Genomic DNA, 230,686 nt, shown 5'->3' on the forward strand with positions numbered 1-230,686 from the left:
CGACCTCTCACCAAGCATGATTGGAGCACTCCGTTGCGGAATTGCTGGATCAATTCTTCTTATTTACCAACTTCTTATTAAGAAAAATTATATCAAGGACAAACGCTTCTATACTATGACGGCCGTCATAGGTTTCTGCTTTGCGATGGACTTATTTGTCTGGCATCGCTCAGTCCACCTCATTGGCGCCGGGATGTCCACAATCCTAGGAAATACCCAAGTCTTCTACTTACTTGTTTTTGGCCTCATTCTTTATAAAGAGAAAATTACAATAAAAAAACTTTTGGTCTTTTTCTTTGCCTTCTTTGGAGTCTTTCTCATTCTCAAGGGGCAAGTTGAGTTTTACCAATCTGAAGAATTCTTCTGGGGAGTTCTCTTTGGACTAACCACAGGGCTTTGTTACTCTCTTTATACGACCTCAATTAAGAAAACATCTCTTATGAGCTTTAAAACGAAAATTACGGCCTTAGAGATCATCACTTACTCTTCTCTTGTGACAGGAGCACTACTCTTTCTAAGTGCTCAATTTGAACAGGGATATAAAGGCCTTAGCTTTTCACACCTACCTTCGGTTCTAGGACTGGCCATACTGTGCCAGATTATTGGCTGGTCTCTAATAAGTTATGGGCTTAAGTCGGCGCCTTTATCTGTCTCAGGCCTCATTATTCTGTTACAACCAGTTATTGCAAAGACCCTTAGTATCTTTCTATTTAACGAACCATTTTCGTCACTTGAAATTATCGGGGCTTCAATTCTTCTTACTTGTATTTATCTTGGGACTCACCTGTCGCGTCCTAAGAAACCAAAACCAAAACCAAATGACAATTGAGGTCTTTATTAATACCATATTCTAAATATTTTTAATTAGGCATGGTAATAATGAAAGCACTCTCTCTATTTACTCTTATAAGCATTCTTCTTTTTAGTTGTTCAAATAGTAATGACTTAGAAACTCTTACTCCAAAAGATCAAGTGATTCATCAAGAGGCCACTAAAAAAGCGCTTAAGAAGATCGCTAATGAAGAAGTTGTTTTTACTCAACAACAGGCCAATCATTGGAATGGTAAGAAGAAGGTCGATTTCAATAAGGATGTGAAGCCTATTTTTGATAATCGCTGTGTCGTTTGCCATAGTTGCTACGATTCTCCATGTCAGCTTAAACTGACTTCAAAAGAGGCCATTCAAAGAGGTGCCTCCAAGAATAAGGTCTACATGGGCGAGCGCCTTGTGGCCTCATCACCCAGCCGCCTCTACATTGATGCCACGTCAACTAAGCAGTGGAGAGACAAAGGCTTCTTCTCTGTCTCAAGTAAGCATATGAACGAAAGCGTCATGGCCAAAATGCTTAAACTCAAGGAGATCGCTCCCCTTCCTAAAACAAAACTACTGCCAAGCAGTTTAGACTTTAGTCTTGAAAATGATCGTTTCTGCCCTAAGAAAGACGAGTTTGAAGACTATGCACAGGCTTCTCCATTTGGAGGAATGCCATATGGCCTACCGGCACTAAGCGATAAAGAGAGCAAAACAATTACAACTTGGATTGCACAGGGGTCAAAATTTAATAAAGATCTTCCATTACCAAAATTTGATAAAAAGCAGATTAGACGTTGGGAAAAATTCTTAAACAAGGACAGTAAGAAAGGCCAACTCATGGCACGCTATCTCTATGAGCACCTCTATCTTGCAAATCTTCACTTTAGCAATAAAGCGAATTCAAACTTCTATAAATTAGTAAGATCAAAGACTCCTTCCGGAAAACCGGTTGAGATCATCGCAACTCGCAGGCCATTTGATGATCCAAAAGTAAAAAGAGTTTACTACCGTTTAGTTAAGCAGAAAGAAACGATCGTCGACAAAACTCATATGCCTTATCTCTTTAACCAAGAGAGAATGAATTGGTATTCAAATTTATTTCTTAAACCGAAGTATTCGGTTAAGGAACTACCAAGCTATAGGCCACATATTAGTGCGAATCCATTTCTATCATTCAAGGACCTCCCTGTTCAGTCTCGTTATGAGTTTCTTCTTAAAGAATCTCAATATACGATTTCTAACTTTATTAAAGGGCCAGTCTGTCGAGGTCAAATTGCACTTAATGTGATTCAAGATCACTTCTGGGTTTTCTTTATCAACCCAAAACTCTATCGCGACAGAAAATCTTTTCCGCTGACAAATGAATTGGAACGAATGAGTCTCCCTGCCCAGTATGCTAACGCTGGAGGAATTCAGTGGTTTAAGTATAAGAATGAAGAAGAGAAGTACTTAGAAAAGAAATCGAAGTTTATCGACGAAAACCATAATATTTTAAATTTAAATTCGATTTGGAATGGTGGAAAGAATAATCAAAATGCCGCCCTTACGATATTTAGGCACTTTGATAGTGCGACAGTTTTAAAGGGCATGGTTGGGCAAAACCCAAAAACAGCATGGATTATCGACTACCCTTTACTTGAGAGAATTCACTATTTATTAGTTGCAGGTTTCGATGTTTACGGCAACGTCTCTCACCAGCTCAACACTAGACTCTATATGGACTTTCTAAGGCTTGAGGGTGAGTTTAATTTCCTTACACTCTTACCTTCTAAGCAGAGAATCAAAGAAAGAGATCATTGGTATGAGAGGGCATCTGACGAAGTCAAAAAACATATTGTTGGCCGTTATGCTTGGATTAATAAAGCCCCGCAAATTTCGTACAAAACAAAGGATGCAAAGAGTGAGCTATTTGAGCTAATTAAAAAAAGAATAGGCCCTTCCTTAAATAAAGAATACCAAGTGCACAATGAAGGTCTACAAAGTCTAATGAACAATCAAGAGATGAAGCATACCTCTGTTAATCTCTTTTCTCAGCTTTCTTTTATCTTAGTTGAGGATACGAATGAAACTTATACATTAATTCATAATAATGCTCATTATAATATCTCTCACCTCCTTAAAGAAGGTAGTCAGCGAATCACCCAAGAAGATAATTTTACTGTGACAAAAGGAACAATTGGGAGTTATCCAAATACAATCTTTCGCATGAAAGAATCTCAAATCCCTAATTTTGTGAATGCAATTAAAAATACTAAATCAGAAGCAAGTTATAGCAGGCTTCTTGATCGCTATGGAGTAAGAAGAAGTGATAAGAGGTTTTGGCCAACTCTCGACAAGATTCACGACATTGCTTTAAAAACAAAACCTATTGAATTTGGTCTCTATGATTTAAACCGTCTCGAAAATCGTTAAAGACACCAAATTTTAGTTAATATTTTAAAACGATCCTCCGACAGTTAAGTCATGGATAAAGTATTAATTTCGTGGGCGGGAAATGATGAGGTTGAATCCTTCTCTCCGTATTGTGCAACTATAAATAGAATTTTTTCATATTTAAATATCGATTTTAAACTCAAAACAGTTCACGTGAATTCTCAAATTCAAGGTGTGCCAGCTAAGATGAGTAGCCTACCTGCAATTATCGACGGCGAAAAGAAATACCTCGGCCTTAGAAATTGTATTAATTACTTTAAGGATCTACGTGGGCAATCAGACTTATTTCTTTTAACAAGTGAAGAAGCAAGACAAGAGCAAGTCATACAGGATTGGTGTCTTAATTCATTATGGGCAAGTATCATTTACTTCTCATACAAAGATAATAGTGGCCTTAATGCCATGAAGAAGAAATTTGCTAAGCAAGCAAAGTATGTTCAAGACATCAATGAGACGCCGGAAGAAGTGATCTCATCAATAAGAGATGTTATTGTGAAAAAGATTTCTGAGTATGAAATCTTTCATAAAGATCAAGACAGCGCTCTTGATCTCCTTGAATCGCAAATTATCTATATCAACGAGATCTTAGGTACGAAGAATTTTATTTTTGGAAATGAAATTAAATACATCGATATTCTTCTGTTCTGTCACTTAAATCGAATACTTATCACAGGGCTGGCCCCTGCTGACTTAATTAAGCAGAAGTACCATCGTATTATCAAGTGGCTACAAAGAGTTGCAGCACAAACACGTTCAAAAGATAATATCTATCCAACTCACTTAGAAAGTTAGGGGCAATATTTCTAATTATGTTCTTTTTCTATTAAACTTAGATAATAGTTATTAAATGGAGACATTATGAAGAATATTGCCATCGTCATGGCCATGGACTCAGAAGCGGCGCCACTTCTTGAGAAACTAGGAATTGACTTCCAAGATAAGAAATTAGACCCAAACCTTCCAATGAAGTTATATCAGTGCGAATATCATGGGCACAAAATTTCAATCATCATTAGTGGTGAGTGTAAACATCACAAGGTACAAAATGTCGGTACTTCTCCTGCTGTTGTTTCTACCCTTCTTGCTATTAGAGAGCTTGGAGCAGAAATGATTATCAATGCAGGTACTGCCGGTGGTTTTAGAAAACGTGGTGCAGAAGTTGGCGATGTCTATACGGCCGACACAACAGTATTCCATGATCGTAGAATCCCAATCCCTGGTTATGAAAATTACGGGGTTTATAAGACAACTCACGCTATTGCACAAGAATATGGAAAACTCCTGAATCTAAAGACTGCAATTATTTCAACAGGAAACTCACTTGATATGAGTGCAGAAGATGAGAAATTAATTGAAGCGAATCAAGCTGTTCTAAAGGATATGGAAGCAGGAGCTATTGGCTGGGTAGTTGATCAATTTAATATTCCAACACTCTTTTTAAAGTCTGTGACAGACATTGTTGACGGAGAGCATCCAACAGAGGAAGAGTTCTTTGCCAATTTAAGATTAGCATCGGATAATTTAGGTAAGAAATTAATTGAGTTAATCGAAAAAATCTAAGGAGTGATTTATGAAACTACTAGCTGCGATGCTTTTTATCCTTCCAGTATTAGCTGCACCATGTACTGGCCAAGAAGGTCAATATTGGATCAATAACGATGGGACACAAGGTGGATTCGTTGCTGATACTGCATATGTATCAAAGAATGTTTACATTGGGGAAAATGCACAAGTTTGTGATAAGGCCCAGGTAACAGGATTTGCAAAAATTACAGGAAACGCAATTATTTCAGACTACGCAAAAGTATGGGGAAATGCTCACGTGTATGAGAATGCACAAGTCTACGGCGAAGCGTCTGTATGGGATAATGCTGAAGCTTTTGGTGAATCTCGCATTTACGGATTTGCAGGCCTAAAAGGAAATGTAAAAGTATACGGAAAAGCACGTATGTTTGACGCTACTTACTCTTCAGGTCGTTATTACTAGGAATCAATATGAGAAAAATCTTTTTATTTTCACTGTCTCTTTTTCTAATTGTAGGCTGTAAGGAACAAACACAAGTAAAGCTTCGTGTTATTGAGACAACTGACCTTCATGGTTATTACAAAGACTACGACTATTATAAGAACAAAGAAAGTAAAAGATTTGGACTCGTTAAGACGGCGACACTCATTAAGAAGTATGCCGCTCAAGCAGATAATTATACTTTAATTGATAACGGTGATCTCCTTCAAGGGAATCCGATGGCCGACTTTGTGGCCACACATGGAAAAGAAGGAGTTCACCCTGCTTTTAAGCTAATGAATCATCTTAAATATGATGTTGGTAATATCGGAAACCATGAATTTAACTATGGTCTAGAATTTCTTGAGGCCTCTCTTAAAGACGCAAAATTTCCATATATTAATGCCAATGTCTACAAGGATGAAAATGGTAAACCTGGTCAAGCCTACTTCAAACAATATGTCATTTTAGAAAAGAAAGTGAAGGACACCAAAGGCCTTCCTCATAAGATTAAAATTGGCTACATAGGTTTTGTTCCGCCACAAATTATGATTTGGGATAAGAATAACCTTGAAGGAAAAGTTGTCGCTCGCGATATTGTTGAAGTCGCAAAAGAATTAACGGCAAAAATGAAAAACGAAGGAGCTGACGTTATTATTGCAATTCCTCACTCGGGAATTAGCACTGATGAATACAAGCTCTACGCAGAAGATTCGGTTTATTACTTAAGTCGTGTTCCTTATATTGATGCCATTGCCTTTGGCCATACTCATGCCCTCTTTCCTTCTAAAGATTATGAAGGGATTCAAGGTATTGATGCTAAGAAAGGAACAATCAACGGTGTGGCCGCAGTTATGCCTGGCAAATGGGGTTCACATGTTGGAATCATTGATTTAAAACTAAATTTTGATGGAAGTAAGTGGCATGTCATAGACGGCCAATCATCTGTTTACTCAATATACGATAAGGAATCAGACTCTAGTGTAAAACCAGATCTGGAGCTTGCAGAAATCATTGAAGATGATCACAAAAGAACAATTAAACTGGCCGGCGAAAAAGTTGGTTTCTCTAAAGAGGAGTTTTACAGCTTCCTATCGCTAATTCAAGACGATGCTGCAACTCAAATTGTTTCAAATGCACAAATTGATTATGTAAAAAGAGCAATCCAAGGAGATGCGAACCTTAGCGGCCTTCCTGTTTTATCGGCCGTTGCACCTTTTAAAACAGGTGGGAGAAAGAATGACCCTAATGGTTATACAACTGTTGAGAAGGGAGTTCTTACTTTAAGAAATGCAGCTGACCTATACCTCTACCCTAATATGCTCTATGCTCTAAAACTTACGGGTAAAGAAGTGAAGATGTGGCTTGAATGCTCGGCGGGAATGTTCGCTCATATCGATCCGAAATATAGTAAAGACCAGCCTCTTATTAATTGGGGAAATTTTCGTTCGTATAACTTCGACATGATTGATGGCCTAACGTACGAAATCAATATCACAAAAAGAAGACACTACGATGAAAATTGTAAGGTTTTAAATAAGGATTCATTTAGAATCGAGAACCTAAAGTATCAAGGCAAGGCCGTAAGTGATAACCAAGAGTTTATTCTTGCTACAAATAGCTTCCGTGCAACAGGTGGAAAATTTCCAGGAGCTAAGAAGTCCAATGTCGTTTTCACGGCACCGGATAGTAATCGCCAAGTTCTTATTAACTACATTAGAAAAGAAACAAATGAGAAAGGCTTTGTTGATGCACGGCCAAATGAAAATTGGAAAATCAAGCCAGTTCCAAACGCAGAAAAGCTAAAAGTTTACTTTGAAACTTCACCGTCAAAGAAAGCAACAAAGTACATAAGAAAGAATTCTAAATTTAAGCTTAATCGCATTAAGGGCCTAGATGATGAAGGCTTTGCAAAGTACTATATAATCCTCAAATAGACACATTGCTTCCACGAATATCCAAGGCGTAAGTCACTGAATTTACGCCTTGACGTATTAATAATATGACATTTACGCAAAGTTTAGATAAAATCTACGGTCCGAGGATTAAATTCTCAAACGATTTAAAAGGATTTTATATGTCAGTATACGTCAATAGAACATTGAATATGAAAAAGATCAAGGCCATTGGTTTTGATATGGACTACACATTAGTTCGCTATAAAACAGAAGCATTCGAAAAATTTGTTTTCGAATTAGTACTTAAAAAACTAGTGGATGTTAAAAATTATCCAAAAGAAGTAACAGAATTAAAATTTGATTTTAACCAAGTTATTCAAGGTTTAATTATCGATCGTCTTCGTGGAAATATTCTACAAACAAACCGCTACGGAAAAGTGAAGATTGCAAAGCACGGTACAAAACCAATGGACTTTCATGATCAAAATGAAATCTACGGAAATAGTATCATTGATCTAAACTCTGATCAGTATCAATCACTGGATACAAACTTCTCTATTTCAAATGGAGCAATGTTTGCAAACCTTGTTGATCTAAAAGACCAAGGAATGAAGCTTCCTGATTACGAAACTCTCTCTCACGATATTAAAGAAGTTATCGATATCGCTCACTCAGACAATTCTCTTAAGGGTTATGTTGAAGAGCACCTTGAAGACTTTATTATCAAAGATCCAGAAGTAGCAAAACTTCTTGAGAGATTTAAGCGTTTTGGAAAGAAGCTAATTCTTATTACAAATAGTGAATGGTCTTGGACAAAAAGACTAATGGAATACACAATCAATCCATTCTTAAAAGAACATGAGACTTGGACTGACCTATTTGATATTTCAATCTGTCTTGCATGTAAGCCAAGATTCTTTAACGTAAGTAATATGTTCCTAGAAATCCAAACGGATACAGGACTTATGACAAATGCCGAAGGACCTCTTGAGCAGAATAAAGTCTACCAAGGTGGATGGGCAGGAAAGCTTCAAAAAGATCTAGGCCTTGAAGGTGAAGAGATTCTTTATCTTGGTGACCATATTTACGGTGACGTTCTTACATTAAAGAAAACATTTAACTGGAGAACGGCCCTTATTTTAGACCCCCTTGAAGCAGAGATTGAAGCTATCAGACAGTCAACTCCGACACAAGCTCTAATTGATGCTGAAATGGAACAAAAAGAAAAACTGGAACATGAGCTAAACAAGCTTGAGCTTCTAAAGCACGAAGACCCAGAAAAGTATAATAAAGAAGATATTGGTAAAATCTTTAGCGAGATTGATAAGATCAACTCAAAAATTTCACATCATCTCGATACATATCGTCAGTTCTTTAATGCCCATTGGGGTGAGATGATGAGAGCAGGCCTTGAAGAGTCACGTTTTGCTGATCAAGTTGAGAAGTATGCATGTTTCTACATGGCAAAAATCACGGATCTTCTAGAGTACACACCACGTACTTACTTTAGGCCAAAGAAGAGAATCTTGGCCCACGAAGATTCGACTATGCTTTAAATTTAGATTGTACAAATTGTTGAAAGACTCGGTAAACTTCATCACCGTATCCCCCGGCCATAACCCATGCTTGGGGGATGCCTTTCGACTCTAATAATTCATACATATAGTTATCCCTTTCAAGACATTGCCCTAAACTTAGCTGAATTCCCTTCGCACTTTCAAGAATATCTTTTTCATAAACATCTGCACCTTGAACGACAATACATAGATCGTAATCTTCTTTGATAAAGTCCCCTATCTGCTTGAGCTTCTCAAGATAGTTGTCTTCAGGTGTCACCGGAATATCAAGGGTACTTGGGATATAACTAGAGTTAGTTTTATCAGGGTTATCAAGAGGCCATCCATCTTTCATATGAATTGAGACACAGTCAATTGATTCATCATTAGCGACAATTTGTGCCGTTCCATCACCCTTATGCGCGTCCATATCCACAACGAGGCACTTCCCTAATCCTTTTTCCTTTTGAAGTTTTCTAATCGCAATAACAATATCATTAAACATACAAAAACCACCTGGCCCATCACTCTTTGCATGGTGCATACCTCCACCTAAGTGATACGAAAAACCAGATTCAAGAGCATTACAAGCAGCAAGAAATGTTCCTTCACAATGAGAAAGCGCACGATTAATAAAGTCACTTAAGGGTTTCGTTGCGGCCATTGGATCATAACGATGGTAACTTCCATCATCATTAATAAGCTCGTAGGCTTCAAGGACAAGTCCGGTTGGGTCAAGCTTTGTTCGTGCACAAAAATCACGCTCATGAACAAGAGCAAGGTCACTTAAGAAAAAGTGAGTTGATCTTCTGCGCTCAAGAAAGGGAGAATTCTTAAATTCTTCTAAAATTTTTGTCACTCTTTCATCTTTTAAAGGAACACCAATACCGTAATCAGTATAGCTTCCAAGGGAGTCTTCCATATAATAGAGTCGACTTTTTTCTGGATGGTATTTCATAATCATTCCTTTATTAATGAAACTTAGCTTGCTTGATTATCCTAATATTATATAGTTATACCTTAAAATCGCCTGTAAATCTTACAAATTTAAGTATGAGACAAGGCCCTTTGCTATAGTAATCTATTAGCTTTGCTATAAGTATACGATTTTTTTGGGAGATTAAATTTCATGACAAATAGGACAATCTGGCTTCGCCATGAAACAAAACCATTTGAACAGCGTAGTGCTCTTACGCCACAAGCTGCCTTAGAGCTTAAGGAGCTTGGTCATGAAGTAATTATCGAACGCTCACCAAGTCGTATCTTTAAGGACGAAGAATTTGAGGCCCTAGGGCTTAAGATGATGCCGACAAATTCATGGATAAACTTTGCACCGGCCAATGCTTTTATCCTTGGACTAAAAGAACTTGATATTCACGAGTTCCCTCTAAGTCATCGCCATATTCACTTTGCTCACGTTTATAAAAACCAAACAGGTTCAAAGGAAATGCTTGATCGCTTCATTCAAGGAGACGGAAAGCTATACGACCTTGAATACCTTACTGACAGCAATGGAAAAAGAATTGCGGCCTTTGGAAAATGGGCAGGTTTTGTTGGAGCGGCGCTAGGACTTAAGAATTGGATTTGTCAGCAACGAGGAGCAGACTTCAATGAATGTGCACCTCTAAGCTCGTATTCATCTCAACATGATCTCGTAAACGAGTTATGTAAAGAGTTTGATGAACTTGGCTCAAGGCCAAGAGTTTTAGTCATTGGAAATCGAGGGCGTTGTGGACGAGGAGCAAAAGAGCTTCTAGAGGCCGTTGGTGTTGAGATGACTGGTTGGGGAAGGGCCGACACGAAAGTTGCTAGGCCAATCAAGCAGATACTTGACTATGATATTCTCGTTAATTGTACTTTAAATAAAACACCGGCGGAGCCATTCTTAGACTTAGATATCCTAAAGAATGAAAGAAACCTCTCTGTGATTTCAGATGTTAGTTGTGACCCGACAGGACCGTGTAACCCACTTCCTATCTATCCAGATATCACAACGATTGATAAACCTACTTTCAAAGTTGAAGAACTAGATCAACTTCTCGAAGTTACGGCCATTGACCACTTACCTTCACTTCTTCCGAGAGAGAGTACTGAGGAATATGTAGAGCAACTACTTCCTTATCTAATTAATTTACTTAATGGTGATATTGAAGACTCTCCGTGGGAAAAAGCACTTGAGATCTTCTATCAAAAAACAATTGAGCTAGGATTAGAAAAAAAATTAGTGGAAGAGCCTCAGTTACTGATGTAATTTTCGATCGCTCTGACTTCATCGTAATTTTCAAAATTCTCGTACTTTTCGTACCCTTTAATCAGGTATTGGCACTTCTTTAAGCAAAGCTGTGTTAGCACATCTACTCTTTCTTGCGAAAGCTGGCGATTTGCTTTGGCCCAGGCCATGGCCTTGACTCTCCAGTAGTCCATCGCAAAGAATTTAAATGACAGTTGATCGTCATGCCCAGCATGCTTAATAACGAAGGCCTCTTCTAAGAAAGCGATTTCATACAGAGACGTAATCTTAAGCCAGAGATCATAATCTTCACAAACGATAAAGTCTTCATTAAAGCCACCCATTTCTTCAAATAAGCTACGCTCCATTAAGACACTTGATGGTGAGATTACACAATTTTTTAAGGAGCGAATAAACATATCCCCTCCAACTTTTTGATGTACTTTCTTTTGCTTTACAACCTCTCCATCTCTTAACCAATGCTCACCCGTATGGCAAAGACGAAGCTTAGAATTCTCCAGTAGGCATAGTTGACTTTGAAGCTTGTTTTCACTCCACTCATCGTCTGAATCAAGGAATGCAATATAGTTTCCTGATGATTGACCTACACCTAGATTACGAGCAGCAGAGACTCCTCGATTTTGTTGAAAGATATATTTGATACGCTCATCAGAAAAAGACTCGACGATATCTTTTGAATGATCACTCGAACCATCATCAACAATGATCAGTTCAAAGTTTTGAAAGCTTTGTTTTAAAACTGAGTTAATTGCACGGGCCAAGAAATTGGCCCTATTATAAGTGGGAATAATAACACTAACTAACACTATTAATGATATCTTCCAGCATCTCTTTGGTTACTTTCTTTTCAAGAGAGTTTAGAACTCCATCTAACTGATCATGATTTCTAGCACCACATAGCACTGTACTTAATTCATCATGAGAAAGATTAAAATGAATTGCAAAGTCTAATCCGCTAAGCCCATGCTTCTCAAGTGCCGGCTGCATTCTTGCAACAATATCATAGCGACTCTCTTTATCCATCGCCTTCCACCATGGTGCCCATGAACGGCAGTCACTTTTGTCAAACTTACGATCTTTTGTCACTCTTCCTGTAAGGATCCCCTTATCAAGAGTTCCCCAGCTCATGAAGCTTATGTCTTCACTTTTAATGATTGGGAAGATGTCATTTTTTACGTCTTGTTCAAAGAAGTTAAATTGAGATTGAATCACTTCGATCTTATCAATTTCAGAAGCTAACTTAAACTCTTCTGGCGTTGTATTACACAGGCCAATATGCTTAATTTTGCCTTCATGCTTGGCCTTCGCAATGACCTCAAGAGTTTTTCTTATATCCACTCTCTCGTCAGGCCAGTGAACCATATAGAGATCAATATAGTCTGTATTTAAATCCCTAAGAGACTGTTCAATCATTTTTTGAGTAACGACTGGATCATTAGTCATATCCACGCGTTTATTCTCATGCCAAGTCACTCCTGACTTAGAGACAATAAATACTTTTTCGCGATTATTTTTAAAGGCTTCACCAATTCTCTTCTCACTCTCACCAAAACCATAAATTGGTGCTGTATCGAAGATCTTAACTCCACGATCAAAGGCGTATTGTAAGAGACTAATAGAGTCTTCCTTACTAATATCACCAAATCCATAACCTGCGCCCTCTCCAGAGATGCTGGCGCCACCAAATGCGAATTGTCCAAATTGATCTAATATTTTCATAAGTCATGAATATCTATTTCGCCTAAATGCGTAAAGACTTGACGCACCGACAAGATAAGCGTTATCTCCTAGTTATGGATTTACTTGTATTTGCCCACCGCGGCGAGGCCCAAACATTTTTAAAAGAGATGGATTTTAAGTCCCATCCAGAATTTAACGACCTCTACCTAAGTGGTGATCAGAGTTACGGTTTAGTTCTCACAGGAGAGGGCCCACAGAATGTCATGATGGCACTTACCTATGCGATGGGTGTTCTAAAGACACAGGGAATTCAGCTAGGCCAACTTATCAACCTTGGAATCTGTGCTTCTTTTAATAAAGATCTTCAACAAGGTGAAATATTTGAGATTAGAACAATCTATGGGCAAAATGAATTCAAAAGCTTTCAGTGCCTAGGTGAATCTTCAAAGCTAGATCTTATTACCGCAAATGAACGAATTCTCGATACTGAGCTTGCAAAGGAGCTTTCTCACTTTGCCCCCCTTGCTGACCGCGAGGCCTGGGCCATTGGGTTAGTGGCCAAGAAATTCCAAACACCTTTAAGAGCTTTCAAGTTAATTTCAGATCACGTTACGGATGCACCAATTTGTGAATATATCAAAGAGCATGCACAGGATTACTCTCAAGAGCTCTACCGCTACTTTGTAAGTTCGGTATCAAAAAAAGAGAAGTCCTTAAATGGCGAGCTTCCTCTTCTCGATGATAAAGACTTCTATTTTACTCTTTCTCTAGAACGTGAAGTGAGAAACTTAACAGAGCAAATCCTTGTTAAGTATGAAATGAATCTGAAAGAACTTTTAAACTTAAGTGCCATAAAAGATATTAAGGCCCTTGAAACAACGCCAAAGAAGAAGGCATTAGAACTTAGAGACTTCTTAAAAGAAAAGCTCTATCCGACTCGAACAAAAATTATTAAACAACTTGATAGCTTTGTTAAAGACACAGGCTTAGAAAAGAATGAACTAACTTATGATCCTTCACTTGAAAAAGTTATCCTTAATATACGATCAAAAATATCTTCTGAAAAAGAACTGGTGAATCTGCAAAAGAAACTCTCTAAAATTGACTGGCAAAGATTTAACTCCCTAATGAATGGAGAAGAGCTTTGAAGATAGAGAAGATCTTTATTGAAGATTCAATTAAGGATGCCATTGTCGCAGCTCAGTTACCATTGAAGTTTCCAAAAGCAAAAGTCGAAATTATTTCAAACTATGCTGATATTTGGGGAAGGGTAAAAAAGCCTTATCTGCAAAAGAGAGACTCACTAAACCTCTTTATTGCTCGAAAGCAAGGCCAACTTGTAAAAGAAGCTCCTAATGCCTATGGTATCTCAGGAGAGCCCCACTACTATTTTATTCATGCCTATAATTGTATTTATGAATGTGACTATTGTTACCTACAAGGTTATTTCAATACTCCAGATCTCGTACTCTTTGTAAATCATGAAGAGATCGTTAATGAAATGCAGAAGCTGGCAGATAGATCCCCAGAAAATATGTGGTTTCATGCGGGAGAATTTAGTGACTCTCTTGCCCTGACTCACCTTACTGGGGAGCTAAATTATTACCATGAATTTACGAAGAAGAATCCTCACTGCTATATTGAGCTAAGAACAAAATCGGCAAATATTAAAGAGCTTCTCAAGCTTGCACCACTGCCAAATTTTATTACGTCCTTTTCTCTTTCACCAAAGAGTAAGGTTAAGTCTCATGACCTAAAGACTCCGAGTCTCTCGGCCCGTCTTAAGGCCATTAAGAGTCTTTATGAAGCAGGCCACCCTATTGGTATTCACTTTGATCCTGTCATTCACAGTGAGAGTTTTGAGAGTGAGTATGAAGAATTAATTAGTGAACTAAGTGAAGTCATTCCCCTAAGTAAGGTTGAGTATATATCAATTGGAGTTGTTCGCTTCACAAAGGATGTCTATTCTCAGGTGAAGAAGAACTACCCACAAACAACTTACTTTCATTCTGAATTAACAAAGGGTGAAGATGGAAAGATTCGTTATCCAAGGCCTATGAGAATGTGGATTCTAGGAAAGATAAAAGACCTTTGTCTAAGAGCAGGTGCCAGCGAAAAGAGTACCTATCTTTGTATGGAAGAATAATTACTCGTTTAAGAATTCTGGATAATTAAAATAGAGAATCTCAACCACAGAAGAAGAGAATCCTCGTTGTCTTTCACGATAGTTGCGATAAACCTCTCCAGGGTTTACAACCTTAGCGTTCTTAGCTGAAGCCTGATCAAAGCCTGCTTGAGACGTCGACATCTCATCATAAATTGCTTCAAGTTCAGAGAAGTACTCTTGGTTCTTACTTGATAAACTTCCTACGGCCTTTAAAAGAGTAAGAGACATAAGAATATTGTCTTGCAAGCTATCGGCCTCAAGACTTACGACAAGCTTATTTACAGCACTGTCTACGATCTCCGCTCTTTGTGCATCCGTTAGCTTACCTTCACTCGACATTTCAATAATAGTTTCAAAGAGAACTGTGATATTGGACTGACGGCAAACAAGAGGTGCTCGCATGATCGCTGCCATATCCTCTTCACTTATCTCATCAACACTATCAAGGGCCTCTTGCGCGTACTGAGGAAAGCGCTTTGCTATCGCTCTTCCTTCAAGATTCATCAGTAGATCTAAAGACCTATTTACCAAATTTACGATGCTTTCATCTTGGGCGTAGAAGCTAGAATCAGGATCAATAATTTGAGCTGGGGGCAAATACTCATTAAAAGTAACTTCACAGTCAGAATTACTTTTTTTTAACTCTTCAATAGTTGAACTCAACTCAGAGAAGACGCCACTATCAGGTCCAAGCCCATTAAGTGCTACAACCTGATCATCAGACCTCTTATAGTCTGCCTGCTCATGGAATTGCTTGCGTGGAACAAATTTCTTCTTAGGTAGTGCGCGATCTGTAAAAGCGATTGGGGCATTCTGAGAGTACTGCTCCCTCAAGGCCTCTGGGTGGTATTCATCATTATAATAAGTGTAGAAATAGTAACCGAGGGCCATTAAGACCAAGACCGACAAAAACAATAATATTCGTTTTTTCAAATCTCTTCCCTCAAAAAAAGTTCTAACTAGCTAGAATTACACTTAATAATAACTATATAATAACGACATTCCGCTGCTATGTCCAAATAACTTTGGTTTTTTGCAGTAAAAACCGTAGGATATTACGCAATTTGTACAAAAGTAGTTGCACTTTTACGACGTTATGTTTATATTCTACAACCTAATAACCCATATATTAATGTAGAGTTTATATAAATAAATAAGGATGAAGTGATGGCACGTACATGTGATTTAACTGGAAAAAGAAGACTTGTTGGTAACAAAGTTTCTCACGCTAAAAATAGAACTAAAATGACTCAAAAACCAAACCTTCAAACGAAGAGAGTTTTTGATCCTGTAACAGGTGAAACAATCAAGCTTAGACTTTCAACTAGAGCAATCAGAACTCTAGATAAAGTTGGTTCACTTTCTAAGTTCCTTAAGAAGTACAAGCACCTTTGGAACGCTTAATTAGATTATAATCGATTTAAGATAAAGAAAAGGCCAGCATTTTGCTGGCCTTTTTATTTGGGTAATTTTAATTTTTCTTAGTATTGAACATCTACTTGATCAATAGCAAATCCCCACTTCTGAACTGAACGATCAGACTTGAAAATAAGCTTAAGCGTATCACCTTCAGCGAAGAAAGAAGTATAGTTCTCACCTGAACCTGTAATCTTCTCAACTAGTACACCTCTGGCATCTCTAACTTCGATAAAGTCATAACGATTCTCAAGATCAAATTTACGAACTCTAACTCTCATAAATTTTGCACCTTCAACAGTGTAAGTCGTCTCAAGAGTTTGGTTCTCTAAGTATGGGTGCTCTGACTCAAAAGAAGAAACATTTACTGTTTCCCAATCTTCTGGGTTCGGCTCATTTCTTTCAGGAACTGTATCAGTTAAAAGGTTGTAAGCATTGATACGACCAGCGTTGATTGTCTTACCTCTTAGAGCTGCTACAGGATCAGAAGTAACCATTACCTTATTTCTAATTTGTAGTGGAGTAAGTCCTTTGTTTTCAGAAAGGAAAAGACCAATTACACCAGAAACATGTGGCGTTGCCATTGAAGTTCCAGAGTAAGAAGCATAACGTCCACCCTTAACAGTTGAAAGAATTTCGTGTCCTGGAGCACCAATATGTACCGTTGAACGTCCGTAACAAGAGAAGCTTGCTAGTTCATCTGCAGCAGTTGTTGCTGCAACAGAAATTACGTTATCAACATTGTAGTTTGATGGGTAGTGTGGCTTAGAATCATTGTCTGTTGAAGAGTTACCAGCAGCTGCAGTGAATACGATCCCTGCTTCATTAGCTCTTTCAATTGCTTCTTTAAGAGCTTCTGAGCGGCCACCGCCTCCCCAAGAGTTTGACATAATATCAACACCAATTTTCGTTGCATAATCAATCGACTTAATTGCAGCTTCAGTTGACCCTGAACCACTATCAGTTAGGAATTTAATCCCTACGAATTGAACATCTCTCATTACACCAGCAACACCAATTGCGTTATGTGAAGCACCGATTGTCCCTGCACAGTGAGTTCCGTGAGAGTGACCGTCCATTGGATCACCATCATTATTTGCGAAGTCATATCCGTGGATATCATCGATATATCCGTTTCCGTCATCATCAATTCCGTTACCTGGAATTTCACCTTCGTTTGTCCACATTTGATCTCTTAGATCTGGGTGGTTGTAATCAATACCTGTATCGATAACTGCAATCTTAATTGCACGATCACCTTGAGTAATTTCCCATGCTCTTAGTGCATCAACGTCTGCACCTTCAACACCAGAAACACCTCTTGGAGCATTTGAACCAGTATTTTGTAGTCCCCATAGTTGCCCAAATTTTTCATCAGCTGGCGTGTAGTAAACACCTTCATCTGAAGAAGTGTTATAACTTAAGATTTCTTCTAATACATTTGTGTGTACGATTGGCTTAACGATCTCATAGATAAAGTTTGGCTCTGCATACTCTACCTCTGCTCTTTCGTTCATTTGCTTTGCAATTGCATCAATTGATACAAGAGACTCATTAAACTTAACAACATATAAGTCACCAGACGTTAGTTCGATACGACGGTCAAGTGAACTTCCATGTAATGATTGTCCAAAGAAACTTTCAACAGATACATCTTTCTTTAACTTTACGATTAGTTCACCTGGAACGTAATCAGCAGCTAGTGGAGAAAGGGCCATTGCTGAAACAACAGCGGGTGCTAAAAATGCTTTTAATCTCATTAGATCCTCCTAATCTTTTTGTCTCCCTTCCATGGGAGACCCTATGCTAAGACTTTTGAATAATTGTCTATCAACTAGTTTAGCACTCTTTCAGAGGCAAAAATTTCAAAAGATACAAAATATTGAAAATGTGAGAAAATGTTAGTTAATGATACACGGTAAAAGTAGCGACCCAGTCCTAATAAAAAGAATCAAAGTTAACGTTTGGACACTTCGAGATGAAGTGGAAGCAGCGGTAAAACTAAGATACAAAAACGGCGAAAAGCCTAATATTGACGACCTCATCGAGATTTACAAGGATAAGGGCGAACTACCTATCAACGATAGCATTGAAGATGAAGAGGCAGCTCTTGATCCACAAGCTTTGGCCGATGCTGCCATGGCCGGAGACAATGTTACGCCTATCAAAGAAACAAAAATCATCAAGCAATTTATTCCTGATTTACCTCCTGCGAAGGTTTACGTAGGAAATATTCTCCTATCTGAACTCTACATGGATGGTATGTATTTCTTCTGTGAGAAGCAATTTACTCAAGGTCAATCAATTGTTGTTGATATTCAAATTCCAAATCGAATTATTCTAAATGGTGTCGTGATCTTCTCACGTACCTACAATATGAAAAGTCGTATTATCTCACAAACGAGCATGCCTTTCCGAACAGGTATCAAGTTTACATTCCTTAAAGAAGGTGAACGTACCCTACTTAGGAATTTTATCAAATCTATTGAGCCAGAAGTTAGAGAAGAACCGACTGCTCCAGCTGCGGCCAAAGAAAATAGCTCAAATGGTGATGATGACTTCGATCTCTTTGACGATCTCGAATAAGAATTCTAGAATTTCTTATGCAAAATATTAAACGTAATTACTTTTCAGCTAGCCTTGTCTCAATACTCTTTATTACTCTCCTATTTGGAGCAGTTATCAGTGAGTTTTTTCAAGCACCAGTTATTACATCTAAAGAACTTTCTAACCTCCAATTTCTTTTCACAAGTGATCAGGTTGATAAAGTTGATAATATTTCCCTTCAATCAAACCTTGGACGCTTTAGCCTCGCTAAAAATAAGAACCAATGGATTATTACAAAGCCTAGAAGAATTAATGCCAATGAGGCAATCATTAATAAACTCTTAGACTCACTAAAGAATGTGAAAATTAAAAAGATCTTTCCAAAGGATCCGATTAACCTTTCTAACTTCTCTCTTGATAACCCAACTTCGATTGTTACACTAAAGGGTGAAGATGGATCAGATGAAACAATCTCATTTGGTTTGATCAATCCTATTGATAACTCGACTTATGTTGTAAGTGATAAGGACAATGCTATCTATCACGTCAACGCAGTAAAGTTCTCTCTTGAAAAAATTGACCTTCCCTCTCTAATTGACTCACGAGTCTTTAGTTATGCACCAAGTGATATTAGAGGTGTTACAGTTATTAACTCAGGAAAGCTTCGTTTTGAATTTAGCCGTAATGATAAGGATATTTGGGTTTCAGGAAATAAGGCCCTTGATGATGAGGCGGTACAAGAGTTCTTAGTTAAGCTAACAAGCTTTAAGTCAAACTCTATTCTTGATAAGAGAACAGAGAAGATGGATAAGGCAATTGAGCGCTATCTGGCCAAGCCATACTTTAAAGTCATCGTTAAGATCAAAACAGGTGAAGAAATTGAGTATGACCTCTCTTGGGTTTTAACGAGCTTACCTGACCTTAATATTGAGAAAAAAGAGAATTTTATTATTCGAGCATCAAATAGAGAGCACCCTTTCTTAGTAAGCAAAGAGTACTTAAATGTTTTATACAAAAGGCTAAGATCTTTTAGACCAAGCCCTTTGAATAAAATTATTTATTAAGCGATTAAATTATTAAGGATATCAGAAGCCGCGCCTTCAACTTCATCAATGACGTGTTGAATGGCCTTACCGATACGGTGATGTTTGATTGGAAACTTCGCAAAAGGAATGAACATATAGTATGTCTCACCTTTGCAAGTCTCAAGAGCATTTAAGTCCTTAAAGATATTTTCATCAAAGTCAATTTTTACAGATTTTGCTTTTGTGCAATTTCCAATGACCTCATCAAACTCTTCGAATTTTTTCCCTGTAGCGCTGAGGAGTCCCCCAACCTCAGCACTAAGAGATATTTGGTCGGACTGCGATAGACTTAAGAAGTTCTTATGACCTTCAATTGATACAAGGATTCCCTTGCGACTCAATTGAACAATCTGTCCATCAACAGGTTTTAAAATAGAATTCCAAAATGAGAATTTAGCTTTTAAATTTGTATTCATTCTAAAGTCACGATGACTTAGAGAAAGATTATTAAGCAGGCGATCATAGACAAATAATTTGTAGATATCATAATCAACCCATCTCATTGAATGAAGATGCATGAATGGCCCGGCCTTATGCTTTAGAGAAATAAGCGTTTGCTTATTCACATCAAACCATAGGTGCTTAAGCCTAGGATCAATATAGAAGTTATACAGATCAAAGAGAGTTGTCTCCATCTCCCCTTTCTTATTAACAAGCCAAACTGGAATTTCCTTGAAGGTTTCAAGTTCTTCCTTTACTTCCTCAATACTCATTGAAGAATCACCATTTAAGTGTCGCTCTTTCATTGCACAAATTAGCTTTGACCAATTCGACCAATGTAGACTGTATGAACTGTCATCAAATAGTTGAATTGATTCAAATAACTTCGGGTCAGCAATATAATCTTCTAGATTCTTTAGCGCACTCATGGCCTTCTCACTTGTCAAAATTAGCTCAACATTTGTTCTATTCATTCAATATAGCAACATAGTTAATTAATTCGAGACTTATTCAAATTAGCCTTTAATTTCTATTAATTTCGAGTGCTTAACTTATAAACTAGGGCTTTCTCCAATAATTTATAAAATTGCGAAATATTGCCTATTATTCTTGGTATTTAATGATTTTAGCGACTTAAGCTATAATATGAACATATGAAAGCAGAGGATATCTTCCGTAAATCACATTTGGCCTTAAACTTGACCCCTTTTACTATTAGGGAGCTTTTTAACATTCCAACAACACCATGTGATGTTTATATCTTCGAAGATGGAATGTTTAAGCACAACCTCTACCGTGGCACTTATGTTTCAAATGACACACTTAAAGAGATGATTGAAAAAGGTCATACGATTGTCTTTGCAACAACAGAGCAAAGGCAAGAGCTTAAGGAATTACAACAAGATTGTCTTAGACAAGTGACTCGCTCATTTTCCATGGGTGATACTTACCAAAATTGTAAGAATCAATTGAATCTGATTACCATCAATCTTCGTTATCTTTTTGAAGATCCAACAGATGATAATGCACTTAATTTGCAGTATCAAAGTTTAAAAGTTCTGGCATCTTTCTTGATAAAGAACCCAAAAATGCATGAGGCCCTTTATCGCTACTTTGCGGCACAAGGACATCACTATATTTTTGCTCAGCCCCTACTTTCATCTATTTTTCTCGTAGGGATTTTAAAAACGTCTCAGCTTTATAATGATAAGGATATTGAGAACTTTTTTATCACAAGTTACTTTAAAGATATTGGGATGTCGGCCATACCAATTGATAAGTACGATAAAGAGAATCTTTCAGAAATGGATAAGGTGCTACTTGCAAAACACCCTATTATTTCAGCGCGAATTCTTCAAGGGCGCATTCAATTAAGCCCTGCTCATATGAAGGTTATTGAAAACCATCACACGTTCAGTATTTTAGATAAGTATGATTCAGATAACCAATACTTAAAAAATTTAACTGTCACAGGCTTTGAAACAATCATGGTAAATATTTGTGATATTGTTGCGGCCATGATCTCTCCACGCCCTTACCGAGAGGCCCTAACAATCTTTGATGCCTTAGAGAAAGTCCGTTCACATATTAGTAAGGACTACCCTCACGAGTTTAAAATTATCATTAATTATTTTCGTAATTTCTTTACAACTTCAGTCAAGTAAAAAAAACTTTTCATAACGTTTTAAATATTTCACAATTATAAGTAACCAAGGACTGAGGTTAATATATTTTTTATTACATATATTTAAATTCAACATTTGCCAGATTCTAGGGAGGGAACATGGCCAACGAAGTAAGCCCGGTAACGGGAATTATTGCAGAAGAAAACGTCTTTATCGATTTTGGTGAACACGAAGGTAAATCAATTTTAGAAATTCAGGACACTCTACCTGAGTATTACGACTTTCTCATTAATAAAAGAGAAGAAGGAATCTGTACGATCCGTCGTAACCAAGACAAGTCCTTCAGACTTTACGTATCAAATACATTACAATAATCACGCAGGGCGACATTGTCGCCCATTTTTTTAACAAAATCTTAATAAACACCATATTTACCATGTGCTAAATTCAATAAAACACTGAATTTAGGAGACACACATGATTAAGAGAATAATTGCACTTTGCTTTCTACTGGCAAGTTCAAGCACATTCGCTTTAAAGATTAATGCCGCTGGAGCATCTTTTCCATACGCAATTTATTCAAAATGGTTTTCAGAGTATTCAAAGCTTCACCCTGAAGTTCAATTCAACTATCAACCAATTGGATCAGGTGGAGGTATTCGCCAACTTCTAAAAGAAACTGTTGATTTTGGAGCTTCAGATGCTCCAATGAAAGCAAAAGATAAGAAGAAAGCTAAATGGCCAGTTCTTCACGTACCGATGGTGCTAGGAGCAGTTGCTATTGCTTATAATCATCCTCAAGTTCCAGATCAGCTAAAGCTTGATGGGCCAGCACTTGCAGATATCTACCTAGGTAAGATTACAAAGTGGAATGCAGCTCAAATTGCAGCTCTTAACCCAGGTGTAAAACTTCCTTCAGATGATATTCTCGTTGTTCGCCGTGCAGATGGTTCTGGAACAACAAAGAATTTTGCAGACTACCTTGTGGAAGTAAGCACTGAATGGAAGCAAAGAGTTGGAACAGGAAAGTCACTTCGATGGCCAACTGGTGTTGGGGCCAAAGGAAACGATGGTGTAACTTCAATAGTAAGTAACACTAAGGGATCAATCACTTATATGGATCTTGCTCACGCAAGAAAGAATAATATTAAGACAGTTGCTCTTAAGAATAAGTCTGGTGTATTCATCAATCCAACTGTTGAGGCCGTATCAGCATCAGCTAAAGAGTTTAAAACTGATGGAAAAGAGTTAACAGGTTCACTTATCAATAGTAGTGCCAAAGACTCATACCCTATCAGTGCCCTTACTTATATTCTTCTACCAATGGTGGAAAAAGATCAGAAACAAGTTGAGATTTACAAATTTGTCGAATGGGCAATCAGTAAAGGTCAAAGTTATGCTAAAGAACTTTACTACGCTCCACTACCAACTGAACTTTCCAAAAAGGTATTAGAAAGGGTAAAATCTCTTTAATGAACCTACTTAAAAAAATAGGGCCAGCTTCTCCTTCAAAACAGGATAAGTTGGCCTATATAACACTTCGATTCTTTTCTCTTATTGTCATTGTCCTACTAATACTTATGATTGGTCAGCTATTCTACGCCAGTCGTGAGGCATTTAGTGAATTTGGTTTTAAATTCATCACTGATGATTTTTGGAACCCAATTGATGATGAATTTGGTGCGCTACCATTTATCTTCGGTACAGTTGTCACTTCTCTACTAGCTCTTCTCATTGCAGGGCCAGTTAGTATTTCAGTGGCACTCTTTATTACAGAATATCTTCCAAAAGGTATTTCGAGTATTTTAGGAACTTTCGTTGAACTTATCGCTGCCGTTCCTAGTATTATTTTTGGGCTCTGGGGCCTTTACTACCTCGCTCCATTTGTAAAAGAAATGCTTACTCCGGCGCTTAAAGCAACACTTGGTTTCCTCCCATTCTTTCAAGGGCCAAGCTTTGGAATCGGTATTCTTACGGCCTCAATTATTTTGGCCATCATGATTATCCCAACAATTACTTCTGTTGCTCGAGAAGTATTTCGATCAGTTAATATTCTCCACAAGGAAGCGGCCCTAGGTCTTGGTGCAACAAAATTTGAAATGATCAAGATTGCAGTCTTAAGACCAAGCTTTTCGGGAATTGTTGGTGCCCTCGTTCTAGGACTTGGACGTGCTCTTGGAGAAACAATGGCCGTTGCTATGGTTATTGGGAATACACCACAAATTTCAAAATCAATCTTTGCCCCGGCCTCAACAATGGCCTCAGTTATGGCAAATGAATATGCAGAAGCAGAAAGTGATCTTCACCTTTCGGCCCTATGCTTAGTGGGTTTACTTCTTTTTGTTGTCACATTTGTCGTTAACTTAGTTGCACGTACAATTGTATGGAAGCAAACAAAGGGAGCATCAAAATGAAACTTCAAAAAAGTCGTATCATTAAGAACCTAGCCTTTAAAGGTCTACTTGTTCTCTCAGCATTACTCGTCATTCTTCCTTTAATTCTTGTCTTCATCTTCCTTCTGCAAAAGGGATCGACTTCAATTAGCTTAGATTTCTTTTTAAATGACCCTAAACCAGTTGGTGAAGTTGGTGGCGGAATGAGACATGCCATTTTAGGAACACTTATTATGGTTTCAATTGGCTCACTCATTGCTGTCCCGGTAGGAACACTATGCGGTGTCTACTTAAGCGAATATGGAAAGGGTAAAATTGCAACTTCACTAAGATTTACAATTGACCTACTAACAGGAGTACCTTCTATTGTTGTTGGTATTTTCTCTTACCTAATCTTTGTTGTAAGCTTCAAGTCATTCTCAGCACTGGCCGGAGCATTTGCTCTAAGTATAATCATTCTACCAATCGTAACGAGAACGACTGAAGAAATCTTAAAGCTAATTCCGAGACACGTAAGAGAAGCAGGTCTTGCCCTTGGACTTCCAAGATGGCGAGTGATCTACAATATCATTCTTAAGGGTTCAAGAAACTCTCTTATGACAGGAGTTATACTTGCAATCTCTCGTGCGGCAGGAGAAACAGCTCCCCTACTTTTTACAGCATTTGGAAGCATGTACATGAGCTACAATGTAACGGGCCCAATGGCCTCGCTTCCGGTACAAATTTATAACTATGCAATTAGTCCGTATAAAGAATGGCAACAACAAGCTTGGGCCGGATCTTTTACACTTATCATTATTGTTCTAGGACTAAATTTAAGTGCAAAGTTTTTATTCAATTCAAAGAAACTTAAGAAATTCTTTGTGAGGAAATCATAATGTCTAATAGCGATATCATTTTAGAAGTTAAAAATATTCAAGCATGGTTTGGTGACTTTCACGCCGTGAAAGGAATTGACCTTAAGTATCATAAGAATACCGTGAATGCGATTATTGGGCCTTCAGGATGTGGTAAATCAACATATATTCGAACTCTCAATCGTATCCATGAAGAAGTACAAGGGGCACGAGTTTCAGGAGAAGTTCTACTTGAAGGAAATGATATTTACGCGCCTTCAGCAGACCCTGTTGAAATTCGCAGAAAAATTGGAATGGTATTTCAAAAGCCAAATCCATTTGCGGCCATGAGTATCTATGACAATGTCGTCATTGGCCCAAGACTTTGGGGTAAGAAGAAAAAGAGCGAACTCGATGAGATCGCCTACAATTGTCTTTCAAAAGCTGCTCTTTGGAATGAAGTTAAGGATAAGCTACACCAAGAAGGAACTTCTCTATCTGGTGGTCAGCAACAAAGACTTTGTATTGCAAGAACACTAGCGACAAACCCTCCAATTGTTCTTATGGATGAGCCTACCTCTGCACTAGATCCAATTGCCACAGGAAAGATTGAAGACCTAATGAGTGAGCTAAAAAAAGACTACACGGTAATTGTGGTAACTCACAATATGCAACAAGCTGCTAGAATTGCAGACTATACAAGCTTCTTCATTCTAGGAGAGCTAATTGAGCATGGATTAAGTAGTGATGTCTTCACTAATCCAAAAGAAAAGAAAACAGAAGATTATATCACTGGCCGTTTTGGCTAAGGAGCATTCAATGGAATTAACTGTTGAAACACTAAGAAAAGATATTACAGAAATGGCAGCAGTTGTGGAAAAAATTCTCCACGTTGCAGTTGATGAAAAATCGAAAATGGAAAATCTTTATGAGCTTGAGAATGAAATCAATGAATTTCACAAGCTTGTGGATGACCATGTCTTTAAATTTATTGCTCTAAAGTCTCCTACTGCAATTGATCTTAGAACGGCCCTTGCCATCATGAAGATTAATTCTGAGTTAGAAAGACTTGGTGATGAGGCCGTTAACTTAAAGCGCTACCTAATGCGAATTTCAAACCAAGAAAAACACTGTAGCATCATTCAAGCTGAAGTCTTTGAAATGGTTAGAAAGAGTTTAATTGCCTTTGCTTCAAATAATATTCAAATGGCAACAGATGTTATCAAGGCCGACCACGAAGTTAACTCTCTCCACAGAGATCTTGTTAAGAAGTTCTACCAACTTCTAAAAGATGGGAAAGCAGAAGTTGATGAAGGTTTTGCAGTTATTCGCGTTTCAAAAATCTTTGAGAGATGCGGAGATCACGCAACAAATATTTGTGAAGATATTATCTTCCTAGAGTCAGGTAAAGACGTAAGGCACACAGAGGAACAGTAAGGCAAGTAATGAAAGCACTTATCGTAGAAGACGAACAATCTATTGCAAAATTAATTGGGGTTAACCTCAAGGCCATCGGAATTGATTACGATATGGCAAACACAGGAAACGATGCCATCTCGGCCATTGAGAATAATCAGTACGATCTCTTTGTTCTGGACCGAATGCTACCGGATCTAAGCGGTGTTCAAATTTGCCAATATATTCGAAATACTAAGAAGCTTAAGAGCGTTGGTATCCTATTTGTTACAGCATTAACTTCAAGCGAGTCAATTATTGAAGGACTCGATGCGGGAGCTGACGACTATATTACAAAGCCATTTGATATCGGTATTCTAAAGGCAAGAGTTAGTAGTCTTAAAAGACGAGTTGAAGGCCATCGCGATAGTTCACCTATCAATAATAAGAACACTTACAATCATATGGGTATCAAAGTTGACGTCGACGGAGTGAAGACAATTATTGATGATAAGGAAATTAAACTGACAGTTTCAGAGTTCAAAATTCTTTGTGTCTTAATATCTTCTCCAGGAAAGGTTTTTACGCGTAAGCAAATTGTTGATCTGATTAAAGGTGAAAATATCTACGTTACTGACCGAACAGTTGACACACATGTATTTGCCTTGAGAAAGAAACTTGGGAGCAAATCAAAAGTTGTCGAAACAGTTCGTGGAATTGGATATCGAGTAAAGAGTGAAGAATAACTTTTTCAATTTTCTAAAAATAAAGTTCTTGAATGATATCATTTTTTATCAAACGATAATCTTTTGTTTATCCCTACTCTTTTTAGGGACATTCTTTATCATTAATTTTAAAGATAATTTTATCCACTCAATTGTCGATCAAGAATTAAACTCGCTTCGCCAAGATGGTATTGCTCAGATATGTGACAAGCAAACAAAGCGCACACAATTCTATATTTTAAATGCAAATCGCACAATCAGGTGTGCTGCTCCAGGCTTTAAGATTGAAGACTTCAAAAATATTGTAATCGGTGGATATGACAGTGATGATAAGTATGTCTATCACCATCGTGTTCTTCACTCAAAAGGTAAAAGCTATACATTATTTTTAAGAGTTGAATCAGACGCGCTGAAATTAATTTCAACAGAAGTATTTTCAAAGCTCTTTATGGCAATGGGAATCCTTGGGATTATCTTTATTGCTGGCCAATTCTTCCTCTTTCGTCACTACTTCACACCTCTCTATGACCTCTTTCATATCTTTAGAATGAAAGGAGTTATCGATACGACGGATAGCCGTGATTATTGGGACTATATTGAGTCCAAGTCGATAAAGAGCTTTAATAAAAGAAGAAGGTTACAAAGAGACCTATTTAATACGAAACAGTACTATTCCGTTATTATCAATTCAATTGATGACCCTGTTGTGGTTACTGATTGTAAAGGCAAGATCATCTTCTGTAACAATGCCTTTAGAAAGTCATTTGCATCTTTTAATGGACGCTACCGTGGAGCTGAGCTCATTAGTATTATTAGAGACTATGACTTTATCAACCTAATTAAAAAGCATGGCTATCAAGCTAATCTAATTCACAACACACAGATGGCCCTGACAAAAGTAAGTGGTAAGACAAACTCTTTCCAACTTAAGATCAGTGATATTGAATCTAAAAATAAGAATAAAGAAATCCTATTCTACTTTAGTGATATTACAAAACTTCAAGATGTAAATAATATGCGAAGAGACTTCTTTGAGAATGTCTCTCATGAAATTAAAACACCTCTAACTTCAATTAAGGGCTACACTCAAACTCTAAAGTCCATCAATACTGATGATGACCAGCAAGAGATCATGGATATTGTCATTCAAAATGTTGATCGTCTTGATGAGCTTATCAATGGTATCCTCTCTCTTTCAAAAATTGAGAATGAAGGAAAAATTGAAGTGGAAGAAATTAATCTTCCATCATTTATTAACGCTCTTATTAATGATCAACAACTTAAGATCAATGCCAAGGATATGAGTGTCAACTACTCTCAAACTGGCCCAGAAACGATTGTGGCCAACGGAAAGCTACTCTATCACTGTATTTCAAACTTAGTTTCAAATGCCATCAAATACTCAAAGGATAGCACTCTCATTACAATTGAAAGTGGTCAAAGGGATAATCATCAATATATTGCTATTACCGATGAAGGTGTTGGAATCCCAAATGATAAGATCGCCAGAATCTTTGAAAGATTTTACAGAGTCGATCAATCACGAAGTATTAACACGGGTGGAACAGGTCTAGGTCTTGCAATTGCAAAGCACTCGGCACAAAAAATGAAAGCTTCTATTGAAGTTGAGAGTATGGTTGATAAGGGAACTACTTTTACGGTTCTCTTCCCAATTAAGTCTTAATCTATTTCAAACTTAATTGGTGCATCCATTAACTTCTTTAGCACTTCTTCGACATTGGCGTCATTGTAAAGAACATCGTAGAGTCCAGTAAAGATTCTTGCGCGGATATCATACTTTTGGGCCAATAAGAAAGCGGCCTTTGTCGTCTTATAACCTTCAACAACAGTACGTTGCGAGTTGATTATATCAAGAGGCTTTCTTCCCTTTGCAATTTCAAGTCCAAAAGTTTTATTACGTGAAAGGCCACCAGTTGTCGTTAGAATGAGATCCCCCATTCCACTTAGGCCATAGAAAGTTTCAGGACGAGCGTTAAAAACTTTACCGAAACGTAGCATTTCAACAATCCCACGAGTAATCATGGCCGCACGAGTATTGTGGTTATAGCCTAGGCCTTCAACAATCCCACCGGCAATGGCCAAAACGTTTTTAAGAGCACCACCTAAGAGCACGCCTTTAATATCATAATTAGGAAGCGCCTTAAAATAAGGTGTTTCAAGCTTGGCCGCAACATCCATTAAGACGCTTTTAGAGCGTCCTGCAATTGTGACAAGAGTGATCTGTTTTTCCATAATTTCTTTTGCGAAACTAGGGCCAGATAAGAATGTGATATTATCACGATATTGTGGGAAGAAATCATTTAACAGATCATCACTTAACTCAAGTGTATCTGGATCAATCCCCTTAGAAAGACTAATTAATGGAATTCCTTTTCCAAGGTAACTATTAAAGCGAACAAGGTTCTCACTAAAGAAAGTTCTAATTCCATGAGTCGGAAGACCTGAAACAATAAGTTCTAAACTCTCTTCTTCTTCAGCTTCCAGCTCACTCCAGTCTAGAATGGCCTTAATATTAGCATCTAGCTTAATTCCAGGAAGATAGACAGAGTTGATACGATCGTCATTTATATCCTTGTAGATATCCTCAGAACGTACCTTAAGAATTACGTTTTCAAACTTATGTGCCAGAATTGATGCAATAGAAGTACCAAATGCTCCGGCACCAACAACTAGTGCAGTCTTATATTCGAATTTTTCTTTTGTCATAGTGCAAGTATACCATGAAGACGTCCGACTCGTTCATAAATCGTTAACACTTCATCTGAACTATTGCATGTAACATTGAATGTGAAAGAAATATACTTACCTGTTTTAGATGGTTTTTCATGGTGTGGTTTTTCACCTACGGCCATAATTAACTCATCACGATTTGAATCATTTCCAATAAATTTAAAATTATAGACTGCTGGCCACTCGTATTGATCGTCTAATAGGGCCTTAAGTTTTGCTAAATCCATTTTTTATCAACTCCTACTTTGGCCATGAATGTTTGAAATCAATCGGCTTTCCATCAAAGTCTAAGACTTCTGGAACAATGCCGTGTACATAGCGGAAGATATCGATAACTTCTCTAACCGCACCATGGCCACCTTCTCTTTGAGTGACATAGTCACAATAAACTTGAATCTCATGAGACGCATGAGGAGTTGTCGCTGCAAAGCCTGCGGCCTTTAATAGCGGAACATCAAAGAACTCATCTCCCATAAAAAGAACTTCTTCTGGTTTAAAGCCAAGATCGAGAACTTTATTGAAGGCCACTCTCTTATCCTCATCACCAAGGAAGGCGAAATCAAGTTTTAGGTTATTCACAAAGCGCTCTTGAACACCTTTTGAAGCACCTCCAGAAATGACTCCTACTTTAAATCCTGCTCTCATAAGCAGTTTTAATGCGTAACCATCTGAAGTATGCGATGAGCGGTTAAATCCCATCTCATCATCTTGGTACCATACATGTCCAGGAGTTAGTACTCCATCGATATCAAAAGCAAGAACTTTGATATCTTTTAATTTCTCTTTGTACTTTTGTGCTTTTGTAAATAAATCCATTAATTATTCCGTAATTGCGTTTTTAATTCTTAATAGTCTTTGGATAATCGCTCCTGCCTGATCAAGCGGTAAGCTTGTTGCCGCATCAGACTTCGCTTCAGCTGGGTTAGGGTGAACTTCCATAAAGATCCCATCAGCACCTGCAGCGACTGCAGCTTGAGCAAGTGTTAAAATCTGCTCACGTTTCCCACCAGTTGATGTTCCAAGCCCACCAGGTCTTTGAACACAGTGAGTAGCGTCGTGAATTGCACGAACTCCAAATGACTTCATAATTTGAAAACTTGCCATATCAACAACAAGATTATTGTAACCAAATGAAGTCCCTCTTTCAGTTAGAAGGATTTTATCTTTTGTAATAAATTCTTCGGCCTTCTTTACAATATTTCCAGTCTCTTCAGGAGAAAGAAATTGTCCCTTTTTAATCTTAAGTTGAGCATCGTGCTTCTTACAAGCTTCAGCACCAGCTAGAATCATATCTGTTTGACGACATAGAAATGCTGGGATCTGGATTGTATCAACAACACTTGCTACTGTATCTGCTTGTTCAGCAGTGTGAAAGTCAGTGATAAGTTGAACTCCATATTGTTTCTTAACCTTTTCAAGAATCTGTAGACCTTTTTCAAGTCCAGGGCCTCTGAAAGAATCAATCGAAGAACGGTTGGCCTTATCGAAACTTCCTTTATAAGAAAAGTTGATTTGATCCTTAACAGGCTCAAGCATTTCTAAAAGACGTCCGCAAACGTCCATACACATTTGTTCAGACTCGATTACACAAGTCCCCATGAATAGATCAAATTTTTTATTTTCCATATTTATCTGCCTCTTTAATAAATTCGCTAAATACTGGGTGGGCCGCATATGGCCTCGATTTAAACTCTGGGTGGTACTGGCATGCAAAGAAGAAAGGATGATCCTTAATCTCAATCGTTTCAACAAGATCAAGCTCAGGGTTCTTCCCACTGATAACTAGCCCACATTCTTTTAATTGCTCAACGTAAAGGTTATTAACCTCTAAACGGTGACGGTGTCTTTCATGAATAAGTTTTTCACCGTACATTTCAATAGCACGGCTGCCATCAAGAAGTTCACACTCATAACTACCAAGGCGCATACTTCCACCCTTAGCTCCGTCACGAGTTTGTCCTTCCATGTAGTGAATTAAGAGATCACCACCATTATTAAATTCTTCCGACGTTGCGTCTTTTAATCCACAAATATTTCTCGCATATTCAACAATTGCCAATTGCATACCAAGACAGATTCCAAAGAATGGAAGCTTGTTTTCACGAGCGTATTGAATGGCAGAAATTTTTCCTTCTGTACCACGCTCTCCAAAACCACCTGGAACAAGAACACCTTGAACATCTTTTAATAGTTTTGCAGCGCCCTCTTTTTCAATATCTTCTGAGTCAACGTAGACAGGAACAAGCTTAAGCTGGTGAGCAAGAGCTCCGTGCTTAAGGGCCTCATCCAGTGACTTGTACGATTCGACAAGCTCTGTATATTTTCCAACAATCCCGATCTTTACTTCTCTTAAAGGGTGATCGAAGTTGTAGGCAACCTTTTCAAGGTCATCAATCTTTGGCGATGAAGACCAGATTCCTAAAATCTTTGTAATCTTCTCGTCTAAACCTTGTGAGTGAAAGTTTAGAGGAACCTTATAAATTGAATCCAAATCTAGTGATTGGAATACATTGTCTTTTGGTACGTTACAGAAAAGAGAGATCTTATCCATAATCGACTGATCAATCTCACGATCACTTCGACAAATAATAATATGTGGGAAGAGACCTTGTGAGCGAAGCTCTTTCACTGAGTGTTGAGCTGGCTTTGACTTTAACTCTCCAGCAGCTGAAAGATAAGGAATTAAAACAAGATGAACAAATAGAACATTCTCTTGCCCTACATCGTGAGCAAATTGTCTGATCGATTCAACATATGGAAGTGATTCAATATCACCAATTGTTCCACCAATTTCACCAATGAGAATATCTGCATCTTCTGCTGCAATATGAATACGACGTTTGATTTCATCAGTAATATGAGGAACAACTTGAACTGTTTTTCCTAAATACTTCCCTTCTCTTTCGCGTTCAATTACCTCGAGATAAACTTGACCAGTTGTGAAGTTTGATTGCTTAGAAAGTGTTAGTGAAGTGAATCTTTCGTAGTGGCCTAGATCAAGGTCTGTTTCTGCACCATCATCTGTCACAAAAACTTCCCCATGTTGAGTCGGACTCATTGTTCCTGGATCAACATTGATATAAGGATCCATCTTTAACATATTGATACGAATTCCTCGTCTCTCAAGTAAAGATGCAATCGATGCAGCAGCTAGTCCCTTACCAAGAGAACTTGCAACACCACCAGTAATAAAAATATACTTCTTTTGGCTATTTGCCATTTATCACTCCCTCCACGAATGGAATATCTTCTGGAGTATCAACTCCACATAATGTCATATCTGTAATTGCTGCACCAATAGTGTAGCCGTTATCTAATAGTCTTAGTTGCTCAAGGCATTCAATCTTTTCATTAGTCGACTCACCTAGTGAGCAAAAGCTTTTTAATACTTCAGGCCTAAATGAATAAATACCAATATGGAGATACCAATTAAGTCCTGGTGTATTTTGTCGATTGAATGGATGCGGGCTTCTTGTAAAGTAATGACAAATATTCTTTTCTTTTGAAAAGACGGCCTTTACCTTATTTGGGTTTAAGTAATCCTCATGATCATTATCAATCGACATCTCCTTAATCACCGTGGCCACATCAAAGCCTTGAGAGCTGTGAATTCTAAGAAGTTCACTCAGTAAGTCTGCTTGAATTAGAGGCTCATCACCTTGCACATTGATAACGAAATCAAATTCTTCTTCTTTGAAGAAACGATCATAGGCCAAGAAAATTCTTTCACTTCCCGAAGGCACATCATCATCGATACGAACCACATTGCGGCCCGAGTCTTTTAACATATTTTCAATTTCATCATTATCCGTTACGACACAAACTTTTGAACCAGGAAAATTTTCTACAATACCAGCACATCCATCATAAACATGAGAGACCATTGCCTTGCCGGCGATATTTGCTAGAGGTTTTCCGGGGAAACGAGTCGAGGCGAATCTTGATGGTATTAATACCAAAGCTTTTAAGTTCATTATTTACCTTTTTGACAGTAAATAATAACAAATACCTGTGCTACTTGCAAAGTGTGATATCATAAATCTATGAAATACTTCGCCTTAACACTCAGTGCCATTGTTTTTATTTATACGGCCTTAATTGAGCATAGACTTAATGCGCAAACGATTTCAGATTCCATCATTACCGACCCAAGTATTTCCCGCCGATGTGACTCTTTGATGAACCAACGACAAGAAAAAGTTGAACACCGTCAAAGACTTCTCTTCTTACTTGATCGAAATAAAAATCTCTTAAAATCGACTCCAGATAATAAGAAATCTATTGCCTCAAAACTGCGCGATAATCAATACCGCGTCATTCAAGAATTAAAGATTACAAATCTCAAAGTTATCAAACTCGAAGAACAGATTGTTCGTCGTGGTTGCCCAGGACTCACTCTCTAACGAGCAAGAGTTGCCATCTCATATCACGCAAGTCATAATTTTAGCAGACGCACAAAATTAGCAATTAGCTAAACGAGAGGGACTTCATTTATGACTAAAACAATAGGCTTTGTTTGCGCCTACCTATTTCTATCAACCTTTTCCTATGCATTAGAACAATCTCCAGAGATCTTCATTCAAGAGGCCAGCGAAGATAAAGTTGACGAGAGTGCTTATCGCCCCCTTGATATCGGAACTGTCATCGAGCAAGGAATGCGAAGCTATCAAGATAATATCATTCGTCGCAAGAATATTGAGATCCTTAAAAATCGACTTGAAGATACAAAAGAAGAATTCTGGACACCAAATCCTAAGATTAACTTTCAGTTAAATCCTCAACGAATTGGTACCCTTAAAAGTGGTAATAACGATCTAACTCGCACGGCCCGCACTGCAAGTGGAAGCGTCGGACTAGAGCTTGGGGAATACACTCTATTTAACTGGGGTAAGGATTACTTAAATTATAAGAATGAAAAGGAATCTCTTGAGCGCCAAATTGATCGCGATAAGGAAACACTTCGTGAATTTAAGCAAGAGCTTGTTCGCGAATATGTGAAGCTTATTCATGCAAAGGATTTAAAGATCATTGCTCGCCAATATCTACAAAGAGCGACACTTGTGTATCGTATGAATCGTGAAAAAGTTCTTCAAAAGAAAGTTACAAAGCACGAGTACTACCAGTCACGTGCCGAATACCTAAGAGCACAAGAAGCTTATACAAATGCAAAGACTAATGAAAATATTGCATCTGAAGACATGGCAAAGCGCTTAAATGATCCCCCGGGAACACTCTACTTCATTAAGGATGATTATCAGTATGAGAAATCAACTTATAGTAGAGACAATGCCATTGCGACAGCAAGAAAAGTCTCACCTTTTATTCTTGATAAGAAGGTCGAGAGAAATATCAAAAATCGTGAATACGAAATTGCGGTAAGAGACAATCTTCCTCTACCAAAGATCACTGTTAACTTTGGAACGTACTCTCAAATTTTTGATGGTAGCTCTGTGACAAATGACTACTACACAACGTCAGTGGGCAATTCTAATATTGACCTTGTGGCAAGCCTAAACGCCAGCTGGACTCTATTTGGCGATGGCGGGCTCTTTAATCGCAGAAAGCTTGCAAATGCAAGACTTGAAAAAGAGAAGGCCATGTATGACCTAAGCCTGACAAGAAGAAAAGTTGAAGAAGCTATTGTTAATATTTTCAACTTTTTAAACTCTTCAGTTGAGCAACTTAATATTATCAAGTCTCGTAATGATTCATTAAAAAAGAGAATGGAGACGGCCCTGTATCAATATACAAATCGCAAGACGCGCTACTTAGAATATCAGCTGGCCATGCAAGACTACTTTGACTCACTTACTAGAGAGTCTATGATAAAATTTCAATACCTAGCTAAAAGAGTTGAACTTGCTCAAATTGTCGGTATCGAAAATCTCCCGGACCAAGCTTTTGATAAGGCGATTATTAAAGGAGGAGGACGTTAATGAAAAAATTAAGTTTAATCTCTACTCTACTTTTAACTTTAAACTCTTCAGTATTTGCACAAGACTTAACAAGTTTCGAAGATATCAACGTCGTGGATGAAGACTATGGCTACGAGACTTCTCGCTACAATATTAAGGATGATAATTTCTCTCTAGAATTTAATTATGGTGGAATTACAAACCTAAGCGAATTTGCTTCGACAAATACAATTAGTGGAACACTTACTTTCTACAGCGATAGGTACTCTCTAAGTCTATACGGTGCCCTAAATACTCTTGATGTTGCAAGCGTAACTCAATTTGACAACCTCGATGCAAGTCTAAGTGTTTATACAGGAGGCCTAGGACTTAGTAGGCGCTCAATTTTAATTAATGACTTCATTAATATTAAGTCTATTTACGATGAAATTCATGCCCATATTACTTATAATATGACAGACTCTGAAGCCTTTGGAACTGAACTATCTGGACTTGGGTTTAATGCTGGCTATGGTTTAATTTATCGAGCTAGTAGTGGCCTTCATTTTTCAGCAAGGCTTATCTATAACCTGATGGCCTTAAAGAGTTCTGATGACACAATTACAGCAGAGGCATCGGCAAGTTGGGTAAGTGCTCAACTTGGAGTAGGTTTTATTTTTTAAAAGAATTGGATAAATTATGATTGAAAGATACGAAAAGAAAGAGATTAGTGAGATTTGGAGCGAGCAATTTAAGTTTGAGAAATTTCTCGAAGTCGAACACTCTTTAACAAAAGCTCTTGAGAGTGCAGGTATTATCAAAGAAGCATTCTCTAATAAGCTTAATCTTGTCACGGTTAACCCTGAACGAATCAAAGAGATCGAAAGAGAAACAAGACACGACGTCATTGCTTTTTGTACTTCTATTACAGAGCAACTAGAAACAAATGAAGGAAAGTACTTTCACTACGGGGTTACATCATCAGATATCATTGATACGGCCTTAACTCTGCAGATAAAAGAAACCCTCAAGCGTATTCTTCCGGCTTTTGAAAATCTTTTAAAAACCCTCGATGAAAAATCTCAAGAACATATCGACACAATTTGTATTGGACGCTCACATGGAATTTTTGCTGAGCCGATGAGCTTTGGACAAAAACTTAGAGGTCATCTTTGTGAATTTAAAAGACGCTATAACGACCTAAAGGACTTCTATGAAAATGAGTTAACTGGTCAAATGTCTGGAGCAGTTGGAAATTACACAATCCTGACTCCAGAGATTGAAGAAGAAGTTTTAAGCTTTCTCGGCCTAAAAGTAGAACCAATTTCAACGCAAGTTATTCCACGTGATCGAATTGCAAAACTAACTAATATCATCGCTCTTTTTGGGTGTGCCTTAGAAAGACTATGTGTCGAAATCCGCCATCTTCAACACTCTGATGTTGCCGAAGTTTTCGAGGGCTTTAAAAAAGGCCAGAAAGGGTCTTCCACAATGCCACATAAGAAGAACCCAATTTCTAGTGAGAATCTTACGGGTATGGCAAGGATGCTAAGAACGTATAACCAGGTGGCAATGGATAATTGTCTTCTTTGGCACGAAAGAGACATTAGTCACTCAAGCGCTGAGAGATTCTTTCTTCCCGATATGTTTGGAATCCTACTCTACTCGATTGAGCGCATGAATAGCACAGTCGAAGACCTTGTCATTGACAAGGAAGCGATGAAAGCTAAGGTAGTCCAAAACTTCAAGCACCTTTCAAGCTTTGTGTTACATAAGTTAATTGAGGTTTCAAATAATACAAGAGAAGACCTTTACCGTGTGGTTCAAAAGGCATCATTTGAAGCAAGTGATCGTCAGAGCTTCTTTGCAATTTTAGAAAATGAGCTTACAGCTAATGACGACAAGAAGCTTATCGGGCAACTAAAAGACCTCAATGATCTTGAAATCTATAGTGCCCATACAAAAAGAGTATTTACTCGTAGCTAAATCTAAACAGTAAATTCAGTAAATGGATGCGGAAGAAGTTCTTTAAAAAGAACTTTTTTCGTAATCCCTTTAAGATTCCCCAAGTAAACAGGAAAGTCTGCTTTTACGAATTCTGACATAACTTGAAGGCAGAATGCACATGGAACGGCCGGATCTTCTTGGTCTGTCACAACGACGATAAATTCAAAATCCTTTTTTCCAAATTGTGCGACACTTGAAAGGACACTTCCCCTTTCAGCACAAATTGTTCCACCGTAACTTGCATTTTCAACATTACAACCTGGGATAGGATCTTCAACACCACTAATCTTTAGGGCCGAACCTACTTGAAATTTTGAATACGGAGCATGAGCATGTGAACGTGCTTTAATAGCAATGTCATATGCTTGCTTAACTTTGTCTGATACTTCAATTTTATTTTCCATAAGATTTATTATAAAGGAAAACGCATCGAAGTCTATTTGAAAAAAACCGGCCCCCTTTTTACGTAAATTGAAGAGTAGAAGGCCGGCCAAAACCTGGAGGAGTTTTGATGAGATTTAAAAACTTAAGCTAATATTACCGATGATATCCTTTTGGTTAATAAGGCCATGGCCTTGCTCCAATGTCTCAACTGAAATCTTTCCCAGATCCATGCCAACAAGAGGAATAAGGGCACCGGCCTCAACCAAATGAGTAACTTCTCTTAAATAATTTCCATAGTCCTCCTGATCTATAATCCCGGAAGATGACACTAGGACAAATTCTTGCTCAATATTTGGCAAGGCCGAAATAAAGTCGTTAGGAAAGAATTCATCACGAACAGTAAAAAGAGATACCATACGAGTTTTCTCATTTACTATTGCTCTTAACCTACGGATATATTGATTAGGAGTGCTTGCACAAATAATATAATCAACCTTATCAACACCAAGTCTCTTTAATTGAGCTGCAATAGGAAGAGATCCATTAATTGTAATATCTGCCCCCATCTTATTTGAGAACTCCTTAGACTTTGCATCACCTGCCGTTGTCACAATTGTTAAATTAGTCAGTTTGCTGGCCAACTGGGTTGCCATTGCACCAATACTATTAGTTCCATCGATAATTAAAATTGTTTTCCCACGACTCTGCTCAGGATCAATTTGTAATTTATCAAATAAGCTATCAAAGGCCATAATCGAAGCAAGAGGTAGCGTTGCAGCTTGTGAGAAATCTAAGTTCTCAGGCTTAAGGGAAACAAGTCTTTCATCCACAATTTGAAATTCTGAATTGGTTCCACTTCTTTTCATGTCGCTTATATAGTAAACCTCGTCACCCACCTTAAAGTCTTGAACACCTTCACCTACTTCCGCAACAATACCAGAAGCATCAAAGCCGAGAGTCTTGCCCATATGAGTTGGTCTCATCTCATTATCATAAGTTCCGACCGAGACCGCCTTTACCTGGATAAGAAGATCTCTTCCCTTTGCCTTAGGGCGATTTACTCTTATCTGGGAAAAGCTCATTGGATTAATTTCGTTTACAATAAATGTTTTCATAAAAAAAGTCTCCATGTAGTAGTTGTGTGATTACCACATGCTTATTATGGAATTTGACTGCGTTAAGTTTGTGGAGAATTGGTCAATTCGCCGTAAATAATAATTTTTATTGTAACTTTAACGAAAAGATAATTTGATTTAGTGAACAAAGCCTTTAAATGTTGCGTCAAATACTATACTATTTAGCCTTACACTTAAATAGGAAGAGAGACATGTCAGCTGATAAAATCAAGCATAGTGAAGATGTGAGTGCTTCACTAAAGAACCGTTTCATTGATCTAACAATCAAGAAACCAGAAAACTTAAAAAATGATTTCCTTTCGGGATTAACTGTTGCTTTAGCACTTGTTCCTGAAGCAATTGCATTTGCCTTTGTTGCAGGTGTTCACCCAAAGGTTGGTCTTTATGCGGCCTTCATGATGGGACTTATCACGGCAATCTTTGGTGGACGTCCTGGGATGATTTCAGGGGCCACAGGAGCAGTAGCTGTTATCTTCGCTCCCCTCGTTTATAAAGTCATGGAAATGAGCAAAGACAGTGGAATGACTTTTGATGCGGCCATGGACAATGCTCTAAGCTATCTTTTTGCAGCTGTCATTATCATGGGTTTAATTCAAATTATTTTTGGATTACTTAAGCTTGGTAAATTTATTCGACTTGTTCCACATCCAGTAATGCTTGGATTTGTTAATGGTCTTGCCATCATTATCTTCCGCGCGCAATTTTCACAATTTACAGTTGGTGGAGAACTTCTTCCTTCGACTCAACTCTTAGTAATGTGTGGGCTAATTGCTCTTACAATGGGAATTAGTGTTTTCCTTCCAAAGTTAACAAAGGCCGTTCCAGCAACTCTTGTGGGAATCGTGGTTTCAACAGTTATTGGATACCTCTTAAATGAAGCGAACCCAGGACTAGTTAGAACTGTACTCGACTTTGTTCAAGACCAAGATAAGACAATCACTACGATTGCAGCAGGTCTTCCGTCTTTTAAAATTCCATTTGTTGAATTAACGATGGATAACCTAAAGCTTATTATGCCATATGCCTTTCTTGCAGCGGCCGTTGGTCTAATTGAATCTCTTATGACACTTCAGCTTGTTGACGAGTTAACTGATACTCGCGGAAAAGGAAATCGTGAATGTGTTGGTCAAGGTCTTGCTAACCTAGTAAACGGATTCTTCGGTGGTATGGGTGGTTGTGCCATGATCGGTCAATCAATGATTAATATTCGCGGCGGTGGACGTGGGCGCTTCTCAGGAATTACAGCAGCAATCCTACTTCTAGGTTTCGTTCTATTTGGAGCACCACTAATTGAGATGATTCCACTTGGAGCACTTGTTGGTGTTATGTTTATGGTTGTTATCGGGACTTTTGAATGGTCAAGCTTACGCCTATTCAAGAGAATTCCACTTTCAGACTTCTTAGTAATTGTCCTAGTGTCAGTTGTTACAATTCTTGCAGACCTTGCAGTTGCAGTTCTTGTTGGTATCATTGTTTCGGCCCTTGTATTTGCTTGGGAGCATGGAAAGACAATGCATGCTAAGAAGAAAGAAGAAGATGATAAGACAATCTATGAATTAGATGGGCCACTATTTTTTGGTTCAGTAACTTCATTTAAAGATCTCTTTGATTTTAAAGAAGATAAAGAGCATGTGTATATCGACTTTGATAATTCACGTGTTTGGGATCACTCAGGAATTGAGGCCCTACAAAATATTACTGAGCGTTACGCACAGCAAGGTAAGAAGTTACACCTTCTTAATTTAAGTAAAGACTGTCTAGTATTACTAGATAAAGCATCAAATATAGTTGAATTATCTGTGATTGAGGATTTAAATACTCATATTGCAGATGATCGACTCGATGGGTAATTGATTTTTCTGTACAAAGAAAGTCTTTTCCTAAACAATTATTAGAGACACTAATTAAAGGATTAAATTATGAGTGAAGAAAAAGGATTAAAAAAACCAGTTAAACTTAAAGCAGATCTTGCAGCAATGCTAGGTGAAACAGAACTACCAAGAACTGAAATCACTAAAAGACTGTGGGATTATATTAAAGAAAAAGGTCTTCAAACTAAGACTGAAAATGGAAAGCCAGAGAATGCAGGAAAGTTCATCGTAGCTGACGCAACTCTTCTTTCAATCTTTAAGCACACTAACTCGACTTCTAAGTCTGGTAAAGTAACTGACCTTCGTAATATGAAGGAAGGTGAAACAATCAACATGATGCAAATGGCAGCTGTTGTTGGTGCAAATATCGAAAAATAATTTGCAAAAAATTGTATAAAAAAGAGGGCCTACTTAGTAGGCCCTTTTATATGGATATCAAGTCCAAGTTCTTTTTGAATTCTTTTAAAATAATTTTCTTCACTAGGTGAAATATAAGAGATGGCAATCCCTCTTCTTCCCCCGCGCCCTGTTCGGCCAATTCTGTGCGTGTAATTTTCAATCTGCTGTGGCAGATTAAAGTTTAAGACATAGCCCACACCATCGATATCAAGCCCACGAGCTGCAATATCAGTGGCCACAAGAACGTGCATACTACCTTTTTGGAATTCCTTTAAATTATAAATGCGTTGGCGCTGATCACGATCAGAGTGAATTGCACAGGCCTTAATATGATTGGCCTTAAGGTGTCTTTCTAACTTATTGGCCTGAGACTTAGTCTTTACAAAGACAATAATACTTTTGATATGACGGTCTTTTAAAAATTTTAAAAGAAAATCGGCCTTCTTTTCCTCTTCCACGAGGTAGGCCATCTGGCGAATCCCTTCATGCTTTGCTTTAACTGGTGCAATCTCAATTCGATGAGGGTTATTAAGAATTGTGTTGGCAATGACCTCAACGCCTTTAGGCATTGTTGCTGAAAAGAGCAGGCATTGCTTATTCTCAGGAAGTCTTTTCAAGACAAATTCTAAATCGTCTTTAAAGCCCATATCTAACATACGGTCTGCTTCATCGAGAACTAAGTGTGTGACTTCATCAAGAAAGATTTTATCGTCTCTAATTAGATCAACTAAACGTCCAGGAGTTGCAACTAAGACTTGAACACCCTTAGCAAGCTTTTGAACCTGAAGCTTCTTTGCGCTCCCACCGTAGACAGCAAGAGTTGAAAGGGCCAGCCCCTTACCATACTCTTTAAAACTTTCTTCAACCTGCATCGCAAGCTCACGAGTTGGAGCAATCACAAGAGATCTAATATGGTACGGCTTAAGTTTTGACTTACTCTTAGAGATTAAATCGAGAATAGGCGTCGAAAACGCAGCAGTTTTCCCACTTCCCGTTTGAGAAATTGCAAGAAGATCCTTGCCTTCTAAGACAGCAGGGATTCCCTCTGCTTGAATCAGAGTTGGTTGTGTATAACCCTTCTTTGAAAGAGCATCTTCAATAGTTTGGGATAGACCCAATTGCGTAAATTCTGCCATTCGTCATTTTTAGCAGAGTTTATAGGGGCCAGTCAACGAGTAATCCATTATACTAAGCATATGGAAGTTACATTCGATAAAGAACATCTTTTAAAATTCGTTCAAACGACAATGCCTTTTGGTAAGTACAAAGGCAGACTTCTTATTGATCTACCAGATGAGTACCTTGTTTGGTTTTCACAAAAAGGCTTCCCTCAAGGTGAGCTCGGCAGACTCCTTGAAGAGCTTGCCGAGATCAAATTAAATGGACTTGAATTTCTATTCAAAGACCTACGTTAGAAGCAATCTTCACCGACTCTATTTGGCATTTCATGCGTGAGAATATGCATAAACTTAAAGCCACGAATATCTGCGAGAATCTTCTCTTCAAGAGAAATATTGCACAGGCCTTCTGAATTCTTAGAAAATCTTTTTGTGAGAGTAATTTCAAAATCAATATCTTCGACGCCAGGGTTGTCACCAACAACATCTTCCAATTTTCTCGTGCCGTGTGTAAAAAGGCATGGGCCATCCTCACCTACGTTACGGTGATTCATAATTGTTTCACCTGCAAGCTCTGGCACAATAACCTTCACAAAGTGAATGCTTCCATACCCAAGATTTGTCCACTTAAGTTTTGCAGTACTTACATCAACCGGTAAAGTTACTGTACGCTTTGATAAAACTTTTTGATTAGCAAATGTCATTAATGAAAATAATAAGACAAATAGGACCTTCATTTCTCCTCCTCGATTCCTTTTGATGAAGAAAGAATGGCCTTTTTATTAAGATAAATAAAATAAGAGTTCTAACCTACTGTGATAAGAAATATTTATTATAAAGAATCGTGCTCCAAAACGCTAATCCTATAATATTTAAGACAATAATTTGGGTAACGCGAAAAATTTTAAACTGTTCTTTGTTCTTAATTCCTAATCCAAATTTATAAAGAGATAACAGATTGAGGATGACAGGAACGAAGATCATGCCAAAGATAGCAAGCCTTAGAGAGTCGTGCATATAATCCACTTCTTTATCTGACTTACTCTCTTCAGGGCCTAGAACCTCGATGCCATTCTTTTCTAAGATATACTTAGCGTCCACATAGTATAATTCCTCAACAGAGATCGTATACTCTTGCGCGGATGCTGAGTTTAAATAGATATGTTCATTTAGATGGCCACTTGAAGATTGAACCTTAATGCCGGCCTCTTCTAATATCGCCCTTACTTGCTTAGCATCTTCTAAAATTAATGTTGTGTAGATTCGCTTTGTTTTCATTTAGTTTGCAATTAATCCCCTTATTGCCTCTGCACAATTTGTCTTACGAATAAATTGCTTTCCACCATAGAAATTCGGATTAAGAGTATCACGATTAATTTGACCTTGCTCAGCGGACTCAAGACGAAGTTCTTGAAACTCAAGTGCTTCTGGATAAATTGGCCCAGTATAAGCTCTTGCCTCTGATGAAATCGCGGATTGTTTCCCTCTAGGTCTCACTGCTTGCTCCCATCCATCAAAAACAGGATTATTCACCAATTGGTCTTTAAGAGGACGATAGAATTTCATCTTTGTATATTGATCGACGTTTGCAAGCCCTTCACCAATGATTGGACGATACTCTCGCATTTCAAGTCCTAAGTCATCTGTCATTTTCTTAAGATCTTCAATAAGCCTTGCTGGATTCTTAAGATATTCTTCATGACTAACGCTTTGTAATGTACCGGAAATTTCATCTGTCGAATTTAAGGCCTTATTTAAGATGGCCCTGAATAACTTCATCTGCAGCGCACTCTCATATGCATCACGTGGTGCATTCATCAAACGAACTTCGGCCTTTCTAATTTTTGGATTAACTCTAAAGGCCGGACGCCATGGTACTTTTGGATTAGAGATATCAAAATCATCACTAATATATTTTTCAGGAATGACATCTTGAAAATATGCTGACACATCTAAGTGTGTATAACGGGCCTTACGTCCAACACGCTTATTAAAGTAACCCTCGTTATAAAGGGCCTTCTTAAGCTGCGTTTCTGTTCCATTCCAATTTGCAAGTTTTTGGGCAAATTCTTCAGAGATCGCAACAGGCTCAGCACTCTTCACACGATTTAAGTCTTGAAACATAAAAGCAATCACTGATCGATACTCATTAAAAACAGCAAGAAAACGAGCAAACTCGTGAGGCTTGCCGTCAAAAACAGTGAGGTCAATATTTAAGTGACCTCCCCCTGCTTTAATATACGGAAGAGCATTATTCTTTTGAAATGTATCAAATACGGCCTGCATCTCATCCATATTCGGCTCAAACTTTGGAGTGACAACTTCGATTGAGCCGGCCCTTACAGAATCAATAATCACATCTCCCGCAGGTGTATAGTTTCGGCCAATACCATCCCACTCAACTCTCCAAGAGCGATCCTTAGAGTCACGAATCTTAAAAGCAATATCAAGTCCGTGACCATGGCCATCTTCATAAAGTCTTTCGATTTGTGCTTCACCACCTAATCGATCACGTAGATCAGTTGCAAGCTTTTCAAGGTATGCTTCTTTCTCATCTGGTGACATGTCCACACGAGTTTGTAGCCACGACATCTTACCATCCATTAACCTTTCTCGGTTATAACCACCATCTTCATTTTCAATCATTGCAAAATCACCTTGATACTTAAGAGGAAATTTTGCAGAGTATTCAATACCAAGATCCACCTTATTAACATCAATTGGCATATTAGTACCTGGCCTAAATTTATGAAAATTTTCGCGATCAGAAAAACTTCTCTGTGGCATCATATACTTTCTTATATCTTCAGTGATATTTGATGAGGCAACCCACTCTCTTTGAAGAGAGATGATAGCCTTTTTTAAGTTATCTCGATTGGTGTGCCTAAGGCCACCAACATCTATAAGAAAGTCTCTTGTTAAGTTTTTAAGAATCGTTTTCTTGGTTTTTCCAAGCATTGGACATTCGTTATACCAATTCCAAAGAACGACATTGTAGCCACCAAGTGCAGCTTCATTAAGTTTATCTGCGGCCCTCTTTGCTTGCTCCATTGTTAAACCAAATCGATGCTTTAAATCTGATGCCTCTGCATAGTGCATTGTTTGATCGTCAATTAGAGTCCAGGAGCGAATCTTTTCAATTCCACTAAAGTCATTGCGAGAAAAGCGAGAAGCAAGGGATGCTTGAATAAAGCGTGCAACTCTTGCGTTCTTTGTTCCCGATCGAAATTCAATTGATACCGAGTTATTGACAAAGCGACCTTCATAATCAACTCTTAAAGGACCTCGGTCTGTTTCTTCACCGTCGATAATACCATTTGAAATTTCCCAGTCGTCTAAGATCTCTTTATAGTCGGCCGTTTCAATACCTGAGCGACCGGCAATACCTTCAAGAACAATTAATGCTTGGGCCGCCTTCGTCAGCTCTGCCGCTTTTTGGCGATTAAAACTATCTCCAATAGGAACCACCATACGTTGATGACCAGGAGCTTGAAATAACTCTCCATTTCTTCCCATGGTCTTTTTAAACCATGCAATCATCTCTTGGAATTCACCATAAGACTTTTGAGGTTTAAAGAGAACTTCCCAGCCAACAGAAGTTGACTCGATCCCATCAATATATTTTTGAGCAGCGCCAATATTTGGAATCATGCTATGATAGGGTATCAAATCCCCATCAGTATGAGGAAAGTCTCCCTTAAAAAATTGTCTTCTCGTTAAAGGCGAAAGATAACTAAATGGACTGTTATTTGTTTTACTTCCCCATTCATTCCACATTTTTTCAAGTTCATCCAAAGACGCTTCTTTTGGATTAAAACCATTTAGAAAAGACATATTGATGGCCTTATTTCTGCCCTTCTCATCAAAGAGTTCTTTAGCTGGATCGTGGAGAACACCCTTATCATCAACCCAAACACGTATCGACTGTCCAGGAGTATTATTCATCCATCTTGAAAAGAATTCTATTAAAAATTTGATTCGATCTGCCTCATCAGCAGGAAGTATATCAAAGAATGCCCCAGCTTCAGGACCTAGAATTCTCGTTACATACGAAGACGAGCCTTCTTTCTCTGCCCCCCAAGTGATAGAGCGTCGGCCAGAGCCTAAAACACCAGTGGCCTTTGCACTATAGCCAACCGAGGCCTCCATCATCTCACCCCAAATTTCATAAGCACTCTTTTGAGTTGAAGCAGGTGTTCGCCAATCGATTTCGGCCAAATTATTTTTAACAAAGTAAACTTGTGGGAAGACACCAAGTAAGAGGGAGAAGATTAGGATAAAAGAAGGGTTCTTAAAAAACTTCATGAACGTCCTTAATAAAGATTAATTATTCATTCACTTTTCGGAAAACTAGTAACCTTACTTGACTAAAAGACTATTTTTAAAATAATTACGACCACTTACAAGTTTGCCTAAGTAAGATGAGATACATATAATCGCGCCCATGAAAAATAAAAAACCACTAAATTACTGGCGTATCAGTTTCAAATTAGTCCTCCTAGTTCTAAGTATTTACATTTGGTTTGTGCTCTATCAAGGGATGACTGGTAAATAATGAAGGCCCTACTCATTGGACTCTTTTCATTAAATATCTTAGAGGCATTACCAGCTCCGGGCCTTTGCCTTGCAGACTACGCAACAAAGAGATACATCCAAAATGACTTCACAGCGCCTTATCCAAAGGAAGTGATCTTTAGTTGTCAGTACACATGTCGCGATATGGAAAGTGAATTAACTGAGAAGATTACAGGGATCTCAAAAGTAGTTGTTACAAGTCTTTCTGATGATGCCTTAAAAGTTGTTTGCCAAGGCGTTGTGGTAAAGAAGTCAAAATGGGGATACGACTACGACCGCACCGAAGAGTTCTATGCCCATCAAACAAGGATTAAAGAAATAAAAGAATGGGCGAAGCTCTATATCCCAACAGAGAACGAATACACAGTTAAGCTTCTCATTAAGTTCAAAGAGCATTTAAAGAAGGTCTACCCTAGCTATAAAGTAGCGGGCCAGTCTAATACCGAAGTGGCAAAAGAATTTGCTAAAGCGGCACATACCTTAGAAGAGATGGCACAACAATTACCAGAGAGTAGAATTTTATTTGATGAATATCGTCTTATGCTTCAAGAAAGAAATGGAGATTCGGGAAGTGAATTAACAGCACAAAAGTTAATCATGGACCAAGTACTCTTTGGAGCAAGTTGGTCCATGAATATTTAAAATTAATCGCGACTATTTAATTTTGAAAGAAGTCTTAGAACTTCAATATAAAGCCATACAAGAGTTACCATTAAAGAGAATCCCGCATACCACTCAAGATATTTAGGAGCACCTTGATCGACACTCTTTTCAATAAAGTCAAAATCAAGAATTAAACTAAATGCAGCAACCCCAACAACGATAAGGCTGAAACCAATTCCAACTGGCCCATTACCATGAATCATCGGAATCGATGCTCCAAAGAAAGACATAATAAAGCTTACCAGATAAATTCCCATAATCGAGAACATTGCCGTCATAATAATCTTTCTAAACATTCCTGTCGCTCTTACGAAGCCCCAACGATAAAGGAAGAATAAAGTGATGAAGGCCGCAAAAGTGATTGTTACGGCGTTAAAAACAATTCCTCTAAATTGGAATTCATAGATAGCTGAAATCGATCCCAGAAGAAGCCCTTCACATAGAGCATAGGCAGGAGCTGTAAACATCGCCAATCGAGGCTTAAAGATTGTCACCATAGCGAAGATAAACCCACCAATACCACCAATCATTGGATACATTCCCATTTGTGGCTGCATTGAGTTCTCTAGCGTTCCAAGCGTTACATTCCAAGTATAAATGAATGTCATAAGCATTAATGCAAAGAGAATCATCCCCTTATTAAATACTCCAGAAAAAGACATTCTTTCGTCAGATAAAGTTCCCGTATTGAATACGTCATTTCTTAGTGTCGGGTTAGTCGACCTCATAATTCCTCTTTTGTTATAATTTTAAAATATTATATCAAAAGCAAGGAGCTTTGGTCTAAGAAAACAGAGTCTTTTTAAATAACAAGGAGAATTGTGTACCGTGATTGTCAGGTGATACTTCTTTAGTCTTTGAATGCACTGAGATCGTACCGTGACTGAGTTCAACAAATGTCTTAACGATCGACATCCCAAAACCAGTTCCCTTCTCCCCACTTGTTCCAACTCTTGAAGGGATGGAATTATTTTCAAATAAGACTTCTAATAATTCCTCTTCAATACCAACACCTCTATCAATTAGATGAACTTGAACACCATCACTTCTTTCATCAACAGAAATTTCAATTTCCTGTCCTATTTCTGAAAATTTGATCGCATTAGATAAGAGGTTTCCAAAAATCTGGTATTTTAAGGCCGTTGAATTCCCCATAAAATAAATATGCTCATTAGCAGCATAGTCATATTTTAATTTAATATTCTTATCATGTAGTTTTGATTCAAACACTCGATACAAGTACTCAATAACTTGATTTAGGTAAACTTTTTCAAACTTAAGTTCAACCTTTCCTTGCTTAATTGATTGCAGGTCTCGAATTTGAGTCAAGATATTACTTATTCCAGATGTACATGAGTTAATACGAGTTAAGCACTTTTGGATATCAGGGTCTTCATTTGTGGATAGTAACTTACTCAGTCTTTTTGCGGAAAGGTTAACAACAGTAAGAGGATTACTAATATCGTGTCCTACTAATGTTAGAAGTGTATCAATCTGCTCTTTCTTTTCGACAATTGCATGATAGAAGCGATCGCGATCCACCATGTAGGCAAACATGAAAAGAGAGTTTAATAAAATAAAACCAATCATGATTAAAACGCGCCCTAAGACTTCCCCCGTTTCATTTAAATAACTTTGAAGAACGATGCCATTTAAGTGCAGAATGAATAAATATGTAGCGGCCACAATCGATAAAATAAACCAAAGAAGAAGATCCCTCTTTGTTCCAATAAGGCCAGCAATCATAGGTAGGACGGCAAACCAAATTGGTGAAACACTAAAGAATCCACCTGTTAAAATTGACCAAGAAAACTCATGGATAAACCCGGCCAAAATAGTAATATTTAGCGCAAGGGATAAGGACCCAAAGAAGTAATAAAGAATTGGACTAAAGAAATGAATCAGACATGTCCCAATTCCGATTTGATAAAGTAGCGGGTTGTGGCAAAAGAAGTATGAGATAACCAAGTGTCCCCACATTAAAGGTGCAGTTAAGAAAACTGTATAGATATACAGACTGAGTTGCGATAAATCGCGTACAGACATATCCGGCTCCCTCAGGGCCAGAAATCTGATAATCTTATTAATTGGGTTGACTGGATTCATAACCATTTATTAATACCACAAACATAACTTTTATTTAGATGATTTAATCACTTTTAGTAGATAAGCACTTAAAAATAAAGAAAAAAATAAGCGCTTCCATAATTTCGTAATTTTTATAGAAGCGCGATGCAACAATAAATATTGCCCAAATATTATGGCAAATTAGAATTGGATACTGGCCGAGATTTTTTTCAGCGGCATATACTCTATCCCCTCTAATTTTAAAGATTTATCCAAATTTCTTAGCTCTTGCTTGAAGTTTTCTGCAATTTTTCTTTGCTTTGGATCTTTAAACTTGTAGCGAGCATTAATTAGCTTTGTCACTGTTGTGGGAGAAAAGAATAAGTTATCGGCCATGGAATACTTCATCTGATCAATTGCATTTACAAGCTTTGACCTCTTTATCATTTTTGTCTCTTTATACGGTGGAGCTTGTCTTAATCGTAGAGGAACTTTTCTCTTATCAAGAATTCCATAATTATAATGATCTGTAGCATGCGCCACTGTAACAGTGAAAAGATAAGTCGTAACAGCACGAATTAATTTATCATCTTCGAAAATTTCTTGACTTGAAGGAAAATCATTTACGTGTTGATTACAATAGTCGGCCCATTTACTTATCCAAAAATCATCGACGCTAACATCGGCCAAGATACCTTTTACAAATTTATAAAATACTTCATAATAACGACTCAAATAAATCCCATACTTCCCTTTTACACTTGGAGACTTAAGAGAGTAAGAGAAAGGAGGGTAAGAAAGATTTCCTTTGATACCTTTATAGCCTTCCACAAGTAGGTCTCTTAGGCCCTCAGGTCCCCCAGGATATGGAGCATAGGTCATCCACCACTTCTCCTGTAAAAGAGAGCTCTTATAATTTAGAACTGCGTTCTCTAGTGGCAGAGTAAATCTGAAGTGTGGAGATAGAAGTCTAAAGAGAATATGATCTTTTGGTAATGACGTTTTTGAAATGGCATTAATTGAGTCAAAAGGAAAATGCAACAGAGGGTGAACAACAAGAGTTGCACATAAGGCCCCGCCTTGAAGAACAAAGTACTTTGCTAACTCCAGGCCATCACAAGGATTAGAAATATCAAAAACAGTCTCAGTCTTTTGAACATAAATCGCTTGAACCTTAAAGCGCTCTCCTTCTTTATAAAGAAGTGTTTTTGTCGCACTTACATGAATTCCTTTTAAAGGCTTAACAACACGAACAGCGTCGAGGTCTACAATAAACCAATCCTTTTCGTCTTTATTATAATCACTAAAGCACTGCCAATCTTCTTCATCTAGCTTATCTGTTAAGAATTTACTCATCATGGAGTAATTCAAGAGGTCTTCAAATTCATTATTTTCTACTTTTTTTAGGCCAGGAAAAATAAGACCTTTGATAAAGTAATATGGAGACAGAGCAAGTGTTGCGACATAGCGCGAACCAATGAATAGCCACCAATCGAGAGTTTCCCTAAGAGGAACATGGATAACAGCTGGAGACTCTCCCCATGGGTGAACAGGAGAAGGTTGTGGCCATGGGCCTTTCCTCTCATACATGAAATCTTTTTGAGAATAGAGGTGCTTCGGTGAGGTTGCACTATTGATTTGAGAACGGATTTTATCCTTAACTCTTACAGAGAACTTTCCTTGATTCTTCATTTTGCCTTCCTAGCTTAAAAAATATTATTCGATTTCAATACCAAAGGGACTCAATAGATTGAGAACTTCAGGCATTGAAAACTTACAGTTTTTTAAATTTGTATTTGCAATATCAATATAGAAATTACGTGCATTAAGAAACTTAGAGCCCTTTAAATTTGCTCTCGTAAAATTTGTTCCTTGCAGATCGCTATCAGAAAAATCACCATTCTCAAAAGTGCCTTGAGTAAAATCAGTCTCTCTAAGAGTTGAAGAGATAAACTGCGCACCATAGATTGTACAATCTTGAAATGAAGCATAGTTTAGAATACTACGATTGAACTTAAGTTCAAAAAGAGTATTACAGTCACTGAAATTTAGGCCAATACATTTGGAATCAACGAATGTCACATCACGAAAGCTTGTCCCAAGTAATTTTAAGTTACTCAGGTTACTATTTTTAAAAGTACATTCGATGAATTTTGCACTCGAGGCATCGAGTTCACTAATATCAACGCCACTGAATTCACAGCAGATAAACTCACTACCTCTAAACTCACTAACCTCGTTAATATTTTCAGTATCAAAAACTTCATCTTCAAAATATGGCATACGAGTATCTTAAACTAAATTTATTAACGAGGCTATTTTAAAATTTATGAGAAAATTGGTACAGGTTTTCGATCATCGTTGATGGCCACTAATGTAAAGCTTCCCTTCACTGCCTCAACCTGTCCTTCTTCATACATTCCTTCTAGCATAAGCCTTACTTCAACCACGAGGCTACTATTACCAACCTTTGTAATTTCACCGACTAGTTCAGCAAAGTGTCCGCCAGGAATTGGCATATTGAAATCCACTCGGTCACTAGAAACTGTCACAAACTTTTTTCGGCCAAAGCGTGTTGCCGTAATAAAGGCCACTTCATCCATCCATTTTAAAGTGTTTCCACCAAATAAAGTATCGTAGTGATTTGTACTATTAGGGAAGACGGCCCTAACTACCGTAGTCTTTGCGCGTGCAATCGCTTCGCTTAATTGCGCTTCATTCATTGATTCCTCCTCGGGACTTAAAGATTTCACTAGCTTGGGATCGGACTTTACCGTTGCGGGACAGTGCTGGAATCTCACCAGCTTCACCACCTAGCGCTAACCATCCTAAATCTCGAAAAACTTAAAGGCAATAAGAATTACAATTAAGCTGGCTAATTACCTTGGACGTGGTATTGAGAGTCAACAATAATTAATTAAGGACACATATTATGAAGAAAATACTATCTATTGCGGCCTTACTTCTTAGCTTTAACGCTGCGGCCGTTCAAACAACAGCAAGGCCATTTAGCTTTGATTTTTATGCTCCAACTAATGAGTTAAACTTTAAAGTAACTCTTGAGCAAAGATGTCGCTATGAAATTCCAGTTTGGGGAGATAGCGCAAAATTTGAAGAGAAGAATAAGTCGACACCTCTAGTAGAAAAGAAGTCTAATCAATCAAGTGGACTTACTCGCTACACTTTCTCTTTAAAGCAAACACAAAGCTTAGAAATGGGTGGATTTTTTAAATACGGAAAAGAGTGTACAACGGGTATTAAGATTGTTGTTCAAAGTGCAAAGTATGCGATTGGTTGGGCAAATCAATTTAGCCGCCCAATTGAGTTTAGCTTTTTAAATGAAATGTATGCTTATAAAGAATATGACACAGTATTTGAACCAAGGGATAATGAGAATATTAAGCGATTTGAAAATAATGAAATCTCACTTGCTTTTAAGACTTTCCCTAAAGGGAATCAAGTAAATGTAACGATTTTATCAAATGGCAAGAAAATACCAAGTACCTTTAGTACAGGTGTTGCAAAGAATCCCGAAACAAACTTACCTTACAAATTAAAGTAATAAAAAAGGCCTCTTAGAATACTCCAAGAGGCCTTATATTTTTAGTATCCTAATTTATCGTAAACAACTTCTTCTTGCTCAGTCACACAATCAGTAACTGCAAAGTAAAAATCATTATTTAATCTTGGCCAACCATTGCGAGAAACTTCAATCATTTGATCATACTTAGTATATCCTTTGATTTCGCAAGTTGCTTCATACTCAGTTGCTGAATAAGAATCATCATCTCCCCAAACTTCATCTAGAATAACAAAGTCTAGAACACAAGAATTTGTTTCAGCATTACATTTGAAAGTATCAAATCTAAAATTGAAATCACCTTCACACCAAGTGTCCCCACAGATATTATCAATCTCTGTTACAACTCTACTTTCTTCTTGTGCCGTTAAAGTATTTGCAAAAATTGATGATGCAAAGAATGCTAGAATAATGATTTTTTTCATGACTGATCTCCCAAATAATGATTTTCCGGGAATATAGGACGTGGAAGAATGTATGTAAATCCTATTAATAGTATTTACACGATCTAAATATTAGATAGCTTAGAATAACTGCTCAATCATCTCAACTCCACGTGCAAGCTTACTAGAAGCTTCAGAGTCTCTTTCATTTCGATCCGCAATATCTCTTAGGTCACTAGATTTAATCTTCTTAGAGAGCTTAAATTTGGCCGTCGTGGCCTTCTTATCCACAAAGCCTGTAATCACGGCCGAAACATAGGCTTCATTCACTTGCGCGATGAAATTATTAACTGGACGGTATCTCTTGGCCTCTTTAATAAGCTTCTTCATTCGAGCTCCATCTTCAGAAACCTTAAGGCCTCGCTCCTTCATTTGTCGCATAAATTCCTGCATAACCCCTGCCCCACGAGTGGCCAGTCCAAGAAAAACCGAATCAATATTTTTTTGATTAACAGGAATACGACTTATATTTTTATAAATAAAAATTTCGGCACTAACTAAACCAGTCTCACTTGAGAGTGTTGCCATATCTCTTAAGTAGTTCGGGTCAATTTCATTTTTAGGATCATAGGCCCCTAGACAAATATTACAGGCCGAAACCTTTGCAGACTTATTCTCAGAGAAGCAGCACACTTCACAACCATAACTCACATCGATCCCATGTCCATGGCGATAACCTAAATTATGTAGTAGCTCATGAAATACAATTCCTTCGAGTTCGTCTCTAGGAGGGCCATTTTTAATTGAGTTTAGAAAGCCCGATTTCATTTTTGGATTTAGTGAAACATAGGGCCCATTGATTCCCAAACTCTTTAATTTGTTACTACCGACAGATGCGTTGGCAATGGTTCCATCCCAAGAATAATCTTTCTGATGACAGATAACTGATGTCGGCTTTACCTTTCCGCTTAACTGAATATTTAGAAGATTTATTATATTTGCAATCTCACCTTTTGCACCAGTCTCTTTATTATTAGTTCCCAGTTCTGAAAGACAACTCATTCCCTTATCGAGAGAGTTTCTCATAAGAGTTTCAAAATTTTCATCACCAAAGTTATCAAGACAACTTTTATGAATATTCACTCCTGGTGTGAATTCATAGAAGCCATTATTAAGCTTTTCAAGAATTGGATCAAAGTCAGAAATTAGGCCATCAAGTGAGTTGATCGAATTTAAAAAGCTTTCATACGAACACATATTTACAGCTTCACTGTGCTGAGTATTTTGAATTCTTTTTTCAATGGCCAAAACACGCTTACCATTTTCAATACGGTAGAGTTTGTAAATAGACTCTTTCTCAAGTTTCTCAATTAGCTCTACTCGATCAAACTTTGAATCGAAATTATTATCAGATTCAATCGTCGTAAGCTCTCCCACGACCTTCATTTGATAATCAAATTTTCCATCGTAATTACGATCATTCAAGTGTTCAACTAGACGCTGGTTTTGATAGCGAAAGATATTATCAATTTTTCCATCTTTATTATCATCAAATTCAAAGGCCTGCCTATCTTCTGACCTGGCCAGAAGGCCAAAGAAGGACAAAATAAGAAAGATAAGAATTTTTGAGTTTGAATTCATCATGATATTTATTTATCGGAATAATCATGAAAAAAATGACAAAAAAGGCCCACAATTGTAGGCCTTAAGTATATGAAAATATGTTGTCTAGATTACCAAGTGTTGTAACAACGTTGACGGCTTAACTTCTTTTGAGTTTGGTTATAGTAGATTGTACAGCTATGGTACTCGTAGTGAAGCATCAGCTTAACATGATGGTCCTCTTCCTCACCTACTGGCCAAAAATTTGGTGCATGTGAAACCTGAAGGTCCCATAGACGATCTGCTGTACAGAAAGCTTCGACAGAGTCGTAATTTAAAAGATCAGCAGTGAATTGGATTGCCTCAACCTTAACTGCATCATTTTCAAATCTTAGGCATTCATTTGATCCGTTGATTGCAAATACTTGTGTACTAACAAATAGCGCCACTAGCATCATAAGTGTGTTTTTCATTTTTCCCCCTTATAAAAGTGAGGAAGTTTTACCTATCAAACAATAATATGACAAAACATATTGCGTTAATTAGGCAGCATTAGCGAGAAAAGTGCTATCAAAAGTTTGGAAGTCACTAATAATAGATACCAGCTCGATATTTTTGAATTCTGGTAGCTCTATTGGATAACCTCCACCGATAACAACTTCTATCTTTCGCTCAAGCTTTTCATCAATTTTTTGTAGATAAGGCACGATGCTTTTGAAATAGTCCCAACTATCAGAAGAGACAGCGCCTAGGATAAGTCCTTTGCAATTAAGCGCATTAATGGCCTCAGCTAGGCATTCAGCAGGGTTTGCGGCACCAAGATAGAACGTCCCCACTCTTCTTGTTCGACAAAGAATATCTGCAATCATAATTGAAAGCTCGTGAAGATTTCCCTCCGGTGTGGCAAGGACGTAGCGACCGTTGAGATCATTATTAGGCAAACGAATTTGGCTCATTTGATCACGTATGATCGTGGAAATAATATGCTCTTGAGTAACGCTGTAACTTCCTTCAAAGACAAGTCTTCCAATCTTTTGCATAACTGGAAGAACTACTGAGAAGATAAAGTCTTGGGCACTAAGACTTAGCCTTAGAAACTCTATTTCATTTCTCACGTTTTCAATTTCATATTTAGCTAATGCCGAAAAGAGCTTATCAATCGATTGATCAACCTTGTCTTCTTCCGACAGGCTTGACTCACTAATGGCAAGACTCAACTCTTTGAGCTCATCTAGTGATAGCTTGGCCACCTTAGAGATCGTTTGTCCTGACTTTATAAGAGAAGCAATCATCTTGGCACGGGCCAAGTCTTCTGGGCCATACAAACGTTGACCGGCCTCATCGCGAATTGGGCTAAAAGCATTATATCTCTTCTCCCACATGCGAATTGTGTGAGGCTGAACATTACAAATACCTGATATTATTCGAATTGCGACATTTTGCTTCATTTTTAACCTCAATATCTTACAATTAAGTGTTTAACTGTTGTATATTATATTATATATACAAGACCTATACAAGGAGTAATTAATGGGAATTCTAATTACTGGTGCAACAGGGCTTATCGGCCGTGAATTAATTCATGAATTGGCCATTCATGGCCATGAAGATATTCGAGTGCTGAGTCGAAATCCAGAGAAGGCACAGGCCTCTTTTAATATTCCAATAAAGTGTTTCTACTGGGACCCTGAAAAAGCTCAGGTTGATAAGGCCGCATTTGATTCAGTTCATACTATCATTCATCTTGCTGGTGAAAATATTGGAGCAAGAAGATGGTCGAAACAGCAAAAAGAAAAGATCATTAACTCACGTGTGCTATCAACTCGCCTACTTGTGAATACCATTAATGAAAATAATACTTTGAAGATTAAGAAGTTTATTAGCGCAAGCGCCATCGGAATCTATGGCAATCGAAGTGGAGACCAAGTCTTAGACGAGCAAGCAGATTATGGAAGTGACTTTCTCGCTAAGACTTGCATTGCTTGGGAGAAAGAAACAGCTAATATCCAAAATAAAGAAATTATCGTCAATCATGTAAGAACAGGTATAGTCCTTGCCCGAAATGGTGGAGCACTAGAGAAGATGCTTATTCCATTTAAGCTAGGAGTGGCAGGAAAACTAGGAAGTGGTGAGCAGATGATGAGTTGGATTCATCTTGCGGACATGGTTTCGATTTATCGCTTCTTAGTGGAAAATGACTTTGGTGAAAATGTATTCAATGCAGTAGCACCTAAGGCCCACTCAAATTCAAATTTTACGAGAATTATGGGGAAGGTTTTGAAACGTCCAACATTACTTCCGGCCCCAGGTTTTGCATTAAAGATCGCTCTGGGGGAAATGGCCACACTTGTGCTTGATGGACAAAATGTATACCCAAAGAACTTTCTAGAAAAAGGCTACAAATTCAAATTTGATCATCTGGAAGACGCACTTACAAACCTCGTTGGCCCAGAACAAGAATTTAAGCAAGTACAATGGGTGGAGCATCCATTAGATGAAGTTTTTGACTTCTTTAGTGACGAAAGAAATCTTGAAACAATCACACCCGACTCACTTAGCTTTAAAGTTCTTGGAAAAAGTACTGAACAAATTGAGGCCGGTACAATCATTGACTATAAATTAAGCCTCTATGGTTTACCATTCAAATGGAAGACTGAGATTTCGAATTTCAATCGCAATAAAGAGTTCACTGATACACAGCTTAAAGGGCCATATAAGAAGTGGGTTCATACTCACGGCTTTAAGAAATACGCCAATGGAACATTGATGACTGATAATGTTTCTTACAAAGTTCCTATGGGTGAGATCGGAAGTATCGTTGCGGGCGCCTTTGTTAGAAAGGATATTAATAAAATTTTTAATTATCGTAGCCAAAAATTATACAAAATTTTTGGTGAGACTAATAAACATGTTGAATAAAATTATAAAGGAGAAAAAATGAAGAAGCTCATGTTACTTATTGCCGTTTTATCAAGTTCACTTACTTTCTCTGGATCTTCACTCCCCCTGGATACAGTTGATTATGTCGAGCTACAAAAGTACCTTGGTAAATGGTATGAAATTGCACGCTTTGAGCAAAGCTTTCAAAAAGGTTGTGCCGCAGTTACTGCTAATTACAGTCTGAGATCTGATGGAGATATCGAAGTTCTAAATACATGTCGCCAAGACTCTCCATCTGGAGAATTGAAAACGGCCAAGGCAAGAGCTTGGGTTGTTGATAAAGAAACAAATGCAAAGCTTAAGGTTCAATTCTTCCTACGTGGAATTAAACTACCTATCTTTGCTGGAAATTATTGGATCTTAGACCTAGGTGATAATTACGAATATGCCATGGTTGGAGATAAATCTAGAAAGTATCTATGGATTCTATCAAGAACTAAAGAACTTGATGAAAAGATCTACCTTGAGCTAGTTGCCAAGGCCAAGGATCTTCACTTTGATACTTCTAAACTAATAAAAACAAAACACTAGTCACTAATAAGGAGAACCCAATGTCTTTGCGACCAAAAATTGCCATTAGCTCTTGTCTTTTAGGTGAGAATATTCGCTACAATGGCGGTCACTGCCGTGAAGACTGGGTTTTCTCTGAACTTTCGAAGTTTGTAGACTTTGTTCCAGTGTGCCCCGAATTTGAAATGGGCCTAGGAGTTCCACGAGAAGAAGTACATTTATTCAAAGTTGATAAAGACTCTAACGAAGTTCGCTTAAGGTCGAAATTTTCTAAAAAAGACCTCACAGAAGAGGCCAATGAAGTATATCAAAAGATTCAAGAACGAATTTCACATGAAAAAATAAACGGCCATATATTTACAAGAAAGTCCCCTACTTGTGGAACTGATAATGTAAAAACAATTACCCTTAGTGATGAAAATTATGTCACAAAGTCCACAGGTCTTTATGCTCAATATATCATGGAGGCCATGCCAACCCTTCCCTATATCGATAGTGGAAGAATAAAGAACCTAGAATTAAGAGAGAATTTTGTAAAAAAAATCTTTTCGCATTTAAGATTTCAAGAACTTGATGGGTCAATTCGAGAGCTTCAACTCTTTCATCAGATGTATAAGTATTCCATCATGGAGCATAATCAGAATAATTTAAGATTACTCGGAGCAATTGCGGCAAATCACGACAAGCTAGAAGCGAAAGAAGTCTATGTGAAATACTTCAACCTCTTTATGGAAACACTAGATATACTTCCAACGAGAAAGAATCGCCTCAATGCCTGTTTTCATGTATTCGGTTACTTTAAAAAAGATCTAACTTCTCATGAAAAAGATATCCTGATAAAAATGATGGAAGACTATAAGAATGGTATCTCTAACTATCTAACAGTGAATTCCTTTTTAAACATTCTCACAAATACACACAAGAAAACTTACCTTCAAGATCAATATATTTTTGGGCCTTACCCAAAGGACTTGAAGCTACTTAAGAATATTGCGTAAGATGAAAAAGAAAGAAGAAGTTAATATATTTTGGTTTAGAAGAGACCTAAGATTAAAAGATAATCGCGGACTTCTCTACGCACTCCAGTCTAAAAAAACAGTCATACCTATTTTTATTTTTGATAAGAATATTCTTTCTAAATTAAAAGATGAAGATGACCTGAGAGTAAGCTTTATCCATGATGCAATCAAAGAGATTAAAGATGAGCTCAATAAGATGGGGAGCGATCTCTTAGTCTTTCACTCAACTCCTGAAGATGCATATCAAGAATTATGCAAAAGTTATCATATAGAAGAAGTCTTTACTAATGAAGACTATGAGCCCTATGCAATTAAAAGAGATAATAAGGTAGAGCAAATTCTTAAAAAGAACGAGATAAAGTTTTCTCGCTACAAAGACCACTGCATCTTTGCCAAAGATGACATTCTTAAGGAAGATGGCAAGCCTTATGTCGTTTACACTCCTTTTAAGAATAAATGGCTATCAACTCTATCTCCCAAAGATATTGCGACAATTGAGACACATAAATACTTCGATAACTTTCACAAATTTAAAGCGAAGTATTTCCCAAGCATAGAAAAGTTAGGCTTTCTCTATAATGAGAAGGCAAAAGATCAGGTTAAAACGATAAAGGGCAAAGTTATTGATAGCTACGATAAAAACCGTGATATCCCTGCTCTTGATGCAACTTCTAAGCTAGGCATTCACCTACGTTTTGGAACAGTTTCTCCAAGAAAGTGTGCACAGGTTGGTTTTAAAAGAAATCAAGTTTGGCTAAGTGAGCTTATCTGGCGAGAATTCTTTATTCAGATCATGTATCACTTTCCTCATGTCGTTGATGGGCCATTTAGAGAAAAGTATAATCAAATTAAATGGGACAATAATAAGAAGCTATTTAAGAAGTGGTGTGAAGGAAAAACCGGCTACCCTATCGTTGATGCAGGAATGCGAGAGCTAAACGAAACTGGACATATGCATAATCGCGTTCGCATGATTGCGGCTTCATTTCTTGTCAAAGACTTACTTATCGACTGGAGATGGGGAGAGGAATATTTCGCCCGTAAGCTTAATGACTTTGAACTGGCCTCTAATAATGGCAATTGGCAATGGGTTGCTGGAACAGGCTGTGATGCTGCTCCTTACTTTAGAATTTTTAACCCTTATACTCAGCAGAAGAAATTTGATCCTGACTTTAAATATATAAAGAAATGGGTACCTGAATATGGAACATCAGAATACCCAGATGAAATTATTGATCATAAAATTGCTTACCATGAAACGCTTAAGGCCTACAAGGCCTGTAGTTAAATGCTAACACATGGACCGATATTACGAGTCACACTGAAGTCTGATCCATAGTCATCACTTAGCTTATATTCCACAACGATTTCGTCGTTTGAATACTCATCTGTAGCAAGATTTTCAACACAACTTAGTATTTCGATACGATCGTGTGAGCCTTGGTAATAGCGTCCATTCATGTCATTAGCTGCTTGGTAGATCTGATGACAAACTTGAGTTGCTTCGCCTACAAAACAAAATAGACGTGCCCTGATTTTATCATTCTCATTGTAGTTAAAACTCGAGTCACTAAAACCAATAATGGCCCCAAGCTTTAAATCCGATGTAACGATAAAAGTAGAATTTGGTGAATTTGCAAATGCTGAAACAGCACTCACAAATATGAGTGTTTTTAAAATGTTTTTCATATTGAGCTCCCTAATACTAAATATGCTTGGCAATTTCTAGCATGGTAAACTCAATAAATAAAATATTAATACAATCTTAACGAAATCTAAAAATTGATAACGAAAGTAGTATTCTCACTTTCATTGTCGATAAATAGCTTATATCCGGAACGTTCAATAATCTGCTTTGTAATGGCAAGTCCTACACCATGGCCCTTACCGCTTTTCTTTCTTGTATCACCTAATTCAAAAATCCCTTCTTGAACTTGCATAGGAATACCTGTTCCACTATCAATGATCTTAATAAAGCGCTCTGTGGAAGATGTAACAACCTTAATCCAAGGTGAATCTGTTGTCTTTATCTCATCTAAAGAGTTTTTAATTAAGTTAACCAAGCAAAGACTTAACTCAGTCTCATTTCCTTCAATAGCAAAGTCATCTATTTCAATATCAACCCTCACACTATGTCGTGCAATCTTGTCGCCAACAAGCTCAAGTGCTTCCTGTGTGATATGAGAAATTGAAATTTTTTGTTTTGAAGATGAGTAGTTCTTTTTAAAGATATTCATATAGAGGTCAGTTACCTCAAGAATCTTACCGATGTGGCGACGTAGCTTTTGCGTATAAGGAGAAAGATCTTTATCGATCATTTTATCAAGTCGATCATTTGTCGTATTTAGAACAAAGAGATGATTTCTAATATCGTGAGCAATACTTGCAGAGGCAAAACCAAATTGGGCGACCTTTGAAAGCTTAACCATATCTTTTTCAAGGTTATACATCTTAGTAAAGGCCAAGTCCTGGTAGTACATATTAAAACGCATCGATTCAAATACATAACCAAGATAATAGATCGGCACAAGGTAACCAATTGTTTCTGTTCCAATCATCGTATCCCAGCAAGACACAAATAATGTGAGAAGAATACCTGCCTTGAAAAGATACTCCTTGCCTTCTCTCTTATTAAGCTCGTTCCAAATGACAACCGTTGTATAAAGAATTGTAATAATTCCGAAGAGTCCAACAACAACAACTAAATTGCTTGGGTATATTGTTAAATTTAAGGCCTGAGTAAAAAGAGTTGCTGGTGGAGTTGCGCGAGGAATAAACATAAGGTCAATATCAGTGAGAAGGTAGAGGAAGCCTCCAACGACCTGGAAGATAGAATGACCAATACAGAAAACCTTAGCTGGTTTTAAGAGCTTTATATCATGGCCAAAGAAACCTTCGATTGCCTTGATATAACAATAGTAAGTAAAGTATGCGAAAAACCAATAGGTAAGAAGTAGGAAGTTTGAAAGCTTGATATCTGTAATATGAGTATTAAAAGCAATTAAGATGGCGTATGAGCCCGCACTTAAGCACATAGCGATATGCCAGAAGACCTTGCGACTAAGCAACTTCCTAGAGGTATAAACCCCTATCGAAGCTTGGTACAAGAAAAACGCAAATGCGAAGGTCGTTACATATCTAGTAAGTACCTTGTATTCTTCGATGCTCATAAATTAAATATACTATATTTAAAATAATTAAAACACCTAAAAATACCCGAATTTATTAAAATTATCTCAAGACAGTTGGTAAAGGTCTTATCACACCAAATTTTGACTCAATTGAGTTCTTCTTAATACTCTGTTTCTTCATTAAATCGACAATTTCTAAAGCGCTCATATTCGGATTTTGTTCCTTCAGATGAGCTGCCATATTAAGTGCCATTGGTGATGCCATCGAGGTTCCAGAATGACGAATATTCATATCTCCAAGAAGAGCGGCCTCAACTTTTGTACCAGGGGCAAAGAAGTCAACATAGTTAGAGCTATAATTTGAAAAGTCGGCCATCTCATAATTTTCATCACGACGCCACTCACTATCAGTTGTTGCTCCAATCGCCACAACATTTGGATAAGAGTAACAAGCTGGGTACATACAATCACGACTACCATTTAAGAAACGCCCATCATTTCCTGCGGCAACAAAGAAGACCACATTAGGGTTATTTAAAAACATATTTTGAAGGCTGCGATAAGTCTTACGATCCACAAGTCCTAGGGATTGATGAGGAAAAGAAAAACTCATATTCACAAAATCAACTTCTGAATTTTGTAGTTTTTTAGAAATCATATCCAAATACTTCGACTCTCCGAAGTCTCCAGCAAATGCAAGAAGTGAAGCTGATTTAAGTCCTTTTAGAGCAATTGAAGAGACATGTGTTCCGTGAGAAGTAATTGGGCCAGTTGTCCCCTTTGCTTTAATCGTCTCAAAAGGAATACCATAAATACCGGCCTTCTGACTTGATGCACCTCCTGTACGAGGAAGGAAACCAGAAAAAGGATTCATAAATTTGATATCGCTGTCTCCATCAAAGTGGACACCTAGAATATTGTCGACAAAGCCGTCACCATCATTATCCTCTTTATTAAAAGATTCAATGGAGTTGATGAGGATATGGTCTTGAATATCTTGGTGATTATGATCAAAGCCAGAGTCAATAACAGCTATCTTAACAGTTGCATCACGAGGCCCGCCAGCGACCTCTCCTATTTCATTCTGAATATAATCACCAATCTTGACGTCATTATTATTGAAGACATCAAAACCGATAATGCGTTTATCATCATAGATAAACTTATATTTAAAGTCCTCTCCATCAGGGTTAATCACTTTTCTTTCAACAATTAAGTCATCAGAAATTGTATCGATATTTTCTAAAATATGAGTTCTCTTATCAAATCCATACTCTTTAAGGACAATTTCTTGTTCACCGATTTTTTGAATTAAAACCTTAGATTGGACGTGATTATTTTGAGTGTTAAATACCGTCTTATAAAAAGTGGAGTCACTTTTGTACTCATAAGTAACTCTTGAGATCTGTTCTCCTTCTATCGTGTAGAAGTTTTGCTTTATCAGTCTATTATTTAAAAAGAATTCTTCGGATGAAATTTTATTATTCTTTTCAAAGTATTTAGAAATACTTTTCTTAGTACCGTCAATACATGTTTTGACATTACCATCAAGAGTGCATGACTCTGTTGCTAAAATATTTGTAACTGAAACAAGGGAAATAAAAAAAGGGATTATTTTCATAATCCCTTTATATCTTAATTTTGAATTTTATATTTGAACTTTGAAAATTCTATGTCTAAGTTTAAAATTTAGACACTTCTTAGTTTAGCTCACAAGTGTAGTTAATTTCATTCTTCTTAAATAGAAAACAACGGTAGCTAATATCAATTGAAACAGAATTTGCATCGATAATAATTTTCTCTTTGTAATTAGAAGCTCCACCGAAATCACCACAAGCATCACCACCTGGACGATTAGAGTTTGTTGAAACTAAAAGTGTATCATTATCTAAAAGTTCTGCGCGATCAAGAAGAGCAACAGAAACTGGATTTGCATATAACTCAGGAGTATCAAACTCTACTCTTACAGCGTCACTATCACTCTCAACAAGAACAGTACAATTACCTCTTTCTTCACCATTCATCATAACCTTTCCAGATTTACCATTTAGGTCATTTAAATCTGAAACGAAGTTATCTAGATTAGAGTTTGCTGATACGTTTGCAGAAAGTGCAATTAAGACTGCTAAAGATAGTAATTTCATATGATTCTCCTTCGATTTTAATGTTTTATAGAGAGTCTTATACCGAAGAAATAAAATTTAATCAGCTTAATATGTAATATTAACCTACCTGTCAAAAGTTTATGATAAAGGTTGTATTGGGCATATTTCGGTCCAAATCCAGCTCAAATCCGGCCCGTCCTAGTAATTCCTTAGTGATAGCAAGTCCAATCCCATGGCCACCATCGTTATTCTTAGTTGTATAACCTAATTTAAATAGCTCTCGTTTACTGACATTCTGTATCCCACTTCCACAATCAATAATCGATAGCTTCCTCTCTTTAGAGACTGATTTAAGCTTAACCCAGGGAGATGTGTATTTTCCTTCATTTGAAACTTCCTCCAATGCATTTTTTAGGATATTAACCAAGCAAATTGTCACTTCCGTCTGATTACAACTCAATTCAAAGTCTTCAACTTCTACGGTTAATTCCACCTGTGCTTTTTCAAACTTTTCCTTCACCAACTCTAGAGCTTCTTCAATAACGACATTAATCGATGTCAGAGCTTTCTCATTATTCGTATTTTTCTTAAAAACATTCATGTAGAGATCTGTAATTTCAGTGACTTTGTTGGTGTGCTTATCAATTGATAAGTAGGTTTTTTCAATATCCATTGGTCTCTTTTTAATCAGCCTTTCAACAGATGTTTTTATGATGAAAATATGATTTTTGATATCATGAGCAATACTGGCCGCAGCAAAGCCAAATTGCGCAATTTTAGAAAGTCGAATAACCTCGCTTTCAAGGTTGTACACTTTTCGATAACTAAGATGGCGATAATAGACATTGAACCTTACTGCCTCAAAAGCATTTCCAAAGTAGTATAGTGGCAAGATCGCACCTGTTACCTCAAGCCCAAGAAGAGAATCATTTAAGACCACAAGAAAGCTTACTACAATACCTATTCGTAGGAAGAGTTCTCGCTTTCTTAAGCGATTTAATTCAAGCCAAATCATCGTACACGAGTAGAAAACGACAATAGCACCAAGTCCTCCCAGGAGTTTTCCTAAAAGATTAGGAGAGACATTAAAATGCATTGTTTTGGCAAAGAGATTATCTTTTATGTAATGATGATTATCAAAGAGAAAGTTATAGTCAAAGAGAGTCGTAGAAAAGGAGCATACTAGAAGGATAGAAACAAAGCTTAAACAGTACAACTTAGCAAATGAAAGTCCTCTAACCTTGTGACCAAAATAAACTTCAACCGTTCGCAAATAACAGTAGAAGGAACTATATGCACAAATCCAAAATATAATTAAAATAAAGTCAGAGAGCTTTTGATTTATAAAATGAGTGTTAAAGGCAAAGACAAAGCAATAGCAGGCCGTTGATAAACACATTGCTGCCGGCCAGAGTATATTTCGATCTCTTATCTGATAATAATTCGTTAGACTCGCAAAGAATTGATAAACGAAGAATGAAAAAACAAAAGTCGTTAAATATCTTGTAAATGATATATATAAGTCAAGTTCCACAAACGTTCCTCAAAAATTAATGACTTACTTCTTAGTATAGTTGCTATCAAAATACAATTTATCAGAATAACAAAAAGAACTTGAAAAGCACTAAGGATATTAACCACTTACAATAGATTTATTCACTCAGATCAATCGTAAAGGTTGTATTGGGTGATTTATCATTTAGCCACAAATTAAAGCCGGAGCGACTTAAAAGCTCCTTAGTAATGGCAAGCCCAATTCCATGGCCACTGCTCTCCTTATTATAGGTGAAGCCAAATTCAAAAATATGCTCAGCAGTACGAGGCTCGATTCCACCTCCACTATCAACGACATGAATAGATTTATCATGCCCTTTAAAGATAAGCTTCACCCATTTATTTGTACCATCATGACCTTGAACAGCTTCGAGAGCATTTCTGATGAGATTAACCACAGAGATGACTATCTCTGTTTTATTACAGTGAATAGTAAATTCATCGGCCACAATTTCAAGCTTCACATTGGTGGCCTCAAACTTAGGAGACACTAATTCTTCAATTTCTTGAATAATTTCTAAACTAGAATAGTCCTCTTTCTTTGAGGCAATATTATTTTTAAAAATATTCATATAGAGATCAGTTATCTCAAGAAGCTTATCATTGTGTTTTAAGATTTCCTCATAGGCCCTCTGCTTATCTTCGATTTTATTTCGAAGAAGCGAGCTAATCTTTACCTTGATAACAAAGATATGATTCTTTATATCATGAGCAATACTTGCAGCAGCGAAACCAAATTGGGCGACCTTGGAGAGCCTAATGACTTCATTTTCAAGATTAAATAATTTTTCAAAGGCTAGCTTTCGATAAAAGAAGTTAAATCTAACGGCTTCAAAAGCATTTGCTAAATAATAGATTGGAATGAGGGCCCCTGAAACCTCTAGACTTAAGCATGTGTCATTAATTACTGATAAAATCGTTAAGACAATCCCTATTTTTAATAAGTATTCTTTCGAGTTCGACTTCTCTAACTCTTTCCAAATAACAGCACTTGCAAAGAAAACAGAAAGGGCACCTAGGCTGCCGACAATTTGTCCAAAGATATTCGGAGACATTGCAATCTGGGCCGACTGATAAAAGAATGACTCATTTACAATGCTCTGGCCTGTAAAGATAAAGCTATTATCAAAGATGATATAAGATCCCAAAGAAATGAGTTGAACAATAGTAAGGACTAAAATAACAACTTTTGGAATCTTTAAAAATCGTAAGCTCTTGCCCAAGAATGCTTCAATTGCATGCATATAACAATAGAAAGCGATAAATGCAAAAATCCACAAGAGATTTAAAATGGCATTTGACGTCTTAATATCTGTAACATGAGTATTTATAGTGAAGAATAGACAGTACATAGCAGAGAAGAGACACATCTGCGTGTACCAAAGACTAGAACGTTCCTTAATAGTGTAAGAGCTAACCAGTCCTGAAAAGAATTGATAAGTGAAGAAGGCCAAGAAAAATATCGTAAGATAACGTGTAATATGAATATAGATATCAAGGCTCACGCCATCTCCCTCTTAGCAGAATACACAAATATTATGTACCTTACGTATCAAACATTCAAGAATTACTGTAGATTCTCACCCCCATCATCCATGTGTTCAGGACGCTTCCAATAACTATACTGCGGAGTCCAGTCACTTGAAGAGACTCCGGCCAATGTTAGAATATTCCACATTGAACAAAATTCATCCCCAGGACCGAAAACCGCAGAATTCTTTCGATAGACCTTAGTGCCAACTTTTTGATAACAGACAATTCCAGGCATATTCACCTCACCCGCAACGACGCTTTGTTCTTTTATATAATCTCCTCCCCCATGAGATAATATATTAAAGCGCCACCCTCTCTCATTTGCAAAGCGACGTTGAATTTCTGGATCATCCTTAGAAACCAAAACCAACGAACACACACTCTCAATATGAGAAACAAGGCCGTTAATTCCATCTCCCCACAACGTGCAATAACGGCATGCTTGTCCCATATTATGAATCATAATAAGTTGATCTTTATCCCCAAAAAGATCATATAAATTCACGGCACCAGTTGTGCTTCGAAAAGTGTAATCTTTTACTTCTTGAGCTGGTTGATCTTTACGCAAAGCTGCAACCTTTTGAGTTAACTCAAATAGCTCTTTTTCTGCTTCTTTTAGTGCTGAAACATTTCCCATATAAACTCCAATCGAATGAAGATATATTCGTTTGTGGATACGGGGCCGTCAATTTACGAAAAGGTAAAGAATTGGAAATCTATTTTAAACAATTGATTAGTTCTGTAATAAGCTTTTTTGTATCTCTATTTTCAAGATAATTTTGCCTGACACAAATATAGATACCATGACTACTTTCTTTCTTCTTATAGATCTTTAGCTTTTTAGATTCATTAAAGCTTGATGAGGGAACAACACAAAAAAGACCACCAACTTCACAAAGAGTCAGCATTGCCTTGTGAGAGTTTACACAGCCGACTGCTTCAAATTTTGATCGCCAACTCTTTCCTAAAGAACGAGACAAAAAATTTTCGGTATAGAGATCTTCTTTACGATAAGTAACAAGCTTTCTTTTTTGCTTGCTATCTTCATTTAGAGGGCCAACTAAGTATGTCCCATCACGACAGACTTCAAAGGCGGCCAAGCTTTTTTGCGTCGGAATAACATGGGTCATAATAATATCTAATTCACCTGCTTGTAGCTTTTCAATCAGGTTAATGGCAGAGTCAAAGTGTAAGTCAAAATGACCAATATTCTCCCTATCGTGTAATACATTTAAGGCCGGCAGTAAAAACTTCTCTCCGGCTTCAAAAATACTTCCTACCTTCAAATCAATTCTTTGTGCTTTATTTTGAATAGCCCCACTTATTGTATTAAAGCTTGGAAGAACTTGATCGAGGAAAGCCTGACCTTTAACTGTTAAAGAAGTTGTTTTATTTGATCGAACAAATAGCTCATAGCCTAGCTCATCTTCTAAGAGCTTGATCTTACGAGAAATCGCAGGCTGAGAAGTATTAAGCTCTCTTGCCGTTTGCGAAAAATTTAAGTTCTGCCCGAGATGGCAAAAGACTTCAATATAGTTGAGATTTATATTCATGCCATTTCATACCATATCATTATGATATTTCAAAACAGCATCCATACTCTTTCATTATTACATGTAAAAAAAGGGAGCATGAAGCTCCCTTTAAATTTTTAGTAGCAATAAGCGTTTTGAGTAAGTAGAACTTTTTTTGAGTCCACTAGGTAAACCATTTCCTGCTCGCAATCTGTTTTTACAGGAACATAAATTTGCTCACCTTCATCATAGTAAACATCAGTCGTCTCTTCTGACCATAGGACATTGAAGAAGACTTCTTTATCTTCTGCACTACTATTTGAGTAGTATACGTAAGTTTTTGGACCAAAATATGCTTTTGCAGTTTTTTCAACAGCTTTCTTTGCTTGTGCAATTACTGAGTTTGAAACAGGTGCTGCAACTGAAGTAAGTGATAGCATCGCTACCATTAATAATTTTTTCATCTTATTCTCCTCATAGGTTTTTTGTCTAAATAACAATTTTTCTATTTAAACGTCTACGAGTATTCGTAGGTATGTAATTTATTCTTCTAAATATTTTAGATACTTATAGTGTCTACTTTTTTGACTCCCTCATGATTATTTACACTTATCACCACTTATTTCACCACTAAGCTATATTGCACGCATGAAAAATATAAGAAAGATCGTAACTAAAGGTATAATTTTATCAACTCTCGTATCGAGTGCTTTTGCACAAGAGAATAACTACTTCTGGCAACAGGAGTCTTTTAATCCTCTCCAACATAATTGTGAGTGGCGCTATGAAGGCTGTGTATCCGTAGATGAAAGTCAAATTGATATGCGCTCTCAAGCAAAGAGGATGCTAGATGAAATCTATAGCTGTAAGAATACTATTCAAGGCTGTAGTGATGAAGAACAAAAACGCATTGATGATATGGAAGGTATCAAAGGGCGTATTGGTAATGAAACCATTCGTGGTGGAATGAACCCAAAAGAATTCTCTGAATTCCTAAGAAAGTATGATCCTAGTGATAATAAGAAGGGTTACTTTATTCCTCTAGGTCTAAGCGATAAAGAAGCACTTATGCTTGCCGCTTCCACTTCTCTTGGACTTGTTATGTTTGCTTCTGATGAAGAAACAATGGACTTCATTCAAGATCATAAGAATGGCTTTACTGAAAAACTAGTATACCCAACTAATAATCACGAGCGTCTCATTATGGGAGGTGCTGCTGCAGGTTCTTACTTCATGGGAGTAGTCCTTGAAGATGGAAAGCTTAAAAAAGCAGGTCTCTATGTTGTCACATCTCAAATTGCGACACAAATTGTAACGGAAGGCTTTAAGAAAACTTTTGGCCGTCAAAGACCAAATAAAGATCTTGGAGCGTATGCATTTGGAACGGAAGGAAAATCATTCTTCTCAGGCCACTCTTCAGGAGCATGGTCATTTGCAACTGTATTTGCTGAAATCTACAAAGACAATAAAGTCGTCCCATACCTTGCCTATGGTGTTGCGGCCCTAACTTCATATGGACGTCTACACGACAGAAAGCACTGGTTATCTGACGTATTTGCAGGTGCTATCGCAGGTCACCTCATCACAAAGCTTGTTATCAGAATGCACGAAAGTGATGATAGCGAAGGTGGACTAATGGTTTTTCCAAGCTGGAATGCTGAATCAGGAACATTCATGGTTAATTTTGAATGGACTCCTAAGAGAAAGAACTCGCAGGGAGAATTTCAGTGTAAAAAGATGCCTGAAGGAAAAGAGAAAATCCGTGCTTGTATCTATGAAGCTTACTTAAGATCACAAAACTAAAACCCGGGCCAGCAAAGCTGGCCTTTATACGTATAAATTTTATCGACTAACTATGATAAATTTCGATATCCCCCTATAATCAGGCAACTTGGAGATATTATGAAGAAGTTGAAATCCCTAGCTCTATTAGCTCTTATTGGTATTAGCGCTCAAGCTCAAGCGGCCCGTATCTGGTCATCAATCCCCTTTGTAAGAGGAGCGGATCTTTGCGCCTATAAGCAAGCCTACTCGCAAACTCGCTCAGAGTATATGAGTGAGATGACAGGTTTAGCATCAGAGCTTATGCAATCAGGAGCAAAAGGAAGCGAGGCCTTACAAATGCTTGTTACTTTCGATGCCTTATACGACAAGAACGTAAGACTTGCCACTCAACATAAGTATCTTGATGTGACGCTCGAAAATACATTAAAAGCATATTTTGATGGTTACTATCGTGACTTTCCAGTGGTTGATAGAAAACTAGAATTCGTCCAAATGAATAATATTCGTTATATCTTTAATTCAATCAATAATGGTCAAAGACCTGGATGGATTCCTGATAATGCAGGAGAGCTTGTTGATTATATGGCCTATGGTTCATATTCATTTGCCCCTAATTGTCGAGGAAATATCCAAGTAACTCTTACTCTTGTAGGATCAGATGGATCGACAAAGAATTATCAGGGAATAGGACAACCTTCAGTTGTGATGTCTCAAATTGCTTCACGTATGTTTGAGGACTTTCAAAGAACTCAATTTCCATCAACACTTAGAGTGAATGGAAGAAAGCTTACAATTATTGGAACTCATAATGGATCAGTCGGAAGAGTAACATCATTAAGACAAGCAGAACGAGCTTGTGACAATATGTATGCAAGACTTCCTAATGGATCTGAACTTGAGGCAATTGATGCTTACGGTGATTGGAACGGTGGAGTTTCAATTCATCAAAATATCTGGGCACTTCGTGGTGGAAAGGTATATCACCCAGGACTTATGAATCCCTCACCAGTACGTGATCCATGGTCAGTGAATGCAAAAGTCTTGAATTACTACTGTGTTCGCTAGAGCTTAAAAAGTTTTTTAATTTCAGTGTCGGGTTTAACCTGCCCGGCACGATAATCCATAACTTTCTTTCTCTTCTCATTAAAGTAGTGATGAAGATGAATAAGAACTCCAAATTTATCGTCAATTTCCATTTTAGAAATAAGAAAGCCGGCCTTAAGCTTTGGGATAATAACCGCATTATTGGTAGCGCAGTGGCGAGAATAAACCATTTGAAAGCCCTCTGCCTCTAAAATAGCGAGAGTCTTATCAAGCATGGCCCCATAAATACCATGGCGACGATACTCAGGAAGAACGGCCGAGTTACACATATAATAAGTTGTACTATTTTCTTGGAAACCCCAACTCCAGCCAATGAAATTCTCATCCTTATCGAAGGCCGCAAGACAGAGTTGATATGGACTGCCCATATTCTCTTTTAGTCTTTTAATATTAGCTAATTCTTCTTCTGAGAGAATGTCCCAAAGAACATAACTATGGTCTTCTTCAAAGACTTCTTCTTTGTGTGCTTGATAATATTTATCAAATTCTTTGCCTTCTAGGATTCTAATTTCAAATTCCATCATAGAGAAATGATACAGGAAATACGGATGGGTGCAAATGAATTAAGCAAGATTTAAAGAGGAGGCTACGCCACATAACCTCCCCCATTTTAGAGTCTTAGAATCTAAAACCAATACCGACACCAACAAGGAGAGGATCGATATCAACTTCAGCATTCACAACTCCAGATCCAGTATCAACTGTTGCATCTGTTTGTAAGTAAAGTTTTTTTACGTCAAAGTTTAGATACATATTTTGTGCAACCTTGATATCTGTACCAAGCTGTAATGCATATCCAAATGAATCATCGTACTTAGTTGAGGCCATGTCTCCAGGAACTTCTCCATAAAAGATTGTGTAGTTGATCCCTGCTCCTACATATGGTTTAAAAATACCAAAGTCCATATGGTACTGAGCAAGTAATGTTGGAGGTAGAAGAGAAACACTTCCAAGGCTTCCTGTTCCATTTAGATTTACGTCATGAGTTGCTGTTGCAAGAATTAATTCAACAGCAAAGTTTGGATGGAAGAAGTAAGAGAAGTCGACTTCAGGTACTGATTCGTTATTAATTGCAATATTACCACCGATACTATCACTAACATCAGGGCTTACACCAAGCGCTCTTACACGCACCATCGCGTTTTCTTGCGCGAATGAAAAAGAATTAAACATTAAGAAAAATAGAATTGAAATGATTGATGTTTTTTTCACAAAAACTCCTTATGTGTTTTTTTATATAAAAAAAATAACAAAAGAGTTTTTAAATTTTTATGAGACAGATCAGAGATAAAAATAAAAATAAAAAAAAGCCTACTTTTGTAGGCTTTCATTTTTAATTCTTAGTAATGGAATCCCCACTGTTGCATGAATGCATGATCTGAATCATCAAACATTGGCCACCAGCCTTGAGAACCTAGCTGCTCACCTGTTTCATAATCGATCGTATGGTTGATCCAACCTGTTGGCTCTGGCCCAACAAAACGACGAAGAACAATTCTTCCATCAACAATATAATCTGAGCGGTGATACGTTATAGTGAAGACAGAACCGTCGGCCTTTCTTCTAAAGAAACGAATAACTTCACGATCAGTTAGATTATCACCAAGGTTCCACATAAGAGTTGTGTCACCAAAGTCTTTTGCCTTATACCAATCACCTACTAGGTAATCGTGCTTCATTGTTGAAACCATCGAACGAAATTCTTGGTATTCAGTCATAAGTGTTTTTGCGTCTGGGTGGTTATAACCAAAAACAAGGCAAGGCAGCATTGCCAGCATTAGAATGATAGATTTCATTAACTTCTCCTTTAAATTGAACGAGTATTTTCGCAATAAAGATCATGGAATGGCAATAAATGACAACTTAAGAAAGTTAAATTTATTGATTTTCACATACTTACAACACCATAAATGGCAGTAATTCTTATAGGATTGAAGAAGGATAGGGCCATAACATACCTATTTATGGTAGTTATAGCGCTATGCAAGTAAACGTAAAATACCTCGACAATTTAAAAATCGAAGCCAGCTTCGACGACTTCAAAATCATTTCAGACCAGCCTGTTCGCTACAAAGGTGACGGTACAGCTCCTGGCCCATACGACTATTTCCTAGCATCATCTGCCATGTGTGCAGCCTACTTTGCCAAGGTCTATTGTAATAGTCGTGATATCCCGACAGAAGATATTCGTATCAGTCAGCAAAATATTGTGGATCCCGATAATCGTTACAAACAATCATTTGTGATTCATGCAGAACTTCCAGCTTCAATATCTGAAAAAGATAAGAAGGGAATTCTTGCATCAATGAACCGCTGTACTGTAAAGCGTGTGATCCAAAATGAAATCGACTTTAAAATCGAGGCCAAAGAAATCTTAGGAAATGATGTCAAACTTGAATATGAAGTAAATGACGCTAAGACCATGATTGCAGGAAAGGACTGTTCTCTCGAGGAAACAATTGAGAATATGACTTCGCTTCTTGCAGATCTGGGAATAAAGATTGAAATCGCCTCTTGGCGTAATCAAGTCCCTCATGTTTGGTCTGTTCATATCAGAGATGCAGACTCTCCAATGTGTTTTACGAATGGTAAAGGAGCAACAAAGGACGCTGCCCTTGCCTCGGCCCTTGGTGAATATCTTGAACGTATCAGCACGAATTACTTTTATAGTGATTACTATCTTGGTGAAGAGATCGCTAATGCAGACTTTGTCCACTACCCTAACGAGAAGTGGTTTGAAATACCAGAAGATGACACACTTCCAGAAGGTCTAATGGATAATACCCTAATTGCTGCTTATGATAATGATGGTGAGCTTTCAGCTTCTCACCTAGTTGATACAAACTCAGGAAATTATGAGCGCGGTATTTGTGCACTTCCTTATGAGCGTCAATCAGATGGTCAAACGGTTTATATCCCGGCAAACCTTATTGCCAACCTATTTGTAAGTAATGGGATGAGTGCCGGGAATACAAAGTATGAAGCGCGCGTACAATGTCTTTCTGAAATTTTTGAAAGAGCAGTAAAGAAACAAATTATTGTCGATGAAATAACTCTTCCAGATGTACCAAAAGCAGTTCTAGAAAAGTACCCAACAATTATGGAAGGGATTGCAAAACTTGAAGAAGCTGGCTTTCCAATTGTCATTAAAGATGCTTCTCTTGGTGGCCGATTTCCTGTCATGTGTGTGACGCTAATGAACCCAAGAAACGGTGGAGTCTTTGCTTCTTTTGGGGCACACCCTCGTTTTGAAGTAGCACTTGAGAGATCATTAACAGAACTTCTGCAAGGAAGAAGTTTTGAAGGAATGAATGATACTTTCCCACCAACATTTAACGAGTTTGCAATTCGTGAACACAATAATATTGTTGATCACTTTATTGACTCAACAGGTGTTATCTCGTGGAAGTTCTTTGGGGCAAAACCACAATATGAATTTAACGAGTGGAACTTCTCAGGAACAACGCAAGAAGAATATAACTACTTGATGGATATTCTTAAGCAACTTGAGAAAGAAGTTTATATTGCCGATTACAATGAACTGGGTGCGGCAGCATGCCGAATTCTCGTTCCAAATTATTCTGAAATCTATCAGCCAGAAGATTTAATTTGGGATAATCATAATCAAGCTCTCGACTACCGAGAAGCGATACTGAATCTCCATGCTCTTGATGAAGAAGACCTGTCTGAACTCGTTGGCCAGCTAGAAGAAAGCTCATTGGATAATTACATGCCAGTATCAGAGCTTATCGGTGTGGCCTTTGACGAAAGTACCGTATGGGGACAACTTGTAATTGGAGAACTTAAGGCCCTGACTTATCTTGCACTAAAGCAATTTGAAGATGCCAAAGAACTAGTTGAAATGCTTGGAACATTCAATGACAATACGATTGAGAGAAGACGCTTCTATCAGGTACTTAATATCGCTCTCGATATTGAACTTGGTGAAGATCTAGAAATCACCGATTACAGCGAAAACTTAACTCGTATGTATGGTAGCGAATTAATGGAGCGAGTAACTAAGACAATTACTGGAGAGAATCGTTTTGATGGACTTACACCAACAGGAATGAATCTTGAAGGAATTGATAAGCATTTAAAGTTAATTGAAAGTTATAAAAAGCTTCAATTAGCACGCCACAACTTTCTAAAATAAATCTTTATGGTAACCTCTTAAAAAACTTTAGGAGGTTACCTATATGAATCTAAATACAATTCACTTTAAAGATGGCAAAGGACTAGATAAGACACTTAAGGACTTTGATGCCAAGGCTTATCTTATTGTTAATGTTGCTTCTAAGTGTGGACTGACTCCACAATATGAGGCGCTACAGAAACTTTACTCTGAGTATAAGGATCAAGGCCTAGAAATTTTGGCCTTCCCAGCAAATGAGTTCCTTGGGCAAGAGCCTGGAACTAACGAAGAGATTCAACAATTCTGTAATCTAGAGTACAACGTAACTTTTCCAGTAAATGAGAAAATAATAGTTAAGGGTGAAGGACAGCATCCTTTATACAAGGCCTTAACAGAAACAAAGAAGGAAGCTGTTAGAAATGACAAACCGGACTTTGAACAACTTCTCATTAGTAAGGGACTTATCTCTGGCCAATCTCATGACATTCATTGGAATTTTGAAAAGTTCCTTCTCGATAAGAATGGAGAGATTGTTGAAAGGTTCTTCCCAGATATCGCACCAACAGATGAGAAAATCACATCTAAGTTAAAAGAGCTTTTATAAGTGAGACCTGCACTAAGCAGGTCTCTTTCTTATGTCACTAACATTTTTATTCATCAAGAAGCGAATAAAATACTTATAAAAGAATTTTCTTATTCCTTTCGGATTTGTTCCAAATTTCTCATAAAATTCATCCGGTGTTTCATATAGCCCTAAATCTCTGACAATACCTTCTTTTTGAATATAAGTTGAGTTTCCACCTTTCCAGTCAACTTCGGGATTTTGTAAATCCTTACAAGCAACTCCATAGCCGCAAAAAGAGCGTACATTTTTTCCGGCCATCTTTTGAATTGCTTCAAGATAGTCAGTGTCGAGAATGAAGCCTTCAAGGTTATACCACTGCCCCTGATATTTCACTTCTACCCAGCTATGAAGAATTTCACGAGGGGCAATTTTATAAAAGATTCCTGTAATGGCCCCATATTGTAACTTCTTATCAATTGTAAAACCGTGTAGTCTATTTTCGATCCCACAAGCCGTTAACAGACTCATTAGCAGCGTGGCCTTTGTATTACATTGGCCATAACCATCACGTAAGACCTCAGATGCAGTCAAATCATCACTCGAATTATAGCCAAAATTAATCTCATCTCTAACATAGCGGTAGCAAGCTCCAATGATTTGAGACTCATCTCGAGAAAACTCGAGAATTTCATTTTTTAATGCAACGATATCGGGATGGTCAAGATCGAGTAATTTTGATTTCATATATTCTCCTTAAGAAGATCATACGAACTTTTGTTATTCTATTCTTGTATAAACTGGCTATTTTTAAAGATTTCCTTCGGTGATAGGCCAAAGCTTTGTTTAAAAAATTTTGAAAAATGAGCAGAGTCACTAAAGCCAGCAGCGATAGCGACATCCGTAATACTTCTTCCTTGCGCTTGAGCTTCCACTGCCCTTTTTAATTTTTGCCAAAGGATATACTTTCTAAATGTAACCCCTACTTCATCCTTAAATAAGTGTAGTAGCCGACTTTCTGAAAGGGCAACTTTAGTGGCCACATCCTTGAGCTTTATTTCATCGAGGTTTTCATAGGATTTAATGATATCAAATAATTTAACAATTCTTTGATCCATCTCGTTATCTGAAAGAAGCCCAAGCTCCTTTAGGAATTTTTCAACACTATTGTGATTGATATCTTGAAGCTCTAAGTCCCTAAGCTCAATAACCTTAGGATCTAATTTAAAACTAGCTTCATCATCTATGAGAATATTTAGATTGTGGCATGCTTCACTTAGAAAGCGATGTTTTTTTAGAGAAGGAAGATAGACGGCCATCTCTTCGAATACACCATCTTCTGTTTCGTATTTTAAGGGGCATGAATCGAGAGAGATCGAAATCTGTTGAGCAATATGAGAGTGAAACTCAACATTTAATGATTTAGATTCAATAACAGTGAAATAGTCGAAGAGGTAAATTTTACGATTCATGGCCCTATTATAAGGGCCATTTGAATCAATTGCTAGTTTGTTATGCTGCGATTTTTTCTAATTTTTCAACAGCTGTTTTAATTTGTTCACTCTTTTTAACAAGGTCTTCAACTTCACGAGCAGAAGTCTCTTGCGAACTCTTTAGTTGCCACTGAGATTCATTAAGAGTGTTAATCGATGTATTTACATCTGCAATACCATTTTCTTGCTCTGAAAGTGCACCAAGAATTTCATTACACATGCTAGAAGATTCCATTGATTGGCCAACCAGCTCCTCAAGGGCATCACGACAATCAGACATTAATTTCTGACCTTCAAGTAAATCCTTTTCTGTTACCTGAACAAGGTTTTCAACAGTCTTAGTCGTCATATCTGTTAGCTCTTTCACTCGACGAGTTGACTCTTCAATGATTGTTGCAATTTCAATGGCAGACTCGCCGCTGACTTTGGCAAGGCCTCCAATTTCTTCGGCCACAACACTGAATCCCTTACCATGCTCACCTGCTCTCGCCGCTTCAACAGATGCATTGAAAGAGAGAAGTTTTGTTTGGAAAACGATATCACTAATGACTTCAGTCTTTTCTTGAATATCATTAATTGTATTTGAAATATCATTTAACTGAACACTATTGTCACGAATAACTTGAATAACTTCTTCATTATCTTTTTTAATAATATCAAATGATTGAACTAGTCTTAAGATTTTCTCTTTAGATTCGTTTGAGATATTTGCAGTATGTTTGGCAAGGCCACTTGATCGATCGGCATTATCTCTTGTTGAGTCAACCATTGACTTGATTTCAGTGATGGCCGCTGCAACATTGTCCACAGAGTCTGTTTGCTTACTGGATACATCAAGGATTTGCCTTGAGCTCGAATTAATATTATTCGCAATGCGCTCTAGTTCAACATATTCTGTCTTAAGATTTCTAATCACGTTTTTAATTGGCGAGATAAAGTTTGCATACATTGAGTGGGCATTCCATAGAGATAGCCCCAGAGCAATGGCAACACAAATCATAAGTCCAATAAGAGTACTCTTTTTAGCTTCAAAGACGGCAACCTTTACGTCATCAATATAGACACCAGTTCCGATAACCCATCCCCAAGGAGCGAAGTATTTGATATAAGAAGTCTTTTCAATGACATCACCTTCTTTCTTACGAGCGCGGTAATAAGTGAGAGGCCCTTCCCCCTTTTCAAGTCCAATTTTTAGAAATTCTTTATAGAGGTAAGTTCCCTTCCCATCTTGGTACTTGGCCATATTATTTCCGACTTTATAAGGATCAGCACCATGAGCGACGACATTTAAATTCTTATCACTAACAAAGAAGTAGTTTTTGCCATCATAACGAAGGGCCTGTAGTAAATTCTTTGCATGTAGCTTTGCTTCTTGTTCTGTAATCTTTCCGGCCTGTGACTCATCATAAAGATACTTCACCATACTATAGGCGTTGTGAATTGCGACCTTTACGCTCTCATTCTTACCATTTCGGGCAGTCGAGTTAATCGATGGAAGGGTCACAGCAAATAGTAGGACAACAAAGACTGCCGATGACAAAATTGAATAAACTGACGCAGAAAAGAAGTATTTGATTCTCTCTCTTAAACTAACCATTAGTTTTCCTCCTAAATACCTCTTACTCCTCGTCAGTTTACAGAACAAATTAATGAACCAAACTCAATTATTTTTATGATTTTAATCAGGGTTAGAAAAATGTAAACTTTAATGAAGTTGATGCTTATCCCTAATGGAATTATCTTAAAAAGGATGTTTTTAATGAAAAAGCTAGTTTTCTTTGTCCCAAAGGCCAATGCAGAAATCGTCAAAGATGCGGTTTTCGATGCGGGAGCAGGGACAATTGGTAATTATGACCGCTGCTCATTTGAAGTAGAGGGTGTGGGGCAATTTAGGCCAAATCAAGAGGCCAATCCACATATTGGAAGAAATGGTGAAATAGAGAAAGTTGTCGAATTAAAAGTTGAGACAATTTGTCCAGATAATAAAGTCAAAGAAGTCTTGGAAGCGCTCAAGAAGGCCCATCCCTATGAAGAGCCTGCTATTGACCTCTACGATCTCGTTAACTTTGATTAGTTTGGAGGAGAATAGATGACAGCACTAAGTGAGAAAACTTGTATCCCATGTCAAGGAGGAGTTCCTCCCCTGCCAATGGATGAGAAACTTCAATTAAAGGATCAACTTGATCCTCGTTGGAGCTTTTCTAATGACAAAAGAAGACTCAGTCTTGAGCTCTCATGTGACAAATTTGATCAACCTATGGCCATAGCAAATGAGATTGCAAAAGTTGCAGACGAACAGTGGCATCATCCAGACCTCTTCATTAGTTTTGGAAAATTAAAGGTTGATCTATGGACACATAAAATTGATGACCTCGTTGAGAGCGACTTTATTTTTGCCAGCAAGATTGATCAGATTTTAAAGTCACATAAGCTTTAGTGCTAAGTTATAAACAAATGGTATAACCTCGATCGCAATTAGGATGATAATAATGATCTCCATTAAGTGGCTTTTGCGGTTATTTACTTCTGCCATATACATCTGAGAAACATCTAGAAGGTTCTTAAGTTTCTGGTCAACAAGAGATTGCCATTGTTCTACTTGTAAACGCTTTAAGCAGATTCGAAATAAGCGAGCATAGTAGATATCACCAATAACTTTTACAGAGTTCTCAATTCGATCAACTAACTCACTTGTCTCAAAGTACAACTGACTGGCATCCTTAGCAAGCACTGATACCTTACTAAAGATGGATGGGTTCTTTTCAACAACTTGTCGATATAGCCCAGATAATTTCTTATCGAGAAGATCATCGAAATAACGTAGTTCAAGAAGCTGAATATTTGCAAACTCAATAACATCACAAATATCATGGCCATCAACTTCAGAGTAGACAAAGGCATTATCCCAATCAATTGCCACAAGATCGTCAGGTCCATAACTAACAGTACAATCAACAACAGGTGCTAACATTGCCGGACTCAACTTTACATTCTTTTCCATCGCCAATAATTGATAGACGAAAGAATCTTCTAGCCAGTAATCTTTATTATGATACTTAGGAGAAGTGACAAAAATACTATATTCTTCACTTTGCTCCCATATTTTAGGCTTTACGAGTGACTCTCCTAGAGACTCAATAAAGAAGCTTATTCTTTCGCGACAAAAATTCTCAACTGAATCCCCTTGAGACCAATTCTCAACCCATTCAATTAATTCTTTCTTGTCCACAAAGAATGGACATTCGATATCCACAGAAAAAGAAAGAGCACCATAGCTCCATAATTTTGCCGTGACGGCCACTTTCAAATTCTCAATCGAATGCTCTCCTAAGAAGACCACTAATGGTGGATCCTGAAAAAGCATATTCTTGGAAGGCCTATTTAGACTAAATTTTTTAAGAATAGTAAGGCTTTTAAGCTTTTCATAGGCCTTGTCTAATAATACCTCATGAGCAATATCAAAAATTCGATAAACCTTAAGGACACCCATCTTCTTATTCATAAATCACCGATACCAAGATTAAGAAAAAAGTGAAATAACACATTTAAGCTGTCCACTTCCATACTTGGCCATTTTTTCAAATTCATTAATCCCCACGGGGATATTAATATTATCAACCTTGTCCTGATTATCTTTCAAATCAGAGTCGTTAAAATAAATAAATTCATCATCGATATTCGTAATAACAATCCAATGAGGTACCTTCGTTTCAGTTAAGCGATAAGCACTTATTAGAACGAGGGCCAATCCTCCGCCTTCTATTATCTCACGAATTTTAGCGATGCCATAATTTTTAAAATGGGTTTTTACACTTACTTCTTTGAGCTTTTTTTCAAAATTTCGTTGAACGAGCTCAATAACCTCTTTCTTCTTTTTATCCCTGACAGAGTCTGTAAAAAGCGAAGACTTGCGATTAATATAAATCTCCGTTTTAAGCCCCCTCTTTGCTGCGGCCAGGGCAATCCCATGGGGGCCACATCCGCCATGCCCTGAGGCCATATAAATAGTTGTGGCCTCACGCCAGAGGTCTAGCTCAAGTTCTTGATTTAACTTTATCTTAGGTTTTAAAAATTTTAAGGCCATCATTAAGGCACTTGGCCCGCAGGTAAAGTCCGTCGTTTGCTGGTAGTAGGCAATATTTCTTTTGGCCTTGGCCGGAGCCTTACGGATACGCTTCTCATAGCAAAGAGCATCTTGGTGATCTTCATAATAATCTTGTTTTATTTTGAATTCTTTATAACCAAGTTTTTCATACAATGAGATAGCACCTTTATTCGTTCTCTTAACTTCAAGACGCAGGTATGAACAAGAGTGCTCTTGCCCCACCTTTTCTGCCAATAACATAAGCTTCTTGGCAAGGCCCTGTCCCTGAAAGCCACGACTAATAGCAATCGAGTAAATTCTCCCTAAGGATGTCCCACGATGGAAGAAAATGAGAACATAGCCAGCAATAACCTTGTTAACAAGGATCAGTTTTAGGGCCCCATGGGACTTAGTAATGGCGTATTTAAAATTCGTGGCGCTCAGGCGATCGCCATCAAAAGACTCCTCTTCAATTTTAAGGAGTGCGTTCAGATCTTCTAAGGTTGCATCTCTAAAAATATGCATAAAAAACTCTCGCTTTTTTTTTATAATTTATATTATTCTTAGATAAAAAAATATCTTTATTTTTATGTGGAGATAAAAAAAGATGGAAAAACTTGTTGTCATCGTTGATCGTCTAAAAGACTGGCAACCCTACTTCCCTACCGACCAGGTCATTACGGCCAAGGACTACCTATCAAAAGAAGAGTATCATCAACTTAAGAACCTTAGGGTTTTGAATTTATGTAATTCTTCCAAGTACTTATCCCTTGGTTACTATACTTCTCTTATTGCTGAGGCAAGAGGCCATAAAGTCATGCCCACAGTAAAAACCATTAATGATCTTTGCAAGAAGAAGCACTATACATATGATCTTGACGAGCTTCAAAGCTTGGCCCAAGAAGTGGCCACAAAGTATATCGACAATAAAGAGGAAGTCCGCTCAATTGCTTTTCGAGTATTCTTTGGAGAAACAAAAGAGAAGCTCTTTAGAAATATTGGCAAAGTAATATTTAATAACTACCCTGTCCCTATTTTTGAGGTACGTTTAGTATTTAACAAAATATGGAAAATCAACTCCATTGTACCTATTCACATAACTGACCTTAATGAACATCAGGAGACTTTCTTTGCCCAACATCTTGAACGTTTTAATAATCGTATCTGGCGTCTTCCAAATACCAGAAAACAATACAAGTATGACCTTGCAATCCTAGTGGATGATAAGGAAAAGCTTCCGCCGAGTAACCCTGAGGCGATAAGAAAATTCATCGATATTGGAAATAAGAACGGACTCTATGTTGAAACTATTTCCAAATATGACCTTGCACGAATCAATGAATTTGATGCACTCTTTATTCGTACGACAACTTCACTGGTAAACCCAACCTATGCCTTTGCAAAGACAGCTGTTGATGAAGGGCTCGTTGTTATTGATGACCCCAATGCAATCTTGAAATGTACGAATAAGATCTATCTTCACAATCTATTCAAGAAGAATGGAATTAACACAATAAAGAGTGAAATAGTCAGCGACTATAGTGATGCAACACTAGATCTTTTAGAAGAGAAGCTTAAGTTACCAATGGTTCTAAAAATCCCAGATGGAAGCTTCTCGATAGGAGTTTCAAAGGTTGAAACAAGACAAGAACTTAAAGAAAGTCTTAAGGAATTCCTACAAAAATCGGCCCTAATCCTAGTTCAGCAATTCCTATATACCGATTTTGACTGGCGTATTGGTGTTATTAACAAGAAACCATTCTATGCTTGCAAGTACTTTATGAGTAAGGAACATTGGCAAATCTATAATCATGCCAGTGGTGAAGAAGACAGCTCAGGGGATTCACAATGTTTAGCAATTGAAGATGTCCCACAGTATGTAATTGATACTGCGACTAAGGCCTGTACAAAAATTGGTGACGGACTCTTTGGCGTTGATATTAAAGATGACGGAAAGAAGGCCTATGTTGTGGAGGTTAATGATAATCCAAACTTAGACTTTGGTGTGGAAGACGAGTTAATTGGCGACGAGCTTTATGAAATTGTCATCAAGCATTTCATTCACAAAATTGAACAAACTAAGAATCTTTATTAGAACCATAAGTGTGGCCTAGCCACACTTTCTTTAATGCTTCATATAGAGCTTCATTAATATGCATTAACCTAGCATCTGAACTTTGCCCTAAGAGATATATTTGCTTAGCAAAATCCCCGATAACAGGTGCTTCATTTGGATCAAGTGTCTTTACTCGCTCAGGATACGCTTCTTTTAAGCGCTTACATATACTCATTGTTTTGCTCCCGTTCTTGTCACGGTAAGCAGCAACACCAAATGAGCGACAAACGGCAGGCCTTGTTAAATAATTCATACAATAACCTTTAGTCCCATCTTCAGAGTTACGATGATAAAAGACACAAGTTTTAGAAGGAGTCCCTTCAAGTTCTTCTAACAACTCTTCGACTCTTTCAATTCCTTCGTCATTAAGAAGACGAAATGCACTAGGTAACATTTCTGAAGTTGAAGCAGATATCTCCTGACTCAAGCAACATGCTCCACATCCACTAAGGCAAGGAAGTTCCTTGGTCAATTGATAGCTAGAGAAAGTCCTTGCAGACTCTTCAAAGATTGATTCAATATGCTTAGAGATCTCTTTATTTAAACTCACAAAACCTTCAACATGTAAAAACCGAAGGCCATTCTATTCATAAAAACTTAATTGGCAATAAAATTCGACATGCAAAACCACTTAAACAATTTCAACAACTTAACATTTAGTAATTTATACAACATAACTACTCTAGATAAATTTACTAGAGTATAAAGCATCCATGAAAATCTTAATCGCTACCCTACTTCTAAGTTTCACAACTTATGCAAAAGTCTTTAATGTTATGGCCCCATTACTTGTTGGTGACCCTAATAATTTAAATTCTAATTTTTCAAAATACCAAATTGAAGACTTTAAAAGACAGCTTCATGAAATAAAGGCCCTGGGGGCAACAGGCGTCAGTACAGATATTTGGTGGGGATTAGTTGAAAAAAATGATAACCAATTTGATTGGCAATACTATCAGCTCTTAAGTGATTTAATTATTCAAGCAGGTCTAAAGTGGGTTCCAATTCTTTCATTCCATCAATGTGGTGGAAATGTTGGAGATACATGTAACGTCCCTATTCCAAATTGGCTTTGGAAAAAATACGGACACGATGCCATGTCAAAATCAGAGCAAGGTAATTACTCAAAAGAATTCTTATCTGTATGGACAACTCAATATGCCATCGGAGAATTTTACGATGTCATGCACTCATTTAATTATCACTTTGGCCACAAGATGAATCATATATATGAAATCAATGTAAGTCTTGGGCCGGCTGGTGAACTCCGTTACCCATCATACAACTCTCATGACAATGGCACAGGTTATCCGACAAGAGGTGCAATACAAGCTTACTCAAGGCCCGCAATTGAAAGTTTTCAAAATGCAATGAAGTCAAAGTACAAGAGTGTGCAAAACTTAAATCAAGCTTGGGGCTTTGGGCTTCAAAACTTCGCTCAAGTTTTTCCACCAAATCCAAATTTCTTCTTTCAAAATAATGAACAGTATACTCAATACGGCAAGGACTTCTATCGCTGGTACTCTAATAGCCTTAGAGAGCACGGGAAGCGAATTCTATATGCGGCCATTGATGTCTTTAGAATCCATGTACATATTCAACTTGGCTTTAAAGTTCCCGGTATACACTGGCGAGTTGCCCCAGGAGGAGACCGTCTAGCAGAACTGAATGCAGGGCTCATTTCAACAGATAATGATATTTATAGCGACCAAACTGGCCATGGCTATAACCGTATTATTGGCCTTGTTAACGAATTAAAGGCCGAAAAGAATTTTTATAATATCAACTTTCATTTTACTTGCTTAGAAATGGATAATTACGATGGGCCAGATCATGCTCAAAGCTATGCTAAGGCACTCGTTTTTTGGGTTGCCCAAGAAGCAAATCGCCAAGGCGTTAGAATTCTTGGAGAGAATGCACTTGCTGGAACACTCTACTCACAAAGAGCATGGGATAATATCGCCGATGCCCTATATTTCGGAAATTATGATGGTGTGACCTTTCTTAGAATGGGAACGATCCTAAGTAGTGGCCTTGCCAGAGATAATTTCTATCGACTTACTCATCCACACTAACTTTCTTTAGAAGAAAGTCCGTTCTTGCGCTAAGAGTATCGTAATTTTCTCTTGAGAGCTTCCCTCCCAAAAGAGAGAGCTCTCTTACGCTATCACCTAGAACAAAATCACTATACTTATTATTCAAGTAAATGACACTTGAGTTGACCCCTAAGACCATTTGATCGCGTCTTGTTATTCTCATGGACTGATCGATTGAAACCTTTTCTAAGTTTTTAAAATATCTTAAGAAATAATAATTCCCAACAATTGACCATTTCCCTTGAATAAACTCGGCCTTACTACTTGGTTTTTCAGAATAATTAGTCTCAGAAGAGAACCAATCATTCATTGAATCGCATTTAAAACTTCCAATAACACGAGAAGCATAGGTATAGAGTCCTTGCCAACGAGCGATGCTCAAAGACTTTAAATTATCACATTCCAAAGAAGATGAATTTTCACTTTCCGTTTGCGCAAATTCAAATGGATGATAATCAAAATTAGATGGACTATATTCAGTTTTATTAATGACACTTACGATCCAAGTTTTATAATCCGGTAAGAATGTATACATCCCTTTTCCAGAAGAGCAATCGAGGTCCTCAACACCATCAAATGCAGCCTTAGCATACCCTTGAGTTGCACCAATTAAGAACGTCTGATTATCAATTGTAATTGTAGCAGGACCACCTGAATCCCCACGGCATGCTCCACTCTCATCTTCGTATAGAAGAATTGAGCGCTCTAATAGATTACGCCTAATGGCCGTAGCTGTAACATCAACTTTTTTAGGCTTACCAACAACGCCGTTTGCATCTTGACCGAAGCCAATTAGCTTAACTTTCTTATTTAGAACTTCATGACTTTCTGATGCCTCAAGAATTTCAATAACCTCAGCACTCTCCGGAGCAGCTTCTTCTAATTCTAAAATCGCAATATCAAAATTGTGACCAAAGTCTCCTCTTACACTTTCCAGACCATGCATCTCTAACAACGCATCCTGTGCGAGGTATGCTTCTTTGATATTAATAAACTTAGGCACCTCAGAAACAAAGGCCACCTGCATATTTTTATAAGAGCTACCAATTAAGCAATGGGCCGCCGTAATAATATGATGTTTTGAAATTAAACTTCCTGTACAAAATGATTTATCAAGATCATTTTCTTTAGTAATGGCAACTGTATATTTGAGTTCATTGGCCTGAACAGAGAGTTTCTCTCCACCAATAATGGCACCTGATTGTGTGTTAACTTTCAAGCCCCTTTCAGAACAAGAAATAAGTGATAGAAATAGGACAATAAATAATGGGGCTTTTCTCATGCTAAGAATGTAGCAAAACAAGAGAGTGACATGTGAAACTTGGCCTAATTCAGATAGTAATTATATGTAAAAACCTTAGTCAGAACTAGTCATTTCAAACAGTTAAGAGAATAACGAGATAAGTAAATCTTATCCACTCCCTATTCATAACTACTTTATTTTACTACAAAGCAATATGAGAAAAATAAAACTTCTATTCCTAGCACTTATTCAATTATCAATCTTTGCCATCTCGTTTGAGGGTCGAGTTCTGTATATTCACGATGGTGATACCATGACAATTTATAGTGACTTTCTAGGAAAGAAGAAAAATATTCGCATGCTAGGAATTGATACACCCGAGGTCGACTTCAACGGAAGTACTCAAGGGCAGATCTCCCTTGATGCCAGAGACTACCTCAGAAAGCTTGTTCCAATTGGAAGTACTGTTGTCATTGACTTGGGAAGAGATGGAGACCTAAACACGCGTCGTCTACTTGGTACAGTTCTATACCAAGGCCAAGATATAAATTTAGAAATGCTAAAATCAGGATTAGCTGTACCTTACTTTATTGAACCTTTTGATAAAGACATTATGTACGAATATATGGCCGCTTCTGAAAAAGTCTTCCTTGAAGAAATTGGAATTTACGCTCTTAACGTCCAGCTGCCATATGAATTTCGCATGAGTGTTCAAAATCGTATTGGAACAAATTACGTCGGTGACTTAGAGACAAAAATTCTTTATTCACCTGAAGATGGCCACATGGTCCCACCTTACCGCAGGCTCTTCATCCGATCTTTTGAGAGAGCAAAGCAGCTAGGTTATAAGTTATTTTCAAAATAAGTTATTCACATACGTGTCTAACAATTTCACTTACACCATCACCTGATTCAACTTCTGTTGTATAGATGAATTCATTGTCTTTTGGCCCGTATGCAATGGCCTCTTGCTGATAGAGCTTCTTAGTCGTTACGATTCTAAATTCACTCTTGGCATCTAACTTTCTTGCATTGAACTCTTTTAAAGAATTGAACTCAATATTAAATTCAAAAACAGCTCCATAAGTTAGAACAAGAAGTGTTTTACCGTCTTTCGAGATATCCATTGCCGTCGCAATTCTTCCCCAAAGGTTGTAGTTATATAGATGATAAGGAAGATCAACTGTAGCGACTTCCTCTAATTCGGCCTTCTCATTTTTCTCGATAGCTTTAGCAACTTTCTTTTTGCCTAACTTAAAAAGCTTTGCAGGCATAGCACGGCGATTTTCTTCGTCCACAATCTTCGTTAAAATATAAATATCACCACTTGGATGAACAACCATACTCTCAGCATCGTACTTTTCTTTATTAGGATAAACGAAACGTAAGACAAACTCTGGCCCAACTTCAGTAGTATCAGCTTTCAATTTCATCTCATCGATGGCGACAATTGAAAGAAATTTTCTCTTCTTACGATTATCTCCAATATCTGCAATATAAACACACTTAAGATCACCACATGGACCTAAAGACATATCTTCCATATCATAAGGCTTGAAATTGTTGACCTTAACTTTCTTTGTATTCTTTCCAGAAATCGTTGTCCAAAAAATCTCCGGCCCAGAGCCAGAATCATTTAAGTTATACATACGATCATCATGAACTTGAGAGATTGCAATCCCAGACGTCTCATTTAAAACTGAAGTATCAAGGCTTCCAATAACCTGTGGACCAGACCATTTCTGACAAATAGCAAAAGTTGAAATTGACACTAAAGTAAGTGTGAGTAGACGTAACATAGCTCCCCCAAATTGTTGCTGGACTATTAAATCACTCGTCGTTTACTATGACAATACACATGCATGGAGAGATTAAATGCTAGACTTTAAGGCAAAACCAATAATTGCAGTTATTTATCTACGCCCACTACTTGGCTACGCGAGTCATCCAGGAATAAATCAGGTCATTGATTACGCCCTTGAAGACCTTGAAGTTCTAAGAAAGTGCGGAGTCGATGCGGCCCTCTTAGAAAATGAGCACGACAGGCCTTATACAGTTGAGGCCTCTAAAGAAGTTATTGCAAGCATGAGTGTTGTGGCCAACATGGTCCAAAGACAAGCGGGCAACTACCCAATTGGCTCAGAGTTTTTAATCAATGATCCAGAAGCTTCCCTTGCAATTGCGAAGGCCGGTGGCAATTCTTTTATCCGTACTGATTACTTTGTTGATCGCATGGCACGCGAGGAATACGGCGGAGAGATGAAAATTGATCCTCAAGGTCTACTCAATTATCGCAAAAAAATCGCAGCAGACGATATTCAACTCTTAACAGATATTCAGGTTAAGTATGCAACCATGTTAGAAGAGAAAACCCTCGCCCAATCTGCTCGCGAAGCATACGAGTTTAAAAGTGCTGCGGCCGTTGTCTCTGGCCGCGAAACAGGAATCGCTCCAAGTATAAAAGAAATCATGGAAGCAAAAGAAGGCGCACCAGAGCTTCCAATTATCATTGGCTCAGGTCTTTCTCATAATAATCTAGATGAACTCTATCCTGCTCTTGACGGCGCTATCGTTGGAAGTGCACTTATGACAGACACTCGTATGGATTATGAAAAAATTGCACCATTTATGGATATCGTAAGAAGGCTTAGACAATAATGTATACCTTCATTGGCGATGCAGGTTTTGATGATTATACATCCGTACATGAAAGGCATCTTGGTGGTTGTTCTTTAAATGTGGCCACGCATTTTATGCGCAATTCAAATTCAAAGGCAACACTAATCTATCCCGCAGCAAGTGATGGCCAAGTAATTATCAACCATTGTCAAAAAGAAGGTATTCAGGCCGTTCCACTTTTTCGAGAGGGAAAGACTCCGGTTCAATTTATCGAGACCTTAGAAAGTGGCGAAAAGAACTTCACTGAATACAAAAGTGGTGTGCTTGAAAACTTTCAATTCACCAAAGAAGAACTTCAATTAATTAAAGAACTTGAAGGTCATATCGTCTGCCCTCTCTACTCACAGATCCTTCCATTCGTAGACCAACTTATTGAAGCGAAACCTAGGGCAAAGTTTATTTTTGATTTTCATGATGCTCAAGGCTTTGAGATTGAAAAGTATTTAAAGGTAGCCGAACTGGCACTCTTTGGACTAACACCAAGTCATGATCTTGAATTTTATCTTAGGGAGTTTGTAAAAGCTCATAAAATATCAGTACTCATCACAAGAAGTGCTGGTGAAATTTCTTTCTTTAATAAGAATGAATCGATTAGCTATACTCCTCAACCGGTTGATGTCGTCATCGACTCCACAGGAGCTGGCGACGCATTCCTTGGCGCATACCTCGCCCACAAAAATCTAGAAAAAGCCTCTCATTACGCAAAATCAATTTTATCAGTTAGGGGCGCGGGTACGAATCGAGATTTCGAAGACTTATAAATCAAAATCTGTATAATTAGCCCTCTTTTGCCCATACCCTATGAGATTTTAGCAACTAACTACTGGAATTCTCGATTCGTACCCGCGCCCCATTTTGAAAAATCTTAATATCAAAATGAAATTTAAATGCGTAAAAGATCTTAGACGCCTATTACCTCTACAAACAAGTGAGGTAAATATGAATCAACTACTAATTAATTTTAAAGAATCAAAAACAATAAATGAGTTATCGGAAGTTTTAGATACTGGATGGCAAACGTATAAAGACAATGCCTTAATATACAGTGGCTTTACACTGGCCTTCACTCTACTAGTCTGGATACTCTCCGCTATTCCATTTTCTTCGTGCCTTATCACACCATTTTACTTAGCAGCAACTTACACAGCGATCACAAGATCAGAAACACAAAAACAACTTACGATTTACGATTTTCTTTTGATACCAAAAGAAAAATTCAATTTGATTTTTATAACGGGCTCTTTATCGACACTGATTACTTTCTTTGGCGTTATTCTTTTTATTATTCCAGGAATTTATTTCTTTGCTTCTTATCTCTTCGTTATGCCTTTAAGTCTTGAACAAGATGAACAAAATACAAAAGCATGGGAACTACTTGAGAAAAGTAGAAAAATCTTTTCAGAAAACTATCAAATTATATTAGCAGCAACACTCATCTACCTTGTTCTTGCTCTACTTGCAGTGCTTTCACTTGGACTAGGTCTTTTTATCGTAACACCTCTAATCGCATGTATTAATTATCAGCTCTATAAAAAACTTAAATTGCAAAATGTGGCGCTCTAAGCGCCATTTTTTTTTAGCGAGGAAGTAAATAATGCCAAAGAAGAAGCTAATCCGCCAAGGAGATTATCCTTACCATGTGACGACACGAAATAATAACCGAGACTGGTTTAGTATTCCCATGAATGAAGTATGGGATATTTGTAAAGAGTCTTTAATTTATGCACAAGAGAAAGAAAAGGTACAAATAAACTGTTTTGTTCTCATGTCAAACCACTACCATCTCCTACTTACTACTCCCGATGAAAATATCGATCGCTTTATGATGCATTTTAACTGGAGAATTAGTTATTTAATTTCATTGAGGACAAGTAGAATCAATCATAAATTTAGTAATCGATATAAGTGGTCTATCGTGGCAGATCAAAATTATCTGTATAATGTTTATCGTTACCTTTACCAAAATCCGATACGGGCAGGAATCTCTGAAGCTTGTATTGACTATCCTTACACATCACTACACTTTTCAAGACTTGAGGCAGAGCTATTTCAGTATCGGCCACATATCGATTATGCAGGGGCAAAACAACTAATTGAAAGAAGGTATGATACTGAATTTGATGATTGTATTAGAAAGTCTTTAAAGAAGAGCTACTTCACACCAAAGCAAAGTATATCTGCACTATATCTAAAAAGACTCAAGGACTTCAAGATTACAATATAAGTATTGGAATTCTCGATTGGTACCCGCGCCCCTTTTAAGGGACATAAAGTGGTTTAAGTTTTATTTCACCTTTTTCAAAAACGATTTCATGAATTGAAGAAATAAATCGATGTTCACTATCTGCTTTCTTTTCTTGAAAGATAATATATTTGAAAACTTCAGAAACCACGAGGGCCGCCTCTTCTAAGTTGTAACCGTATGAGGAAACGACTGACTGGCGAATTAAGCGATCAATTGTATTAACAGGACCACTACCACCAGCACATGCAACACCAACGGCATTATTTCTAACGAGATCAATATATGGGTAACTCAATCTTTCATCTAAATAACTAAGAGTAATATAATCACTTCTGCTCTCTTCCGCAGCACTCATGACCTCAAGAATAGAGTCAGCATCTTTTCCACGCGGCATAAGCCTTGTCACTAAGTTTCGATAAAAAACGATCGATGGAGTGGTTTCAATTGAAACCAGTGTCTTCTCTTTTGGCAGAAGGTTTAGAATTGTATTATAAAGAGTCGTCTTACCTGAACCAAAGTCACCTGCACAAAGAATACCTCTGTTTGATTCAACAATTCCTGTAATAATCTCTTTTCCTTTTTCTGTAAGTGCATTTAATGAAATATAATCTTTTAGAGATAAAATTTTCTTAGGTAGTTTTGTTAACTTAAGAGCTGGCCCTTTAATTGATATTGGCGAAAGAACAACTGAAACAGTTAGCACTTCTGTTATGTACCTAGAAAAGGAAACCTGTTTATCAGTTATACCGAAATTTTCCTTAAGAGAATTGATCACTCTTTCGTACTCATCTTTATTATTGAAGCATTGAACAGACTGCCACCCATCAACTCTTTTTACCGATACATCATGATAAGCACCGACACTGATCTCATCAACTGATTCATCACAAACAAACTTATATAAACTTCCAAGCACTTCTTCTAATTGATCTTTCATCATTTCTCCTACAGTTATTATCTACTGTAAGCTTATTTGTTATTTCAAAATAATTCACCTAGGGACTTCCCTAGGACGCCTCTAACCATTTGAATTTTAGAGCATTTGTGACAGCTTCAGTTCGCTTACTAGCTTGCGTCTTTTTGAATATAGAGCTCATATGATACTCAATAGTCTTTACTGAAATCGAGAGAGCATTGGCCATCTCTTTATTTGTGTAACCAAGTGAGACCAACGCCAGCACTTCTGCCTCTCTTGCTGTTAAGGGGTTCTCTGGTGAGATCGCTGATTGATCAACTGATTTTGTTAAAGATTCCAAGGTTTTAGCTACACGATTTAGACATAGTGATTGATTTTTACCACGTGAGTAAAGACGACATTCTTTAGCTAAATTGAGTAACTCTGCCTCTAAGGTTTTTATAAAAATCTCCCCATTAAACCAAAAACTTCTAAATAAAATATCTCCTACTATTCCTATCGGTTACTAGTCCCTAAATAATTAACTTATCTGAGCAACAATCACCACTAACCCACTGAAATCTCGATAGGTACCCGCGCCCCTTTTAAGTAAGTATTACAAGAAGCAGTGTCAAATAAACTAAATAGAGTTAATTAAGTAGGTGTATCTAAAAATGAGAGGGACAAATGAAGATTTTATCGTTAATTGCCATTCTATTTACTCTAAATGCATCAGCAGGTTGCCTAGAGGATCAAACAAGTTGCGACTATGAATTTCAAGGCTGTGTGAACTTTGCGATTCAAATGCCATATGAAAAAGATATCACGCCAATGCTCTATCGCTGTCAGGAGAAATACTTAACAGTAATCACTTATGAACAATGTATGTCAGTGGCAGAAGAAATGATCTTTATGAGAGACAAAAACAAGGCCCGCGCAATTTGTGGCACACAGTTTGGTGGAGCTTTTAACTTTGATCAATGCCTAGCTCATGCTGAGGCACAGGCCTACACAGAAGATATCACTCGCCTTGGGCTTGAATGTTTTGAAAAACAGAAAGAAACAATCACCCTAGCACAGTGCTCACAAGTAGCAGCACTTATGCACTTTATAAAAGATAAGAATTATATAAATCGTTATTGCTTTGAAAAGTATTTTTAAGAAATGCCTCCGAACGGAGGTTTTTTTATTTTCGTATTAATTCGATATAAGCGAACATTGCTCTTCGTTTAAGCTTTTTCGAAAAGCCAAGAACCTCATTGGTCGATGAAACACCAGCATAAACTGATATCTTCTTTTTCTTATAATATTTTAAGGCCTCATTGTATAAGAGTTTTGAAACGCCACGCCCTTGAGCATCTGGGTGAACAGAAATTGACATAATATGGCCAACATTAGTCCTTGAAATACTAGGTACAACAAAGCCAATCGCCTTACCATCCTCAACAGCAACTAATGCATCGACATTATACTTGATAAGGTTCTCGACAAAACCAAGAAACATCTTACGAGGAAAGTTCTCACAGCGTGATGTTGTGCTGAACTTGTGAGCAAGATATTCAATATCGGCTACCTCGTCACTTAAGTCTTTGTTGAGTTTCACGACTTTAACATCTTTATCATACTCATATTTTGAAAGATACTTTAGGCCATCATCAACACTTGCCAAAAGTTCCTCACCACGACTTCTCCCACCTAAATCGAGCAACTGATTATATAATCGAGAATTTACTGGAACATAGAAATGGGCCCTTTTAATGCGTTTAACATTATTAAACACATCCTCAACCATGGCCTTCGTCTCACCTAGAGACCATTTTGGAGCAACTTGAACATCAACTTTTATAATTCTTAGACCTATATCGTATGAAGGAAAGAATTGATAAAAGTATTTATTTTTCTTCTCATCATGACGAGTATATATAGACTCATCACTTAAGCTCTTTTTAATATCATTTTTACGAATTGATGAATATTTCCTTGGTACTGAAATGCCCTTACTTTTGCAAAACTTAACGAGTGCTGAACTGTCATATAACAAATCAAGAAGTATCTTTTTCATTAAATTTCCAATAAGCTCTTAATAATTGGATTATTCATTTTCTCTAACTCTGCCTTGATATATTTCATCGAAGTTGCAAAGCTTCCATCATTCCAAATGCTTGAAGCATTCTCTTCTTTTTCTTCAATTAATTGCTTTGATGTCAGTCCAATCTTTTCAGTTTGAATTCTAGTAATCACTCCAATTAGCTCTCCAGTATTGCGGTCAACGATTGGAGACCCTGAATCTCCACCAGAAGCATCACAGCCTGTTGCAATTGAGAAGACCTTATCAAGCTTTTTAACTTTATCATCACCAAAGATGATTTGGCAGTCGTTAGAGTTTTCATAGCGAGCAAGTCCTAGTTTTTCATTATCAAAGAAACCAAACCCTACTGTAGTTAGAGGTGTTCCCTCTTCAGCTACTTTATCGAAGTTAAGCTTAACTGCAGAAACAGTCTTCATAAGGATTGCTTCCTTATCTTCCATATTGATTGATACAATTGCAAAATCAATATCATCGCTATAGAAGATTAGCTCTTTTGCCTTCAAAGAAAATTTTGGCCCTGCAATAAAATGAAAGAGCATATCATTGAAATTCTCACGATCAATAACATGGGCGGCTGTTGCAACAAGGTGCTCACCTTCATACTTACCAAGATAAAAAGCTGTTCCAACATTTTTAAGTGTCAACTTATTCGCTGTATTCACAACACCAAGACCAGTAATAAGGATTGAGCTCTTTAGCTCTTCAACATCTGGAGTGTCATTTTCACCAATATGAATACGATTCCATTCATCACCAACTACATATTCTTTAATATTGAGGTCCTTTCTTTGATTTGAAAGAACATATTTTAAGTAAACACTAGGATAGTTGATATTTTCGTAAAGCTTAATAATGGCCCTATAGATCGAAACTGAAGAACAAGTTCTTTCGATACGATTAACCTGTGTTACATAACCCCTAATACGATCTTTTCTTAGATCCATAAGATTCGTAATATAAACGCCATCGACACTCATCACTTGCATTATTCTTGCAATTTCTCGAAGCGAAGATAGTTCTTGCTCTTCACTACATAATTCTGCATGAGAATTGAAAGTAATTAAAATAGTAATAAGAAGTGATAATAATTTAAAGCGCATTTTCAATTAAACCTTTATTAGAGTTAAGCTTTTTCTTTGTTAGACGGATTAAACGATTAAGAGAGATAAACTTTTCTTTTCCCTTACGTTTACATAGGCCATCATCTTGAGTCGCTATCTCAATTACGGCCTTACGTACATCTTCGTATGAATAATTTGTATTCTTATATTTGCGGTTGACGCGATTAACGAATGTAAAAAAGAGGTTATTTTCGCGGCTATACTTATTCTCTTGTAGCTCAAGAACTTCTTCTTCTATTTTTGAGTCAACATCCTGATTAGCAATTTCTTCTTCTGACAATTCCGACATCTTTAAAATGATATAAGTTCCAATGATCCCTTTCTCGTTCTTCAAAATATCAAAGAATGAAGCAACCGCTGTAATTCCGAGAACAACAGGTATTGAAAATGGAACAAAGGCCACAATGAAAACTGCAACAGGATGACTAACAACCTTTGCTAGCCAATAATAGCCCTTTAACTTATATACCCAATCATTCTTGTCCTCATTGGCCGACTGATCCTTAGGGTACAAAGACTCAATCTTATCCTTATAAGCATCCATACACTGATAATCAAAAGTGTTGGCCTGAACAGCACTCCATAAAATTGAAATACATATAAATAGAGTTTTAAGTTGTTTCATCATAGTTGTAAGATTGAGATTAAATGATTTTTTGATAAATTACTTAAGATTTGAAATATCTACGCCTGTGTACATAGAGTGAACGGCCTTTAATTTCTTGTAATACCAATAACTTGAGTTAATTATTTAATTAAACATTCTTTAATCCATTCTATATATGTCGTTACCGAAGAAGAAGTTGTGAAAAATAAGCTTAATCTCGACATTCTCTTGGAAAATATTGATGGCATTGCCTATCGATGTCTAAATGATAAGCATTGGACAATGCTCTTTATGACCTCAGGGGTTGAGAGGATCCTAGGTTATAAGGCCGAGGAATTTATCAATAACAAGGAATTATCTTTTCCAGATATTTACCATCCAGATGACATCACAAGGGTATCGAAAGAAGTAGAGATGGCCATCGATAATAAAACCTTCTTTACTATCGAGTATCGAGTAAAGCACAAGAAAGGACATTATATTTATGTTTGGGAGCAAGGTATTGGTATATTTGAAAATGACGAGCTGGTGGCCCTAGAAGGATATATTTGTGATATCACCATAAGAAAGCTTACAGAAATGGAGCTTATGGAGATCGTTGAGAAGCAGGCAAAGGAGCTATTAAAGAAGAAGGAAGGTGAAATAGAAAGGGCCAACTTTCAGCGTATTCTTGAACTAACAAAAGGCATGGCCCACGAACTTAAAAACCCGTTAACTCTTACATTAAACTCGTATCAAATTTTAAGAGCGGAAATTTTTCGAAAAGAACAAAGATTAGAAAAAATTGAAACCCTACTCTCTGTGATGAGGGATGCTAACAAACGTATTAATGATATCGTTGAGACAATTGATCTTACATTTCGCTCCGTCTCTAATGTAAAAGAAATCTTTAATGTAAAGAAGCTAGTCGATAAGAGTATGACCATTGATTTTAAGCAGGAGCTAAAAGAACAAGAAATCAAGCTAACTCTTCCTGAGGACATCAAGGATTTTAATTTATTTATTACTGGGCCAAATTTTATCCAGGCCCTAAAAAATATTCTTAAAAACTCAATTAACGCAATAAAAGAGGCAAAAGAAAGTATAAAAAAAGAAATAAAAGTTAGCATTGAAGTTAACAAAACAAACCAAGCACTCTTAATCAAGATACATGACACTGGTATTGGTATATCTGAAGACTATGTTAAAAATATCACTCTTCCATTTTTCTCCTCAACGTCCCAAAAGACAGGAGGAGGCCTAGGCCTTGCAATCGCAAAATTCCTTCTTCAAAATGATAAAATTGATATCTCATTTAAGAGTGATATTGGACACTGGACAGAGGTGACCCTAAATATCCCTAAAGAGCGATGGAGGCATAGCGATGGCGACTAGTATACTATTTGTAGATGATGAAGAGGCGCTACTCGATCTTATTGAAATGATTTTCGAAGAGGATGTCTTAGATGGAAAGTTTAAGACTCACTTTGCTCTTTCTGGGGAAGATGCACTTAAAAAGCTTCATAGTGAAGAAGGAAATGATATCACTGTTCTTGTGACAGATATCAACATGCCTAATATGAATGGAATTGAACTTGTTAAAGAAGTAAAAAAACAATTCCCTAGTATCTTAATCTACATGATGTCTGCATATGGAGATCAAAAAACTTTAGAAGAAGTCAGCAAGCTTGAGATAAAACACTACTTCAATAAGCCTGTCGACTTTAGTGAATTAAAGAGAACCATCGAAGAGGATGTTGCCTAAACATGGAGAAGATATAAGTTGCATTCCGTTTTTTTCATTATATCCAACGTTACGCTTCCTAGTGATAAGTGCTCAAAAATATAGTGTTGGGGTTTCAAAACCACAAGGTCTGATTTTTCACTTCTAATGAGTTCTTCTAGTCGCTGTCCGGGTTCAGCATTCAAAATCATCTTTAACGTATAACTTGCATCAATCCCTTGTTTTTTTAGGATTGCCACTGCCTTTTGTAACTCATCTTCGGCCCCTTTATGAAGTTCAGACATTTCGTTAGTTAGGACTTCTCTAGGATAAGGCCCATCAGGAAAGACTTCTAAATTATAACTAACGAAATTTAATGGAACGATACAGTCCATATGTACCTTTGCATTATTACACTTTGCTAAATTAGCGACTGTTGCAAGGTTTTCCTCATCAAGAGACTCATAAGGTATTAGATAAGTAATTTTCTTAAAATTTTCGACAGAGGTCTTAGTGATGAGTACATCTCTATTTAAATTGAACAATGACTTCTCCGCAAATGTGTTTAGAAAGAAGCGATGAAGTTCACCGTGATGACTAGCACCGACCGATATGATTTCCATTTCCGGGTCTTCACTTAAGTGCTCAATCCCTTCATTTATTGAGCCTTCAAAATTTTCAAATTCAATATCTTCTTTAGAAATATTGAGTCGTCCCAAAGTTGCATTCACCATCTCAAGTGAGGTTTCTTCAATATTCTTTCTCCACACAGGATCCTTAATTCGACGGGAACGAGTGGATGTCGAGTGAAATTGTTTTTCTAGCTGAGGAGAGATTGTATCAATATGATAGAGCGAAGGTTTTAACCCGAGTGCTTTGGCAAAGTTATAACCTGAACGAATATTTTTTTCAGAACCTTCATGAAGGTCTGAACAGATAACCAATTTTTTCATGATGCCTCCACTCTCTATATTATTTGGCATAGGCATTTAATAAAACTTAAATTAGCTCTATATATTCCTAGAAATTCAAAGAATCAGTTGGCATTAGACTTGCGATATATAACTTCATGAATTTGAAAAATACCCAAAATCACATCGTTAGCATGATGTACGCCCTATTTCTTTGTCTAATTCTTGGACAGCAGTCTAGTTACTGTGCGGTCACAAATACCTCTACAGAGGATGATGTCTATGCATCTCAACTAGATAAGGAACGATATGAATTTAAGGTACTTGTTGACGAAACAGGGAGCAACTTCGGAATTGACTTGAGTGATCAAGACCTTGATGAGCTAGCGGAAAGTGTAGGTAATTTTAAAATCTCAACTCTAAGCTTCTCTAAGAATCGCTTTAATCGAGATGGTGCCGTCGAGTGGTACCATAATATAAGAAACGTTAGTAAAGTATTTTACAACGTTATCACTGATCATAAACGTTATAACGAGCATACTGCTGTTAGGGCCTCGATCAACATGGCCCATCAAGTAGTCTCTTGGTGGATTTCTCGTACAAATTATACCTTAGTTCACGAGGTGGCCCATGCACAAGCTGTAAAAGAATTCGGTGGAAGTGAGATTCAATTATGGGTTGGCGATGAAGCATATCATAGCGTTGGTGCTTTCTATCTGGCATTTATGTCAACCTATAATCGCGGTGCTGTAAGCTACTCTATTGATGGGGCAACACCTAATCAGGAAGCAGTAATATCAGCGGCAGGAATTAATTCCCAGATAAGCTTGGCCGAAGATATTGCAGAAGAAAGTATCATCAATCGAAGATTTGATCAAAGTGATGCTCTTCACTATATTTTAAACAAAGTTATCTCTACTATTTACTATCAGTATGACCCAAACTCAAATATGAGCGACTTGGCCCACTATGCCCATGCCCTTCATCAACAAGGCCTAATTGAAGAAGATGAAATCAACTCAACAAAGGAATTCATTTCCAATATCTCATTCTTGGCCACTCTCCTTTCCGGTAGAACTTGGGAAGCTGTAAATGCCTTTAGTGATGAGATTATGCTGAATAAGCATTACACTGATACTTATACCTTTGAAACACCTCTTGGGGAGATCACTTGGCCAGAATTTGCTGCATTCTTAAATGAGAAAGGAGTTAGCGGAAAAATCTCAGCTAGTTTACTAACACAATCTCGAATGACTTATCACTTCTCTTTTGAGACATCTCTTTTAGGAGAATCGGCCAACGAAGTGGGTCTGGGCTTTACATATAAAGCTAACGACTGGCAAACATCTGTCAAAACATATTTTAATGATCAAGATGGCCGAGGTATCTCAATTAAGTCAAAGTATGATGTTGGTAGAGCGAACGGTTTCTCTTTCTTTGCTGAAGCAAAAGCAGACAATGGAACACTCAATCAACGTAGACACCAGTATAGCCTTACGGGACAAGAGAGTAATGAATTTGAGACGAGCTTTAGTATAGGTGTTGAGTATCGATTCTAAGTACTATAGAAATTTACAACACGCCCTTCCTGTTTACGACTAGTATGGGACTCTATCTTTTTTAGGCCAGAGAGATTATCGAGTGCATTTAGCATGATCTCATCCCAACCAGAAATAAAGAGTAAGTAGAATTTTGATCCAGAATCAATTAGCTCTTTAAAATGAGAAACTAACCTTGGAACATTCTCAGTGCCGACGGAATCATAAAGGTAGTAAACATCATGGCCTGCAAAGGCTTCAGGGTTTTCTAAGAAGTCGCATGTTTGAAATTTAACGTGATCTAATTGGAAATGTTCAGAGACAGAGTTTGTAAATTGAACTCTCTCATCGACTAATTCAAGTCCTAGATAATTCAATTTCTTATTCATCATAAGGGCCATATACAAGAGAGCACGGCCGGTGCCTGATCCAAGATCACATACGCTGTTAATATCATCTCTTGAATTGATGAAATTAATAAGAAGATCAAGGTCGTCATAACAAGCTGTGTAGACATGGTAATTTTCACCAAAGATCACATTATCATCATCACCATTACACTCATTCCCATCTTCATATTCTTCTGGATATAGGTGTTCAATATCAATAATACGTAGGAGTCGGTCATAGATTAAGTCACGAAAACTAGGATCAAACTCTCCACGAGAAATGATCGTCTTCACAGACTTAAAAATTTCGGCCATTAGCGGGTAATCAATACCATCGAAGTATCGCTCTGTAAGAACAAGCGAGTCTCGTTTATTGATCTTGCAAATTTTATTTAAAAACTTACTTTGTTTATCGATTGGTTCAGCTAGAACCTTTTTCCATTTTTTATCAGATTTTTGAAAGAACATGATTTCAACGTAGCACTTATTTCTAAATGAGGTAACTAAAAATATTGGATAATGTAATGCTTTCTAATTTAATTCGGGATAGCGTTCCGTCATTAATTTCATAAGCTTTTCAAAGTCGACGGGTTTCTCAAAGTAGTCAAGAGCACCTAATTCTGATGCCTTTTTCTGGTAGGCAGTGCTTGAGTAACCAGAAATCATAATTGTATCGATATTGGGAAATCTTTCATTGACTTGCTTTAAGAGTTCAAATCCATCGAGACCTGGCATGTTAATATCCGACAGGATCAGGATAACATCATGGCCATTTTCGCTTTCAAGAATTTTTAGTGCTTCAGCACCAGAAGTTGAAAATGAAAGGAGCATCTTATTTGCTCTAACCCAATCTTCAAAGATATGCTCAAAAATGAATAGGATATCCTCTTCGTCATCAACGAGTAAGACATGAACCCTTATCATGAACTCTCCCTAGGAAAACGAATCTTGAAAATTGTAAACTCTCCTTCTTTTGATTCGACAAAGATTTCACCATTATTTTTTTCTACAATTGATTTGATAATCGACATCCCAAGGCCAGAGCCTTCTCGGCCTGATTTAGTCGTAAAGAATGGTTCGAAAATATTATTTAATATACTTTCGGCAATCCCTACCCCATTATCCTTAACTTCAATTAGAATATCTTGATCTTTTTCATATGTATGAACTGAGAGAATTGCCTGCCCTTGTGAACGACTAAATTTCTTATGAAGAGCGTAAATAGAATTCTCATAGAGGTTAATAAAGACAGATTGGATATCGTTAGTAAAAACATGAAGGTCCTCACTCGTATTTAGAGAGTGCTCAAACTTAATTTCAACCCCATCATTGTGTAAACTTAGAGCATGTTGGGCATACTTATACGACTCTTCAACTAGCATCTTTAATGAATATCTCTTTTTACCGTTTACTCGGGTATCTAACATAATTTCGAGGATATTCTTTATCCTCAAGCTATGAGTTGTGATAATATCGAGGGCCTTTTTGAGATCTTTTAGCCTCTTATTATCACCTTCTATCAGACGTGTATTAATGGAGCTAGCAACCTTACCAGCATTTAAAATAAGATTAAGTGGATTTCTTATTTCATGGGCAATCCCTGTTGTCAGACGGCCAAGGGCCGCAAGTTTTTCTTGTTCAAGAAGTGTCTCATGGGTCTTCTTAATCATCTCCTCTTTTTCTTTCACCTCCTTAGCAATTATCTCATTGAGATCATCAATTCGTTGATTAGCACTAATCATGGCCAATTCAACTCCTATTCGACTTGCAAAAAGGTCAACGGTAGCTTCCACAAAACTAGGATCTTTAATAGGGTTAGTACTTAAAAATACAATTAACCCAAGAAAGTCTCCAGAGGGAAGAAGTATTGGAGCTCCAATATAAGCATCAACATCCATATCCTGTAGCATTAGGTCTTCTGGAAATTCTAAGCATACATTATTAGCGTGCATACAAACGCGCTTACCGGTGATAACATCATGACAGGGAGTACCTTCTAGATCATATTCAAGATTATCAATAAATCGGCCATTAGATATCGCAAAATCTGTAACGATCACACTAGATTTACCTTCCTTTGGTCTTCCTACTAGAATGAAGTCGATATCTAAATATGTAGCGATATTCTTTAACAGTTCTTTAATATAATCTTCACCACTAACGTGTTGATTTATATTAAAAATCTCTTTTATGATTTTGAATTTATCTTGATACTCACCTTGGCCTTGCATATTGCCTCACTTAATTAATGATATTTCATTATAAGAGAAATATGTAAGACATGTGTTTAAGAAATCTAAAGAAAAGTTTGTCCTAAAAACTAGCGTCGGCGACGTCCACGATAACGCTTCTTAGACTTAGGTTTTGTAACGGGGTAGTCGTGATGAAAGGGATGATCTAGTACCTGAGTAATTTTCGTTCCAATTAGCTTTTGTATATTTCTAAGAAATGGTAGGTCTTTTTCGCTACATAGGGATATAGCGGCTCCCTCTCTATTGGCCCTTGCTGTTCGTCCAATTCGGTGAACGTAATAAGTGGCATCTTCTGGCATATTATAATTTATAACCATGTCCACATTATCAATATCAATTCCACGAGAGGCAATATCTGTTGCAACGAGGACGCGTATCTCACCATTTGTGAAGTCTTCAATGGCCTTATTCCTTTGCCCCTGTGTTAGGTTACTATGAATTTCTCCGACACTAATGTCGCTACGATTAAGTAATTCGACAAGTTCAGCTACAGCGTACTTGGCCTTACAAAAAATAAGAATACGAGACTGTGATTTATCTTCGAGTAAACTTAAGAGCAAATAGTTCTTATTTTCGGCCAATGTAAAATAAACAGATTGCTTAATCTTATCAACAGTTGATGACTCTGGAGTAATCTCGACTTTTATTGGATCTATTAGTATTGCATGCGCGAGGGACTCGATTTGTTTTGGCATGGTTGCCGACAGTAGAATTGTTTGACGAGAGATCGGAATCTTTTTTGCAATGTCATTAACTCCTTCATAAAACCCCATATCAAGCATCATATCGGCTTCATCTAAAACAAAGAACTCCGTCTGCGAAACATTAATGGCACCATCATTCATAAGATCAATGAAGCGGCCAGGGGTGGCAATAACAATGTCCACACCTGTACGCATGGAAACTATTTGTGGATCTTTACTGACTCCTCCAATAATTAAGGCAGCTCTTAAGCACGTCCCCTTTGCAAATGAGATGATGCTATCATTTATTTGGGTAGCAAGCTCTCTAGTGGGAGCAAGTATAATGGCACGACAATGGTTAGGAGCAACCTCTATCTTATTCTTAATAAACTTTTCAATAATAGGTAGAGAAAAGGCAGCAGTTTTCCCGGTACCAGTTTGCGCGATACCAAGAAGATCAGCCCCCTCTAGTAATGGTGGTATCGACTTTTCTTGAATTGGTGTAGCTTCAATGTAGCCAAGACCAGTTAGGGCCTCAAGTGTTGAGCGAGATAAATTTAGAGTCTTGAAACAAGTCATTTACTTTGAAATTGCACGACTATTTGAAGACGGCGAAACCTCAACTTCATCAACAACATGCCCGTTCTCATAGAAGTACCTAAGAACACCTGTTTCTTTTGTTGAAGGCCTAAAGACACGGCCATCACTTGTCGTACATGCAGACTCAGTAGCATTAGGTTCACAAAAGACCTCATGCTTGATTGATGTTGTCATATTACCAAATTCTTTTTGAATTTCCTTACATTGAGAATTCTTAGTTGGGACAAGCTTTCCGGCCTTATAATTAAAATCACATTTATTTGAAAAATTCACGCCTTTAAGAGATTGCGTAACTGATTGAACGTTTCCTTCTTTATTATATTTAAATTTCGTTGTAACTTTTCCAGCATTCTCTTCTAGTAGATAATCTCCACTCTTCCAATTTGCAATTCTAAATGAATACTCAGGGTGAACCTTCCCTGAGTCGGCCACACAACTAAATGTAGTAGTCTTATTCTTCCCATTCACTTCCGTTAGTTTATAAAGGTAACCATCCGGACACTTTTGAGAGTACTTGTAGTGGTCAACTTCGTTTCGAGCAAATATGGAAGTAGCTAAGAATAAAAGAACGCTTATTTTTTTCATAAGTCATGTATCGGTTCAGTTTTTAAAATACTTTAGCAAAACACTCAGGCAAGTGTATAAAGGACTAATATTATTAAGAAATTATATTTTATGTAACAATTTAGACCTCCTCTACGAAGACCTAACAAACTTAACAAGAGGAAGTAAAATGAAACAAATATTATTCTTATCAATATTTATTATCACGTCCTGTACGAGTACTAGTCCAGTATCAGATCTCTTTGGTACTAGCCTAAATTCTATCAAGTACTTTGGGAAACAAAAGCCTAAGGAAGAAGTCATTACACTGGGACAAAAGTTATTCTACGACACGAGATTAAGTAGAGATGGAACCGTAAGTTGTTCCAGATGTCACCTACCACAACTTCACTTCTCAGATGGCCTGAAAAAGTCGAAGGGTACTAAAGATCGTTCAGCACCTCGTAATGCTCAAACCCTCATCAATACAGCAGGACAGATTTCACAGCATTGGGATGGAAATCGAAAAGATGTCGAAGAGCAGGCAATTAAGTCATTCTTTATCAAAGTACCTTTTAACCTTGATAATGAAGAGCACCTAAAAGAGAAACTCGTTAGCAATAATTATGCACAGGACTTCTCTAAGGCATTTGCTATAAATATCAAAAAGGAAGATGCTAAGAAGCTTGCCCAACTAAGTGCCCAAGCAATTGGTGCCTTTGAGCGCACACTTGTAGGTCCCTCTCGTTTTGATGATTATCTTGATGGCGATGTACAGCGCCTAACAACAAAAGAAGCAAGAGGCCTGAAGAAGTTTGTGGAATACGGCTGTATTGGTTGTCATAGTGGCCAATTAATTGGTGGTGAAATGTATCAAAAATTTGGTGTTGTCGAAGACCCTTACCAATACACAAAATCTATTAAAAGAGATCTTGGACGCTATAATTTCACAAAGAATGAAGATGATAAAGAATACTTCAAGGTTCCACCTCTTCGTAATGTGACAAAAACGGCTCCTTACTTTCATGATGGAAGTGTGGCCAGCTTAGATCAAGCGATCTATATCATGGGAAAGGTTCAGCTTGGGATAGAAATTGAAAAACAAGATCGTGAGGACATCATGGCCTTTCTTTCAACGCTAGAAACAAAAGAAGAAGTTATGAGAGAGCTAACAAAAATACCTAGCTTACCTTAGATTAAGCTCTCCAATTTGGATTTAACTTACTTGTTAGGATATGGTCTTGCCACTTACCTGCTATCATTAAGTAGTTTTTGGCAATTCCATGTTCTTCAAAGCCAAGGGCCTTTAATACATTTCCACTACGTAAATTCTGTGGAATATAATTGGCCTCCACACGGTGAAAATTAAGTTCATTAAATAGATAATCAAGACCAGCAGAGAGGGCCTCTCTCATATAACCGTATCCTTGAAACTTTTCACCTAATTTGTAGCCAACACGACAATTCTGAAAAGGTCCCCTTTCAAGAGTTGTAAAATTAACCATACCGATGAGGTGGTTGCTATCCTTTAAGAATAGATTAAAACGAACAGAAGTCTCATTTTCAAACTCCTCTTTTGCGGCCTTGCCCTTATTCGCCCAATAATCTAATGTGTAGAAGTCATCAGGCTTCTTAGGATCCCAAGGGGCCAAGTGCTCTTCATTTTCTCTATAGAATTCGAGTGTCGCAACTTCATCCCCAGCTTTAGGGATGGCCAAAATAAGACGTTGAGTTTCAATTTTCATGAACAAAATATATTAAAAAGTAAAAGTTATGACAATGATGAGCTAAACTTTCTTAAGCCTTGTTTTTACTAATCTTACTTTGAGAAAATTCTTATTAATCATTAACCTAAGTAAATGACGGAATTATATAAAGAATTTCAAGATCGTTTTATCGCTCAAAACACAGGTTTTTCGAAGGAAGTTATCGATGCCTACTATAGCGTTCCACGCCATATGTTCGTCCCTTACCTCAGAGACTATCCAGATAAGTGGATCACCATAACAGATGAAAATCTTGAAGAATATCTTTCCATACTTTATGCTGATCATCCCCTTGCTATCTTTGGAGATGAACAGGTCATATCTACGATTTCACAGCCTTCGTTTGTCTTAACGATACTCGACTTTCTAGAGCTCAAGCCAGGGCACAAAGTTTTTGAACTTGGCTCAGGTAGTGGATGGAATGCGGCCTTAATGGGCCATATTATCGGAAAGGATGGCCGAGTTATCAGTATTGAAATTATTCCCGAACTCGTAGACAGGGCCAACGCCTGCTTAGACAGACTTCATATAAAGAATGTGAAGATTATGCAAGGTGATGCCACAGAGGGATATATCAAGGATGCACCTTATGACAGGGCAATCTTTACAGCAGGTGCTTATGATCTTCCTGCCGTTTTTCATAAGCAACTTGGTGATGGAGCCGTTCTAATCTTTGTCCTCAAGGGCGATCTAAATTCTGATATTTTATATGTGTTGAAAAAAAATGATGAAGAAGGCTGCTTTATCTCAACTAAGGCCGTGGCCTGTAGCTTTGTTCCTGTGACGACGACAACAAAGCATAAGGTCTCTGAATTTAATCATCCAATGGCACTAACTAATACATTAAGAATTTATCCGAATAATAAGGAGATTGATATTTCCTGTCGCCATATGATGAAACAGAATGAATCAACATTTGTATGGTTGTGAGATAATGACCTTCGTTCCATTTCCAAGTTCAGAAACAAAGCGAACATGTAGCCCGAGCTCACGACAAACTTTACGAATGATGAATAGGCCAAGTCCTCTTCCCTTCTCACCATGTGTTCCAACCGTACTCTTAAAGATCTTATCTTCATTTCGATTGATTTCATTCACTAAACTTGCCTCAATCCCAACACCGTGATCTTTACAAGAAAGGTAGAATTCAATACCAGTTACTTCTAGCTTAAATTTAACTTCTGAGTTTTCAGGAGAAAATTTAATCGCATTTTGAAGGATATTTCCTAAGACACTATCTTTTAGTGCTTCTTTATTTGTCCTTATCGAAAATTGCGCATCAACATTTGAATCGAGAACTAATTTGATATTCTTCTCTGATGCCTGATCCTGATATTCAAAAATCAGCTCTTCCAGCATTTCCTTAATCGAAACATCAGACATATTAAATGAGTTTGAATTGTCATCGACAACATTTCTCGTATTTTCAATGATTGCCTTTACTGACTTATAATAGATATCCAATTTCTGATTGGCCTTTTCTACTTCTCCGCGAGAGATAAGCCTTTTCACATGCTCAACAATAAGCATCTTATTTGCAATATCATGGCTAATAATGCGATTGGCAAGTAAGACTTCTTTATGGGCCTCACGAATCTTTTTTTCGGCCATCTCTAGCTCAAGATTTGCTCTTTCCAATTCGTTATTATGCTGAAGGTTTTCAATAATAAGATTCTTATAATATTTATCGAGTTTAAATAGTCTTAAAATAAATATCTGAATAGTAGCAAAAATAGACGGTGCGCTTGAATACTCATCAACGTGGTATATCAAGACATTCTCATTTTGAGTAATCTCCACATCCCAAGACATGGACTCAGAAACCATTCTTGGTAGGGCCAAGAAGACAATACGATACATATCAACAAAGACTGGAAAAATATCTTCAGGTCGATCAAAGGTAAGCTTAATATCAAAAGAAGTTTTCCCTGTTTCAACCAGCTCTATCTTCACTGCATCTGTATAGAACGTTTTAAATGAATACTTTAAAATGAAGTCACCTACAAAACGAAAGCTAATCATTCTTGAAAGAATATCAAGGACTCGTTTAACGTACTTATTTGTTAGGCCGTGCTTGGTCATTCCTTCATAGAACTTATCGTATTTGTCATTAAGGGACTCCGTAATGAGGCGGTAATCATTCCATGTCATATACTTTTTTTCATCACTAATAAGAGAATAGTCATAACCTAGGCTTTCAAAGAAAGACCTTGGGTCATCATTATTTTCAACGATGTAATTAATGTATGCATGGACTGCTTTATTACTAATATTCAAATTTTCCTCAATATAGAGAACGATATTACCCCATAAGACTTATTTAATCTAGAGGACATAGAGAAACTTATCTCAAGGAATCCTTAATACTCAACACTTACATAGCAATGTAAGATTTAGAAGAATTTAACCAAAATTAAATCTATGAATTTGTTTTGCTGATAATATGTATTTAGTGTTAGTTCTTGTTTGAGAATGACCACTCTGCGTACAGCACATCGTTGCGTGTGCGGCATAACAAAAAAGCCCTTTTCACTGATTAGGGCTTTTTTATTTCTTATCTCTTAGTTTACAGCTTAAACCAATTATCCTTGCAGCTTACTAGATGATCATTTCTTAGTAAGCAACTTGTGAATCTCTCTTCACCATATGCGCCGACATAGAAATCAACTTCTGTGTACTCGCCATTTTCTTTTACTTGATCAAGAACAACGTAACCTTCAAAGCGTAGAGCATTTTCTAGAATATCAATTAGCTGCTTGTCTGAAGCAGCAAACGAGAATGATGACGATAAAAATAGTACAGATAATAAAAGTGATTTCATAAATGCTCCCCTAATTTGTTATGAGTCCTATTGCTACGTCGAAAACAATACTTTGGCCATGGCCTTGTACAACTTATCCATTAGCTTATTCCAATAGATTCAATCGATAGATAGAAAATACCCTTAGTGAACATTGATCACCCCTAGTGCTACAATAATAAATTCAACAACATACAATCAAAAAAGGATATTGATGTTAAAAAAAGTATCAGCATTCACATTTCTACTCTTAATACTCACTTCACTGCTTACCTCGTGTGAGCCTGGTGGGGATGATGGACCCAAGGCCAATGGTGGTAATTATGGCTGGGGTGCAAGTGGCCTTAGTATTGAGAAAGTTAAAAGTAAAATGAATATGGTTCCAGCTATTTCAGCAAAGCCGAGCTCGACTGATGGTGGAATATATATTTCTAGAACACAACACTATGAAGAACCTGCATGTCATGGAAGGCCAGCTTTCTGGTCAGATCATTTTGAGATCGCAGCAGATAGCGATAGTGTTCCACGAAGTATTCTACAAAAGATTGTAGCAATGGCGGAAGTTAACCTTGAGATGTTTGCTGGCCATCTCAACTTAAATAACACAGATCTAATTACTGTTGCCTATGGTGGAAGGATTGGTATTTGTGTCTTAAATAGAACGTCTTCCCATGGATCAGGTCATGGATCGGCACTTGTCGTTAGTGCCTATAATAGTAACGCTGATAACGGATTTAGCTATGAGTACACTCTCCATAAGCATGAACTTATGCATATTTTAGACTCTCAATTTAATCATAATGAACATGGCTTTAATGTTACACCAGGTTGGTGGGTAGAAGGTTTAGCAGAGTTGTCATCAGGTGCTCCAATTCTGAGTGCTAAACAGTGGGCAAGCTATCACAGTAAGTATGCACCATCTCGCAATATTGTGGCCGACGGCCAGGCCGAGTCAGGAAGTTACAATGCCTACCCTTTATATACGACAATCGTGGCCTACCTCCAGTCACAAGGTTTAGGGACAAGTGGCTTTAAACTATTTATGCAAACAGATCGTTGGCATGGCCTTGATACAATCGATACAGCACCATGTCCTTCTGATCGATTCTTTACTGGTGCCTGTGTTGCTCCTGCCAATGTGATGAATAATTTTGAATATCAATTCAATGATATCTTAAATAGCTCAACCTCCCCCCTCTCGAGCTATGGTGAATTTGAAACAAGTTATTACAACCTTGTTTTAAATTGGCTACAGAATAGATAACACTCACTAGGCCCTTATTTAAGGGCCTTTTTATTTCATGACATGCTGTTTAGCTTACCTTAAAATTTGATCATGAAGTTGGCCCTATTTGATTTTGATGGAACAATAACCTTCAAAGATACATTCACTGAATTTATCTATTACTCAGTAAGTAAAAAGAAGTTACGACTTGGAAAGTTTCTACTTTCTCCATTTGTTATTGCCTACAAATTAAAACTTCTATCAGGGCCTACAATGCGCGCCCTCATCGTCAAGTATGCCTATTCAAGACAACATGCTTCTAAACTTGAAGAGCAGGGCCTTAGATTTTCTAAGTCATTTCTTCCAAAAGTCATTAGAACGAACGCCCAAGAAGAAATTGAGCGACATCGAAAGCTTGGCAGTAAGATTGTCATCGTTTCGGCATCTTTAGATCTCTACCTTGCTCCATGGTGTGAGGAAAATGGGTTTGAACTTATCTGCTCATCTCTAGAAACGAGAGCAGGCATCTGCACAGGAAGCTACCACAACGGTGATTGTACTGGTCATATGAAGGCCAAGAGAGTCAAAGAGAAGTATGACCTCTCAAGCTTTGATAAGATCTATGCCTATGGTGACACAATTGAAGATCAGCAGCTTCTGGAGCTGGCCGATGAGGCCTATATGTGTTGGGAAAAAGTTTAAGATTCTAGGTCAATAATTAATACATAGCTTTATTTATAGACTGTACTTTCCTTGGTTTTATCAACTATATTAAACAAAATAAATTACACCTAGGAATCATTATGATCAGAAAAGAATTTATCATCTTTGTACTAATCTCTTTAACTTTTGCGGCCAATGCCTCAGAAAATGAGCTATGTAAGAAAATTGGTAAGAAGTATCCTCAAGATGCTTCACTTTGTAAGAAGGTCATAAAAAATGGTGGCCCACTAGATGCCAACGTTATTCCTGTTTGTTCTGAAATTGCAAATTTCTCAATTTTCTATGCAATGACTTGTGTACGAAAAGCTGTAGGAAAAAGCTTTCCAAAGAATGCTGCTCAAAACTGCATTGATATTGCTAAAAAAGTAAAAGAGAATTCAGTGAATGCGGTTGCCTGCGTTGAGGTTTCTGTAAATAACGAATTTGATGATAATATCTTAGCAACTTGTGATGAGGTGGCCAAGTACTCGACGTTCAATGGTTATCAATGCCTAAGTTATGCCGCAAACTCTCTCTTTAGTAAGCCTGCTGCTAAGTTTTGTACAGCAATGGCAAAAGCAACAAAAGATTTTGCGACTTATACTTTTAACTGTCTCGAATTAACGGCAGATAAGAATATCAGTGAAGATGAATTGGCCCCGTGTTACGAAGAATTATTAAAAGACGAAGAATTTGGCCCATATAAAGCAAAGGAATGTCTTTTACAGTTTTAGTAAATTGATTGCTCAGAATATGTTGTGAAAAGCTCTAGTGCTTCAATTCCCGCTAAAGAGTTTCCTGTATCATCTAAGCAAGGTGACCAAGTTGAAATAGACATTTCATTTGGGATCACACCAACGATACCACCACCAACTCCTGACTTTGCCGGGATCCCAACTCGGTAAGCAAAGTCCCCTACAGAGTTATAGAGTCCGCATGTCATCATAATGGCATTCATCCTCTTGTTCTGGCTCTTCGTTAATATCTTCTTTCCATTCCAAGGGTTTTGTCCATTTGAACTAAAGAGTCTAAAAGACCTCGCCAAGTCAACGCATGACATTTCGATGGAACAAATTGTTGTATAAACATCAATAACTTTTGAAACTTCATTATTGATATTGCCAAAACTTTTCATGAAGTATGTCAGGGCGTAGTTTCGATTGGCACACTCTAATTCAGAGGCCCTTACTGAATCATTAATAAAAATATTTTCGTTACCACTTAGCTCGCGAACAAATTTTAAAACCTCATTAACTGGATCATCATAGAGATCAATCAGTGTATCCACGACAACAATGGCACCGGCATTAATAAATGGATTGCGAGGAATTCCCCCTTCATTTTCAAGGAGCACAAGTGAATCGAAGCGGTTTCCAGAAGGTTCAAGGCCCACACGAGACCAAAGCTTTGAGTCGAGCTTCTGATAGGCCAGAACTAATGAAAAGACTTTAGAGATTGATTGAATTGAGAATGATTTTTGCGCATTACCGATAATATACTCATGCCCATCATTAGTACAAATGGACATACCAAATTGATTAGGCTCAACCTTACTCAGTTCAGGTATATAGTCAGCAACATTTCCTTTGCCAATAATTGGTAGGATTTCAGCGTAAATCCTTTCTAAAATCTGTGTATAATTCTCTTCCATGGGAATAATATAGCTTTAAACTTCTACTTTTTTAATTCTAATTTTGATTTTAATGAAACTCTTACCTACTACTTTTTGATGGCAGAGAAGTCTGGCATTTTATGATTCCACTTTTTATAGATTTTTTCGAGATCTTTAGACTTAAGAAGTGTGGCCATATTCTTATCAAAGATCTTAATAAGCTCTTGCGACTTCTTGGTGCGAGAGAATCTAACATAGAGGAATTTTGTAATTACTGGCTTTATCTCATAATCTTTAAGGTCTATTTTAAATTCCTTTAATTTAGGCTTAAGAGTATTATTAGAATCGATAAAGAATTTGATGCGATCCTTTTCTAGAAGTTTTAAGCCTTGATTAGTATCTTGAAGCTCTCTCCAATCTAATTTCGTTTTTATATATTCATGGTAATTGTAGCCACGAACCCAATAGACCTCTTTTCCCTTGAGACTCTCCACTCCCTGCCAGTCTTTTAAAGAATTCTTTTTATAGATCACCAGTGTGTATTCAACATCGATTGGATAATTTGGATAGATTGACTCTGGGTCACTATTATAAGCACCAAGCATCGCATCTTTGTGATTTTCATTCACATACTTAACGGCCCTTGGCCATGGAACAAAGGTATAATTAACTTTGATATTTGAAAGAGAGTAAGCTTTTTTTACCAGTTCAAAATAAAGCCCTGATCCGTCTTTATTCGTAAAACCATCCCATTTAGGAGTCGAGATTTCGATAGTCTTGATTTCACTTGCGAAGCTTGTATTCAGCAAAGCAACGTGAAAAAGAATAAGCGTGAAAAGGTGTTTTATTTTTAGCATAACAGCTAAAAGGCTATATTAACCAAATAGTATTGACAAGAAGGTACACGCCACCTTTTCGTGATATCAGTGTGTTAGACTAGCTTATAGGCCGGCCTGTTTTAAAAACTTTTCGATCTTCTTTAACTTTGCCTTATCTTCACTAATTCTATCTTTGATAATGGCCTTCTTCTTCTCAAGATTATTTTTGAAGTTTTCACAAGGCCTTCCCCTTTTAATAAAAGAGTCCATTCCTCGTTTAATCTCACTTAGAGTAAAACCCAATTCCTTTGCACTAGAGATAAAACGAATCTCTTGCAAATTCGCCTTGGTATAGATCTTATATCCATTAACATCTCTTTGCGGCGAAGATATTAATGAGATCTTTTCATAATATCGAATCGTATCTCTTGTTAAACCGCTAATATTCTCAAGTTCAGAAATATTCATATTTTCCCTTTACTGTGGAGTTACTCCATACCCTATTATAAATTCAAAGGAGCTAATATGTTAATAACTCAAGTACGAAATGCAACAATTTTAATTAGTTACAAAGAAAATCTAATTTTAGTCGACCCAATGCTTGCCAATAAAGGCATGCTACCGCGCCTACGCTTTATAGGCTCAAACGTACGAAACCCTACTGTTGAGCTTCCAGAAACATTTCATCAGCAAAAGGGACAGATCACACATGCCTTAATTACTCATTGTCAGAAGGGTCATTTTGATCACCTTGATAGTGCCGGTAGGAAATTTCTAAGAAGAAAGAATATCGCTACTTTTGCGACTCAAAAAGATGCAAAATACTTAGAGTCAAAAGGAATCAAGTCATGGCCTCTTGAGAAGGAAGATAAATTCTTTGATGGTTCAATTCGCCAAATTCCGGCCCAACACGTAAGAGGCTTTCTCTATCCTTTCCTTGAACACGGAGTTGGATATTTTATCAAATTACCAAATCAACCTTCACTCTACCTTATGGGAGATACTGTTCTTACACCGCGAATTATCGAGTTTATCAAAAAAGAACAACCAGACTATATCGTGGCACCAACAGGAATTGCCCAATTTGATATTGGCTCTCCACTACTTCTTCCTAAAAAAGACATAAAGAAATTAATCGAGATAAGCACAGGAACAATTATTGCCAACCACATGGATGCCCTTGATCATTGCCGATTATCACGAAGAGAATTAAAGGAATTACTAGGTAATGAAGCAAGTAAGAGATTTATCATTCCTGAAGATGGAGAGAGTATCAAACTAAATTAGGGGGCGCGATGCCCCCTACTTATTTATCAGTTCAATTACTTTTAAAGTTGCCTCTTTGGCCGAGGCAGGATTTTGTCCTGTAACCAATCTTTCATCGACGATAACATTTTCACTCCATGCCTTACCATAAATGTGTTTTCCACCTCTTTGAGCAAGCTTTTCTTCTAATAAGAAAGGAATGATATCAAGCTGCTCAATCAATGCCTCTTCTTCTCTTGTGAAAGCAGCGAACTTCTTCCCATCAATAAGATACTTTCCATTTGATAATTTGATATCTGAAAGCGCGGCCGTTCCATGACAAATTGCTGAGACAACTCCCCCCATTTCATAGAGCTCCTTTGAGATGCGATTTACTTCTTTATTATTGGCGAAGTCCCACATTGCTCCTGACCCACCACTATAAATGACGGCGGCATAATCTTTTGGATTAATCTTTGCTAGTGGAATCGTGCGAATAACCTTGGCCATAAGAGTCGCATCTTTTAAGAAGCGATCATTATAACTATCCTTTTCGGCAAAACTATTCATATCAATCGGTGCACTTCCACCTTGTGGACTGGCGATATCAACTTTAATACCGGCCTTAATTAATTCGTAATAAGGGTGTGTTAATTCCGGTAGCCAAAAACCAGTCTTCTTGCCAGTGTTTCCTAATTTATCATGGCTTGTGACAACAATTAGGACCTTTTGATTTGTTTTGGCCTGAGTATTAGTCCCTAGACCTAGAGTAAGTAGTAAAGCTGAAATTTTAAATAACATACGCATATTTTCTCCTTCATCGTTTGTTGATTATGGAGTTAATATAGCGTGGGTATTTTTTGATTTCCTTTACATAGGTTGAAAAGTTGATTTTTTTTAAGAACGAATATCCTTAACTTCCCATAATTCACCTTTCTGGCGCATTTCTTCGTTACGTGCAGGATGCTCAGGGTAGTAGATCTTGTCATTCTTAGGCTCACACTCCCCTGCACAGAGATAGTAGATGAAGTCGTTAGATTTATTGATAAGAGTGTGGGCAACACCTGAGCCGGCCTTAAAATCAATGCCAGTAAATGGTTTAACAACAGATTCCTGGCCATCTAAGTAGACATGAGGCTCACCTTCAAGAACAAAGACAAATTCCTCTTCCACAGAGTGGGCATGAGGCCATGACGTCCTCTTCCCCACAGGAATTCTTTCAAGCCAAATTGCGATATTCTTCATCCCAAATTTTCGGCTTAAGCAAACACCATTTGAGAACGTTTCAGTATCTCCTGGATAAGAAAAGCTATCATTCGTTAGGTTATCAAATCCATTATAGACCTCAATAGAGTCATCTCTTAAGCTCTCATCAAATAGGCCAGGTAATCCATCATGTCCCCCTAGAATTTGCTTGGGCATGTCGTCCCACCACTTATCCCCGCACTCTACTTTCAGGCTTGGATCTAAGTGAAAGTGGTATTGGTTATCGGACCTAGTTCGATCCCCCGAAACAAATAGCTCACAAGGAGAATCATAATTATTGATAAAGCAGTGACCAACACCTGTCCCTGCAGGAAAGCCGATGCAGTCACCTTTGCTCATTTTTTTTATCTTTCCATTTAACCAAAGATCAATTTCGCCAGAGATCACATAGACAAATTCTTCTTCTAAGCTTTCAGCATGAGGCTCAGATGTTCGATACCCCGGTGGAATTTTAAAGTAATGTGCCGCGACTCTTTTTAATCCAAAGTGCTTTGACATATTTGCATTTGTTCCACCAACCTTTAAATCTTCATTAAAGTGATCATCATTGATCTCTCTAATATCAACAAAGTGGCCTATATCTTTTAAATTTATTTCCAAATTTAATTCCTAGTTAAACTAATCTCTCTTAGTATAACCGAAACTTAAATTTTTAGAAATTAATGCAAGAAAACTTTTGTTCAGCAGTCGCCATTATACTTGGTGATTGGAAGTCAATACGATGATGAAACTTAACGTCGTCATGTAGCCTAAAGTTCTCGCCCCCACAAATATCAACGATAGAATTTAGCGCCATTTCAAATGCTTCAAGCTCAGCATTCTTACTTGCTAGTATATTAGCGACTCGTGAATGAGTGTGAAAGTACAGGGACTTTCCCTTAGCAGTGAAAATATCTTGTGCAAAAGTATTTAATGATAAGACCGCACAGGCCATTATAATGATAGATTTCATTCTTCCCTCCATTTTGTTGATCTAATAATGATCAAAACTTATAGATAAGAAAAATAAGCATTAAGTGATTATGTAATAAGATTATTTTATGCCTAACTATCTCTCAAAATAGATGCAGTATCTTAGATTCCCAGTAAAGTTTCGATACTTAGACACGAGATACTCATCAGCTCCTCTATAAACAGTTTTCTTTCCATCGTTGTGAGAGATACTAAGCTCTGAATCAAGATTAAGCTCATTAAATGAATCCTCATACTTGTCTAGAAGCTCAAACCTTGTCATGGAATCGAGGTAGTTTTCATAATTAGAAACTACTGTTAAGAGCTCATATGATTTACTTTTTTTTATATAGAGAATGCTACCTAATTTCTCATTAACTGAATCTGGCTGATAACAGCGGCCATTCCAAACTCTGCCTTGAATCTCATTAAGTATTTGTGGACTGCTCAGGGAACTTCCCTAGCCTATGAATGAAATTATGAGTCCCCAAAGAATAGGTTCTCTGTCTTTAATGTATTCTAGATAATATAAAACGATAAGCAGCGGAATTGTCGGAGCAACTAGAGCGGCATGTATTTTTCCAATAAAAGTTTGCGTATACTTATATTCCATAGACTCCTCTAGATGAGAAAGCGGATAAAGACAATAATTAGAACTATAACAAGTAGCCACAGCTCCCAAATATTGAAAATTAATTCAAACATATCTTTTTTAAATTCTTCTTTTGATTCTGGTCCGAATCTGAACTCACCGTCTTTCATAATGGTATTTTATCATAGATTCAAACAGTCTAAGTTTCTGAAATCAAAGCATAATCCAAATTCGATCCTAAGCACTCTTGCCCAATCTCTCATTGAGCACTAACATATTACCTAGGTGATTTTTCACGCCTCCCCCCTTCAAAGGGAAAGCACTAGAGTGCAGAATGAATCGATTTTCTACATCTAACCTTTAATAAGGCTAGGACATAAGAAGGGATTGTTTTTACGGCCAAGTTGGAGGTTTCAGATGAAATTATCATCACCTATTTTCGTTTTAAAAAGTCATGCCAAAAAGTTGAAGAAAGAGCAAGGCATTACCATGTCCGAAGCGCTAGACCAAATTGCACACAAAGAAGGCTTCTCTTCTTGGTCACTACTGATGTCCAAGTCCCAAGAACTCTTTCCACAAAAGTATAGCGACGTCTTAGACTACTTAAACAATGGCGACCTTATTCTCATTGGAGCAAGACCGGGCATGGGAAAAACAAGTTTTGCCCTTGGCCTCTTCGTTCAGGCCATCAATGCCAATCGCACTAAAAGCTTCTGCTTTACACTGGCCCACACTCACAAAGAATATGCTGCCCGTATTGGAACTTATGACCAAAGCATTGGCGAAAATAATGATCGCTTTGAACTCAACTACTCCGATGATATCAGCGCCGACTACATCATCAAGAAAACAAAAGAAAAGATCGCTCCTGGCTCACTTATCATAGTGGACTATCTACAACTCCTCGATGAAAAGCGAACCAATCCACCTCTACAAACTCAGGCGGAGAAGCTTAAAACTTATGCAAAAGAAACTGGTGCAATCATAATCTTCATATCGCAAATCGTTCGTGATGTTGAAAACCGAATCGACAAACGCCCAACTGTGGACGATATACGTCTTCCTAACCCACTCGATCTAAGCTTAATAAATAAGATTATTCTTCTTTATCGACTCAAGCGTGATTCAAAAATTGTTGACGTAACTTTCTCTGGAAAGAAGGATCATTGTTTACAAGTTGGATGGGATGGATCTGAAGTTCGTTTTTTTGATTTGTAATTGAGAAGAAGCTGTGTGCTTTAAATTTGCGTTATGCAAAGATAAAGCACATGGAATATATTTACTGGAATTCACAAATATCATACTTGAGTTGAGTGCATGTCTTACCTCTTGCACGCCTAACCCTTTTAATCTTTGTTCTAATTAAGTCTTTATATATTTCGTTTGTCTCTTCTTTATACAAAATATTCAAATAATCTAGCATCGTCATTTTTCTGCCACGTGTGTCTTCAATGATCCAATTAACGTCATAACCTGCATCGAGTAGTGCTTTAATATCGTCATCATGGCCCTTATATAGAACAAAATAAATAAAGGACCTACCATAACAATTGATACTAGTTCCGTATTCACGAAGAAAATAGTAAGAGCTTTTACTTGGAATTTTACTTGAGTACTTCTTTATAAAACCTAAAGTTGTAGCACCACTATTCATATTCATAACAACTTCACATAAAACTTTAGTTTCATCATAGTCTAAAATAGACTCATTATTTGAACTTACATATTCAAAATCAGAGGCAATCACTCTCGTTGAGCAAAGCGTGAGTAGCGATACTAAAATAAAGAAGTAATTTCTCATATGAACTCCTAACAACTTTAATCTAGTCGGCCTCAAAAGCAACAGGCTTAATTACAACTTTTTCAAACCTTGGGACTACTACAGTGTCTAGTAATAGATCTCTAAGTTCATCATTAGTAAAAGCTTCTGCATCACTTCTTACTTCATGAAAACCAGCTACAGAATTTTCTTCTCTGTTTTTAAAGCAGTTAAGATATGTCTTACCTGATTTGCTTAGATCGATTTTCACGCTATATTCTAGGATATTAAATGAGATTACCATTGTTGAAGTCATTGTATCTTTAAAAACTTCATTAAGTTGTTGCGATACTTTATGAATATTTAGCTTACTTCCTGTGCTTATGACTCTATCTGTTTTGTCATTTTTAGTGTAATGCAATCTACAAAATGTTGAGTTATCTCCTGCGATGACCTTTGAGCTTGTTCCCGCTTTTAACGTAATATTACGCTCAAATGTAAATGCCTTTCCAGTTGGTACTACGTTTTTAAGGGGCTTATATGACGTTCTAGCTACATCATTTGTCCCTGCAAATGCTGAAGTAGACATAAGTAAGATAGTGGCTAATAACATTTTTTTCATAAGATACTCCCTTTAGATAGTTTGTTTTTCAGTTCATAAATTCATTTTTGTAAATAAAAAGTATCATAATATCTAAATGTGTTTAGGAATAAGCTGAAATACATGAACTATTTATCTGTAAAACATTTAGACAAAAGCTATTAATTTCAGACACTTAGATTAAAAGAGAGATTTAAAAGTGTTATGAAAAGATAAAGCGCATGAAAGCTTATTTAAGGGAGCTTTTTATCGTGGCGTTGATCCAATCCAGATGCCTTGCAAGCGGAACGGCATAGAATGTCTTCAAAACATCATCACACTGAGGTGCGAGAACAAAGTATCCTCTTAGATTACGATAATTTCTCTCGATGAAGTACTTTAAGTTTTCTGTTCCCCCACTAACGAGAGCATGCAATTGATATTCACCAGAAGCAGTAACTGAAAAGATCGGTGCTCCACTATCCCCAGGACAAACTTTATTATCCTCAGCTGGAAGATATGAATTCGCCGGGCGATTTTTGAAATTCTTCTTTAATTTTACTTCAGACAAATACCATGGGGCCACGCCGCCTTGGCCATTTGAAAGTTGAGAAAGAAGCATCAAGGGTGCACTTGAATCATTCGAAATTAAAAATTTCTTATTCAGCTCTAAGGGAGCTTTTTTGAAATAATCAATAGATTCAGAAGGTACACGTTTTAAGAAAATAAGAGCAAGATCATATGTCTTCTTCTTTTTACTATTGTACTTTGGATGAATGACAATATTCTTAACTGGAATCCAGTCAGCAGATAGATTTCTCCCATCATAGAGCTTCATATGAAATAAGAATTCATTTGCTCCACCGACTACACAATGGGCCGCCGTAATTGCAACATCGTCTTCTAATAAAACGGCCTTACAGCCATTTACTGTACCAACTCGCATGAATTGATAATCATAAACCTCTTCTCCACCAAGAGAGGCATATGTGTTTAGGGATAAAAGAACTAGTCCTAACAATAGCTTTTTCATAATACTTTCCAATTATTTGCGATGAGATAGATTTAACACACTAATAATATTCACACGTCAAACAAATATAATCGTGAAAGATTTATATGTTACACGGCCCATTATTTCTCCTATGCCAAAGGAACCATTTTGGTGTATTAAGTGAGCTATGAGTTTTACTGATCACCTGGTCCTCGCCCCCATTCGCGGCGTGACCAACTATGTTTATCGCAATGCCTTGGAGCAGACCTTTTCTGGCGCTGACAGTGCCATCGCTCCCTATATTGTGACGAAAGAATCAAACGAACTCAATCAACGTCAGCTTCATGATGTTCTGCCCGAAAAAAACCTTCTACCTACCACTGCTCAAATCCTCACAAAGGAAATTGATCAATTCCTCTATGTGGCCAATATCTATAAAGAATTTGGCGTTAAGAAGGTTAATTTAAATATGGGATGCCCTTACCCAATGGTGGCCAATAGAAAGAAAGGCTCAGGTCTACTCCTTCATCCCCAAAAAGTAGAAAAGCTTTTAACGGGAATAAAAGAAAAATGTCCCATCGAATTTACGGTTAAGATTCGCCTTGGGCGTGAGGATGTCTCAGAAATTAAAGAGATCATTCCCATGATTAATAAATTAGAAATTAATGATTTCACAATCCATGCTCGCTACGGAAAACAGATTTATGTAGGCGGCGTGGATCTTGATGCCTTTGAAGAGTGTTTGCCTCTTTTAAATACACCTCCTTGTTATAACGGAGACATAAATACAGTCGAAGACTTCAAGGCCTATAAGGCAAGATTCCCCCAGATTAATCGCTGGATGGTGGGACGCGCGGGCCTTTCAAATCCAGCGCTCATGGCCCAAATCAAAGGTTCTAAATTTAACGAACAAACCTATCTGGCAAAATTCATTGAAATGCATAAGCTTATGACTGAAGAATACCTATCGATGGATAATGCTAAATCAGACTACCTACAAAAGATGCGTGGCCATTGGCTTTACTTCAAAGATATCTTTGAAAACGAACACAAGGTTTACAAGAAAGTGAAGAAGGCTAAATCCATCGAGCATTATAATGACGTTGTTGAATGGATCTTAGAGCAGGATCTTAATCCTGATTTTTTAGATTAGTTCAAAAAAGAACTATCATCAGCATCCCTGTATTTTAAATATTAATTTCACATTGATCGAATTATATAAATGAAGTCCCCGCTTTCTTTGCTTCCAATGAAGGAAGCCTCTTTCTGAAGGAGCGAAACGGAGTGAGAGAAAGACAACGATTTGTCTTTCGGTTCACGACGGGAGGACTTCATAAGGGTGATTACCTTGATCATACTTATTTTAGAACTCGTAGTTCTAATTTTAAGTTGGTCAAAGTGATCTTTGGGGACAGTGTTAGCAGCACTGTCCCACCTTATGAATTTTAGCATGATTATATTTAAAATTTCAGCTTAATTTTTTCAGGTACGCGGATACTTTTCGCAAAACCAATCACTTGCTTGCTCCTATGACTATAATCTAGAGCGATTTTATTACAATCTTCATTCAAATGAAGCTTTTAGCTGAGTTATTCGGCCCTTTCCTCTGAGTTATTGGCCAATTATATAATTCTTAACTAAAAAAATGTTCTAACTTGCTGAAAGTGCAAAAGGTGTCCGCGTACCGGATTCAAAGAAGCTCAAAGCTTCAGGAGGTACGATTTTAATTTCTTCATAAGTATCATGATTGATAATTTCAAAACATGAATCGGGGTCTGTCTCTAGTCCGAACTCATACTCTGCTCTATTCATATCAAAGATTACCAAGTCTAATTCTTTTAAGCTTAAAACTGGAATCTTAAAGAATTTTACCGACTTATTAATATCAGGAAATACTGACTTTAAAGCTTGAAATACTAAAGAAGGGTGTATGGATGAACAATGAAGCACCTCTCCTCTGCGACAGTTCAACTTAGGTATATTCTTAAGTGGAAGGTTTTACGTTTAGGATGATCATCATATTTTTTTATTTCCGATTCATAAACATGCGGCATTTTCTCTTTTAGATCAAAGAGTGGATGCAGCCACTGACCTTCAAAATCAACTGGTACCCCGTGATATATAAATGAAGCCATATAATCCCTCTCTTCTAAATCAAACTCTTAACAAGTAATAGGCACGGATTATGCTCATCCCATAGAGTTGGAAAAACTTCGAGTTTCTTAAAACCTAGGACCTCATAGAAGAGCCTCGTCTTCTTATAATACTCATCTTCACTTGAACTATCGACAGTCTTCACTTGTAGAAATTCAAATTTCTTTTGCGCCATAACTTTTTCAGCTTCGGCGACAAGCATTTGCCCTATGCCCTTGCGATGATAGCTTGAAAGAATTCCCATGACATAAATTTCACAACTAAATTCACTATGTTCTTTGATACTTAAGAAGCCTATTGCCTCATCACTTTCATAAGCAACAAGCATGGCCATTTCTTTAGACTTATTTACATATTCAACAATCGCCTCTTCAATTCCAAACCACTTTGGAAGTGAGCGCAGGATTGTGTTGCAGATTTCAGGGTTTCCGCTTTCTAAGAATTTGATTTCCATAAATAGATTATAACTCAAATCCTATAATTGTCACAAAACAGTCTAGCCCCTGGTTACTAGAAACCTGTTTTAAAGTTTATCAGCTATTAACTTAGCTGTTTCATTTAACTTGTCTCTTGATGACTCATCAGGATCAGTGCCTGAAAAGCCCATTCGATGACCGTCTCCTGTGAACCTTGGTGCTATGTGAAGATGAGAATGTGGAACTTCTTGGCCAGCAATTTCTCCATCAGAAAGAAAAAGGTTCGCTCCCTCGCAAGGTATGTCAGACTTCTCTATGGCCTTTAGAATATTTTGAGCTACTTTAAACATTTCACCGACCATATCGCTATTCACTGTAGAAAATCTCTCGTGGTGCTCGTTAGGGATAACCAGTACATGCCCTTTATTAATCGGATTAAGGTCCATGAATGCCGTGACCTTCTCACTCTTGTAAACAAAGCTAGCATCAGCCTCACCATTTAGGATTTTACAAAATATACAATTATTCATTACGACTCCAATAGATTAATTAACAGCAAAGGCTTTTTTTATATATTCAGATAGAATAATTCTTTCCACCATCAAAACAAGCATCCAGACGGCTAGTATTAAGCCAATAAAAAATGCTAAACGACTACGCCTTCTAAAAAACCTCGAAATTAAATATGCTAATCTGAAAAACAAAAAACCGAAAGAGAAAGTATGCTGATAGTGAAAACGTTGATTGAGAAGCTTTATTACACTTGCTGTTTCTCTATTATACTCCTTTTCATTCTCAGCTTTTAAGTATTCGATTATTGCATTTTTCTGCGTTTCAATTAAGTCACCCGACATTTCACGATGCGCCTGACTTAGAAGATCAAAAGCTACCTTTTCCTCAGGTGTGAACTTCTTATCCATGTGTATAAGCGATCGCGCTAACTCTAATGTAGCGCCTCGATGATAAAAATTATCAATTGTTTTAAAAACTGAAAGATAGCTTCGCTTAGGATTTGTTATCTCACCTATTAATTCACGTGCTACTTCTTCACTAAAATGAGACTTGATAAACTTTGTTAGAAAGCGAATTTCGTACGGATGAATGTCGTCATCAACGCTTGCTAGACTCAAAAGGACTTTAATTTGTTTTGCTCTTTCTATCTCGTTCATAAGAATATTATCATACAAATAAAAAACATTTCAACAATATTAAATGATGTTAAAATAAGTCATGAATCAAAAAATCGCCTTTCTTCTAATTCTATTCGCTTTAGGGTTATATAGTTTTTACTATTGCCCAAATGACCTAGAGATTGGCCATTACAATCGTAAATATAATGATGGCAAAAGAACTCTTAAGATAGCACACGTTTCAGACCTCCATACTAAGGGCCTAGGAACAATCGAAAAGAAAGTAATTTCAGCTCTACAAAAAGAAAAACCTGACATAATAGTTATCACAGGAGACTTAGCGACGCCTGATGGAACATATGAAGGTTACCTTGAAGTCCTAAGAAAAATGAAAGCCCCTCAAGGAGTCTATTTTGTCCAAGGCAATTGGGATATATGGGAAGAACTCCCAAACAAAGAAAAATTATTCCAAAAAGCAGGTATTATCGACCTCACGAGTTCAATGAAACAAATAGACAAAGATTTAAACTTGATTGGATTTGATGACCTAATTGGAAAACCTGCAACTAAATTATTAAAGAGTGTAGATAGTTCTCTACTAAATATAGCTCTCTTTCATACTCCTGATTTCTTCGACACAATTCCCAACTCAATCCCCCTCTCTCTCGCAGGACATTCACATGGAGGACAAGTAAGAGCTCCATTCTACGGCCCTTTATGGACTCCATATGGAACAGATAACTACGTTTCGGGATGGTATAAAAAGGAAAACAAAGAACTCTTTGTCAGTCGGGGTATTGGCAATTCAATTTTACCGATAAGGTTTAATTGTCGTCCAGAGTTGGCGTTAATTGAGATTCATTATTGATTAAATTCAGAGACTCAACCGACAATTCATATGATTTCATTAATATTTTATAAAAAGATTTGAATCCACTATTAATATGATTTTGAGAGAGTAAGCAAAACTGTTATAATTTACTTAATGTCCGGTCGTTTAATTTTGTAAACAGCTAGCCCCCCTCTGAATTAATAACTCATATAGAAAAAAGAAAAGACATGAATAAAATCATTTTAGACACTAATGTAATTATCAATCATCTTAATTCAATTATAAGTTTATCAAGTGACTACAAAGTATATATACCTGACTTTATTATTACTGAATTGAACTTCATATCTAGGCGTAAGAAAGAGTATAAAAGCATACTTGAACTTGTAGAGAAATTAATTGATGATGAAGTTTTTGTATTATTGAAAAACAAAGAAATAGACGATGAGCTTTTACTCGAACTTGATTTAATCGATAATAATAAAGTAAACACGATTTCTCACTTAGATAAAAAGTTACTATCCTTAGCCAAAAAAAAAGAGAACAAATCGAATAAGATGACTCTTGTTACTGACGATAAAATTCTATTAAACATATCTAAAGTACTAAATATTGATTCAATTAACTTCAATAAATTAAAAAAAGAAAACTCAGATTCAGATTCAGATTCAGTTAAAAACCCTAGCGATGTCTCTAAAAATGCAGAACTATTGGAGCTTGCAGAAGTAGCAAATCGCGACGTTAATAAATCAATTGCAATAAAGATCATTCCTCTTATCTTGGGTTTGTTTGGTATAATTTTAACTTCATTACCATTTCTAAATGATTTTATCTTTCCTGTGTTAACAGAGATAATAAATCAATTATCTACCATTTACTTAAAGTCATTAAAGATGGGAATTATCGGTTGGCTAGTAAACCTTATATTTGCATTACTATTCCCATTCTTATTATTTTACGTTAGAAGTAAATACCGTTTATACTATGGTGTTTTTGAACTCCTATTGGGAATAATTATCACAACTGGTTTTTTACATCAAACTGACGGAAATCAAGCAAAGAACAATATCTTAATCTTGGTAAAAATTATTTCCGGTATCTATTTTGCGATCAGAGGCATGGATAATATAGACAAAGCCATCCTTGAAGAAAATGTGCCAAAGCTAACTACTATCTGGAAAAATTTGTTCCATAGTTAACACAGGCAACGACATGATTTTTGGTTACTGGTGCCATTTCATTGACCTTGCGTGAAGAAAAAGCGCCTGGATCCTATTATACGGAAAGTGTCCGCGTCCCCTAAATTAAAATTATCATAATGCAATTGTTTTTGTAATATCCCTTGTAACCCCTATGTTTTTCTCAAAAAAGATATCCCAGATATCTAAACATTTCTCCCTAAGAAGCGAATTTTTTTCGGCCTGATCATATAGGCGTACAATAAGAGCAACAAATATTTTCTGTTCAAATCTATATTCATATTGCATAGATTCAATATCAAACCCCTTTAACAGACTTTCACTTGCTGTTAAAATAAGCTCACCAAAATCAACAATATTACCTTTATAATTACTAATACATCTAAACAATGCCATGTTTCCATCCTTAAAAGCTTTTGACTCAACATACTTCATTGCAACAGTAATATTATCTTTATTATTTAAAAAATTATCATCAAAAAATATACCACTTACGATTCTCCTTACTTCTTTATCGGAATCATCAAAATAACTACATAATAAGTCTCTTGCTTCGATCGCAAAGCTTTCATTACTAGAGAAATTCTTTAGGGCCCTGGCAACCCCTTTTCGTAAACTAGGCTCCCCATCTTTTAGAGATAAAATTTTTCCATTGAACATATCACCGTGACAAAAAGTATAATATGCAATCATTTCTGCCGCTAGCTCAACTACCTTAATATGATTAGAGTCGAGCATTTTTACAATTAAATTACATAGTTTCTGATTTCGAGAGCTAATCATATAATTAAAGAAGTTTACAGCTTGACGGGAGCATCCAATACGAAGGTCCTCTTTTGTAATTTGAAGGAACCAATCCAATGATTTATCTCTATCAATATTTAAGACTGGTAAAATTATAGAATGTAATCCAAGAAGTACAGCTGGGTGTTTTTCATTTAACAATGTATCTATTTCATTTTCTACCATGTTGAATAAAGATTTATCTCCCCACAACAATGCACCAACAGCCTCAAGAGCAGCGCCTCTAACAGAGTTAATTGTAGTTGAATACAAGTTATCAGGTGACGAATTATCATATGTTTCGCCATCAACAAGGACACTTAGAGCATTTAACTCTGGATCTCTATGACTCTTTGCCAAATTTAACAAATCTTCAATCATCCATTTTGGCCAGGATTCTTCTGAACGTCTTTTCATTAGCCAGCAATACTGCCTTGCAACTTCTTTATTTTCTGAAAAACATCTATACTTCTTCCAAAACCTCTCAACATCATTAACACTTGCCTTCTCCCAACTTTCTAATTCAACACTTTTATTAACATCCGCACTCATTAAAGACAGAGCAGAAAGCATAGATGAAATATACATGTGGTCAATATCGAGAGGTAACTTGTCAAACACTTCACAAAACCGTCTAGGTTCTTTTTTAGCAGCCCTTTCTAATGAACTAGAAAAAGTACTATGTGATGAAACATAGATATTGCCATTTGATACTTGCGACCATGAAGAATGTGAGTGTTTCTTTGGCGTATCACTGTTCACAATAATTTGATGCCATGATTTATCTTTTATTCTATCTATATTAGGTTCTAGTTTTGAAGAAATAAGCCCCCCTATACCAGCAGAACCATTATAAAAGTCTCTCTCTAACATATAATCAAACTTACGTTTTAACACATTATTCAAGTTTCTAGTTTTAGCACTTATTCTTTTCTCATCTAAAGAAGGTATAAGAAAATACTGAGCCTCACCCAAGATAGGAAAAAAATATCCTTTTCTCGTAAATTTTAATCTATTTTTCACCACGTTTTTATACTCATCTCCATTAGGTAAAAAAGAATACAAGAAAGATTCTAAATCCTTAAAATTTACTAAACTACAATAAGGAGAAAAACGTTTTATTAGATCTGCAGCAAGCATCCACCTTGGTCGATAGTAATGTTTACCAATTGTGAACACACTCTTATTCTCCAGAATCCACTCAATAACAAAGTCTGAATAACTTTCAGGCAAACATAGAAAAACAAGGCAAGCAACAGAATAAAAATCTTTTACATTACTTATATCTTTAGCAATGACTTCGAATAGCAATTTAGGGTTATCCTCTGCTAACTTCTTCAACGCCTCCAAGACAATCAACATCATCAAATTTGAATACTTATCAATGTATGAAAAGTTTGAAAAAGTAGATTTTTCAATATCAAAAGAGTTGTATCCGATATCACCAGCATCATCACAACCCTGTCTAAAAAACACTAAGGCTTCACTATAAAAAAGCTCTAAAGCAAGAACAGGCTCCCTCTTTGCGGCAACAAGTAATTGTGAAAAATCATATTCATGCAAACGTCTATCAATGGTATGATCATTATCTTTTAATTCATTTCCATGATTAATGAACATCTCTTTAATTAAAATTAAAGCATTTCGAGGATTTTCTTCTGCAACTTTCTTCCAACCGATATAATTTACTTTAACACCAGCTTTAATTAGTTGAATTCTAAATTTAAACAGTGCAGGTGAATCTTTTTCAATATTAAAACTTAAACAATTATATGCATCTAAAGCTGTTATTAACTCTTTCTGAAAGGCCATCTTCAAACAAGGTTCAACATGATCAGGTACCCTATCCACGACTGCTCTCAAAACCCACAGAGCATTTTCAACAGACTTCCTAGAGCCAGAACTAAACCAATTATCGATTACCCTCTCTTGAATTAAGAAAACCGTTTTCTTTACATTACCAATCACCACTGTTTTTAAAACATAGTGTATCCAATTCTGATCATTTAACAAACGTACTAATAAACCTTTAGAACTACTATGCTGAAGGTCCTGTACCTGGCCAAAAACCTCAAACACCAAATGTTTAATATGAAAACGAATATCATCAGAAAACAATATTTCACTTACAACACTTACAAATTCTTCCAAATCCTCGTCTATTAACAAAAAAAGCAATATAGATAGCTGTTGCCTCTTAAAAAGAGTTTGATTTTTTTTCTTGCCAAGCCAAACAGCAATACTTTCTCCATTACTAACTTCATTCAAGACCTCCTCTGCGACAAGATAGTCTAAATAGCTCTGATGACAAAACATTACTCTACTAGCCTGACGATACAATACTGAATTAGAAAATAGAGATTCTAATGCTTTAGTAGAAACTTTGCTTAATATCCTTTCGGGTACCGATATTGCACCTTTCTTATCAGCATACTCTATAACTTTATTTAAGATTTCATCTACCTTTAATAAATCAACACCTGAGCTTTCAATAATCGCACGCTTATTACGCCAAAACAATCTCATCAAGTCTGCAGTATTGTTGAATGTTAGACTTTTTTCACTAGATAATTCGAGCCACATATACAGATTACGTGGATTACGTAGTATTCTTATTTGTGCATCAGACAAATAAGAAAATGACTCTCCCACAATATTTGAGACATCATCTTTATCCAAATCTGAAATCTCGATTTTTGCTACTTTAAGACTTCTTTTTCCACCTTCTAACCAGTTCTTCAGTTCAGGGTCGTTTTCGAGATCAAAAGTTCTACAAACTAGAACTACTTTAATATTTCCATTTTCATTTTTATTGTAATTATTTACTTCCTGTATAAGACTCTTACAAACATTAATACTTTCGACATTACTTTCACTCGTCCATCTAAGTGCATCTAATTGGTCCAATATTAATACCGCAGGTTTGTCATTAACATAGCTAGACAGGCAACATACAGGAGAATCAGGTAATCCAAGTTTAAGACCAAAAGCCCGAGTCGATCCCTTAGGGATACAACGATCTAGCCTTATCGGAAGATTCTTTATATTCTCTTTGTCTAAGTATTGAACAAATTGATATAGAACTGCAGATTTACCTCCGCCAGATTCTCCATGGATAATTAAGATATCTGAACCATCAAACTCTTGAATACACGACTGCGTTTCCTTGCGGTCTATTAAGCTATCATTAATTAAATTATCCTCTATAGATGCTTTAAAATCACTCTTTAAACTACCAAAAAGTACACTCAATCTTCTATCTTCAAGATTGTTCTTAGGATAAATTTCGTGTTTTGCGAGATAGTCCAACAGATCATCAGCAAAGATTCTCTTCCCAAGCATTTTTTCACTTATTACATAGTCTCTAAGTACAGATAAAGTTACACCTGGGGTACTTGTAAACATAAATTGAATCTTAACAAGTAAATCATCTTTAGTAGCTTCTGATCCTTGATACTGCTCTATACTAAAACGTCTCAATAAAAAGTATGCTTCATCTTGATCTTTTTCATCTAGTGCATTTAACTTAAGTACTCCACAAAATTTTTCAAATACATCTTTTTTATTTTTTGATTTGAGCACGATTGAATTGTAGTATGCACGAGGATCTTCAGACATTCTTGCATCATCACATAAGTCCTGAAGAAGCGTAAAAGACAATGGACTAATAAGTCGAAACCTCTTACTATTTGTAACTTTTGCATGTTTGGGTATTTTCGATATTACATTCTTCAAGCTTGAAACAGACCAACTTTCATTAGAACCATTACGAGCCTTACACTGCTCAGCGATTAGGCTGCCGTCTCTTTCTTCAACCCAAAGGTCAACTCCTTCCTCTAGTTCACCTATAGCTTCAACTATTATCGATCTCACCTTGGTTTCAGACAGCACATCTAAAAGTCTATTAACGACCCAGAGGCTTTCATAGTTATTACCGAACTTATCAGCTCTCCCACCAGGAGTATAAGCCATTTTAAAACTCCAATACTTCTTTATATATCTTGTGTGTTTATGATAACTTGTCGGTTGCCTTTACTTTTCACAAAGAAAATCTCTTAAGTTTTAATATACACCTTCGAGAGCTTTTAACCTATTGGTACTGGTTCCAGTCTAGATTCACAAAGAAGTTCTATTAGCTTCTACTAGATTTATTCATTATCAAAGTCTAGCTTAACTCTTACACTTACCAATGTCTCAATGTACTCTTTCAATAGTTTTGATCTCTCAATATAAAAATCCTGTATTGAATTTTTTAACAAATATTGCACACATTTCTTGTTCAAAAAGTTATTTGCAAGTGCAGTATCATCAAGATTCTCAAAAGTTTCTAATTGTATATCTTTCTTTCCTAAACAAAAGAAATGCGAACCTGTTAAATCTGCATACTTTGAAGAACTTACAACTGACTTAAAATAGTCTTTACTCTTAGAGATATCACCCTTATTTATAGAATGGCCTAAAATATCTACATTATAAACTTTGCTACTCAAAAGAGATGCCATTGCTGTACTTAAAGCATTACGCAAATTAAATTTTTCACTTAAAAACTCTGATAAATCTAATTCATTAAAATCAAAGATTGTCTTTCTCATGCCATTTGCATATTCTCTCACAGAAATTAAATTCTTTTTGTTAGTGCCAGTATTAGCTCCAGAGAAATATTTACTGATAGATGTTATCCAAAACCAAGAACGAACTTCTTCTTCATCAGCAGAATTAAATCTTCCTTTTACACGATAAATCTCTGCGACAAGAACTATTTGTTGATAATATGGTATTAAACTTTCATCTGAGATATTTGCAATCTTTCTTAGAAAAAACAATGCTTCTAATAGACTCTCGCCCGCACGACTTGCTGCCTTATGCAGCTCAACACCACTCAGGTTTCTTAAAGCATCTATATCAGCTTTGTTATATCCGCCCCCAGAGCTAACTGAGATTGATTTCAAAACAATATCTGAGTGTAAATCACCAAAACCTTCTTCCTTAATCCTTCTTGTTATCTCTTTTATTTCAGCGGACAAATCAAAACCATCTTTCCACGTTGCTGCCCTCATGAGATCAAGCATTGTTAAAACTCGACCTTTACTATTAATTCTTTCAAATACGGGAGCTACTTCTTCTAGTTTCATATCACCAATTTTTACAACTGCAATTTTATAGTCTTTTATTGACTTCAACAGTGCCTCTGCTCGATTATAATAGACATCTGCCATCTCATGCCTTTCAAACTTTAGGCACTCTTTTAAGAAACTCCTGGTCTCGATTAACTTATTAAGTGGAAAATAATTAGGTAAATCCCGTTTATCGGTATATTCAAACTCTTCTGTGTCTAAGTTAAAGCAAACATTCCACTTACTGCTCTTACTTTGCTCTTTCCAATACAATACGCCACAAATGGTAGTTAACCTTTGCTGCCCATCAAGTAAATATTCTGTTTGAAAGGAGTTATTGTCATCAACTATATCCAGTGCCTCGAGAATACTTCTCTCACTTTCGAGCTTCTCTGTAGTTGCCCAAAGTAAAATACTTCCAATTGGATATCCTCTGTAAATACTATCTAACAAATTAATAATATCTGGTTTCTGCCAAACGTAAGGTCTTTGAAAGTTTGGAAGTTTAATTTTACCATCCTTAATTGACTCCACTAAGACTTCCAGTCGTGAAATAATAGGTTCGGGGTCTCTGCGCTTAATTTTCTCCATTATTTATCCATCGCTTTAGTACATGATCTTTTAAAAATATCCATGTGAATCTTATGAAATAAGTGGTCTTCATTTAAGTGTTTCAATATATCATATTTTTGAATTAACTTAGTCATCTTTGGAAACCCCATTGGTTTCATTCCATTAACTTCTTCGTTGATTTCTAATGTTGAGTTATAAAATATTGATAACAATTCGACTGTTGATAATTGTGTCCTAACAAGTCTCGCAAATTCTTTCTTTTCATCATCCTCTAAGAAAGTAGCGGTATCAATAACCCTAAAAATATTATACAAGTTTCTAAAATAATGTCCTAAAACATTCAGATGCCTTTTTGTTGATTTCTTTATAGCATCTCTCAATAGCGTTTCATGAGTATCTTGACTTGTATCATTAAACTTGTTTAAGATATCACTATTCTTAACAATTTCTTTTAAAATATTTTTGTCATCACTCGTGATAAATTCATTATCTTTCACAAGGTCATCAATATCTGCTTCATTTTGAATAGCTTGGAAGCGTCCAAACTCAGAGGATGTAAGCTTTTTCAGGACAACAAAGCCTTCAAGCTCACTAGACGAAGTTTGAATTGTTAACAAATATGCTTTGAAAACATCTCTTTTATAATTATTTAAGAGCTCAAGCTTATCAATTATATCTAAGTGAAGGTTTATTAGTAAAAACAGTGAATTTTCAAATCTCTCTTTTTTATCTTCTAACTTCGATTGCTTTATGCTCTCTATTTGATCTTCAAGTTGATAACGCTGCATCAGTATAGTAATTATTACACCTGAAAATGCTAAGCCAGTAAATAGCGCGTTAACAAAGCCAAAAGTATCTCCAAATTGACCACTTTTAACCCAGTCATTAGGAAATAGACTTTGTATTACAAATGGATATGCCACTAAAAGCAATACAATTAACACAGAGATTTTTAACCATAATCCCAAGCTGGGCTTAACAGAGAATTTACCTGAATCAGACATTTTACACCTTAATTTCTTGAGTTAGAGTTTTTGTTCCAGACGCTTTTTCGTTGACCATGCACAAAGAACCACACCGTTTTTATTAACCATCACAAGCACACCCCTTCGGCTGATAACACTGATACGAGCGAGAAATACAACTGTTCCCACACGCTTTGCCTTTACGACATACTTTGCAACAAGCACTATTCACATTATTAAAATTATAATTTTGATGATCCTTCTGATACTGACCTGAACGAGACGTTCCAGAATTGTGGCAATGGTAATCACCAGTCTTTCTATTATTGTGGCACCCTGAAGAATTTGTTCTTCCAGAATGGGCCAAGACGTTTATTGAAAAAATAAGAATAATGAATACGATAAAATTTCGAAACAAACTTCTCTCCAAATAAAATATAATGAACCCCATCGCCATTCCCCACCCAAAACTTAACCCTCGCACACCACCAAAACCCCAACAATTCCAACCACATACATACCATCTCAAACCACCCCAATAACAAAATGAACACCTTACAACTCCAACCTAAACTGCATCTCAAGATTTTAAAGTCAAAAAAAGTTCAAATAAATTTTCGAAAATGTTAAGCTACTCCTCACACAAAAAAGGATTTTCAAAGTGCCAGAATTACCCGAAGTCGAAACCATCAAATCACAAATCTCAAACGTTCTCCCAATGGAGATCGAAGACGTCGCATACTCTGACGTGAGTGATTCGATTGTGAAAGACAAGGACTTCAATCCAAAAGGCATGACTCTTGAGCGAGTGGAGCGCCAAGGAAAAGTTCTGCGCTTCTTCTTCACTGACCCCCATGGAAATGAGTGGCGTGCAATTTCAGGTTTAGGAATGTCGGGATCGTGGCGAATTGCCACGCAAGAAATTACAGAAAAGCACACTCACATAAAACTGATTGGAACAAATGCCAAAGGCCCTCTGCACTTGGGCTATATCGACCCGAGACGCTTTGGTGTTTTTCATCTCTACTCTCCACCAAATGAAGCGACTTGGTTAACTCGACTAGGCCCTGATGTTTCTAAGGCAGAGTTTACACTTGAGTATCTTTTGATGCTTAAAAAAGAGCGTCCTAATAAAGTTTTAAAGCCGTTTCTTTTAGAGCAGAACTTTTTTTCTGGTGTTGGAAACTATATGGCCAGTGAAATATGCGCGCGTGCGGGTGTTCGCCCGACTCGTCGTATGAAGACACTTACAAAGCTTGAGCTTGAAAAAGTTTATCTGGCCGTAAAGATTGTTCTTGATGATTCCATTAGCACTGGTGGCACGACTTTTTCTGGGGGCTATCAAGATGCCTTTGGAGAAAAAGGAGAAGGCGTAAAGAACCTCGTTGTCTTCTATCAAAAGATTTGTGGCCTCTGCAAAGAAACAGAAGTTAAGAAGATCACACTTGCTCAGCGTGGGACTTACTACTGCCCTCACTGCCAGAAATAACTTCTCCTCTATTCAACCACAAGATAGTCTGCAATCTTATAGTGATTCAATTGATTCACAAGATAGAGTCTTCCCTTCTTAGTAATCACACGAAAGAAGTCATTTCCAATTTCAGGGTCACGAAGTTTTTTTCGAAGACGACTAAGGCTCACATCCATGGTGTTCTCACTTGTTGAACCAAAGAGAATGTCTGAAAGCTTTCCCTTTTCTCCGTTGCCCGCGCGATTGATGAGACGAAAGAGTTCCATATCTGTGCGGCTTACGACGTGAAAGAGCTTATAGATCTCCATTAAGTGAAAGCGGCCAAAGAGGGCCTCAATATATTCATCTTGCCCCATACTTTTTAGTACACAGAGATTGCCCCCCAATGGAAGGAAGCGGTTAAGATTGCGCTGAGTGAAGTCATCGACAACATAGACATACTTAAGAGTTGTGTATTTTATTTCTTCGATGAGTTCGTCTGGGATAGTATCGAGTTCAACAATAAGAAGTTCGCCTACTCCAGTTTGAGAAGGTATTTCATCGAGATACTCAATAGGAAGTCCGAATGCTTCTTCAATAGCATCTGCATAAAAGAGTTTTCTCTTATCTGTGGTGTAGGCCAAAATTTTCATTTCTACCTCCAAGTAATTTTACTTGAAAGCACTTCATTGAAATCTTAATTTTTTTCTAATAAATATTTTGGAATTTCGTAATTCGTTAAACGACTGACAAGATAAAGCCTTCCACTCTTTGTGATAATGCGAAAGAAGTCATCTCCGATTTCTGGATCACGTAACTTCTTTCTTAAGCGGCTTAAGTTAACATCCATTGTGCTCTCACTTGTGGAGCCAAAAATGAGTTCACTTAGTTTGGACTTCTGTCCATTACCGGCCCTTAAGATAAAGCGAAATAATTCAGTGTCGGTATGACTAACAAGATGGAGCATCTTGAACATTTCCATTTGATGGATACGGCTTGTGAGAATTTCCATGAAATCTTCAAATGGTGTGCCCTTAACAGCAAATAAATTTCCACCAATTGGAAGCAAACGATTTAAGTTGTGTTGCTTGAGTGTATCAACCAGCGTCACGAACTTAACTCTTGTATATTGGGCCATATCAATGAACTCATCAGTGATCTCATCGAGGTCTAAAAGCAGAATTTCTCCAGGGCGAAGATCAAATGGTAATTCATCTAAATACTCAAACTTGGCACCATAGAGGGCCTCTATTTCCGACTCCCTAAAGATTTTCTTATGATTAGACGTGTAAGCTTTTAATTTTATTGACATAGCAAACCTTACGTATTTGTAAGTAAATAATATTGCCTAAACATATTATCATCATGTTGTACCAATAACAATAGTTGGTAAATAATAAAACTGGAGGTTATGGATGAAAGAAAGAAGAGTGTTTGAGAACATCGCTGAATTAATTAGAGTCAAAAGACGTTCTTTATCACCTAAGGTGTCACAACAAGGATTGTCGTACCGCCTAGGTTATAAGAACGGACAATTTATAAGTAATATTGAACGCGGACTATGCTCTGTGCCACTACGTTCTCTGAATACAGTTTGTAGTGTTTTAAAAGTATCGAAAGAAGAGCTTAAAGAAGTACTTCTAAAAGATTACGAGCAAACGATTGATAATTATTTCGCGGAAGCGGCCCAACAAGAACAGGCCAGCGCGAGTGTTGAAGCGAGGGACGCTTCAGCATCTAGTGACAAGGAACTGAAGGGAAATTTTGAATTTGCCAGCAGTTTAGTCATCTAATATAGGGTGACTCGATTACCCTCAGGTGTACTCAACAAGCACTTCGATTCAATATAATCTGAGTGCACCTGAGGTACTTTTTCAAATCAAGAAATTTAGGCCATAATGCTCTCACATAAAAGCACACGCATTCGAGGTCTAAATGGAAAGCCAATCCCCATTACAAAAACTAATTAATCATTTTAAAAATAAGCGCGGCCAAATCTATACCGCCTCATTTTTTTCAGTCTTAAATAAAGTATTCGACATTGCTCCTCCCCTATTAATCGGTCTTGCCGTTGATACCGTTGTTAAACAAGAAGACTCATTTCTTGCGGGTATGGGAGTCTCAGATAAAGTCCAGCAAATCTATATCCTAGGTTTTCTAACTTTTATTATTTGGGCGCTTGAGTCCCTCTTTGAATACCTACTTAAACTATGGTGGCGTGGACTGGCCCAAGAAGTTCAACACGATCTTCGCATGGAGGCCTATGACCATCTTCAAAACCTGCATATTTCTTTTTACCAAGATAATAACTCTGGGAATTTAGCGACCATTCTTAACGACGACATCAACCAGCTAGAGCGCTTCTTAGATGTTGGGGCCAATGATATTATCCAAACCCTGACGACAGTTGTTTCAATCGGCGGAATCTTCTTTTACCTTTCGCCGCAAATTGCCCTACTATCACTAACACCAGTGCCATTTATTCTTTGGGGAAGTTTCTACTTTCAAAAGAAGGTACAACCTCGTTATCAAAACGTAAGAAGTGAAGCAGGACTACTTGCAAGTATGCTTGTGAATAATATTGCAGGGATGATGACGATTAAGTCATACGTTGCTCAAAAGTTTGAGTACGATCGCCTAGAGAAGCAATCAAACCAATATGCTAAGGCCAATAAAGATGCCATTCGCGTCTCTTCTTCTTTTGGCCCAATCATTAGAATGGCCGTTCTGTGTGGATTCCTCTTTACTCTCATCATCGGAGGTATCGACGTTCTTGATGGAAAGCTAGAAGTTGGTTCATACTCTGTTCTAATCTTCTTAGTACAAAGACTACTTTGGCCACTAACAAGACTTGGTGAAACTTTTGATCTCTACCAAAGATCGATGGCCTCAACGAGCCGAGTGATGGAGTTAATTGAAACAGAAGTAAAAGTAACTGATGGCGGAAAAGAACTTGAAGAGTTTAAAGGCGCTGTCGAATTTAGTGGCATCAATTTTAAGTACGATGAAGAAGACAATACAGGCCTTAAAGATATCAATCTAAAAATTGAAGAAGGACAAACCATTGCCCTTGTAGGCCCTACAGGTTCTGGAAAGTCCACAATGCTAAAACTTCTTCAGCGCTTCTATGATCCACAAATCGGGAGCGTTAACTTTGATGGCCACAATATTAGAGATCTAAAACAGAACTCACTTCGCTCACATATTGGATTTGTCTCTCAAGAGACTTACCTCTTTCATGGGACGGTCTTAGAAAATATCATTTATGGCTCGCAAGGTGCATCTGAAGTTGATGCCATGAGAGCGGCCAAGCTTGCGGAGGCACATGACTTCATCGAGCTTCTGCCTAATGGTTATCAGACTATTGTTGGAGAGCGAGGACAAAAACTTTCAGGTGGTCAAAGGCAACGTATTGCCATTGCTCGTGCCATCTTAAAAGACCCGAAGCTTTTCATTTTTGATGAGGCCACAAGTGCCATCGATAATGAAACAGAAGCGGCCATTCAGCGCTCTCTTAAGACAATCACGAAAGGGCGAACAACAGTCATGGTTGCCCACAGGCTTTCAACGATTATTCATGCCGATCAAATCTGTGTTTTAAATGATGGAAAGATTGAGCAACGTGGAACGCACGAGGAACTAATCGCTCAAGAAGGCTTATATAAAGCCCTTTGGAGTGTTCAGACAGGAACTGCCTAGAAAGCAAACTTTAATGAAGAATAAATGGTGTCGTTAGCTCGATAAGCTGACCAATAAGAATTCTTATTTGGCGATTTAATCAGCTCGGCACCTAAATTTAAACTAGCAGCACCACGCCAGAAAGCATAAGTCGCTTCGGCCTTTAAGATAATATCATCGCGATCAAAGTCATACTTTAAATCCCCCATCACATTGATGAAGTCATTAAAATAGTAACGCCCACGCACACCAAGAGCATTACTCCACTTGGCCGTATCAGAGAAGAAATCATCTGATCCACGCTCATTATTAGTAAGAAGGTTGATATAGTTTAAAGAAAACATATAGTAACCTTGATTGACGTTAAATGAGAGTGAAGCGTAACTTTCTCTTTCGTAGTTAGGTTCGATATTAAAATACTCTGATTCGAATTTCTTATTTTCTTCACGGCTAAAGTCAACAACCTTAAAGTCATTTCCAAAAGTCGCCGTTGGATCACTCATATCAACACCGGCAACCATTTGTACGTCACCTAACTGCTGCTTATATTGAATCCCATAATAAAGATGGTGGTTAACCACTGGAGAAGCATCAACTGCAATAACGTCGCGATCTTGATCAAAGCGAGCATCAGCATTCATCTGCAGACTATTTTGTGGCTTATAGATAAAGAAGGCCGAAAGCTCAGAGCTCTTCTCTTCATTCGTTCCTGAAAGTCTAAATCCAAGAGACTTATTCTTTACAACATCATTATAGATATTAGGCATATCAATTGTGTAATAAAGAGGAAGAACATTACCTTCAAGTACCGTGTACTTTGGAGGAAGCCTTACCCACTCACTCTTACTCGAAACACTTCCATTTTCAATCTCTAGCCCTGGGTTCATCCCTGGAACAAAGAAATATGAGAAGAATACCGAGAAGTTGAGATTCTTATTAAATTTGTGATCGTATTGGATACCGACTAGACCTTCCTTCTTTTCAGAAAGTAGGTAGAAGCCTTGATTAGGATTAAGCGTACTAAGAAGCCAGTAGTCCTCGTTCTCATTCCACCTAAGAAGTTGGCGTCCAACAGAGATGCGATTATCTTCATCTTTGAACTCGATATAAGCTTCTGGCATTGAGAAGTTAAAGGCCGGCTCTTTTGTTACATAGGCCCTAGCAGCGAATTCACCGTAAACCTTACCATTCCACGCTCTCGTTTCGTAATTCCCTTCAATTTGGGCCCAGTCGTCATACTCTGACTTCTTAGCTGGGTCATTTAATCGTTGGAATTTTTCGTAAGATACACTTCCGTCAAGCTGTGCGTAGACAGCAAGGCCAGATAGCGACACGCATAATAATGTAATTTTCTTGATGAATTTATTCATTAAAGTTAATTAAATCAGAAAAGATTCGTAAATAGAAGCTTTTAACTCGGATTTGGTAGCTATTACCGTGGGTGTTAACACTTTTGACAGTATACCGTTAGGAATTGTGTACACTTTTAACGCAACTCGTAAAAACATTTCAAAATATTCGGTTATTCCTTTTCATTTAACTAGAAATTTTCTAGAATTTGGGTGAGGGAATTATGATTAAACACACTAAGTTACTGAAATTACGAGATTTCATTGCCTACCTCCTGGTAGCACTACTAGTTTCGTCTTGTGGTTTCGTCAATGATGACCCTGTCGAAGGTGCAGACATCGCTGAGTACGACGGAATTTCAGCTAGTTGCAAAATTGACACGGATCGTATCAAAAAATTATTTGAAGTTAATATCGAAAAGGACCTTAATTGCGTCCAAGATACTCTGAATAAATTCAAATATGTTGAGTCCAGAGATAATCGTTTCTTCTTCCGTGAAGATATCGTGAAATTTGCTCGCAAGTATATGGATAGCCCAGCTGGTTCGGCCGACGATATCATTGAAGGCCTTGATCTTCTTTTCAAGCTGAACACTCTCCTTCAAAGAGATATCCCAGGACAGATGTCTCGTACAAAGATTGATTCTTTCTTTCAAATCCTAAAAGAGTTTAACCGCTCAGCTGTTAAGATGGTAGCGACTGTAAAAGAGCTACAGGATGTAAAATCAAAAGAAGATTACTATAAGACCTCTGCTATTTTAAGAGCACAGGCCGATGCCTTTTCTTCAAACCTTAATGAAATCCTTCAACAAATTCCAGGCCCAGCACAGGCCATCGATATTCAAAGTCTAATCCTCGACATTACAAGAGACCTTAAAGACTTCAAACTTGGTAAGGAACTTCTAAACTCACTACTATTTGCTAAGAAGCTATTTCTTGGTGGTTCACGTATCTACGTTGACTCTGATGAGTTTGCCCAACTTTTTACTTTCTTCCCAGTTTTCCTACAAAACACAATTGATATCTTCTTCCTTAAAAAGGAATACTTTGAAGATGGTTCTGAATACTTCAATAAGCTTGCAAATAACCTAGAAGAGCTAAAGCTCTTTGTTTACGAGCACCAGAAAGAAGAAAATATCATTACGATTGCCGATATCAACAATATCATCGATGAATTCTTTAACGAAGATGATGACTTTATCTCAACAATTCTTGGAACTAATAAAGATACTAACGTTAAGCTTAAGTCACTTATTCGTTATGCAAAGAGAGACCTGATTCGTGGAAATCCAGAAGTCTTCTCTTATGCAGATGTTGAGCTTTCACTTGGTGTTGTTAACGTTGCTCTAAGATCTTTTGAGTCAGTAAATATCCTAAATGATCTTGTTAAAGAGATCGAAGATAAGGACTTTAATAGAAAGGTCGAAATTAAGAAGCAATTCCGTGCAGAAGTTGGACGCCTAAGTGAGAATGCGAAGAAGCTATTAGACGAAGATATCTCAATTCCTCGTAACCACGAGATGAATATTCTGAAATTCGCTAATGACACAATTAAGCTTTATGACATTGATCTTATCGAAGACGTTGTTAAGTCTTTTATGGCCCTAAAAGTTGTAACGACTGGTGGTAGCCGTGAAACACTTCTTTTCCCAGAGCTAATGACACTTCTATCAAAGACAGATCCTCTTGCGGCCCTATTCTTTGACCTGAAGTACCTTGCTAAGGAATACCTAGAAAAGACTCCACTAGAGAAGAATAATTTCTTCCTAGCTCAAGTTAGATCTGTTCAAGACCTTATTCTAAGTGAGCTTGAAAATGACCAAGTTATTACTGTTACAGATATTAATAAGCTGATTGAACAATTCTTTAATAAGCCAGAAGACCTTGATAAAGGGATTGCTATTAAGAATCTTGTTCTTAACTATAAAGATAATATTCTAAGACTTCCGCCAGAAGTTGATTATCTTTCATTTAAGCAATTTAAGTCGACTGTAAATGTTGTTGCCATCGTTTATCGCTACCTAGCATTCCTTGATATGCATATTGAGAATGTGAAGCTTTTTAAAGATGACGGCTCAAAGACAGCGAGAAAAGTTATCTCAAAAAAGGAATATGTTAACCAATTCCTATCGATTAAGACTGAGTTAGCAAATTACCTTATTGATAAGGACTTCGTTAACCAAGATGGACTTATTAAATCACTTATCGCTCGTCTAAAAGAGTCAGGCGGTATGTTTAAGGAACCATTTAATTGGAAGCTTTACTCAGAGGCCATGGCCCTTAAGGGACTTGTTCTTGGTGGAAATAACCTTATTCTTAATCGTGATGATCTTTACTACTTAACTGAAAAGTCACAAACGCTTGCAGAAGTTCTCTACGATGCATTCTTCACAGACTTCTCAGATGAGACTCAGTCAGTACAGAATACGGCGAAGGTTCTTGAGCTTCTACGTAAGACTCGCTCAATCTTCCACCCTATTACAGAAAAGAAGAACTACTTTACAGCAAAAGAGATTCTTTCATTTGGTGATGAACTAATTAAAGAGCTTAATCGCAGGTCAGATAATCCTAAGGATGAGAGTGAACTACTTAAGCTTTCAAACTTTAAGCGTACATTAATTGACTTCACTCAGCGTATTTTTGATCCAATTCCACGCTCGGAGCTAATGTATCCAATTCCATGTAAACCAAACCCAGCTTACGATGCTGATAAGCAAGGTAGTTCTAAGTGGATTTGTTCAGAGCTAGATCCTCCGGGAAGTGAAAACTTTGATCTTATGATTACAAGTGATGCAGTTAATCGCATCCTTGATATTGCAGATAGTGCATTTGAGACTCTTCTCTTCTCAGACTCGACTTTCCAATTCTTCAACGAGAGAATGAATACGCCTAAGCCGCTATATATTGATCGTCGTGAGTACCCAACGGAAAGAGAAATTCCTGAGTACAAACTAATCACGAAGAAATCATATGTGGTTCTTATTGAAGAGTTTACGAAAGTTGCTCGCGACTACCGTTACTTTAGAAATAAAGACGGTTTCCCAACTTACCAAGCGGATATCGTAAGAAACAAGACTGGTTTCAACTCTATCATGCTCTTTAGAAATGTGCTTCCACATATGCTTGAGGGTTATAAGACTGAAGGCGATACAACTCCTCCAAGACAATCGAAAGGTTTATCAGATAACCAACTTAATAATGCTCTAGTTGGACTGAAGGCCGCTCTTGAAGAGATGGGACTGTGGACAGAGGACTTTAAGACTTTTGGTGAAAATATTCTTCTTCTATCAGATCTTTTCCAAGCGACTTCTGGTGGAGACCTTTTCATCAACCTAGATGAAGTGAGTGAGTTCATTGAACTAATCTTTACTGCTGCAAAGATTACAACTCTGATCGAAGAGAACCTCTATGAGGAAAAAGAGTGCGATACTAGAATTGATGAAGCAGGCTTCTCAGTTATGGACTCAAAGTGTATTCGTACAAAATTCTTTGATAAGTTATTTGGTGAGGAAGAGCTAAATCTTTCTAAGTACTTCCCTCGTCTAAAAGAATACGTAAATAATAACAGCAGAGGTCACGTTGTTGAATTCATCAAAGGTGTCGAGATCTTCTCAAGAAGTGTTGAAGATGTTGATAAGATTTGGTGGAGAAAGAAAGACTTCACACTTGTTATTGGAGCAATGTTAAATATCGAATCGACTTATATTCGTTTTGATAGAAACGCAGATAATAAATTGGACCGTGGTGAATTAGATCGCGGTTACAAGGATGCATATAAGAACGCAATCATTAGTATTGCTAAACTAAAAGGTAAATTAAAGACCTTTGGACGTACAGCATTCTTCTACCTATTAAAGTACCACAAGGACCCAGGTGTGGTTAATATCGCTTGGACTCACGTGTGGTTTAAGAAATACTTCAATGATTTTGAGGCCAAGCGTCTTGATATCAGTGAGCTACTAAGATTCTTAGTAGACAAGCGTAAGCCAGAGGATCCTTCAATTATGTTTAAGGAAGAATTGGCAGCTTGTGCTCTAGGTAGATCTGATGTTGATGAAGATGAGCTAAACGAGATTTTCAAGGGAATGAGCATTGAAATGATCGAAGCACAAATCAAGCAATGTCACGCTGACTACGTTCAATCAAACGGAAGTGAAGCATTTTATGGAAATTTTCATTAATCAAACTGTTGCCATCCTAATCGATGGCAACAATATCGAAAGAAGTATTCACAGCGTAACAAATAACTCAAATACGATGGTTAATTTTGATACGCTCATCCCAAAACTCCTAGATAATCGAGGGCTAAACCGCCTGATCTATTTTAGAGAGGGAAAGAATATCTCTTCTAAACTTACTGAGCGATTACACAATCACTACTACGGTTCGGTTATCCCGTGCCACAAGAGTGCCGATATCCCTCTGACAATTAAGGCGACACAACTTGCCTCGAAGGTTGATACAATTATCATCCTTTCTGGGGACTCTGATTATATCGAGCTTGTTCGCCACTTAAGAGCAGAAGGTGTTCGTGTAGAAATCGCCTCGATCCCGGAAACGACTTCTAGCCTACTTGTGGAAGAAGCGGATTACTATCATGAAATTGATGAAAGTGATTGGTTTGAACTACAAGGTCAATCGAGACAGACTAGGCCTAAGAGGTATAGCAAGAACAAGCGCAACTAATTTAAGACTGTAGAAGGTATCGACTTAAACAAAGCTCAGATAAAGAGTGATCGATTTCCTTTAGCTTCTCTTTGAGATCAGCGACAGGAACAAGTTCTAATTCGATATCTTCGTCTTCATCAAAGTTTTGCTTTCCGTCTGGACGACAATTCTTAGCAAGGTAGAAGTGAGCAGTGTTGCTCATAAAAGCAGGGTTTACACTTACTGGACTTAGACTCTCCCACTCATCGCTGATATAGCCAGTCTCTTCTTCTAGCTCTCTCTTCGCCGCAGCAAGTGGATCTTCACCGCGCTCAACTGCGCCGGCCGGAGTTTCAATTGTGATGACGTCTTTACCAAAGCGGTACTGCTTAACAAGAACGACTTTATTATCTTCGGTAATGGCAACGATATTCACCCAGTCAGCAAGACGGATAATATCATAGGGGCCTGCGCCAATTGGTTTCGTTGGATGAGTTGCAACAATGGTTTCATATAAAAAGATATTGCCGCGGTAAACGTTCTTTCTCTCTTTAATAATCCACTTTTCCATCTTGCCTCCTAGAATTCCATCAGCATGGCGGCATCATTTGGTTTTGTTGCCTCTAGAATCTTCTCATTTGTGCGATCTCTTAATTCAAGATACTTGATAAAAGCATCCTTTCCGATCTTTTCTAAAAGAAGATCATCATATTTCTTTTGAATTTCGCGATCAAAGGCCATCTCTTCTTCAGTTGGATTATAAGTATAGTTTTCACCGTACTTCTCTTCTAACTGCTCATGCATTTCTTCAAAGGCCGAGACCTTATCATTAAAGAGACCTTCTCTCATATTCAAATAGTCTTTGTATTCTTTCTCAGTAAGCCCTAGTTCAGAAATGAAGAGCTCTTTTACATTTGTCAGCCACTCCTCTTCAAGACGATCAAACTCTTCTTCTTTGGCCTCTAGTCTTCTTTCAAGATCCTCATCGTCCACGACGTCGAGTTCTAATTTTGTCCCATCACCACTTGCTTCAACGGCCTCAGCACTATCATCATTTCCAGCGGCAATCTTATTCGCTGGCGTATCCTCAAATTCCACGACTTGAACTTGAGAAGTCATAACGTCCTTGGCCTCATTACCATTAGCTGTTTTTGATTGTTGAGATGTAAAAAAGTAGAAACCACCAGCAGCGATGGCAAGTATGATTATAGCAATTACGATTTTTTTCATAAATTAACTCAAGGTTTAATATTTTCAAATATAATATTAGCACCTAAACGCTTAGCTGTCCTCATTTGTTCTTTAGTTCTTACTGTCCAAAAGACAATATTATTAAAAGTAAAATGCTTGATGATACTAAGCTGTACCTTTGAGTATGTGTCGATATCTAGGCCAATATAGTCTGGCCTGATCACAGGAATGAAAGTCATATTCTCTAAGAGCTTTTGCTTGAGAGGATTAAGAGTCGTGTCACTAAAGTCTCTTGTCACAAGAAGGCCAAGAATCACGGCCGGGTAGTGCTTGCGAAACCACTTAAGGGTAAATGGATTAAAGGATTGAATTGTATAATCCCCTTCATAGCCTTGAAGGATCTTCATCACTTCAGACTCAAGCTCACCAGTGTGCTCATAAACCTTAAGTTCGATAATGAGTGGAACTTGTCCGTCTACCAACTCCAGAACTTCCTTAAGGGTTGGAATCTTCTCTTTTGTTTCTTTGATATAGAGTTGTTTTAGGCTATCAAGAGTGTATTGGGAAACCTTTCCGTTGCTGCCAGTAAGACGCTCAAGAGTCTCATCGTGAAAGACCACCACATGGCCATCACTTGATAAGTGGACATCTAATTCAATAGCGTAATTATGTTTAATGGCCGCCTTGAAAGCGGCCATTGTATTTTCAGGTTTTTTGTCGTCGTGTAAACCACGATGGGCAATATAAGTATCGAGATAGAATGCCATTATAATGTTCTTAAGAACATACGAAGATCTGATTTGTCCTCTTCACTAAGTAGTTCGTTCCCCTCTTTATCCGTAAAGATTCGATTATAGTGACCTGCATTTGAAAGTCCAGGTAACTTTGTATTGTAATATGCTTCTCTAATTCGTCTCTCCTCAGGAATATCCATTCCCACAGGAAAACCATTACAATCAAAATCAAAGTCTAGCATCGGATCAACTGCCGGGATCTGATAGAATTCCTTCACTCGTTTTGATGGTGGAGTCATAAGCTCACAAAGGTTTGGAATTGAGTTATTATGCATATATGGCCAACGGGCCCAGATTCCATTAAGTGGAGGTGGAACATACCCTTTTTGTGGCTCAACCACTGTCTTCATCCACTTAGAGATCGCAAGTTCATTTAAAGCATCAGCAAAGTAGGCCGTCCCTTGATAGCGAAGTGGGTCAGTTCCAACATCCTTAACAGGAGTCTTCTCGTGATAGATAAGCTTTCTTGTTTTAATCTGCTCACTCTTAGACATCAGCCCAGAAAATGGAAGGTCCCAATTCTTTTGATACTCTCCGTGACATTTTTGACAACGGTTTTCAAAATGCTTCTGTCCTCTTTTTGCAGCATCAATATCAATTCGTGAAACATCAAAGAAGTCATCAATGCGAGGCGCTTTTGTCGAGAAGGCCGCAGCAGTAAGTTCCTTAATAATTTCAGGATTATCTTGTAGCCATTTTTCTAGCTCATATAAATCAGTTCCACGCCCAAGCTCATTCCATAAGAAATTTGTAAAGATTGGGTTTCCTGCAACGATTGAACCATCTGATAGCCAACGAGTTTTATACTTAAGTGTCCACCAAGGCATTGGCTTTGAATCAGCAACAGTTGACTTTAGTGGGTTAAATCTTGGAAAGACTTCGTTTAGTCTCGACTTCGTTGCATACGCATCTTGCTTTCTGTGGGCAAGCGAAAGTGCAACCTGTGGAAGAGATGTATCAAGTCCTAAAACCATTGGTGAACTAGCACCAACAGAATGAATATTCTTCTTTGTTCTCTTAAGCATTGCTACTTCATCATCTGTAGCATTCGTAACTTTTTGAAAAGTCTTAGTTGGAATAAATGGAAGTAGCTTCTTCGCTTTTACAAAAAGCTCATTGGCCTTAACTGTTTTATTTGTAAGCCCCATTACAGATGTGCCAAAGAGACTTGCAGAGTGGCAAGTGGCACAACTAAAAGTCAGCCCTTTCCCCCACTTCGTATCAACAATACTGGCACCCATATAGTAATCTGGTTTATAACCATCAGGGTAAGGAATACGATAGATCCCGGCCGCATCTTCGTCGTTATACGGGTTAAGGCCAAGCCACTGATAGAAAGACTCAACACTATTAACACCAAATTTCTTTTCACCAAGAGTTGTTAAAACAAAGTTAACAAATTTTTCATCACGAAGTTCAAAGAAATTATTAAAAGCTTCATATGGAATAAGAAGTCCTGTGACACTTACTGGCCAGACCAGTGCATGCTTAAGTCCATCTTGCGTGACTTGCTCATACTCTTCTTGAGAAAGTTGGTAGAGGTTTTCTCGATTCTCACCCTTTTCGATTTTAGCATCACGTCCCCAATTAGGTGCGTATGAAAAGGCCTGTAAACTAATTAACAGTAAAAGTAGTGATCTCATCCTCTCTCCCTCTAAAATTTAAAATAAGATTAGCTTCTTGCGAGTATAATCTTCCATCGCATACGCGATCCCCTCACGGCCAAGTCCAGAATCTTTAATCCCTCCATAAGGCATGGCATCCATGCGAAATCCAGGGACGTTATTGAAGATAATTCCTCCAACATCAATTCGTTGACTTGCTTCCTTCATATTTACTAAGCTGTTCGTAAAAACACCAGCTTGGAGTCCATATTTTGAATCATTTACAAGCTCAATGGCCTCCGAAAATGAGTCATAAGGCTCTAGAATCACGACAGGACCAAAGATCTCCTCTGAAACCACCTTCATATCCAAGTCAGTATTCGTTAGAACCGTTGGTGCATAGATATGATGGTCCTCATCGATAATATGGCCACCACATAGAAGTTCGGCCCCATTTGAGATGGCCTCTTGCACCCACTGGTGAATTCTCTCAAGTGCCCCCTCATTAATCACAGGGCCATTAATGACACTCTCATCTTTTGGGTCACCTGAACTAATGGTTTCAACTTGCTCAAGAAATTGCTCCACGAATTCGTCAAAGATCTCACTGGCAATGAAAACTCTTTGAGTCGAGATACAAATTTGTCCTGAGTATAGAAATGAGCCCGTAGCAATTTGAGATGTCACGGCCTCCATGTCTTCAACGTCATTAACAATAACAGCTGCATTCCCACCAAGCTCTAGAAGACACTTCTTCTTTCCACTTAAGGCCTTAAGGGCCCAACCAACTTTTGCACTTCCCGTAAATGAGAAGACATTGATTCTCTCATCTTCTAAGAATCTTTGTGCTAGCTCGTCTTCACAGATCACAATATTCACAACACCTTTTGGAAAGCCAACTCGTGAAAGTAGTTTTGCAAAGGCCAGTAAAGTTATTGGCGTTTGTGGTGAAGGCTTAACGATAATGCTACAGCCGACTGCCAGAGCTGGTGCAATTTTATGAAGAGCGAGATTTAGAGGAAAGTTAAATGGTGAGATACCAAAAATGATTCCCTCTGGTTCGTGTCGAACCATGGCCATCTTATCTGCTCCCGCTCCGTAAGAAAGATCAGGAGTTTCACTACTGTGATGACGTGCCTTCTCTGCTGCAAGTCTAATAGTTTCCACACAACGAGCAATCTCGCCCTTTGCATAGCTAATTGGCTTTCCGGCCTCCAGACAAATTAGATGAGAAAAGAAAGAAACCTCTTCTTCTAAGAAGTCAGCAAGCTTAAAAAGTAATTTACTTCTTTGTGCGCTATCGAAATTTTGAAACTCCTCAAATGCATTAAGTGAAGACTGAATAACTTTTTCATATTGATAAGAAGCTAAGAGATCCACTTCATTTAAAATACTTTGATCGTATTTATTTAAGACTTCTATTGAGTTCTCACCATAAAGAAATTCATCGTCCACAAATGAGGAACGAAATTGCGAAAAATTTTGCATAAAAAAACCACCTTGCTTAAGGTGGTATTGTATCTATTGTGAAAATAATGGGTCAATTAATATTGCTTAAAAATCGAATTCACTACCTGCATGCTGGGTGGTCAATTCATAATTCAAGGATGGATTATCTTTTAAGAAAAGCTCTTCGCCTCCCATAAATAATTTGATGGAACATAAGTAACAAAGTTTAATTTTAACTTCTCTACCATTGAAGCTTGAGTACAATCTTGCTTTAATCATTTTGCTTCTGCGAGGTCCGTTGGCCAATGACCAGTTACGCCCTGCAGCTGAACATGCATCACACATCGCTACCACCCCTTGTTATTTCAAATAGATAAATTGTGTTTAACAACAGTTTCTATAGATTTTATCGTCATTCTAAAATAAAACTTAATAAATTTATAGTTACTGTATTTTCAGATATTTACGTTTTACGGATTCGGCCCAAAGTGCCAAACTATTTGGTCAGCAAATATTCTCTGGCCAGAAAAAATTCCCTCGTGATACCTTTTATAAGTTATTGAAAATCAACGAATTCGGAGAAGTTAATGACTGCAACTATCAGCCCATTAAAAGTAAAAAATCATCTTGCATCGGCACCGACGACGGCCCCAATTTATGCAACTAAAATTCATAACTTAGCGGGAGAAGAAATCACTCTTGCTGACCCAAAAGCGACAAGAGCTCTTGTTGCCCTAATGAATCAACACGCAGTTATTGGTGGAGCAGCTTGCCACTGGGGAGGCCCTGCGGCTTTCGCTGAGATGATGAGTGCCCTACACTCAATTATGTTCTCACAAGGACCAAATTGGTTTGAGAAATTTAACTTTGTAAACGATGCTGGTCACGCAGAAAACGGAATCTATGCTCTTCGTGCAAACCTAGGTTTTGACGGCCTAACATTCGAAAGCCTAAGAGGTTTCCGTTCAATAACTTCTAAACTTACTGGTCACGGTGAAGCTCACCTAAACCCAGAAGGTGTATTCATTTCTAACGGTCCTCTAGGTTCAGGACTTCCTCAAGCTCAAGGTCTTGCTCTTGCAGATAGAGCAATTGGAAACGATCGTGTAACTGTTTGTACAATCTCAGATGGTGGTTGTATGGAAGGTGAAGCACGTGAGGCCATGGCTGCGATTCCAGGACTTGCACAGAAAGGAAAGATGAATCCATTTGTTATGATCATCAGTGATAATAATACAAAACTTGGTGGACGTATTACTGAAGACAGCTTTGACATGAAAGGAAGCTTTCTAGCTCTAAGAGAAATGGGTTGGGATGTTGTTAGAGTTGAAGAAGGACACGACCTAGAAAGAGTTTATCAAGCAATCGAAGAAAATATTGCAAAAGCAAAATCAAATGAGCTTAAGCCAGTTGCTCTTGTTATCAAGACAATCAAAGGTTACGGCGTGAAGGCAACTGAAGAAGCGAAGTCTGGTGGACACGGTTACCCACTTGGAGCTTACGACGAAAAACTTATTTCTTTCCTTGAAGAAATTTATAGCGGTGAAACTTGTCCAGAAGAATTCAAGAATTGGGCAAATGAAATCCTAGCTTCAAAGCCAGCTCCTAAAGAAGGAGCAAAGAGTTCAGCACCTTCTGACAAAGTTCAGCCAGGTCTTGCCAACGCAATGATTAAAGCAACAAAAGAAGGACTTCCAGTATTTTCTGTAACGTCTGACCTTGCAGGCTCAACTGGTGTAGCAGGATTCCACAAAGAGTTCCCAGGCCACTATGTTGATATTGGAATTGCAGAATCGAATATGGTTTCAACTGCAGTAGGAATGGCAAAACAAGGATTCATTCCAGTTGTTGATACATTTGCACAATTTGGTGTCACAAAAGGAAATCTTCCTTTAATTATGTCTCAACTTTCACAAGGTGCTGTGATTTGTTTATTCTCACACACAGGCTTCCAAGATGCTGCTGACGGTGCTTCACACCAAGCAACAACTTACTTCTCTGCTGTTGCAGGTATTCCAAATACAACAGTAATTGCTCTTTCAACTAAAGAAGAAGCTGAAAGCCTAATGTATCAAGCGATTAAGAGATACGAAGAAGCAGTTAACAAAGGTGAAACACCTGAAACAACAGTATTCTTCTTTGGCCGTGAAAAGCACCCAGTATCATATACTGAGGGTGGAAGCTACGGTTGGGCAAAAGCTCAAGTTCTAAGACAAGGAACAGATGGAATCATCGTAACTCACGGTCCACTTGTTCAACAGGCACTTAAAGCTGCAACTGAACTAGAAGCAAAAGGAAAAAATATTACTGTTATCAATAACCCATTCATTAACAAGATTGATGTTGAAACATTTAAAGATCAACTAGCAAAGAATGGAAATAAAATTGTTACTGTTGAAGATCACCAACTAACAGCTGGTGCTGGTGCGATGTTATGTCACGCACTTAAACAAGAAGGACTTGAATTTAATATGAAGTCCCTTGGAAATGATGGCCACTTCGGTCAGTCTTCATACACTGCACTTGAGCTATACAAGAAATTTGGCTTTGATGCAGATGCAATGATCAATCAATTCTAATAAAACGAAGGGCCTCAGTAATGAGGCCTTTTTTATTACCTTTCTTAGGCCCATAATAACCGACCAAAAGCCGATATCCCCTTTAAGAAATTTAAATAAATAATAAGGAGGAATCGTGTTTCATTCCAAGAAAGTATTCTATCTCATTGTCCCCATTCTAATTCTAAGTTCTCTATTAAGTTGTACCCGTGGTTCAAGGTACTCATTTTCAAATGATTCTAAACCGGCCTCAAGATATACTCTTGATGCTCACAAGGCGGTTACACAAGAATTAAACTTTGATGATGATCGTGACTTTAAAGACTCTCAAAAAGGCTTTATTGCCAAACTTGAAGGGCCAATTAAATCGAAAGATGGAATGAAAGAAATTTTTGATCCGGCCAAATTCCCTTCACTAACTCAAGGCAAACCACCTGAAACAGTCAATCCAAGCCTTTGGCGTCAATCACAATTAACATCAATCAATGGGCTCTTTCGCGTCTCAGATCATATCTACCAAGTAAGAGGAATTGACCTTGCTAATGTTTCCTTTATTCGAGGAAAGAAAGGTTGGATTATTATTGATCCCCTCATGACAACAGAGACGGCCAAAACAGCACTAGATCTTGTGAGAAAGAATGTTGAAAATCTACCTGTCACTGCAATTATTTTCACCCACTCTCATATCGATCACTTTGGTGGCGTCTATGGAATGGCCAGTAAGCGAGAGTTAGAGAGTGGCAAGATTCAAGTGATTGCACCAAAAGATTTTGTGTACGAATCAGTAAGTGAAAATGTCATTGCAGGAACGGCCATGAGTCGCCGTGCTGAGTATATGTATGCACGAACTTTAGATTTTGGGCCACAAGGCTCAGTTGGAACAGGGCTTGGAAGCTACACTCCTAGCGGTGAGTATGCTATTGCAAAGCCTACAACAACCATTGATAAAGACAGAAGCTTGTTAGTGGACGGTGTGACCATCGACTTTATGTTCACTCCAGGTGCCGAGGCCCCGACAGAGATGATGGCCTACTTCCCAAGAGACAATGCCCTTTGCGGTGCTGAGATCCTAGGCCATACGATGCATAATATTCAAACATTAAGAGGTGCTCAAGTTAGAGATAGCCTCATGTGGTCTAAGCATATCCAAAGAGCACTTGAAAAATATAGCAAGGCCGACATTCTCTTTGGCTCACACCATTGGCCAACTTTTGGAAATGATCGAGTCGTCTCTCACATGGCCTCGCAAAGAGACTTGTATAAATTCATTCACGACCAGTCTGTAAATCGTCTAAACAAAGGACTCTCAGGCACTGAGCTTGCAGATAGTATTCAGCTCAATAAGAACCTTGCAAGAAACTTTGCCAATCGTGGCTACTACGGAAGTCTTAGTCATAACACACGAGCGGTCTATGATAAGTATCTAGGCTTCTTTGATGGAAACCCGGCACACCTTAACCCACTTCCCGATGTTGAGTCAGCAAAGAAGACCATTGCCTATATGGGCGGAGCTGGAGATGTTCTGGAGATGGCCATTAAGGATTATAAGGCCGGAGAATATCGCTTTGTTGCTGAAGTTCTAAATAAGCTCGTCTTCGCTCAACCAAAGAATGTAAAGGCCAAGCAATTGCTTGCTGACACTTATGAGCAACTGGCCTATCAATCTGAAAATGCCACTTGGAGAAACTTCTACGTGCAAGGGGCCCAAGAGCTACGCTATGGAGTTGGGATGCCAGCACCGCCAACAGCATCCCCTGCAATTCTCTCTCAAATGGATACTGAATTATTACTCGATTATCTATCTGTAAGAGTTAACTCAGAAAAGGCCAACGGTGCAGACCTAACACTTGAATTAAATATTACAGACAGAAATGAAAAGTATTACTTAACTTTGAGAAATAGTGTTCTTAATTATTCGATGAAAAAACCGCAAGAACAAAATCGTCAACTGGCCTCTGATGACAATGCATCCATCTCATTAAAGCATGGCCAATTTGTTAAGCTTGCCATGGGAGCAGTTTCTTTTGCAGAACTTGACGAAAAAAATATTAACTATAGTGGAGACAAGAAAGTATTTGATGATCTCAAAGAAACTCTTGATACCTTCCCTAATACCTTTAATATTGTGACACCTTAAAAAAAGCCTCTGTACTACAGAGGCTTTTTATATTCAACGACCATTTTTTCTTCTAGATCTTTATAACAGAAATTTTCCGGTGGAATCGAAGGAAGAATAACGACTCTAATCTTTCTACGTTTTAGAAAATTCCAGCGAATACCTTTAAAGACACCTTTTCCAGAAAACGAATAGAAACTTCCCCAAAGGCCTTTAATAACAATCGGAACAACTTGCGCGTTAGTTTGCTCAACGACTTTTTTAATTCCCGGCTGATATCTTCTTGGCTCACCATCACGAGTGATCCATCCCTCTGGAAAGAAGCCCACACAACGCTCTTCATTTAGTGTCATATTCAATTTTGAATATGCTTCATCAAGTACTCTAGGGTCTTCTTTTCTCGTTGCAATTGGAATTAAGTGTCCTTGCATAAAGAATTGTTTAAGCCCCGGAATATTATAATAGCGATGATCAATTACCCAGCGAATAGGTCTTGGAGAAAGGCTCATCACAACACCCCAATCAACAAAAGAAGTATGGTTGGCAGCGATCACAAGTCTTCCCTCTTTAGGAATATTCTCTTCACCTTCGATCTGAATATCGTAAAGGAAAGTTGTAAAAAGCTGCACAAGAAAACGCCACATTTCTTCATGAAAGAAGTAGTAGCTAATCCCTGCATAGATAAGATTTAGTCCACCAAGAATAAGTAGATTATCAAGAGCAGTTGAGCCCATCTTATTAAGGACAATAATTGAGACGGCCGCAACAACCATAAAAATAGCATTCCAAATATTATTGGCCGCAATAGTTCTTGCTAGCTTTTCAAGAGGAGCACTATGCTGCATAAAAGTTAATTGTGAAATATAGAAGTTCCCACCAAAGATTGTAATAAGTAGAAGATCAACAATAGCTCTTAGAGCAAGTGGTTGTGCAAAGAACTCGGCAGGAGGCATCAGTGCTCCCGTTACAGACATTGGCCACTGAGTTGAGATATAGTAAAGATCAAAGACAGCAAGAGACATCCCCACTGCTGCAACAGGAACCATCCCTACTTCAATTCTCTTCCCCGATAGCTTTGAACAAATCCAAGACCCTAGTCCCATCCCTACCGTGAATGTTGCCATAAAAATATTCGTTACCATCTCACTACCGTAGAAAACATTTTTAATAATTGCAGGCATAACTGAAAGAACAAATGATCCTAGAAACCAAAACCAAGAAACTCCCATCATGGCACGAAACGAATTCTTCTCTTTCATCGAGTCTCTAAGAAGTTTAAAAGTTGGCTTTACAAAAGTGTAATCGATTTTAACGTCTTCATTGATATCATTAATCTTATTTTGAAAACGCGCTGAAATGATTCCTAAGACAGCAAAGGCCAAGATAGCAAATGCTGCCGTACTAGTTGCATCAGGAGCAGCAGCTGCAAGTCCACCAATAATTGTCCCAATAAGAATCGCAACGAAAGTTCCCCCACCAATTAGTGCTGTTCCCGTCGTTAGCTCATCATCTTTTAAAATTGTTCGAAGCGATGAGAACTTTACTGGAGAAAAGAATGAGGACTGACCACCCATGAGAAATAGTGTCAGCATTAAGACGCCGTAACTTTCTAATAAGAGTCCAATTGCACCAATGATCATGAATGCAAGTTCTGTATATTTCGTAACTTTAATTACCTGCGCTTTGTCATAGTGGTCAGATATTTGACCAGATGTTGCAGAGAACAAAACATATGGAAGAATGAACGCTCCACCAGCAAAGGCAACTAATGATTCTGCACCTAGTCCAAATAATGAGACATTCTTATATGTAATTAAGATAATTAAAGCATTTTTAAATACGTTATCGTTTGCGGCACCTAGGAACATCGTCCAAAATAGAGGCCAAAATTTTCTTTCTTTATAGAGCATTGCTAATGACATTGTTTTTCCTTAAATAATTCTTAACAATATTGTACTATTATTTACTGATACGTAATGACGCATGAACCCGAAAGGAATCTACATGAAACTTTATCACTATATCCACTGTCCATTCTGTGTAAGAGTTCGCATGGCACTTGGTTTTTTTGGAATCGAATATGAATCAGTTGTTCTAGATTACAACGATGAGAAGACACCTGTCGAGCTTACTGGAACAAAGATGTTACCAATAATGGAAATTGATGGTGAGATCATGAACGAGTCTCTTGATATCATTAAGGCGCTTGCAAATCACAGCGATAAGGATCTAAATCTTTTAAAGCTTCATAGCGAGAGCTATAAAATTCTTAGTGACTATCTTGATCAACTTGGAAAAGACGTTCATAACTTATGTATGCCTTATTGGGCGTGGTCAAAAGAATTCACTCCTGAAGCGAGAGAATACTTTATCAATAAGAAGTCGGCCAAGCGTGGGCCATTTCACTTACTTGTACAAAATAAAGCAGAGTACTTACACGGCCTTGACCAAACGCTTTCTCAGCTTCCAGTAAAGCTATTACCATTTTATGAAAGTGATAAGTTTACGATCTTAGATATTCTATTAGCTTCTCATATATGGGGAATGTATATCTTTCCAGAATATCAATTCCCACCACAAATTCACATCTACCTTCAGAAAGTGAAAGAGCTAACGAATTTTAATTATCACGAAGATTTCTGGCGCAACTAGCGCTAGGACTTCTTGCCAAGAAAAACCCAAATCGGTCCAATAAGAAGGAATTGAAGATCTTCAAAGAATGAAGGCTTCTTTCCTTCAATCTTATGTCCTATAAACTGCCCTATCCAGGCGACAACAAAGATAACAATCCAAGTAATAAGAAAGTACTCTGCGAGAAGTTGCACGAAGAAGAATTGAGTTAAGAGCATGAAGGGAATAACCAGCCCTAGAGCAATGCTGATGGCCTTTAAATTTTTTAGTGAAAGATAAAAGATACTTGCAACAATAACAAAGGCCCAGGCCCAATTAAAATAACCAAAGAAAGCAGGCCTTGGAATACACCAAAGCATTCCTAAGAGAGACCAAGTGATGAGAGGAACACATACTTCATGAATACGTTGATTGGTTTTATTCTGGTGAGATTCACCATACATCTCAAGCCACGTGTCTAATGATTTCATTTGATCGCTCCAAAATAACAAAGGGAGACCATATGGTCTCCCCTCATTATAACATAATCATTTTTTAAAAATTATGAAGCTGCTTCTTCTTTCTTCTCTGCCGCTTCAGCGTCAGCGTGAGTTTCAACAACCATTTCAGTTTCTTCAACTTCTGGCTCAACAACTACTTTTGGTAGGTGACAAGAAACAACTGATGCAGTTGGCTCATGTGCCCAAGTAAGACCTGTTGGTAGAGTGAAGTGCTCTAGAGACCAGTGTCCATCAAGCTCAAGACCAGTGATATCGAATTCTAGTGATTCTGGCATATCTTTTGGTAGACCTTCTACTTCAACTTCATGCATATTGAAGTTAACTAGACCACCAGCTTTTGTTCCAACTGCTTCACCAACAAAGTGGATTGGAAGAGAAATAACAACTTTCTCTTTTGCTGATACTTTGTGGAATGAGCAATGAACAAAATCCGTTCCTAGGTGTCCTCTTTGTACATCTGCTAGAGTTACAAGGTGTTTCTTACCTTCGAACTCTACTTCAAATACTTTTCCTGAAGTGTGTAGAAACTTTGAAAGACCTTGCTTTGGAACCATAAATTGAGCTCCTGCAAAACCTTTTCCGTAAATAGTTCCTGGAATATATCCGTCTTTTCTCATTTGAGTTGTTGATCTTCCCGGTTTTCTTGTTTCAACTTTTAAAATACTAGTTGTTGACACATTTTCCTCCTGTGTTCCGTGGATTCAATAGATAGTATTCTATCGACCGTTCATAAAAAAAATTTAGATAAAACTTGAATAAAAACACACAATCACATATTTTTTTCCTATGAAAACCGACTTAAAAACACAGCTACTCGACTCATTCTATCTACCCGCAAGTGATATCACTCCAACGAGTTCACAAAAGGTTATGATTATCCTTCACGGCCTAGGTGATAGTCTGGAGTCTTACAAAGTATTTACTCAAGAAATTAATGTCACAGGCCTTAGCTACCTACTGCTTAATGCCCCAAAAAAGTATTACTTTGGCTACAGTTGGTACGATATTCCACCTAATAATCCAGTTCCAGGAATAGAAAATAGTGTTAGAGTTTTAACAAAAATCATTGATGAGATCGTGACCAATAATGAGCATATTGATTATAGCGATATATTTATTGGAGGCTTCTCACAAGGTGGTTGTGTTAGCCTTGAGACGGCCTACCAGCTTGATCACAAGCTTGGGGGAATTATTCTCATGTCACCAAGAATCTACCCGGAAAGACGCCCAAGAGAGCTGTCAACTTGCCTAAAAGAAACAGATATTGTCTGTGCTCACGGAAGTCTTGATCCCGTTATTGATATTAATCAAACGAAAGCAGGAATTGAGCATCTGGTGGCCCTGGGAGCTAATGCGCAATTCCATGCCTATGAAATGGAGCATGAAATTGATATCGATGAAGTGATTCAGCTGCGTAACTGGTTGAATGAGCGTCTTTAATTTCCGACACTTACCCTAAGCTATTTCCAAAACTGCCATTATTAGGTAAGATAGAAGAAATTGAAACTCAGGAAATAAAGGAATCAATATGAGCGATAATCCATTCAACATTCTTGGTAAAGAATCAACTCCTATTAATCAAGGAGAAGCAGTTTCTGGTGCTGATAAGTCACAAGAACTAAATATTCAAATCGAAACACTAATTAAGTCAGCTGATCTTTTCTTATTCATGAAAGGAACTCCTGATATGCCAATGTGTGGTTTTTCTGCAAATACAATTGCAATGTTAAACTCTGTAGGTAAACCATATAAGACATTTAATATTTTAGAAGATATGGATATTAGAGAAGGTCTAAAAGCTTACTCTAACTGGCCAACTTACCCACAACTTTATTTCAAGGGTGAGCTTGTAGGTGGTAACGATATTATCACTGAAATGTTCCAATCAGGACAATTACAAGAAGTTCTAAATAGCTAATTAGTTTTTTAAGAATCGACGCTAGGCCTTACAACGTTTTGGCCTAGCGATATTGAGAACGTTGTAAATTCAAAGTCTTTTTCAAAATCAAGAATCATATTATTTTCAAGCGCTAATTTTTTCGAAATACTTAAACCGAGCCCAGTTCCCTCGCCCACATCTTTTGTTGTAAAGAAAGGCGTAAAAATATCCTTAACGTCTTTATCCTTGATTCCATCACCACCATCTTGAATATAAATGGTATAGTGATCAAGCATTGACTCTTCTACCCAAATTTTAATCCAACATTTTTCGAGACTATCGAATTTATGAACTGCCTGATACGAATTTGTGAGAAGACTTAGAACTACTTGATAGAATTCATTCTTCTTACACGCAACCTCAAGTTCACTAAATGGATTTTTAAAATCGATATATATCTCACGCCCAGTTTGCGCCTGGAAAAGTCCTAAAGAATCTTGAATTAGTTTATCAAGATTATGAACTTCTTTTGAGATGGAGTTTGACGAGCGAGAATAGATTTTTAAACTATTTGCTATATTCTCAATGCGATCGACTTGCTTAATAATACTTTCTAATTTCTTTAGGTAGCCAGGATCAGAATCTTTGATCTTACCTGCATAGCGATCTTTTAGCTGTTCGGCCTGAATGCGAATAATACATAATGGATTATTTATTTCATGAGCAATACCAGCAGACATTTGTCCAAGAGAGCGCCATCTTTCAAATTCTTCAAATTGCTTTTCTTGCATCTTTAGGGTGACACGATTGGTATGTTCTTGATGAACATCACGAATCTGAACCATATAACGGCCAACACCTTGAATAACAATATAGGTAACACTAATGCGACAAAAGCGCTTCTTTGAACGACGCTTTCGATAAATAGGATGAGTTACTTTAAGAGCAACACCATCAAGACGTTTTGCCTGTTCAAAAGTATTTAAAAAGAAGAGATATTCTTCATCATCAAAAATAACTTCAGAAAATTTGGCACCCACAAGGCCTTGCTTTGTCACCTTATTAATATCTAAGATAACAAGCTGATTATTTAAAATAAATAAGTCATCATCAGTTGCGGTATAGAAATTTTTAAATAAAGTAGAGATGAAATTCTCAGGGCCAGCATTTGTATTTCGACTATAAACCTCAATATAAGAGGGTTCGCTACCCGTTGCAGAGTAACCTGGCTGAAGCCAAATTTCCCACAGGTCTCTCTCCCCTAGTAAATTTATGAACTCAGAAAAGAAGTGGCATGCTTCTCCTTTCTTTGCTTTTTCAACTTGCTTAAGGAAGAACTCCATTTTGTCGTCAGGAGTATACTTAAAGAGGTTGGTTCCAATATTTAGGCCATAACCAAGATAGAGATCATTGACGTAAGTACACACCCCATCAAAACCGATGTGACAATAATGGATATTCGAATTTAATAGCTCCTTATTGAAGCTACTATTCGGTTTATTCACTTGGCGTCTCGTCTCAATCATATTGACTATAATTGGTTTAAATCAACTTCTTCTAAATATAAAATCGCCTCTATTAGTGGTAGAGGCGATTTATAATATTAAAAATTATAATGAATTTTCTGATACTGAGTTTTCACTATCTTTACTACTAGATGAAACATTTGATTCATCTGTACTTGCAGCTTTTTCATACGTATCAGGAATGAGTGACCACTTACCGCCACCTTCTGAACGAATAATATAACCATAGTCATGTAGTTTTCTTCTTAGGTTATATAAGTGAACATCGACAGTTTTTGGGTGAACAGTTGTGTCGCCCCAAACATTATCTAAGATATCATCGCGACTTACGATGCGATGTGGAGAATTAATAAATAATCCCAGAAGTTGTTTTTGCTTACTAGTTAAGTGCTCAACTTCTTTTCCATCAAGAAGCATCGACTTGTGAGCAATTGGTTGTACCATTCTTCTTGGGCTACCATTAAATACATTCTCGATCTTAACGATTAATTCATTTTTCTTAAATGGTTTCGTTAAGTAATCAAGTGCACCTTCCATAAAACAGAATCTCAGAGCATCGATATCATCAATACTAGAAACAATGATAAATGGAATTACCATTAAGCGACGATCTTTTGAGTGATTTAGGTACGTCATAAAGTTACCATCATCAAGCATAAGATCTGCAATTATTAGTGCAGGATTCTTTTCTGTATTAGAAAGAGCCTTTTGAAACTCTTCAATTGAAGTAAAAAATCTTAAGTTGTTGTAGCGGTGAACGAGCGTTTGTTCGTAAACAAAACGACATCCCTCATCATCCTCTAAAATCCAAATTTCCTTGTCCGTTGCCATTGTCATAATTCAAACCTCACCGATAAATTGTTGTCCCCATCAAGAATTTCGTAATCCTTTCCCTTCCCTAAGAAGTTATGAATTCCGATATATCTTCTTAATGATTTTTCGTTTTCGTCACCTAAGTTTAAGATGGAATCTAACTCTTGTCTTAAGTATTTGTTTAATTCTGACTTAATAAAAATTAATTTTCTTAACTCGTCTTTAATTTCTAAGGTGATATGAAATGTTTCGCGACCTTCTTTTTTTGCTAAAGTCGAAAATAAGTGGGCAAAAGAGAACAAGATCTCACATAAATCATTGGCCTCACAACCTTTTACGGTTGAGTCGTTTTCAATATTCCATGTTAAATCTGCATAATGTTTCTTTAAGTAGATACGTGCTTGACCGAAGGCCCTTGCAGCAATTTTACTTAAAGGAACTTCTTCATCTAAGAAATATGGCGTCGATTGCTTAAGAAGATTTAGATCATTCTCAAAGCGTTCAAGACCTTGGTTTAATTTTTTCACAAAAGGGTTTTCTTGATCCTGATCCTGCATTAACTCATCAATACAAAATCTAATCAAATGCATATGCCCCGAGTAATCATGGGATAAAACTCTTAGCGTTTCGTTAAAAGCTTCCCCTCTATCCAATTCGTTATTCATAGAACCTGCGCTGTTATTTCAATATATATTTTGTTTACATACCAATAAATATTGCTTATTCAAAGGAAAAAATCACGCATATCAGTAAACTATTGAAATTAAAGAGGAAAGAAGGAGTATTTTTTATACTAGATTGGACAATATCCAAAAGATATTCTAGTTTCGCCACATGGAAAATAAATTTTTAAACGCTGGTAAAGACCAAGTCTTTGCAAAGAAAATTGAAAAAATCTCAGATTTTGAATTCAATCAAGATGTGGCCTCAGTATTTGACGACATGGTGTCACGTAGTATTCCAAATTATCACGAGATTCATAAAATTATCATCGACCTGACAAGACGCTTTTACGAATCAGGTACTGTCTATGACTTTGGTTGTTCAACAGGAACAACAATGCTTTTAATGGCCGACTACTTTCGCCAAAATGATAAAGAGCTACCTCAATTTGTTGGAATTGATACTTCAAGGCCAATGCTTGAAAAAGCAGCACAAAAGCTTAAGTCTCACGGACTACAGGAAAATGTTAAGTTACTAGAAGAGTCGATTACTGATGTAAAGATTGAAAAGGCTGGTATGGCCATCATGAACTATACGCTTCAATTCCTACCTGTCGAAGAACGCCTAGATGTTCTTAAAAATATCTACAATGGCCTAAATGATAATGGCTGCTTTATCTTAGCAGAAAAGATCATCTGCCAAGACGAGCAAATTGATAACCTACTCATTGATCTTTATTACGATTTTAAACGTAGAAATGGTTATAGTGAGATGGAAATTGCTCAAAAGCGAGAGGCCCTCGAAAATGTTCTTAGACCTCTTACTCCACAACAACAACTTAAAATGCTTGATGAAGCAGGATTTAAGAAATCTGAAATGATTTTTAGATGGTATAATTTTGCTTGTTACCTATGTATCAAATAGGAAGAGAATGGATAATTTAGAATACTTAGAAAAATTTGGTAATCGAGTTGATATTGAGTCTTTAAAACAGCTTAAGGCCGAAAAGATTCAAATGTTTCGTACAAAGTACCAAAAAGAATACAAAGAGATTTTTGATATCATTCCTTCTCTTGAAGAGGATTCAAAAGAAACTCTAGAGACTGCAACGAAACTTATTCCTTGGCGAAAGGGACCTTTTCAAGTTGGCGAGCTCGATATCGATGCGGAATGGCGCTCTGATAAGAAGTGGCAAAGATTAAAAGAATCTCTACCAAACTTGAAAGATAAGGTTGTCTTAGATGTAGGCTGTAATAACGGCTACTATATGTTTGAGATGGCCAAGCAAGACCCAAAGCTAGTGCTTGGAATTGATCCTGTGCTACACAATCAGGCCCAGTTTGAATTTATCAATCACTTTAAAAAATACGATAATTTAAAATTTGAATTATTTGGAATTGAAGACCTTCCAAATTTTAGATCATTCTTTGATGTCGTCTTCTCAATGGGAGTTCTCTACCATCACCGTCATCCTCTTGAGCAGCTAATCTCAATTAGAGAGTCTCTTGTTCCTGGCGGAGAAATGATTATGGAGACAATTGGTATTCCTGGAGAAGAAACGATCTGTCTCTTCCCTGAAGACCGTTATTCAAAGATGAGAAATGTATGGTTTCTACCAACTCTTAGTTGTCTAAAGAATTGGATTAATCGTACTGGCTTTATTGATATGGAAGTTGTTTCTGTTTCAACGACTAATTTTGAAGAACAGAGACAAACAAAGTGGTGTCCACCTCCACATCAATCACTTGAAGACTTCTTAGACCCTGATGATAAAACGAAAACAGTTGAAGGCTATCCTGCTCCGGTAAGGTTTTGTATTAGAGCAAAGAAAAAGCCTAATTCACCAATAAAGACTTTTTAATGATCAATAAGAGCAGAAAGGCCATTTACCTAAGCTTTGGAATTGCATTTGTGATTCTTGCCTTTATTGGTATCTTTCTTCCTCTTATTCCAACAACTCCTTTTCTGCTGCTAAGTGCATACTTCTTTTCTCAAAGTAATGAGAAGTACTACCAGTGGCTCCTTGACCACAAGATTTTTGGGCCAATAATCACAGATTGGAATAAGTATGGTGTCGTCAGTGTGAAGTCAAAAATCATTGCCATCTCAATGATCGTGGCCCTTTTTTCGTACACACTGATTTACGTAGAAGTTGATCCAACGATAAAAGTTATCGTTTCATTAATAGGAATTGGGGTTATTGTTTTCTTACTGACAAGACCGAGTAAGAGAAAGCTATAATTTATACTTCTGACCTTTTTCAAAAATATAACACTCTCCGTGAACAACAACTTCTTCATCAGTAACTACAAGTCCACTTCCATCGGGACATGCATAAATTGGATAGCGAGATAGAATCGAATGTCTCTTCAATTCGTCATCGTAACGCTTTGATTTGCGATAATGTGGAAAGAATTCAAAGTCGATAATATTCATGGCCTCAAAATCAGTTACATTATCTTCATTATCATCGCGATCCCAAGGAGGGAAAGATGCCGTTAAAATATTAGGAGTTGTGATAATAGCGCCAGCAGAGAGTCCTGTTAGAATTCCTCCTCGCCCTACATACTCAATCAATTCCTCAAACATCCCACTTTCTTTGAGATGCTTTAAAAAGTAAAAGGTATTCCCTCCCCCAAGATGAATCACATCACTTTGAAGGGCCTCTTCTTTTAGTGTTCGATCAAACTCATGATCAACAGGAAGATGAATAAACCTTTTAAAGCCTATTTTCTTATAGGCCATGATTAGGTCAATGAATTCTAATTCAGATTCATAAGAACCTGCAGGTATATAAGTTATGCTTGGTGAATCGCTCTTACAAAGCTCAAGGATATGCTCGTCAATTTCGACATTGTCACAAAAGTCGCCGCCACCATATAATCCAATTTTCATTTGCTAGATGCCTTCTCTGTAATCTCTTACAATTTTTAGAAGCTCTTTTACGATAGGCTTTAGATGCTTCTTCTCATTCGCAACTCGCTCACTCTTCGGACTGATATTATCAGGGTCGAATGTTTGATGTTCCCTAAAGTCATGAACCACATTGAAAATCGTTTGTGGATCAAACTTCTTATACTTCTTCATCATTGATTCAACGATGCGTGCGATACTATCCCCTGTTACTCTTTCATACTTATTAATGATTGAAGAGCGCATAACAACTTCTAATAACACTTCATCAAATTTCTTCTTTGATTTCTTTGAAACCAAGTGAAGTAACTTAATATAAGAATCTTGAAAAGAATCAATTTTATTCGCACGATATGAATTGATCTCTAAGTCGGCCTTACTTGCATAACTAGATTTAGCGATATTAATAAACTCCTCACGAGTAATCCACTCTCCTCGACTCAATATCATTTGGGGGTACTCTCGGAGAATATCGCGCATACTAAAGATTGCATCCCAACAAATTCCATCACTAACTTCATAGAGGCCAAAGCTTGATTTCGCTTTTTCGAAATAATAGAAGGATCTTTGTAGCTCTTCAATTTCTTGAGATTTTTTTTGAATTAACCAATCATGATATTTCGGAGAAATCCCTATTTTTGAAATGAGATTATATTTCTTTTGAGTCTCAAAAATTTCATCAAATTGTTCGAGATACTCACTTGCCGCAAATTCAGCGATAGGTTTCTTTTCTTTCGTTTCTAAAAAATCCACAATCTGTACAAAGGATTGAACAATATACTTGGCCTTATCCTTTTGTTCTTTAATTGTTGTGGAATAGCGTTGAACATCGTCAAAGCGATACTCATGGTGGTAGAGCCCGAACTGCCTAATTGAGCCATAGTCGATAATTCCCCCATTCATAAGGATATTATCTCCATCCCAATCCAGCCAACAAAAGATATAGTCATCTTCAAAATTTGCCGCAAGCTTTGCAAAGACCTCAACTTGCTTCTTTAAGAAGTAGCGGTATCTCGCCTTAGTTGTCTTAGGTACCTTCTGCCAATCATGATTCATTTTTTGGCGATCAATATAATAATTAACGATATCTTTTAAGGCATTATAATTGGCCTGCTTTAGATGATTGAACATATGTGAAGGCCTAATTAAGTTACTATTGGCCCTAACATTGATTGAGATATTGTCTTTAAACTTAATAATGGCAAGACACCTCTCCGTCTCATAGTTATTCTTTTGCATAACTTCTGAAAACATAAGAGTTGCAAGTCCTTCATCAAACTCAGAGTAGCCACAACCGTATGAAATCGAAGGGTCTCCAGTTTTAAAGTACTTATTTTGTATATGAGTTGCAGGTGAAAGTTTCGTTGCCCCAGTTCCCTGACTTGAGATATCCCAAGTAAGGCCATTGTGATTGACCGTTCCGTTCCAAATAGAGCGCCCATCACCAGAGGTCTTCCCCTGCTTATTCGGGTGTTGTAGCTGAAGATAGCGTGTTGCCATATAGCGATTTGGTAAGATTTCATCTTTTGGGTATTCAACACCATTTTCAATATCATATTCATTAATGATCACGATAGAGAATGTATCGAGGATTTTTTGAGCAAGATCTTTAGTAAGGGTATTTTCATGCTCTTCAGGGATTAGTCCCATCTCCTTTGCTAGCTCAAAGTTAAAGTAAGCAACACTTCCCCCATGCCTCTTTCGTACCTGGTATGTAATAAAGGAATCTTGGCAGCTATCCTGGAGCGGATGTTTGCCATTAATTTGACTAAATTTAGAATAACTTAAATTCGATTTACTAGATAATTTATTATTTGTTTTGCTACTTATCTTTAATGAGCCCATACTCAGATTATATCTTAACTAAAATAGCAAATTCTTCCGTACGAAGAATTTGCTATTTGTGAGCTATATACTTGAGTGTTTCTGTAAAGCTTCAGAATTAAGGAAGGACGTAAACCTTCTTAATTTCGATATTTGATACCGGAAGATTTTGAAATGGGCCATTTCTTCCAGTTTTTGATTTTTTGATTCGATTAACAACGGCCATGCCACTAATAACTTTTCCGAATACTGCATAACCATATTGAGATGGCGTTGGCCCTGAATGATCGAGAAAAGTATTATCTTTTACGTTCACAAAGAATTGTGAAGTTGCTGAATTAATAACAGAAGTTCTTGCCATCGCAATTGTTCCAAGAACATTACTTAGGCCATTTGTCGCCTCGTTCTTAATTGGCTTTTCTGTTTTCTTCTTCTTAAGGCTTGTATCGTATCCCCCACCTTGAATCATGAATCCATCAATTACACGGTGAAAAATAGTTCCATTATAGAAACCAGAGTTAACATAGCTTAAAAAGTTTTTTACTGTCTCAGGTGCCTTTTTATCATAAAGCTTAATTGTGATGTCACCATAATTAGTTTTCATCATTACCTTAGTGTTTGCATGTACGCTAAGACCAATTAATAGAATAAAAAGTAGTTTTAATTTCAATTTCAATTTCATTTTTCTTCCTCGAAGAATTTTTTAAAGTTAATAAATTCTTCGTGTTCATTATAATCTAAAAATTTATTTTTTGCGAGAAAGTCAATATTGTGATTGCCCCAATAAAAATCATCGTCAACTTCAAATGTTGGAACTCCGAAGACTCCTTTATCAAAGGCACGATTAATATCAAGCTTTAACTCTTTCTTTAAATTACGATCACTATCTAAACGTTCGTACTCCTCTGGTGTCAAACATTTTTTCGTAATAAACTCTTTAAACTGATTATAGTCATTAAAATCGTGACCATACTTCCAACCATAATGAAATGTTTCAAGAATAAATGCTGCTTGCTTCAATTTATCATTCTTAAGACCGAGGGCCATTCTTAAGTAAGGTAAAGAATTAAAAGGAAGCATCTTTGGTGAAGTTAGTTTTACTCCCAAGTGCTCAGCACTTCTCAAGGCTTCTTTAAATAAGTACAAGGCCTTGTTCTTTACTTGCGCAGGTGCACTCATTTCATTCAAGGCAAAAAGCCTTCCCACCATCACTGGGCAATAATTAATCTCATACTTCTCGGCCAGAAGCCCTGCGTCTATTTGCATCATACTTAGGTATGAATAAGGAGACGTGAAGTCAAAATAGAAATTCAAGTTTTTTTTCATCTATCTACACAATTGTTATTTAAAGTTTGTTTAATTAAAATTATACTTTCTTAGTGATTAATTTTATTTTTCGATTCTTATTATTACTTCTTCTTTTCATTCCAGCAAAAGAAATTCTCGCAACGCAGACAATTGTACAGATTAATAATAAGACTTTCAAAGATCAAAATCATAATATTTCAAGGTATGTCGAATACAAGCTTACTGATGAGAAGCACTACACACCAGACGGCTTTAAAAGCAACGGCAAGACTGTTGTAAATCTTGATTATACAAATAAAAATATTTACCTACGTTTTAACTTTAGAAATACATTAGACCACTCTGTTCACAAAGAGCTTTATTTTAATACCCATACTTTTAAATTACATGAAGTCTATCTTGTGGATTTAGCATCACAAAAGGTCTCTGAATTTCCTGTCGAAAAAATAAATGCAAATACAACTCTGCACAAGTCATTGAGGATAGACCTAGGGCCGGGAGAGCAACAAACGATTGTTCTCAAAACTCATAGTCTACACAAATTTGATACTAAGGCCTTACTGGCAGACACTAAGTATATTCAAAAAGAGGAACAGACTAGAATCATAAGCCTTTCTATTTATCTAGGCTTTATGTGTACTCTTCTCATCTATAACCTAATTCTTGGCCTCATTAATAGAGCGTCGATCTATATCGTCTACTCAGTCTTTATTTTCTTTATGGTTAACTCTGTTCTGGCCTTATCTGGTTACACACAGGGTATCCTTTCCTTAAGTAATCATGTGAAATATCTAGGTGTCTTTGCGATGATCTCGTGTAACTACCTATATAAGTTTACCAAGGACCTCTTGAGTATCGACTTCTTTGAGAGTCCAGTTATAAAGAGACTAGAAAAGATTTATGCAGTCGTATCAATTGCTCTAATCATCTCAGTTGTCGTCCCATTCTTTGATTCGTTTAATTTTATCATAGGGCCACTCGTCGATATTTATATCTTAAGTCTAGTTATCTTTATCATTTATATTTCAATCTATACGAACGTAAAACAGCCGACGATTGAATCAAAAGTCTATCTACTTTCATGGCTTATCATGAACATTGGTATATTCGCCTATTTTGCGACAATCTACGGCCACTTTACAGACAATGACTTTACACAAAACTCGATTCTCTTAGGAAATATGGTAGAGTCATTCACCCTATCAATTGCCCTAAGTCTAAAGATCAATAGACTTCAAAAAGAAAATGAAATTAACTTCATTAAAAACCTAGATCAGCAAAAGTATATTCGCCTCCTAAGAGTACTCTCTCATGATATTGCAAACTCTCTCTTTGTTATTATCGGTTACTCAAGTCGCTATCTTCGTCGAGGGTATGTTGAAGAAACGAAGGCATGGCCTAAGGTTTACTCGGCCTGTATGCATATCAAAGACATCTTAGATAATGTTAAGGCAGAACAAGAGTTAATCAATAATGAGCCGCACCTCGAATATGTGAAGGTTAAAAGCTTACTTGATAATATTGTAACGATCTTCTCTCCTCAGTGTGAAAGAAAGAAAATAGAAATTGAAATCCCTCAGACTTCTGAGGACTTACAGGTCTACTCTAACCTTGCAATCCTCACTCACCAGATTCTGGGTAATATCATCTCAAACTCAATAAAATTTACTCCAAATCAAGGACTAATCAAGATCTCTTGCACACAGGTGGATCAAGCGCTTAAGCTCGAAGTTTATGATAATGGTATTGGGATTACGAAAAAGAAGTTAGAACAAATCTATAATAAGATCGATACAGGAATCAGCTTTGGTACCTTAGGAGAAAAAGGTTCCGGTTTTGGCTATTTTATTATTCGCTCTTATTGCGAATTACTTAAGATAAAGTTCACAATTGAGCGAAAACCCGTTGGAACTCTTGTGGCACTTTATATTCCTCTCAATAAACACAAATAGTGTTAAGTCTCTATAGTTGTGTAAATTCTAAATTCACCATAAAATTAAATTAATAGACTTTATTATTAGTTTTAATGAATTAGGATTTATGGATTACTACCCTCTAAGAATCACAACAATTGAAGCAGAAAGCGTCATAACGTTTGATTTATATATTTACTTTAAAGAGACCTATCTTAAGTATCAAGAGGCAGGCAGTGCAATCTCACATGAGAAACTTGAAAAGCTAAATAAGCAACAAGTTGCTAAGTTCTATATTCTTGAAGCAGATGTTGAAAAATATCAGCAATATATTAAAGACCTTCTTGATTCAAAACTTCAGGATATTGACATACCAATTGAAGAAAAGATTGAAGTCGTTGATGGTGCGTGTAAGACGGCAATCGAACAAACACTGAAGGCTCCAGATAAAGAAGAAAATTATCAAATGACAGAGCTTGCTGCCGCTCAGTTAAAAAAAGTTCTCTCTTCAGGGCCAGATGCCTTAAAACAATTCTTTGATAAAAAAACTGTCGATACAAATTTAATTATTGAACACTCAATGAATGTTGCAACCCTTGCTACTAGGCTTGCTATCAGAGCAGGTTGTAATGATACCGAGATTTCAAATATTGCGACTGCAAGTCTACTCCACGATGTTGGAATCACGCGCTTAAATAGCCAAGATCAAGAGCTCTTTAAAAAGAATAAAGAAGAGTTGAGTGAAGATGAGAAAAGAGTTTATGGCCTTCACGTTAAAGATGCCGTCAGTGCTCTTAAAGATAAACCATGGGTAACAAAGGAAGTTCTTGAACTCATCGTCAACCATGAAGAAGTCAAAGGTGGCGCTGGCCCAAATCGTTTAAAGGAATTAAGCCTCCCCATAATGATTATCTCTCTTGTAAATACTTACGATAAAATGGTTACTGTCCACAAGATGAATGCAAGGGATGCGCTAACTGAATTAACAATGAATCAACTTGATCACTACGAGCATGATGTCATTAACAAGTTTAAGGATATATTAATCGATGAAAATATTGTCTAGCTTAGCAGTTTTAATTTTTCTACTCTCTTCATGCAATACAAAGATAGTGGATGAAAATACATGTGATATAGAATCAATGAAGTGCTATCGAGGCTATCCTCATTCTTGTGATTTTATTAAGCAATGTAGTGGGATCAAGCATAAATTTACAAAGCAAGTGTGTTCAAATGCCTTTAATGAGCTTTTTAGAGGAGCTAACTCGAAAGATGTAATCGAGAAGTACTCCCCTAAAATTCTTCACTGTTTTAATGAAAAAGAATTTCATAATTTTAATATCGACAAGAATTTAAGACCTAAAGATTGAATCTCTTAGTCTCTTAAACAAAGAGCGCTGTGTTCTTATGCGATTCTTTGACTTAAGCATATTCTTAGACGAATCTAAGTCGATAAACTCTTTCTCACGATTTTCAATATATTGATTAATTTCTAATTCTTTCTGTGCACTAGTAAAATTCTTTCTTAGCTCTTTTGCATGAAGCTCATTCTTAGCAGAAATCTCTCTTGCTCTTTTTACGGCCTGATTTGCCACAGAACTCTTTTGGGCCTGAAACTTTCCTTCCCATGGCCTTTGTTGCTTCTCCATAACTTCTTCAGGAGTCGCAACAACAACCTCTTCAACAGCAACGACAGCTGGGGCAACCTCAACCTTCTTGGCCTGTTTCTTAGCTGTTAAATCATTTAAACCAATGGCCATAATTAAAACCTATTACTCAAATTTCCAAAATTAGCTTGCCCTAGGCCTCCAAAAACTCGTGCCTGATGTCCGGGAAGTTGATTTTGTTCTGATTTTCTTATGTGATAATTAGAGATCGCCTGATGGATTTGTTTAAATAACTCAACAGTGTCTTTTGCAATGGGCTTTCCAGCTGCATGTTCTGCAATTGAAAGATTAAGCGCCATCGCCTCTTCAGCACTTACTGATTCTTTAATACCAACAGTCGTACAACCAGTAACATTCTGATAGTACCAATTTAAGATATCGTTACTTAACTTCTTATTTGTTGAATACTTTGTTGGTACAAAGATTGATTCAAAATCTAGTCTCATCTCATCTTTAAATTCTTTTAGGAAGTGAGAGAAAACTCTGAAGTTTCTAAAGTTATTAATCTTACACTCGAGAGGTGAAATTAGTGCATCACTTGCCACAAGAGCATTAGTCGTTAGCTTATTCCAATTTGGAGAGCAGTCCATGATCACAAGATCAAAGTGCTCTTTAAGTGGATCAATCACTCTTTCTTTTAACCAAAACTCACGTCGGTTAATATTATTTAATGAGTCATTAAGAGCAACAAGCTCAGGTGTCTCTGGAATAATAAATAAATTAGGCATTCCTAGTTGAACGATCACTTCATCAAGAGTTGCCTCCCCAGAGAAGTAATCACATAGGCCCTTTGTCTGATCTAGTTTTTGAATAAGCTCATCAAGGCTTCCGCTGTCATCAGACTCAGTATCATAACCAAGTGACGTTGTTACATCTCCTTGGATATCAAGTCCAACAACACATACTCGCTGTCCATGAAGTGCAGCTGTGCGCGCAAGGTTTAGAGCAAGTGTCGATTTAAGAACTCCACCCTTTGTCGTGAAAACACAAACCGAAGTAGGCTTTTCAAATTTCTTGAAATAACCAACTTGTTCGCCTATTTTTGGAAGTAAATTTACTGGCCAACCTTTTCTAAAGATTGCACCACTTCTGTACTTACGAGAGGCCGGAATTTGCCCGGCAGATTCTAGATCTTGTATCTCAAATTTTAAATTTGGGTCACCATATATATCGGCCACTTTTTTAAGTGGGTAGAAATTATCCATTATTAAGTCTCCTCCATAAGTACTTTACTTATAATTTTACGCATTTAGTGGAGGCTGTGTCAAAAAAATCATACTCTCAAATGAAGCTGTGATACTATTTCGATGTGGAAGCTTTAGCTCTAGACCATATTTACGATTTTGCAGGCCATAAAGCACAGATTCGTGAAATCGGCCCTCTTGATAAGAAGATGCTTCTTGAAGGTATCCATGAAATGGAACCTAAGTCCATCTATCACCGCTTCTTTGGTGCAAAGAAAGGTTTAACTGCTAAAGAGCTCATCAATCTCACCGAATACGATAAGAGATTTCACTATGCTATCGGTGTCGCAACAATCACAAGTCCCTCTCATCCAATGGGAGTTGCAAGGTTTGATATTCAACGAGACAATCCAGCTATTGCAGAGTTTGCCATTACTATCATTGATAAATACCAAGGCATTGGTATTGGTAAGGAATTGCTAAGTTTATTAATTCTTGAGGCGAGGTCTCGAGGAGTAAAAATCCTAAAGGGAGAGATGCTTAGTACAAATACGCAAATGATAGGCTTGGCCCAATCCATGACAAAGACGCATGGATGTGAGCTCAAGTTATCACAAAGTGAGCAGGGAGTTCAGACCATAAGCCTGATCCTTCCCTCTTAATCACCTACTGGCGATTACGTCCTTTAAGAACTTCTTTTCCACCCATATATGCTCTTAATTTCTCAGGAACATAAATTGAACCATCTTCTTGTTGATGATTTTCAATGAAAGGAACAAGAATTCTTGGCGTTGCAACCATCGTGTTATTTAAAGTGAAAACGTGCTTAACATTTCCATCTGCATCTCTGTAGCGAGTATTTGTTCTTCTTGCTTGCCAGTCGTGAAGTGCAGAACATGAGTGTGTCTCACGGTACTTTTCTTCACTTGGTACCCAGCACTCAATATCGTACATTCTAAATTTTCCAGCACCCATATCACCTGTACATACTTCTAGGATTTGATATGGAAGCTCAAGTGCCTTACAGAATTCTTCTGCAGCTTCAAGAAGTGACTTATGCCATTTTTCAGATTCCGCTTCATCACCTTTACAGATAACGAATTGTTCTGTTTTTTGAAATTGGTGGACACGGATAAGACCTTTTACATCCTTACCGTAACTTCCCGCTTCCCCTCTAAAACATGGAGAGAAACCAGCGTATAAAATTGGCAGATCTGATTCATTGATAATCTCACCACCGTGAAGACTATTTAATTGAACTTCTGCTGTTCCTGAAAGATAGATATCATGCTCTGGAATATAGTAAGCGTCTTCTCTTCCAGTTGGAAAGTGACCTGTACCATAAAGAGCGTCTTCTCTTGCCATCGATGGTGATGAAACAAGTGTGAAGCCTTTTTCCGTTAGCATATCAAGAGCGAGGCGGTGCATGGCCATTTCTAAAAGAACCATATCATTTCTAAGAGAGTAAGAACGTGAACCACAAACTTTTGCGATATTCTTAAACTCTGCCCATTCGTTCATTTCTAAAATTTCAACGTGATGTCTTGGAGCAAATGAGAAATTTGGCTTCTCACCTTCAACACGGCTTACAACGTTTTCACTATCGTCTTTTCCAACTGGTGCATCTTTAGATGGAACCATTGGAACAACGTACATAAGCGCCTTAAACTTTTCTTCAAGTTCACTAATTTCTGGATTCATTTCCTTAAGCTCGTTGGCAATTTCTTTACCTTCAGCAATAAGTTTTGGTCTTTCTTCGTTAGATGCTTTTGGGATTAATTTCGAGTGAGCATTTCTCTTCTCTTGTAAATCCTGTTGTTTCGTCTTTAATTCAGAGAGTTTAGAGTCAATTGAAAGAAGTTCATCTAGATCAAGCCCAATTCGCTTGTTCGCAATTACATCCTTCATTAAATCAACATTTTCTCTGATAAATTTGATATCTAACACTATGCACTCCAGTTTATTTTTATAGTTGTTAGAATAACCCAAAACCACTAAAATTGACACTCTAAATTGCTTTAAAATCAGGGAGTTACTCATGGCATCATGTCGTTATTGTGGAAAAGAAATTACTTGGATGAAAGATGGGCGTAAAAACGTTCCAGTAGAAGGTGACGGTGCCGTCCATAAGTGTGAAAATATGATTAATGCTCGCAAGAGTTTCCGTAAAATTACACCAACAGAAGTTGATCCAGAATTACTTAAGCAGTACGAGAATGCGATAAACGAGAAGGCCAAAAAATAATTGCCACTCCAATGAGTATCATCGCAAAACAGTAGAATTGCCCCACTGAAAAGAGGTTAAAGAAGAGCCCAATTTGTGGATCAGGAGTTCGAAAGAACTCAACAATAAAACGACCAATTCCATAGATGATAAGAAAAAGGCCAGAGTTTAAAGCTGGTCTTTTTAAATTCTTTTTCAAAATAAATAAAATAAGAAATAAGACTAACCCTTCCAAAAAGGCTTCGTAGAGCTGTGAAGGATGACGAGGATTAGAATCATATAATTTTGGAAAAATGACGGCCCAAGGAACGTCTGAAACTCTTCCCGCAAGCTCTCCATTAATAAAGTTAGCGATACGGCCAAACATAATACCTGGCCCAACAGTTGTTAGAACGATATCTGTTAGGGCAAAGAATTTTAGCCCATGCTTTCTAGCGTAGTAGTAAGTCCAAAGCCCCCCCCCAATCAGGGCACCGTGAAAGCTCATTCCTCCCTCCCAGAAGTAAAGAACGCGCTTTAAGTCCGCAGCATAATAACTAAAATTATAGAAGAAGATATAAAAGAGTTTCCCACCGGCCAGCATGACAAAGAAGCCAGAGAAGAGATAATTTAAATAATGATGAAAAGAGACACTTAGCTCTTCTCTTTTAATGAGATACTTTCCTAAATAGAGTGTCCAGAAATAACCGAAGAAGTAGGCCAGCCAATACCACGCAATCTTAACACCCAAAAAATCGATAGCAATTGGATTAAGATTGTGGACATAGTATTGCATTAATTAACCATAAGATTTGTTATTAGCTTATTACATTCAATAGTTAAATTATCCATGTGTTTGTCTTCAATGGCAAATCGCTCCTTATCTTGTGAGAAGCGCTCTTGTTTTGATAGGTCCTTGCGGGCCTGATGAGTTGGAAAGTGCTTAATTTCCTCATACATCGAAAAGATAATTGGGTATTCTTCATTCTCAACAAAGTCCACGCGGTCAATAAGCATTCTTAAGCGAATACAGGCCTCACTTGCTTCACACTGTTTTTGGACAAAGGCACGTGCAATTGTAATTAGGCTGTCACGAACAAAGGCCTGTCTCTCTTTCTCTTTTGCTTCCATCTTGTCATGTTCGGCGATACGCTTTTTCGTCTCTTGCTTAAGCTTGATATAGAAGAAGCCTACTCCCATTGAAAGGATGAATACTAAAACTGATAAAATGATAAATGCGATATTATACTGTTGTTGAGTCATGGCCAATTTATACTGCGAAATCCTACATATGTGAAGGTTTTGGTGGATATGTTCCTTCTGGCGCTTCCTCATACCACTGCTTAACCTGTTGAATTATCGTGGCCTGATCTTGAGGAAGACTCCCTCCAATTGGATACATATTTGAGACGTGATTGATCCTAAGTAAAATTTCTCGAGAGGCCTCAATGCCAGATAAGATATCGTGCATCTCCCCTAGAATTTCCTTGGTTGTCAGCATTTCAAGGCCACGCTGTACCATTCGGTAATATGGGGTTCCTTCAACTGCCATTGTCGTAAGAAATGACAGATAATCTGGAGAGATTTTAGATAGAACACGTGATGTCTCTTTTACATGGGTCTCAGTATGCTTCTTGCCACCAAGTCCAAGCATGGCAATAACAGACAATTTCATCCCCGCATCCATAACTTTTTTGGAACCATCAATCATATCTTGGGCGCTATTTCCCTTAACTGTCATATGGAGGACTTTGTCACAACCAGATTCCATTCCAAGGTAAGCAATACCAAGGCCTGCTTCCTTTAAGTAGCAAAGTTCTTCTTGCGTCTTATCCAGCATATTTTGGGCCGTCGCATAGACTCCCACGCGAATATCTCCAAATTCCTCACGAATTGCCAAAAGGCTCTTATAAAGATCCTCAGTAGGGGCCCCAAGAGCATCCCCATCACATAAAAATACTTTAGAGGGGCGCATTTCAAAGCGTCGGTAATAGGCCGCCGCCTTCTTGATATCCTCAATTACCTCATCGGTGTTTCTCTCTTTATAAGTCTTAGAACGGTACATATTGCAATATGTACATTTATTATTGGAGCAACCAATGGTTTGTTGTATAAGGAGAGAACGCCCTTCAGAAGGAGGACGGAAAACAGGTTCGTGATATTTTATCGGAAAGTCATAAAACATGGCGCTACCTTAATTGATTTGGATTATATATGAAAGAATATATCATTGAATCATATGCAGAGAAATACCTAGTGACTCTAAATAATGAGGCACAATTCAATATTCTTTGTGATTCTCACTCGATAGCTCACCATCTGGCCCTATCTCTAAACTTAGGAACAATGGAGACACCAATTGAAAGCCCTGAACTTTTCACATTAGTCGGAAATGTTCGCGGCGTAAAAACTTATACCCTATCTCTTGTTTCACCAAACCTAAGAGTTGATGAAGAAGCCGATATTAATGACTGTTGCCAGAGTGGATGCAGCGGTTGTCCTTATTTTAATGGATAATAATTTATGAAGAAATTTAGTGTAACGGCAAAGGCCTATTCAGATACAACGGCAGCAGACCTACTTGCAGAAAAATGTGCAAAAGCAGGAATTGAGCTATCAAAGATAAAAATTAAAAACCTTATGAAGCAAGGTGCTTGTTGGACAAAGTCTGCTAAGCCTGAGCGAATTCGTAAGGCCAAGTATGAAATCAAACGCGGTCAAACGATCAAGCTTTACGTTGATCCAAATATTGCAGAATTTGATATGAGCACTGTTGAGTGCATGCATGAGACTCACCACTATGGAGTTTACTTCAAGCCAGCAGGGCTTCTGTGCCAAGGGACAAAGTATGGTGATGAGTACACGATCATAAGAGAGATTCACAAACGCACTGGACGTGAACCATTTCTTATCCACCGCCTTGATAAAGAGACGGCCGGTCTAATGATGATTGCTTATACTAAGAAAGCTGCCCGTGCTTTTTCAGAACAGATTAAGAATCATAAAATTCAAAAAACATATCAGGCCGAGATTAAAGGAAAGCCGGAAAAGGCCAAGCGTCTTGAAAGTGTTATCGATGGTAAAAAGGCCATTTTAGAGTACGAAGTTAAGAAGTATCTTGAAAAGACGGCCCTTGTTGAAGTTAATCTCATCACAGGACGTAAGCACCAAATTAGAATTCAATTCACAGAACTAGGTTTTCCAGTAATGGGTGATCCTCGTTACGGGAAAGGAAATGTGAACGATACAGGCCTTGCCCTTATCGCATCTAAACTTGTTTTTGATGATCCATGGAGAAGTGGGAATCTTGTTACTATCGAATTACCTCAAGACAAGAGGCTATTCTAGTTAGGTTTCTTATAATCTTTTAGGTCGATATTTTTAACCTTAAGATTTAATTCTTTTGCAATTGATTTCTTAATCAGTTCATTCTTGTAGTCAACAATAGGATTCTTGCTACGACGATTAATTGGGAATAGGTATCTGTCTTTTTCAAAGAATGCGATTTCGATTTTTCCGGCTTTCATACGCCAAAACTTAACATAGAATAAACTTACGTGCATCTATTACTTAGTCTTGCGCTACGTGTTCAAATTCACTATGTAATTTCAGCTTATTGAACGTTGAATTCTAAATCAACTTTGTCGTGAATAACCTTATCTGCCACAGTGCCCAATAAAGTTGATCGATACTTAATGCCAAATTTTGTACGGTCGAAGCTAACTTTACCCGTGGCATTCTTGCCGTCATAATTCATATTAAAAGTTAGAGGACGTGTTACCTTTTTGATCTTAAAGTCTGCCACAACCTTATATTTATTCTTTGCAATTTTTGTAATTGATTTCGTTACCATAGTCGCGATTGGGTATTTTTCAATTTCAAAGAAGTCACTTTGGCGAAGGTGATTTTGTAACTTATCCTTCCACTCCCCTTCAAGATCACGAACATCAATTGTATTCATCTGAACAGTGAATGATCCTTTCACTGGCTCGCCCTTATCGTCGTGTTCGATTGTTCCTTTTAAGAATTTAACATGTCCCCAGTGCTGGCCACCAACTTTACTCGCGTGCCATTTTAGAAAACTCTTATCGGTATCAATATCCTTAGCGAATGCAAGAATTGAAAGTAAAATACAAAAACCGATAATTAATAATTTCATCTTCTTTCCTCCAACGATACCACAACGACAATAGTTGTAAGTATTCTAAGAGAAAACACGATGTGCCAATAATTAAGTTTTGGTAAAGATTAGTTAAACCGGCAATAGAAAGGCATTCTCAAGATCAATAGCGAGCTTTACTTGTGAGCCAACACTCACCTTAGATGAGTCGGCCATTTGAAATCTTAGAACCTTGGCATTCATGGTTGCAACTTCAATGAAGTCATATTCGCCATGTCTAATAATTGCCTTCACTCGCCCTTTTAAGTGTCCATCTTCCTCAACTAATTTTAAAAATTTCGGACGAAAGGCCAAGTAGACAAATTGGTTATTTGTTTTGAGATTATCCATAACTTCAAATTGTCCAAAGTCATTTTTTACGACAACCTTGTCACCATTTCTCTCAACAATAGGTCCTGCAACGAGATTGATCATCCCACCAAAGCGAGCAGCATCAATTGACAGAGGCCTATCATAGAAGTCTTGTGGTTTTTGATAAGTCTGAAGTTTAGCGCCACTAAGATAAATAATACGATCACTTAATGAATACGCTTCTTTTAAATTATGAGTGACAAAAACTAATGAGATTTCATTCTCTTTAAAAATTTCAAAAATTTCATGGCATAGAGTTGCTTTAAGAAATTCATCGATATTTGAAAATGGCTCATCTAGTAAGAGTACATCTGGTGCAATGACCATTGAGCGAGCAAAGAGAAGTCTTTGTAATTGTCCGGCCGAAAGTTGATCGAGCTTTTTGTGATCCTTGTATTCTAGGCCAAAAATTTCAATCATATCACGAACGCGATTCGTATCGGCACTTGGCTCGTGAGCAAGTAAATGACTTTCAATATTTTCAAAAACCGTTAAGTCCCAGTTAAGGTTATCAACACCAGAGACCATTTCAATTTTAAGTCCCTCTGATTTTTCAACCTCACCACTTAATGGTGTTAACTTTCCAGTAAGGATATTGAATAAAGTCGTCTTCCCTGTTCCAGAAGGCCCAAGAAGAGTTAAGACCTCACCCTTTCTAAGATCGAAAGAGATCTTATCAAACTGACAAATTGATTTTTGATCAAAATTATAAGTTAAATTATTTACTGCTAAAACTTTCATTAACCCTAGACTCTCCTAAGTAGGACAATCTGTAAATACAGGGTTTGGAGAGAATTTAAGAAATCTTAATTCAAAAGAAATTATGTTGCCAACGATGAGTAAGCTGTAGCGCCCAGGAGACTTTATGAGCTTTGATAAGGAACTAATTACTGAATCATTTAGGAGAATTGAGCCTAATCTTAAAAACTTTACAAATGCCTTCTTTGACAATGTCATTATTCTCGAGCCAGGCATGCAAAAAGTTTTCGCTCACATGGACCGCGAACAATTGAAAGCGTCTTTTATCAGGGCCCTTAGTATCACGATCAATAACTTAAAAAATCCAGAGTATTTAAAATACTACCTCCAAGGACTGGGAGGAAATCAAATTAAGTACGAAGTATCTGAGACTTATTTTCCCATTTTTGAAGAAGCATTTATTCAAACCCTTATGCTCTTTCATATGAACACCTGGAATCCCAAATTAGAAAAAGCTTGGCGTGAGTGCTTCTACTATGTGGCCGAATATATTTCAGACGGAATGGTTGATGCAACCCTACGCAGGGAGTTTGAAGATTTTTTAGAGAACAAGGAACGAGTGGACTCCTTTAAAAAGGCCGCCTAATTACTTTCTCAATAGTTTCGACGTAATAATTAAGTAATCACTACCCTCTTTCCAAGACTCAGTGACCTCAACTTCATCTTCAGCGACAAAGTAAAAGCGTAGAGAAAAGCCATCTTCTTTAGAATAGATCGTTAACTCGTCATTATTGATCAGTCCAGAAACCTCTCCTTTATAGTAAAGAAGTGGGCCATTAACATCAAAGACAGAGTATGGATATTCAGCACTAAGGCCATTACAGTTGTAACCACCCTCTTGAATTTTAAATTTCTTCCCATCGTAGAATAAACGAAAATAAACTTCAGAGCATTCTTGAGTTGCCTTAGGAGTTTTTACAGCTCCAGTGCCTAGCCACTTACCGCCAATACTAGCGAAAGATAATTGAGTAAATAATAAGAGTGAGATTAATTTCATGGATTAATTATCTCTGGCGCTTGCCCTATAGTCAAAAACCAACAAGTTAAATATAATGGTTTCTATGAATAAACTTCTCATTGCTTCTTTTGCTATATTATTAAGTTCTTGTGGGGGCCCAAAGAAATTTCTAGGGCAGGAACAAGGAAGTCTCTATACTTCAGAGAACTTAAAGAGAAATCCAAGTGATGGCAAAGAAGTTACGCTTAAGGCCCGAATTCATAAGAAGCTAAAAAATAATTTCTACCTTGTTAAGGATGAGCACGGACTCATTCTCGTAAAGATTCGCTCAAGCCTACTTGGACTTGATACTGACTATAACTATCAAACCCTTTTTCTTATGAAGGGTGAAACTGATAATGAGTCAAAGCACTTCTATGTTGAGATAGAAGAGCTTGAGGTCTTTAGGCCTTAGTCGACATTTAGTCCTCTGAGCGACAAATATCGTCTCCGTAGCGACGACACACTCCACTAGAAGAACGCGTTTCGCAATAAGGAATGCAGACGGCGTTGATACCGCAGAAGTCCTCCCTATACCTACGACACTCACCATCCGATGACCTTGAGTCACAATGAGCAACACATTGCCACTGGCGATCTTGCGGAGGTCTGCCATCTTCACTACAGAAATAACGAGTCCCATCGATGACAACTGTTACCTCTGCATTAACACTGAGTCCTAGAAAGAATAGAAATGTAAAAAGAATGAGATTTTTCATATCACTATTAACTCACACCATCTTCATTTTGTTTAGACTGGCCGCACACAAAGTTATGAATGACACTTTAGCTCAGGCATTTTATATTGAGCGAAACAAAAGGAGATCACATGGTTTCAGATATTTTTGACCCAAGTGCTTGGAAAGAAGTCGAAGGCTTCGATTTCAAGGACATTACATACCACCGCGCCGTAGACCAAGGGACAGTTAGAATTGCATTTAACCGCCCTGAATGTCGCAACGCATTTAGACCTCAAACTGTTGATGAGCTTTACCGCGCCCTAGACCACGCAAGAATGTGGAGTGATGTTGGTGTTGTTCTTATCACAGGTAACGGGCCATCACCAAAAGATGGTGGATGGGCATTCTGTTCAGGTGGAGACCAAAGAATTCGTGGAAAAGATGGATATAAGTATGTTGATGGTGATGGAACTCCTGATCCAGCAAAGCTTGGAAGACTACACATCCTTGAAGTGCAACGCTTAATTCGCTTTATGCCTAAAGTTGTTGTTGCTGTCGTTCCTGGTTGGGCAGTTGGTGGAGGACACTCTCTTCACGTTGTTTGTGATATGACAATTGCTTCAAAAGAGCATGCTATCTTTAAACAGACAGACCCAGATGTTGCTTCTTTTGACTCAGGTTACGGTTCAGCATATCTTGCACGCCAATGTGGCCAAAAACGTGCTCGTGAAATTTTCTTCTGTGGCTTCAACTACAGTGCCGAAGAAGCCTTCCAAATGGGCATGGTAAATAAAGTTGTTCCTCATGCAGACCTTGAAAAGGTGGCACTTGAGTGGGCAAAAGAGATGAACTCTAAATCTCCAACTGCAATGCGTATGCTTAAGTTTGGATTCAACCTTCTTGATGATGGCCTAGTTGGTCAGCAACTTTTTGCAGGTGAAGCAACGAGACTTGCTTATGGAACTCCTGAAGCACAAGAAGGCCGTGATGCTTTTGTTGAAAAGCGTGAAAAAGACTTCTCTCAATTTCCTTGGCATTACTAAAGATATAACGGGGGCCTCCATGCCCCCTCGTTCTCTCTACTTCCATGAGAAAATAATTGAGAAATATTCTTTCGTAGCATTTTGTCCGCGATCAAAAACTGTCACCCCTACTTGAAAATTTCCTTCAAGGTCGTACTTTCTATTAAACAAGCTCTCTTTAAGAACATTAGAAATAGTGAACTCATCAATGGTTATTCGGTCAATGATTTCTTCTTCATTTTCTTTGGAAAAGACAACCTGATAGAGAGTGTATTTATAAAATAACTTATCATCACTTACACAATTATCATCGGCATCTTTAAACTTGAATTTGGGTAATTGTTTTCTAAATAATGGTGAATAGTCGATCTGCTCGACCTCGACTTCATCAGGAGGGGTGAAGTCAAATCGAATGGGACTTGTTTCGATAATAATTGATTTCCTATTTTTCTTATCAACAGACTGAAAATAGACCTGTACTTCTTCACATTCCTTATAACCCAACCTAAGCAACTCATGGCCATCAAGAAGTAATTGGTTGGTATTTTGTGGCAGCTTCTTCCACTCCACCTGAATATAGCTATTCTTTGAGTAGTAGCCATAATAAATATCATTAACTTCAGACTTATAAGGATACTTCCAATAGAAACGAAGTGGAGATACTTTAGAGCCCCATCCTGGAACAGGTGACTCTTGTAGAAAGTGATAAGGAAAGGCAACGGCATAACTATAGTTAACATCAATTAACTGCTTGGCCCCTTGATAACTTTCAAATAAATTAACTTCAAAGATTTCATATTGATTTTTTCCCGCCATCTGTGAAGATGTTATCTCGATTGAGTACTTCCCATTTATACACTTGGCCTGTTCAATATTTTCATTACTAAGATCGAGTAAACGCACAGAGTTTCCTTGAGAGCATCCTCCTTCAATTATATGATTCATACTATGCACATCAACACCCTTTGGTGCTAGTCGTATTTCATTAGAAGGTATATAGTCGAAAGAGGTTGAGAAATTATTCGTTTTATAGTCGATATAAAAATCATTACATTCTGCAAAGATTGTCGTCTCCCCCCCGAGATCATACTCATCAGGGAAAATAATAAAGACACCATCATCTTGTCTTAGTGGAATATTGTGAGCATCACGAAGTATATTTTCTGACTTTTTTGTATAGAGTCTCACATTGCCATTGGTATAAGTTCTTCCACAAGTTCCACTAATAACATGTCTTCCTCTAGCACTTTCATCATACTTGCCCCGAGGAGAGAAGAAGTGCGGAGAGGTCTCAACCGACTTATAATAATAAAAGAGCATTCGAAGATTTGAACGAAAATTCCCATTCAGGCCCTCGACAGGAACTTGATAGAGGAGACGTCCCGTTTTTTTTCGAGGTAATAAATCAAGTTTGTAACTAAAGTTACCACTACGACAATTAACAATATTTCCATCGATACTAACTCGTTCAAAGCCTTTACAACTTCCTGTTACCTCAAGGGAATCACCAGAGGCTCCAACAATTGACTCAGTTAAGAAGATCGAATGATCGTCATTTCTAAATTTGATCTTCTTAATAGTCATTTCAGAGCTATTTCCATACGCATCCACCTGATTGATAAATAGATGGGTCTCCATTGCTTCAGCGTTAATTTTTGAAAAGTAGATAGGAGTAAGAAATAGTCCATTTGAGCATGCCGCGGTTTTGACAAAGTCTTCAATATAACTTCCTCGTATAAAAACTGTTCCCTTAAGCTGACAACGGCCAGAAACATATATGGTGCGACCATAGAAGTAGCCTTCCATTGGTGTATCAACAATAACTTTGCCAGGGCGGCGGGTGACGACACTTGGAATTGTCACGACAGCAGAGTATCCATCTTGAGTGACGAAGATATCCTGATGGCCCACAACATCGGCTTGAAAGAATAAAACTTTTCGATACTTCTCATTTTGACATTGTGTGGATAAATGTTGGTCGTTAATAAGATGATTTGAAAAGAAGCTAACGGGAATATCGTCTGTACACTCCCCTTCAATCACAACCCTTTGTCCATTTAGTCTTCTTGAGACAAGGTGTGCTGTTAAGTCCCCTTTGGCAACTTGAAGATTTGTTCCTACAGAGCTGATAGTACGACTGTGCTTTTGACAACCTTCGAGGACAAAGATGAAGATAAGAATGGTGTAAATATATTTATATTCCACACCATTCTTATCGAGATTAAGATATTTTTACGCAGTTAAAATTGATTAAAAATTGCTGTTAAAACTAAAACGATAATTAAGTTAGCAAAGAAGATAATATCCCTAAGTCCAACAGATAGATTTAACGCTTTTACAATCTCGCTCTTTGAAGGAGACTTGCCACTCCTCATTTGAAGTTGCTTAAAGAGTTTTGACTCCACCTTTCTTTTAAAATAGTCGTCTTTAAAGAATGCAACCCTTAGCCCAATAATAAGACAAACAAAGTATAGCCAAAGATTTGAAATCCCTAAATCCTTAGCAAAGAGATATGTGATGATCATTGGAATTTGAACAACAACTAAATAGACAAAGAGAGTTGAAATATTATTTTGTAAACCAATCGCTAGCATTACATAAGCCTCTTAATAACTTCTAAGAATAGAAGCCACGTCTTTTCAACTGATGAAATTGAAACTTGTTCATCTGGGGAGTGTGCTCCTGTAATCGTCGGTCCAAAGCTTATGATATCAACATCAGGCATGGCCTTTGAAAGAATTCCACATTCAAGACCAGCGTGAATTGAAGAAATTTTTGGGGCCTGACCTCTTAAGTCTTTAAAAGCTTCACCAGTAACTGAAAGAATTTTAGATTCTGGATTTGGCTTCCAACCAGGATACGCACCTTCAAGAATGGCATTAGAGTTAAGTGCATTTTGAGCAGAGATCATTTCTTGAGCAAAGCTATCTCTCGCATCTTCACTAGCACTACGAATAAGATTTGCCATGCTAAACTTACCAGCTTCAAGAGTGATCACACCTAAGTTAGTCGATGTTTCAACAACACCTTCAAAGTGCTCATCCCATGCTTTTACGCCGTGGTGACAATTAATAATTGCCGACAGCACAAGTTTTGAGTCTTCCAGCGAAAGGGCCCTTGCCTCTTCACTAATTGATGATAACTCAAACTTTAGCCCTGCTTCGGCTTCTTGGTTCTTTTCCCATAGAGATTCAAAATTTCCGCGAATCTTAAGAAGACTTTCTTCACTTGTATAAAAATCAACAAAGGCTTCACGAGCAATTGCATTTCTTAGAGATCCACCTTTAATCGAAACAAGTTGAATATCATCAACTCCAGCAAAGACTTCTGGAATCAGTTTATTTGCATTTAAGCGTCCACGATGAATATCAATTCCCGAGTGTCCACCCTTTAAACCTTTAATGGCAACTCTTTGATGGACACCATTTGCTTGCCCTTCACTGAATTCTTTTTCAAAGATCAGATCAACTCCACCGGCACAACCAATGATCAGTTCATCTTCCTCTTCAGTGTCGAGGTTTAGCATAATCTTTCCATCAAAGTGGTCACCCTTAAGACCAATTGCTCCGTGCATTCCAGCTTCTTCACAGGCCGTAAAAACACATTCTAATGGAGGGTGCGGTATATCCTTGCTTTCGAGAAGCCCCATTGCAAACGCACAACCGATACCGTTGTCGGCACCAAGAGTTGTTCCATTAGCACGGACCCAATCTCCATCGATAAATGTTGTGATAGGATCTTTTTTAAAGTCATGAGGGTTGCCTTCGTTCTTTTGTGCAACCATATCAAGGTGACCCTGAAGGATAACTGGCGCTGAATTTTCACCACCTAGTTGCCCTGGCTTCTTTATAATGACATTATTTACTTCATCACGATAAGTTTCTAAGCCTAAGCTCTTTCCAAATAAGAGAAGTAGAGTTTGTACAGCTTCTTCGTGATAACTAGGCCTTGGAGTATCTAGTAGTTTTTGAAAGTTAGACCAAACATATTTTGGACTTAATTGTTCGACACGTGATTGATTCATAAAATAACCTACTTGTTATGTTTTTAAACAATCTACTATGAAGATCAATTTTAGAAAAGCCCAAATGCTATGCGGCTTCTTCACCACCATCGTCCTCAGAATCAGGGAAATGAGGAAACTTAGGATGATTCTGCGCTTCTTCAATTAGATACTTATCGACAATATGAGGCCGCCAACTTAGGTAAACGCCATCAAATTTATCGAGGGTAAGGTTTTCGTCATAATGGGGGCTGCGCTTAATATCCATATGATAGATATCGATGCTGCCCTCTTTCTCAAAGTAATTTCTAAGATTTGCACCGCGAGAAAGATAGAGCTTTCGAACTGTTGACTCTTCTGCAGAGGATTCAATATTTAAAATGATATTATAGTGGCGGTAATCAACGGCAAGGTTAATCGAGTTACACTTTAGATCTGGTTTATAATCATATCTCTTACAATCACTTGTTCCTAAATTATGAATGAGCAGAACATTCTCAAAGATCGCCCCTCCATGCTTTTGAGCGGCACGAGCTCGTGACTTAGAAATCGTAATGGAAGCGGCCCCTTTATATCGCAAAAAGTCAAAATCAATCCCGGCCACAAAGCCAGGGCGAAGGACGTCATTTAACAATAGTGTAAAATCGCTTTCATCTGACATGGCCACCATATGTGAGAGCTTAGAAGTACTCACAGACAAGTAACGCTTTTGGCCGTAGATATTCTTAAGCTCAACAATGGCCTTTGTGCCAGCATAGACCTCAATCCAATTAACCTGCTTTCTCGTTTGCAGCGGGATATCACCAAAAATGCCAGAATCAGGCCCTCCCATTAGGACGTTACAACCTAATTCCTTCATGAGGCTTTTTGAAAAGTGCTGAACATAAGATTTATGGACATTGATATACTTCAAGAGTTCTTCTTTAAAGAAGATTTGTTCACACAACTTTTCTAATTCCAATTCGAATTCTTGCTTTTTCATAGTCAGCCTATCGACTGTCGAACGATATGCAGTGAGTTAAAAAAAGTTAATTTAGTCAGGCCTTCTAAAAGCTCATAACGACTAGTAAAACGGCCGAAAAGGTGGTAAAAATGCATGTATAAATCAAATACAAAAAACTGAATTTAACTCAAAAAGTCGAGGATCTATGTCTAATTTTCTAGAAGATTATCACGCACATGTTGAGGAAAGGGCCAAAGAAGGTATTCCTCCATTAGCACTAACAAAAGAACAAGCTACTGAAGTTGTTAAACTTCTTGAAGCTGCGCCAACTCAAGAGCTACTTGATCTACTAAAAGATCGTATCAACCCAGGTGTTGATCCAGCTGCTCAAGTAAAAGCAAGCTTCCTAGTTGGGATCACGAAAGGTGCACAAACTTGTTCACTTATTTCAAAAGAATATGCAGTTGAATTACTAGGAACAATGGTTGGTGGTTTCAACCTTCAAGGTCTAGTTGATATTGTTGCAGGAAATGATGAAGCTCTTGCAAAACTAGCTGCTAAAGAACTTAAGAATCTTCCTCTTGCAGTTAACGTTTTCGACGACGTTAAGAAACTTGCAGATGGCGGAAACGCAATTGCAAAAGAAATTATCGAGTCTTGGGCAAATGCTGAGTGGTTTACAAATAAGCCACAAATTGATGAATCAATCAAAACTGTCGTTTACAAAGTAGACGGTGAAATCAATACAGATGACTTCTCACCTGCTCCATTTGCATTCACAAGAGCGGATATCCCTCTTCACGCAAATGTTATGGGTGGAGCACTTTTCCCAGAAGGTCCAAAACAAATTTCAGACCTTAAAGAAAAGTTCAGTCTTCCTGTTACTTTCGTAGGTGACGTTGTAGGAACTGGTTCTTCAAGAAAGTCAGCTTGTAACTCTCTTCTATGGCACATTGGTGAAGATATTCCATTCGTACCTAACAAGAGACGTGGTGGTGTTATCATCGGTTCAACAATCGCTCCGATCTTCTTTAACACTGCAGAGGATTCAGGTGCTCTACCAATTCAAGGAATTGATGTAACAGCACTGACAACAGGAACTGTAATTGAAGTTCGTCCACTTGAAGGAAGAATCCTTGATGAAAAAGGTAGCGAGCTTGCAAAATACGACATCGCTCCAGAAACGATCCTAGATGAGTTTAGAGCTGGTGGTCGTGTTCCTCTAATCATCGGAAAAATGCTTACAGATAAAGCAAGAGCTGAACTTGGACAAGGAACTGCGAATGACTCAGGAATCTTTGCTAAGCCTCACACAACTCTTGCACACGAAGGTCAAGGTTACACTCTTGCACAAAAAATGGTTGGGAAAGCTTGTGGCGTAACTGGTATTCTTCCAGGAACTTCATGTCTTCCAAAAATGACGACTGTTGGTTCTCAAGATACGACAGGGCCAATGACAAGAGATGAGATGACTGAACTTGCATGTCTTAAGTTCAACGCTGATCTTGTTATGCAATCATTCTGTCACACAGCTGCTTATCCAAAGCCAAGTGATGTTATCACTCACGCGACTCTTCCAGACTATATCAGAAACAGAGAAGGTGTTGCTCTTAGACCAGGTGATGGTATTATCCACTCTTGGCTAAACCGTCTTCTAATCCCAGATACTGTTGGTACTGGTGGTGACTCTCACACTCGTTTCCCACTTGGAATCTCATTCCCAGCTGGTTCAGGGCTTGTTGCATTTGCTGCTGCTCTTGGTGTTATGCCACTTGATATGCCAGAGTCTGTTCTTGTTAAGTTTAAAGGAAAGTTACAACCAGGAATCACTCTACGTGACGTTGTTAACATGATCCCTTACCAAGCAATTCAAGATGGTCTACTAACTGTAGAAAAGAAAAATAAGAAGAATATCTTCGCAGGTCGTATCCTTGAAATGGAAGGTTTACCAGACCTTAAGCTTGAGCAAGCATTCGAACTTACAGATGCTACAGCTGAAAGAAGTGCTGCTGGTTCAACAATTAAACTAAGCCGCGAAACAGTTGTTGAGTACTTAAGCTCAAACGTTGCTCTTATGAAGTCAATGATCGCAAACGGTTTTGGTCACGTTGGAACACTTGAAAGACGTATTGCTGAAGTTCAAGACTGGATTGAAAATGGTGAGCTAATGGAAGCGGATACAAACGCTGAGTACGCTGCTGTTATCGAAATCGATCTAGATGAAATGAAAGAGCCAATCGTTGCTTGTCCAAACGATCCAGATGACGTTAAGAAAATGAGTGACGTTCAAGGTGATAAGATTGATGAAGTATTCATCGGTTCATGTATGACAAATATTGGTCACTTCAGAGCTGCTGCAACAGTTCTAGATGGTCAAGGTCAAGCTGATGCAAGACTATGGGTATGTCCTCCAACAAAGATGGATAAAGACCAACTGACAAAAGAAGGTTACTACTCGAAATTTGCTGCTGCTGGTGCAAGACTTGAAATGCCAGGTTGTTCACTATGTATGGGTAACCAAGCACGTGTTAAAGACGGTGTAACAGTATTCTCAACTTCGACTCGTAACTTCAATAATAGACTTGGTAAAGGTGCTCAGGTTTATCTAGGTTCAGCAGAACTTGCTGCAATCTGTGCGAAACTTGGATACATTCCAAAAGTTGATGAGTACCTATCAATGATGAAGCCACTAGAAGGTAAAGATGATTCAATCTATCGTTACCTAAACTTCGATCAGATGGAAAATTTCAGTATTGATGACAACGCGTGATCAAAATAGTCCAGTGGACTATTTTGGCGCGTAGTTGTATGTGATAAAAGGGAATCAAGCGTAGCGCGGATTTCCGATAAGTACAGGTAAAACAAAATACTGTGCTAAAACTACAAAAAAGAAAGGGAGCTTAATAGCTCCCTTTTTTTATTCGCAAAATTCTTTAATTACTTTCTTAACTCTCTTGATCTCAACTTTTCTTCCCGTGTACGGAGCAAACTCTCCATACCAACGATTATAGTGAAAGAACTTATCTCCATAATTGTAGCGAACCTTTTGCAGTTCTCCAGGGAAATTACTATCGACTGCATAAAGAGTATAACCTGTTCTTGTCTTCTTCATATCGACAACAAGCCAAGCGTGAGCATCGATTCCCTTAATCTGAAGTTTTTGATAAGTCACATCACCTTGATTAACAACGCGATCATAAAGCCCATCCATCATCTTTCTCATACCCTTTGCGCTTCGCTTAGGTGTTCCAAGTAAACCAATCACCCACTGCTGATTGATAAACCCATCAGTTTTTTGCCAGGCCTCAAGCTCATTTTGAATTAAGTGATCATTATCAATTGAGAACTCTCTTAAATTTCGATAACCAGGAATCTCAACGACACTACGACCTCGACGAATTGCTTTAATGATATTCTTCGCTTCATCTTCTGATGGTTTCGAATACTCTGGCCTAAAGATTCCAAGATAAAGAGCATTACGATGAAAGCGCGAGTGCCACCAACAAACACCACCATTAAGGAGGCCTCCGTAATTTTTAAAGCCCATGTGAGCACTTATCTTTGTCATCATCTGATTTCTAACAAAGTGCTTATTCTCTCTTTCTTTACAAAATTTCTGCTTAGTCGTTTGGGCCATGGCAGAATGTGCGCTAAATGTTGTTAATGCTATCAAAAGTGATAGATAAATAGATCTCATAGAATCGTCCCGTGTTTTTGTTCTAGATGAACTTGTATAACGCATTGCCACCAAGCTCAAGGGAGCCTATAAAATCTTCTGTAAAACCATGGGAGTTTTTCGTAATTACAACTACTTAGATTGATTGATCTGACAAATCTTCGCTTTCGGATTCATTTCGCAAAGAGCTTCCTTAAGCATCTGATTCTCTTCTTCAAGTTGTTTTGTGCGGGCCTCAAGGGAAGCAATACTTCTTCCTTGATCCTTTGAAATCGTAAATAGGCCCTTAACTGCTTCAATAAGTGGCGCTACTAATTTGGCATAAGCAACACTTAGATAGCCGCTTTCGTCTTTTGAGATGGCCTCAGGGAAAACCTTTTCGACATTTTGAGCAATGACACCAATATCTCTACCCTCTTTAAAATTCTTTTGTGGAAACTCATCCTTTCTCCACTCAAAATAAACACCATCAAGAAGAGAGATTTTATCGAGGATTGACATCTCACTTGAGATTGTTACGACCTTCTTTTTTAAACGCTCATCTGATGTTGAATCAAACGCAGCAGTACCACGAACAGAACCATTTACATCTAATGCAAAAGTTCCATCTGGAGTTGTTGTGAGAATCCCTACATTTCCTTCAGTTCCGTTAACATTAAGAACATCAGTAAGTGAAGCATCTCCAACAGAGAAATTAATATCACCAGCAAAGGCATGCATACGCATTCCATTAGCAGTCTCAGGTGCAGAGTGAAATAACATCACATCTGACCAAGAAGCATCTGGAAAGTCTGCGGCCCAGTCATAATTTGAATTTAAAAGAGCAAAGCCAGCTTCAGAACCATCTGCAAGGAATGTGAAGTTTACCTCTGATGAAATACCTGTATTGCTATCTTGAATTTTGGCCTCTGCATGAGAGTCGACAATATGAAGATCGGCCGCAGGTAAATTAGTTCCAATACCAACATTACCGCCAAGGTTTACATAGAGACCTTCATCAAGTCCTGAGTATGAAATATAGTTGGCACCAATTTGAAAGTTTTGAGTAGCAGTATGGTTTCCAAGATCATCACCTGGAGCAACTAAGTCCCCTGGCTCCCACTCTGAATAAGAGCTATTCCAAGTTAAAACCTGGCCGTTTGTAGGAGCAAGTGTCGAAACAGCACGAGATTGTAGTGTTGTATCACTTGCTGGTAGGTTATAAAGATTTGTCGCATCCAGAGATGGCAAGCTTCCATCAGACTCAAGACGAAGAAGTCCATCAGCAACATTTGTATTTGCAAGAGAAATATCTAAGTATGTCCCAACATCCATCACCGAAAAATCAGAACTAAAAGTTAGCCCCTTAAATTGAAGATCGTCTCCAACCTTTTGAGAGTATAGGCCAAAGTTTCCACCAGCATTACTTGCCGTATTAGATTCACCACCTGCAGAGATCCCAGTAAGCTGAGAACCATCAATGGCCGGTAGACGGCCAGAGCCATCAAGGCGAAGAAGTTCGTTAGCACCATTAGAAGTATTCACTCCAACTTGTACATCATTTACATTTTCAGTTATCGCAAGGTCACTTGTCACAGTTAGACCTTTTAACTCAAGGTCGCTTCCTGTTTTCTGTTTGAATAAAGTTGCGCCACCAGCGCTTGAAATTGTGTTAACTTCCCCACTACCACCAGCACTAATTGTTTGTGGTTCCCACTGTGAAGCTGTGTTATTCCACACAAGGGCCTGGCCATCAGTTGGTGCAGTCGAAGCAACTGCTCGTGATTGAATTGTGTTATCAGAAGTAATAATTCCTGTTAGCTGAGATCCATCAACTGCAGGAAGACGCCCAAAAGCATCAAGTCTTAAAAGTTGATTAGCTGTATTGGTCGTTGTTACATCAATTTGAACATCATTAGTATTACCAGTCAGTGTGATATCCGCGCCACCTGTTAGGCCTTTAAAAACAAGGTTAGTTCCAACCTTTGCTTGAAATAAACCTTCTCCACCGGCACTAGAAGCTGTATTGGCCTCTCCACCTGCTCCACCTGTCACAATTGTTGTCGGCTCCCACTGAGAACTTGTACTATTCCATAAAAGAGCTTGTCCATTTGCAGGAGCAACTGCAGATACTGTACGTGATTGAATGGCCGTTGCATCAGAGCTTCCACCAGCAATTCCTGTTAGAAGAGAACCATCGATAGCAGGAAGACGTCCTGAGGCATCAAGTCTTAGAAGTTGGTTTGCACCATTTGATGTATTAATTTGAAGATCAACAGTATTAGTACTACCTGAGATCGCAAAATCAGTTGAGCCTTGAAGACCTTTTAAGATTAAATCAACGCCTGACTTCTGTTTAAAAAGAGAAACTCCACCAGCACTTGAAATAGTATTATTTTCACCTGAGCCACCACCTGAAACGATTGTTTGAGGCTCCCATTGAGTAGTTGCATTATTCCAAACGAGTGCCTGTCCATCTGCTGGAGCAGTCGTTGAAATAGTTCTCGTTTGAAGAGTTGTTGCATCAGAACTAGCAGCTGCAAGAGTTTGCGGCTCCCACTCTGACACAGAGTTATTCCAAGTTAAGACCTGTCCATCTGTTGGCGCTGTTGATGAGATATCTCTCGTTTGTAAGCTTACAGCATCTCCTGAAGCAGAGGCCGCAATCCCTGTTAAAAGAGATCCATCCAATGCCGGAAGTCTTCCAAAAGAATCAAGACGTAGAATTTGTCCTGCTCCATTTGAAGTGTTAATTCCAATTTGAATATCATTAGCATTTCCAGTTAAGGAAATATCTGATGTATTTGTTAGTCCCTTAAAGACTAAATTTGATCCAACTTTATTTTGATAAATTGCTTCGCCACCAGCGCTTGAGGCCGTGTTGATTTCTCCACCGGCTCCACCAGCAGTGATTGTCGCTGGTTCCCACTGTTGACTAACATCATTCCAAAGAAGGGCCTGACCATTAGTTGGTGCAGCGGCCGATACGTCACGTGATTGTAAAGTTGAGTCTCCCCCACCGGCCGCAATTCCAGTAAGCAGAGAACCATCAATAGCAGGCAGGCGCCCACTTGCATCTAGCCTTAAAAGTTGATTTGCACCATTGGCCGTGTTGATTTGTAGATCAACTGTATTCGTACTTTCATTAACAACGAAGTCCGATGAACCTAAAATACCTCGCATCACAAAGTCCACACCAGACTTCTGTTTAAAAATCGAAGCACCAGCGGCCGTTGACATTGTGTTGGTCTCACCACTTCCACCACCTCCGCCAGAGATGCCTGTTAGTTGTGAACCATCGATAGCAGGAAGTCTTCCAAGAGAATCAAGTCTTAGAAGTTGGTTTGCACCATTACCTGTATTTATTTGAAGTCCAAGTGAATTTGAACCTTCAGTAATATTAATATCAGAAGATGGAGAAAGGCCTTTAAACTGAAGTTGGCTACCAACCTTTTGTTTAAAAATAGACGTTCCACCTGTTGAGTAAACTGTATTCGCTTCACCAGAGCCGCCTCCACCGCCGCTTGCGATAGTAGAAGGAACCCAAGAGGAGTTACTACTACTCCAAACAAGGGCCTGCCCATCTGTTGGTGAAATATTTGAAACTAAGCGGTTGTGAATAGAAGTTGCATTTGTTGATGAACCACCTTCGTCTGTTCCAATAACCCAATTTGTTCCATTGAATTTTAAGATTGAACCTGAGATGGCACCACTTGTGTCTGTATCGTATAGATCTTCAACCGTAAGGTTAACCGCACCTAGTTTACCATTTACAGAAGTTACACTTGAAGTTGGTTGATTGGCCGGGGCCCACTTTCTTGTGATGGCATTGTATTGAAGAATCTGTCCGTGAGATGCTCCAAGATCCGGAAGATCAACATTAATTGAAAATGTACTTGCACCACTTGCGCTCTCTAAAGTCATGGTAAGAATTTGATTAAGAGGTAGAAGTGTGTTGGAAAGAGCATCTGCAATGATCTCCCCTTCATTTTGTGAACCAATTGAAAAGTTAGAAGTCGCTCCACTCTTATCTGTGATGCGAATATTTTCAACCTTATGAAGACTCGAACCTACGATTCTAAGCTTATCACCTTGCACACTAATATTCTCAACCTGAACTTCACCGCGGCTATTATCGCGACGTTGAATTTCAGGCACACAACTAGAAATTAATAGCTGTAGGCATAAAATATGAATATAAGACTTTTTAAATATCTTCATCATTTCGCTTCTTTATCGACGATCTCAATTAAATTCGTATGAGAATTTTAATACAATTTAAAAATCGGCAAATAACGTACTGAAATGATAAGAGGTGGAGTAAAAAGATGGGGCATTGCTGCCCCAAAAAGACGGCATTCTAATAACTTATAATTTTATGATTTAGTACAAAGTCGTTCTTCAACGATAAGGTGAGAAATATCGTACTTCGCTAGTATCTTTTCACGGTAGTACTCACTCCCCTTTAGTTTGCAATTATAAATCATCACTTCACATGCATGAGCATTGGGAGCAATTCTCCATAAGTGAAGATCTGCGATCTCAATATCTTCATCATGTGAAAACAGCTTTCTGATTTCGTCTTCATCAAATAATTTTGAATTTCCATCAAGAAGTTCCCAAACTGTATCCTTAGCAAGCCCCCATGCCCACTTTAAAATGACGATGGCACCGAGAATACCAATAATTGGATCGGCCCAATTCCAACCAAAGTACTTTCCTGCAAAGAGAGCAGCAATGGCCATCACTGAAGTTAGAGCATCTGCGATGACGTGCAAAAGTGCCGAGCGGTGGTTGTGGTCATGAACATGGTTATGGCCATGACTGTGATCGTGACTGTGACCGTGATCATGTCCATGATGATGATCGTGAGAGTCCCACAAAAGAACCGCACTAAGTACGTTTACGATAAGACCAATAATGGCCACAAGAATGGCCGTTTCAAATTTAATCGCCATTGGGTTTAGAAAACGTCCAATCGACTCAACACCCATCACAATGGCAACAATTCCCAACATAAGAGCACTAGTGTAGCCTCCTAAAGGAATCATCTTTCCGGCACCAAAGCTTAGCTTTTCATTTATTTTTTCAGATCGTGCCAGACGATAAACGATAACAGTAATTCCAAGAGCTCCTACGTGAGAGCCCATATGCCAACCATCAGCGAGTAAGGCCATTGATCCGGTAAAGTATCCATAACCAATTTCGACAACCATGGTTACAAAAGTAAGAAGAATGACGAGCATCGTCTTCTTCTCATTTGATCCTAGTCGATCATCTTCTAGGACATAATTATGTGGTTCGATATGTTCTTTATGTTTCATCTCTATTTCCAATAAGTCTTAATTAAGTTTACTAATTCAATTGCAGCTTCATCTTGTGGTGTTTTTGGATCGAGTGGAGAAACCATAACGTGATTTTTCACATGCTCTTCTATTAGCTCACCTGTAAGTCCATTAAGTCCACCACGACAAGCGGCCAGTGTTTGTAGAATGCTATAGCAATCCTTATCTTCTTCAAGCGCGCGCTCAACCGCCTCAAGCTGTCCCTTGATACGTCTAATTCGCGTGATAATTTTCTTCTTATTTTGATGTATATGGGCCATCTTTAACCTCCGCTACCATACTATACCCCAGTATAGTTACTAAAGATAGTGTAAAGAAATCCACAGTAAAATCAAGTACTTAAAAAAGCATGTTAATCAAAGCTCTGTCTGAAATATGAACGAGGGAATTTTAGAAGCTCAAGCTTTGGGATATTAAAATCCCCTATTTTCGTATCATTAAGAGTTACGGCATAGAACTCATTCTTACCTTCTTTTCCAATAACGAAGACATTAATTTCTTGGCCATCCATGAAGAGCTTATGTTCACCAAATTTTCGATACTCTCCAAAAGAAGTTTTCTGGTCTTCTAAGGGAAGTGTTTCTGGCCCAAGAGGTAGACGAAAGCGGTAACAACTAACGAGGTTTCCTGCAACAATCATGGCATTGCCACGATTTAGTTTTGTTGTGGCCTTGTTAATGAAGTAATCCATAATATAAGCAATGAGATCAACATCTTTTAAATTAAGATCATAAATCTTTTGTTCATTACCTTCTAAACGAGACTGACGATTTAATACAACTTGCGAAATAAAGACGTTCCCGGATGGATGTAGAATACGAACAGTATTGCCATGGTCTTTTGAGATATCCCAGGCCCATTCAGTTGTTGGAAAAAGTGGTGTTAGCGTTACAGTTTTTGAATTCATATTTGGATCCTAATCACATTGTTCCAAGTAGTAAAGATCTTGGTAAGTTTCTCGCTTTCTTATTAAACGAGCGTTAGTGCCATCAACGAGCAACTCACATGCTCTAGGCCTTGAATTATAATTACTCGACATGGTAAAGCCGTACGCCCCGCAAGAGCGAATTGCGAGAAGCTCCCCTTCACAAAGCTCAAGTTCCCTTTCCTTTGCAAGGTAATCCCCTGTTTCACATACGGGACCAACAATATCAAAATTTTCTTTTGTTCCTTTGAGCGACTGATCTACCTTAATGACTTCTTGCCACGCCTGATAGAGCGCAGGCCTCATTAAGTCATTCATGGCCGCATCAACAATGGCAAAGTACTTACCTTCATTCTCTTTAATATACTCAAGCTTTGTTACAAGAATACCTGCATTTGCGGCAATGGCCCTACCTGGCTCAAAAATAAGTTCTAACTCAGGATAGTCTTCAAGACTCTTAATCACTTGGGCCAGATATTCACTTGGGTGTGGTGGAACTTCATCTCGATACTTGACCCCGAGTCCCCCACCTAAATCGATATGCTTAAGGGGTGTGCCATTCTTTCTTAAGGTATCAACTAATTGTTTTAGCCTTTCTAGTGCTTCTAAGAAAGGGCCGACATTCGTAAGCTGAGAACCGATATGACAATCAATTCCTTCAACATTGATATGTTCCAACGAGTGAGCAATCTCATAAACCTCTTGTGCCTTTTGAAATGAGATACCAAACTTATTTTCTTTTAAGCCAGTTGCAATATAAGGATGTGTCTTGGCATCCACATCAGGGTTAACTCTAATGGAAACAGGAGCCTTCTTATTTAACCTCTTTGCAACTTCATTAATTCTTCTAAGCTCAGCTACTGATTCAACATTTAAGCACTTAATACCTTTTTCAAGTGCAAACTCTATTTCATCATGAGATTTTCCAACCCCTGAAAATACGGTCTTTGATGCAAGTCCTCCAGCGGCCAAAACTCTTTCAAGCTCTCCCCGAGAAACGATATCAAAACCACTCCCCATGGCCGCGAGTTCTTTTAAAATATTAATATTGGAATTTGCTTTAACGGCGTAACAAATTAAATGACGATGCTCTTTTAACGGTTCTTGAAAGGCGAGAAAGTGTCTTTTAAATGTTTTTAAAGAATAAATATAAAGTGGTGTTCCATACTTTTTAACGAGATCAGAAACTTTATTTTCTTCTGCAAATAACTCATTGTCTCTATAGTTGAAAAAGTCCATTTTAATCCTTATTAACTTCCCTATTGATTAAGCTGCATTCATATAGCATTCCTAGCCCGCCATTGAATTTTATTTTTAAAAAGCCCGGCCCTTCTTCTCTTAACATAAAACCATATTTTTCATGCATTTTAATCGAAGTCTTATTATTTGCATTAACAACATAGAAGGCCTTCGTTGAGATCTGGCCAATATGTCTTAGTCGCTCTCGAGTTAAAAGATCACCAATTCCAGAGCCCCGATATTCAGGCAGGACAGTAACCCCCATGAGATACCACCCAATAGGTGCTTTGTACTTGTAACGATTCACCATTTCCTGCGTGTATAAGATAGACCTACCATAGCCAACGATTTCTTCATCAACAATGGCAACGATTAAGTGAAAGCCTTTTAAATTTCCACCGCGGGCCAACTCCTTCTTTGTTCTTTCAAGGAAGAAAGAATAGTCGAGGTTTGGATCAATATTATTTTCACTAATAATACGAGCGATTGCCTGGGCATCGTTATACCTAGCATAGCGTGTCTTTATCCCCTCAGGTACAGGCCTTGACTTGTGATCTGTAACAAAAGGACAGTAGGAATTATACTCTTTACTGGTCTTAGACAGAGTCTGCAATGTTTGAGGAATTAGCTTTTTAAACATAATTTAATCTATTATAGCGCATTCATAAAAGCGGTGAATAAATTAATTCAATTAATAAAGTTTTTATTTTAGATACTCTGCTTATGTGCTTTAATTGTGACAAATACATAATATTGACCAATGACCGATCGTTTTACTCATGAAAAAAATATTTCTAGGCATAGTGCTCATATTCATTACTACCCTAATCGTTCTTATCTTGAATTATAAGTGGGTCATTAAGAAGTCTCTGGCCATGGCCGGAGTGAGAATTGAACGTGTTGAAAAAATCAGTATCGGCCAATGGACTCTCCATAATCTAAAGTATCAATTGGATGAGAAAAATGAACTGAAAGTTAACTCCGTTAATATAAGCTTCTTAGAAATTGATGTTAAAGCTAAAAAACTTGATCGCTACATCCAGGCCCTTAATTCTAAAATAAAAGTAAAAGCAGTTGGTATTGAACTTCAGAAATTCAAACTTAAGAGTATGAGTTGTTTTGTTCATAAGAAAGAAGGAACAACAGTAGAGATAAGTCAGATACATATTCCAGATTTTGGTAGCAAGAATCGTGGTGTCCTAACACTAAATCTCGCCACACTTAAAGATGTCCACTTAAATTATAACAACCTTGATATTAACCACATCATTAAATACTTTGATGCTGGCCTAGGATTATCAGGCCTTATTAATCTTGAAGCAAAAGTGAATGGTGATATTACAACAAATGTATCAGGCAAGAACTTAGTCCTAACAGGCTTTAGGGTCGATGATGTTATTACGAACTTTCTCGATACTCGAAGTATTGGCCTTATCGATGCCGCGGCCGTTGTGGCCCTTGGCCCTATTGGACTTCTCTATACGAGTGCTGCAAGCCTAGGGCAAACAGTTGGTGGCTTTCGTGGTGGGGACACAAACCTGAAACAGATTAATGCAGCAGTGACACTTGCTGGAGACCTGGTTGTCTTTGATGATGTTGCTGTTGCAACACAAGAGCATTTAATTATTGCCCAAGGTGGGGCTAATATTGAAAAGCAAACCTTTAAGAACTTTATTGTTTCTGTTGTTGATGAGAAATATTGTCCTGAATTACAGCAAGTGATTAAGGGAACATTTACGAAACCAGAGATTTCAAAAACCAAGGCCTTCCTTGATACCGCTACGGCGCCTGTCTCAAGTGTGAAGAGTTCAACTTTTCAATTTGTTGGCGTTGAGAAATGTAAACCAATCTACAAAGGCGTGGTCAAGCATCCAGAGCTTGACTGAACCATTTCAGAAAAGACCTATTTTCAAAATGACACATTACACATAATGAGAAAAATCATGGAGGAAAGCAGACGCTTGATGTATATTTGATCCTAATTGTTAAAACTTAAACGAGGATAAGACTATTAGCGTTATATCTGTACTCATTTTTCTCTTTCTTTTTGGTATTGCCTCAATGGGCTATGTCTACGCTTACCGTGGAACTGAAAGATATGAGAGCTTAAACTTCTATCTACGTAAGGGTTGGCCAATTTTTGCACCTTTAAATTGTCTCCTCTATATGTTCACAAAGAAAAGAGCGGCAAAGCCAATTATGAATCTAGCGGACTTTCCAGAATTAAAACTTGTTCAAGAGAACTGGGAAACAATTCGTGATGAGGCCGTAAGCCTTAGAGAGAACGGCTACTTTGATAAGGTAAAGGACCCAACTTCAAGCGCATACTACGATATTGGTTTTAGGACTTTCTATAAGTATGGTTGGTCGAAATTCTACCTAACTTGGTATGGAACAACTCTTAAGTCAGCGAAAGAGTTATGCCCGAAAACAGTTGAACTTGTTTCAAAGGTTCCTGGGGTTAACGGTGCCATGTACTCAATTCTGCCAGTGGGATCAAAACTTACGAAACACTTAGATCCTGTTGCCACTTCACTTCGTTACCACCTAGGTCTTAAAACGCCTAACGACGATCGTTGTTATATCAATATTGATGGTACCGATTATTCTTGGCGTGATGGAGAGGCCCTACTTTTTGATGAAACATACCTTCACTTTGCATTTAATAATTCTGAAAATGAAAGAATTATTCTTATGTTAGAAGTGGATCGCCCAACGAATATCGTAGGAAAAATTATCAATTTCATCTTTAAGCAAATTATGAGAATCACTCTGGTTCCTAACGTTCCAGGTGATCAAAGAGGACTAGTAAATGCAATCTTTGGTGCAGTTACTCCAACTCTTCTTAAAGTAAGAACGCTTAAGCAAACGAATATTGTTCTTTATAAGATCATTAAGCACACTGTAAACTTAACACTACTTGCTCTCGCATTTGGTTTAATTTACTTAGTACTTACTTTTATTCAATCTCTATTTTGAAAAACTAGAAGCAACATATGCGGCGACGTACTCTTCAAAGTCTACGTCGTCGAATTTCTCAAAGTCCACCTGGCGCTGCATTGATGCATTCTTCTCTAGTGCCAACTCTTCTTGAAAAATATGATTTACATCTTTAGAAGCTAACTCTTTACGATGCTCAAGAGCAAGCTCTTTCATTGCTTGTATATGTCCCTTTTGTGAGACAAGATCAAATACCTTCTGAGATAAAGTATTTGCAGGATCAATTAACTTACGTTGCTCTTCAATGGCAGAGAGTAATTCTACCTTACGCTCACCATCTGAAATAGCATGAATGACTTCAGTCATTTGATTAAAGAATTTTGTTAGATATTCTTGGTAATTAATTTTTGAACCGTTAAGGCCAATTTCTAATCCAGCACTTCTTCCCTGTTTAACAATAAGCTGGTTATTATCTTCTATCTCATTATAGATTTCTCGATTGCACTTATCGGCCTGCATAAATAGGCATGTCAAAAGAAATGCATCAAGGAAGTCTGCCTGAGTTTTAGTAATCCCATTTTTTGCAAATGGATTTAAATCGAGAAGCCTTACTTCAATATACTCAATTCCTTTGCTTCTTAAGCTAGCAAGAGCACTTTTCCCAGGAGGGGCAATTCTTTTTGGCCTAATAATTGAGTAAAACTCATTTTCGATTTGAAGAATATGAGTGCTGATTTGCTGTAGCTCACCTTTCTCATTTCTTAAACCAATCTTATCAAAGTCTGCAAAGTTCATCTGCAGCGCTTCTTCTAAACTATCACAATAGCTATCAAGACTATTATAACAAATGCGAATTCCACTTTGAGAAGCACCTGTATAACCTAGTCCTCCCATTCTTAAGCAAGTTCCCTCTTTTGAACCATAAGTCTTGCCATGAACTTCATCCTCATGAAGAACTTCGAGGTTATGCTTCTTACCATTAAGAAAAGACTCATGAACAGAAACAGAATTTCCAAATAAATAAAGCAGAACATTTGAGTAACTTCTAAAGTTACGACAAAGGTTGAGATATTCTTCATTGATAAATAGTTGCAAGGAAAGATCGCTACCACTTAATTCATGCCAATTCTGCCAAAACTCATCAGTCATGGAGAAGTTATAATGGAGGCCAGCAATGGCCTGCATCGATCTACCGTAGCGAAGCCCAAGCCCTGAACGATAAAGAGTCTTAAGTCGGCCAGAGTTACTCTCACCGTAGTATGCAAGTTTGATATCTTTATCTTCTGGTAAGATACAAGGCATTGATGATGGCCAAATGACTTCATTTGAATCTTGCTCTAATACATAGTGCTGAAGATTAGCAAGTGTGTTTAATGTTTCACGGTTAGACTTTGAAACAGGAGTGATAAACTCAAGAAGGCTCTCAGCAAAGTCAGTTGTAATCCATTTATGAAGAAGCTTTGAACCAAATTTTGGATCATGATCGGAGCTTGCAAGTTTGCCACTATCAACTTGTACACGAAGCCCTTCTTTTTCAATTCCCTTATTAACATTTAGAATTGAATCACTTCCGTATTTTGTTTGATAATTTTCAATTGCTTGCTTATTAATCTTAATCATAAATCGTCCTATATTTCGCATCTATAGTACGCTTTCAGTAATATGCAAGCAAGCTAATCTTAACCTAGTTAAGATTCCCAATACTTATAGGAAGCTCATAATTTATCCCAAAGGCAAAGTCTTCATTCTTCGTTTGGCCAAGCATAAGCGCAAAATTAGAAGCGCTATCAGCATAGAAGTGAAATAGTGCAGGATAAAGGTTGAGACGGACTCTAAAGTCCTCTGAACTGTTCATGAGTAGTGACGCAGCCTGTCTGCCCATGGTTTCTAGAAAGTAGCCATAAACAAAGCGGCCCTTCTGCTCGAGAGGGTTTGTAAATGCCATTCCGGCCGTAATTGAATGAGAGAGGTCACCGTTATCATAAGTTAATCCCACCATATTCATCATCCCCATATAAAGAAGGGGCCTAAACTTATCAAAGTGAAGAAATTTCGGGCGCATTATATAATTTAATCCAACGTTGAAAAAGTCTTCGTGTTCAACATCATAGACAGGCATGAAATGCCAAGTCGTCATCCCCATCTCATCGACCATAAAATTCATAAAGGGATCATTTAAACCTAAGAAGAATGCGGCCACATCAAAGAAGTAAAGATCTGCAATATGGTCAAGGGCCGATACTTCAGGCTGAGTTGTTTCATTGGCCTCATTTCCAAAGTGCATGGCAAAGGTTACAAAGAATGAGAAGGTCTTGGCCCATTTAATATCGTAGTAGTCAGAGTACTCCATGAGCTTCTTCGTCTCATAGGCGCCACCAAATGTATGAAGGAAAATATTTGGCAATACGCGATTACTTAAGAATTCTTCTTTTAGTAGTTTATCAAATCCACCATTCTTCTTAATCGAATGAATGGGATCTTTTACCTTATCCCAAACAATCTTATGCTTTTCAAAATAGTCCTTCTGATTAAACCAATAAGGGTTTTGAATAACGTCAAATGAACCATTGATATACAGCTGAATTGGAAACCATGGCCCGTCTTCTCTCTCATCAAAAACAAGATAATTAGAACTCTGAGCAAAGATTTGTGATGAGGTAAATAAAATTAATAAAAAAGAGATTAATTTTTTCATATTTTTAGTGAACTGGCTTAATTATCGCAATGTATTATTGGCCAGAACGTGGCCAAATTTATATAAGATCACATCGTGAAAAGTTTTATAATTACCCTATCTTTTACAATACTTACTCTGTGCATGCAAAGCACTTCTTTTGCGCAAAAAAGGTATTTCTACCAAGACCGTGATCACACAAAAGAAGAGATCTATAAAGACGTTGGATTTGTTTTTGGAATCTCTCTCATTGCCTATCCCCTAACCCAGTGGGATACCGTAAGAAATGAAGGATCATGGGATACCTACCGTAAAAACTTCGGGAAAATCGTTTTTGATCGCGATGAACCATTTTGGAACTATATGGTCCACCCTTATACAGGTTCACAAATGTTTCTCTACTATCGTGCTCGAAATTATCGATATGCAGATGCCCTCGCACTAACTTTTGTCTCCAGTACTATTTTTGAATTTCTCATCGAAGTCTATACTGAACCTGCTTCAGTACAAGACCTCTATCAAACACCTGTGCTTGGAGCTGTTATGGGCTACGGCTTTGAGAAGCTATCAATGTCTCTACTAAATGGAGATAGCAAGGTTGGGCACTTCTTTGGCCACCTAATTAACCCAATGACTCTCTTTCCTTCAATTTTTGAAGGAACAGCATATGCAGTCATTGCACCAGACATAGACAAGAAATCAATTGGATATTACTTTCATGCAGAATTTTAAACTGATTCTCATATTCTTCATTTCCATAACTTCTGCCTATGCTCAGAAGGGACCATACGAGTTTTACTTAAGGGCCGGCCTCACTCTTCAAAACACCATTTTCAACGAATTAGATGACGATCAATACGAAAATAAATATGACATCGAAGACCGAGAGGAGTCGAAGGCCTTTGGTATCTACACACAGTTCTCTTTTCGCCTAGAAAGAATTGAAATAGGACTTGAATCGCACACGACATTTGGACGAGCTCGCGACCTTCGCTTTGCCTACGAAAATAGAGTACTTGAAGGTCATGGAAACTTTAGGTCATTTAATATCACTCCAACAATTAGAATTAATTCAGATGTCTACGATATCGAGTTTTTAGACTTCATTGGTTTTAGAACTTTTAAAGCATATATTAAGTTTGGCCCAAGTTGGTTGCTTAACTCACTTGATCTAGATGATTTTAATATCAATACTAATGGTAGAGAGCTTAAGATCAACTATGACTCATTTGGAGGAGCTTTAGCTATTGGGGTTGAACAGGTTAAAGAAGTTGGCCACTTCCCTTTCTTTGCGGAAGTTTCAGTAGCGGCCTATCGCTCATATAAGGCGACTTTAGTCGATCGAACGAATCGAACGAAAGTTGAAATTCTACAAGAGCAGAGCGCGCGTGAAGATATTAACTCGTTTTCAATTTTTTACACAATAGGAGCATCTCTATTTTGAGCACGCAAGTAACAGATAAAGATATTGAACAAATCGAAGCCTTTTTAAAAAGAGAGGCCAGAGGTATTGTTGAGGTTTCAGCAAGAACAACTGATGGAAGACCTGCTTCGATCAAAGTGACTCCCGTTGTTGATAAAGTTCCTTTTCCAACAATCTATTGGTTAGTTGACCCTGTTGTTTATAAGGCCATTAGCCAAATCGAGGGACAAGGCTTTACCAAAGAGCTTCAGGCCATGATTGATGCTGATGAAGAACTAAAAGAAAAAGTGAAAGCAATTCATGAATCATATCGCGATGAAAGAGTGAACCTATTTAAAGAAATGAATCTTGAGTTACCAGATAATATGATGCCGATGATTACAGATACTGGAATCGGAGGCCTTAGAGACTTTTATCACTTAAGATGTCTTCATATGTTCTATGCTTTTCACCTAGTGCGCCCTCATGTCATTGGTGAGCTAGTTGATAAGAAATTACAACAAGCTTAGCGATTGGCCGTCACATGATGGTAAGTGAAGCCTAGACTCCACACAAGAGACACTCCAAGGTGGATATAGGCAGACCACTGTCTTAAAAGATCATTATCACTAACCTGAATTAAGTATCCAGATAAGCTCATCACTACAAAGAGTCCAATTAGGAAAATTCCCGAGGTGCGTGACTTCTTGTAGCCACTTAGAACTCTCTTATAAATATGATTTGAGAAGATTGTCCCAACAAAGAAAAGAAGAAAAGGTACAGATAAGATGTGAAGCTTTTGCATCCAAATTGAAAGAGGATGTGTTTCGATTCCCCAGTCACCTTCAATGGCCATAAAATACTTGGCCACAAAGTAAATTGTTCCTGTCACAACAATGAAGTAATTCGAGATAAATAGATTATTCTTTTCTGAAGGTGTCATAGCTTAGACTAGAGTATATCTTTTTGTAGATATAGCGACAACCACACTAAAAATTTTGTACTATTTGAAGAAAGAGTCGCTCCGGAAACAATATCAATTGAATCTGGTCTCTGTGATTTAAAGCGAGAAAGCCAGCTTGCCTTAACCTTGTACTCAGAAGGCTCTTCAAACTTAACAATGGCCAAGCTCTCAATATTATTCTTTACCACGTGAACATGGAGAACCTGATTCTTTGTACGAACAGTATCAGTAAAGACAAAGTCATATGATGTCTTATTCTTACACTCTCTCTTATAGAAAGAATAAAAGCGACGAATATTTCGAGTTGGGTACTTTGACTTAATTGTTTCAAATTCTTTGTCAGTTAAGAACTTAGACTTCTCAACAAACGAGCAATCAGGATACTTCTTAGACAGAGTCTCCTTAATTCCTGCATGAACTTGAGTTTGTGCCAAAAACAAGAAAACAGTAAAGAGGAAAATCCCCTTTACTGCTTTAATATTGAATAGATTTGAAAATCTTAGTATTCCCATCCGATCCCGAAGTTTACTTCTTCTGATTCACCAGCATTAGATGCATTATTTAATTTTGTGAAATCAGCTTTGAAAGAAACCTTATCAAGTGGCTTATACATAATACCAGCAGTGATATGCTCTTTATCATTTGCTTTGTCAGCTACACCAACAGATGAATCAACATCATCTTGAGTGTTATAACTTTCGTATCTTACATATGGCATAATTGAATAAGTTTTACCATGAGTAAGATTGTAAGCTAGATCAACATAGTAACCTTGCATTACGTCAGCTACAACCGTAGAAGTCGCTGCTGAGAATTCTTTACCATCAAGTGTTGAGTAAACATATAATGCCTTCACCGATAGGCCTTTGTAATTATATGCTAAGTGAACATCGTAGATATTGTGCTCACCTTGAGCTACACCGTTAGTTGTCCCAACGTAGATTGATGTTCCTAGGTCTAGACCAAAGTCAAATCCGTAATCAACTCTAGCAACGTGTGACCAGTGACCAGCGTCAGCTTTAGCACCTTTTTGACGTCCACCACGTACACCACCTTCAGTGAAACCATCTGATTTAAGTGAGTTCATGATGTAGTACTTATACTCAAGGTTATTCCAAGTACCATAAACTCCTACACCGTTTTCACGCATAGTCGTTGGAATAATTGCATTTTCAAGTCTTGGACGCTTAACACCAATAAAACGAGTCGGCTCGTGCTCAGTGTTCACAATTCCAATTGGAGTAAGTAAAAGACCAGCTTTAAAGTTTAGTAGGTCTGAGTGTGCATAACGAATTTCAGCAAATTCAGTATAGATCTCATCAGCGTGCTCAATTTCGATTTCAGTCATGAATGACCACTTGTCACTAAACTGATAACCAACGTAAAGAACGTTTCTTAATGTATCCCACTGAGATTTACCTTCACTATTGTCAGTATAGATAATCTCACCGTAACCACCAAGGCTTACCTTAGACGATAGACCTTTTGATTGCATGCTTTGTACTTCTTTAGAAAGGATATCAATTCTTCTTTCTAGCTCTTGTGTTGTAGCAGCACTAACTGTCGTTGCTGCAATTAAAGCGATAAACAACTTTTTCATTTATTCTCCTATTGAACATTTTGTTTGAATTGCCAAACGGATGTTAATGAGAATTAAATAAAAGGTCAAGTCACTAAACTAGACAATATTTTTAGTTGTTTCTGTTAGCACTACGCTCTAAAAAGAAGACAAAGAAGAAGCCGATGACAACAAGCACAACAGCTAGAATATCTTCCTGTGACAGAGACGTTGGAAAGTAGAGACTCTCTGAAAGAACTTTTGTTTTTCCACGGATAACCACTGACTTTGTCACTTCTCTCCAAGGCCAAACCTTAGATAAAGTTCCAAGAAGAATCCCTACTAAAAATGCCATTGTGCGCTCGCGGAAATTCTTCATAAAGAAGTTTAAAACCTTAGAAAAGCTCACAAGACCAGTTAAACAGCCAAGAGCAAAGACACCAATGATAACGAGAGCACCTTCTTGAAATGGATTTTTTAGAGCACCTGTTACGTATTCATACTTTCCTAAAATTAAAAGAATGAATGAACCTGAAATACCAGGAAGAATCATGGCCGTAATACCAATTAGACCACAGATATAGATAAACCATAAATCAGTTGGAGTTGTTACTGGCACAAGCTGAGTAATAGCAAAACCGATTGCAGCACCTAAGGCCACCATAACAAGTGCCAAAGGATTCTTACGGTCCTTTAGGTCCCTAGCAATGACAATGATAGAAGCTGAAATCAACCCTAGAAATAGGCCCCATGTCGGTACCGGGTGATAATTAATCAGATAATGCATAAGCCTTGCAAGAGAAAGCATGGCCCCGAGAATTCCAATCCCTAGCGGAATGATGAATTTTAAATCAATCTTCTCTGAAACACTCTTTATATTAAAAGTTAGTGCATCCTTAATAAGAGCTTTATCAATGGCAGCAACTGTGGCCAGAAGCTTGTCATAGATTCCAGTGATAAATGCAATAGTTCCCCCAGAAACACCAGGGATTAAGTCGGCAATGCCCATAAGAAAGCCCTTGCAAAAAACAAGGGCCATATTTTTATTGATCATAATTGATTACTCTTTATTCTCTTGTGCTTCTTCTTTAGCAAATGGAGTATCTTCCCAGTCTACAGAGTGCTTACACTCAGGACATTGAAGCTGTTTCCCCCATCTCTTTGTTTCCTTAACGCCCATCACGCCAAATCCACATGCAGGACAATCCATAACTTTTGGCTCATTCCAAAGGGCCGTTTCACACTCTGGGTAATTCGTACAACCATAGAAGATTTTCCCGTAACGAGACTTCTTCTCTGCAAACTTTCCAACCTTACACTTTGGACAAGTTACATCAATTGTATATGGAAGAGTTGTTTCACACTTTGGATATTCTTCACAACGAACAAAGCGTCCATACTTACCTTTCTTAACCTCAAGACGCTTTCCACACTCAGGGCATGGGTCTCTAAACCAGTCTTTTGGAAGTATTTCAATTGTTCCATCAAGGTGCTTTTTAAAGTCATGAGTCGATGTACAATCTGGGTAGTTACGACAAGCAAGGAACTGACCATTACGTCCCCATTTAATAAGGTACTCACCGTCTTCACACTTATGGCAGTGAATTCCTGTTGGGATCTCCTGCTTCTTAAGGTTCTTCATTTCCTCTTTTGCTTTTTCAAGAGTCTTTTCAAAACCTTGCCAGAATTCCTTAAGGACTTTCTTCCATTTAATTTCACCGTCTTCAATTTTATCCAGAAGTTTTTCAACATTGGCCGTAAAGGCAACGTCCATCACATCTGGGAAAGATTCAATAAGCATCTTACAAACAACGGTACCAAGTTCAGTAGACATGAAACGGTTCTCGACCTTTTCGACATAACCACGATCTTGGATATTTGAAATAATTGAAGCATATGTCGATGGACGACCAATTCCCTTCTCTTCAAGAGTCTTTACAAGTGAAGCTTCATTGTAGCGTGGTGGTGGCGAAGTCCAGTGTTCCTGCTCAGCAGGTCCATTCTTTGCAGGCATTTGCTCACCAACTTCAATTACTGGTAACTCACCTGTTGCCTTTGGTGTGTCATTTTCATCCTCATCATCGTTTCCGCCACGACGTGAAGCTTTCTCTGCAGCAGCTTCCATGTAGACAGTTCTAAAACCAGGGAATTTAATGATCGATCCATTTGCCTTAAAGAAGTGACCTTCGCACTCGAAAGTTACCGCAGTTTGATCGATAATCGCCTGACTCATTTGAGAAGAAATAAACTTATTCCAAATAAGCTCGTATAGCTTCTGCTCATCTGGTTCTAAATCTCCTCTTAGTTGACTTGGAGTATATTCAAGAGATGTAGGTCTGATGGCCTCGTGGGCATCTTGAACCTTACTACTTCCCTTCTTCTTATATTCAATTGGTTCTGGTGATAAGAACTTCTCACCATATTGGCCCTTAACATATTCACGAAGAGCATTTAATGATTCTGGCTCAGTTCTAACAGAGTCCGTTCTCATATATGTGATTAGACCGACAGTTCCAAAGTCAGTTGTTGCAATCCCTTCATAAAGTTTTTGCGCAACCATCATTGTTCTCTTGGCCGTAAAACCTAGCTTATTAGCTGCTTCCTGTTGAAGCTTTGAAGTTGTAAAAGGAGGCGTTGGGTTTTGTTTTCTTTCACGTTTTTTAACGTCAATAACTTCAAACTCTTTCCCATTAACATCTTTTACAATTTGTTTTGTGAATTCTTCGTCTGTTAACTCAGTTTTCTTCTTGGCCTCTTCACCGTAGTACTTGAACTCAAAAAGAGTTCCATCTTTTTCCATTTCACCATGGATTGAAAACCACTGTTCAGGAACGAAGGCCTTAATTTCATCTTCTCTTTCAACAATGATTCTGAGGGCAACTGATTGTACACGTCCGGCAGAGATACCACGCTGAACCTTATCCCAAAGAATTGGTGAAATCTTATAACCCACAAGGCGGTCAAGTACACGACGTGTCTTTTGGGCATCATACATATTAACGTTTAGATCAACTGGATTTTCAACGGCATTCGTTACAGCATTCTTTGTAACGGCATTGAAGATAACTCGTCTGATCTTCTTGCGCTTGCCAATTTCTTCAGCAAGGTGAAATGCAATGGCCTCTCCTTCACGGTCCAAGTCGGGTGCGAGGAAGATTTCATTTGCATCTTTTGCTAATTCTTGAATTCTTTCGATCTTTGCTGCTTTACCAGCTATTGGAACGAGGTCAATTTCAAAGTTCTCTTTGATATCAACACCTAGTTTTGATTTTGGTAGGTCTTTAATGTGTCCATTTGAGGCAACAACTTGAAAACCACGGCCAAGATACTTTTTGATGGTTTTGGCCTTGGAAGGTGACTCCACAATTACTAGCTTGTAGTCTTTGTCTTTTACCGAAGAGGCTTTCTTCTTCGTCGTTTTTTTGGTCGTCTTTTTGGCCGCCTTCTTAGCTACTTTTTTCTTTGCAGTTTTTTTGGCAGCTTTTTTGGCAGTTTTCTTCTTTGTTGTTTTTTTTGCTGCTTTTTTCGAGGCCTTTTTAGAGGCAGCATTTGTTGCAGCTTCACTCACAACTTCTGATTGTGTCATGATGTTCACTATCTCCTATTATAAAAAACAAGGTGCGTTACAAGAACGCACCAAGGATATCTTAACATATTTTTCGCTAGCATAGATTAATTTGAGTCACTATTCAATAGTTCTTCAATTTCTTCGATGTCATATGGAGTCAATCCGTAAGGGTTCTCCTTACTGTTCAGATCTTCATCCATATACTTAAGACCTTCTTGTGATTCGATTTCATTCATTGAAGGTAGTGCGTTAGGATCTTTGGCCTTCACACCTTTCTCAATTAAATTCAGGTCTTGACGCTCTAAGTAAGTATCTTCGTCAATCTTCTGCTCATTTAATTTTGTTTCAGCATCAATCAATTCTTTCTCAAGCTTCTCAAGTTCTTTAAGATCACGAGCTTGTTCTTTAATGATCGATTTCTCTCTTTCTTGGCGTTCAAGTTCTTCAAGTTCATCTTCTTCAAGGCGAATTTCATCAACCTGCTTAAGAAGATCTTCCCCAAGATTATCTAGGTTCAGCTCAACATCAAGTTCCTCAAGAGCAAGGTTTTCTTGCTTTCCAAGATTCTTAGCGCGAGTGTTATTACGTAACTGCTCGGCCATCTTTGCTGTTGCCTCAGATTTAGTCAGGGCAATATCACCAAGCTCCATTCCTGAATTACTATAAGAAATAACGGCCGTAGCGAAATTATCTGTAACAGTAATGACTGTTGCCTCACCTTTTACATAAGTCGGTTGAGAACTAATTTGCTTTCCTGTTCCTCTATCCATAAATGAGTAAACTTCAAAAACATTTCCTAGCTCGACTCCATCAACTCGACCACGATCGAGGTAAACAACACTTCCAAGTGCTAGTCCACGCTTTTGTTGTTTATATGAACCAATAATGGCCGCTTCAATACGACGAGGATTATAAGTTTTAAAGATCTTGGCAATCTTAGGTGTATAAACAGTAACTCTAGCACCGCGCTCAATCGTTTCCACAATTTCGTCAACCGATACTTCCCACTTATTATCTTCTAACTCTCTTATCGCCTTTACTTGTCCTAAGATTGTATAGCGTAGACCTTCTCGATCAGAAATACGATGAGAAACCTTTCCATCTGGTTGATAGATTGAGAATTTATCACCAGGCCTTACTTGCACACTCTTATCAAACTTAACGTAGACTTTCTGATCGCGAAGAATAAGAACAGACTCGTCTTGCTTATCAGAGATATACCCTAAGTCTTGAAGATGATTAGTCGATAGAAATGTATTTAAATAGAAACCATGAGAAACCGTGATCTCTTGTCTTTCAATAGAAGAGATTCCATTCTTATCATATTGATTATCTGGTTCCTCAATAATGATACGAGAAATAGGCGGAGCATACTTCTTATAATCAGTATTAAGTTCGATCTCTGTCATTGATAGAACATCATCATATGAAGACTCAGTTAACGATTGAAAGAATGCACCCTTATTTACAAGAGTTCTTCTCTCTTTTAACCAGTCTGACTTAATATCATCACCGTATGCTGAAAAAGCACCAGAAGATGCTACTTTTACATTTTCAGAACGACGAACTTGACTCCCATCATCCTCAAAACTACCAAAGGCAACTTTTGGAAAAGAAGTTTCACTTCCTGTTGAGAAAACAAGAACTTGTCCCGGCTCAATTTCGTGAGGGTTTGTAATTTGTGGGTTCATTGACCAAATCTTAGAATAGTAGAATCCTGATCCAAAAAGATTTTGTGAAATCTTCCATAACCAATCACCTTCTTGAACAACATACTTATCGACTTTTGCCGATGTTGCGAGCTCATTCCACTCTTCTTCAGGTATTTTCTTTTCAACAAATTTTGCAAGATCAAGAAGCTCTTTCTCTTCTCTTCCCACATTGAAAAGGTTTTTATTGATCGTTACTTTTTGATCACTAGCACTCGACTGCTTGGCCTTCTCTGGCTCAACAATCTCTACATTAGTTGCTTGTGATTTTGTATCAACATCTTTTGCAAGAATATCAATCTCTTCAAGATTGTCGGCATTCTCTAAATTATTAGCATTAATCTTTTGGAGATTTTCATCAGTAAGGACCTCTTCACCAGGAAGGGTCTTCTTTTGATCGCTCTTGATAGAATTTAATTCATCAGCAAGAACTTCGTCTGAAACATCCGTTTGTTGTGGCTGATCAGTCTCTTCCTCTAAAAGCATAAGAAGGTCTTTATCATCTAAGAGCTCTAGATCCTTAAGATCATCTTGCGCACGCACCTGTCCCATGCTCATGAGAAGAGATACGATACAAAATAATAAGCTTAGATTTTTCTTCTTCAAACTACGCCCTATGCTTCACCGAAGAAATCATGAAGGATTGAATAATACTTCTCTTTCTTCTTTGCTAATTTTAATTTATCAGTACAAACAATAAGTCTTCCTAAACTTTTAATAACAAGACCTGAAAAAGCATGTTGTCTAAGAATCTCTTCATACAACTGCATTGCTAGATCAAATTCTTGCTGAGAAAAAAGCATTTCTGCTAAATAGAATTTTGCTCTTACTTTAATTTGATTATGTCTTGAACCTTCAAGATCTTTTAGAATTGTTAGAGATTGGTCTAAGCGGTTTTGTGCCATTAGGCCTTCGGCCTGCTTTAAAAGATTTAATTCTTTTTGTAGAAGAACATCGTCTGATTGCTCTTGCTTCTTTTGTGCAACCACTTCATTAGCAAAAACATCGACTGTTTCAGCAACACTACTACTCTTTGCACCTTGAAGATCATCAATCATACTAAGCTGTACTTGCTCAGTTGATGCCTTCCCGTCCTTGGCCTTGTATTGATCGGCCAGACTTGGGGCCTTAGTATCTTTTAAAAGCTTGTCGTACTTCTCAAGAAGTTGATCGTACTGGGCCTTAGGAACCATTTGTTGTTTAGCTTCGGCCTGCTGCGCTTCTTCGATTGGGTATCCTTCTTCATCAAAAAGAGTTTTTCTTTTCGACCACGAACAAGAAGTCGTTGCCAATGCTAAAATTAATACTGAAGTGAGTGGAAATCTCTTCCTGAAATCTTTCACTTGTAGTCCTCCATGACTTGATAAAAGAGTGGCCTTTAATAATATTTTAGGTTACAAAGCGTTTAAGTCAATGAAATTTCGTGGATAGGCAAAGACTGCCAAGCCAAATAACTAAATAAAAAACAAACTTGTCGAGTATTTTATGAGTGAGATATTTAAAACAATTGTAAGAGTACCAAAGAAAGAATCAGCATATTTCTACTTTCAACTTGAAGCAAATGAAGGCCTATGTTTCTACTCAACAATCGAAGGAGACAAGCACGAAGGTCATCGCGACATTATCGTTCAGGCACACCCTAGCCTAGAGCCAGAGGTTAAGTACTTACTTAATAAATTAGCTCAAGAAATCGAGCTACAATTTATTGACTAAATTTTGTACACCTAAGAGAAGATTTCAAATCCGACTAACTCAATCAAATTAAATGATATAACTCGCAAAATACCGTAAACCTAAAACGGAGAGAGATTATGTCACCAGCAATTAAAAAAGTTGCTAATACAACCTTGTGTGTATTGGCCTGCCTTCAAATGGCCTCTTGTAAAGTTGTTACAAACAAAGGTATCAACAATCACTTTAATGACTTCAAGCTAAGTCTTGAAAGCTCTGAAAAGTCGAATTTATCAGACTCAAAACTGATGATGGCCAACGAGCTACAAATTAAATCAGAACAAATTGCCAAGCTAATCAATAGTGCTCCAAAATTTGAAACTTGGACAGACTCAAAACAAACATACGGATCAAACGATCGTAAAAGAAGAGTGCGTACCGTTGAAAAATATAATGAAAGCAAAGAGAAAATTCGCAACTGGATGAAGCAAGTAAAAGATTTAACTCTTGATATTCACGCCATTACATTTGATGCTGGAAAAGATTCTTATCGTAAAGATGAAACAAAACGTCTCATCAACACACCAGAACAAATGGCACAAAACGAAGTCCTTGCACTCTACTCTCTTACTTATATGAGAAACTTAAGTGAAGGATACACAAAGCGTTCGATTGGATATATTGAAGAGATCTCTTCAGATAAGATGCAGCGTTTTACTGAAACTGATGAGGCATTTAAGCTTGAAGTTCTACAACAGCATATGGCCTATATCGGAATGATGAAGATCATCGATCAAGATGCTAAGAAAACTCTGACAAAGCTTAAGGCCATGAGAGATGCAAATATTCTGTCACCAGAGTTAAGTGAAAATATCAATAACCTTCTTAATACTGGAAAGAAAGAGAATGCTGAAAAGATAGAGAAATTCAAAGAATATAAGCAAGAAGCTCTCACTCAAGAACAAAGAGCTGAATTTGATAAGGCCCTAACAACTTACGAAAGTGTATTTGGTAAGAAGTCTCTTCTTTTTGATCCAGCTAACCCTGACCACCCTCTAATGCACTTATTTGTTATTGCTTCTAACCTATCGTGGGGATTAATCAATACAATGGTAGGAGCAGCTTTTATTGGGACAAAGGTAATCCTTGCACCAGTTAGTCGTGGAGTAAACCTTTTCATCAACTTTCTTGAGGCCGTAACTCCATACCGTTATATGAGAATGATTGAATTTGATCTACCACGCATCAGAATTGCAGCTTCAAAGATGCAAATCTATGCAGATGTATGTGGACTTGGAATTGTTCCAGGAAAGATGTCTGCAGGTCTTTTTGAACTAGACTTCTGCTCAGGTTACCGTTTTGCTTCAGGACACGAAGCAGGCCATGCTAAGCAATCAGCACTTCTTGGGCCTCTATACTTCCCAGCGGCGATTCTTTCATACGCTCTTGTTGGTGGACACGGTGGATTCATTGAAGCATGGGCAGATATTTGGTCAGCTCACTACCACTAAGAATTGGATAAACTAACTTAATGATTTTCAACATGAAAAACATATTTAAAAACTCTCTACTGGGCCACTCTAGGTCCATAGGGAGTTTTGCCCTTTCACTCGTGATTGCCCAAAGTATTTTGGCAATTCCATACCATCTGCCACGCTTAGATGAAAAGCTTCGCTATACAATAAATGAAACCTTTATTGAAAAAGATGTTATTCGAAATGATAACTACTTCATCTTCCTCGACCAAGACTTCGATGGAATTCCAGATGCTATCGATAATGATATTGATGGTGATGGTTTCGATAATATCACAGATGAATTCCCTGAAAATAAAACAAGATTTGGCTCTGATCTAAATAATAATGGCATTGTCGACTTCGTTGATTTTGAGTTTAGTGAGAATATTACTGAGAAAGAAAGAGCTAAGGCAAGTTCCCTACAGACGCAAATTTATGAAGATTATAATATCCTTATTATTCCTGCTGCAAAAATAAACCTAAAGCAAATCCGCCTTGTAAAAGAGCTACTCGACATAGGTTTTACTGAGACAACGAATCACTTAAAATTTGTTATTTTTGAAACAACACATCCAACGAGTTGGCTAACAAAAGGAAAGTATGATGAGGAATGGAAACAAATCGTCATCTACAAAAATCAATTAAAAAATGATGAAGAAATCAATTTGACACTGACTCACGAGTTCTTTCACTTTGTTCAAAAAGAGAACCCAGAGCTATACCAAGACTTCATTAACTCTGTTGGTTGGTCTATAAATGACAGGTATTTCACATACCAGCATAATAATGATCACCATCATCCAGAAATTAACTTATCTGAAGCAAAACTTAGATTAACAAGTACAAATGAGTTAATGGCCTATGACAATTTCCCTTCGGAATACTCAACAGTATCTCCAGAAGAGATGTTTGCGGAAGTAGCGACAGCATACCTTTACCAAAGCAAATCGAGGGAAAGAGACTTCGCCAATAGGTTTACAAATTTTGAAGCATTTGCGAAAAGCCAGGCCTTTAAGATATTCAATGACCTATTCTCTATTTTTTAAAATCACTATTTAAAACAAAGCGCTCCCACTTATTCTTAATGAACCACTCAGTAACACTCTTAAACGGAGGAAGGTTTTCTCTCTTTCTAGCAGCATTAAGCTTTCTTAAATCTGGTCGATAATAAGTACCAATAACCTTTCCAGAACGTTCAATTACTTGAAACTCATTTGAAACCGGATTATAGCGATAAATATCATTCTTACTTCTAAAGGAAATAATATTATCATCACTTGAGCGTGCAAATTTCTCAGCATTTCTTAAATACTGTTTATCACTAACAAAGTTAAATTCATCACCGTGTTTTTTCGCGTGCCCAACAAGTAGGCCCTTATCTTTAAAACCAGTTGTTTTGAATCCCTTACGATGAATCATATGCTGAAAGAACATTGGATCAATCTCGACACCACGATCAAGAAGACTTGTTATCTCTTGTCTAATTTCACCTTTGATTCCTCTTTGGCTCATAATCTTTTGCGACTCGATTGCTCTTGTTACCTTAGCATCAAGGTCTTTACACTTCTTTCCAGCTGCAAAAACCTTCCAAGAAAAGCTAGAAGTTATAAGGAGTGAAAATATTAAAGCGCGCATGCTGCATACTCCACTGTAAGGTTCACGTAATTAGCAGATGAAAGAGAATTAACCTTCTCAAGGCCATCTTTATTCTTTGTTGTAAGAATTTTATTGATTAACTCACCCACTTTTTCTTTTCCTAGCTTCCCCGCACTCTTTAATTGGTCGAGAAGTTGTAAGAATTTTGCTGATGAAGTCACCCTCTTTGAAAGATCCGCTAGAGAAGTCATGGCATTACCTAGGCCGAGAGGGCCTCTCATAATGACATTGACGAGGACATTTGACCCGAGACTTCCCACAAGAGAGCAAACCAATTGAATTTGAGATTCAAGAGATAAGGCCCCTAAGGCCTCCCCAAGACTTGCTAATTTTTGATCGATTTGAGTAATGAATTCTTTTGTTGTCTCATATGTATCAACTGCACTATTCCAAAATTTCTTGGCCGACTTAACAGGAGACTTTATAAAATTCCAAATTCCACTTCCCACATCTTGAACAAGGCCACCAGTTTTTGCCCAAGCAGCACTTAAGGCCTTTTGCACACAACCGCTTGCTTGTGCCATAAGGTAATCCTTATTGAAGCGATCAACAGGTGCTTGTAGATCATCGATATTAACGATTTCTTCTAATTGATTATTACATTCAACAGCATGGGCCTTTGGGATAAAGAGGTCGATAAGGGTGTACTTTTTAAAACTTCCCTTTCTCATTTGATTTGCCACAAAGCCTTTCACGCTTTTAACAATCTTATACTTTTCAACCTTTGCGATATTTTCAAAATAGATAGACACAGGAGTCTTTCCAACTTTGAAATTTACGACCTCACCGGCCGCCAGTGGAATGAATTTGTTAAGCTTGCCTGCATCGGTCTCAAGGCCAAGCTTCACAAAGAATCTCTCAGCGCCCTTTACAAAAACTTGATTTGCTAAGAAGTGCTCAGAATAGTTTTGATAGAAGCCATCAAAGTCTTGATATTGGTATTCAGCAATTAGAGCTTTTGCTAACCCTTGAAAATCATTCGAACGATCTTGGTATTTGAAGTCAGTTGATGAATATGCACACAGGCCGTAAATAGTTAAAATTAGAAATAAAATTCCCCTCATTCAATTATTCTAACTTAAATTCATCTTTAAAAATTGAGGAAATATATTACCGCTACCTAACTGTCTAAAATTTATAACCCCCGTGTAAATACAACAAATTCACCCTAGTAAATTGCCTATCAAGATATAATGGCACAAACATAATTTTATTTAGGGAGATATTATGAGAGGAAGTAGATTTCTAAGAATATTAGCATGCCTAGTATTCGTCATTAATGCACAGGCGGAATGTCTAGTCGAAGACTTCTTAAGAGATGGGTTCTGCCCTGGTATGGGTGAAGACAGTGTCTTCCAGCCTCGTTACGAAGAAGATGGTATTATTAACCGTTATGGAGAATATACATTTGCTCCTTCTTATCAAACACTTCCTGTAGGCCTTACCAATAATGAACTTGCACTAATTGGAGCAACTGCAGGTACGGCAATTCTTCTCTTTAATAACGATGAAGAACTTATGCAATTTGCCCAAGACAATCGCACAGAAGTTTCTGAAGAGATTGCTTTTTGGGGAGAGAAAGCCGGAAGTTACCCTATTCAACTTTCTGCTGCCGGTTACGCTCTAGGTGTTGTTATTCAAAATGACGAAATTAAAAGAATCTCTAAAGTCGCTCTTAAGGCAACAGTTCTTTCAGGACTAATTACAAGAGCAGCTAAGATGACTTTTAGTCGTGTAAGACCAAATAAAACAGAAGACAAGAATGATTTTACGGGCTTCAATTGGGATAACGAAAATGTTTCCTTCCCATCTGGGCACACAACTACGGCGTTTACTTTTGCAACAGTTATTGCAGAACACTACAAAGATAAATCTAAATTTATTCCAGTACTTGCTTACACTGCCGCAGCTGTTGGTGGTTGGTCTCGTGTTCACGATCGTGCACACTGGGCAAGTGACGTAGTCGTCGGTGCTCTCGTTGGTCACTTAACAGGAAAGCTTATTTATGCAAGTGAATACAACCCAAATAGAAATGAGAAATGGGATATGTCGATTCACCCAGTAGTTGCACCAGACTACGTTGGTTTTCACTTTGAATTCCGTGGAAAGAAGAAAAAGGACACTTACGCGAAAGACTTTATGGCAAAGTGTAAGAAGTTCTATCAAGAAAATCCGGCAGGAGTTGATCCCGTTAGAGAGTGTACTCGTTTATATTTTAATAGCGTATTTGATAAGTAATAAAAAAGGCCCTTTAAAAGGGCCTTTATTTTTTTAGTAATTTAATTCAAAAACAAGTGGAAAGTGATCTGAGTATCCGGCCTTAGCTTTCTTAGTTGCTAAGTGATCATAACGATTCGGAGCTGTTTGCACTTTCTTCGTTTCAACCTTAAAGCCACGATCTCTCATCTCTTCGATATCTTCATCAAAAACACTTTGTGGTTGTGGTTGACGAATAAAGTCTGGAGCATAGATCTGATATGATTTTAGATCAACTCTAATAGGATGCTTCTCACCTAGCATTACTCTTGGAACGAAAACACGGTCTAAGTGATTCCATTGAGAGTTTCTTGCATAGTAGTAAGTCCCTGGAGGCATCGCTTTCACTTTCTTTGAATTAGACTTCTCAGAACGAAATACTTTTTCAACATCTACAATTGATCCATCTTTTAAGAGAACATCTCTCATTGGGTGCTTATTACCAGCTTTCTTTAGCTCAGGAATTGTATTGAAGTCACCTACAGCAAGTACAGATGCCTTCGCATTTTTTTTCATAATTTCGTCAATTCTGGACTTTAGAGTCGTCGCTGCCGTCACTCTTGCCTCGTCAGGGTTTCCTAGACTTGGCCAGTGATTAGCAAAAACATAAAGGTCATTCTTCCCTAGTTTAAATTGCACTTCAAAGATATTACGAGAAGGTCTCTTTTTTAGATAATCACTTTTAAGAACATGCTCTTTCTTTGAAACATATTTAAAATCTTTTGTTTCATTAAAAAGAACTGCTAGGTCAACTCCACGGTAGTCTGGTGAATTTGAAGTATAGAATTTCTTATAACCCAGAACTTTTGCAAGTTGTCCGATAACATTCTCATTTTCAATTTCAGAAACAACTAATAAATCAGGAAGCTTCTTTCTTTCTTTTAAAACGACATCTTTAATTTGTGCTAGTTTTAAATTTAACTTCTCTTGAGTCCAGTCGGCCGAGTAACACTCGTCACGACGATACTTTGAAGATACTTTCTTACAAGCTTCTTTCTTTCCCTTAGTGTTCTTTGGAAGGTAAGCCCAGTCGTTCTTTCCTTCATCTTTTTGTGTGTCGAATAGGTTTTCAACGTTATAAGACATCACTTCAAGTGTTGCTGCATAAGTCGTTGAAAATAGTAAAAATAAAATTAGGGCCTTCATAAACTTCCTCAGCTAATTAATTAAAGAAAGGACTATAGATTTTCTTTAATCCAGTTCAGTACGTCATCATGGTGTGACTTAGTTTTCACCTTATCCATTACATATTTCAGACGACCGTCTTTGCCAATAATAAAAGTCGTTCTGATAACACCCATGTATTCTTTACCCATGAATTTCTTAAGTCCCCAAACTCCGTACTTATCCATAATCTTATGCTCAGGATCTGAGAGAAGGTCAAAATTTAGCTTTTGTTTATCGATGAATTTAACAAGACGTGCTGGCTCATCAGGAGATACCCCTAAAACCACTGTGTCGGCCTTAGCAAACTCCTTCTTATAATCACGAATACCACAGGCTTGAGTCGTACACCCAGGTGTCATGGCCTTAGGATAGAAGTAAAGAACAACGTTCTTCTCACCTTTGAAATCCTTTAGGCTAACTTTTTGTTCGTCTTGGTTAAGCATTGTAAATGCTGGCGCCATATTTCCTACTTTTGGAAAACTCATATCAACTCCTTTAAGCTTTTTTTATTTACCAGTTATCTCGTTTATGTCTTAAGTCTTTAATTCTTTCTTTATCATTCGTCATCAAGAAGAGGTTAACTCTCCTTTCTATTTCAAAATTGGTTTGAAATCCGATGCTTCCTTCTGATTGCACACGCTCGAGCAATTCTTTGGCCGCTTCATTATCTGGATCATTGGCCAAGGTAAAATTTAAATTATTAATTATATAATCATGGCCCGGCCAGAGAATAACCTGATCCTCGACTCTTTCATTAAGCGCCAGAATCGTATCAACAAATACTTCAAGGTTTCCGCCGTTCTTACAATTACCAATCCCTGCATTAAAGATCGTATCCATCGTGATAATTTCAACCTGCTTGCCCGATTCAAAAAGCAAAAAGCATAAGTGATCCATCGTATGCCCAGGAGTCTCAATCACTTCCAACTCTCCTAAAGAAGTTGGAATCTTTTCTCCATCAACAAGGATACGATCAACATTTTTGAAACTGTCTTTATGTCCCCAGACTTGAGCACCGTGTTCTTTAACCAAGGCCTCAACTCCGGCCACGTGATCATAGTGGCCATGTGATAGCAGGACCACCGCCAATTGGCGTTCATTAGTGGCCAACCACTCATTGATTAATTCAGGATAGATAGGATCAACCACAGCAACTTCAGCATTGCCCATTTCGACAATATAGTTATAGTTGCGTAAAGGTGAATCGGTATAAATTTGATGAACATTCATAGGCAAATACCTTTTTTTTTGACATGATATAAAGGTCATAACAAATATAGAAGTTAAAAAAAAGGAAGCACATGGTCAATCTTACGATGGCATCAAAAGTATTTATTTCTGTTCTTTGTATCAAGGGACTTGTTGAAGCATATCTAGATAAGAGAAATATTAAGCATATTGGAAAGAACTTTAATAAAGTTCCAGAAGAGTTCGCAGATAAAATCACTCTTGAGGACCACCAAAAGGCTGCTCGCTACACGATGGAGAAGCTTAATAAGGGCCAACTTTTCAATTTTATTGGCTATATCATTCTTGTGGTTTGGACACTTGGTGGAGGGCTAGATGCCTTAAATAAGTCAATCCTAGCTCTGGAGCTATCGCCACTTTTTACAGGGACATTATTTATTCTGGCCTTTAGTTTTATTAACTCAATCCTAAGCCTGCCAGAATCTCTTTATACAACTTTTGTTATTGAAGAAAAATACGGCTTTAACAAAACAACTTTCAAAACTTTCGTAACGGATATGATCAAGGGCTCACTTCTAGGGCTTATTATTGGAACTCCACTTATTTACGGAATCCTTTGGATCATGGAATCTCTGGGACAATACTGGTGGGCCTATGCTTGGGCATTCCTAAGCGCATTTCAACTACTTCTAATGTGGATCTACCCTACTTTTATTGCTCCAATCTTCAACAAATTTACAGAGCTTGAGGAAGGCGAAGTTAAGGATCGTATTCTCGATCTTCTAAAGCGTGTGGACTTTGAAAGTAAGGGACTATTCGTGATGGATGCTTCACGTAGAAGTGGTCACGGAAATGCTTATTTCACAGGCTTTGGAAAGAATAAGCGCATTGTCTTCTTTGACACTCTAATTAACACACTAAGCGCATCAGAAGTCGAGGCCGTTCTTGCTCACGAGCTTGGACACTTTAAGCGCAAGCATATTCTTAAGATGATGATCAAGGCCTTTGTTTTTAGCTTCATTGGACTATTTATCTTAGGACAGCTAATGCAAACATCATGGTTCTTTGAGATGCATGGAGTTCATACAACGCAAACTTATATGGCACTAACACTCTTCCTATTAGTTAGCGGAATTTACACTTTCTTTATTACACCTATCTCTTCATGGGCATCGAGAAAGTACGAATTTGAGGCAGATGAGTTTGCTTCGATTCACTCAGACCCACAAGAACTAATCAATGCTCTTGTGAAGATGTACAAGGATAATGCGAGTACACTGACTCCAGATCCAATTTATAGCTCTTTCTATCACTCTCACCCACCAGCACTAACGAGAGTGAAGTTCTTAGAAACATTTATTAAGAAATAACAAATATTCAGGGTAAGTTTGGCACCGCCCAATCTTACCCTGCTTCTCCAGAAGCTAATCTGCTGTAAGAATCTCGTCTCAATCTTACATGTTTAAAAAAATTACAATCCCCGACCGATTCTCTTTGTCTAAGGCCCAAATCCTTTCTATTCTAAGCATAATTATATACGTGAGGGAATTTATGAAACTTGTACTAGCAATGGCCGTTATCGCATGTCTTGGATTTAGCATGAATGTATCTGCAACAGAGATCCTTAAAAGTATCCCAGTTGAAGACCAAGGTCCTGAAAAAGACGAAAAAGAGTCAAAAAAAGATAAAGACTCTAAGAAAACTAAAGAAGATAAGCTACTTCAAATAGCTAGTCGCTAATTCTCGACTTATTTTACAGATCTGGCCTTCTCAAGAATCTTTTCAATATTAGAGAAGTCTTTTACCACTTTCCTCATTTGAAGAAGATACTTCTTTGATTGTGGGCTTTGTTTGTGAATAGCGTGAATATATTTATTCAGCTCGCCCTCAAGTAATCTGGCCTCAGATACAAAAAGGGCGATAAGCTTCACCTGTGCTTCAAGCACATCCACTTCAGTCGAACTCTTTGCAAGATTTAAAATTTGAGTATGTGTAATATCACCAACTGGCTTTGCAGCAAGATCAAGATTATTCAAACTACCAGTACTTTCCTCAGAGCTCTCTCCTAACTTTGATAAATCAACATCCTTAATCTGTTTAGTAATTGAGAACTCTAAAATATTAGATGGATTTTCATCATTAGAACTAGAAACCTTTGGCGCTTCAACAGAAGCTTTTGGCTTTTCAATATTGTCTTGATCTAATTTCTTGGCAGTTGACAAGATATCCCCCCGAATTAATCTTAATTTATTTATCGGTAAATTCTTGCCTTAACTTTAACCTGTTTTTAGTTAGATTTTATATAAAATTAGTCTTTTAACCTAGATCAACAAAGAGTTTTTCTTTTAGATTCTTTATAAAATTGAAAGGTATTGAATTCACATTTGGTGCTGACGAACTCTTAGCGACTTAGAAGTTTTCAAGAATTTTCTCTAATTTTGGTCCTTTAAACTTGGAAAATACTGATTCTTAAAATACTTAATTAAAAAGTGCCAACTTTGCGTGGAAGTTTGACACTGTCAAAACTCACTAAATACTATTTCTTTTTACGACAAAGTTCTTTTAGCTTTTTAACAATTTTGTTAGATTAGGCTCTCTCAAATTGACACTATTTCGGCCACATTTTAAGGAACCTCATGAATAAGCCTATTGCAATTATCGACTGCGCAATTTCAAAACCATCATATAACTGCATGAATCAAATGATTCAAAACTTTAATATCCCTACGACATATCACTGGGTATCTCAGTTTGGATGTAGTTCGCTTGATAAGATTGAAGAGGCCAGCGGCTATATTATCTTCGGCTCAGACTCAAATGTTTACCAAAGACTTGAGTGGCAAGTTGATCTAGCAAAACGCATGAAAGAAAAATTAGAAAAGAATATTCCTGTCATGGGAATCTGCTTTGGCCATCAGCTTATTGCCGATATTTTCGGCTCAAAGGTTGATATGGTAAAGCCTGATAATCAACTTTTTGAAGGAACGAGAAAGACGAAAGTTCTTGCTGACAAATTTGGTTTCAAAAAAGACGAAGAGTTTAGTCTCTTCATCACTCACCACTATGAGGTCAAGGAACTTCCAAAAGGCTTTATTCATCTTGCAACATCAAACGATTGTTTTCTTGATGGAATTGCTCACGAGACACTTCCCTTCTTTAGCTTCCAAGGTCACCCCGAAGCATCTCAGGACTTTGTCGATGGCCATATTGAAATGACTCTATCGGAGCAAGAACTAAAGGCCGGTTATGAAGGTGGCCGTAAAGTTATAAAGAACTTTATCGACTATATTAACGGTCACTAAAAAATTAACTTCTTAACGAGATCTCTAAGATAATTAAAATAAGGAGTACGATACTTTTCAATCTCTTGATATTGCTCGTGTCGTGCACCTTCAATTTTAGTCACTGTAAAACTTGTATCCACTTCTGCCAAATACTTCTCAAGCTCAGGAACACTAATTAGCTTGTCCGCTGTTCCGTAAGAAATATACTTTTCAACCTTATCGTTGATAGGCTTTGAAAATACTTTCTTACTACAAGCAACCATTTCTAATAGAAGTTTTGTGTGAAGCTTTTGAAGATTAAAAGGATCATTTTTAAATTCCTCAATCACTTTATTTCGATGTGAAAGAGTATTTAAATCAACGAGTCCACCAAGTGGTATCGACATCTTAACAGAAGCTAATTTGTTAAAGATATTTCCCTTAATCTTATTAACGGCAACAGCAAATGGACCACCTACACCGACTGGTGGAGCATTGATGATTATTGCTCTTGGATAAGAGTCTTCTTTTAAATTATTTTGTGTAAAGCCACATGTTATAAGGGCCCCCATTGAGTGCCCATAGAGAATATAATCTTCCATTTTATAATTCTCTTTTAAATGCTTAAGGCAATCTTCAAGGTCTAGCATATATTGCTCAAATGGGTCGATATAAGCTTTCTCACCACCACTTCGCCCATGGCCACGTAGATCATATTGAAAGACATTAACATCAAAGCCAAAAATTTCTTGGAGGTATTTATGTCGACCTAAATGCTCCCCTATTCCATGAGTCGCTATTAGCCAGTACTTTGCCCCGTGCTCAACCACTTCAGTGTATAGCT

The 230,686-nt window shown here is 37.6% G+C and carries 235 protein-coding genes and 1 riboswitch (2 of these 236 only partly in view); of the genes, 98 read left to right on the plus strand and 137 right to left on the minus strand.

Translation table 11 applies throughout. The annotated features are described in order from the left end of the window. The 7 genes from ABMA72_RS04440 to ABMA72_RS04470 form a co-directional block, all read left to right on the plus strand. Positions 1 to 829, plus strand: partial view of a DMT family transporter gene (locus ABMA72_RS04440; RefSeq protein WP_392856468.1) — the 3' portion only. It extends 80 nt beyond the left edge of the window; only the last 829 of its 909 coding nucleotides appear in the window; its start codon lies beyond the left edge, outside the window; its stop codon occupies positions 827 to 829. Between the two features lie 50 nt (positions 830 to 879). Beyond that, a complete protein-coding gene (locus tag ABMA72_RS04445; RefSeq protein ID WP_393056212.1) occupies positions 880 to 3,225 on the plus strand; it encodes a fatty acid cis/trans isomerase in 2,346 nt (781 codons plus the stop codon). A gap of 51 nt (positions 3,226 to 3,276) precedes the next feature. Next, positions 3,277 to 4,038 carry a glutathione S-transferase C-terminal domain-containing protein gene (locus ABMA72_RS04450; protein ID WP_393056214.1) on the plus strand — a complete coding sequence of 254 codons (762 nt, stop codon included), beginning with the start codon at positions 3,277 to 3,279 and terminating at the stop codon, positions 4,036 to 4,038. 66 nt (positions 4,039 to 4,104) lie between these two features. Beyond that, positions 4,105 to 4,806 (plus strand): 5'-methylthioadenosine nucleosidase, encoded by a 702-nt coding sequence (locus ABMA72_RS04455; RefSeq protein ID WP_392856472.1) that lies wholly within the window; start codon positions 4,105 to 4,107, stop codon positions 4,804 to 4,806. Between the two features lie 10 nt (positions 4,807 to 4,816). Then, positions 4,817 to 5,233, plus strand: a complete 417-nt coding sequence (locus tag ABMA72_RS04460) for a hypothetical protein (RefSeq protein ID WP_393056215.1) — start codon at positions 4,817 to 4,819, stop codon at positions 5,231 to 5,233. Positions 5,234 to 5,241: 8 nt separating this feature from the next. Further along, the gene (locus ABMA72_RS04465) at positions 5,242 to 7,188 is read left to right on the plus strand and encodes a bifunctional 2',3'-cyclic-nucleotide 2'-phosphodiesterase/3'-nucleotidase (protein WP_393056217.1); all 1,947 of its coding nucleotides are present in this window, start codon (positions 5,242 to 5,244) and stop codon (positions 7,186 to 7,188) included. Positions 7,189 to 7,328: 140 nt separating this feature from the next. Further along, positions 7,329 to 8,705 (plus strand): HAD-IG family 5'-nucleotidase, encoded by a 1,377-nt coding sequence (locus ABMA72_RS04470; RefSeq protein WP_393056219.1) that lies wholly within the window; start codon positions 7,329 to 7,331, stop codon positions 8,703 to 8,705. Here ABMA72_RS04470 and ABMA72_RS04475 read toward each other — a convergent pair. Beyond that, a complete protein-coding gene (locus ABMA72_RS04475) occupies positions 8,695 to 9,663 on the minus strand; it encodes a histone deacetylase (RefSeq protein WP_393056221.1) in 969 nt (322 codons plus the stop codon). The two genes, ABMA72_RS04470 and ABMA72_RS04475, sit on opposite strands and share 11 nt — an antisense overlap. A 171-nt stretch (positions 9,664 to 9,834) precedes the next feature. On the opposite strand from ABMA72_RS04475, the gene ABMA72_RS04480 reads away from it, so the two are divergent. Further along, positions 9,835 to 10,956 carry a saccharopine dehydrogenase gene (locus ABMA72_RS04480; protein WP_393056223.1) on the plus strand — a complete coding sequence of 374 codons (1,122 nt, stop codon included), beginning with the start codon at positions 9,835 to 9,837 and terminating at the stop codon, positions 10,954 to 10,956. Here the strand turns inward: ABMA72_RS04480 and ABMA72_RS04485 are convergent. Together ABMA72_RS04485 and ABMA72_RS04490 are read right to left on the minus strand one after the other, a co-directional pair. Then, positions 10,941 to 11,762, minus strand: coding sequence for a glycosyltransferase family 2 protein (locus ABMA72_RS04485; RefSeq protein WP_393056225.1), 822 nt, complete (start codon positions 11,760 to 11,762; stop codon positions 10,941 to 10,943). The genes ABMA72_RS04480 and ABMA72_RS04485 overlap by 16 nt on opposite strands. Beyond that, positions 11,752 to 12,675 (minus strand): aldo/keto reductase, encoded by a 924-nt coding sequence (locus tag ABMA72_RS04490; protein WP_393056227.1) that lies wholly within the window; start codon positions 12,673 to 12,675, stop codon positions 11,752 to 11,754. Before ABMA72_RS04490 ends, ABMA72_RS04485 begins: the two co-directional genes overlap by 11 nt. 74 nt (positions 12,676 to 12,749) lie before the next feature. On the opposite strand from ABMA72_RS04490, the gene ABMA72_RS04495 reads away from it, so the two are divergent. Further along, positions 12,750 to 13,784 carry a hypothetical protein gene (locus ABMA72_RS04495; RefSeq protein WP_393056229.1) on the plus strand — a complete coding sequence of 345 codons (1,035 nt, stop codon included), beginning with the start codon at positions 12,750 to 12,752 and terminating at the stop codon, positions 13,782 to 13,784. Then, positions 13,781 to 14,782 (plus strand): radical SAM protein, encoded by a 1,002-nt coding sequence (locus ABMA72_RS04500; protein WP_393056231.1) that lies wholly within the window; start codon positions 13,781 to 13,783, stop codon positions 14,780 to 14,782. Before ABMA72_RS04495 ends, ABMA72_RS04500 begins: the two co-directional genes overlap by 4 nt. Here ABMA72_RS04500 and ABMA72_RS04505 read toward each other — a convergent pair whose 3' ends face one another. Continuing rightward, the gene (locus ABMA72_RS04505; protein WP_392856489.1) at positions 14,783 to 15,736 is read right to left on the minus strand and encodes a hypothetical protein; all 954 of its coding nucleotides are present in this window, start codon (positions 15,734 to 15,736) and stop codon (positions 14,783 to 14,785) included. It abuts the gene before it with no gap. Between the two features lie 234 nt (positions 15,737 to 15,970). Here ABMA72_RS04505 and rpmB point away from each other — a divergent pair, with 234 nt between their 5' ends. Then, positions 15,971 to 16,207 carry a 50S ribosomal protein L28 gene (gene rpmB / locus ABMA72_RS04510; RefSeq protein ID WP_021266376.1) on the plus strand — a complete coding sequence of 79 codons (237 nt, stop codon included), beginning with the start codon at positions 15,971 to 15,973 and terminating at the stop codon, positions 16,205 to 16,207. Between the two features lie 77 nt (positions 16,208 to 16,284). Here rpmB and ABMA72_RS04515 read toward each other — a convergent pair whose 3' ends face one another. After that, positions 16,285 to 17,979, minus strand: a complete 1,695-nt coding sequence (locus ABMA72_RS04515) for a S8 family serine peptidase (protein WP_392856491.1) — start codon at positions 17,977 to 17,979, stop codon at positions 16,285 to 16,287. Between the two features lie 148 nt (positions 17,980 to 18,127). Here ABMA72_RS04515 and ABMA72_RS04520 point away from each other — a divergent pair, with 148 nt between their 5' ends. After that, complete coding sequence (locus tag ABMA72_RS04520) at positions 18,128 to 18,805, plus strand: hypothetical protein (protein ID WP_392856492.1); 678 nt, start codon at positions 18,128 to 18,130, stop codon at positions 18,803 to 18,805. A 17-nt stretch (positions 18,806 to 18,822) separates the two neighbouring features. Beyond that, positions 18,823 to 19,830 carry a DUF4340 domain-containing protein gene (locus tag ABMA72_RS04525; protein ID WP_392856494.1) on the plus strand — a complete coding sequence of 336 codons (1,008 nt, stop codon included), beginning with the start codon at positions 18,823 to 18,825 and terminating at the stop codon, positions 19,828 to 19,830. On the opposite strand, the gene ABMA72_RS04530 is transcribed toward ABMA72_RS04525, so the two are convergent. Continuing rightward, complete coding sequence (locus ABMA72_RS04530) at positions 19,827 to 20,765, minus strand: hypothetical protein (RefSeq protein ID WP_392856496.1); 939 nt, start codon at positions 20,763 to 20,765, stop codon at positions 19,827 to 19,829. The genes ABMA72_RS04525 and ABMA72_RS04530 overlap by 4 nt on opposite strands. A gap of 180 nt (positions 20,766 to 20,945) precedes the next feature. Between ABMA72_RS04530 and ABMA72_RS04535 the strand changes: the two genes are divergently transcribed. From ABMA72_RS04535 to ABMA72_RS04575, 9 genes are all read left to right on the plus strand, one after another. Then, entirely contained in the window at positions 20,946 to 21,956 is a 1,011-nt protein-coding gene (locus tag ABMA72_RS04535) for an HD-GYP domain-containing protein (RefSeq protein ID WP_392856497.1), read from the plus strand. Positions 21,957 to 22,075: 119 nt separating this feature from the next. Then, complete coding sequence (locus ABMA72_RS04540; RefSeq protein WP_021266044.1) at positions 22,076 to 22,291, plus strand: hypothetical protein; 216 nt, start codon at positions 22,076 to 22,078, stop codon at positions 22,289 to 22,291. Positions 22,292 to 22,394: 103 nt separating this feature from the next. After that, complete coding sequence (gene pstS / locus ABMA72_RS04545; RefSeq protein WP_393056233.1) at positions 22,395 to 23,390, plus strand: phosphate ABC transporter substrate-binding protein PstS; 996 nt, start codon at positions 22,395 to 22,397, stop codon at positions 23,388 to 23,390. Continuing rightward, on the plus strand, positions 23,390 to 24,331 hold the full coding sequence (gene pstC, locus ABMA72_RS04550) for a phosphate ABC transporter permease subunit PstC (protein ID WP_392856502.1): 942 nt from the start codon (positions 23,390 to 23,392) through the stop codon (positions 24,329 to 24,331). The genes pstS and pstC overlap by 1 nt, the downstream gene beginning before the upstream one ends. Then, entirely contained in the window at positions 24,328 to 25,188 is an 861-nt protein-coding gene (pstA, locus tag ABMA72_RS04555) for a phosphate ABC transporter permease PstA (protein ID WP_392856503.1), read from the plus strand. The genes pstC and pstA overlap by 4 nt, the downstream gene beginning before the upstream one ends. Continuing rightward, entirely contained in the window at positions 25,188 to 25,955 is a 768-nt protein-coding gene (gene pstB, locus ABMA72_RS04560; protein WP_392856505.1) for a phosphate ABC transporter ATP-binding protein PstB, read from the plus strand. The genes pstA and pstB overlap by 1 nt, the downstream gene beginning before the upstream one ends. A 10-nt stretch (positions 25,956 to 25,965) precedes the next feature. Next, the gene (gene phoU / locus ABMA72_RS04565) at positions 25,966 to 26,583 is read left to right on the plus strand and encodes a phosphate signaling complex protein PhoU (RefSeq protein ID WP_392856506.1); all 618 of its coding nucleotides are present in this window, start codon (positions 25,966 to 25,968) and stop codon (positions 26,581 to 26,583) included. Positions 26,584 to 26,591: 8 nt separating this feature from the next. Further along, entirely contained in the window at positions 26,592 to 27,287 is a 696-nt protein-coding gene (locus ABMA72_RS04570; protein ID WP_393056235.1) for a response regulator transcription factor, read from the plus strand. Between the two features lie 28 nt (positions 27,288 to 27,315). Continuing rightward, the gene (locus ABMA72_RS04575; protein ID WP_392856511.1) at positions 27,316 to 28,950 is read left to right on the plus strand and encodes an ATP-binding protein; all 1,635 of its coding nucleotides are present in this window, start codon (positions 27,316 to 27,318) and stop codon (positions 28,948 to 28,950) included. Here the strand turns inward: ABMA72_RS04575 and ABMA72_RS04580 are convergent. From ABMA72_RS04580 to ABMA72_RS04605, 6 genes are read right to left on the minus strand one after another with little or no spacing between them, the layout of a single operon-like run. Beyond that, a complete protein-coding gene (locus ABMA72_RS04580) occupies positions 28,947 to 29,993 on the minus strand; it encodes an NAD(P)H-dependent glycerol-3-phosphate dehydrogenase (RefSeq protein WP_392856512.1) in 1,047 nt (348 codons plus the stop codon). The genes ABMA72_RS04575 and ABMA72_RS04580 overlap by 4 nt on opposite strands. Then, the gene (locus ABMA72_RS04585) at positions 29,990 to 30,244 is read right to left on the minus strand and encodes a DUF493 family protein (protein ID WP_392856514.1); all 255 of its coding nucleotides are present in this window, start codon (positions 30,242 to 30,244) and stop codon (positions 29,990 to 29,992) included. The genes ABMA72_RS04580 and ABMA72_RS04585 overlap by 4 nt, the downstream gene beginning before the upstream one ends. Before the next feature lie 13 nt (positions 30,245 to 30,257). Continuing rightward, positions 30,258 to 30,833 carry a KdsC family phosphatase gene (locus tag ABMA72_RS04590; RefSeq protein WP_392856516.1) on the minus strand — a complete coding sequence of 192 codons (576 nt, stop codon included), beginning with the start codon at positions 30,831 to 30,833 and terminating at the stop codon, positions 30,258 to 30,260. Positions 30,834 to 30,836: 3 nt separating this feature from the next. Beyond that, positions 30,837 to 31,643, minus strand: a complete 807-nt coding sequence (kdsA, locus tag ABMA72_RS04595; protein WP_392856518.1) for a 3-deoxy-8-phosphooctulonate synthase — start codon at positions 31,641 to 31,643, stop codon at positions 30,837 to 30,839. Beyond that, positions 31,633 to 33,237, minus strand: a complete 1,605-nt coding sequence (locus ABMA72_RS04600) for a CTP synthase (protein ID WP_392856520.1) — start codon at positions 33,235 to 33,237, stop codon at positions 31,633 to 31,635. The genes kdsA and ABMA72_RS04600 overlap by 11 nt, the downstream gene beginning before the upstream one ends. Next, positions 33,227 to 33,991: a 3-deoxy-manno-octulosonate cytidylyltransferase gene (locus ABMA72_RS04605; RefSeq protein WP_392856522.1), complete on the minus strand. Its 765-nt coding sequence runs from the start codon at positions 33,989 to 33,991 to the stop codon at positions 33,227 to 33,229. The genes ABMA72_RS04600 and ABMA72_RS04605 overlap by 11 nt, the downstream gene beginning before the upstream one ends. Before the next feature lie 69 nt (positions 33,992 to 34,060). Between ABMA72_RS04605 and ABMA72_RS04610 the strand changes: the two genes are divergently transcribed. From ABMA72_RS04610 to purB, 4 genes are all read left to right on the plus strand, one after another. After that, entirely contained in the window at positions 34,061 to 34,420 is a 360-nt protein-coding gene (locus tag ABMA72_RS04610) for a hypothetical protein (protein WP_392856523.1), read from the plus strand. A gap of 90 nt (positions 34,421 to 34,510) precedes the next feature. Further along, positions 34,511 to 35,953 (plus strand): TolC family protein, encoded by a 1,443-nt coding sequence (locus tag ABMA72_RS04615; protein WP_392856525.1) that lies wholly within the window; start codon positions 34,511 to 34,513, stop codon positions 35,951 to 35,953. Further along, a complete protein-coding gene (locus ABMA72_RS04620) occupies positions 35,953 to 36,594 on the plus strand; it encodes a hypothetical protein (RefSeq protein WP_392856527.1) in 642 nt (213 codons plus the stop codon). The genes ABMA72_RS04615 and ABMA72_RS04620 overlap by 1 nt, the downstream gene beginning before the upstream one ends. A 16-nt stretch (positions 36,595 to 36,610) precedes the next feature. Then, entirely contained in the window at positions 36,611 to 37,897 is a 1,287-nt protein-coding gene (gene purB, locus ABMA72_RS04625) for an adenylosuccinate lyase (RefSeq protein ID WP_393056237.1), read from the plus strand. A 2-nt stretch (positions 37,898 to 37,899) separates the two neighbouring features. On the opposite strand, the gene cdd is transcribed toward purB, so the two are convergent. Next, positions 37,900 to 38,322: a cytidine deaminase gene (gene cdd, locus ABMA72_RS04630; protein WP_392856531.1), complete on the minus strand. Its 423-nt coding sequence runs from the start codon at positions 38,320 to 38,322 to the stop codon at positions 37,900 to 37,902. A 114-nt stretch (positions 38,323 to 38,436) separates the two neighbouring features. After that, positions 38,437 to 39,417 carry an alcohol dehydrogenase catalytic domain-containing protein gene (locus ABMA72_RS04635; RefSeq protein ID WP_393056239.1) on the minus strand — a complete coding sequence of 327 codons (981 nt, stop codon included), beginning with the start codon at positions 39,415 to 39,417 and terminating at the stop codon, positions 38,437 to 38,439. Between the two features lie 212 nt (positions 39,418 to 39,629). On the opposite strand from ABMA72_RS04635, the gene ABMA72_RS04640 reads away from it, so the two are divergent. Beyond that, positions 39,630 to 41,288, plus strand: coding sequence for a SulP family inorganic anion transporter (locus tag ABMA72_RS04640; protein ID WP_392856535.1), 1,659 nt, complete (start codon positions 39,630 to 39,632; stop codon positions 41,286 to 41,288). 69 nt (positions 41,289 to 41,357) lie between these two features. Beyond that, positions 41,358 to 41,687 (plus strand): SWIB/MDM2 domain-containing protein, encoded by a 330-nt coding sequence (locus tag ABMA72_RS04645; RefSeq protein ID WP_392856538.1) that lies wholly within the window; start codon positions 41,358 to 41,360, stop codon positions 41,685 to 41,687. A 29-nt stretch (positions 41,688 to 41,716) separates the two neighbouring features. Here the strand turns inward: ABMA72_RS04645 and ABMA72_RS04650 are convergent, their stop codons facing one another. Continuing rightward, positions 41,717 to 42,844 (minus strand): DEAD/DEAH box helicase, encoded by a 1,128-nt coding sequence (locus ABMA72_RS04650; RefSeq protein WP_393056241.1) that lies wholly within the window; start codon positions 42,842 to 42,844, stop codon positions 41,717 to 41,719. Between the two features lie 60 nt (positions 42,845 to 42,904). Between ABMA72_RS04650 and ABMA72_RS04655 the strand changes: the two genes are divergently transcribed. Next, the gene (locus ABMA72_RS04655; RefSeq protein WP_392856544.1) at positions 42,905 to 43,123 is read left to right on the plus strand and encodes a DUF3820 family protein; all 219 of its coding nucleotides are present in this window, start codon (positions 42,905 to 42,907) and stop codon (positions 43,121 to 43,123) included. Here the strand turns inward: ABMA72_RS04655 and ABMA72_RS04660 are convergent. From ABMA72_RS04660 to ABMA72_RS04670, 3 genes are all read right to left on the minus strand, one after another. Continuing rightward, positions 43,120 to 43,563, minus strand: a complete 444-nt coding sequence (locus ABMA72_RS04660) for a hypothetical protein (protein ID WP_393056243.1) — start codon at positions 43,561 to 43,563, stop codon at positions 43,120 to 43,122. The genes ABMA72_RS04655 and ABMA72_RS04660 overlap by 4 nt on opposite strands. 73 nt (positions 43,564 to 43,636) lie before the next feature. After that, positions 43,637 to 44,104: a hypothetical protein gene (locus ABMA72_RS04665; protein WP_392856548.1), complete on the minus strand. Its 468-nt coding sequence runs from the start codon at positions 44,102 to 44,104 to the stop codon at positions 43,637 to 43,639. Further along, the gene (locus ABMA72_RS04670) at positions 44,105 to 47,131 is read right to left on the minus strand and encodes a hypothetical protein (RefSeq protein ID WP_393056245.1); all 3,027 of its coding nucleotides are present in this window, start codon (positions 47,129 to 47,131) and stop codon (positions 44,105 to 44,107) included. Between the two features lie 249 nt (positions 47,132 to 47,380). On the opposite strand from ABMA72_RS04670, the gene ABMA72_RS04675 reads away from it, so the two are divergent. Next, positions 47,381 to 48,043, plus strand: a complete 663-nt coding sequence (locus ABMA72_RS04675; protein ID WP_393056247.1) for a hypothetical protein — start codon at positions 47,381 to 47,383, stop codon at positions 48,041 to 48,043. Between the two features lie 2 nt (positions 48,044 to 48,045). On the opposite strand, the gene ABMA72_RS04680 is transcribed toward ABMA72_RS04675, so the two are convergent. From ABMA72_RS04680 to ABMA72_RS04700, 5 genes are all read right to left on the minus strand, one after another. Further along, entirely contained in the window at positions 48,046 to 48,792 is a 747-nt protein-coding gene (locus ABMA72_RS04680) for a Bax inhibitor-1/YccA family protein (protein WP_392856555.1), read from the minus strand. Positions 48,793 to 48,847: 55 nt separating this feature from the next. After that, positions 48,848 to 50,110 carry a sensor histidine kinase gene (locus ABMA72_RS04685; RefSeq protein ID WP_393056249.1) on the minus strand — a complete coding sequence of 421 codons (1,263 nt, stop codon included), beginning with the start codon at positions 50,108 to 50,110 and terminating at the stop codon, positions 48,848 to 48,850. Between the two features lie 222 nt (positions 50,111 to 50,332). After that, the gene (locus ABMA72_RS04690) at positions 50,333 to 51,823 is read right to left on the minus strand and encodes a hypothetical protein (RefSeq protein WP_393056251.1); all 1,491 of its coding nucleotides are present in this window, start codon (positions 51,821 to 51,823) and stop codon (positions 50,333 to 50,335) included. A gap of 24 nt (positions 51,824 to 51,847) precedes the next feature. Then, positions 51,848 to 52,414 carry a pentapeptide repeat-containing protein gene (locus ABMA72_RS04695; RefSeq protein WP_393056252.1) on the minus strand — a complete coding sequence of 189 codons (567 nt, stop codon included), beginning with the start codon at positions 52,412 to 52,414 and terminating at the stop codon, positions 51,848 to 51,850. Between the two features lie 44 nt (positions 52,415 to 52,458). Further along, positions 52,459 to 52,854 carry an acyl-CoA thioesterase gene (locus tag ABMA72_RS04700; RefSeq protein ID WP_392856563.1) on the minus strand — a complete coding sequence of 132 codons (396 nt, stop codon included), beginning with the start codon at positions 52,852 to 52,854 and terminating at the stop codon, positions 52,459 to 52,461. 19 nt (positions 52,855 to 52,873) lie between these two features. Beyond that, positions 52,874 to 52,978: riboswitch (cobalamin riboswitch) on the minus strand. 85 nt (positions 52,979 to 53,063) lie between these two features. On the opposite strand from ABMA72_RS04700, the gene ABMA72_RS04705 reads away from it, so the two are divergent. Next, positions 53,064 to 53,693: a hypothetical protein gene (locus ABMA72_RS04705; protein ID WP_392856565.1), complete on the plus strand. Its 630-nt coding sequence runs from the start codon at positions 53,064 to 53,066 to the stop codon at positions 53,691 to 53,693. 41 nt (positions 53,694 to 53,734) lie between these two features. Here ABMA72_RS04705 and ABMA72_RS04710 read toward each other — a convergent pair whose 3' ends face one another. The 4 genes from ABMA72_RS04710 to ABMA72_RS04725 all read right to left on the minus strand — a co-directional run bounded on the left by ABMA72_RS04710 (position 53,735) and on the right by ABMA72_RS04725 (position 57,144). Beyond that, a complete protein-coding gene (locus tag ABMA72_RS04710; RefSeq protein WP_392856568.1) occupies positions 53,735 to 54,136 on the minus strand; it encodes a hypothetical protein in 402 nt (133 codons plus the stop codon). A gap of 99 nt (positions 54,137 to 54,235) precedes the next feature. Then, entirely contained in the window at positions 54,236 to 55,738 is a 1,503-nt protein-coding gene (locus tag ABMA72_RS04715; RefSeq protein ID WP_393056254.1) for a hypothetical protein, read from the minus strand. A gap of 89 nt (positions 55,739 to 55,827) precedes the next feature. Continuing rightward, on the minus strand, positions 55,828 to 56,169 hold the full coding sequence (locus ABMA72_RS04720) for a hypothetical protein (protein ID WP_392856571.1): 342 nt from the start codon (positions 56,167 to 56,169) through the stop codon (positions 55,828 to 55,830). Positions 56,170 to 56,238: 69 nt separating this feature from the next. Beyond that, positions 56,239 to 57,144, minus strand: a complete 906-nt coding sequence (locus tag ABMA72_RS04725) for a MerR family transcriptional regulator (protein ID WP_393056256.1) — start codon at positions 57,142 to 57,144, stop codon at positions 56,239 to 56,241. Between the two features lie 82 nt (positions 57,145 to 57,226). Here ABMA72_RS04725 and ABMA72_RS04730 point away from each other — a divergent pair, with 82 nt between their 5' ends. The 4 genes from ABMA72_RS04730 to ABMA72_RS04745 are packed head-to-tail and all read left to right on the plus strand — an operon-like array spanning position 57,227 to position 61,453. Then, entirely contained in the window at positions 57,227 to 58,615 is a 1,389-nt protein-coding gene (locus tag ABMA72_RS04730) for a TIGR01777 family oxidoreductase (protein WP_393056258.1), read from the plus strand. Positions 58,616 to 58,633: 18 nt separating this feature from the next. Further along, entirely contained in the window at positions 58,634 to 59,167 is a 534-nt protein-coding gene (locus tag ABMA72_RS04735; RefSeq protein ID WP_393056260.1) for a lipocalin family protein, read from the plus strand. 20 nt (positions 59,168 to 59,187) lie between these two features. Then, the gene (locus tag ABMA72_RS04740; protein WP_393056262.1) at positions 59,188 to 60,144 is read left to right on the plus strand and encodes a YbgA family protein; all 957 of its coding nucleotides are present in this window, start codon (positions 59,188 to 59,190) and stop codon (positions 60,142 to 60,144) included. A 1-nt stretch (position 60,145) separates the two neighbouring features. Further along, positions 60,146 to 61,453 (plus strand): cryptochrome/photolyase family protein, encoded by a 1,308-nt coding sequence (locus ABMA72_RS04745; RefSeq protein WP_393056264.1) that lies wholly within the window; start codon positions 60,146 to 60,148, stop codon positions 61,451 to 61,453. Here the strand turns inward: ABMA72_RS04745 and ABMA72_RS04750 are convergent. The 9 genes from ABMA72_RS04750 to ABMA72_RS04790 form a co-directional block, all read right to left on the minus strand. After that, entirely contained in the window at positions 61,450 to 61,854 is a 405-nt protein-coding gene (locus tag ABMA72_RS04750) for a hypothetical protein (protein ID WP_392856581.1), read from the minus strand. The two genes, ABMA72_RS04745 and ABMA72_RS04750, sit on opposite strands and share 4 nt — an antisense overlap. 86 nt (positions 61,855 to 61,940) lie before the next feature. After that, a complete protein-coding gene (locus ABMA72_RS04755) occupies positions 61,941 to 63,335 on the minus strand; it encodes a sensor histidine kinase (protein WP_393056266.1) in 1,395 nt (464 codons plus the stop codon). Between the two features lie 61 nt (positions 63,336 to 63,396). After that, on the minus strand, positions 63,397 to 64,917 hold the full coding sequence (locus ABMA72_RS04760; RefSeq protein ID WP_393056268.1) for a S8 family serine peptidase: 1,521 nt from the start codon (positions 64,915 to 64,917) through the stop codon (positions 63,397 to 63,399). A 79-nt stretch (positions 64,918 to 64,996) separates the two neighbouring features. Continuing rightward, positions 64,997 to 65,440, minus strand: coding sequence for a hypothetical protein (locus ABMA72_RS04765; RefSeq protein ID WP_392856584.1), 444 nt, complete (start codon positions 65,438 to 65,440; stop codon positions 64,997 to 64,999). A gap of 91 nt (positions 65,441 to 65,531) precedes the next feature. Beyond that, positions 65,532 to 66,935 (minus strand): sensor histidine kinase, encoded by a 1,404-nt coding sequence (locus ABMA72_RS04770; protein ID WP_393056269.1) that lies wholly within the window; start codon positions 66,933 to 66,935, stop codon positions 65,532 to 65,534. 118 nt (positions 66,936 to 67,053) lie between these two features. Beyond that, complete coding sequence (locus tag ABMA72_RS04775) at positions 67,054 to 68,460, minus strand: sensor histidine kinase (protein ID WP_393056271.1); 1,407 nt, start codon at positions 68,458 to 68,460, stop codon at positions 67,054 to 67,056. 62 nt (positions 68,461 to 68,522) lie between these two features. Continuing rightward, on the minus strand, positions 68,523 to 69,125 hold the full coding sequence (locus ABMA72_RS04780; RefSeq protein ID WP_392856589.1) for a DUF899 family protein: 603 nt from the start codon (positions 69,123 to 69,125) through the stop codon (positions 68,523 to 68,525). Positions 69,126 to 69,204: 79 nt separating this feature from the next. After that, the gene (locus ABMA72_RS04785) at positions 69,205 to 70,041 is read right to left on the minus strand and encodes a LysR family transcriptional regulator (RefSeq protein ID WP_392907118.1); all 837 of its coding nucleotides are present in this window, start codon (positions 70,039 to 70,041) and stop codon (positions 69,205 to 69,207) included. Positions 70,042 to 70,139: 98 nt separating this feature from the next. Continuing rightward, on the minus strand, positions 70,140 to 70,466 hold the full coding sequence (locus tag ABMA72_RS04790; RefSeq protein WP_392856594.1) for a hypothetical protein: 327 nt from the start codon (positions 70,464 to 70,466) through the stop codon (positions 70,140 to 70,142). Positions 70,467 to 70,650: 184 nt separating this feature from the next. Between ABMA72_RS04790 and ABMA72_RS04795 the strand changes: the two genes are divergently transcribed. Further along, positions 70,651 to 71,805 (plus strand): phosphatase PAP2 family protein, encoded by a 1,155-nt coding sequence (locus ABMA72_RS04795; RefSeq protein WP_392856595.1) that lies wholly within the window; start codon positions 70,651 to 70,653, stop codon positions 71,803 to 71,805. A 99-nt stretch (positions 71,806 to 71,904) separates the two neighbouring features. Then, complete coding sequence (locus tag ABMA72_RS04800) at positions 71,905 to 72,852, plus strand: hypothetical protein (protein WP_392856596.1); 948 nt, start codon at positions 71,905 to 71,907, stop codon at positions 72,850 to 72,852. Here ABMA72_RS04800 and ABMA72_RS04805 read toward each other — a convergent pair. The 3 genes from ABMA72_RS04805 to ABMA72_RS04815 all read right to left on the minus strand — a co-directional run bounded on the left by ABMA72_RS04805 (position 72,849) and on the right by ABMA72_RS04815 (position 74,687). After that, on the minus strand, positions 72,849 to 73,415 hold the full coding sequence (locus ABMA72_RS04805) for a GNAT family N-acetyltransferase (protein WP_392856598.1): 567 nt from the start codon (positions 73,413 to 73,415) through the stop codon (positions 72,849 to 72,851). The genes ABMA72_RS04800 and ABMA72_RS04805 overlap by 4 nt on opposite strands. 94 nt (positions 73,416 to 73,509) lie before the next feature. Next, positions 73,510 to 74,103: an OmpW family protein gene (locus ABMA72_RS04810; protein ID WP_393056273.1), complete on the minus strand. Its 594-nt coding sequence runs from the start codon at positions 74,101 to 74,103 to the stop codon at positions 73,510 to 73,512. A gap of 128 nt (positions 74,104 to 74,231) precedes the next feature. Further along, the gene (locus tag ABMA72_RS04815) at positions 74,232 to 74,687 is read right to left on the minus strand and encodes a hypothetical protein (protein ID WP_393056275.1); all 456 of its coding nucleotides are present in this window, start codon (positions 74,685 to 74,687) and stop codon (positions 74,232 to 74,234) included. Between the two features lie 185 nt (positions 74,688 to 74,872). Here ABMA72_RS04815 and ABMA72_RS04820 point away from each other — a divergent pair, with 185 nt between their 5' ends. Further along, positions 74,873 to 77,047: an OsmC domain/YcaO domain-containing protein gene (locus tag ABMA72_RS04820; RefSeq protein ID WP_392856602.1), complete on the plus strand. Its 2,175-nt coding sequence runs from the start codon at positions 74,873 to 74,875 to the stop codon at positions 77,045 to 77,047. Positions 77,048 to 77,090: 43 nt separating this feature from the next. Further along, positions 77,091 to 77,630 (plus strand): glutathione peroxidase, encoded by a 540-nt coding sequence (locus tag ABMA72_RS04825; protein WP_393056277.1) that lies wholly within the window; start codon positions 77,091 to 77,093, stop codon positions 77,628 to 77,630. A gap of 12 nt (positions 77,631 to 77,642) precedes the next feature. Here the strand turns inward: ABMA72_RS04825 and ABMA72_RS04830 are convergent, their stop codons facing one another. The 3 genes from ABMA72_RS04830 to ABMA72_RS04840 are packed head-to-tail and all read right to left on the minus strand — an operon-like array spanning position 77,643 to position 80,678. Next, complete coding sequence (locus ABMA72_RS04830) at positions 77,643 to 78,335, minus strand: transglutaminase family protein (RefSeq protein ID WP_392856606.1); 693 nt, start codon at positions 78,333 to 78,335, stop codon at positions 77,643 to 77,645. Positions 78,336 to 78,373: 38 nt separating this feature from the next. After that, a complete protein-coding gene (locus ABMA72_RS04835) occupies positions 78,374 to 79,060 on the minus strand; it encodes a helix-turn-helix domain-containing protein (protein WP_393056279.1) in 687 nt (228 codons plus the stop codon). A gap of 40 nt (positions 79,061 to 79,100) precedes the next feature. Next, positions 79,101 to 80,678, minus strand: coding sequence for a methyl-accepting chemotaxis protein (locus ABMA72_RS04840; RefSeq protein WP_393056281.1), 1,578 nt, complete (start codon positions 80,676 to 80,678; stop codon positions 79,101 to 79,103). Positions 80,679 to 80,840: 162 nt separating this feature from the next. On the opposite strand from ABMA72_RS04840, the gene ABMA72_RS04845 reads away from it, so the two are divergent. Then, positions 80,841 to 81,155, plus strand: a complete 315-nt coding sequence (locus ABMA72_RS04845) for an NGG1p interacting factor NIF3 (RefSeq protein ID WP_393056283.1) — start codon at positions 80,841 to 80,843, stop codon at positions 81,153 to 81,155. A gap of 15 nt (positions 81,156 to 81,170) precedes the next feature. Beyond that, positions 81,171 to 81,518, plus strand: a complete 348-nt coding sequence (locus tag ABMA72_RS04850) for a 4a-hydroxytetrahydrobiopterin dehydratase (RefSeq protein WP_392856617.1) — start codon at positions 81,171 to 81,173, stop codon at positions 81,516 to 81,518. On the opposite strand, the gene ABMA72_RS04855 is transcribed toward ABMA72_RS04850, so the two are convergent. Together ABMA72_RS04855 and ABMA72_RS04860 are read right to left on the minus strand one after the other, a co-directional pair. Further along, the gene (locus ABMA72_RS04855) at positions 81,504 to 82,583 is read right to left on the minus strand and encodes a hypothetical protein (RefSeq protein ID WP_392907087.1); all 1,080 of its coding nucleotides are present in this window, start codon (positions 82,581 to 82,583) and stop codon (positions 81,504 to 81,506) included. The genes ABMA72_RS04850 and ABMA72_RS04855 overlap by 15 nt on opposite strands. A gap of 18 nt (positions 82,584 to 82,601) precedes the next feature. Further along, on the minus strand, positions 82,602 to 83,690 hold the full coding sequence (locus ABMA72_RS04860; RefSeq protein ID WP_392856622.1) for a GNAT family N-acetyltransferase/peptidase C39 family protein: 1,089 nt from the start codon (positions 83,688 to 83,690) through the stop codon (positions 82,602 to 82,604). 82 nt (positions 83,691 to 83,772) lie between these two features. Between ABMA72_RS04860 and ABMA72_RS04865 the strand changes: the two genes are divergently transcribed. Then, positions 83,773 to 85,260: a RimK family protein gene (locus ABMA72_RS04865; RefSeq protein ID WP_392856624.1), complete on the plus strand. Its 1,488-nt coding sequence runs from the start codon at positions 83,773 to 83,775 to the stop codon at positions 85,258 to 85,260. On the opposite strand, the gene ABMA72_RS04870 is transcribed toward ABMA72_RS04865, so the two are convergent. Next, on the minus strand, positions 85,244 to 85,831 hold the full coding sequence (locus ABMA72_RS04870; RefSeq protein WP_393056285.1) for a YkgJ family cysteine cluster protein: 588 nt from the start codon (positions 85,829 to 85,831) through the stop codon (positions 85,244 to 85,246). The two genes, ABMA72_RS04865 and ABMA72_RS04870, sit on opposite strands and share 17 nt — an antisense overlap. 163 nt (positions 85,832 to 85,994) lie before the next feature. On the opposite strand from ABMA72_RS04870, the gene ABMA72_RS04875 reads away from it, so the two are divergent. Further along, positions 85,995 to 87,356, plus strand: coding sequence for a family 14 glycosylhydrolase (locus ABMA72_RS04875; protein WP_393056287.1), 1,362 nt, complete (start codon positions 85,995 to 85,997; stop codon positions 87,354 to 87,356). Here ABMA72_RS04875 and ABMA72_RS04880 read toward each other — a convergent pair. Then, entirely contained in the window at positions 87,340 to 88,659 is a 1,320-nt protein-coding gene (locus ABMA72_RS04880) for a S1 family peptidase (RefSeq protein WP_393056289.1), read from the minus strand. The two genes, ABMA72_RS04875 and ABMA72_RS04880, sit on opposite strands and share 17 nt — an antisense overlap. 175 nt (positions 88,660 to 88,834) lie before the next feature. On the opposite strand from ABMA72_RS04880, the gene ABMA72_RS04885 reads away from it, so the two are divergent. Further along, on the plus strand, positions 88,835 to 89,485 hold the full coding sequence (locus tag ABMA72_RS04885) for a thermonuclease family protein (protein ID WP_393056291.1): 651 nt from the start codon (positions 88,835 to 88,837) through the stop codon (positions 89,483 to 89,485). Between the two features lies 1 nt (position 89,486). Here the strand turns inward: ABMA72_RS04885 and ABMA72_RS04890 are convergent, their stop codons facing one another. Beyond that, a complete protein-coding gene (locus ABMA72_RS04890; protein WP_393056293.1) occupies positions 89,487 to 90,419 on the minus strand; it encodes a hypothetical protein in 933 nt (310 codons plus the stop codon). A 76-nt stretch (positions 90,420 to 90,495) separates the two neighbouring features. Between ABMA72_RS04890 and ABMA72_RS04895 the strand changes: the two genes are divergently transcribed. The 4 genes from ABMA72_RS04895 to ABMA72_RS04910 all read left to right on the plus strand — a co-directional run bounded on the left by ABMA72_RS04895 (position 90,496) and on the right by ABMA72_RS04910 (position 93,523). Beyond that, positions 90,496 to 91,278: a BtpA/SgcQ family protein gene (locus tag ABMA72_RS04895; RefSeq protein WP_393056295.1), complete on the plus strand. Its 783-nt coding sequence runs from the start codon at positions 90,496 to 90,498 to the stop codon at positions 91,276 to 91,278. Next, positions 91,278 to 92,060 carry a carbohydrate kinase family protein gene (locus tag ABMA72_RS04900; RefSeq protein WP_393056297.1) on the plus strand — a complete coding sequence of 261 codons (783 nt, stop codon included), beginning with the start codon at positions 91,278 to 91,280 and terminating at the stop codon, positions 92,058 to 92,060. The genes ABMA72_RS04895 and ABMA72_RS04900 overlap by 1 nt, the downstream gene beginning before the upstream one ends. A gap of 178 nt (positions 92,061 to 92,238) precedes the next feature. After that, positions 92,239 to 92,862, plus strand: a complete 624-nt coding sequence (locus ABMA72_RS04905) for a hypothetical protein (RefSeq protein WP_393056299.1) — start codon at positions 92,239 to 92,241, stop codon at positions 92,860 to 92,862. A 31-nt stretch (positions 92,863 to 92,893) separates the two neighbouring features. Continuing rightward, positions 92,894 to 93,523, plus strand: a complete 630-nt coding sequence (locus tag ABMA72_RS04910) for a transposase (RefSeq protein ID WP_393056301.1) — start codon at positions 92,894 to 92,896, stop codon at positions 93,521 to 93,523. Positions 93,524 to 93,557: 34 nt separating this feature from the next. On the opposite strand, the gene ABMA72_RS04915 is transcribed toward ABMA72_RS04910, so the two are convergent. Further along, positions 93,558 to 94,481, minus strand: a complete 924-nt coding sequence (locus tag ABMA72_RS04915) for an ATPase, T2SS/T4P/T4SS family (RefSeq protein WP_393056303.1) — start codon at positions 94,479 to 94,481, stop codon at positions 93,558 to 93,560. A gap of 70 nt (positions 94,482 to 94,551) precedes the next feature. Continuing rightward, positions 94,552 to 94,800 (minus strand): response regulator transcription factor, encoded by a 249-nt coding sequence (locus tag ABMA72_RS04920; RefSeq protein ID WP_393056305.1) that lies wholly within the window; start codon positions 94,798 to 94,800, stop codon positions 94,552 to 94,554. A gap of 326 nt (positions 94,801 to 95,126) precedes the next feature. Here ABMA72_RS04920 and ABMA72_RS04925 point away from each other — a divergent pair, with 326 nt between their 5' ends. Further along, positions 95,127 to 95,600, plus strand: a complete 474-nt coding sequence (locus tag ABMA72_RS04925; RefSeq protein ID WP_392856647.1) for a hypothetical protein — start codon at positions 95,127 to 95,129, stop codon at positions 95,598 to 95,600. Between the two features lie 25 nt (positions 95,601 to 95,625). On the opposite strand, the gene ABMA72_RS04930 is transcribed toward ABMA72_RS04925, so the two are convergent. From ABMA72_RS04930 to ABMA72_RS04940, 3 genes are read right to left on the minus strand one after another with little or no spacing between them, the layout of a single operon-like run. Further along, a complete protein-coding gene (locus ABMA72_RS04930; RefSeq protein ID WP_393056307.1) occupies positions 95,626 to 96,501 on the minus strand; it encodes a GNAT family N-acetyltransferase in 876 nt (291 codons plus the stop codon). Continuing rightward, positions 96,501 to 97,628 carry a serine protease gene (locus tag ABMA72_RS04935; protein WP_392856651.1) on the minus strand — a complete coding sequence of 376 codons (1,128 nt, stop codon included), beginning with the start codon at positions 97,626 to 97,628 and terminating at the stop codon, positions 96,501 to 96,503. Before ABMA72_RS04935 ends, ABMA72_RS04930 begins: the two co-directional genes overlap by 1 nt. Continuing rightward, positions 97,618 to 98,277 carry a hypothetical protein gene (locus tag ABMA72_RS04940; protein ID WP_393056309.1) on the minus strand — a complete coding sequence of 220 codons (660 nt, stop codon included), beginning with the start codon at positions 98,275 to 98,277 and terminating at the stop codon, positions 97,618 to 97,620. The genes ABMA72_RS04935 and ABMA72_RS04940 overlap by 11 nt, the downstream gene beginning before the upstream one ends. A 177-nt stretch (positions 98,278 to 98,454) precedes the next feature. On the opposite strand from ABMA72_RS04940, the gene ABMA72_RS04945 reads away from it, so the two are divergent. Beyond that, entirely contained in the window at positions 98,455 to 99,630 is a 1,176-nt protein-coding gene (locus tag ABMA72_RS04945) for a PAS domain-containing protein (protein ID WP_393056310.1), read from the plus strand. Next, complete coding sequence (locus ABMA72_RS04950; RefSeq protein ID WP_392856656.1) at positions 99,620 to 100,000, plus strand: response regulator; 381 nt, start codon at positions 99,620 to 99,622, stop codon at positions 99,998 to 100,000. Before ABMA72_RS04945 ends, ABMA72_RS04950 begins: the two co-directional genes overlap by 11 nt. On the opposite strand, the gene ABMA72_RS04955 is transcribed toward ABMA72_RS04950, so the two are convergent. Continuing rightward, entirely contained in the window at positions 99,997 to 100,911 is a 915-nt protein-coding gene (locus tag ABMA72_RS04955; RefSeq protein WP_392856657.1) for a universal stress protein, read from the minus strand. The genes ABMA72_RS04950 and ABMA72_RS04955 overlap by 4 nt on opposite strands. A 116-nt stretch (positions 100,912 to 101,027) precedes the next feature. Between ABMA72_RS04955 and ABMA72_RS04960 the strand changes: the two genes are divergently transcribed. Next, complete coding sequence (locus ABMA72_RS04960) at positions 101,028 to 102,428, plus strand: hypothetical protein (RefSeq protein WP_392856658.1); 1,401 nt, start codon at positions 101,028 to 101,030, stop codon at positions 102,426 to 102,428. Here the strand turns inward: ABMA72_RS04960 and ABMA72_RS04965 are convergent. The 5 genes from ABMA72_RS04965 to ABMA72_RS04985 all read right to left on the minus strand — a co-directional run bounded on the left by ABMA72_RS04965 (position 102,425) and on the right by ABMA72_RS04985 (position 106,916). Further along, complete coding sequence (locus tag ABMA72_RS04965; protein WP_392856660.1) at positions 102,425 to 103,264, minus strand: methyltransferase domain-containing protein; 840 nt, start codon at positions 103,262 to 103,264, stop codon at positions 102,425 to 102,427. The genes ABMA72_RS04960 and ABMA72_RS04965 overlap by 4 nt on opposite strands. 63 nt (positions 103,265 to 103,327) lie before the next feature. Then, positions 103,328 to 103,720 carry a response regulator transcription factor gene (locus tag ABMA72_RS04970; RefSeq protein WP_392856662.1) on the minus strand — a complete coding sequence of 131 codons (393 nt, stop codon included), beginning with the start codon at positions 103,718 to 103,720 and terminating at the stop codon, positions 103,328 to 103,330. Then, a complete protein-coding gene (locus ABMA72_RS04975; RefSeq protein ID WP_392856664.1) occupies positions 103,717 to 105,027 on the minus strand; it encodes an ATP-binding protein in 1,311 nt (436 codons plus the stop codon). Before ABMA72_RS04975 ends, ABMA72_RS04970 begins: the two co-directional genes overlap by 4 nt. A gap of 89 nt (positions 105,028 to 105,116) precedes the next feature. Continuing rightward, positions 105,117 to 106,310, minus strand: a complete 1,194-nt coding sequence (locus tag ABMA72_RS04980; protein WP_393056312.1) for a DEAD/DEAH box helicase — start codon at positions 106,308 to 106,310, stop codon at positions 105,117 to 105,119. Continuing rightward, positions 106,311 to 106,916 (minus strand): hypothetical protein, encoded by a 606-nt coding sequence (locus tag ABMA72_RS04985; RefSeq protein ID WP_392856669.1) that lies wholly within the window; start codon positions 106,914 to 106,916, stop codon positions 106,311 to 106,313. 148 nt (positions 106,917 to 107,064) lie between these two features. Here ABMA72_RS04985 and ABMA72_RS04990 point away from each other — a divergent pair, with 148 nt between their 5' ends. Then, positions 107,065 to 108,069 carry a cytochrome-c peroxidase gene (locus ABMA72_RS04990; protein WP_393056314.1) on the plus strand — a complete coding sequence of 335 codons (1,005 nt, stop codon included), beginning with the start codon at positions 107,065 to 107,067 and terminating at the stop codon, positions 108,067 to 108,069. 1 nt (position 108,070) lies between these two features. Here the strand turns inward: ABMA72_RS04990 and ABMA72_RS04995 are convergent, their stop codons facing one another. Further along, positions 108,071 to 108,619: a GNAT family N-acetyltransferase gene (locus ABMA72_RS04995; RefSeq protein ID WP_392856671.1), complete on the minus strand. Its 549-nt coding sequence runs from the start codon at positions 108,617 to 108,619 to the stop codon at positions 108,071 to 108,073. Positions 108,620 to 108,733: 114 nt separating this feature from the next. On the opposite strand from ABMA72_RS04995, the gene ABMA72_RS05000 reads away from it, so the two are divergent. Beyond that, positions 108,734 to 109,570, plus strand: coding sequence for a protein-L-isoaspartate O-methyltransferase (locus ABMA72_RS05000; RefSeq protein WP_393056316.1), 837 nt, complete (start codon positions 108,734 to 108,736; stop codon positions 109,568 to 109,570). Here the strand turns inward: ABMA72_RS05000 and ABMA72_RS05005 are convergent. Together ABMA72_RS05005 and ABMA72_RS05010 are read right to left on the minus strand one after the other, a co-directional pair. Beyond that, positions 109,550 to 110,917 carry an ATP-binding protein gene (locus tag ABMA72_RS05005; RefSeq protein ID WP_393056318.1) on the minus strand — a complete coding sequence of 456 codons (1,368 nt, stop codon included), beginning with the start codon at positions 110,915 to 110,917 and terminating at the stop codon, positions 109,550 to 109,552. The genes ABMA72_RS05000 and ABMA72_RS05005 overlap by 21 nt on opposite strands. A 289-nt stretch (positions 110,918 to 111,206) precedes the next feature. Further along, a complete protein-coding gene (locus ABMA72_RS05010; RefSeq protein ID WP_393056320.1) occupies positions 111,207 to 111,461 on the minus strand; it encodes a hypothetical protein in 255 nt (84 codons plus the stop codon). 193 nt (positions 111,462 to 111,654) lie between these two features. On the opposite strand from ABMA72_RS05010, the gene ABMA72_RS05015 reads away from it, so the two are divergent. The 3 genes from ABMA72_RS05015 (at position 111,655) to ABMA72_RS05025 (ending at position 114,101) form a co-directional block, all read left to right on the plus strand. Further along, positions 111,655 to 112,704, plus strand: a complete 1,050-nt coding sequence (locus tag ABMA72_RS05015) for a hypothetical protein (protein WP_393056321.1) — start codon at positions 111,655 to 111,657, stop codon at positions 112,702 to 112,704. Positions 112,705 to 112,776: 72 nt separating this feature from the next. Next, entirely contained in the window at positions 112,777 to 113,367 is a 591-nt protein-coding gene (locus tag ABMA72_RS05020; protein ID WP_393056323.1) for an HAD family hydrolase, read from the plus strand. Between the two features lie 101 nt (positions 113,368 to 113,468). Continuing rightward, positions 113,469 to 114,101 carry a hypothetical protein gene (locus ABMA72_RS05025; protein ID WP_393056325.1) on the plus strand — a complete coding sequence of 211 codons (633 nt, stop codon included), beginning with the start codon at positions 113,469 to 113,471 and terminating at the stop codon, positions 114,099 to 114,101. Here ABMA72_RS05025 and ABMA72_RS05030 read toward each other — a convergent pair. The 3 genes from ABMA72_RS05030 to ABMA72_RS05040 form a co-directional block, all read right to left on the minus strand. Then, complete coding sequence (locus ABMA72_RS05030) at positions 114,098 to 115,018, minus strand: glutaminase (protein WP_392911607.1); 921 nt, start codon at positions 115,016 to 115,018, stop codon at positions 114,098 to 114,100. The two genes, ABMA72_RS05025 and ABMA72_RS05030, sit on opposite strands and share 4 nt — an antisense overlap. Positions 115,019 to 115,086: 68 nt before the next feature. Continuing rightward, positions 115,087 to 115,836, minus strand: coding sequence for a substrate-binding periplasmic protein (locus ABMA72_RS05035; RefSeq protein WP_393056327.1), 750 nt, complete (start codon positions 115,834 to 115,836; stop codon positions 115,087 to 115,089). Between the two features lie 84 nt (positions 115,837 to 115,920). Then, positions 115,921 to 116,265, minus strand: a complete 345-nt coding sequence (locus ABMA72_RS05040; RefSeq protein ID WP_392856688.1) for a MerR family transcriptional regulator — start codon at positions 116,263 to 116,265, stop codon at positions 115,921 to 115,923. 57 nt (positions 116,266 to 116,322) lie between these two features. Here ABMA72_RS05040 and ABMA72_RS05045 point away from each other — a divergent pair, with 57 nt between their 5' ends. Beyond that, on the plus strand, positions 116,323 to 117,084 hold the full coding sequence (locus tag ABMA72_RS05045) for an MBL fold metallo-hydrolase (protein ID WP_392856689.1): 762 nt from the start codon (positions 116,323 to 116,325) through the stop codon (positions 117,082 to 117,084). A gap of 15 nt (positions 117,085 to 117,099) precedes the next feature. On the opposite strand, the gene ABMA72_RS05050 is transcribed toward ABMA72_RS05045, so the two are convergent. The 5 genes from ABMA72_RS05050 to ABMA72_RS05070 all read right to left on the minus strand — a co-directional run bounded on the left by ABMA72_RS05050 (position 117,100) and on the right by ABMA72_RS05070 (position 120,021). Next, a complete protein-coding gene (locus tag ABMA72_RS05050; RefSeq protein ID WP_392856690.1) occupies positions 117,100 to 117,849 on the minus strand; it encodes a type 1 glutamine amidotransferase domain-containing protein in 750 nt (249 codons plus the stop codon). Between the two features lie 90 nt (positions 117,850 to 117,939). Beyond that, positions 117,940 to 118,908: a cupin domain-containing protein gene (locus tag ABMA72_RS05055; RefSeq protein ID WP_393056329.1), complete on the minus strand. Its 969-nt coding sequence runs from the start codon at positions 118,906 to 118,908 to the stop codon at positions 117,940 to 117,942. Positions 118,909 to 118,960: 52 nt separating this feature from the next. Then, complete coding sequence (locus tag ABMA72_RS05060) at positions 118,961 to 119,260, minus strand: hypothetical protein (RefSeq protein ID WP_392856694.1); 300 nt, start codon at positions 119,258 to 119,260, stop codon at positions 118,961 to 118,963. Between the two features lie 96 nt (positions 119,261 to 119,356). After that, positions 119,357 to 119,542, minus strand: coding sequence for a hypothetical protein (locus ABMA72_RS05065; RefSeq protein WP_392856696.1), 186 nt, complete (start codon positions 119,540 to 119,542; stop codon positions 119,357 to 119,359). Between the two features lie 338 nt (positions 119,543 to 119,880). Beyond that, entirely contained in the window at positions 119,881 to 120,021 is a 141-nt protein-coding gene (locus tag ABMA72_RS05070; RefSeq protein ID WP_393056331.1) for a hypothetical protein, read from the minus strand. A 247-nt stretch (positions 120,022 to 120,268) separates the two neighbouring features. On the opposite strand from ABMA72_RS05070, the gene ABMA72_RS05075 reads away from it, so the two are divergent. After that, on the plus strand, positions 120,269 to 121,069 hold the full coding sequence (locus ABMA72_RS05075; RefSeq protein ID WP_393056333.1) for a DNA helicase: 801 nt from the start codon (positions 120,269 to 120,271) through the stop codon (positions 121,067 to 121,069). 61 nt (positions 121,070 to 121,130) lie between these two features. On the opposite strand, the gene ABMA72_RS05080 is transcribed toward ABMA72_RS05075, so the two are convergent. The 3 genes from ABMA72_RS05080 to ABMA72_RS05090 all read right to left on the minus strand — a co-directional run bounded on the left by ABMA72_RS05080 (position 121,131) and on the right by ABMA72_RS05090 (position 123,223). Beyond that, positions 121,131 to 121,652, minus strand: coding sequence for a hypothetical protein (locus tag ABMA72_RS05080; protein WP_393056334.1), 522 nt, complete (start codon positions 121,650 to 121,652; stop codon positions 121,131 to 121,133). Between the two features lie 22 nt (positions 121,653 to 121,674). Continuing rightward, on the minus strand, positions 121,675 to 122,232 hold the full coding sequence (locus tag ABMA72_RS05085) for a hypothetical protein (protein WP_393056336.1): 558 nt from the start codon (positions 122,230 to 122,232) through the stop codon (positions 121,675 to 121,677). Positions 122,233 to 122,440: 208 nt separating this feature from the next. Beyond that, positions 122,441 to 123,223 (minus strand): trypsin-like serine protease, encoded by a 783-nt coding sequence (locus ABMA72_RS05090; RefSeq protein WP_393056338.1) that lies wholly within the window; start codon positions 123,221 to 123,223, stop codon positions 122,441 to 122,443. 148 nt (positions 123,224 to 123,371) lie between these two features. On the opposite strand from ABMA72_RS05090, the gene ABMA72_RS05095 reads away from it, so the two are divergent. Then, positions 123,372 to 124,337 (plus strand): tRNA-dihydrouridine synthase, encoded by a 966-nt coding sequence (locus tag ABMA72_RS05095; protein ID WP_393056340.1) that lies wholly within the window; start codon positions 123,372 to 123,374, stop codon positions 124,335 to 124,337. A 497-nt stretch (positions 124,338 to 124,834) separates the two neighbouring features. On the opposite strand, the gene ABMA72_RS05100 is transcribed toward ABMA72_RS05095, so the two are convergent. The 4 genes from ABMA72_RS05100 to ABMA72_RS05115 all read right to left on the minus strand — a co-directional run bounded on the left by ABMA72_RS05100 (position 124,835) and on the right by ABMA72_RS05115 (position 126,923). Beyond that, positions 124,835 to 125,134 (minus strand): hypothetical protein, encoded by a 300-nt coding sequence (locus ABMA72_RS05100; protein ID WP_393056341.1) that lies wholly within the window; start codon positions 125,132 to 125,134, stop codon positions 124,835 to 124,837. Positions 125,135 to 125,333: 199 nt separating this feature from the next. Next, a complete protein-coding gene (locus tag ABMA72_RS05105; protein WP_393056343.1) occupies positions 125,334 to 125,792 on the minus strand; it encodes a GNAT family N-acetyltransferase in 459 nt (152 codons plus the stop codon). A 69-nt stretch (positions 125,793 to 125,861) separates the two neighbouring features. Next, positions 125,862 to 126,284 carry an HIT family protein gene (locus ABMA72_RS05110; protein WP_393056345.1) on the minus strand — a complete coding sequence of 141 codons (423 nt, stop codon included), beginning with the start codon at positions 126,282 to 126,284 and terminating at the stop codon, positions 125,862 to 125,864. A gap of 15 nt (positions 126,285 to 126,299) precedes the next feature. Continuing rightward, entirely contained in the window at positions 126,300 to 126,923 is a 624-nt protein-coding gene (locus ABMA72_RS05115; protein WP_393056347.1) for a hypothetical protein, read from the minus strand. A 61-nt stretch (positions 126,924 to 126,984) separates the two neighbouring features. Between ABMA72_RS05115 and ABMA72_RS05120 the strand changes: the two genes are divergently transcribed. Continuing rightward, positions 126,985 to 127,752: a metallophosphoesterase gene (locus ABMA72_RS05120; protein ID WP_393056349.1), complete on the plus strand. Its 768-nt coding sequence runs from the start codon at positions 126,985 to 126,987 to the stop codon at positions 127,750 to 127,752. A 191-nt stretch (positions 127,753 to 127,943) separates the two neighbouring features. Beyond that, positions 127,944 to 128,915: a PIN domain-containing protein gene (locus ABMA72_RS05125; protein ID WP_393056350.1), complete on the plus strand. Its 972-nt coding sequence runs from the start codon at positions 127,944 to 127,946 to the stop codon at positions 128,913 to 128,915. A gap of 114 nt (positions 128,916 to 129,029) precedes the next feature. On the opposite strand, the gene ABMA72_RS05130 is transcribed toward ABMA72_RS05125, so the two are convergent. From ABMA72_RS05130 to ABMA72_RS05145, 4 genes are all read right to left on the minus strand, one after another. Further along, positions 129,030 to 133,670: a hypothetical protein gene (locus tag ABMA72_RS05130; protein WP_393056352.1), complete on the minus strand. Its 4,641-nt coding sequence runs from the start codon at positions 133,668 to 133,670 to the stop codon at positions 129,030 to 129,032. 176 nt (positions 133,671 to 133,846) lie between these two features. Beyond that, a complete protein-coding gene (locus tag ABMA72_RS05135) occupies positions 133,847 to 135,403 on the minus strand; it encodes a DUF262 domain-containing protein (protein WP_393056354.1) in 1,557 nt (518 codons plus the stop codon). Beyond that, positions 135,403 to 136,389: a putative phage abortive infection protein gene (locus ABMA72_RS05140; protein ID WP_393056356.1), complete on the minus strand. Its 987-nt coding sequence runs from the start codon at positions 136,387 to 136,389 to the stop codon at positions 135,403 to 135,405. Before ABMA72_RS05140 ends, ABMA72_RS05135 begins: the two co-directional genes overlap by 1 nt. A gap of 82 nt (positions 136,390 to 136,471) precedes the next feature. Further along, positions 136,472 to 136,768: a YHYH domain-containing protein gene (locus ABMA72_RS05145; protein ID WP_393056358.1), complete on the minus strand. Its 297-nt coding sequence runs from the start codon at positions 136,766 to 136,768 to the stop codon at positions 136,472 to 136,474. Positions 136,769 to 137,011: 243 nt separating this feature from the next. Here ABMA72_RS05145 and ABMA72_RS05150 point away from each other — a divergent pair, with 243 nt between their 5' ends. Next, entirely contained in the window at positions 137,012 to 137,839 is an 828-nt protein-coding gene (locus tag ABMA72_RS05150) for an Fpg/Nei family DNA glycosylase (protein ID WP_393056360.1), read from the plus strand. 8 nt (positions 137,840 to 137,847) lie between these two features. Here ABMA72_RS05150 and ABMA72_RS05155 read toward each other — a convergent pair whose 3' ends face one another. Beyond that, positions 137,848 to 138,453 (minus strand): hypothetical protein, encoded by a 606-nt coding sequence (locus tag ABMA72_RS05155; RefSeq protein ID WP_393056361.1) that lies wholly within the window; start codon positions 138,451 to 138,453, stop codon positions 137,848 to 137,850. 44 nt (positions 138,454 to 138,497) lie between these two features. After that, positions 138,498 to 139,112: a hypothetical protein gene (locus ABMA72_RS05160; protein WP_393056363.1), complete on the minus strand. Its 615-nt coding sequence runs from the start codon at positions 139,110 to 139,112 to the stop codon at positions 138,498 to 138,500. Positions 139,113 to 139,215: 103 nt separating this feature from the next. On the opposite strand from ABMA72_RS05160, the gene ABMA72_RS05165 reads away from it, so the two are divergent. Together ABMA72_RS05165 and ABMA72_RS05170 are read left to right on the plus strand one after the other, a co-directional pair. After that, complete coding sequence (locus ABMA72_RS05165) at positions 139,216 to 139,593, plus strand: hypothetical protein (RefSeq protein WP_392856732.1); 378 nt, start codon at positions 139,216 to 139,218, stop codon at positions 139,591 to 139,593. Between the two features lie 142 nt (positions 139,594 to 139,735). Beyond that, positions 139,736 to 141,499 carry an ABC transporter ATP-binding protein gene (locus tag ABMA72_RS05170; protein WP_393056365.1) on the plus strand — a complete coding sequence of 588 codons (1,764 nt, stop codon included), beginning with the start codon at positions 139,736 to 139,738 and terminating at the stop codon, positions 141,497 to 141,499. On the opposite strand, the gene ABMA72_RS05175 is transcribed toward ABMA72_RS05170, so the two are convergent. Then, positions 141,496 to 142,848 (minus strand): hypothetical protein, encoded by a 1,353-nt coding sequence (locus tag ABMA72_RS05175; protein WP_392856736.1) that lies wholly within the window; start codon positions 142,846 to 142,848, stop codon positions 141,496 to 141,498. The two genes, ABMA72_RS05170 and ABMA72_RS05175, sit on opposite strands and share 4 nt — an antisense overlap. A 203-nt stretch (positions 142,849 to 143,051) precedes the next feature. On the opposite strand from ABMA72_RS05175, the gene ABMA72_RS05180 reads away from it, so the two are divergent. Next, on the plus strand, positions 143,052 to 147,008 hold the full coding sequence (locus ABMA72_RS05180) for a hypothetical protein (protein ID WP_393056367.1): 3,957 nt from the start codon (positions 143,052 to 143,054) through the stop codon (positions 147,006 to 147,008). Then, positions 146,992 to 147,513, plus strand: a complete 522-nt coding sequence (locus ABMA72_RS05185; RefSeq protein ID WP_392856741.1) for an NYN domain-containing protein — start codon at positions 146,992 to 146,994, stop codon at positions 147,511 to 147,513. Before ABMA72_RS05180 ends, ABMA72_RS05185 begins: the two co-directional genes overlap by 17 nt. A gap of 1 nt (position 147,514) precedes the next feature. Here ABMA72_RS05185 and ABMA72_RS05190 read toward each other — a convergent pair whose 3' ends face one another. From ABMA72_RS05190 to ABMA72_RS05215, 6 genes are all read right to left on the minus strand, one after another. Continuing rightward, positions 147,515 to 148,045, minus strand: coding sequence for an NUDIX hydrolase (locus tag ABMA72_RS05190; protein WP_393056369.1), 531 nt, complete (start codon positions 148,043 to 148,045; stop codon positions 147,515 to 147,517). An 8-nt stretch (positions 148,046 to 148,053) separates the two neighbouring features. Next, positions 148,054 to 148,704, minus strand: coding sequence for a hypothetical protein (locus ABMA72_RS05195; RefSeq protein WP_392856744.1), 651 nt, complete (start codon positions 148,702 to 148,704; stop codon positions 148,054 to 148,056). An 8-nt stretch (positions 148,705 to 148,712) separates the two neighbouring features. Next, positions 148,713 to 149,432: a glycerophosphodiester phosphodiesterase family protein gene (locus ABMA72_RS05200; protein WP_392856747.1), complete on the minus strand. Its 720-nt coding sequence runs from the start codon at positions 149,430 to 149,432 to the stop codon at positions 148,713 to 148,715. Then, positions 149,432 to 151,102, minus strand: a complete 1,671-nt coding sequence (locus ABMA72_RS05205; RefSeq protein ID WP_393056371.1) for a hypothetical protein — start codon at positions 151,100 to 151,102, stop codon at positions 149,432 to 149,434. Before ABMA72_RS05205 ends, ABMA72_RS05200 begins: the two co-directional genes overlap by 1 nt. An 18-nt stretch (positions 151,103 to 151,120) precedes the next feature. Beyond that, a complete protein-coding gene (locus ABMA72_RS05210; RefSeq protein ID WP_392856751.1) occupies positions 151,121 to 152,551 on the minus strand; it encodes an aldehyde dehydrogenase family protein in 1,431 nt (476 codons plus the stop codon). Positions 152,552 to 152,617: 66 nt separating this feature from the next. Further along, positions 152,618 to 152,857 (minus strand): hypothetical protein, encoded by a 240-nt coding sequence (locus ABMA72_RS05215; RefSeq protein WP_392856753.1) that lies wholly within the window; start codon positions 152,855 to 152,857, stop codon positions 152,618 to 152,620. 242 nt (positions 152,858 to 153,099) lie between these two features. Here ABMA72_RS05215 and ABMA72_RS05220 point away from each other — a divergent pair, with 242 nt between their 5' ends. Beyond that, entirely contained in the window at positions 153,100 to 155,091 is a 1,992-nt protein-coding gene (locus tag ABMA72_RS05220; protein WP_393056373.1) for a transketolase C-terminal domain-containing protein, read from the plus strand. 115 nt (positions 155,092 to 155,206) lie between these two features. Next, positions 155,207 to 157,207, plus strand: a complete 2,001-nt coding sequence (locus ABMA72_RS05225) for an alkyl/aryl-sulfatase (RefSeq protein ID WP_393056375.1) — start codon at positions 155,207 to 155,209, stop codon at positions 157,205 to 157,207. A 14-nt stretch (positions 157,208 to 157,221) separates the two neighbouring features. Here the strand turns inward: ABMA72_RS05225 and ABMA72_RS05230 are convergent, their stop codons facing one another. After that, positions 157,222 to 159,108, minus strand: a complete 1,887-nt coding sequence (locus ABMA72_RS05230) for an MFS transporter (protein ID WP_392856760.1) — start codon at positions 159,106 to 159,108, stop codon at positions 157,222 to 157,224. Between the two features lie 82 nt (positions 159,109 to 159,190). Between ABMA72_RS05230 and grxB the strand changes: the two genes are divergently transcribed. Beyond that, positions 159,191 to 159,838, plus strand: coding sequence for a glutaredoxin 2 (gene grxB, locus ABMA72_RS05235; RefSeq protein ID WP_393056377.1), 648 nt, complete (start codon positions 159,191 to 159,193; stop codon positions 159,836 to 159,838). 2 nt (positions 159,839 to 159,840) lie between these two features. On the opposite strand, the gene ABMA72_RS05240 is transcribed toward grxB, so the two are convergent. Further along, positions 159,841 to 160,287: a DUF962 domain-containing protein gene (locus ABMA72_RS05240; protein ID WP_392856763.1), complete on the minus strand. Its 447-nt coding sequence runs from the start codon at positions 160,285 to 160,287 to the stop codon at positions 159,841 to 159,843. Between the two features lie 71 nt (positions 160,288 to 160,358). Beyond that, positions 160,359 to 160,994, minus strand: coding sequence for a 50S ribosomal protein L25 (locus tag ABMA72_RS05245; protein WP_392856764.1), 636 nt, complete (start codon positions 160,992 to 160,994; stop codon positions 160,359 to 160,361). 109 nt (positions 160,995 to 161,103) lie between these two features. On the opposite strand from ABMA72_RS05245, the gene ABMA72_RS05250 reads away from it, so the two are divergent. After that, positions 161,104 to 161,757: an alpha/beta hydrolase gene (locus ABMA72_RS05250; protein WP_393056379.1), complete on the plus strand. Its 654-nt coding sequence runs from the start codon at positions 161,104 to 161,106 to the stop codon at positions 161,755 to 161,757. Between the two features lie 88 nt (positions 161,758 to 161,845). Further along, entirely contained in the window at positions 161,846 to 162,235 is a 390-nt protein-coding gene (gene grxD / locus ABMA72_RS05255; RefSeq protein WP_392856768.1) for a Grx4 family monothiol glutaredoxin, read from the plus strand. Between the two features lie 8 nt (positions 162,236 to 162,243). On the opposite strand, the gene ABMA72_RS05260 is transcribed toward grxD, so the two are convergent. The 3 genes from ABMA72_RS05260 to ABMA72_RS05270 form a co-directional block, all read right to left on the minus strand. Further along, positions 162,244 to 163,701 carry a nitrogen regulation protein NR(II) gene (locus tag ABMA72_RS05260; protein WP_393056381.1) on the minus strand — a complete coding sequence of 486 codons (1,458 nt, stop codon included), beginning with the start codon at positions 163,699 to 163,701 and terminating at the stop codon, positions 162,244 to 162,246. A 105-nt stretch (positions 163,702 to 163,806) separates the two neighbouring features. Next, the gene (locus ABMA72_RS05265) at positions 163,807 to 164,559 is read right to left on the minus strand and encodes a response regulator transcription factor (protein ID WP_392856771.1); all 753 of its coding nucleotides are present in this window, start codon (positions 164,557 to 164,559) and stop codon (positions 163,807 to 163,809) included. Then, entirely contained in the window at positions 164,556 to 165,200 is a 645-nt protein-coding gene (locus tag ABMA72_RS05270; protein ID WP_392856773.1) for a hypothetical protein, read from the minus strand. The genes ABMA72_RS05265 and ABMA72_RS05270 overlap by 4 nt, the downstream gene beginning before the upstream one ends. Before the next feature lie 169 nt (positions 165,201 to 165,369). On the opposite strand from ABMA72_RS05270, the gene cmoA reads away from it, so the two are divergent. From cmoA to ABMA72_RS05285, 3 genes are read left to right on the plus strand one after another with little or no spacing between them, the layout of a single operon-like run. After that, complete coding sequence (gene cmoA / locus ABMA72_RS05275) at positions 165,370 to 166,122, plus strand: carboxy-S-adenosyl-L-methionine synthase CmoA (protein ID WP_392856775.1); 753 nt, start codon at positions 165,370 to 165,372, stop codon at positions 166,120 to 166,122. Between the two features lie 7 nt (positions 166,123 to 166,129). Next, complete coding sequence (cmoB, locus tag ABMA72_RS05280) at positions 166,130 to 167,059, plus strand: tRNA 5-methoxyuridine(34)/uridine 5-oxyacetic acid(34) synthase CmoB (protein ID WP_392856778.1); 930 nt, start codon at positions 166,130 to 166,132, stop codon at positions 167,057 to 167,059. Further along, entirely contained in the window at positions 167,059 to 167,439 is a 381-nt protein-coding gene (locus tag ABMA72_RS05285; protein WP_392856779.1) for a YbaN family protein, read from the plus strand. The genes cmoB and ABMA72_RS05285 overlap by 1 nt, the downstream gene beginning before the upstream one ends. On the opposite strand, the gene ABMA72_RS05290 is transcribed toward ABMA72_RS05285, so the two are convergent. From ABMA72_RS05290 to ABMA72_RS05305, 4 genes are all read right to left on the minus strand, one after another. Continuing rightward, positions 167,434 to 168,093: a Type 1 glutamine amidotransferase-like domain-containing protein gene (locus tag ABMA72_RS05290; protein WP_393056383.1), complete on the minus strand. Its 660-nt coding sequence runs from the start codon at positions 168,091 to 168,093 to the stop codon at positions 167,434 to 167,436. The two genes, ABMA72_RS05285 and ABMA72_RS05290, sit on opposite strands and share 6 nt — an antisense overlap. Before the next feature lie 3 nt (positions 168,094 to 168,096). Next, positions 168,097 to 169,956 (minus strand): hypothetical protein, encoded by a 1,860-nt coding sequence (locus tag ABMA72_RS05295; protein ID WP_392856784.1) that lies wholly within the window; start codon positions 169,954 to 169,956, stop codon positions 168,097 to 168,099. Positions 169,957 to 170,053: 97 nt separating this feature from the next. Then, a complete protein-coding gene (locus ABMA72_RS05300) occupies positions 170,054 to 170,617 on the minus strand; it encodes a peptidylprolyl isomerase (RefSeq protein WP_393056385.1) in 564 nt (187 codons plus the stop codon). Then, positions 170,614 to 171,261, minus strand: a complete 648-nt coding sequence (locus ABMA72_RS05305; RefSeq protein ID WP_392856788.1) for a 2-hydroxychromene-2-carboxylate isomerase — start codon at positions 171,259 to 171,261, stop codon at positions 170,614 to 170,616. Before ABMA72_RS05305 ends, ABMA72_RS05300 begins: the two co-directional genes overlap by 4 nt. A 53-nt stretch (positions 171,262 to 171,314) precedes the next feature. Between ABMA72_RS05305 and ABMA72_RS05310 the strand changes: the two genes are divergently transcribed. From ABMA72_RS05310 to ABMA72_RS05320, 3 genes are all read left to right on the plus strand, one after another. Beyond that, positions 171,315 to 173,195 (plus strand): sensor histidine kinase, encoded by a 1,881-nt coding sequence (locus ABMA72_RS05310; RefSeq protein WP_393056387.1) that lies wholly within the window; start codon positions 171,315 to 171,317, stop codon positions 173,193 to 173,195. A gap of 88 nt (positions 173,196 to 173,283) precedes the next feature. Beyond that, positions 173,284 to 174,222, plus strand: coding sequence for an HD-GYP domain-containing protein (locus ABMA72_RS05315; protein ID WP_392856792.1), 939 nt, complete (start codon positions 173,284 to 173,286; stop codon positions 174,220 to 174,222). Then, complete coding sequence (locus tag ABMA72_RS05320; RefSeq protein WP_392856794.1) at positions 174,206 to 174,526, plus strand: hypothetical protein; 321 nt, start codon at positions 174,206 to 174,208, stop codon at positions 174,524 to 174,526. The genes ABMA72_RS05315 and ABMA72_RS05320 overlap by 17 nt, the downstream gene beginning before the upstream one ends. Here the strand turns inward: ABMA72_RS05320 and ABMA72_RS05325 are convergent. Both ABMA72_RS05325 and ABMA72_RS05330 read right to left on the minus strand, forming a co-directional pair. Then, complete coding sequence (locus tag ABMA72_RS05325; protein WP_392856797.1) at positions 174,509 to 174,916, minus strand: hypothetical protein; 408 nt, start codon at positions 174,914 to 174,916, stop codon at positions 174,509 to 174,511. The two genes, ABMA72_RS05320 and ABMA72_RS05325, sit on opposite strands and share 18 nt — an antisense overlap. A 2-nt stretch (positions 174,917 to 174,918) precedes the next feature. Next, positions 174,919 to 176,028 (minus strand): ParA family protein, encoded by a 1,110-nt coding sequence (locus tag ABMA72_RS05330; RefSeq protein ID WP_393056389.1) that lies wholly within the window; start codon positions 176,026 to 176,028, stop codon positions 174,919 to 174,921. Positions 176,029 to 176,132: 104 nt separating this feature from the next. Between ABMA72_RS05330 and ABMA72_RS05335 the strand changes: the two genes are divergently transcribed. Continuing rightward, on the plus strand, positions 176,133 to 176,669 hold the full coding sequence (locus ABMA72_RS05335) for a GNAT family N-acetyltransferase (RefSeq protein ID WP_393056391.1): 537 nt from the start codon (positions 176,133 to 176,135) through the stop codon (positions 176,667 to 176,669). Between the two features lie 4 nt (positions 176,670 to 176,673). On the opposite strand, the gene serS is transcribed toward ABMA72_RS05335, so the two are convergent. Next, the gene (gene serS, locus ABMA72_RS05340) at positions 176,674 to 177,954 is read right to left on the minus strand and encodes a serine--tRNA ligase (RefSeq protein ID WP_392856803.1); all 1,281 of its coding nucleotides are present in this window, start codon (positions 177,952 to 177,954) and stop codon (positions 176,674 to 176,676) included. 91 nt (positions 177,955 to 178,045) lie between these two features. On the opposite strand from serS, the gene ABMA72_RS05345 reads away from it, so the two are divergent. After that, positions 178,046 to 178,252, plus strand: coding sequence for a hypothetical protein (locus ABMA72_RS05345; protein WP_021266340.1), 207 nt, complete (start codon positions 178,046 to 178,048; stop codon positions 178,250 to 178,252). Here ABMA72_RS05345 and lgt read toward each other — a convergent pair. The 3 genes from lgt to ABMA72_RS05360 are packed head-to-tail and all read right to left on the minus strand — an operon-like array spanning position 178,209 to position 180,395. Then, complete coding sequence (gene lgt / locus ABMA72_RS05350; RefSeq protein WP_393056393.1) at positions 178,209 to 179,006, minus strand: prolipoprotein diacylglyceryl transferase; 798 nt, start codon at positions 179,004 to 179,006, stop codon at positions 178,209 to 178,211. The two genes, ABMA72_RS05345 and lgt, sit on opposite strands and share 44 nt — an antisense overlap. Next, complete coding sequence (locus ABMA72_RS05355; protein ID WP_392856806.1) at positions 179,006 to 179,473, minus strand: DUF2489 domain-containing protein; 468 nt, start codon at positions 179,471 to 179,473, stop codon at positions 179,006 to 179,008. Before ABMA72_RS05355 ends, lgt begins: the two co-directional genes overlap by 1 nt. Positions 179,474 to 179,495: 22 nt before the next feature. Further along, entirely contained in the window at positions 179,496 to 180,395 is a 900-nt protein-coding gene (locus ABMA72_RS05360; protein ID WP_393056394.1) for a radical SAM protein, read from the minus strand. Between the two features lie 29 nt (positions 180,396 to 180,424). On the opposite strand from ABMA72_RS05360, the gene ABMA72_RS05365 reads away from it, so the two are divergent. Continuing rightward, complete coding sequence (locus ABMA72_RS05365; protein WP_393056396.1) at positions 180,425 to 180,727, plus strand: hypothetical protein; 303 nt, start codon at positions 180,425 to 180,427, stop codon at positions 180,725 to 180,727. A gap of 6 nt (positions 180,728 to 180,733) precedes the next feature. Further along, a complete protein-coding gene (locus ABMA72_RS05370; RefSeq protein ID WP_392856811.1) occupies positions 180,734 to 181,558 on the plus strand; it encodes an RluA family pseudouridine synthase in 825 nt (274 codons plus the stop codon). Here ABMA72_RS05370 and ABMA72_RS05375 read toward each other — a convergent pair. The 3 genes from ABMA72_RS05375 to ABMA72_RS05385 all read right to left on the minus strand — a co-directional run bounded on the left by ABMA72_RS05375 (position 181,555) and on the right by ABMA72_RS05385 (position 183,482). Continuing rightward, entirely contained in the window at positions 181,555 to 181,773 is a 219-nt protein-coding gene (locus ABMA72_RS05375; protein ID WP_393056398.1) for a hypothetical protein, read from the minus strand. The two genes, ABMA72_RS05370 and ABMA72_RS05375, sit on opposite strands and share 4 nt — an antisense overlap. A gap of 50 nt (positions 181,774 to 181,823) precedes the next feature. Then, a complete protein-coding gene (locus ABMA72_RS05380; protein WP_392856815.1) occupies positions 181,824 to 182,369 on the minus strand; it encodes a YceI family protein in 546 nt (181 codons plus the stop codon). Between the two features lie 93 nt (positions 182,370 to 182,462). Then, complete coding sequence (locus tag ABMA72_RS05385; RefSeq protein ID WP_393056400.1) at positions 182,463 to 183,482, minus strand: ABC transporter ATP-binding protein; 1,020 nt, start codon at positions 183,480 to 183,482, stop codon at positions 182,463 to 182,465. 124 nt (positions 183,483 to 183,606) lie between these two features. Between ABMA72_RS05385 and ABMA72_RS05390 the strand changes: the two genes are divergently transcribed. Next, complete coding sequence (locus ABMA72_RS05390; protein WP_392856820.1) at positions 183,607 to 184,086, plus strand: globin domain-containing protein; 480 nt, start codon at positions 183,607 to 183,609, stop codon at positions 184,084 to 184,086. On the opposite strand, the gene ABMA72_RS05395 is transcribed toward ABMA72_RS05390, so the two are convergent. Then, positions 184,087 to 184,497, minus strand: a complete 411-nt coding sequence (locus tag ABMA72_RS05395) for a hypothetical protein (RefSeq protein WP_392856821.1) — start codon at positions 184,495 to 184,497, stop codon at positions 184,087 to 184,089. A gap of 64 nt (positions 184,498 to 184,561) precedes the next feature. On the opposite strand from ABMA72_RS05395, the gene ABMA72_RS05400 reads away from it, so the two are divergent. Further along, positions 184,562 to 184,912 carry a NirD/YgiW/YdeI family stress tolerance protein gene (locus tag ABMA72_RS05400; RefSeq protein ID WP_392856824.1) on the plus strand — a complete coding sequence of 117 codons (351 nt, stop codon included), beginning with the start codon at positions 184,562 to 184,564 and terminating at the stop codon, positions 184,910 to 184,912. A 7-nt stretch (positions 184,913 to 184,919) separates the two neighbouring features. Here ABMA72_RS05400 and ABMA72_RS05405 read toward each other — a convergent pair whose 3' ends face one another. Further along, complete coding sequence (locus ABMA72_RS05405) at positions 184,920 to 185,216, minus strand: hypothetical protein (RefSeq protein ID WP_392856826.1); 297 nt, start codon at positions 185,214 to 185,216, stop codon at positions 184,920 to 184,922. A 110-nt stretch (positions 185,217 to 185,326) separates the two neighbouring features. Here ABMA72_RS05405 and ABMA72_RS05410 point away from each other — a divergent pair, with 110 nt between their 5' ends. Further along, positions 185,327 to 186,220, plus strand: coding sequence for a 1,4-dihydroxy-2-naphthoyl-CoA synthase (locus tag ABMA72_RS05410; RefSeq protein WP_021266380.1), 894 nt, complete (start codon positions 185,327 to 185,329; stop codon positions 186,218 to 186,220). A gap of 36 nt (positions 186,221 to 186,256) precedes the next feature. Here ABMA72_RS05410 and ABMA72_RS05415 read toward each other — a convergent pair whose 3' ends face one another. The 4 genes from ABMA72_RS05415 to ABMA72_RS05430 all read right to left on the minus strand — a co-directional run bounded on the left by ABMA72_RS05415 (position 186,257) and on the right by ABMA72_RS05430 (position 191,184). Then, positions 186,257 to 188,404: a hypothetical protein gene (locus ABMA72_RS05415; protein WP_393056402.1), complete on the minus strand. Its 2,148-nt coding sequence runs from the start codon at positions 188,402 to 188,404 to the stop codon at positions 186,257 to 186,259. A 35-nt stretch (positions 188,405 to 188,439) separates the two neighbouring features. Then, positions 188,440 to 188,793: a hypothetical protein gene (locus ABMA72_RS05420; RefSeq protein WP_392856831.1), complete on the minus strand. Its 354-nt coding sequence runs from the start codon at positions 188,791 to 188,793 to the stop codon at positions 188,440 to 188,442. Continuing rightward, the gene (pepD, locus tag ABMA72_RS05425; RefSeq protein ID WP_392856833.1) at positions 188,793 to 190,223 is read right to left on the minus strand and encodes a beta-Ala-His dipeptidase; all 1,431 of its coding nucleotides are present in this window, start codon (positions 190,221 to 190,223) and stop codon (positions 188,793 to 188,795) included. Before pepD ends, ABMA72_RS05420 begins: the two co-directional genes overlap by 1 nt. 67 nt (positions 190,224 to 190,290) lie before the next feature. Further along, entirely contained in the window at positions 190,291 to 191,184 is an 894-nt protein-coding gene (locus ABMA72_RS05430) for a hypothetical protein (protein ID WP_392856835.1), read from the minus strand. Between the two features lie 166 nt (positions 191,185 to 191,350). Between ABMA72_RS05430 and acnB the strand changes: the two genes are divergently transcribed. Next, positions 191,351 to 193,915, plus strand: coding sequence for a bifunctional aconitate hydratase 2/2-methylisocitrate dehydratase (gene acnB / locus ABMA72_RS05435; RefSeq protein ID WP_392856837.1), 2,565 nt, complete (start codon positions 191,351 to 191,353; stop codon positions 193,913 to 193,915). 147 nt (positions 193,916 to 194,062) lie between these two features. Here acnB and ABMA72_RS05440 read toward each other — a convergent pair whose 3' ends face one another. The 7 genes from ABMA72_RS05440 to ABMA72_RS05470 all read right to left on the minus strand — a co-directional run bounded on the left by ABMA72_RS05440 (position 194,063) and on the right by ABMA72_RS05470 (position 202,949). Further along, positions 194,063 to 194,842: a hypothetical protein gene (locus tag ABMA72_RS05440; RefSeq protein ID WP_392856838.1), complete on the minus strand. Its 780-nt coding sequence runs from the start codon at positions 194,840 to 194,842 to the stop codon at positions 194,063 to 194,065. A 111-nt stretch (positions 194,843 to 194,953) separates the two neighbouring features. After that, positions 194,954 to 199,024, minus strand: a complete 4,071-nt coding sequence (locus ABMA72_RS05445) for a tail fiber domain-containing protein (protein WP_392856840.1) — start codon at positions 199,022 to 199,024, stop codon at positions 194,954 to 194,956. Positions 199,025 to 199,176: 152 nt separating this feature from the next. After that, a complete protein-coding gene (gene dmeF, locus ABMA72_RS05450) occupies positions 199,177 to 200,124 on the minus strand; it encodes a CDF family Co(II)/Ni(II) efflux transporter DmeF (protein WP_392856842.1) in 948 nt (315 codons plus the stop codon). Positions 200,125 to 200,126: 2 nt separating this feature from the next. Beyond that, on the minus strand, positions 200,127 to 200,405 hold the full coding sequence (locus ABMA72_RS05455; RefSeq protein ID WP_103216553.1) for a metal/formaldehyde-sensitive transcriptional repressor: 279 nt from the start codon (positions 200,403 to 200,405) through the stop codon (positions 200,127 to 200,129). 92 nt (positions 200,406 to 200,497) lie between these two features. Then, positions 200,498 to 201,052: a hypothetical protein gene (locus tag ABMA72_RS05460; protein ID WP_392856845.1), complete on the minus strand. Its 555-nt coding sequence runs from the start codon at positions 201,050 to 201,052 to the stop codon at positions 200,498 to 200,500. Between the two features lie 9 nt (positions 201,053 to 201,061). Continuing rightward, a complete protein-coding gene (gene lysA / locus ABMA72_RS05465; RefSeq protein WP_393056404.1) occupies positions 201,062 to 202,309 on the minus strand; it encodes a diaminopimelate decarboxylase in 1,248 nt (415 codons plus the stop codon). A gap of 1 nt (position 202,310) precedes the next feature. Next, positions 202,311 to 202,949: a GNAT family N-acetyltransferase gene (locus tag ABMA72_RS05470; protein ID WP_393056406.1), complete on the minus strand. Its 639-nt coding sequence runs from the start codon at positions 202,947 to 202,949 to the stop codon at positions 202,311 to 202,313. A gap of 139 nt (positions 202,950 to 203,088) precedes the next feature. Between ABMA72_RS05470 and ABMA72_RS05475 the strand changes: the two genes are divergently transcribed. Together ABMA72_RS05475 and ABMA72_RS05480 are read left to right on the plus strand one after the other, a co-directional pair. Continuing rightward, entirely contained in the window at positions 203,089 to 204,195 is a 1,107-nt protein-coding gene (locus tag ABMA72_RS05475) for a hypothetical protein (RefSeq protein WP_393056407.1), read from the plus strand. Positions 204,196 to 204,370: 175 nt separating this feature from the next. Next, entirely contained in the window at positions 204,371 to 205,288 is a 918-nt protein-coding gene (locus tag ABMA72_RS05480; RefSeq protein WP_392856852.1) for an aspartyl/asparaginyl beta-hydroxylase domain-containing protein, read from the plus strand. On the opposite strand, the gene gshA is transcribed toward ABMA72_RS05480, so the two are convergent. Continuing rightward, positions 205,280 to 206,869: a glutamate--cysteine ligase gene (gene gshA / locus ABMA72_RS05485; protein WP_393056409.1), complete on the minus strand. Its 1,590-nt coding sequence runs from the start codon at positions 206,867 to 206,869 to the stop codon at positions 205,280 to 205,282. The genes ABMA72_RS05480 and gshA overlap by 9 nt on opposite strands. Before the next feature lie 64 nt (positions 206,870 to 206,933). Further along, positions 206,934 to 207,944, minus strand: coding sequence for a hypothetical protein (locus ABMA72_RS05490; protein ID WP_393056411.1), 1,011 nt, complete (start codon positions 207,942 to 207,944; stop codon positions 206,934 to 206,936). Positions 207,945 to 208,067: 123 nt separating this feature from the next. Between ABMA72_RS05490 and ABMA72_RS05495 the strand changes: the two genes are divergently transcribed. From ABMA72_RS05495 to ABMA72_RS05505, 3 genes are read left to right on the plus strand one after another with little or no spacing between them, the layout of a single operon-like run. Continuing rightward, positions 208,068 to 208,655 (plus strand): DUF3943 domain-containing protein, encoded by a 588-nt coding sequence (locus tag ABMA72_RS05495; protein WP_392856857.1) that lies wholly within the window; start codon positions 208,068 to 208,070, stop codon positions 208,653 to 208,655. Beyond that, on the plus strand, positions 208,642 to 209,367 hold the full coding sequence (locus ABMA72_RS05500) for a hypothetical protein (RefSeq protein WP_393056413.1): 726 nt from the start codon (positions 208,642 to 208,644) through the stop codon (positions 209,365 to 209,367). Before ABMA72_RS05495 ends, ABMA72_RS05500 begins: the two co-directional genes overlap by 14 nt. Beyond that, positions 209,364 to 209,855 (plus strand): DUF501 domain-containing protein, encoded by a 492-nt coding sequence (locus ABMA72_RS05505; RefSeq protein WP_392856860.1) that lies wholly within the window; start codon positions 209,364 to 209,366, stop codon positions 209,853 to 209,855. The genes ABMA72_RS05500 and ABMA72_RS05505 overlap by 4 nt, the downstream gene beginning before the upstream one ends. On the opposite strand, the gene ABMA72_RS05510 is transcribed toward ABMA72_RS05505, so the two are convergent. From ABMA72_RS05510 to ABMA72_RS05540, 7 genes are all read right to left on the minus strand, one after another. Then, entirely contained in the window at positions 209,852 to 210,268 is a 417-nt protein-coding gene (locus ABMA72_RS05510) for a hypothetical protein (protein WP_392856861.1), read from the minus strand. The genes ABMA72_RS05505 and ABMA72_RS05510 overlap by 4 nt on opposite strands. 8 nt (positions 210,269 to 210,276) lie before the next feature. Next, positions 210,277 to 210,801 (minus strand): FMN-binding protein, encoded by a 525-nt coding sequence (locus tag ABMA72_RS05515; protein ID WP_392856864.1) that lies wholly within the window; start codon positions 210,799 to 210,801, stop codon positions 210,277 to 210,279. Further along, positions 210,789 to 211,889 (minus strand): hypothetical protein, encoded by a 1,101-nt coding sequence (locus ABMA72_RS05520; RefSeq protein WP_392856865.1) that lies wholly within the window; start codon positions 211,887 to 211,889, stop codon positions 210,789 to 210,791. Before ABMA72_RS05520 ends, ABMA72_RS05515 begins: the two co-directional genes overlap by 13 nt. Positions 211,890 to 211,980: 91 nt before the next feature. Then, positions 211,981 to 212,901: a DUF368 domain-containing protein gene (locus tag ABMA72_RS05525; RefSeq protein ID WP_392856867.1), complete on the minus strand. Its 921-nt coding sequence runs from the start codon at positions 212,899 to 212,901 to the stop codon at positions 211,981 to 211,983. Between the two features lie 6 nt (positions 212,902 to 212,907). Continuing rightward, the gene (gene topA, locus ABMA72_RS05530) at positions 212,908 to 215,433 is read right to left on the minus strand and encodes a type I DNA topoisomerase (protein WP_392856869.1); all 2,526 of its coding nucleotides are present in this window, start codon (positions 215,431 to 215,433) and stop codon (positions 212,908 to 212,910) included. 86 nt (positions 215,434 to 215,519) lie between these two features. Continuing rightward, positions 215,520 to 217,730 (minus strand): LysM peptidoglycan-binding domain-containing protein, encoded by a 2,211-nt coding sequence (locus tag ABMA72_RS05535; protein ID WP_393056415.1) that lies wholly within the window; start codon positions 217,728 to 217,730, stop codon positions 215,520 to 215,522. Between the two features lie 8 nt (positions 217,731 to 217,738). Further along, positions 217,739 to 218,467, minus strand: coding sequence for a hypothetical protein (locus tag ABMA72_RS05540; RefSeq protein ID WP_393056417.1), 729 nt, complete (start codon positions 218,465 to 218,467; stop codon positions 217,739 to 217,741). A gap of 142 nt (positions 218,468 to 218,609) precedes the next feature. Between ABMA72_RS05540 and ABMA72_RS05545 the strand changes: the two genes are divergently transcribed. From ABMA72_RS05545 to ABMA72_RS05555, 3 genes are all read left to right on the plus strand, one after another. Beyond that, positions 218,610 to 218,837 carry a DUF4911 domain-containing protein gene (locus ABMA72_RS05545; protein WP_392856875.1) on the plus strand — a complete coding sequence of 76 codons (228 nt, stop codon included), beginning with the start codon at positions 218,610 to 218,612 and terminating at the stop codon, positions 218,835 to 218,837. A gap of 98 nt (positions 218,838 to 218,935) precedes the next feature. After that, entirely contained in the window at positions 218,936 to 220,306 is a 1,371-nt protein-coding gene (locus tag ABMA72_RS05550) for a hypothetical protein (RefSeq protein WP_393056419.1), read from the plus strand. Positions 220,307 to 220,338: 32 nt separating this feature from the next. Then, positions 220,339 to 221,358, plus strand: a complete 1,020-nt coding sequence (locus ABMA72_RS05555) for a thrombospondin type 3 repeat-containing protein (protein WP_393056421.1) — start codon at positions 220,339 to 220,341, stop codon at positions 221,356 to 221,358. Here the strand turns inward: ABMA72_RS05555 and ABMA72_RS05560 are convergent. Further along, positions 221,348 to 221,947, minus strand: a complete 600-nt coding sequence (locus ABMA72_RS05560; RefSeq protein WP_393056423.1) for a hypothetical protein — start codon at positions 221,945 to 221,947, stop codon at positions 221,348 to 221,350. The two genes, ABMA72_RS05555 and ABMA72_RS05560, sit on opposite strands and share 11 nt — an antisense overlap. Further along, entirely contained in the window at positions 221,935 to 223,032 is a 1,098-nt protein-coding gene (locus tag ABMA72_RS05565; RefSeq protein WP_393056425.1) for a hypothetical protein, read from the minus strand. The genes ABMA72_RS05560 and ABMA72_RS05565 overlap by 13 nt, the downstream gene beginning before the upstream one ends. Positions 223,033 to 223,195: 163 nt before the next feature. Here ABMA72_RS05565 and ABMA72_RS05570 point away from each other — a divergent pair, with 163 nt between their 5' ends. Beyond that, the gene (locus ABMA72_RS05570) at positions 223,196 to 224,206 is read left to right on the plus strand and encodes a phosphatase PAP2 family protein (RefSeq protein WP_392856885.1); all 1,011 of its coding nucleotides are present in this window, start codon (positions 223,196 to 223,198) and stop codon (positions 224,204 to 224,206) included. Between the two features lie 33 nt (positions 224,207 to 224,239). On the opposite strand, the gene ABMA72_RS05575 is transcribed toward ABMA72_RS05570, so the two are convergent. Genes ABMA72_RS05575 through ABMA72_RS05585 form a run of 3 tightly spaced genes read right to left on the minus strand, consistent with a single transcriptional unit; the run spans position 224,240 to position 226,621 of the window. Continuing rightward, positions 224,240 to 225,370, minus strand: a complete 1,131-nt coding sequence (locus tag ABMA72_RS05575; protein WP_393056426.1) for a hypothetical protein — start codon at positions 225,368 to 225,370, stop codon at positions 224,240 to 224,242. A 32-nt stretch (positions 225,371 to 225,402) separates the two neighbouring features. Next, positions 225,403 to 225,876: a thioredoxin-dependent thiol peroxidase gene (bcp, locus tag ABMA72_RS05580; RefSeq protein ID WP_021266377.1), complete on the minus strand. Its 474-nt coding sequence runs from the start codon at positions 225,874 to 225,876 to the stop codon at positions 225,403 to 225,405. A 25-nt stretch (positions 225,877 to 225,901) separates the two neighbouring features. Beyond that, the gene (locus tag ABMA72_RS05585; protein WP_393056428.1) at positions 225,902 to 226,621 is read right to left on the minus strand and encodes an MBL fold metallo-hydrolase; all 720 of its coding nucleotides are present in this window, start codon (positions 226,619 to 226,621) and stop codon (positions 225,902 to 225,904) included. Between the two features lie 71 nt (positions 226,622 to 226,692). On the opposite strand from ABMA72_RS05585, the gene ABMA72_RS05590 reads away from it, so the two are divergent. Beyond that, positions 226,693 to 227,949 carry a M48 family metallopeptidase gene (locus ABMA72_RS05590; protein ID WP_393056430.1) on the plus strand — a complete coding sequence of 419 codons (1,257 nt, stop codon included), beginning with the start codon at positions 226,693 to 226,695 and terminating at the stop codon, positions 227,947 to 227,949. A 181-nt stretch (positions 227,950 to 228,130) separates the two neighbouring features. Continuing rightward, a complete protein-coding gene (locus ABMA72_RS05595; RefSeq protein ID WP_392856894.1) occupies positions 228,131 to 228,319 on the plus strand; it encodes a hypothetical protein in 189 nt (62 codons plus the stop codon). Between the two features lie 8 nt (positions 228,320 to 228,327). Here the strand turns inward: ABMA72_RS05595 and ABMA72_RS05600 are convergent, their stop codons facing one another. Continuing rightward, positions 228,328 to 228,801, minus strand: coding sequence for a hypothetical protein (locus ABMA72_RS05600; protein WP_392856895.1), 474 nt, complete (start codon positions 228,799 to 228,801; stop codon positions 228,328 to 228,330). Between the two features lie 414 nt (positions 228,802 to 229,215). On the opposite strand from ABMA72_RS05600, the gene ABMA72_RS05605 reads away from it, so the two are divergent. After that, a complete protein-coding gene (locus ABMA72_RS05605; RefSeq protein ID WP_393056432.1) occupies positions 229,216 to 229,881 on the plus strand; it encodes a type 1 glutamine amidotransferase in 666 nt (221 codons plus the stop codon). On the opposite strand, the gene ABMA72_RS05610 is transcribed toward ABMA72_RS05605, so the two are convergent. Continuing rightward, positions 229,878 to 230,686, minus strand: the 3' portion of a protein-coding gene (locus ABMA72_RS05610) for an alpha/beta fold hydrolase (RefSeq protein WP_393056434.1). 43 nt of this gene lie beyond the right edge of the window; the window shows 809 of its 852 coding nt (coding positions 44–852); its start codon lies off the right edge, out of view — the gene reads right to left on this strand; its stop codon occupies positions 229,878 to 229,880. The two genes, ABMA72_RS05605 and ABMA72_RS05610, sit on opposite strands and share 4 nt — an antisense overlap.

It is taken from the genome of Halobacteriovorax sp. CON-3, from assembly GCF_043196995.1.
GTDB lineage: Bacteria > Bdellovibrionota > Bacteriovoracia > Bacteriovoracales > Bacteriovoracaceae > Halobacteriovorax_A.

Bases quoted from the DNA above. Each gene is read 5' to 3' on its own strand.
- ABMA72_RS04445 (WP_393056212.1), top strand. From the start codon at position 880: ATGAAAGCACTCTCTCTATTTACTCTTATAAGCATTCTTCTTTTTAGT.
- ABMA72_RS04450 (WP_393056214.1), top strand. From the start codon at position 3,277: ATGGATAAAGTATTAATTTCGTGGGCGGGAAATGATGAGGTTGAATCC.
- ABMA72_RS04455 (WP_392856472.1), top strand. From the start codon at position 4,105: ATGAAGAATATTGCCATCGTCATGGCCATGGACTCAGAAGCGGCGCCA.
- ABMA72_RS04460 (WP_393056215.1), top strand. From the start codon at position 4,817: ATGAAACTACTAGCTGCGATGCTTTTTATCCTTCCAGTATTAGCTGCA.
- ABMA72_RS04465 (WP_393056217.1), top strand. From the start codon at position 5,242: ATGAGAAAAATCTTTTTATTTTCACTGTCTCTTTTTCTAATTGTAGGC.
- ABMA72_RS04470 (WP_393056219.1), top strand. From the start codon at position 7,329: ATGTCAGTATACGTCAATAGAACATTGAATATGAAAAAGATCAAGGCC.
- ABMA72_RS04475 (WP_393056221.1), bottom strand. From the start codon at position 9,663: ATGAAATACCATCCAGAAAAAAGTCGACTCTATTATATGGAAGACTCC.
- ABMA72_RS04480 (WP_393056223.1), top strand. From the start codon at position 9,835: ATGACAAATAGGACAATCTGGCTTCGCCATGAAACAAAACCATTTGAA.
- ABMA72_RS04490 (WP_393056227.1), bottom strand. From the start codon at position 12,675: ATGAAAATATTAGATCAATTTGGACAATTCGCATTTGGTGGCGCCAGC.
- ABMA72_RS04495 (WP_393056229.1), top strand. From the start codon at position 12,750: ATGGATTTACTTGTATTTGCCCACCGCGGCGAGGCCCAAACATTTTTA.
- rpmB (WP_021266376.1), top strand. From the start codon at position 15,971: ATGGCACGTACATGTGATTTAACTGGAAAAAGAAGACTTGTTGGTAAC.
- ABMA72_RS04515 (WP_392856491.1), bottom strand. From the start codon at position 17,979: ATGAGATTAAAAGCATTTTTAGCACCCGCTGTTGTTTCAGCAATGGCC.
- ABMA72_RS04520 (WP_392856492.1), top strand. From the start codon at position 18,128: ATGATACACGGTAAAAGTAGCGACCCAGTCCTAATAAAAAGAATCAAA.
- ABMA72_RS04525 (WP_392856494.1), top strand. From the start codon at position 18,823: ATGCAAAATATTAAACGTAATTACTTTTCAGCTAGCCTTGTCTCAATA.
- ABMA72_RS04530 (WP_392856496.1), bottom strand. From the start codon at position 20,765: ATGAATAGAACAAATGTTGAGCTAATTTTGACAAGTGAGAAGGCCATG.
- ABMA72_RS04535 (WP_392856497.1), top strand. From the start codon at position 20,946: ATGAAAGCAGAGGATATCTTCCGTAAATCACATTTGGCCTTAAACTTG.
- ABMA72_RS04540 (WP_021266044.1), top strand. From the start codon at position 22,076: ATGGCCAACGAAGTAAGCCCGGTAACGGGAATTATTGCAGAAGAAAAC.
- pstS (WP_393056233.1), top strand. From the start codon at position 22,395: ATGATTAAGAGAATAATTGCACTTTGCTTTCTACTGGCAAGTTCAAGC.
- pstC (WP_392856502.1), top strand. From the start codon at position 23,390: ATGAACCTACTTAAAAAAATAGGGCCAGCTTCTCCTTCAAAACAGGAT.
- pstA (WP_392856503.1), top strand. From the start codon at position 24,328: ATGAAACTTCAAAAAAGTCGTATCATTAAGAACCTAGCCTTTAAAGGT.
- pstB (WP_392856505.1), top strand. From the start codon at position 25,188: ATGTCTAATAGCGATATCATTTTAGAAGTTAAAAATATTCAAGCATGG.
- phoU (WP_392856506.1), top strand. From the start codon at position 25,966: ATGGAATTAACTGTTGAAACACTAAGAAAAGATATTACAGAAATGGCA.
- ABMA72_RS04570 (WP_393056235.1), top strand. From the start codon at position 26,592: ATGAAAGCACTTATCGTAGAAGACGAACAATCTATTGCAAAATTAATT.
- ABMA72_RS04580 (WP_392856512.1), bottom strand. From the start codon at position 29,993: ATGACAAAAGAAAAATTCGAATATAAGACTGCACTAGTTGTTGGTGCC.
- ABMA72_RS04585 (WP_392856514.1), bottom strand. From the start codon at position 30,244: ATGGATTTAGCAAAACTTAAGGCCCTATTAGACGATCAATACGAGTGG.
- ABMA72_RS04590 (WP_392856516.1), bottom strand. From the start codon at position 30,833: ATGGATTTATTTACAAAAGCACAAAAGTACAAAGAGAAATTAAAAGAT.
- kdsA (WP_392856518.1), bottom strand. From the start codon at position 31,643: ATGGAAAATAAAAAATTTGATCTATTCATGGGGACTTGTGTAATCGAG.
- ABMA72_RS04600 (WP_392856520.1), bottom strand. From the start codon at position 33,237: ATGGCAAATAGCCAAAAGAAGTATATTTTTATTACTGGTGGTGTTGCA.
- ABMA72_RS04605 (WP_392856522.1), bottom strand. From the start codon at position 33,991: ATGAACTTAAAAGCTTTGGTATTAATACCATCAAGATTCGCCTCGACT.
- ABMA72_RS04610 (WP_392856523.1), top strand. From the start codon at position 34,061: ATGAAATACTTCGCCTTAACACTCAGTGCCATTGTTTTTATTTATACG.
- ABMA72_RS04615 (WP_392856525.1), top strand. From the start codon at position 34,511: ATGACTAAAACAATAGGCTTTGTTTGCGCCTACCTATTTCTATCAACC.
- ABMA72_RS04620 (WP_392856527.1), top strand. From the start codon at position 35,953: ATGAAAAAATTAAGTTTAATCTCTACTCTACTTTTAACTTTAAACTCT.
- purB (WP_393056237.1), top strand. From the start codon at position 36,611: ATGATTGAAAGATACGAAAAGAAAGAGATTAGTGAGATTTGGAGCGAG.
- cdd (WP_392856531.1), bottom strand. From the start codon at position 38,322: ATGGAAAATAAAATTGAAGTATCAGACAAAGTTAAGCAAGCATATGAC.
- ABMA72_RS04635 (WP_393056239.1), bottom strand. From the start codon at position 39,417: ATGAAAACATTTATTGTAAACGAAATTAATCCAATGAGCTTTTCCCAG.
- ABMA72_RS04640 (WP_392856535.1), top strand. From the start codon at position 39,630: ATGTCAGCTGATAAAATCAAGCATAGTGAAGATGTGAGTGCTTCACTA.
- ABMA72_RS04645 (WP_392856538.1), top strand. From the start codon at position 41,358: ATGAGTGAAGAAAAAGGATTAAAAAAACCAGTTAAACTTAAAGCAGAT.
- ABMA72_RS04650 (WP_393056241.1), bottom strand. From the start codon at position 42,844: ATGGCAGAATTTACGCAATTGGGTCTATCCCAAACTATTGAAGATGCT.
- ABMA72_RS04655 (WP_392856544.1), top strand. From the start codon at position 42,905: ATGGAAGTTACATTCGATAAAGAACATCTTTTAAAATTCGTTCAAACG.
- ABMA72_RS04660 (WP_393056243.1), bottom strand. From the start codon at position 43,563: ATGAAGGTCCTATTTGTCTTATTATTTTCATTAATGACATTTGCTAAT.
- ABMA72_RS04665 (WP_392856548.1), bottom strand. From the start codon at position 44,104: ATGAAAACAAAGCGAATCTACACAACATTAATTTTAGAAGATGCTAAG.
- ABMA72_RS04670 (WP_393056245.1), bottom strand. From the start codon at position 47,131: ATGAAGTTTTTTAAGAACCCTTCTTTTATCCTAATCTTCTCCCTCTTA.
- ABMA72_RS04675 (WP_393056247.1), top strand. From the start codon at position 47,381: ATGAAGGCCCTACTCATTGGACTCTTTTCATTAAATATCTTAGAGGCA.
- ABMA72_RS04680 (WP_392856555.1), bottom strand. From the start codon at position 48,792: ATGAGGTCGACTAACCCGACACTAAGAAATGACGTATTCAATACGGGA.
- ABMA72_RS04685 (WP_393056249.1), bottom strand. From the start codon at position 50,110: ATGTCTGTACGCGATTTATCGCAACTCAGTCTGTATATCTATACAGTT.
- ABMA72_RS04690 (WP_393056251.1), bottom strand. From the start codon at position 51,823: ATGAAGAATCAAGGAAAGTTCTCTGTAAGAGTTAAGGATAAAATCCGT.
- ABMA72_RS04695 (WP_393056252.1), bottom strand. From the start codon at position 52,414: ATGCCATATTTTGAAGATGAAGTTTTTGATACTGAAAATATTAACGAG.
- ABMA72_RS04700 (WP_392856563.1), bottom strand. From the start codon at position 52,854: ATGAATGAAGCGCAATTAAGCGAAGCGATTGCACGCGCAAAGACTACG.
- ABMA72_RS04705 (WP_392856565.1), top strand. From the start codon at position 53,064: ATGAAGAAAATACTATCTATTGCGGCCTTACTTCTTAGCTTTAACGCT.
- ABMA72_RS04710 (WP_392856568.1), bottom strand. From the start codon at position 54,136: ATGAAAAAAATCATTATTCTAGCATTCTTTGCATCATCAATTTTTGCA.
- ABMA72_RS04715 (WP_393056254.1), bottom strand. From the start codon at position 55,738: ATGATGAATTCAAACTCAAAAATTCTTATCTTTCTTATTTTGTCCTTC.
- ABMA72_RS04720 (WP_392856571.1), bottom strand. From the start codon at position 56,169: ATGAAAAACACACTTATGATGCTAGTGGCGCTATTTGTTAGTACACAA.
- ABMA72_RS04725 (WP_393056256.1), bottom strand. From the start codon at position 57,144: ATGAAGCAAAATGTCGCAATTCGAATAATATCAGGTATTTGTAATGTT.
- ABMA72_RS04730 (WP_393056258.1), top strand. From the start codon at position 57,227: ATGGGAATTCTAATTACTGGTGCAACAGGGCTTATCGGCCGTGAATTA.
- ABMA72_RS04735 (WP_393056260.1), top strand. From the start codon at position 58,634: ATGAAGAAGCTCATGTTACTTATTGCCGTTTTATCAAGTTCACTTACT.
- ABMA72_RS04740 (WP_393056262.1), top strand. From the start codon at position 59,188: ATGTCTTTGCGACCAAAAATTGCCATTAGCTCTTGTCTTTTAGGTGAG.
- ABMA72_RS04745 (WP_393056264.1), top strand. From the start codon at position 60,146: ATGAAAAAGAAAGAAGAAGTTAATATATTTTGGTTTAGAAGAGACCTA.
- ABMA72_RS04750 (WP_392856581.1), bottom strand. From the start codon at position 61,854: ATGAAAAACATTTTAAAAACACTCATATTTGTGAGTGCTGTTTCAGCA.
- ABMA72_RS04755 (WP_393056266.1), bottom strand. From the start codon at position 63,335: ATGAGCATCGAAGAATACAAGGTACTTACTAGATATGTAACGACCTTC.
- ABMA72_RS04760 (WP_393056268.1), bottom strand. From the start codon at position 64,917: ATGAAAATAATCCCTTTTTTTATTTCCCTTGTTTCAGTTACAAATATT.
- ABMA72_RS04765 (WP_392856584.1), bottom strand. From the start codon at position 65,440: ATGAAATTACTATCTTTAGCAGTCTTAATTGCACTTTCTGCAAACGTA.
- ABMA72_RS04780 (WP_392856589.1), bottom strand. From the start codon at position 69,125: ATGGGAAATGTTTCAGCACTAAAAGAAGCAGAAAAAGAGCTATTTGAG.
- ABMA72_RS04785 (WP_392907118.1), bottom strand. From the start codon at position 70,041: ATGAATATAAATCTCAACTATATTGAAGTCTTTTGCCATCTCGGGCAG.
- ABMA72_RS04790 (WP_392856594.1), bottom strand. From the start codon at position 70,466: ATGAAAAAATTATTAATGGTAGCGATGCTATCACTTACTTCAGTTGCA.
- ABMA72_RS04795 (WP_392856595.1), top strand. From the start codon at position 70,651: ATGAAAAATATAAGAAAGATCGTAACTAAAGGTATAATTTTATCAACT.
- ABMA72_RS04800 (WP_392856596.1), top strand. From the start codon at position 71,905: ATGAAGAAGTTGAAATCCCTAGCTCTATTAGCTCTTATTGGTATTAGC.
- ABMA72_RS04805 (WP_392856598.1), bottom strand. From the start codon at position 73,415: ATGATGGAATTTGAAATTAGAATCCTAGAAGGCAAAGAATTTGATAAA.
- ABMA72_RS04815 (WP_393056275.1), bottom strand. From the start codon at position 74,687: ATGAAATCTATCATTCTAATGCTGGCAATGCTGCCTTGCCTTGTTTTT.
- ABMA72_RS04820 (WP_392856602.1), top strand. From the start codon at position 74,873: ATGCAAGTAAACGTAAAATACCTCGACAATTTAAAAATCGAAGCCAGC.
- ABMA72_RS04825 (WP_393056277.1), top strand. From the start codon at position 77,091: ATGAATCTAAATACAATTCACTTTAAAGATGGCAAAGGACTAGATAAG.
- ABMA72_RS04830 (WP_392856606.1), bottom strand. From the start codon at position 78,335: ATGAAATCAAAATTACTCGATCTTGACCATCCCGATATCGTTGCATTA.
- ABMA72_RS04835 (WP_393056279.1), bottom strand. From the start codon at position 79,060: ATGAATCGTAAAATTTACCTCTTCGACTATTTCACTGTTATTGAATCT.
- ABMA72_RS04840 (WP_393056281.1), bottom strand. From the start codon at position 80,678: ATGGTTAGTTTAAGAGAGAGAATCAAATACTTCTTTTCTGCGTCAGTT.
- ABMA72_RS04845 (WP_393056283.1), top strand. From the start codon at position 80,841: ATGAAAAAGCTAGTTTTCTTTGTCCCAAAGGCCAATGCAGAAATCGTC.
- ABMA72_RS04850 (WP_392856617.1), top strand. From the start codon at position 81,171: ATGACAGCACTAAGTGAGAAAACTTGTATCCCATGTCAAGGAGGAGTT.
- ABMA72_RS04855 (WP_392907087.1), bottom strand. From the start codon at position 82,583: ATGAATAAGAAGATGGGTGTCCTTAAGGTTTATCGAATTTTTGATATT.
- ABMA72_RS04860 (WP_392856622.1), bottom strand. From the start codon at position 83,690: ATGCATATTTTTAGAGATGCAACCTTAGAAGATCTGAACGCACTCCTT.
- ABMA72_RS04865 (WP_392856624.1), top strand. From the start codon at position 83,773: ATGGAAAAACTTGTTGTCATCGTTGATCGTCTAAAAGACTGGCAACCC.
- ABMA72_RS04875 (WP_393056287.1), top strand. From the start codon at position 85,995: ATGAAAATCTTAATCGCTACCCTACTTCTAAGTTTCACAACTTATGCA.
- ABMA72_RS04880 (WP_393056289.1), bottom strand. From the start codon at position 88,659: ATGAGAAAAGCCCCATTATTTATTGTCCTATTTCTATCACTTATTTCT.
- ABMA72_RS04885 (WP_393056291.1), top strand. From the start codon at position 88,835: ATGAGAAAAATAAAACTTCTATTCCTAGCACTTATTCAATTATCAATC.
- ABMA72_RS04890 (WP_393056293.1), bottom strand. From the start codon at position 90,419: ATGTTACGTCTACTCACACTTACTTTAGTGTCAATTTCAACTTTTGCT.
- ABMA72_RS04895 (WP_393056295.1), top strand. From the start codon at position 90,496: ATGCTAGACTTTAAGGCAAAACCAATAATTGCAGTTATTTATCTACGC.
- ABMA72_RS04900 (WP_393056297.1), top strand. From the start codon at position 91,278: ATGTATACCTTCATTGGCGATGCAGGTTTTGATGATTATACATCCGTA.
- ABMA72_RS04905 (WP_393056299.1), top strand. From the start codon at position 92,239: ATGAATCAACTACTAATTAATTTTAAAGAATCAAAAACAATAAATGAG.
- ABMA72_RS04910 (WP_393056301.1), top strand. From the start codon at position 92,894: ATGCCAAAGAAGAAGCTAATCCGCCAAGGAGATTATCCTTACCATGTG.
- ABMA72_RS04915 (WP_393056303.1), bottom strand. From the start codon at position 94,481: ATGAAAGATCAATTAGAAGAAGTGCTTGGAAGTTTATATAAGTTTGTT.
- ABMA72_RS04925 (WP_392856647.1), top strand. From the start codon at position 95,127: ATGAAGATTTTATCGTTAATTGCCATTCTATTTACTCTAAATGCATCA.
- ABMA72_RS04930 (WP_393056307.1), bottom strand. From the start codon at position 96,501: ATGAAAAAGATACTTCTTGATTTGTTATATGACAGTTCAGCACTCGTT.
- ABMA72_RS04935 (WP_392856651.1), bottom strand. From the start codon at position 97,628: ATGCGCTTTAAATTATTATCACTTCTTATTACTATTTTAATTACTTTC.
- ABMA72_RS04940 (WP_393056309.1), bottom strand. From the start codon at position 98,277: ATGATGAAACAACTTAAAACTCTATTTATATGTATTTCAATTTTATGG.
- ABMA72_RS04950 (WP_392856656.1), top strand. From the start codon at position 99,620: ATGGCGACTAGTATACTATTTGTAGATGATGAAGAGGCGCTACTCGAT.
- ABMA72_RS04955 (WP_392856657.1), bottom strand. From the start codon at position 100,911: ATGAAAAAATTGGTTATCTGTTCAGACCTTCATGAAGGTTCTGAAAAA.
- ABMA72_RS04960 (WP_392856658.1), top strand. From the start codon at position 101,028: ATGAATTTGAAAAATACCCAAAATCACATCGTTAGCATGATGTACGCC.
- ABMA72_RS04965 (WP_392856660.1), bottom strand. From the start codon at position 103,264: ATGTTCTTTCAAAAATCTGATAAAAAATGGAAAAAGGTTCTAGCTGAA.
- ABMA72_RS04970 (WP_392856662.1), bottom strand. From the start codon at position 103,720: ATGATAAGGGTTCATGTCTTACTCGTTGATGACGAAGAGGATATCCTA.
- ABMA72_RS04975 (WP_392856664.1), bottom strand. From the start codon at position 105,027: ATGCAAGGCCAAGGTGAGTATCAAGATAAATTCAAAATCATAAAAGAG.
- ABMA72_RS04980 (WP_393056312.1), bottom strand. From the start codon at position 106,310: ATGACTTGTTTCAAGACTCTAAATTTATCTCGCTCAACACTTGAGGCC.
- ABMA72_RS04985 (WP_392856669.1), bottom strand. From the start codon at position 106,916: ATGAAAAAAATAAGCGTTCTTTTATTCTTAGCTACTTCCATATTTGCT.
- ABMA72_RS04990 (WP_393056314.1), top strand. From the start codon at position 107,065: ATGAAACAAATATTATTCTTATCAATATTTATTATCACGTCCTGTACG.
- ABMA72_RS04995 (WP_392856671.1), bottom strand. From the start codon at position 108,619: ATGAAAATTGAAACTCAACGTCTTATTTTGGCCATCCCTAAAGCTGGG.
- ABMA72_RS05000 (WP_393056316.1), top strand. From the start codon at position 108,734: ATGACGGAATTATATAAAGAATTTCAAGATCGTTTTATCGCTCAAAAC.
- ABMA72_RS05010 (WP_393056320.1), bottom strand. From the start codon at position 111,461: ATGAAATCACTTTTATTATCTGTACTATTTTTATCGTCATCATTCTCG.
- ABMA72_RS05015 (WP_393056321.1), top strand. From the start codon at position 111,655: ATGTTAAAAAAAGTATCAGCATTCACATTTCTACTCTTAATACTCACT.
- ABMA72_RS05020 (WP_393056323.1), top strand. From the start codon at position 112,777: ATGAAGTTGGCCCTATTTGATTTTGATGGAACAATAACCTTCAAAGAT.
- ABMA72_RS05025 (WP_393056325.1), top strand. From the start codon at position 113,469: ATGATCAGAAAAGAATTTATCATCTTTGTACTAATCTCTTTAACTTTT.
- ABMA72_RS05030 (WP_392911607.1), bottom strand. From the start codon at position 115,018: ATGGAAGAGAATTATACACAGATTTTAGAAAGGATTTACGCTGAAATC.
- ABMA72_RS05035 (WP_393056327.1), bottom strand. From the start codon at position 115,836: ATGCTAAAAATAAAACACCTTTTCACGCTTATTCTTTTTCACGTTGCT.
- ABMA72_RS05040 (WP_392856688.1), bottom strand. From the start codon at position 116,265: ATGAATATTTCTGAACTTGAGAATATTAGCGGTTTAACAAGAGATACG.
- ABMA72_RS05045 (WP_392856689.1), top strand. From the start codon at position 116,323: ATGTTAATAACTCAAGTACGAAATGCAACAATTTTAATTAGTTACAAA.
- ABMA72_RS05050 (WP_392856690.1), bottom strand. From the start codon at position 117,849: ATGCGTATGTTATTTAAAATTTCAGCTTTACTACTTACTCTAGGTCTA.
- ABMA72_RS05060 (WP_392856694.1), bottom strand. From the start codon at position 119,260: ATGAAATCTATCATTATAATGGCCTGTGCGGTCTTATCATTAAATACT.
- ABMA72_RS05065 (WP_392856696.1), bottom strand. From the start codon at position 119,542: ATGACAAGGTTTGAGCTTCTAGACAAGTATGAGGATTCATTTAATGAG.
- ABMA72_RS05070 (WP_393056331.1), bottom strand. From the start codon at position 120,021: ATGAAAGACGGTGAGTTCAGATTCGGACCAGAATCAAAAGAAGAATTT.
- ABMA72_RS05075 (WP_393056333.1), top strand. From the start codon at position 120,269: ATGAAATTATCATCACCTATTTTCGTTTTAAAAAGTCATGCCAAAAAG.
- ABMA72_RS05080 (WP_393056334.1), bottom strand. From the start codon at position 121,652: ATGAGAAATTACTTCTTTATTTTAGTATCGCTACTCACGCTTTGCTCA.
- ABMA72_RS05085 (WP_393056336.1), bottom strand. From the start codon at position 122,232: ATGAAAAAAATGTTATTAGCCACTATCTTACTTATGTCTACTTCAGCA.
- ABMA72_RS05090 (WP_393056338.1), bottom strand. From the start codon at position 123,223: ATGAAAAAGCTATTGTTAGGACTAGTTCTTTTATCCCTAAACACATAT.
- ABMA72_RS05095 (WP_393056340.1), top strand. From the start codon at position 123,372: ATGAGTTTTACTGATCACCTGGTCCTCGCCCCCATTCGCGGCGTGACC.
- ABMA72_RS05105 (WP_393056343.1), bottom strand. From the start codon at position 125,792: ATGGAAATCAAATTCTTAGAAAGCGGAAACCCTGAAATCTGCAACACA.
- ABMA72_RS05110 (WP_393056345.1), bottom strand. From the start codon at position 126,284: ATGAATAATTGTATATTTTGTAAAATCCTAAATGGTGAGGCTGATGCT.
- ABMA72_RS05115 (WP_393056347.1), bottom strand. From the start codon at position 126,923: ATGAACGAGATAGAAAGAGCAAAACAAATTAAAGTCCTTTTGAGTCTA.
- ABMA72_RS05120 (WP_393056349.1), top strand. From the start codon at position 126,985: ATGAATCAAAAAATCGCCTTTCTTCTAATTCTATTCGCTTTAGGGTTA.
- ABMA72_RS05125 (WP_393056350.1), top strand. From the start codon at position 127,944: ATGAATAAAATCATTTTAGACACTAATGTAATTATCAATCATCTTAAT.
- ABMA72_RS05130 (WP_393056352.1), bottom strand. From the start codon at position 133,670: ATGGCTTATACTCCTGGTGGGAGAGCTGATAAGTTCGGTAATAACTAT.
- ABMA72_RS05135 (WP_393056354.1), bottom strand. From the start codon at position 135,403: ATGGAGAAAATTAAGCGCAGAGACCCCGAACCTATTATTTCACGACTG.
- ABMA72_RS05140 (WP_393056356.1), bottom strand. From the start codon at position 136,389: ATGTCTGATTCAGGTAAATTCTCTGTTAAGCCCAGCTTGGGATTATGG.
- ABMA72_RS05155 (WP_393056361.1), bottom strand. From the start codon at position 138,453: ATGAAAATTTTGGCCTACACCACAGATAAGAGAAAACTCTTTTATGCA.
- ABMA72_RS05160 (WP_393056363.1), bottom strand. From the start codon at position 139,112: ATGTCAATAAAATTAAAAGCTTACACGTCTAATCATAAGAAAATCTTT.
- ABMA72_RS05165 (WP_392856732.1), top strand. From the start codon at position 139,216: ATGAAAGAAAGAAGAGTGTTTGAGAACATCGCTGAATTAATTAGAGTC.
- ABMA72_RS05170 (WP_393056365.1), top strand. From the start codon at position 139,736: ATGGAAAGCCAATCCCCATTACAAAAACTAATTAATCATTTTAAAAAT.
- ABMA72_RS05175 (WP_392856736.1), bottom strand. From the start codon at position 142,848: ATGAATAAATTCATCAAGAAAATTACATTATTATGCGTGTCGCTATCT.
- ABMA72_RS05180 (WP_393056367.1), top strand. From the start codon at position 143,052: ATGATTAAACACACTAAGTTACTGAAATTACGAGATTTCATTGCCTAC.
- ABMA72_RS05185 (WP_392856741.1), top strand. From the start codon at position 146,992: ATGGAAATTTTCATTAATCAAACTGTTGCCATCCTAATCGATGGCAAC.
- ABMA72_RS05190 (WP_393056369.1), bottom strand. From the start codon at position 148,045: ATGGAAAAGTGGATTATTAAAGAGAGAAAGAACGTTTACCGCGGCAAT.
- ABMA72_RS05195 (WP_392856744.1), bottom strand. From the start codon at position 148,704: ATGAAAAAAATCGTAATTGCTATAATCATACTTGCCATCGCTGCTGGT.
- ABMA72_RS05200 (WP_392856747.1), bottom strand. From the start codon at position 149,432: ATGGCATTCTATCTCGATACTTATATTGCCCATCGTGGTTTACACGAC.
- ABMA72_RS05205 (WP_393056371.1), bottom strand. From the start codon at position 151,102: ATGAGATCACTACTTTTACTGTTAATTAGTTTACAGGCCTTTTCATAC.
- ABMA72_RS05210 (WP_392856751.1), bottom strand. From the start codon at position 152,551: ATGCAAAATTTTTCGCAATTTCGTTCCTCATTTGTGGACGATGAATTT.
- ABMA72_RS05215 (WP_392856753.1), bottom strand. From the start codon at position 152,857: ATGTGTGATGCATGTTCAGCTGCAGGGCGTAACTGGTCATTGGCCAAC.
- ABMA72_RS05220 (WP_393056373.1), top strand. From the start codon at position 153,100: ATGACTGCAACTATCAGCCCATTAAAAGTAAAAAATCATCTTGCATCG.
- ABMA72_RS05230 (WP_392856760.1), bottom strand. From the start codon at position 159,108: ATGTCATTAGCAATGCTCTATAAAGAAAGAAAATTTTGGCCTCTATTT.
- grxB (WP_393056377.1), top strand. From the start codon at position 159,191: ATGAAACTTTATCACTATATCCACTGTCCATTCTGTGTAAGAGTTCGC.
- ABMA72_RS05240 (WP_392856763.1), bottom strand. From the start codon at position 160,287: ATGAAATCATTAGACACGTGGCTTGAGATGTATGGTGAATCTCACCAG.
- ABMA72_RS05250 (WP_393056379.1), top strand. From the start codon at position 161,104: ATGAAAACCGACTTAAAAACACAGCTACTCGACTCATTCTATCTACCC.
- grxD (WP_392856768.1), top strand. From the start codon at position 161,846: ATGAGCGATAATCCATTCAACATTCTTGGTAAAGAATCAACTCCTATT.
- ABMA72_RS05265 (WP_392856771.1), bottom strand. From the start codon at position 164,559: ATGACAATGGCAACGGACAAGGAAATTTGGATTTTAGAGGATGATGAG.
- ABMA72_RS05270 (WP_392856773.1), bottom strand. From the start codon at position 165,200: ATGAATAACGAATTGGATAGAGGGGAAGCTTTTAACGAAACGCTAAGA.
- cmoA (WP_392856775.1), top strand. From the start codon at position 165,370: ATGGAAAATAAATTTTTAAACGCTGGTAAAGACCAAGTCTTTGCAAAG.
- cmoB (WP_392856778.1), top strand. From the start codon at position 166,130: ATGGATAATTTAGAATACTTAGAAAAATTTGGTAATCGAGTTGATATT.
- ABMA72_RS05285 (WP_392856779.1), top strand. From the start codon at position 167,059: ATGATCAATAAGAGCAGAAAGGCCATTTACCTAAGCTTTGGAATTGCA.
- ABMA72_RS05290 (WP_393056383.1), bottom strand. From the start codon at position 168,093: ATGAAAATTGGATTATATGGTGGCGGCGACTTTTGTGACAATGTCGAA.
- ABMA72_RS05295 (WP_392856784.1), bottom strand. From the start codon at position 169,956: ATGGGCTCATTAAAGATAAGTAGCAAAACAAATAATAAATTATCTAGT.
- ABMA72_RS05300 (WP_393056385.1), bottom strand. From the start codon at position 170,617: ATGAAATTGAAATTGAAATTAAAACTACTTTTTATTCTATTAATTGGT.
- ABMA72_RS05305 (WP_392856788.1), bottom strand. From the start codon at position 171,261: ATGAAAAAAAACTTGAATTTCTATTTTGACTTCACGTCTCCTTATTCA.
- ABMA72_RS05315 (WP_392856792.1), top strand. From the start codon at position 173,284: ATGGATTACTACCCTCTAAGAATCACAACAATTGAAGCAGAAAGCGTC.
- ABMA72_RS05320 (WP_392856794.1), top strand. From the start codon at position 174,206: ATGAAAATATTGTCTAGCTTAGCAGTTTTAATTTTTCTACTCTCTTCA.
- ABMA72_RS05325 (WP_392856797.1), bottom strand. From the start codon at position 174,916: ATGGCCATTGGTTTAAATGATTTAACAGCTAAGAAACAGGCCAAGAAG.
- ABMA72_RS05330 (WP_393056389.1), bottom strand. From the start codon at position 176,028: ATGGATAATTTCTACCCACTTAAAAAAGTGGCCGATATATATGGTGAC.
- ABMA72_RS05345 (WP_021266340.1), top strand. From the start codon at position 178,046: ATGGCATCATGTCGTTATTGTGGAAAAGAAATTACTTGGATGAAAGAT.
- lgt (WP_393056393.1), bottom strand. From the start codon at position 179,006: ATGCAATACTATGTCCACAATCTTAATCCAATTGCTATCGATTTTTTG.
- ABMA72_RS05355 (WP_392856806.1), bottom strand. From the start codon at position 179,473: ATGACTCAACAACAGTATAATATCGCATTTATCATTTTATCAGTTTTA.
- ABMA72_RS05360 (WP_393056394.1), bottom strand. From the start codon at position 180,395: ATGTTTTATGACTTTCCGATAAAATATCACGAACCTGTTTTCCGTCCT.
- ABMA72_RS05365 (WP_393056396.1), top strand. From the start codon at position 180,425: ATGAAAGAATATATCATTGAATCATATGCAGAGAAATACCTAGTGACT.
- ABMA72_RS05370 (WP_392856811.1), top strand. From the start codon at position 180,734: ATGAAGAAATTTAGTGTAACGGCAAAGGCCTATTCAGATACAACGGCA.
- ABMA72_RS05375 (WP_393056398.1), bottom strand. From the start codon at position 181,773: ATGCACGTAAGTTTATTCTATGTTAAGTTTTGGCGTATGAAAGCCGGA.
- ABMA72_RS05380 (WP_392856815.1), bottom strand. From the start codon at position 182,369: ATGAAATTATTAATTATCGGTTTTTGTATTTTACTTTCAATTCTTGCA.
- ABMA72_RS05385 (WP_393056400.1), bottom strand. From the start codon at position 183,482: ATGAAAGTTTTAGCAGTAAATAATTTAACTTATAATTTTGATCAAAAA.
- ABMA72_RS05390 (WP_392856820.1), top strand. From the start codon at position 183,607: ATGAGCTTTGATAAGGAACTAATTACTGAATCATTTAGGAGAATTGAG.
- ABMA72_RS05395 (WP_392856821.1), bottom strand. From the start codon at position 184,497: ATGAAATTAATCTCACTCTTATTATTTACTCAATTATCTTTCGCTAGT.
- ABMA72_RS05400 (WP_392856824.1), top strand. From the start codon at position 184,562: ATGAATAAACTTCTCATTGCTTCTTTTGCTATATTATTAAGTTCTTGT.
- ABMA72_RS05405 (WP_392856826.1), bottom strand. From the start codon at position 185,216: ATGAAAAATCTCATTCTTTTTACATTTCTATTCTTTCTAGGACTCAGT.
- ABMA72_RS05410 (WP_021266380.1), top strand. From the start codon at position 185,327: ATGGTTTCAGATATTTTTGACCCAAGTGCTTGGAAAGAAGTCGAAGGC.
- ABMA72_RS05420 (WP_392856831.1), bottom strand. From the start codon at position 188,793: ATGCTAGCGATTGGTTTACAAAATAATATTTCAACTCTCTTTGTCTAT.
- pepD (WP_392856833.1), bottom strand. From the start codon at position 190,223: ATGAATCAATCACGTGTCGAACAATTAAGTCCAAAATATGTTTGGTCT.
- ABMA72_RS05430 (WP_392856835.1), bottom strand. From the start codon at position 191,184: ATGAAAAAGCAAGAATTCGAATTGGAATTAGAAAAGTTGTGTGAACAA.
- acnB (WP_392856837.1), top strand. From the start codon at position 191,351: ATGTCTAATTTTCTAGAAGATTATCACGCACATGTTGAGGAAAGGGCC.
- ABMA72_RS05440 (WP_392856838.1), bottom strand. From the start codon at position 194,842: ATGAGATCTATTTATCTATCACTTTTGATAGCATTAACAACATTTAGC.
- ABMA72_RS05445 (WP_392856840.1), bottom strand. From the start codon at position 199,024: ATGATGAAGATATTTAAAAAGTCTTATATTCATATTTTATGCCTACAG.
- dmeF (WP_392856842.1), bottom strand. From the start codon at position 200,124: ATGAAACATAAAGAACATATCGAACCACATAATTATGTCCTAGAAGAT.
- ABMA72_RS05455 (WP_103216553.1), bottom strand. From the start codon at position 200,405: ATGGCCCATATACATCAAAATAAGAAGAAAATTATCACGCGAATTAGA.
- ABMA72_RS05460 (WP_392856845.1), bottom strand. From the start codon at position 201,052: ATGAATTCAAAAACTGTAACGCTAACACCACTTTTTCCAACAACTGAA.
- lysA (WP_393056404.1), bottom strand. From the start codon at position 202,309: ATGGACTTTTTCAACTATAGAGACAATGAGTTATTTGCAGAAGAAAAT.
- ABMA72_RS05470 (WP_393056406.1), bottom strand. From the start codon at position 202,949: ATGTTTAAAAAGCTAATTCCTCAAACATTGCAGACTCTGTCTAAGACC.
- ABMA72_RS05475 (WP_393056407.1), top strand. From the start codon at position 203,089: ATGAAAAAAATATTTCTAGGCATAGTGCTCATATTCATTACTACCCTA.
- ABMA72_RS05480 (WP_392856852.1), top strand. From the start codon at position 204,371: ATGGGCTATGTCTACGCTTACCGTGGAACTGAAAGATATGAGAGCTTA.
- gshA (WP_393056409.1), bottom strand. From the start codon at position 206,869: ATGATTAAGATTAATAAGCAAGCAATTGAAAATTATCAAACAAAATAC.
- ABMA72_RS05490 (WP_393056411.1), bottom strand. From the start codon at position 207,944: ATGAAAAAATTAATCTCTTTTTTATTAATTTTATTTACCTCATCACAA.
- ABMA72_RS05495 (WP_392856857.1), top strand. From the start codon at position 208,068: ATGCAAAGCACTTCTTTTGCGCAAAAAAGGTATTTCTACCAAGACCGT.
- ABMA72_RS05500 (WP_393056413.1), top strand. From the start codon at position 208,642: ATGCAGAATTTTAAACTGATTCTCATATTCTTCATTTCCATAACTTCT.
- ABMA72_RS05510 (WP_392856861.1), bottom strand. From the start codon at position 210,268: ATGACACCTTCAGAAAAGAATAATCTATTTATCTCGAATTACTTCATT.
- ABMA72_RS05515 (WP_392856864.1), bottom strand. From the start codon at position 210,801: ATGGGAATACTAAGATTTTCAAATCTATTCAATATTAAAGCAGTAAAG.
- ABMA72_RS05520 (WP_392856865.1), bottom strand. From the start codon at position 211,889: ATGAAAAAGTTGTTTATCGCTTTAATTGCAGCAACGACAGTTAGTGCT.
- ABMA72_RS05525 (WP_392856867.1), bottom strand. From the start codon at position 212,901: ATGATCAATAAAAATATGGCCCTTGTTTTTTGCAAGGGCTTTCTTATG.
- topA (WP_392856869.1), bottom strand. From the start codon at position 215,433: ATGACACAATCAGAAGTTGTGAGTGAAGCTGCAACAAATGCTGCCTCT.
- ABMA72_RS05545 (WP_392856875.1), top strand. From the start codon at position 218,610: ATGAGTGAGATATTTAAAACAATTGTAAGAGTACCAAAGAAAGAATCA.
- ABMA72_RS05550 (WP_393056419.1), top strand. From the start codon at position 218,936: ATGTCACCAGCAATTAAAAAAGTTGCTAATACAACCTTGTGTGTATTG.
- ABMA72_RS05555 (WP_393056421.1), top strand. From the start codon at position 220,339: ATGAAAAACATATTTAAAAACTCTCTACTGGGCCACTCTAGGTCCATA.
- ABMA72_RS05560 (WP_393056423.1), bottom strand. From the start codon at position 221,947: ATGCGCGCTTTAATATTTTCACTCCTTATAACTTCTAGCTTTTCTTGG.
- ABMA72_RS05565 (WP_393056425.1), bottom strand. From the start codon at position 223,032: ATGAGGGGAATTTTATTTCTAATTTTAACTATTTACGGCCTGTGTGCA.
- ABMA72_RS05570 (WP_392856885.1), top strand. From the start codon at position 223,196: ATGAGAGGAAGTAGATTTCTAAGAATATTAGCATGCCTAGTATTCGTC.
- ABMA72_RS05575 (WP_393056426.1), bottom strand. From the start codon at position 225,370: ATGAAGGCCCTAATTTTATTTTTACTATTTTCAACGACTTATGCAGCA.
- bcp (WP_021266377.1), bottom strand. From the start codon at position 225,876: ATGAGTTTTCCAAAAGTAGGAAATATGGCGCCAGCATTTACAATGCTT.
- ABMA72_RS05585 (WP_393056428.1), bottom strand. From the start codon at position 226,621: ATGAATGTTCATCAAATTTATACCGATTCACCTTTACGCAACTATAAC.
- ABMA72_RS05590 (WP_393056430.1), top strand. From the start codon at position 226,693: ATGGTCAATCTTACGATGGCATCAAAAGTATTTATTTCTGTTCTTTGT.
- ABMA72_RS05595 (WP_392856894.1), top strand. From the start codon at position 228,131: ATGAAACTTGTACTAGCAATGGCCGTTATCGCATGTCTTGGATTTAGC.
- ABMA72_RS05605 (WP_393056432.1), top strand. From the start codon at position 229,216: ATGAATAAGCCTATTGCAATTATCGACTGCGCAATTTCAAAACCATCA.